We start from the raw sequence: 161,779 nt of genomic DNA, 5'->3' as shown, positions 1-161,779 counted from the left end.
TCTGCTCGCCTGCTAAAGTTTGCTGAATTAACTGCCCCAAGCTGTTGTACTCAAAATTAGTATTGTGGCTGCTTACACCTTCGTTTTTACGGGCAATCAACTGGTTGATGCTGTCGTAATTGTACGTACAGGTATCAAATAGTGCCTGCGCAGGGTGGGTTAACTGCTGCTGTGTTAAGCGGTTAAATACATCAAATTGTTGGGTAAGGTTTATGTCATTACCAAACTGTTGCGTTTGAATATTACCTTGGCTGTCGTAGCTTAATGTTACAAGCGGCTTTGCTGCGCTAGCTGAATCATTCGTTTTGCTGTTTGCTTGCTGTAAATGAATAGCACTTAGCTGACCAAACTTATTGTAGCTGTAGTTAAGCGTACTTGAGTCTGGCAGCGTCAGTGTTTGGCGTCTGCCGTAGTCATCGTAGCTATATTGTAAGGTATGCGCTTGTTGCTGATTATGTACTTGCTCAGCACGCAATAATCGCCCGCCTTTATCAAAGCGTTGTTTAAGTGTTGATTGTGCGTTGTGGGCACGGGTAATTTTACCTTGCAGATTATAGCCGTAATAATTGGCGTTATTTACTATGTGGGTGTCGGTTGCCAAGCTTGCATGTTGTGCGGTTACGCGGCCTAGGCTGTCGCGCTCTATTTTTACGTGGCGTTTATCGCTTTGTGTTACCGAGACTAAGCGGTTACAGGCATCGTATTTATATTGCTGTAGCGTGCCATCAAATCCGGTGACTTGCGTTGGGTTTTCATTGGCATCGTAACTTATGCGGTATACGTGACCGTCGCTTCGCTCAATGGCAGTTAAGTTACGCTCTTTATCGTAAGTTAAATGCAGTGCGCTGCCATCAGGCTGAATGACACAATGTGGCTGGCTTAGCCCTTCAAAGTGTTGCTCGGTGGTGTCGCCCTTGCTGTTTTGTGAGCTTATTAGCCGCCCTGCTTCGTCGTAACTAAAATGTTGATGCTGTTTATGTTCAGGCTCGTTTTCGTCAAAGGCGGTGGTTTGCGCAAGCTGCCCATGCGCGTTGTATTTGTATTGAGTCAGCAGCCCTGCGTTATTTATGGTGGCGTTTACACGGCCTAAATTGTCGTAGCTGTAACGTATTAGCTCGTCGTTATGGTGTTTTGCTAATAGCTCACCTTGCTCGTTCCATACAAATTGGGTAATTTGGCCGTTTTTATTAATGTGCTGTGTTAACTGGCCAAGCTTATCGTAGCTGTATAATGTGGTACGGCCATCACCAAAGGTTTCGCTTTGCAGTAAACCCGCTACGCTGTATTTGCGCGTAATGGTTTGCCCATCTGGCAAGGTGGTTAATACCCGTTGCCCGAGTTGGTTATACGCAAATTGAGTTTGGCCGCCATCAGGCTGAGTGATGGAGGCTAATTGCCCATAAGGCGTATAGCTGTAACGCGTTATGCTGTTATCGGGTTTAACGTCAGTTACTTTTTGGCCCTGTGCGTTATACGCGTATTGCCACACATGGCCATTGGGGTCGGTGTGTTTTACCAACTTACCTTGTGCATTGTGTACAAAGTGTTCTTTATGGCCCCGTGAGTCTATACAGGTTGTTTCGCCGCGCTCAAGGTTGTATTCAAACTGATAGGTATAAGTGTTGTTATCGCCCCATTGCTTTATACATTTAGCACTCGGTGAATAGCTATCCCACTCAAAATGATGGCTAAAACCGCTGGCTCGGGTTCGCTTAGTTAATAAATTAGCGGCGTTGTAGGCGTAGCGGCGAACATCATCACATTGAGATAATGCTTTTTCAACAGCTTGAACTTTAAATTCTTGTGTAAATCGACGTCTCATTTTATCTGCCTCTATTAAAAGTTAGAAGCGACAACTATCCTGACACAGGGGGTTATCTGCTTAATTAAAGTATTGATATTCAAATTTAACTAATGAAGCGAAAATGGAAAATTTCACCAAACTATTAGCAGTTTCACTTTATATATTTTCTTTGTCTGGCTGTACTTCTATTGGCAGTTACGTCATGTCAAACCCCGATATTTATCTTTCTGAAGCACAGTTTATAAAAGCAAAACCTAGCGACATTGGCTTTGAAAAACATACATTTTGCTCTTTTAGTACCACTCAATGCATTACATATCTGACTGCTGAACCTTATCAAGCAGCTGAATTTTCGCAAGGGAGCTCTGTTTATTATAACCTTCATGCAACTGGTAATAATGTAGAAAATACAATTTCACACAGAATGACACCAGATACATTTAATCGTTTTGAAGGCACTGCTTTATTGCTTCATGGCTATGGGGGCAGTAAAGAAGCAATGATGGCTTCAGCTATCTATTTTAGAGCGCTTGGTATGAACGTTATTATTCCAGATCTTTTTGGCCATGGTGAATCAACTGAAGCATTTGTATTTGCAGCAAAAGAGCACGGCATTTTAAATGAACTGCTTGCTGAATCACTTTTAAATCAAACAAATAACCAGACTGTTGTAGTCGGCCATTCTATGGGAGCACTTACTGCAAGTAACTTATTATCATCAGAATATGTTGACGCTGCTATTTTACTTGCCCCAATGATGAGTTTTGACATTGCAGCTAAGGAGTACTTACCTTATAAATCGCCTTTGCTTAGTCATTTTTTTCATAGCGAGATTGATAATATTGTTAACCAGGCAATGTTTGAGGCAGGAGTAACCATTCAAGAAACAAATTTATTGCCTAAATTAACTGAGACTAAAAAGCCTGTATTGTTAATTAACTCAGATGTTGACTCTCTATCCCCCCCGGCTTACTTTTCATCTATACAAAATGAGTTAGTAAAAAAAATAACTTTTAATGCTCGCTCTCATTCAAGTTTAATGGTGTTTGATCGTGATGATGTTATCGAAATTGAAAAATGGCTAATAACATGGTGAGCCTTCGCTATTTTAGATGACATTGAGTGTATATGTCATTTTTTATTATTGTCGGGTTTCGTTGCACTCTATCCAACTTACGCTTTGTAAACCCCGTTACACTTTGATTAAAAAAGCCGCACACTAATAAATTGAGTTCTTATCTTAGCTCCCAAGATCAGTATTTAGATTCCCATTATTAAACTCTTGCTAAATATATTGATTCTAAAACACACTAGACTAAGGGTTTTTGAATAGATATCATCTGTCTAAATAAATGTAAAAGGAAGAACATTATGACTTGGAAACATACCGGAAAAGCATCCGCTTTTAACCATATTGGGCTAGACGAGGCAACTGCTCAATCATATAACTTAACTTATGACCCTGTAGATCTAAAAAGTACTCGAATTTTAATCACACAACAAGCCTTAGCTATGCTGGCCAATTTAAATCAATTTGACCAACAAAAAGTGATTAAAGAAATTACCTTTGTTTGCAAAAATCCAAATAGTTGTAGTTCGGTTAAGCACAGCACGCTGCCATTTAAACGCTTATTTCGCTCTAGAGACCAATTCAAGTCATATCATTATCTAATAGACTTTAAAATTACAGCAGATAACCAAGTGGTAATTCACGATATATATTTCGATGTTAGTGCCACTGGACCAAAGCCAAGAGCAAGCCTAGAACGAAACATGTTATACAATGTAAAACGCCAAGGTGGTCGATTTACTGGCGCTTGGGATAGTGATGAGTTGCAGCAGAATAAAGACTCATGGGGATTATCAGGTTCTGGAGCTACTCAAGTTTCTAATCATCATGCAGCAGTGAATGGGATGCAGAATAATTTAAATAAAGCGGCTTGGTTAATGGGCGCTCACTTAGATGTAGCTTACCCTAAAGATAGTTTTGATACATACACTTTATTCCACAACCCGACTGATCGCATGCTGTATGACGTTGTTGAATGCATATTTGATAAACGCAAAGGAACTAAATCACAAAATGCACAACATTTGGCGGCCATTTTTTTTCAATCTCAGCAACAAGGAAAGAAAATAAAATGGGTAGTACACAGTCAAGGGGCTATTATTTTTACTGCGGCGCTTGAAGAATTTGCTAAAACTCATACTATTCGACTAACTTCTCAACAAGTAGCAGTTCACTCACCTGGAGCATACCTTCCGCGATTAAAATCCGCAGCAGCGCGATTGGGTATGTTAGTACATCAAGCTAATAGTAACCCCTTTGATGTAGTACCTAATATGGCAGGACAAAATAATCTATCTCCCAGCAGTTTAATTCGTAGCTTAAAGTTTATGGGTCTTACCTTTTTAGGAACAGAATTAACCAGCCCACATACATTACCTTATTTGGGGCTAGAGTCTTATCATACTCAATTGCGCTTAGCTGGTAATCATCGGAGAGCACAAGACGTACTAAATTATATAGAAAAAAATACTTAGAGTGGTTGTATTGAGAGGGATAGTTAAATGCTAATGAAAAAAATACTCCGCGGTTATCGCGGAGGCCCTGATTTTAATAATATTCAAAAAGAGCATTATTACCTAGACGAAGAGCTTAAATTGACCGTTGCTCTTCCAGTTTGTAATCCGTTGAAACAACCTAAAACAAAAATTGTAAATTATCCTTTTACAGAAGCAAATTGGTTTGAAACTAACTATAGTCAGATTCGACATTCTAGATATATTCCAATTCATGAGTCCTATTGGTTTTATTGGCCTCTAATGCGAACGCCGATGTCAGATGAGTTGGGAAGCCTGCGGCTCAATATTACTATTGGAAAGCTCGCATCTCCAGTCACTAGCACTAAAGAACTCGGCCATGCCATTCTAAAGGAATATAACGACTATTATAATTCCTCTTCAATAGGTAAATATTTTAAAGGGCATAATACTGAGCTCATCAATGAAATAGAAGCTCATTCTGCTCGCCGAGCTACACCATTTTCAGACGAAGAAAAGCAACATCACATAGAGTCTAACTTATTAAATTCAGGTTTCCCTGAAATATCTCAATTTGATGAATGTACATTTAACAATATTGAGTGGATAAAATATACAGAGATTCGTTCTAACGAAACAAAGAAAAAATACATTTTTGCAACGCAATTGAATGAAAAATATTATCTTATGGCTAATTTTACATTCGATCTAAATATGTCTCAAAATGATAAACCTTGGTACAAAGACGCTAATGCAGCTATTACCCCTTTAATGGAAGGTATTATGCTTAAGCATATAGAAAGTCTAAAAGAGAATAGTAAATTATTAAATAGCTCTGCTGATAGCTAAATTAATACTACTTAAGAAAGCAAAAGACCAAAGTCATCTTCCAGTAAAGTTTACTCAGGTTCTTGTTATTTAGGTTTAGTATAAGGACATGAGACTTCCTTTCTCAAGGTTAACCTTTACACCCTGCTGTAAACCCCCATTACATTTTGATTAAAAAAGCCACACACTATTTGTTAGTGTGTGGCTTTTTAGTATTTAAACTAACTAATCAAACTACTGATTCAATAGATTCTTCTCAAAAAACTCGGCCATCATGGTGTGATAGTGCAGGGCGGTGCCTTTACCTTCACGTAGGCTATGTGAGCGGTTAGGGTATGAGAAAAACTCAAACTGCTTGTTGTGCTTTACAAGCTCGTCAATTAAGCGCTCAGAGCCTTGATAATGCACGTTATCATCGCCTGTGCCGTGAATAAGCAATAGCTTACCGGTTAGGTTTTTAGCAAAGGTAATAGGCGAGGTGTTATCGTAACTCTCAGGATCGGTATTTGGGTTACCCGCATAACGCTCTTGGTAAATGGTGTCGTATAAACGAATGTCTGGCACGGGTGCAGAGGCAATGCCTACTTTAAATTTATCACCGTGGCGGAACAATAAGTTAAGGGTTGAACTACCGCCCCCTGAATGCCCCCACACACCAACACGGTCTGTGTCTATTACATCCCAACGTTTAGCCATAGCATCAAGCGCGTCTACTTGGTCTTGCACGGTAATTGAGCCAATTTTTTTATAAATTGATTTACGCCAATCGCGGCCTTTTGGTGCACGTGTACCACGATTATCAACCGATGCCACAATAAAGCCTTTTTGCGTTAGTAACGATTTATATAAGTAACTGTTACCTTCCCAGCGGTCTTGCACGGTTGAACCCCATGGTTCGCCGTATACGTAAAACACAATTGGGTATTTTTTACTTTTATCCATGTTCTCAGGGAACATAATGTAGCCGTCAAGCTCGGTGCCATCTTGCGCGTTTACTTTAAAAAACTCATGCTTTGGTAAGCTTTTTTCAACAAGCTTTTGTTTAAGCTTTGTATTTTCAACTAAGGTTTTTACATTACTATGATCTGCCACTTTAATGATCTCTTTAGTCGGTGGCGTACCAAATTTAGAGTAAGTGTGCATTGCCCACGAGGCATCTTTTGACATGTAGTAGCTGTTTGATCCCTCAAACTCAGCAGGTGTGACCCGTACCGGTTTGCTGCTGCCATCAAGCGGTGTGCTGTATAAATAACGCTGACCAGGATCGTTTGGCGAGGCAATAAAATACATTACGTTTTTGTCTTCATTGATGCTCAGCATATCAATAATGTCGTAATCACCAGGGGTTAGGTCGATAATAGTTTTGCCATCGCGCGATACACGGTAAAGATGACGCCAGCCGTCGCGTTCGCTATGCCAAATAAAAAACTCACCGTCTTTTGACCAGTTGGCTTTATAAAACCATTCGATAAACGCATCGTCTTTGTCTTCTAAAATTTTAGTCAGTTGCTGCTTTTGCCAATCAAACAACCACACTTTGTTATGGCTTTGTGGGCGGTTTAAGTCTTGAATCATTAATTCATTACCGGTGCCTGCCCAGCTAATACGCGGAATATAACGGTCGCGGTTATCGCCTTCAAGCTCAGCCCAACGGGTTTGTTTGTCGCTAAGGCTTACCACACCAACACGCACGGCAGAGTTGGTTTCACCCGCTTTAGGATAAGGGAACTCTTTAAGGGTAGGGTACAGTTCGTCAGTGTTGTTGATCATAGTGAAAAATTTAACGTCACTGGTATCAAGCTGCCAGTACGCTATTGATTTGTTGTCTGGGCTCCAACGAAAGCCATCAGCAATGGTGAACTCTTCTTCGTAAACCCAGTCAAAATTACCGTTTACAATAGTGGCGCTGCCATCAGTTGTAAGGGCTGTTACTTTGTTACTACCAACCGCTTGCATATAAATGTTGTTATCGCGCACATAGGCTATTTTTGAGCTGTCTGGGGAGAACTTAGCAAACATTAGTTTTTTAGGTTCAGGTTGTTCGCCGCCAAGCTGCTGTAGTTTGTTAGTTTCTAAATTTAATAGCCAAAAATCACCACGACTACGAGAGCGCCAAACTTGCTCGCTATTGGTAAATACCATTAGCCATTTACCGTCTTTTGACCATTGATAGCTTTCGATTGCAAATGGCTCGTCTGCATCTTCTGGGAGTAATTTTTCAAATTCAACCAGCACTTTACGGTCAGTACCATCGGCGTTGTAAAAAACAATGTCGTTGCCTTTTACGCCGTGTTCTTTTTCGTCATCAGCTTTATCAGCATCGTCTTTTTTATCTTTTTCGTTTTCACGCGCTTCAAGCACTGTGTAACCAGTGCCATCGTCTAACCATTTAAAGTATGTGCTACGCTGCGCTTTAAAGTATTTATCTTTATAAATTTGTTCTAGCGAGAGTGGGGCACTCATTTCGGTTGAGGCTGCAACCGATGTGCTATTGTTAGTTACAGAGCAACCTGGTAAAGACAGTCCTGCCATTACGGACAGTACGAGCCCTGAGGCTTTAAGTAATTTCATGTGAGATCCTAAAGTGGGTGTGTGCTTGTTGCTATTATTTTAAGGGTTATGCAACACGCTTATTGGGTTCAACAAACGGATGTTTAACAGTGCTTACTTTAGCAAAGTTTGCGTTTAATATCAGAACGTTCATTGCAAGCATAGCTACATTAAACGATAAATTGCATGCAATATGCAATACTTATTACATTTGAGCAGCATAAAATATAAAGTAACCAGTACGCCACTATTATATTTCGGATGACACAAAAAGCTTTGCGGGCTAAGTAAAAGCCAAGTAACGAAGAGTAAATAGCCCCCAAGAACAGCGCATGTTTGGCATTTATGCTGCGTTACCTAAACAACCAAACAGTCTGCTGAAAATTCAACCTCAAAAGATAAACAGGTCTTAGGGATTATATGTATAATTTTATCAATGAATAGCTTGCATAACGTTACGTGCTTTTATGTTACCGACAATCAATAATTATTATAATGAGCTTCTTCGCGCATATTTAATGTCTATAAGTATGCGCGAAGAAGCTATGTAAAATATTAAGTAAAATTATAATAAGATTTTAGTAGTGCTGGCTCATTTAAGCTGACATTGTTAATCCAATTCTAGCTGAGCTCGTTCAACACTCTCATTAGGTAACTCTTTTTGCACTGATACACCCAGTTCTTTAAACTCAGAGGCTTGTTTAATTAAGTTACCTTTGCCACGATATAACTGAGAAAATGCTTTATCGTAGCTTTCTTTGGCTTTATCTAATTGTTTACCTACGCCTTCCATACTGGTTAAAAAGCCGTTGAGCTTGTTATAAAAACGCTCAGCTCTATTTGCTAGCTCTTTTGAATATTTAGTTTGCTCTTCAAAGCGCCAAAGCTGCTTAACAATGTTTAAACTTGTAAGCAGCGTAGTAGGTGTAGCCACTAATATGTTTTTTTCAATTGCTTGTTGATAAATATCACTTTGATACTTAAGGGCCTCAACAAAGGCTGATTCTATTGGCACAAACATAACCACAACTTCTGGCGAGTTAATACCAGGTAAGCGATCGTATGATTTACTAGCAAGCTCATTAATACGCGCTGTAACGGCGTTTACATGCTCTTTAATTGCTTGATTAGCATCTAACTCGTTTTCGGCATTTACATAACGGGTATAGGCGTTTAGCGATGTTTTAGCATCAATAACTAAGTGCCGCCCTTGCGGTAAGTATACAACTACATCGGGGCGCAATCTGCCATCTTCGGTGTTAAACGACACCTCTCGCTTGTAATCAACACCTGCGCGCAAACCTGCGCTATCTAACACGTTCTCAAGCATTAACTCGCCCCAATTACCTTGGGTCTTTTTTTGCCCTTGTAATGCGTTACTGAGCTTATCTGCTTGATCAGTAATGGCTTGGCTTTTGGCCTGTAAATGCAGTAACTCGGTTTTAAGTGCGGTACGTTGCTTTATATCTTCAACGTGTATTGATTCCATTTTCTCTCTAAACCCTTTTAACTCACCTTGTACAGGTTTTAGTAGTTGCTCAATACTTTCTTGGTTTAGAGTTTTAAAGCTTTGTGATTTTTCTTCTAAAATTTTGTTAGCTAGGTTTTCAAACTCTTTTTTGAGCATATTTTTACTTTGTTCAATTTGCGCTAGCTGTTCGGTAAAGTTTTGCTGTTTTTGCTCAAGCGTGGTGCGCATATTATTATATTCAACATCGCGTTGGTTGTATTGCTCGCGAAGCGCTGTTAATTCACCTTCAGCTTTACGCCAAAAGTGGTTGTATTGAATGCTTTGTTTTTCTTGTTCGCTAAACCGGGTTTTAAAATGCTGCGCCTCATCGCGCTGCTCTTGGTGAGTGTGCTCAAGCAGCTCATGGTCTTCTAACAGGGTAGTGTGTTGTAGCGCTTTATTATCAAATTGATTTTGTAAAATTGAAAGCTGCTGTTGTTGCTCGCTTATTTTTTGCTGTAATTTTTTGCGCAACTGTACTGATACAACGCCGTAAAGTACAACGCCTAGAGCAACCCCGACGCCTGCGCTTAACCAATCAATATTAGTGAGTATTTGAATAAACATAACAATAAACTTATAACATTTAGTGACATGCCATCATAGCGAATAACTATCAATAGAAGTAGGGGAGCAAAGAAATACAGGCATAAAAAAAGCCAGTTCAAAACGAACTGGCTCAATCATTACTAAAATTAGTAACTAAATAGGGGAATCAACATAAAAACCTGTATTAACTGCAATTAATCAACAAGCATAATAGTAGACGCCCCTTTTTTAATTAAGTTCATAAAGAATGAAAAATTTTAAAGTAACATTTCAATGGTGAGTTTTAGGCATAAAAAAAGCCAGTTCAAAACAAACTGGCTTAATTATTACTAAAATTAGTAATTAAATGGGGAATCAACATGAAAACCTGTATTAACTGCAATTAATCAACAAGCATAATAGTAGACGCCCTATTTTTAATTAAGTTCATAAAAAATGAAAAATTTTAAAATAATATTTCATTGGTAGGTTTTAGACATAAAAAAAGCCAGTTCAAAACGAACTGGCTTAATTATTACTAAAATTAGTAACTAAATAGGGGAATCAACATGAAAACCTGTATTAACTGCAATTAATCAACAAGCATAATAGTAGACGCCCTATTTTTAATTAAGTTCATAAAAAATGAAAAATTTTAAAATAATATTTCATTGGTAGGTTTTAGACATAAAAAAAGCCAGTTCAAAACGAACTGGCTTAATTATTACTAAAATTAGTAACTAAATAGGGGAATCAACATGAAAACCTGTATTAACTGCAATTAATCAACAAGCATAATAGTAGACGCCCTATTTTTAATTAAGTTCATAAAAAATGAAAAATTTTAAAATAATATTTCATTGGTAGGTTTTAGACATAAAAAAAGCCAGTTCAAAACGAACTGGCTTAATCATTACTAAAATTAGTAACTAAATAGGGAAATCAACATGAATACTTGTATTAACTGCAATTAATAAACAAGCATAATAGTAGACGCCCTATTTTTAATTAAGTTCAAAAAAATTCAAACATTCTGAAATTAATTTAATTTTTAATCAGGGACAACATCTGTTGTTCGTCAAACTGAGTGAAACTCATTGATTTATCGGTAAATAATGCGTCAACAAGCGCTTGCTTATCTTCTTGCATTTTAAATACTTTCTGTTCAATTGAGTTACTCATTATGAGCTTATATACAAAAACAGGGTTAGTTTGCCCAATTCGATAAGCACGATCAGTTGCCTGTTTCTCTACCGCAGGGTTCCACCATGGATCAAAATGTATAACTGTATCGGCCTGCGTTAAATTAAGACCGGTACCACCGGCTTTTAAACTAATTAAAAACACCGATGTTTTACCACTGGTAAACTCATCAATTACTTTATCGCGATGGCGTGTTTGGCCTGTAAGTAAGCTAAAGTCTATGTTTATTTCTTCTAGGCGCTTAGCTATTAAGTCGAGTGCCGAGGTAAATTGACTAAATATAATAACTTTACGGCCAAGGCTTAGCATTAATGGTAAATGGGTCGCTAGCCATTCTAATTTGGCTGAGCCAGCCTGCGTATCGGGCTCGATTAATTTAGGGTGACAACAAATTTGTCTGAGTTTTAATAATGCTTCTAAAAAAGCGAGTTTACTTTTTTGTACGCCTTGCTCTGCAAATAAGTCGATTAACTTTTCTTCAAGAGCCTGCGTAATTCCCTGATACATTTCTTTTTGCTTAGGTTCAAACTCAAACTCTTTAGTTAACTCTGTTTTTTCAGGAAGTTCTTGCGCCACTTGTGCTTTAGTTCGGCGCATTATAAAGGGCATGATCAGCGCTTTTAATTGCTCAGCTCTTTGTATGTCTGCTTCGCGTTCAATAGGCGTTTGAAAATGCTGTTTAAAATGAGCTTGTGAACCAAGTAATGATGGCATAGCAAAGTCGAGTAACGATTTAAGCTCAAGCAAGTTGTTTTCGATTGGTGTACCACTTAAACATAATTTAAACTCGGCATTCAAACGCTTAACCAAGCGCGAGACTTGCGCTGTGTCATTTTTAATATATTGCGCTTCATCGAGAATTATATTTTCGAAATACAGCGGCGAATAATAAGCTATATCACGCTTCAACAGCGGATATGTTGTTAATATACATTGAGACTGGGCAAGATGCTGTAATGGCTCGTTTCGGTGAGAGCCAAAAATAGTTGTTACCTTTAATCCTTTCGCAAACTTTGTTATTTCGTTTTGCCAGTTACTAACAAGACTTGTAGGGCATACTATTAAAGTTGGTCCGGCTTGCGGACGGTTAAAGGTGCTTGTTAAAAATGCGATAACTTGCAGTGTTTTACCAAGCCCCATGTCGTCGGCTAAAATACCACCTAATTTGTGGCGTTTTAAAAAACTTAACCAATCGACACCTTGTTGTTGGTACTCTCTAAGTTCTACTGAATCATTTAAGCCATGAAGCGACACCTTCGCCATAGTATGATCGGTATTATTTAACTCTTGTAAGTAAAGCTCTAAAGAATCGTCATGTAGCTCAACATTTATGGCTGTATGTTTTACAAGCTCAGGGAGGTACGAAAGCGGTATATTAAATTCGTCTCGTGTTTTTACAAATTCAAAACGCTGCTTAAATTCACACAGTAAATTTATCGCTGATTTATTTATAACCCCAAACTGACGACCTACAGGATAGTAATGAAATAATTCACTTTGACGATTCAGTGATTGATAGACGAGATCTTCGTTAGTGAAAAGTAACGCGGCTTTAGCATCACCAAGTATTACTTTACAATGCATTTGATGGCCTACGGCTCGATTAGCATAAAGTGTTACTTCGCTTTGTGGATTAGCCACTGTCATTTTGCTAATTGTTACTTTCCAACCCCGCTCTTTAAAGCTTGGAAGTACTTCATAAGTAAGCCAATGCAAGTGAATAGGGGATTGTTTAGTGAAAACAAATTCACTTTGTAAACCCCCTTTACAAAACTCAAAACCTAAATTTACAAGTTCATTTGTAACAGTATTCTCAAATGCATTATTTATTATGCTCGCGGGCGCTTCACCAGCTAAATAGTTTTTGTTTTTATACTTAAATAACAATGAAAGCGCTAAACCTCGCTCTCCCATAGTCACTTTTAACACAGCATTACTTGCAGCTTTAGGGAGCGCTGTTTGCGAATTTGTTGGATGTGGTATTACGCCTGCACCAAAGTTATCAGCTAACTGTTTATATATTCGATCAAAGTTTGCGCTATGTAGCGCTGGCATTGTTTGTAAATGCGAAATTTCGTCAGCACTTAAAGGTGTACGTATACGACCAATTTTTAAATGATCTAAATCGATATAAGTAGGTGGGGTTGTTTTGAGCAGTGCCCAGCTTTTACTTTGCTCTAAATTAATACCCAGCTGAGTTAAGTCTTTTTCTTGTTGCCACTTAAAACTAAGTGCTTGACCGCTTTGTGGTTTAATAGCAACACGAGAGCGTTGTAAAAATAGGCGCTCCGTTGCAATTAACTGCTGCAGCGCATTAAAACCCCATTGGCCTTTAAGCTCAATACTTCCGACAGCATTTTGCGAACGTATCCAACTGTAAAGCCTAAAGTCACTTTCGAGTAAATCATTGGGGGTTATAAAACTATTGAGTTGTTGATCAGTAAGGTTACGGCCTAATGTGTAATTTTGGTCTTTATCGTAATTGGCTATTTTAGGCGATAGAAATACTTTATTATTTTCGATATCTAAGACAAATAGTAAAACCTGAGATGGCACTGCTTGCTCTGCACTTTTAAGTGCACTTAACTCGCTAAACCAATCATTAATAAAATAATCCTCACCGTATTCACCAGAGTGCTCTATCTTAAGTTTTAATAAAATTGCTGCAAGGTGTCGGCATTTCGTTTTTATATTACACGTGCAATGTGTGTCAACGGAGTAACCAGTTGGTAATTTACTGATCTCAATACGTTGATTAAACGGCGTACCGTTATCACCAAGAACCGTTGAATCAACAACAGAAAAGTTAGAAGTATGCTCTAACCAAGTGATTTTTCCATTTTTGTAGTACTCTTTCCCTTTAGCAAGCACGTTAGGCCTAAACAGTTTATTTATAAAGCGTTCGGAAAGAGGAAACTGGGTAGCCTGCTCATTTTTAATTTCTTCAAAAATAGCCAGTAAATCATTTTTTGATAAGTTAGCAGACATGTCACTCTAAGGATTAGTTTTTAAAAATAATTCTGCCAGTATATGCCTTATGTGCTTTGAGCTAAAGCAATATTAACGCTATATAAACTAGTAGGTGTTGATTGGTTGGTAAAAAATCGGTTTATAACTAAATTTAGAATGGATTTTGTTGAATAAATTGTAAAATGCAGCCAATTCAAAAAATAAAAACAACTTATATAATAGTTAGAGGGCTTTATAGATCAGAATTTTACTAACATTTTTTAAAACATGTGGCGAAGAGCTAAAAAAGAGAAAGCCAGTTAGTAAAAAAATGATCTACGCTATAAAATAGGCTAAATAAACGCATTAATAACGTATATAGATCAGATTTTTACTAACTTAATGATATAGCAGATCAATATTTTACTAACTACATAAACCCAACAGATCGCTATTTTACTAAGTAACTAATTAAAAGCACTTAATAACTTAGTAAGTTGATCTAATCGTTTGTCAGTCATCACTTTGTTATTTATTTTTATAGAGACGTCGCCACTTTTAAGGTTTCGTTGCAATGAAACAAAGTCATTTTCAAGTACAGCTTCACGTTTAACAACCATATGCGGCTCAGCAGTTAAGCATTTAGTTATTTCCATAGCGCGCTTGTCATCGCTTGTAATCGCATTAATTTCGTTATTGCTTGCTAGATCAACCACTAACTGATTAAAGGTCTCACAATCGCGCTCCTTTGCATTAACAAGCTTTTTAGCAACTTCTCTACCTACGTGATTAGCTGTTGGGTAAAGTGCTATAACATTTGCTGGAATTTGCTCATAAGCTTTAATCGCATCAGCTATAGCTGTATGAGATACACCTTCTATCGCTGCAATTTCACGATAAGATCCTTTTTTACCTTGCTCAATCAATTCATTTTTGGTTTGTTGATAAGCTTGTCCTAGTTCCCATAAGCTTGGCGCAATATATTGATCTGATGACACAGCTAAAATTTTAGCATCTTGCTCTGTAAAATCACTTGAGCTCAGTACTAAGTAATCAGCATTCCCTAAAATACAAGCCATGCGACGTCGAGAGCCTGCTAAAACTAAGCTTGTATCACCTTGATCCCAAAGTAGAGCAGGATGCTGATTACGGCCATCGTCAGAGATTGCAGGAAGAATATCCGACACTGACTTTTCGTTTAGAAGCGCTTGTACACGACGATTTTTACCATATACACCTGTTGTAGACTCAATATCTGCATGCGGGATCACTTTACAAATAAGTGTTATCTGCCGGGTAGGATCGCTAGGTGCAGGCATTCTTATCACATCACCAGCACTGGCTTGTTCAAGGAGTGCATCGAGGCTGCTAGTACCTACAGCTGTTGCAAAAGGATCTAAGCGGGTGTCATTTTTACGTTTTTTAGCCATTTTTATTTAACATCCTTACTTAGGGGTATTTAATTTTGATTGTGTAGATTGCCAATTGGAGCGAATCAGCATTTCAAGCTCATCAACAACATCTTTTATGTTTTCTTGGGCACGCATAAGTGACTCACGACTCGCTAAGCTATCAGATGCTTTTTGATCAAAAATAGTGTTAAAAGATGAAGAGCTTGCTGTAATTGCTGAACTATGGTTGATAGGATAACTCATTACTTGGCGACCAAATGCACTACGCACATCTTTGACAATATCGCGCTGTGAATGATTACCTTTAACGTAGTTGGTTACTAAAAACTGCATAAAGTCCCAGCCTTCATGACCAAGCGCAGCAACGGTATGATAAATTTCACCTAAACGTTTTAAATATTTGTTATTAGCATCAAAATCCACAGCTTCTGGATGGACTGGAATAAGCATTGCGGTAGATGCCATTAATGCATTATAAAACATAAAGTTAAGTGTTGGAGCTGTGTCAATAAGTAAAATGTCAAACTCGTCTTTTACCGGTTCAATTACTTTTTCGAGTAACTTATGATAATGGCGAGTTTGTTCATAATTTGAGGAATCTTTGAGTATAGTGGCAGTTTCGTGTTCAAAATAAAAGTCATCCATACCAGAAGGTAAAACACGAATATTAGGAATATGAGTAGGTAAAAATGAATTTGATACAAATTCTGGCCATGTTTCACCTTCCTCTAAGTCAATGCAATCACGCATTAAATCGCCAACCGTAATTGGGTCGTGTTCACTTGATGGGAAGAAACTTGATGACGATCCTTGTGGATCTAAATCAATAATACCAATGCGATAACGCTTAATATTTGTTGTAGCAAGCGCTGCAGCAATATTAACCATACTGGTTGTTTTACCACAACCGCCTTTGAGTGAATTTATAACAATAACTTGGAGTTTATCATTATTTGTACGGTGATCTGGCTTGATATCCATGATATCAGCCATGGAAAAAATATTTACAAGTGTGTAAGCATAATGGCCATTTGCACCGCGTTTTATGTTTAAATCGTCAAAATCACCGTTATCATGACGTCTTTTTAATGTGCGATTATTACAACCTAGTAAGTCTGCAGCTGCTTTTTGGGTGTATGTTCTTAATTCTTTCTCTTCTGATTTAAGATGAGCGCGGTAATGTTGAATACGTCCTTCTAGTGACTTTTCTGCAACCTCAGCAGTTGCTTTTAAAAGCCGATAGGTATTTAGCGCGTTATTGTTGATAGACATACTTTCCTTCCTCAAAGTTAGGCAGATAGTATAATGTCCATTCAATTAGCTGTAAACAACTATTTATAGCGACATGCGTTTTAAAAAGTAGACATCTAATAATATTTTTACACCATTAATATTGCTTAGTATAAATAAAGAAGTTTAAAGGTGGTTAAATATATAAGGTAGTAAAGGTTAAGCACCTTAAATTACTATGTAACCTCATGATAAATATAAATAATAACTTTAAAAGCAGATCAGCTTTATACTTGGTTAAGATCAGATCTTTATTAACACTCAGATCACCTTTTTACTAAGCTGTAATTTTGAAAGTGAGTTATGCACAGCTTACTCCTTAACTTATGAACAAAAATACACCGTAAGATCAGTTTTTTACTAAGTAAATTATAAAGTTATGCACCTCCTAGTGCAGCAAACGGTAGCTTTAATTAGTATAGATCTGATCTGTAGTAAGTACAGATCAGATCTATGCTAACTCAATATGCCTTTATCCACAGGGCAACAATTTTTAAACGGTATTTGTCGTGCTTAATTTGGTAAAATAACAATTACAATGGACAAAATAACGGCTGAGTTAGTAAAAAGTCGGTTTATAGTTCGCTTGTTAGTATAATATTGATCTTAAAATATCAAAAATCAACACTACTTAGTATAAAAGTGATCTGAATAGATTATTTGAAGTCGGATCACTTTTATACTAACTTAAACATTTAACTTTTCTTTGTTTATGTGTTGTTATTAGCTGTCGCAATAAAAAATGGAAATAAGAACAATGAGCCGAAAGGTCAACATCTCGGTAGATAACTTGCCTGATACATTAAGAGGCCAAATTCACGGGGTGGAAAGTGCAATTGATAACGAAAGTTTAGCACTATTTACTGATAATAAAGATGTTCGCGTTTCTATTGAAAATGCTGCCCATGGACTACGTGCTTATTCAAATACGTTTAATCATTATGATTTATGGGGACGCTTTGTTCGCTCTGGCCATAAAAAATTGCCGCTTGAAGAAGCTCCGAAAAAAACAATCATTACCCGTAAAATATCAGAAAAGGTAGATGGTATTTTATACGATGGTGAAATTAAAATTACACCTGCCGTAGTAAGTACGCGCAAAGATGGTGAAGATGTTGAATATTTAGTTTGGCCATCAGACAGAGAAGAAAAAGTAGAACGCGCACTAATCCGTTTAGCGTCAAAAGGTAAAATAGTAAAAATTAATTTTAAGTCCGGTATTCAATATGCTGTGGTTTTTTCTATGAACGAGTTAGCGCAAGAACTTAAAGCTGTTGGGCAGTCAATGCCGTACCCAGCAATTAAAGAATCTCTCGAGGCGCTTCAAGGTTCTAAACTTTCGTTTAAATATTCTGCAACAGACACCAAAAATTCAGACATTGATGATTCCTTTTACGAATCAAACATGAACTTTTTATCGTCACTACATTTTAGTGGTAAAAAAGGTCAAGGCGGCAATGTTAAGTGTGTAGCCTGTTTAAATGCGTTTGTTCACAACATGATTGATAACCTTGAATACAAAGGATATTACTTTAACAGCGCACAAGAACTTAAACGTGGATTATCGCGCTGGATGATGCTGCGTTTATATCATCTTTGGCGTTATGCCGCACCAGGCAAAACATATCATTTTAGATTACTTTCTATTATGGAAAAGTACGGCTCTATTTATTCTACCGATAATATTACGGAAAATAAGCTAAAGGCATTACGCCGCGATATGACAACGACAATGAAAGATTTGATAGAAAAAGGTGCAATATCAGAATACAGCATAACAAATGTAAAAGATGATAAAACAGGCAATATTATTGATTACACCTATGAAATGCATCCATCTGACCAATTTTGTGACGAAATACTGACATTGAATAAGCATAATAAACGTATTGAAATTCAAGGTGGTAAACGTATCGTAGAAAACGCTGTTTTAATAGACGAAGACAAACTTGATGAGATAGTAGAGAAGTAGTAGAAAGACTATTTTTTCTTATCTAAGTACTTAACTAAAAAGGCCACATAATGTGGCCTTTTTAACATAACTATTTATCTACTTGTTCTAAGTAAAGCCTATCTACTAAAAAGTCATATTCACGTTTTCGTGGATGGCTTAGTGGTTTTTCGTAATTAGCTAATATACCTAGTTTTACATCAGGTTCTGGGTTAATTAAAATAAATGGTAATGCTGCACTAACGTGATATCTATTTTTTGCTGTATACCGCACATTAACCTGTGGGCTTACGCGAGTAGGGCGGCGTATTCTCAGTTTCTCTTTTTCTCCTAAACTAGCTACACGTACTTTTTCCTGCGCAACAAGCGATTGCCACTTTTGTTGATCTATCATTCTAGGGTTGCGGTAACTGGCTGATTTTTCTAGCATGTCCAGTGCCATTTTTTTTGTTAGCGTTTTTGTAGCGTGTTTATGCATCCAAGTAAATCTAACTGAAAAAGGTGATTCACTTTCACTATGAATTTTTCTATATGCAGCTAATGTAATTAAATTTGGTATAGCATTATGGACTGCTTCAAAACGAGCATCGTTATTATCAATAGCTAAAATACACTCTTTGAAAGTAGATTTTGCTCTATTCACCTGCGCTATTCTGTTGTTTAAAGCTTGTTTATCTGCATTTTTTATCACTAATAAACCAGGGTGTCTTTTTAAAACACGACTACTCAACTCCGCTTTTTTATAAATATCAGAAAAAGAATTTAGTATTGCTTTTTGAGCTAGTTCTCCTGAAATTTTTGTTACTAATATCGATTCAGGCACTTTTTTTTCATCTAAGCTACTAATATCAGGTAACTGATAATATTCTGCTTTGGAGAATTCACATTCTTTTAATTCTTCAATCAATCTTAGAGTTAATTCGTTCATTAAGTCAAACTGACTTCTAATTTGTACTTTGGTTACCATAAAACCTCTAAAGAACACATCTTACTATTCTCATGTTATTACATGTACTTTGCTTTGTCTAAATAAATAATAAATTTTACTCAGTGCTAAATTTGTTATAAATAGCAATTAAGTATGATGTGTTCTTTATTGTAACGGTGAACAAATAAAAACGCTTGAACTCCTAACTTTGTCATATCTTAAAAGGCTATTAAATTAACTATGTGTAGGTGATAAAACTAAGTTTAGAAAATGAGTTAATCGGAGTTATGTAATTTAAAGTATTTATCTAACAGTCTTATTATTTATAATTACTGACTCATATTATACCGTATTGGCGATACGGTGATCTGGCTAAAGCTTACCATGACCTCAATTACAATTACTTTTTGACTTTAGTTGCTCTTTAAAGATGATTCTAGCGGAAGGGATTTTAATTATGGCTAATTGTTAAGTAACACTATCAGTTGGAAGAGAATACTAAATGGCGTAATCTTAGCCTTAAGTTGTTGCGCTTGTGAATATAGTCCCGCATACGAGTATTTTACAAGACTATGCGTCTGAAATTTAAAGCGCAGATAAATGATTACTAAAACGCTCATATCATACATTAAGATCTGCACATAGCACTTGATAATTATTAATTAATCAGTCGCGTAAAGTTAAGAGTACAGAACTCATTTTTTAAGTATGATGTGTTCCTACCTAAGTTGCGTATAACATCCCCTTACGTACAATTTATTCTCAATGCGTTTAAACTGTAAATATTTGCCTTTAACTCCTTGTATTTAAATGTTTTATCTTTATATAATTAAAAATAAAGTGTTTGCTATATAACCACCTTGGTTAAGTAAGATTGCTTTTATACTTATCTCATAACTAAATAATTGGTAAATAGTGAATTTAGTCCTTGAACAAAGGGTAGTGCATACGTTAATTTCTTTGTATCAGGTAATGTAGGAATGAGGAAAAGAACATGCAACCGTGGAACCCAAATAGCTGGAGAGAGCTGCCAATACTGCAGCAACCACAGTATCCAGATCAAGAAATACTAGAATCAGTAGAAAGCCAATTAAAAACGGCTCCGCCTTTAGTTTTTGCTGAAGAAACCCGAAGCTTATTCAAGCAACTTGAAGATGTGTGCGAAGGCAAAGCCTTTTTACTTCAAGGTGGTGACTGTGCCGAGTCATTTAGCGATTTTAACGCTGCTAATATACGCGATACATTTAAAACCATTTTACAAATGGCTGTTGTACTCACGTATGGCGGAAAATGCCCTGTTGTTAAAATAGCACGTATGGCTGGTCAATACGCTAAACCTCGTTCAGCAGACTTAGAAACAATTAATGGCGTGTCTTTACCATCTTATCGTGGCGATATAATTAATAATATCGAGTTTACTGAAGAAGCACGTGTACCCGATCCACAACGTTTAATGACAGCATATCACCACAGCGCTGCAACGTTAAATTTATTACGAGCGTTCGCGCAAGGTGGATTAGCCGATCTTCACCAAGTTAATCGTTGGAATATGGGTTTTGTTGCAGCAAACCCGCTTAAAGAAAAATACCAACAACTTGCAGATAAAATTCAAGACGCACTAGAATTTATGGAAGTGTGCGGAATTAATTCTACAATTGCGCCAAGCTTAAAAGAAACCGATTTATACACTTCTCATGAAGCTTTACTACTAGGCTATGAAGAAGCACTTACTCGTCGTGACCACTTATCGGGTGACTGGTACGATTGTTCTGCTCACTTTGTTTGGATTGGTGAACGTACTCGTCAACTAGATCATGCACATATTGAGTTTTTCAAAGGTATTAAAAACCCTATTGGTGTTAAAGTTGGTCCAGGTATGAACCCAGACGACCTAATTCGTTTAATTGATGCATTAAACCCAAATAACATTCCTGGTCGCTTGACACTTATTACACGCATGGGTGCAGATGTACTTCCTGAAAAACTTCCAGCGCTAGTAAGAAGAGTTCAGCAAGAAGGTCGAAAAGTAATTTGGAGCTCAGATCCAATGCACGGTAACACTGAAAAAGCGACATCAGGTTACAAAACACGTAACTTCGACAATATTATGCGCGAGATCAGCCAGTTCTTCGCTGTACATAAAGCTGAAGGGTCGTACGCAGGGGGTGTTCACCTTGAGATGACAGGCCAGCACGTTACAGAGTGTACAGGCGGTGCTTACGGTTTATCTGATGATGACCTAGCACAGCGGTATAAAACGCAGTGTGATCCACGTCTTAACGCCGACCAAGTATTAGAGTTAGGCTTTTTAGTGGCTGATTTACTAAAAGACGCACGTAAATAATAGTTTGATATAAAAAACCGCTTAGTTGCGGTTTTTTTTATGCTTAATTTAAATGGCTAAGTTAGTACTTACGTCGCTCTAAGTCTGTTTCTATCAATATTTTTGCAGAAATCTCTTCAACAGAGTGATGTGTAGAATTAAAATAAGCAATTTTATGACGCTTATAAAGCATCTCAACTTCACGCACCTCAATACGGCACTGCTTAATAGACGCATATTTAGAATTAGCCATACGTCTGTGTCTAATTGCAGCCAATCTTTCAGGGTCAATTGTGAGCCCAAACAACTTATGTTTATAAGGGACTAAACATTTTGGTAAACCTTCGTTATCCAAATCTTCTTCTGTAATAGGGTAATTAGCCGCTTTAATGCCATACTGCAGTGCTAAATATAAGCTTGTTGGTGTTTTACCACTGCGACTAACACCAATTAAAATAATATCAGCCTCAGAAAAGTTTTTAATATTACCCCCATCATCATTCATAAGTGCATAGTTAACCGCATCGATTCTAAAGTCGTAACTTTTTTCATGAATAGAATGTGTTCGATGCATTTTTGGCACTGGAGCTACATTAAGCTCTTTTTCTATTTTTTCACTGTATGTAGTTAAAAAATCATAGGTAACTGCATTAGCCGATTTAATAATTTCACTCAAACTATGATTAACAAAGGTGAAAAAAACAAACGGCTTCTCGCCTGTTTTTGCAGCGGTGGCGTTAATTAACGCTTTAATCTCGTGCGCTTTTTCTTCTGTTTCTACAAAAGGAATGGTTTTATGATTAAAATCGATAGGAAACAACGATAAAGTTGCATGCCCAAAAACCTCAGAAGTAATCGCTGTTCCATCTGATATATAAAAAGCAGTTCTCATAATTAACCTTTTTATTACGTTTAATCCCTAAAATGGGTTTCTCACGGTTTACGTGAGGACTATTGCCAGTGTAGAATGTGCGTGGCCTTTATAAAAGGTTTTCTTTCTTAACTCTCACAGTTAGACCTACAATTTGTTTTTTTGGAGAAAGATCCGTGCAAGAATACGTTCTCTGGTATCAAGAGCTTGGTATGCAAGATGTTCCTCGAGTTGGCGGTAAAAACGCGTCACTTGGTGAAATGATTTCAAACCTAGCAAACGCTGGTGTACAAGTACCGGGTGGTTTTGCAACTACCGCCGATGCTTTTAATGAGTTTTTAGATCAATCAGGACTCACCGCTAAAATTCACGACATTTTAGATACTCTCGATGTTGATGATGTAAATACACTCGCTAAAGTCGGTGCCGATATCCGCCAATGGATAATCGACACACCATTTCAACCAAATCTAGATCAAGCCATTCGCGACGCATATAGCCAACTCCACGGCGATACAGCAGCAGATGTTTCGTTTGCAGTACGTTCATCAGCTACTGCTGAAGATATGCCAGATGCATCATTCGCAGGCCAGCAAGAAACTTTCCTTAACGTTGTCGGTATCGATTCAGTTATGGTCGCTATTAAACACGTATTTGCTTCATTATTTAACGACCGCGCAATCTCATACCGTGTTCACCAAGGTTACGATCACCGTGGTGTAGCATTGTCTGCTGGTGTTCAACGCATGGTACGTTCTGATAAGTCAGCATCTGGCGTCATGTTTAGTATCGATACTGAATCTGGTTTTGAAGATGTTGTATTCATTACATCAAGCTATGGCTTAGGCGAAATGGTTGTACAGGGCGCTGTTAACCCTGATGAGTTTTATGTTCATAAACCAACACTCCTTAAAAATAAACCTTCAGTAGTGCGTCGTAACATTGGCTCTAAAGCCATTCAAATGATTTACTCAGAAGATAAAGCACACGGTAAGCAAGTAGACATCGTTGATGTTGCCCCTGAGCTTTGTAATAAATTTTCGATTACAGATGAAGAAGTGCAAGATCTTGCCAAGCAAGCTGTAATCATCGAAAAACATTACGGTCGTCCTATGGACATCGAATGGGCAAAAGACGGTAACGACGGCAAACTATATATAGTTCAAGCACGTCCAGAGACTGTACGTTCAAACGAAGATTCTAACGTAATGGAACGTTTTCAATTAAATGGCACAAGCAACGTTGTTGTTGAAGGCCGTGCAATTGGTCATAAAATTGGTAGCGGTGTTGTGCGTGTTCTTGATTCAATCAAAGAAATGGATCAGGTACAAGTAGGCGACATTTTAGTAACCGATATGACCGACCCAGATTGGGAACCAATAATGAAACGTGCTGCAGCGATTGTTACAAATCGTGGTGGACGTACGTGTCATGCGGCAATCATTGCACGCGAACTTGGTATTCCAGCAGTTGTTGGTTGTGGTAACGCAACTGATTTAATTAAAGCGGGTCAAGAAGTAACCGTATCGTGCGCTGAAGGCGATACCGGCTTTATTTACGAAGGTATTTTAGATTTTGAAATACTAACGTCGCGCGTTGATAAAATGCCAGAACTGCCAATGAAAGTTATGATGAACGTGGGTAATCCCGATCGTGCTTTTGACTTTGCACGCTTACCGCATGCGGGTGTTGGCCTTGCGCGAGTTGAATTTATTATCAACCGTATGATTGGCGTTCATCCAAAAGCGTTATTAAATTTTGATGCTCAAACAGATGCATTAAAAGCAGAAATCACAGATATGATTGCCGGTTACGAATCACCAGTGGAGTTTTACATAACAAAACTGGTTGAAGGTATTTCTACTCTAGGGTGTGCTTTTGCACCAGAGCGTGTAATTGTGCGTATGTCTGATTTTAAATCAAACGAGTACGCAAACCTAGTTGGTGGCCAGCAATACGAGCCGGAAGAAGAAAACCCAATGATTGGTTTTCGTGGTGCCGCACGTTATATCTCTGAAGACTTCCGCGATTGTTTTGCACTAGAATGTGAAGCTATTAAACGCGTTAGAAATACAATGGATATGCAAAACATAGAAATCATGATCCCATTCGTACGTACCCTTGAAGAAGGCAAACGCGTAATAGAATTACTAGAAGAGCATGGCCTTAAACGCGGCGAAAATGGTCTTAAAGTAATTATGATGTGTGAGCTACCTTCAAATGCATTACTTGCTGATGAATTTTTAGAAATGTTTGATGGTTTTTCTATCGGCTCTAACGATTTAACACAGCTAACGCTTGGTCTTGATCGTGACTCTGGTTTAATTGCACATTTATTTGATGAACGTAATCCAGCAATTAAAAAGCTACTTTCTATGGCTATTAAAACAGCTAAAGAAAAAGGAAAGTACGTTGGTATTTGTGGACAAGGTCCTTCAGATCATGAAGACTTTGCAGCATGGTTAGTAGAGCAGGGCATTGACTCTGTTTCATTAAACCCAGATACAGTAATAGAAACATGGTTGTACCTAGCTAAAAAATTAGCAAAGTAACAAGTATGTAAGCTATAAAAAATGCCAGCAATTTATTGCTGGCATTTTTATTTGTTAAATTAAAAGTAAATTAGCGTGCTAATTTTTTATCCAAATAGGCACACGACTTAGTTAATGCCTTTTGGCACAGTGATAAGTAATGTCGTGCTTTAGGATAGTAAGGCGAAAAACATAATAAACCTGCCATAAAAAATATGAGTGATGGACCAGGTACAATCGCAAAAAATAATCCTAGCAAAATAAATAACACACCAATGATCTGTAATAGTAATCTTTTCATATAACACGCCTCGCTAATGGTTAACTTGAGTATAATTTAAGCTTGATTAAAATCGACTAAAAAGTGTTACAAACTGTAAAATCTTCAATTTCTATTCGCCATCACCATGATATAATTAGCCAAATGCCCTAAAATATCGCCGTCATGATAGCAACAATTACACAGCAAGATGCCGCGACAGAACTTGTCGCTAATTACCTAAGTACCATTAAAAATAAAGGTTTTACCGGAGATACCGATGCAAGTTATGCAACGCGTATTACTGCTTCAACCGATAACAGTGTGTACCAGCAAATACCGCAAGGTGTTATTTTTCCAAAAAACGAAAAAGATATTCAACTCGCATTGCAAACAACATCTCGTGACCCGTATTTATCACTAACGTTTGGTCCTCGTGGCGGTGGAACAGGCACTAATGGTCAATCGTTAACACCTGGTATTGTTGTAGATTTGTCACGCTATATGCGCGAAATTCTTGAAATTAATGTAGAAGAAGGTTGGGTACGCGTTCAAACCGGCGTCATAAAAGACCAACTTAATGATTTTTTAAAGCCTTATGGCTTTTTCTTCTCACCTGATTTATCTACCAGTAACAGGGCAACTATTGGTGGCATGATAAGTACTGACGCTTCGGGGCAAGGTTCGTTAGTTTACGGAAAAACAAGTGACCATGTTTTAGGGCTTACAACTTATTTAGTTGATGGCACACCTATGTGCACCTCCCCAATAGATATCGACAAAGCACAAATTATAGCTAATCAAGACTCACTAATTGGTAATTTATATAAAACAGTTTTAGATATTTCGATTAATGAACGCGCTGCTATTTTAGCTAAGTTTCCTCGGTTAAATCGTTTTTTAACCGGGTACGACCTAGAGCATGTACTAAGTGATGACTTACTTACTTTTGACATGAGCCGACTAATCACCGGTTCAGAAGGGTCATTAGGCATAGTTACAGAAGCTAAATTAAACCTCACACCTATTGCTGAATTTAAAACCCTTATAAATATCAAGTATGATAGTTTCGACTCAGCATTACGCCATTCACCATTTTTAGTCGATGCACGCGCAACATCGGTAGAAACCGTTGATAGCAAAGTTTTAAACTTAGCGCGTGAAGATATCATCTGGAATTTAGTATCGGACTTAATAACCGATGTACCAAATAAAGATATGCAAGGCCTGAACATGGTCGAGTTTAATGCAGTATCGAACGATGATATAAAAGACAAAGTGGACACGCTTTGTAAGCTTCTAGACGAATGCGTAGCAAATCAAACTAATGGCGTTATTGGTTATCAGTTAACTAGTGATAAAAGCGATATACTAAAAATTTACGCAATGCGTAAAAAATCAGTGGGTTTATTAGGTAATGTAAAAGGCAGTCAAAAACCACTCGCTTTTGCAGAAGATACCGCTGTACCACCTGAAAACTTAGCAGATTACATTGTCGAATTTAGAGCATTACTCGACAGTCATAATTTACAGTATGGTATGTTTGGTCATGTTGATGCGGGCGTTTTACACGTACGTCCGGCACTTGATATGTGTGACCTAGAGCAAGAAAAACTACTTAGAACTATTTCAGATCAAGTAGTAAAACTCACCGCTAAATACGGCGGTTTAATGTGGGGTGAACACGGTAAAGGTTACCGAAGCGAATATAGTCCTGAATTTTTTGGTGAGCATTTATATACACAACTTCGTAAAATAAAAACAGCTTTCGACCCTAACAATCGCATTAACCCTGGTAAAATATGCACCCCTATCGATAGTGAAGACTCACTAGTTAGTGTAGATGGACAAAAGAGATCGCACTTCGATAAGCAAATATCAATAGAAGTTAAAACTAGTTTTAACAATGCAATGACCTGTAATGGTAATGGCATATGCTTTAATTACGATGAAAATTCACCTATGTGTCCATCGTATAAAGTGACTGGCGATCGTCGTAATTCACCAAAAGGACGTGCAAGTTTAATGCGCGAATGGTTACGCCTTCAAGAGTCAAAAGATGTAGATTTACTAGAAGTAGAAAAACAGCTTAACAAGGGTGAAGTAATTACTTGGTGGGAACGTTTTGTTCACAGCCGCGAAAAACGAAAAGGTATTTACGACTTTTCACACGAAGTAAAAGCGTCAATGGATGAGTGTTTAGCATGTAAAGCATGTACAACTGCCTGCCCAATAAAAGTAGATGTACCCACTTTTCGTTCGCGCTTTTTAAATTATTATCATAGTTATTATGCGCGCCCGCTAAAAGATTACCTTGTTGGCAATATAGAAAACAGCGCGCCATTAATGGCAAAGTTCGCTAAAGTAGTAAACCCAATTGTTAAAACATCATTAGTAAGCAATGTTATTAAAAAAACGGTTGGTTATGTTGATACACCACAGTTAAGCATTCCTGCACTTTCAAAACGTATTACTAAAGCACAAAAATTCGATTTTGATTTATTAAATAAATTAAATGCAGAGCAACAAAGTGAATATGTATTAATAGTACAAGACCCATTTACGAGTTTTTACGAAGCCGAACTAGTAGAAAGTTTTATTACTTTAATAACCCAGCTTGGCAAAAAGCCAATGCTATTACCATTTAAACCAAATGGTAAACCTCAGCACGTAAAAGGTTTTTTACATGAGTTTAAAGTAACAGCAAAAAATGCTGCTGAGTTTTTAAATAAATTAAATGATATAAATGCGCCCTTAGTCGGTTTAGATGCGTCACTCGTTATGTGTTATCGCGATGAATATAATACAATTTTAGAAAATAACCGTGGTGAATTTAACGTGCAACTTGCACATGAGTGGTTAGAAACACAATCGTTTAAATTACTAAGCGCAAAGCAAAATACAGATACCGAATTTACATTATTGAGTCACTGTACTGAAACAACTGCACTGCCAAAAGCCGCAAATGTATGGCAAACAATTTTTAATGATATTGGTTTAACATTAAAAACAACAAATACAGGTTGTTGTGGAATGGCGGGAACTTATGGCCACGAAGCTCAAAATCAAGATAACTCACGTGCGCTTTACGAAATGAGTTGGAAACCAATTGTAGATAAAAATAAACCAGAGCAACTTTTATCTACCGGCTTTTCGTGTCGCAGCCAAGTCAAACGTTATGAAAAATTTAAGCCTAAGCATCCAATAGAGTTACTGGCAGAGTTAATTAAGTGAAATCTTGGCGCAAAGTATATTATGCGCCAATATTTGAGTTTAATTTACTGTTCTAACAAGCCTAGCAGCTTGTGGGTATTCTATATACGCAGTATTACCGCCGCCGATGTCGTTATACTGGGTGGCTAATGTACCTGTAAGAAAATCAACTTTCCATGCAATTGATGAATAATTAGAATCTATAGAGGAACTCCAATACATAGCTATAAATCTTGTTTCATCGATAGAGTCTTTTCTAGATTGAATTGTACCAGGGAAAATATATTTATTTATAGCTGGACTATGACAACTATGCTCTATAATTGTCTCTAGTTCTTTTACATTTGGTAAGCGCCAATCTGTGTAACTAGCAAATGTTTCACTTTCAGCTATATTTAAAGCATTCCTCCATGTTAGTAGGGCTGATGAAGTATCACCTGAACAATTATTACTATCCCAAGTTTGACCTAAGCTGCATCTCATCCACATTAAATTTGTTTTTTTGTCAGTAACTGTTCCATCACCATTGATACTAAAGTGCTCATTTGGGGTTGTCTTAATAATGCTTTCTGAACATTCTTGTGCTTTTGCTATAGAAAACGTAAATATAGTTATAAATACAATTAGTAGCGTAGAAAAATTTATTTTTTTATTCATGTTATATCCCTTTCATTTGAATTTGACTTATTGATTTGTAACCAGTCGAATATGGCTTGCTTTTGTTTTAGACGTTTCTACTATAAAGTTATCTAAAGAATATTCATCACCAAAATTTGGTGGTGGTAGGAAAAAAATACCTACAGCAAAGTTTTGTTCGGGATAGGGAGTCACCTTAGAGGTCGCAGTCCAAAAAGGAAGATTAAAAGAAGTACTTGGAAAAAATGAGGTATCTATATTAGGAATGTTATCAGCTGCGGAAATTCCAAAGTCTCGAATTGATAATAATTCAGTTTGCGTTGGTAATCGCCAATCATTTTTCCCACAGAAATTTTGTTCATTAACCATATTAATATATGAATAAGAATCACAGCTATCAATAGAACACACACCTTGGTTCTTTAAACCAGGATAACCTGCATTTTTTGAAGAGTCTGGATCGTACCAACTATATGTATGCTTTGGATCATGAAGAGTCATTTCACTCGATTTAACCTCCCATACTAATCCGGTAACGTTATCAAGTACACAAGACCAACTCTGTGAACTATTATCGACTGGGTCTCCATTACTATCAAGTTTAGTAAAACTAAAACCAGCCTTTCCATCTTGATTATAGTTACTACTAATATCACGTCCAGATTGAGCATCTTCACCAACACTAGATTGACAATTCGGTAGTAACTGCCCCTCAGCATCGAATTCCTTAGCGCAGCGCAATAGACCAGTGTCATTTATTTTACTGTTAATCAATGGCTTTATTGCTATATTTACAGTAGATATATCTGTTAGTCCTTCAGCATCTGTAACTGTTACTTGAAAAGATAGAACTGTTGATACAATTACAGAAGGTGCTATGAATTTTGCTTTTTGTTTATTTGAATTATTTAATTCAATTATCAACCCTGAATCATCAATTTGACTCCAAGTGTAAGTTAACAAAGAAATGTCATTATCATCACTGGTCAGTGAAGCATCTAATTCAACTGTTTCACTACTAATTGCAAAGTACGATTCACCTGCACTTGCTGTTGGTGGTTCATTTATATCGTTTATTGTAATTAATACAGTATCTTCGGTCGAATTATTAAAATTATCACTAACTGTAAATTTGAACTCGAACACTTCAGTATCACTAACAGCAGGAGCTACAAAACCTGTTATTTTTTTATCATTCTCATTAAGCGTAACGGGGGAACCTGATATTTGCATCCAAGAGTAGGTGTGTGCATTATCATCAATATTAGTTGAACCGATTAATTGCACTTCTGAACCTTCCTCGACTATCTGATTGGAGCCTGCATCTACTGTTAAAGGAATAACTGATTTTTTTACAATTATTTTTACTGTATCGCTTGTTTGTGCATCAGAGTTATCTGTAACAACTAACTTAAACTCTAATTCAGTTTCTTCCTCAAAACTCGGCAGAGTAAAACTTGTTTTTGAGGTATTATAATTTTGAAGATTAACTTTTTTACCCTTAATTTGCTTCCATAAAAATGAGACAATATTACCGTCTTTATCCGAAGCAACGCCATTTAGATTAACTACTTCATTGCTATTTACAACCTGGTCTGGGCCTGCGTAAACAGTTGGAATTATGTTACTATTCTTAGGCTGTTCTTTATCACCTCCACCGCTACCACAAGATGCAACAGAAATAACAATAGCTACATTTAAAATAAACTTAACAATTTTATTCACTTAAATATCCTTATAAAAATAATTAGAAAATATGGTACCACAATTTTAATAGTAGTGTTTACGTTTTTTTATTTGAAAAACTATCAGCAATAGGTTTAGTGCTAATGCCATGTATAAATACACTAAAAAAAATAGTCGTCATTGCTATTGTCGCAATTTGATATTTATTTTCTATTTGCGTATCTATCACCATCAATGTAAAAACAATTGACGCTAATCCTCTTGGCCCAAACCACGCAAATGTAAAACGCTCTTTAATACTCAATGCCGTAAACTGCAGAGACAGCATAACTGGAATTATTCTAATCAATGTTGTACTTAACAAAGCGTAAATTATAATTTCAGTATTTAATTTAGGAATAACTAAGTAAGCACAAACAACCCCGAACAAGCACCAAATCATTAACGATGTAAAATCTGCGATATGCTCTGAATCTTCAACTAATTCTGTTCTAACTTCTTCGGTCGAAAATTTATCAAATAATAAGCCTGCAATAAACACCGCAATAAATCCACTGCCATGAAAATACTGCGTTACAGAAAATACCGCCATAGCAAAACCGAGTAATAAAAATGGACTGGTATTTTGTGCAAAGTAATGACGTTTCATTGCAAAATTTAAACACGGAATAAAAATAGCGATACTCGTAATAGCAATTAATAAAGCTAACCCAAGCTCTCGGCCAAACACACTTAATGTTTGTGTTGCGGTAATAGCCGAGTCAGGATTTTTAGCGAGTAATATAAATATTAAAAATATGGGTACGCATAATCCATCGTTCAAACCACTTTCAGTATTTATTCCTTCGCGTATTTTTTCAGGCACTTGTGTACTTGCTAGTAACCCTTTACTTAATGCCGCATCGGTAGGTGTTAAAATAATAGCGAGCAACGCTGCTTGAATAAGTGAAAGCTCAGCAAAGAAAAATAAAGCAACAGCAATACCAAGTAACAAAGTTAAGGGTAGGGCAACAAACAACAGTAAACTAGGATACTGAAAACTATGCCTTAATACACTCAACTTTGATTTAGCTGCATCAGAAAATAAAAAAATACTTAGCGTAAGCTCTATAAATGGTAATAAAAGATCAACGCCTTCTTTTATTTTATGCCCTTCGTTGGGTAGCATTAAAGCTAAACATATTCCGCCAACAACAAAAAACATCGGTCCCGTTACTTCGGTTTTTTCTAACTGACGAAGTGTTAAAGAATAAATTAAAAATAGTCCGCCTATAAATGCTATTACTAAATACTCCATTAAATTTTCCTTTTAAGTCCTGACTTTGCTCGCTCTTTAATATTTGTTTGAATATAAATTTGATCGGTAGTCGCAATTTTAGAATGACCTAAATCTTCTGATAAATGTTTAAGTGGTCTAGTTTGCGCATCATGTGTGGCACCAGTATGACGAAGCCAATGTGCAGTTGCAGCGCCAAGTTGTTCAGCATCATCTTTAAAACCATCATCAAGTAATGATTGCTGTGCATAATCAAAACTTTGCTGAACCAAACGCCTAATTTGCCTAACGGTCATACCACCTTGACCGCGAATTTTATGAACCAGAGGATCTGATTCATCAACACGAGGAAGAGCAGGTAAACCTCGGTATAATCTATAACGCTTTAAATATTCAACAAAATCATCACTTAAGGTTACATCTCGTAATTTATTACCTTTGCCCATAATACGTAAAAACCAGAAACCATCATTATCTTGCCAAAAATGAGACATCACCGGCGACCATTGCGGGCGCTCAGATAATTCTGAAATTCGTAAATAAAGGCCTTTTAAACACGCAAGCGTAAATAGATTTCGCTCTAACTCTGGGTTTTGTTCGCATAAATCACGCGTTACGCCAAAAACGTATTCCCACTGTATATCGCTTAACGTATCAGGAATTTGAATTTGAGATTGAACAACTAGATACGGACTATTTTTTTTAACAACAGGGACAAAATTCGCGAATGTTTTTTCTTCCAATAGGGCAAACTTATAAAACACATTTAAAGCCGTAAACATAGACGATAAAGTTTGCTGACTAGCAATGGATTCTTTTAACATGAAAGGGCGCCAATTTTGATTTAATCGACGAATTCCTTGCTCATCTTTATAGCGCCATTGCACTGAAGTTGCAGCCCATGCTTTATCGGGTTCGACCATAAAATCAACGTAGGCTTCAATGTCTTCACGCTTTAAATCGAATACTGATTTTTTTGCTATTAACCACGACCATAAATAAAAGCGTTCGAGTTCATTTCGAAAACGACTATAAGTGGCTTCTGATTTTCGGCCATAAACATATAAAAACTGATATAAGAATATCAGATCGGCCTTTGATTCAGTTACAGTCAAGCCAACTTCCTGTATAAAGGATGCAAGTTCTGGGTACTCTGAATTTAGAGTACCGTCATCTAGATGGGCAATTTGATATCTTAATTGTTTTAATGTATCAACCAAAGCAACAAGCATAATGTATAAATATTCAATTAAATAATAGACTTACAGAATAACGTTAAAGTCCGATACTGTCTAGTATTGGACATAGTAAAGCTCTAATTATTTTAACACTGTAATTATTCTATGGTTGTTGGTTGCTATATCTTATTAAGGAAAAGTTATGAAAAAACTAATTATACTAAGCGTACTTGCTTTAACTGTTGCTTTAACTGGTTGTGCGACTACGGGTAGTGCATCACCAAGCGAAAAACGTTCACTTGTACAAAGTATGAAAGCAAACACGTTAGATAAATTATACGCTGAAAAACCTGATGTTAAAAAACAAATTGCTAATTCTGCTGGTTTCGCCGTTTTTGATAACGCTAACGTAAATGTTGTTTTAGCTAGTTTTGGTGGCGGTTACGGCGTAGTTAAAAATAATCTTACGGGTAAATCGACTTACATGAATATGGGTGAAGCCGGTTTAGGGCTTGGCTTAGGTGTAAAAGATTTTAATGTTGTAATGGTTTTTCATAATCAAGCTGCATTAAATAGATTTATTGAACATGGTTGGGCATTTGGCGGAAACGCTGATGCGGCAGCAAAATATGAAGATAAAGGCGGTGCACTGGTTGCTGAAGCAATTGCAGATCAAGTTACTGTATATTCTGTAACCGAAAATGGCCTTGCACTACAAGCCGTATTAAAAGGAACTAAGTTTTGGGTAGATTCAGAGCTTAATTAACCACCAAATTACTCTCCTAAAAGCGAGCTGGTTTGTATAATCACGCTCGCTTTATTAAAAGTAACGCAATTTAACATAACGTAACTTATGGGCTATATCTTAGTATTTTACCTAGACAGAAAAAATATACTTTTGGTAAGTTACTTTCTGAAACATATTTGTTATTTGCGTATTGAAACTAAAAATGGGAAAATTATGAAGATGTCTAAATTATAGATATAAAAACAGTATGTGTTTTAGAAAAATAAAATTTAGTGATTTTAATCATTACTTACTAACAAGGAAATAGTTGTGTTATTTGAATGGGATGATAATAAGAATAGTAAAAATATAGATAAGCATGGTATCGATTTCAATGATGCTGTGACTATATTTGATGATGATGAAAGAATTGAAGCTATAGATGACCGTAATGATTATGGTGAAGAGCGGATACAAGTTATTGGAGAAGCTAAGCCCGGTGTTTTAATGGTTGTCTATACATGGAGAAAAAGCGGCACTTCAAGACGAATGATTTCTGCTAGAACTGCCAGTCAAAAAGAACGTGTTGTGTATCAAAGTATGAAAGCGAGATAAATTTATGTCAGAAACTCATATTAAAAGAAACAAAGATGACTCTGTAGATGGAAAGACTGACTACGAGCGCCTAAAAAAAATGACTGAAGGTGAGATCGAGGAAAATGCAAAAGATGATCCCGATGCTCCACTCTTAACAAATGAAGAACTGAAAAAATTCAAAAAAATTAAAAAATCAAAGGATTGATAATGGAAAATAAAATTACTAAAAATTATATCAAGGGCAATAAATCTACGGGCAAGACTAACTGGTCAACTGTAGTAGTAAGTTCTAACGAGCCGAAAATAGATGAGGAAAATCCCGAATTAGTTGGTAAAAAACAGTTTAAGAAAGTAATAACAAATAAATAAAGAGCGCTTTATGAAAGTGCTTAATTTGTACAACGGTTATCATTTCGACAATTTTATTTCTAAATTAATACACTAAAATAAAAGGGCTTTCTGCCCTTTTATTATTAATAGCAGACCTTAATTTATGGGGTTATAGTTCATATTTTATATCCACCTCAATTTGCTATAGAACAATAATTCTAAAGTTTTCATTCAGTGTAAATTATCAATACTATTTAATATCAAACTTTAAATTATTTAATTTCTTGTCAAACGCCTCAGCCAACTTTTCAGTTTCACTAAAAACAGTATTCCAATATTTAATACGTGTGTCTGCATCAAGATCGGTAAAGTCGTTTCTGTCAGGGATTTTTCCGTAAGGTAAGCCGGCTATAAATTCTTTTGATGGGGAGATCATCACCACGTTATCGTAATTTTGTGGTGCTACTTTACGTTTTAAATTTTTATCAAACCACCCTGCTTTTGGCTCGCTATTAAAATGCGGATATAAAATAAGTCCTGGGTTATTAATTTTTAAATCAAAGTGGTAATCAATAATTCCGCCATCGCGGTATATTCCAGGTGGTGAGCCTGCAATATTTTTTATGCCCTGCATAACAAGTGGTATAGAACCCGATGCAAGTAATGCATCTTTTAAATTATGTTGAGTAAGCGCTATGTTTTGCGTTTTAAAATTGTAGCTGTCGGTAATTGATAAGTCGCTTGTTGCTGGGCCAAATATAAAACGCTCATACTGTGAGCCTAATAATTTTCGGTTAACGCGGTTTAACATATAACTTTTTGATAAACCCATTAACTGTATTAATTTATTTTCGCTAGCAATAAAGCCATTCGATTTTGCCACTATAAAGTGCGCTTTAAATATTGGGTTAGTTATAATTTCGGTTACGCCGTTATCGCCAAAAACATCTTCAAGTAATGCGCGCGCTTTTATTGTGATTTCACTTGGTGTTGGTTTATTACTTGTGTACCTAGTTTGCGAATACGATTTTGCTAATCGCTCAATGGCAGCAACGGGATCGTTTTGTGCAAAACACGCAGAGCGAAAAGCGCCGGCAGATGAGCCAATTAAATTAAGTGGTTGGGTACGATTTTTAAAAAATTCACCAAAAATATATTTATCTAAGCCAAATAAAGTAAACCATTTAGGGCCGCCACTTGCACCTAAAAAAGAGGTGAAAAGTTCAGGTTTAAAGCCCTGTTCGTTAATAATTTTAGTCGCTGTTTTCCCTGCGTGAATCTCGATCATCTAAAAAATTGTGCCTTAAATTTTAGTTTCTTCAGTTATTTTCACAATACTGAAAGTGAATATTTATGCAAAAAAAGCGGCTTTATGTTGCCATAAAACCGCTTTTTATAGTTAAGTGTGCTTGAGTTAGTCCCAAATGCCGTCTTCGCATTTGCCCTGTACTTTTACATCTTTTACTTTAAATTCGGGCTCTAAACCTTTGTCTCTTTGTGCGTGGTAATCGCTCGTGACAGACAAAATAGTCGGCGTTAACAGTATAATAGCGATAACGTTAACCACTGTCATTAACCCTAAGGCAATATCGGCTAAATCCCAGACTTCTTTTAAAGTGGCCGATGCGCCCCAAAGCATCATTGATAAATAAAGCAAAGTGTAAATGCCGCGCCCTACTTTGTTGTCGAGCTTAAATAAGTGCAAGTTGCTCTCTGCATAGGCGTAGTTTGCCACCACCGATGTAAAAGCAAACAAGGTAATAGCGGCTGCGACAAAATAAACACCACCTTGTGCTAAATGAGCGGTCATCGCGCTTTGTGTTAAACGAATGCCTTCCATTTCACCGCTAATGTCTATATCGGCCAATAGAATGATCACAGCGGTACAGCTACACAGTACGATTGTATCGAAAAATACGCCTAGCATTTGTATGTAACCTTGCGTAACAGGGTGATTAGGAATTGGGCTGGCACTTGCTGAAGCATGCGGAACACTGCCTGCACCGGCCTCATTAGAATATAAACCACGTTGAATACCGTTTTTAATGGCTGCGCCCATTGCACCGGCGCCTGCTTCTTGTAAACCAAACGCTGATAAAAATATATCCTTAAGCATGGCGGGTACTTGCGTGAAATTTATAATAGTAATAATAACGGCGGCAAGTACAAACACAATGCCCATTATTGGCACAACACGCTCTGCAAATCGGGCAATTGCTTTAAAGCCACCGAGTATAATTGAGCCTGCTAGTACGGTAATAACTAGGCCTGAATAAAATGTAGGAACTTCAAACGCGTAATTAAGTGCGTCGGTAATTGTGTTAGTTTGCATTGCGCTAAACGTAAAGCCGTAACCTAAAAACAAACACGCGGCAAACACAATTGCGAATGCTCGGCTACCCAAACCTTGTTGAATATAATATGCAGGGCCGCCTCTAAACTCGCCGCCACTATCGCGCACTTTATATACTTGACCAAGTACGCTTTCAGCAAAGCCTGTAGCCATACCCAATATGGCTATTACCCACATCCAAAATATAGCGCCGCTGCCACCAAGTGAAATTGCCACTGCCACACCGGCTAAATTACCTGTGCCTACTCGTGCGCAAAGCCCTGTACACAATGCTTGAAATGATGAAATGTCGTCTTTTTTACATTTGCTACTGCCTTTTAAAAGGCTAAACATATGTTTAAATTTAAGTATTTGAATTGCTTTTAGTCGTACTGAAAACCATATTCCTGTAAACAAGAGTATATAAATAAGTACCTGACCTTCTCCCCACAAAAGGTTGTTTACGCTTTTGACGACGGTATCGAACATTGCTAATTCCTTCTTATATTTTTTATATTAGTATCCGGTTGCGGATATAACGGCTTTTGCTTACGACATCGACTTAAATTTTATACTAATAAGGCAGCCATACTTTTTGCTGCCTTAAAACTATACATTATTTGTTTTGCAAATGAACTCCTGCAATCATGCATCTAACTGATCCACCAGCCGACTCAATGGTAGGAATCGGTAACGGTACAAGCTTAGCCGTTTTTTGTATGGCTGCTATTTGTGCTGTTGTGAGCGCATTAAATGCTGTTTGCGATAACGCTAAAATACGGCCATTGTTACCTTGTAACTCTATGGCGTTACCACAAAATTGATTAATTTGATCGAGTGATAAATCAATTACTTCGTGATGGCTTTGTAAAAAATGAGTAACTAGCGCTTTACGCTCTTCACTTGGCACCATGTTTAAGCCAACCATTACAAACTCAGTTGCAACGCACATTAATACATTAGTGTGATAAACCGCAGTGCCTTGTTCGTCATATGCATTAAATATAACGGGTTTTAATGCGAGAAAATTACAAACTGTATTAACAACCGATTGAATTGTTCTTTTAGATTTTGCTGCATAAGCCAGTTTATATTGATGATCGAGAACCAGTGAGCCAGTGCCTTCTAAGAATGAATTTTCTTTCGCTAAATGCGCATAATCAGTCACAACCGTCACTTTATAGTGATCCGTTAAAAAATCAATAATATCTTTTCGATATTCTAACCTTCTGTTTTCTACAAACATTGGGTAGATTATTAATTCCCCACTTTGATGAGTAGAAAACCAATTATTTGGAAACACAGAGTCGGGAGTCTGTGTTTGCTCATCTTCAAAAAGGTGAACTTTTACCCCTTCATTTTTTAATAATTTTACTGCATTTGTGACTTCGCTATATGCTTGTTCACTTTGATTTGGTGCTAAGCATTTACTTTGAAATGCATTGTCGAGCATTGTTTGTGGGTTAGACGTAAAGTGATGCGGACGTACCATAACAACCGCACTCGGAGCTTGATTTACGTGGCTCATGCTACGTGCTCTTGTGCTGATGTTTGCTCTGTATTAAGTACCGAAAACAAGTTGCGCGGATCGGCTTGCTGTGTAATTAAATCGAGCAATGTAAATTCACCGCTTTTAATAAGTTGATCGCGTACAAATACAAGCGCTGTAAAGTCTTCGCTCGCAAAGCCTACACCATCAAAAATAGTTAATTCGTCTTGGCTAGTACGGCCAAGCGATTGCTTATTAACGACTTTATGAAACTCAGTTACAACAAAGCTTTCACTCATTTGTTGTATTTCGCCCTCTATTCGAGTTTGTGGCTCGTACTCTACAAATACATTAGCGCGCTCGAGTAATTTAGCATCTAACTCTGTTTTACCTGGGCAATCTCCACCTATTGCATTAATGTGCACACCTTGTGGGATCATGTCGTTTGTTAAAATTGTAGCATTGGTTTTATCGGCGGTGCAGGTTGTAATAACGTGCGCACCTTGCACAGCTTCCTGTGCGCTATTACAAATAGTTACGTTTAACCCATAAGCACTTAAATTAGTAAATGCTTTTTTAGACGCGTTTGCATCTATATCGTATAAACGAATATGTGTTATGCCCAATACAGCTTTAAATGCCAGTGCCTGAAACTCAGACTGTGCCCCATTACCAATTAATGTAAGTGTTGTTGAGTTTTTTGGTGCTAAATACTTAGCCACCAGCGCCGATGTAGCCGCTGTACGTAGCGCTGTTAGTAGGCACATTTCGCTGATCATTACTGGATAACCACTATCTACATCGGCTAAAATACCAAATGCAGCGACTGTTTGAAGTTCTCGAAAGGTGTTTTTTGGGTGACCGTTTACATATTTACAGCTGAACATCTGGCCATCACTCACAGGCATTAGCTCTATTACACCCTCTGGTGAGTGTGCTGCATAACGTGGTGATTTATCAAACTCTTTCCAACGGGCAAAGTCGGTTTCTAATTTATGTGTTAGCTCTAACAAAACGTTTTCGATACCTAAGCTATTTATAAGCTTAGCCATTGCCTGAACGCTAACAAACGGAACGCCTTGTTTTGGCTGTGCTATAAAATGACTCATGTTGAAACCTCTTAAATAAATGTATTAGTTAATTTAAAACAAGTTTAGCGAGGCCGCATGCAATTTAATATGGCAATTAGTTATACAAATTTTATTGATTTTTATCACTTTGCTATGCAGGTATATACAAATTGTGTATTTTAGTAGGCTATGCTCTAAAAGGTTTAATTTATGACTCCTTATATTTACGATTCCCTTGATAACGCTTTAATTGCTGAATTACGAAAAGACGGTCGCGCCTCTATCTCTGCTTTAGCAAGTTCTTTAAATGTGTCACGCGGGACAGTGCAAAATAGATTAGATCGATTAGTGAGTTCAGGCGCTATTTTAGGGTTTACCATAAGAGTGCATGAACACATAGAAACCGAAGCCGTTCGTGCAATTATGATGGTGGAAGTGATTGGTAAATCAACTTCTCAAGTTATTAAAACTATGCGTGGTATACCCGAACTTACAAAATTGCACACTACCAATGGTGCTTGGGATTTGGTAGCAGAGATACAGGCCGCGAATTTAAGTGAGTTTGATGGGGTACTAAGGCAAGTACGTGAAATAGACGGTATTTTAAATAGTGAAACAAGCATATTGCTTTCATCAACTTAAGTTATTTTTAATATTTCAATTTAAAAACTTTTGAATTAATAATACTGCAACTTCAAGTTCCAGTATTATTCATGATCTAGGTATCCGATTTGCTTAATTATAACAATATTCGCTTACCGCATAGTCGTGTGTGCTAGTACTCGCATTTAGGCTTTGTTGTACTAAATAGCTTCTGCCCGCTTCAAGGCCTAATTTATGATCAAAACGTAAATCGTTATTCGAGCTGCCTAATAATTTGCTGTGTAGTTTTTCATTTGCAAAAATTTGTATTATTTCTACATCATCCGGTGGACTTGCAATAAACTCAAGCCCATCTAAGTAAGCTTGTTCGTGCTGTATTAAGTAGTCTAATGTTTTTGGACAATAACCTGCTGCAGAGGTAAGCAATCTTAGTTTTTGAACCCACGCAGATTGCGCTTGAAAATTAGCGTCAACCGTTCTTATTACCACAATCTTACGAGCACCTCTGTTATAAGCTTCTCGTACTGGTAATGGCGCGGCTAAGCCGCCGTCTAGATAGAAATCGCTTTGAGTTTGTTCTTCAACTAAGTGGGTTTCGTTCGCTGCTTTTGCATTTAACCAAGGTGTTAATTTTACGCCTTGTTTGTATAAAAACGGCAGTGCGCTGGAAGCCTTTAACAAATCACGCCATTGCTGACTTTCACCTGTTGGCGATAAAAAGTAAGCTTTTCTATCTCGTGCATTAGTAGCTGTTATAAGTAGTTCACGCTCACCTAAACTAGTTTTCGCTGTTTTGAAATCTATGGCTCTGTTTACCTCGGTGGTTTTGTCAAAGTACCAATCTAAATCAACTATATGCTTACCCACTAATCCGCGACCAAGCTGAAAAAAACGTTTGTTACGCGAAAGCCCTCTAATTAGGCGTTTGGCATAGCCTTTCTGACGCGCTAAGTAACTAGTTAAATTTTGCGAACCTGCAGAGGTCCCAATAAATAAGTCGAATGGGTCATACTCTTGCTCTAACCAAGCATCAAGTACGCCAGCTGTGAAGATCCCTCGCTGCCCGCCACCTTCAGCAATCAGTGCAACTTTTGGTTGCGCTGTTTTGTTAACTGAATTAGCTGTTGCGCTATTTAGAGACTTCACGGTGAACCTACCTTTATTTAATGATGTTTGGTTTAATACACACATTATAAAAAATAAAAGTGATATCTTAAAATTGATTGTTTAAATTAGTTCGATTGATAAAATAGAACGGTATGTAAAGCAAAATAAATGCTAAAAATAGCAATCAATTTTACTTTGAATATTTAAATAACAAATACAGACATCACTTAAAGTTAATAAAATGAGTTAAAAAAGTTTAACTTTTGATGATGTCTGTATGTTAACAAGCCCAGAGTGTACGCTTGCTTAACTAACTATATTTTAGTGCTTTATTTCCATTAAAATTTCGAGTGCACGGTGGCGTTTTTCACTATCGAATACGTCGTTAGTAAATATAAACTCATCAACTTTTAGCTGTTTCGCTATCATCTCTAACTTGTGTTTAATACTTACATGTCCGCCTACTACGCTTAGACTTAAAAAGTTATCTACATGAGCGCGTTCTTGTTCGCTCCACAACCCGTCCATACTTTCAACAGGTGGTTTTAGCCACAGCTCGTTACCCCGTATAAGTTCGAGCACACGTTGCTTAGAAGTAGTCGACAAGTATTGCGCTTCATCGTCGGTGTCTGCTGCCACTAAAGGCAGTGCAAGCATGACGTAAGGCTTATTAAGTACGCTTGATGCTTTAAATTCGCGCTTATACAACGCTATTGCATCATGCACAAAGCGCGGTGCAAAATGCCCAGCAAATACATACGGTAGCCCTTTTTGCGCCGCTAGCTGCGCGCTAAATAAACTCGAGCCTAATAACCAAATAGGAACGTTTGTATTCTCACCCGGTATAGCACGTATAGGATGCGTACCATTGTAAGGACCTAACAATGTTTGCAGCTCAGTTACTTCACCTGGGAAGTTTTCTGCGCGGCTCATATCGTTGTTTAGTGCACGACTCGTTACAGGATCGCTACCTGGGGCACGCCCTAGCCCTAAATCTATTCGCCCAGGATATAAGCTCTCTAATGTACCAAATTGTTCAGCAACAACTAATGGGGAGTGGTTTGGCAGCATTATACCACCTGATCCAACGCGTATCTTTTTGGTATTACCCGCTATGTGACCAACCAAAATAGAAGTGGCCGCACAAATTATACCTGGCATATTATGATGCTCAGCAAGCCAAAAACGGTTAAAGCCAAGCTCATCAGCACGTTGGGCGTATTTAGTACTTTTATGAAGAGTGTTAGTAACGCTGTCCCCTTTGATCATGGGGGCAAGTTCTAATAACGAAAAAGGAATGGAATTTAACAAAATAGCAGCTCCTAAAAATGCATGCTAATAATGGATTACATCATTAACATAAAACACTTAAATGGGTTTGCAATTAGCTCAATTCAAGTTACGCAGAGGTATTAAAGCAAAATAGGTATATGTTATTTTGCTCTAAGGTATTCAGGCAAGCTGTGCATCACGTTGGCGCTGCTTTTTATAGCCTTCTGAATCCACGCCTTTTTTCCAATAACCTGAGGAAACAATATTACTGCGCGGTATATTAAATTGCTCTATTAACAATGCTTTTGCTTTGCGAACAAGCCCAGCCTCTAATGCCATAAATACAATGGGAGGCTCTACTGTAATGTACAAACTTTTAAGTGCGCTTAGCATTGCTGTATCAGCACTATCGGTGATTACCCAGTTTATGTCGCGATTTGTTTCTAAATCAATAATATCTTGCTCAGTAGGCGCATGTACAAAAGCATCAATTTTTGAAGTTAAAGGTAATTGCTGCACATACCCTTTTATTGCATTTACCGATGTTAAATCGCCTAGTAATACATAATGCGAATGCTCATAATTATCTAGCTTTTTAGGGCCTGGCCCTGCAATACCTAGCTCGTCGCCTACTTTTGCAATTTTAGCCCAGTCAGTTGCAGGGCCTTGGTGCATATTTATAACAAAATCAAGTGTTAGCGCACCTGTTTGTGCATCTACATGCCTTATTGTATATGACCGTACACAGGCTGTTTTTAAGTTAAAATCCACTTCACCATTTTTTGGGAACAGTACTTTTACATAGTTACCAATGTACTGTGAGGTTAAGTCTTTAAAATCATCAGAGCCTACAACAATACACTGTAGGTGGGGTGTGATTTGCTGTGTACTTAATACGTTGGCTTTGCGAACTTGTTTACTCATGTATTACCTCGTTTTACAAAACTTAGACTTTAATAGTTGGCTGCTATAAAAAAGCAGGTATTGCACAACGCCCCATTGGTTGATAAAATCAACTATAGCAAACTAATTGACTTTGTCAACTATATTGAGAGTTCTATGAATACGCCTTTATCAAATACGCTGTTTGAATTAATGCAAAATTACCGTGTAACAATTCGCGAAGCAATTAACGCAGGCGAACTTGGTATTAATGCTATGCACGTACGCTGCATACATATTATCGCAAACGTAAATAACTGTACGGCTAACGATATTGTTACTAAAACGCAGCGCGATAAAGCGCAAATAGCACGTTTAGTGAAAGAGCTTATTGGCTTAAATTTAATTAATAAACAGGCGAGCGAGCACGATAAACGCTGTTTTATTTTGTCGCTTACAGAGCAAGGTAAAGTTCTTTTTGATAAGTTATTAGCCTCAGAGCAAAAAATAAATAATCAAATGTGTAAAAACTTAAATCCTCAACAAATCAAAGACTTCTTAGATACCGCACAACAAATGATCAAAAATATGGATTGATCAGCCATACATTTCTTGGCATAACTTACACAAAACGCATATACTGTACACTTATACAGTATATGCGTTTTAGGTTGAGTTATGTTTGTCATTCCCATTTATATAGAAGCAGGCGTGTGCGGTTTTGAATCCCCTGCTGCACAGTATTCTGTGCATGGTGTATCGCTTGATCAACTGTTAATAAAACATCCCGATGCAACCTTTATAGGTATAGCATCGGGATGTTCTATGCAAGAAGTGGGTATTTTTGAAGGCGATTTACTGGTAGTCGACCGCGCAGAGCAAGCTAAAGATGGCGATGTAATTGTTGCTAATTTAAACGGTTTATTTGTGTGTAAGCTGCTTGATAAGACAAATGTACGGCTTTTATCGGCATCACCTTTGTATCAACCAGTACAAATAACACCCACTGACGAGTTTCAATTAGAAGGAGTGGTTAGTTTATCAATAAGAATGCACCGCCAAAACTCTGAACTACTGTCATGTATGCTTTAGTTGATGCCGTGTCGTTTTATGCCAGTGCTGAAAAAGTATTCGATCCTGCAATTCGTTCAAAACCAGTGGTTGTGCTTACTAATAACGATGGTTGCGTGTGTGCAATGTGCCCTATTGCACGGCATTTAAATATTCCTAAATTTGGCCCGTACTTTAAAGTTAAGCATTTACTTGAGCAAAACAACGTTGTTATTCGCTCTAGCAATTACGCGCTTTATGCTGATTTAAGCGACAAGATGATGAATATTATTGGCCGCTTTTGCGATACACAACACATATACAGTATTGATGAATCGTTTTTGCACTTTAATGGCTACACATCGTTAATTAAAGATTGGCATGAATACGGCCATACAATAAGACGCACTGTGTGGCGCGAAACAAAGCTTCCTGTAGGTGTAGGTTTTGGCCCAACCCCTACTTTAGCAAAAGCCGCTAACCACGCCGCTAAAAAGCTCAGTGGCTTTAATGGCGTCGCCGTTATAGACAACGAAGCAAGTAGGCAAGCTATTTTGCAAAGAATGAGCTGCCAAGATGTATGGGGGATAGGTAAACGCTTAGCAAAAAAGCTAAAAATAATGAACATACATACTGCATGGCAACTAGCACAACAAAACCCTAAGACTATACGCCGTGCTTTTAGCGTTGTAGTAGAACGCACAGTAAATGAGCTTAACGGGATAACTTGTTTAAACTGGGATGACGTACGACAAGACAAGCGTGAGATATATTCAACGAGAAGTTTTGGAGAGCGTATAAGCGAGCCTACCGCACTTAAAACGGCGCTAATTAACCATGTAACCACAGTGGCTAATAAACTAAGAGCGCAACGTTCGCTCACTCACCAGCTTTATATTTTTGCAGCCAGTGGCGCGCACGAAAATAGATATTATAAAAGGTCGTTTGTGTATAAGTTTCCCACACCCACTAACGATACCTGCGTGATGGCTAATGCTGTATCTAAGGTATTTGATCAAATATACCAACCTACAGTTAGATTTTATAAATGCGGTGTAGGCGCTTTAGAGCTAACTTCACAGCAATTTCAGCAAAGTGATTTGTTTGATCAACGCAGTGACAACCCACAATTAATGAACTGCCTAGATGCCATTAATACACGATACGGTAAAGGAATGCTTAGTTTAGCTAGTAGTAAACTAAATGAACGCTGGCATATGAACAGAGATTTTTTATCTCCTCAGTACACCACTCGCTGGCGTGATATACCCAAAATATATTGTGAATAATTAAAGCTACTTTATTTACTATTACTTTGCTTTTTAAACGTACATTCAACACTTGGCTCACTTAACGTATATTTAAGCGTGTTGTTAGCTAAAAATTGAATGTTTTGTCTGATTGTTTTTTCATTTACGGTGTCTTCACAACGGCTCATTCTTAAGCCGTTATCTAGGCCGTCACTTTTGTACTTTAACGAACTAGTGATAAAACAAAAATTCGGCTTTTTAACTGTTTGTGTGCCATTGTGTAGCGAACCAAATATAATTTGTTCACCAAGCTTAAAGCCTGCACTTGGATTATTTTTCTCTAATAAACTCAACTCACTATCAACGCACAATGCAGAGTTAGTTGATAGCACCTCATAAGCACCCAATTTTGATTTTAAAAGTGGTATAAAGCGGGTTTTATTGCTTGGCTCAGAAAAAGCATTTGCGCTTGTAAAAGCAACTGTTAATAAAGCGAGTGTTATGTATTTCATTTTGTAGATATATCCTCGTGAGTCAGCGTGTTAAATAATAGCAAAATGCCTAATCACTTAGCTTTTATAACTTTTAACAACTATAACAGAGATTTACTATAAAAGGAGAGAAGTCGCACTACAGGAAGTAGATACTGCATTAACAATCATTTTGTTGTTGGTACTGTTTATATACGGACTCGAACAACAAAATGATTAACGTGCTATTGCTACTGCCAGTACTTTGCAAATAATAAAGGGTAGCTTTGCTTTAAAAACTTAGGTTTGTCTTTAAAACGTTTACCGTTGGGTTCATCGCTGCCTGATGGAATAAACGGTAATTCATCTTCATTGCGATCTTCAAATAATAAACCAGCAATTAAGTCATATTCATCGATGTATGGATAAGGTTGCTCGTTTAAATAGTAAACAGGCGTACACTGTGCAATCGAGTCGGGATCCACTAGCGCATTTTCAAAAACAGTTTTACCTCGAGAAATTAACCAACATCTAAACTCACTAAAACCGTAGTCGTCATTACATCCAGCCATTACAAAAGCGGCACCAAACAAATCCCAGGTAAAACATTTACGCATATGTATGCCAAAGTGCTTATCAAAATCAATAAGGTGTTGATCGCTTAAATCATTAAGTTTAGTTTTTAGGTTATCGCTCACACTTTGTGGGTCGAGTCCTAAATCAGGTGTTGTTACTAATTCCCAAAAAGCCTGCTCTGTTAACGCTGCCATTATAAAATCTCTTTTACTCGGCCAACTTGACCATCTTCTAAACGTACTTTAATGCCGTGTGGGTGATTTGGTGATTTTGTTAAAAGGCGCTCAACAACACCTTCGGTTAATGTACCGCTGCGTTGATCTTCTTTTAATACAATATTTACTGTTATGCCTGGTGAAATTTGCGAACGCGTAGGAACGGCCATAATTGAAACCTTTAAAGTAATTTATGTAATTATAAACATCACTGTGCTGTCAAACCAACTAAACCACTATTAATTGGCAAAAAATAAAATCTGTGCTGGTTTAATATTCAGTTTAATACTCGCCAACTCCGTAAATATGATATCCGCTAATTCATCAAGCTGAGGTTTAGCAGCGACAAGCGCAATATCGTTATTAAAATAGCACTGCACCTTTAACGTGCTCTCCTCATTACTTAAATCGACTGTGTGTGTTAAATAATTAAAGCCAACTACTGTTTCTTTTATTGCTTCACACGCAACAGTTAATGCTAAGCGAATTTGTTTCTCTCGCTGCTTTTGTGTTTTAGTCATAAATAATCACGCAACTTATTTCGTCTCTGCTTTTTGCTTTTTTTTAAACTCTTCGTAATTAGAGTCTTGTTTATTTAAGCATTCATAATATTCTTTATCTGCTTTATAGTTACATTCATTAAGCCGCGCCGATTGAAACTCATGAAAGCGTGCGTCTGAACTGCAACCAGCTAACAGGCATAATCCAATAATCGGTAATGCACTATTTTTTAGTTTATTGATAAACATTAAATTTCCTTACACTTTCGATATCAAAAAAGCGTTAAATTATGGCAATATTATTGTATATTAGCGCGATAAAACCTTACTTTTCACAGGACCCCTTATTATGATGTCGCAGTTACAAACGTCGTTTCAGCGTATAGACAAAAGCAAGATATTTCAATCATTTGTTATAGCTGTCATTATTGTTTCTGCCCTTACTGTAGGTGCACATACTTATTCACTCCATCCAACCGTAGAGCTTGCCTTAAATTGGATGGACATTGGCATTACCGCCTTTTTTTTAATTGAGTTAGTAATTCGCTTTATTGCAAGTAAAGGTATAAAAAACTTTTTTTCTAAAGGATGGAATATATTTGATACCATTATAGTACTTGGCAGTTTATACCCTGCTGCAGGCTCTACTATGTTAATTGCGCGATTATTACGAATATTTAGAGTGTTACGGTTAGTCTCTATGATCCCAGAGTTACGCTTATTAGTAAACTCACTACTCAAAGCAATTCCACAAATGGGCTATATAGCGCTGCTCATGTTTGTTATTTTTTATATTTACGCCGCAATGGGCAGCATGATGTTTGCTGATATTAACCCTGTCCTTTGGCAAGACGTATCCATTTCAATGTTAACTTTGTTTAGAATCGCCACATTTGAAGACTGGACCGACATAATGTACGAAACAATGGCGGTATACGAGCTAAGTTGGGTTTATTACCTAACGTTTATATTTTTAACCGCTTTTGTCTTTTTAAACATGATGGTAGGTGCCATTTTAGAAGTTATGGGTGAAGAGCATCGTAATGCACGAGAAGAACTTGCTGATAATGACTCGCTGCCCGCAACACAAGGGCAAGTAAACGAATTAAAAACGCAAATTGCGGAGTTAAAAGTAATATTAGAGAAAAAGGCCTAGATCTGTATAAGTGGCACCTGTCTCTATAAGGTTTGGTGCCACTTAAGATCCATTAGAATAAACCGCCCTATTCATATTTGCTATTTTTCAGCTTGCTGCTTTTTTGTATTTTCAAATGATATAACGTCATCTATTTTCATATTAAATGCATCAAAAAAGGCATTTTTTAAAACCGATACAACAGCTTGAAAAGTCGAAACATCAGTATTATTTAATTGCCCTTCAATAGGAATACGTGCTGCAACGAGCTTTGATTCATCGCTTTCAAGTATGCTGCTGAGTAAATCAACACTCCCCTCAAATATGGCCGTAAATACCCCATCATCATCTTTTTCAATGTCTTCACGCCAAGAGAAGACTCGTAAGTTTTGAACACCTGCTTTTACGTAACCCGTTAAATTATTATCTTTAGCCACAAGTTCCATAGCGCCATCTATTCCACCAGCTTCAATATCAAATGGTGTGTATACTTTAAAGACAGTGTCGAGGTTTTTAACTGAAAAGCGTTGCACTTCAGCATTTAAATCAAAATTAGCCTGTTTGCTAAAAGGATTAAGCTTGCCACTGAGCTTTAACATCGCCTCTCCCATTAGTTTTCCTTCAATGTTTAACGATGTTACAAGAGGATTTTCTAAATTTTGTGCATTTGTGATATTTTTAATGCGAGCATTAATATTTGATACAAAAGTGGGTTTCTCCGTATTGTTAGTCATATTAACTAACGTTACTTTTCCTTGTTTAACCATCAAACTATCAATAGAAAACAAAACTAAATTATTTGCAAGTCCAACCCATGTTGTTTCATCTTTTACTTGTTGATTTTGCTCTACTGTATTGGGATCTTTATCATAAATAACAATTTCTGGGCGAGTAAACACCATGTTAGTCACTACATTGCCTTTAAGAAGTGCTGACCATGCAAGTGAAAAATTAAGTGTTTCTACACCAAGTAATGGTTTAGGGGCAGAAACGGAATCGACAGCATAAATTTTTATATCATCAATGGCATAGGGCCCTTTGTATAAAAACAAATCAACATCGCCTACATGTCCAGTAATACCTTGAGTGTGTTTAAGTTGATAATTTACATAATACTGAATCGCATGAGGTGCAGCGATCCTGATAATAAGGGACACCAATAAAACAACAACCAAAGCATTAAACCATTTACTGAATAAAAATTTAGAAGATAAACTCATTTTAATTTCCTTTATATGTAGCTCAGTAAGTAATTAAAATATGTAAAAACAACATACAATTGTAAAAACACCACGTATACACCGCTTTAAACACCCCAAAATAAAGTTATTTCTTATCAATAACGGCTTTACTAAAATTTATAGCAAGCGCTATACCAGTGTTATAAATAGCTTTAGACAGTTAGCTATGCTTAGCGGAAATAATTGCGTGAAAGTAACTCGAATAAATAAATATACTCAACTAAAGTTAAGCTAACGCGTCTTAAAATAGAGCATATATGAACCCACTTTCTTACATATTAGTTACTCTTCTTTTGACCAGTATTATCTGGGCTATCATTTTTTTAATGTCTTGGTTCACTTTAGGTAAAAAGCAATATGCATTACTTTGGACTGGTGCTTTTACTCTATCAGTATGTCAATGGGCAACTATTTTAGGCAGTTCACTGTTCTCCTCAGATATAACTGCATGGATGCTGGCAAGTAGTTTCTCAGTTGGCTCAGTGCTACTTGGCACGTGGGGACATTGCATTAGAGTAAATTCAAGCATACGTATTCGATATTTAATTTTTTTTGCCATAATCACACTTACAGCCGTTTATTACTTTAAAGCTGTAAATGTGCATGTGGGCCTGTTTATGTCCTTGTATATTTATTACGATGTTATTTTGTTGATGCTCAACGCTGCGATCATTCTAAAGCATAAGCAAAAATCACTCCCTGCAGAAATAGGTGCCTCTATTACTTATATTTTATGCGGAATATTTTTATTTTTTGCCGCCACGGTAGCGCTTATGCAAGGCAGTCAAGTTAATCGTGAATACATTGAGTTATACAACCTTATTAATTTTCTTACCGTCCCTACAGCACATGTTGGTATGGCTGTATTTATCATATTTATTATGGCTTCTGATCTGGCCGACGAAATGGAAAATTTAGCAATGACAGATGTACTAACAGGTTGTTTAAACCGTCGAGGATTTTATCAAAAAAGCCAAGCCAAATTAGCTGAAAAATGCACTGAGCAATACATGAGTTTAATTTATTGGGACATAGATAACTTTAAAAAGATAAATGATGATTACGGCCACGCTAACGGCGACTCAGTGCTCATTGAAGCGGTAAAAAGAGTCACTAGTCACATAAATACGAATGACTTATTTGGTCGAATTGGTGGTGAGGAATTTGTTATACTCGCAACCAGTAACAGTGAAGAAGAAGCTAAAGCAATACCAGAACAGCTAAGACTTGCGTTAGCAAATGAGCCTTTTGATCTTAACGAGCAATCTATTAATGTCACAGCAAGTTTTGGAGCAATCAACATACAATGTCACAACATGACTGTTGAAAGTGCAATAAATCAAGCCGATAAAGCCTTATATAACGCTAAACATAAAGGCAAAAACACCGTCGTTTATGCATAGTGTAAAATTAAGCCTGTAAGTTATTAACCTTTACATTAAAAAGGGTTAGTGTTTTGCCAACCCTTTTTAATGATGCTTAATTATTAAAATACATTACGACTAACCAACGATAATGCGCAGCATACGACGAAGTGGCTCTGCTGCTCCCCATAAAAGCTGATCGCCGACTGTAAATGCGCTAATATATTTTGCTCCCATTGCTAATTTACGAATACGGCCAACAGGAATGTTCAAAGTGCCTGTTACTTTCACTGGGGTTAAATCTGTGGTGCTAATTTCACGTTCGTTAGGGATAACTTTTACCCATTCATTATGAGACGCTAATATTTCTTCAATTTTTTCAACGCTAATGTCTTCACGTAGTTTAATGGTCATCGCTTGACTGTGGCAACGCATAGCACCAATACGTACACACAAGCCATCAATTGGCACCGGTTGTTTAGATGAGCCCAATATTTTATTTGCTTCAACTTGCGCCTTCCATTCTTCTTTAGATTGGCCGCTTGGCATAGGCACATCAATCCAAGGAATTAAGCTCCCAGCTAAAGGGACACCAAACTGATCGTGAGGTAAATCGTTTGCTGCCATTTTTTCACTCACTATTTTATCAATTTCTAAAATAGCGGAGCTTGGATTGTCAAGCTGCTGTGCAACACTTGCATGAATAGCGCCCATTTGTGCAATAAGCTCTTTCATATTACGCGCACCTGCGCCAGAGGCCGCTTGATAAGTCATTGGGCTTACCCACTCAATTAGCTCTTGCTCAAATAAACCACCTAAAGCAAGTAACATAAGTGATACCGTGCAGTTGCCCCCAACAAATGTTTTAGCACCTTGCGCTAAACCTTGTTCAATTACATCTTTGTTTACAGGGTCGAGTACAATAATACTGTCGTCGCTCATACGCAGTGCAGAAGCGGCATCAATCCAGTAACCATCCCAACCCGACTCGCGAAGTGCTGGGTATACCGCATGGGTGTAGTCACCACCTTGGCAGGTAATAATAATATCCATTTTAGCAAGCTCGCCAATATCGCTTGCATTAAGCAATGGTTTTGCATCACCCGCTAAATTGGGGCCTAATTGGCCGGTTTGTGAGGTGGTAAAAAAAGTAGTATCGATTAGTGCAAAGTCATTTTCTTGTTGCATTCGCTCTAATAAAACAGAGCCAACCATGCCCCGCCAACCAACCAAGCCTACTTTTTTCATTGTTTGTTCCAAAGTTTGAGTCATAAAAATTACCTAATTCATTAAAAATTAAAATTCATTGCGTGAGATTTAATTTTCATTAACGTCAAAATAACACCACCAGCAGCCTAAAACTAGTGAATAAACTGTAACTCAAATATTTTTCATGGTGCGAAAAAATACAATGATATAAAGCGATTATTTTAAACTTTAATAAAAGCTTAACTTTGTTGAAACCTGTATTTACCAAGCTTAGTAGGCACATTGAATAAAGACGTTTTGTGTAATTCTATATTCAACTAAAGGAAAAGATAATGAAGACACTTACTTTCGCTCTACTCGCTTTAAGTTCAGCATCACTTAATGTATTTGCAGATACAACGCTTTCAGCAAGCACAATGACATTAAAAGAAAATGAAAAAGTCTCTTTTAAACGCGCAGAAATAAATATGGAAGAGCAACAAGGCGTACTAGTCAATACTGCAACAACCTATTACAACCCAAAGGTATGGATAAATGGGCGCTTAGAGCAGTTTTTTGTGGGCTCTACAAATGGGAACCAATTTTGTGAAGAGCGCGGCCACAACCAAGAAATATCTGGAAGCACAATTACTTGCGGAGAGGATGAAAGCGCCTATGGAGACTTCGATTGGTATAACCAATCATGGGGCATGAAAAGCACGGGCAGTAAAAACCAATGTTATCAGCTCTATGCAGCTATAAAATGCCAATAAAATATCAAACTAACAAAGCCCTGTATTAAATGCAGGGCACGTAACTATGTTAAATATCTCTGTATAGCTCACAGAAGGTAATAACATCAGTAATAACGTCAGTAATATAATCGCTATTTTTCTCAAGGTAGCGTTCATATAACTCTAGTTTATTGACGTTACTTCGAAGTTGAATCTACCTTTATTTTGTTTAATAAGATTTGCTATTTTACGATGTAAAAATAGAACGCTTGGACAAAGCAACAAACAGGAATTTTCTTCCTTAAATATAATTACCTGACACATATAATGAAAATTCATTAAAGATAACAACTATTAGAAGAAAAATACCCCCATAATTTGATGTTCATCACTTCCTCGTCTATTCATATATGAGTAGTTTTTAAATAGGTATGCAAATGCGTAAAACTAAAGTTGATGGAAGGCTTAATACCTTAAATACTGATTTTAGAATAGACAATGCGTTTTTAGCGCAATTGGTTGATTGCTTGCCCATGGGTGCAATGATAGTGAATGCTAAGGCTCAAATTCTTTTTGCAAATGACCAACTGTCTGAAATACTTGGCTACACTGACTCAGAGCTTATAGGAATGAACATAGACAGTTTACTTCCTTCACAATTTAAATCTAATCATACACATTTAATGAGCCAGTTTTTTGCAAAGCCTAGAAAACGTTTAATGGGTGCAGGTCGTGAATTGTTCGCTAGCCAAAAAAATGGCGCTCAAATTCCAATTGAAATAGGCTTAAACCCCATACGAGGAAAACAAGAATTAGTATTAGCAACGCTGGTAGATATTTCACAAAGGCTTCGCGCTAACAATATGTTTCAACGCTCTATTCAGGCTGTACCACATGGGGTTTTAATAATAGATAAAAATGGCATTATTCAATCAGTGAATAAATCGATTTGCTCCTCTTTTGGTTACAGTGAAGAAGAGTTATTAGATAAAAAAATGGAAATGCTATTACCAAAACGCTATCAAGGACATCATGCAGGGCTGCGTCATTCATTTCATCAAGCGCCCAGCATAAGAAGTATGGGAGTTGGAAGAGACTTAACCGCGCTACATAAAGACGGCAAAGAGTTTCCTGTAGAAATAGGTTTAAGCCCTTTTGAAAACACGAATAATGAAGACATGGTATTCGTCTCGCTATTGGACATTAGCGATCGAAAGAGAATGGAAGTAGAGCTAAAGGAAAACAATACTAGCCTAAAGGAATTTACTTATGTGGCTTCCCATGACTTACGTTCTCCATTGAGAGGCATTTCTAATTTAGTTGAATGGATTAAAGAAGATCTGGGGACAACGACAGATGAGGTACAGCACAATTTAACGCGTATTGATGAACGTATTTTAAAAATGGAAACGTTAATCGATAACTTATTAAACTATGCAAAAGCAGGTAAGGCCACACTGGATACACAAAAAATCGATATCAATAAGTTGGTCAATAATGTAGAGGAGTTATTAGAATTTCCTGTTGGCATAAAGCTTAAAAGAGACATTCAACTCGACAGTATTGTGTCTGCATGGACACCACTTGAAACTGTTATTCGCAATTTGGTGAGTAATGCCATCGGACACCATGACCGTGAAGAAGGAATTATTTTAATTCGATCTGTTGCAGAGAATACTCTCTGCCATTTAACCGTTTCTGATGATGGACCGGGAATACCAGAAGCAGCTTATGAACGTATTTTTAGCTTATTTCAAACGACAACTTCAGGCGAAAGACAAGGGGCAGGTATTGGCTTATCCATAAGCCGACGGCTTACAGAAGCGCACGGAGGAAAGCTTAATGTTACGTCGAATCAACCACAAAGAGGAGTAACATTCCATGTTTGGTGGCCTCGTTTTGCAAGGAAAGAAATCAATGATTAAGAATCTGACAATATTACTCGTAGAAGACGATGATGTGGCTGCAGAATCAGTTATGCGCAGCTTAAGAAAAGTGGAGCCTGCAATTAAAGTCAACTGGAAACAAAATGGCCAATTGGCCCTTGATGCATTACGAGAACAGGATCAATCAGGAAGGATAGCTGAACCATATTTGGTATTACTAGATTTAAATATGCCAGTGATGAACGGGTTCGAATTTTTAGAGCAGATTCGCCTTGATAAAAAGCTGCACGATACTGTGGTATTTATTCTTAGTACGTCAAACGAAGACAGTGACCGAACCCGAGCGTACCACAACAATGTGGCAGGCTACATGGTAAAAAGTTCTATAGGCCCTCAGTTTGCTAAGTTAGCAAAACTTATGGATGCATATATGAATGCGATTGAGCTCACATAGATCGTTTTGAGAAGAGCTATAATTATGATGAACAGGATAAATACAATGGAAAAATTTGATCTGTCCGATAGCGTTAACCTTCTCATTGTTGATGACGATAGTATTGATAGGGAACTAATACGTCGTATGGTCTCTCGTTCTAGTATGCAAGCTAACATTTTTGAAGCCTCTTCGTTAGAAGATTCTATGTCTTGTCTAGAAAAAAAAGAGTTTGATTGTATTATTGTTGATTATCGGTTGGGGATCAGTTCAGGGCTTACCTTACTCAGTAACATTAGAAAGTCTGTGAATCATCATTGTGCCGTTATAATGGTCACGGGCCTAGGCGATGAAAATATTGCAGCTGAAGCTATGCGACTTGGTGCAAGTGACTATTTATTAAAAGATAAATTAAAAAGTACTCAACTTCTGCATTCTATATCTAGCTCAATTCAACGAGCCACGTTAGAGAAAAACCTCCATAATATGGCACATTATGACAGTTTAACAGGGTTAGCCAGTCGGCCAACCTTACTCGAACAGCTTAGCAATGCGATCGCTTCTGGGCAGACTCTCGCTGTTGCCTATCTAGATTTAGATAATTTTAAACCCATTAACGATAAATACGGGCATGAAATAGGAGATTTTGTTTTAACAACCATCGCCAATCGACTAAAGCTTATTGCTCGTAAAGAAGACACCCTTGCACGTATTGGAGGTGATGAATTTGTCCTGCTATTAAAAGGATCCTTACACACAAATCAAGAATATGAAGATCTTCTGCAAAATGTTCTTATTGAGATCAATGACCCTATTCTATTAAAGGAATACGCTTGCTCAGTACAAGCGTCAGCAAGTATTGGAGTGGCTCTTACCAATGATGCTGGTTTAAGCTGTGATGATATTCTACGCAGAGCAGACCAAACCATGTATCAAGCTAAGACCTTAGGCACGAATAAAGTTTTATTTTATGATCCAGAAGAAGAAAGCCAAAGACATGCTAAACATACTCTACTAATGGCCGCCGAAAAAGGGATTGCCCGTAACGAATTTATTTTACATTATCAACCAAAGGTAGACATGACAGACCAGCGTTTAATAGGCGTTGAAGCATTAATACGCTGGAATCATCCAACTTTAGGTTTGCTATATCCAGCTGATTTTTCTGATGCACTAGAGCATCCCTGTATTGGAGTTTTAATGGGTGAGTGGGTGCTATGCGAAGCCTTAAAACAACATGAAATTTGGCAAAATACACAGCTAACCATGAGTGTTAATATCTCTCCAGCACATTTACTCAGTGAGGGTTTTGTCGAAAATTTAAACGACCTATTATTAAGTACACATAATATGGTACCTAAGACACTAGAATTAGAAATTCTAGAAAGCACAACAATTGGAAACATTAACCAAGCTGTAGACGTGCTTGAAGGTTGTCGTAATTTAGGGGTTAGTATTGCCTTAGATGATTTTGGTACAGGCTATGCCTCTTTAAGCTATTTAAAAAAATTACCATTAGACACTTTAAAAATAGATAAAAGTTTTATCAAAAAACTCCTATCAGACGGTGAAGATAAATCCATCGTCACCTGTATTGTGGCGCTTAGTCAAGCGTTTGGCTATAAACTGATTGCAGAAGGAGTAGAATCTTTAAAGCATGAACAGGTCTTAATTGATATGGGGTGCCGTCTCGGGCAAGGGTATTATATTGCCAAACCTATGTCTGCTGATAATATGGCCGTATGGATCCAAAATATGGTAAAAAAGCCTACCCATTAAATATCTACCCTATATTTTGCTTAACAACACAAATTTTTTGAATAACTGAACAAGCATAAACTAAGTGTATAAGATCATCGTAGCCTCAATTACGCTATCCATAAAATAAAAATATTTTATAATGTAATGTAACTTAAAAATTGCGAGTAAAGCATATTGTTTGAAAGAAACTAGCCACTGATTATCAGTTCAATTTGGCATCGTGTTAATTACACGCAAAGCCTAAATCTTGCAATACCCAAACTAGGTTAAAAAATAATTAGCGGATTCTCTAAAGTATGAGCCGTAATCGGTCAAATTAATGCTCATTCACTTAGGCACATAACCAAAACACTATTTAGACCAATCTACTTATATATGGGGTCTATTTAACGTTAAGAAAATTACGCTAGAACTAGGCAAAGATTTATGCAGGTTGGTATTACCCCCCTTACGGCACTATTATTGATTTCATAAATAACAAGCAATAAAAAGCCCTACACTTGGTAGGGCTAAGTAATGCTTACTGTAACTGCTATTTATTAGAGAGTGTTAAAATTCATAACTAAAGCTTAAGCTCAACTCTCTCGGTGTTTCTTGAGAACGTATTAACACATCATTTTGATTAACTTCAAAATTTTGTCCTAACATATTCTTCACCTTAAATGTCAGCGTGGTGTTAAAGGTAGGGTAATAACTATAGACCATGTCTAACGAGTTTAAAGGTTGCTCGTAAGCATCATCAAAGTTATTAACACCCGCAGCTAAAATACGATCACCAAATACATTATAGATAACAGAGGCTTGATGCATGCCATCATGCGAATCGTAATTCAATTGTAAATTAGCAACGTATTTTGAATGACCTGTCATGCGTCGTTTTAGGTTTGTCAGATCGCCGCGCTGCTCCTGTGCAATTTCAACTTCTGAATCACTGAGTGTTAAGTTACCAGAAGTAAAGAAAGCACCGCCAAGAAAATCACTGTGCAACTCAGTTAACCATTCGGCTTCAATACCATAAACATAGGCTGTATCAGCGTTATCAAACTGCAGGGTGAAACGGCCATCGCTTTCAGTTAACAGTGCTTCAATTGGTTTATCGATATCTTTATAAAAAGCGCCAACAGAGTAGTTATCGCCATTGTCCATATAAAATTCGATACGCGCATCAAAGTTATCTAAAGCGCTAGACTCTAAGAATGGATTACCTAGAGTACGGTATCCTGTAAGCGGATCTTGGAATTGAACAGGACTTAGCTCACGTAAATCAGGGCGAACAACCGTACTGCCATATCCAAAACGAATTTGATATGCCTCTTGGCTATACGTCATAGATAGTGAAGTAAAATAATCATCTTCCATGACACTTGCTTGTTCTATCGCATCTGCACTTAGCTTGTCAGCTAGCAAAGCAGGATTAAATGCTGAGCGAGAAAAAGCTAAAGCAACTTGGCGAAAATCTTCATAGCGTACGCCACCACTTAAGCGCCAATCTTGAGCAAACGTTATGTCAAAAGAGCCGTAATAAGCATCAATCATTTGCGCTGCAAGATAATCATCGGCTGTTGGTTCTTGGAATAACAACTCGACATCAGTTGAATCAATAACAGAGTCATTAGCAAAAAAACTGCCGATTGACAGTGCTTCATCTTCACTTTGCGCGAGCTCTAAAGCTTGAGTTTGGCTAAAGCGATAGTTAAAAAAGTCGGTACGGTAGTCACGTGTTTTTTCTACAAAATAACCGCCACCCGCAATTTCAACTTCGGCATTGTCAAAGTAAAAAACTTTATTTACATTAACGCCCCAGTTTTCTACATCGTCTTCTAACTCAACAAATCGATACAAATAGGGATTGCCCCCTAAGCTACCGTTGTAAAATGTGCGTTTATATTTACCATCAAGATATTCATCACGAACCGTTACTTTAAGCTCGCCTGGGATACTTGTTGTTGCTGTAGAATCAGTGTATTGCCAATCAACACCTACACCTTGCAAAAATCCCCACTCTAAATTATGCGTACCACGAAGCTGAAGTATTTCTAATTCGCGCTCTTCAAAAGAGGTTAAGTGGCTGCGCTGTAATTGACCAGCATCGATGCTTAATGACTTTGATGGCTCTTGGTACAATGCAACAGAGGCTTCATCTTCAGTGTCTCGCAACATCATGTAGGTTGCAGTTAAATCATGGCCCTGTATTTTATACCCTAAATTTAAAGAGCTATTTAACTTTATATTATGCTTTGTCGACACTTCTTTTTCTGTTGCAGAGTAGCAGGTAAAGTCATCTTGTGAACAAGCAGACTCCGATGCGTCAACTGAAGAAAGGACTGCGCTAAACTTTTCAGCATTTGACCATTCATTTTCATAAGCAACTGACGCTAAAAAACCAAAAGATCCATCTAAGCCAAATAAGTTATCAAAACGATCGCCGTAGACCGCTTTAATACCGGCATCAGGGTTCAAGCTTTCTTTTTCCAAGCCAAAGTCTCTTGGCAACGCTTTAGCTAAGCTTTTATTTAAATCAATCGCTGCAGCTTGACCTATATCAGCTCCCGTGCGCTTTGATTCTACGTCTCTGATATTTCGGTATGAAATATCAGATAAGCCATTAATATACGTATTTAACGCTGTTTTAACGCTATTAGGTAATGCTCGCGTGCCATCATCTTGGCCAAGCCAATCATCACTGCCGCCATTATATGTATAGCCTTCGTCATTTGTATCTTTATAGCTTGCGCCAATTTCGACTTTAAATAACGTATCACTTGGAATGCTTTTTGTTCTAATGTTAACGTCACCACCACCAAATGCTGCCGGCATATTAGGTGAGTAGGCTTTTTGAACAGCCAAAGATTCAATAATACTTGATGGAAAAATATCAAGTGGAATAACGTTTCTCGTTAAATCAGGGCTTGGCACTACAGCGCCATTTAAACGCACACTTGAATAACGCTCACCTAATCCACGTACATAAATAAACTTATCATTAACTAACGACAAGCCTGTAACACGACGAAGTGCCGAAGCGGCGTCACTGTCACCCGTTCGAGAGATTTGCTCAGCGCCCATTATATCAGCGACGAATGCCTGATTTTTACGCTCATCAATAACTGCGCTCGCACTCCCTTTAAGACGCGTGCCTGTTGCAACAACTTCTTCTATAGCCTCATCATTTATTATTTCTTGTGCCTGTTCAGCGAAAGAATGAAATGAAGAAAAAAGGGAGAGCAGCGATAAAGTTATTAGATTAGTTTTAAACTGCTTTTGATGTTTCATATTTATATCCTCTAAACCTAAAGTTCCCTTAAAAAAGGCGCCGTAGCGCCTTATAATTAGAGCCGGTCTAGATTAATTACTAGCGCGTTGTAAAGATGCAGCTACAAAACTAGCCCACTCGCTTGACTCACCTTCTTTAAGCGCACCAATGTAGCCTGCGTTAGTAAAGAAAGCGTTAACTTCGCTCATGTCTTTAGCCGTTGTTGCAACAGCAGTACCTTGTGAATCAGTAATAGTTGCAGCAGTTGAAACACCATCGGCACCAAGCACATTTGCAAAATCAGCAAAACCAATTAACTGGTTATTATCGCCACCTGTAAACCAAGTGCTTACATCAAAACTAGCTAATGAACCCGTTAAAGCTGTATTTACGTTTTCAAAGTTTTTACCACAGGCAAAAATTGAGCTCATAAATGCAATATCGCCTTTATTTGCATTGGCATGCACACCTGCATCGCCTGATTTGTCTTTTTCATTGTATAAATCAAAACAACCGGCACCATCTACAGATGACGAGTTTACAAACAGCATGTTAGCTAATTGCGCCTTACCCCATTCTTTCATTTCCATACCGGCACCAGTACGGCGTCCATCTGCGCCTTGGTCACCCGTAGTTACAACCGTTGCATTAGCAATCGTTGGGTTAGAAACGGTTGTTACTAAATCTTGAGCGTCTGCTGATAATGGATCTACCTTTGCGCCATCTGTTTCAAAGCCATGGTTACCATATTCATTTGAACGAACAAGAATAAATTGTCCAAAACCTTTCCAGCCTTCATCCCAGTCAATGCCGTCATCGCCTGTATCAGTAACAACAATATGCTTAAGGTTAACGCTGCCACCAAATAGCTCAATACCATCATCGAAACCATTATGTACATGCACGTAATCAATGGTTGTACCTGAACCGACAGCATTTAGAGTTAAACCATTGAGTTCATCACCTTCAACACCAAAGCCCGCATATTTAATAACGATATGCTTAAGGATACCGCTGTTATCTTGCGGATCATTACCACCGTAGTAAGATACAATACCTTCAGCAGAGTGATTACACAGGTCTTGTGCAGCAGCTGCTGTTGTACAACGAATCGAATGGCCACGACCATTTACCTGTACGCCACCCCAGTCACCAATTTGTGCTGTAGTTGAATCATCGCCATCAACTTCTTTGATACTTGTGAAAATAATTGGCTTATCTACTTCACCAATTGCTTCAATATTTGCGCCACGTGCAACACGAATAAAACTCTCAGGCTTAGTAAAAGCAATTGTCGCACCGGCTTCAATAGATAATGTAGGGCCATTGCCGTCAATTGTAGCGCCTGTTGATGTGTCTACATCATCACCAATAAATAACGCACCTTCAAACACATGCGCACCATCGTTATCTAATGCAGAAATGACAAAAGAGCTGGTAATTTCTTTAGCATTGCTTGCAAATGCTTGGCTATAAAGACAATTAACGCCTTTGGCCTCACCTGTAAATGTCGCGCCATCTAATGTGTATGTAGCACACGTAACAGTTTCACCACTGTTACCACCTGGGTTAGTCACCGAATTGTCTACACTATTGTCTACACTGTTATCAGCAGTTGTAGGTGTAACGTTAATATCACCACCACAACCAGTAAGTGAGATTGCAGCAGCTACTAGGCTGACTTTAAATAAACCAGATAATTTCATTGTTCACTCCGTTAAAGTATTTAATTATTTTGTTAGCGTTTTATTAAACTCAAGTCACCTAAGTACATAAGTTGATGTATTTAGGTCACTTGAGTTCTTAGCTGCGACTACCTTACGGGAGCTGTATGACAGCGCCGTTACACTTTAATAAACATAAGATGACAACGTTAATTTATTAAATTCAAATGGTTACTTAAAATAAAACGAAAAAACCGCCTAAAATAAATTTAAGGCGGTTTGCATAGTGCGATTATGAAATTGGTTTTTTGCTATACAAATAACGTGTTAAATAGGGATCAAAGTAATGCCGTTCTAAGTGTTTCGGCATGTACTTTTTCACGCTTTACATACTTGATCCATTGCTGCGCTAAACGCTGAGATTTTTTGTGTTTCTCAGCTTGTTCAAACGCTAAAATTGAGGCATCGAAATTTTGTAAATTATACTGCGCCATACCAAGAGCAACAAAGGCATTTGATTCAAAATCAAGTGAGCCTTTATAGAGTGCTTTACGCGCAGCGTCGGCTGCCTCTTCATATTGCTCAGTATTGACATACACTTCCGCTAAGCGTTGATCGTACTTGCCATTAACCGATAAATCGGCTGCCTTAACAAAGTATGCAATTGACTTATCGTCTTCTTTAGCTTGGATCATGGCTTCGGCTACAAACGCGTAATTTTTTGCCGTTCTCTCAGCAATACCCGCCTCAATTGCTTTACTCATAACTACGCCTGCTTTGTAAGCTAAACCATTGTATAAGTACACTTGGGCAAGTTGACGTAAATCAGATTTTGAGGTTAAAAACCCTTGTTGATAAGCAGCCTCAATAACAGCAAGTTGCTGTTTCTCTTGCCCTGTTTCACCATACATACCCGATAACTGAATCCAATATTCTGGCTTGTTATACAGTTTTACCATACGCTCTAATACTGCGACTACTTTATCAGTTTGATTAAGCGAGTAATGCATTGCACGTTGTAATACCAACCAGTTTTCTTTAGGTGTTTTACCTTCATCATCACTTAATTTTATTACTTTAGAAATGTACTCCAACCCTTTATTGTAATCTTTTAGCTGATAGTAGGTTTGTGCTCGTAATAAGTAATAACTTTCGGTGATGGGTTTAGTATTAATGTCATCCCATTTATCTAAAAATGAAATTACTTTTTTGTAGTCACTGTTAGCCATTGCTAATTGCGCTAAGCTAAATGTAGTGCTTATACGTAATGACTCAGGAATTCCTTCCTCTGCAACTACTTTTTCAAACGAGGCTATTGCTTTTGGTAAATCGTTCTCGTTGTAATAAATAAACCCATAAAAGTTATGCATCATCGCAATTTCGTATGAATTCATACTTGATGAGCGCTCATTGATGGTATCTAATGCCTCAAGCCCTGCTTTAACGTCGCCATCATCAGCTAGTTTTTGCGCTCGCGCCAATTGGCTGTACACCTTTTCACGCAATGCAGGCACTCGTTTAGTTTTTTGCTCTTGTGCTGCATTGGCTGTAGCTACATCTACACTGGGTAAAATGCTCAACGCACTAGGAGCAATAATACTTGTACTTATCGCTGCGGTGCAAAACAGTGTTAATTTCAAAAGTTTTGCTACAGGTCGTAATGTTGTCATTGATTTCATAATCATCTCACTTTTCGAACCATTTATTCGTAGGTTTAATTAATCGCTAAATTAACCACTGATCTGGAAAGAAATTTTATTCTGAACACCCGCAACTTCAACGGCTTCCCCATTCACTACGCGTGGTTTGTATTTAAATTTAAGTGCTGCATCCATAGCCGCTCTGTCAAACAGTGACTCTGGCTCTGCTTTTAAAACATGTGGTTCACGCACAGTGCCTTGCTTAGTTACTGTAAATTCAACAATAACGTAACCTTCTATACCTCGAGATAAAGCACGGCGTGGGTATACAGGGGCTACTTTTACAATGGGTAAATATTCACCGTCACTTGAGTCCAGTGATAAGCCACCTGATAGGTTTACATCCGCATCCACATTTGCTCCAAAGTCAAAGTTATTAGCATTTGCAGTCGCATCGCTACTTTGCATCTGTGGTGATTCCATCGGCGGCGGTGGCTCCTTTGGTGTCGGTGGTTTTTGTGGTTTTCGTTCTTTCTTTTGTATGCTCTCTTCTTTTTTAAGCCTTACAAAATCAAGTACATTGCCCTTAGCAGGCTCACTCATTGCCCCTTCGCCACCGGTGATCAGTGCTTGCATGCCTAAAAACAGCATAAAAGTCACTACACCGGCTACAATTAATGCTACTAAATAACGCATTACTAACCCTTATGCTTCTTGAGCTGCAATCGACACATCAAACACACCAGCGGCGCGTGCTGCATCCATTACTTTAATTAAAGTATCGGTTGTAGACTTTTTGTCTGCCTGAATAACAACACTACCTTGTGGGTTTTCAGCTTTTAAGCGTTCAATATTTGCTTGAACTGCACGTATATCAATTTGACGCTTGTTGATCCAAATTTCACCTTGATCTGAAATAGCCACTAATATGTTTGCACGTTCTTTTTTTACTGCTGTTGCAGCTTCAGGGCGGTTCACATCTATACCGGCCTCTTTTACGAACGACGCTGTTACAATAAAGAAAATAAGCATAATAAAAACAACATCTAGCATAGGTGTCATGTTTATTTCTTCAGCCTCATCTTCTTGCATTAAATTACCTAAAGGTGCTCTCATTTTATTCTCCTAGAATAAGCGACTGTATATAGCCGCTTATCAAAATATACTTAATGGTCTAATACCATGCTGTCTTCAAGAAGTTCTACTTCGCGCTTTGCTTTACGTTGTAAATACGTTGAGGCAAATACACCTGATAACGCACCCACCATGCCCGCCATTGTTGGAATAGTTGCTTTAGATACACCCGATGCCATTGAACGGGCACTGCCCGTACCTGTAATTGCCATAACATCAAATACTTCGATCATTCCGGTCACGGTTCCTAACAACCCAAGTAGCGGGCATAACGCAACCATTACATTAATTAAGGGTAAATTAGTGTTAAGTCGCATGCTCGCTCGCGAGATCATTGCTTGGCGTATTTGCTCAGCATTCCAACTGTTACGTTCTTGGCGAGTAGTCCATGTGTTTTTGACATCTTTTTTATAGCTACGAAAACCATTAAAAAAATAAATAAATCGCTCAAGTATCAATAACCACATCGCGAAGATTAACACCCCAATGACCAAGAGAACTTGGCCACCAGTGTCGAGAAAATCACGGATAGCATTGATTGAGTCAATCAATAGCACCATGGTTTATTCTCCTTTCTCACTTCGTTGGGCTATAATTCCCGCGCTCTGCTCTTGTAAAATAAGCAATAAACCTTTTGAGCGAGTATTAAGTAGTGTGTATATAAATACAGTAGGGATCGCCACAACCAAACCCAGTACCGTAGTGACTAGTGCTTGAGAAATACCACCCGCCATTAACTTAGGATCCCCAGTACCAAATAATGTGATTGCTTGGAATGTGTTGATCATGCCGGTTACTGTGCCGAGTAAGCCCAATAGCGGTGCAACCACTGAAATAATTTTGATAAGTGTTAAATTTCGGGTGATTTTTGGCATTTCACGTAAAATGGCTTCGCTTAATTTAAGTTCAAGCGTGTCGTAGGCTACATTTGGGTAATCGTCTTTTACTTTCATAACTCGACCCAATGGATTGTCATCTCGCGCTACATTATCCTTTAACTGACGACGGATTTTGCCACCTACCAGTAGTAAAGATACAAAGCGCTCAATCGCAATTAAAAGTGCCAAAATACCCACACCTAAAATAACGTAACCAACGGCTCCACCCTGATGTACTTGCTCAACGGTGTCTGGGGCTTGCACTAATAAACCTAAGATTGAACCACCCGTTGGGTCTAGCGCAAACTGCACAACACCACTTTTGGCATTTTGTAAATCACCCGCTGTCGTGGTATAACGAGATACAGGTTGGCGAGTAAGCTCACTTAGCGTATTTGTAACTGGGCTATACTCTACATATTTACCGTTCGATATTAAGTTAAAAGCACCTACTCGCATTACTTCTTGCTCTGCTTTATTACCACCTTCAACTATAACCGTGGTAGTAAAGCGACTTACTTTGCCCTGCTCTGTCATTTCGCGTTGCAATTCGTACCATACTTTTTCTATATCTTCGATTGATGCAAGCTTTGAAGTCGATCCCATCTTTTGAGCAAGGTCGTCCATAAATGCACTACGACCTGGTAATTGTGCAGATACCACAGACGTTGCGAACTTATTGCTCGAATCACCTGCAACTTGCTGCAATACACCAAATAGCTCTTTGAGTGAGCCCATCCGCTTAGATAAAGTGTCAGTTAAATTTGCAAGCTTAACTTCATTTTCTTCAAACTGTGTTTCTAGTCGCTCAGATTCAACAAGCATTTGATTACGCTTTGCTTGTGTGTCTTTTAACATTTGTACTTGTTCGTTTTGACGTGTTGCAAACACTTGTTCACGCTGTTTATTTTCTGCAGTTTGAACAGATTTTCCTTCTTCTAGCGTTTTAAGGAGCGAATCAAGGTTCATTGCCTCAGCAGCTACACTGGCACCCGCAAAGCTAATACTTGCAGCAAATAAAGCCATTTTTGTCATTTGTGTAAACAATTTCATTTTTAACCTCTTATTTTGCTGCATGTACTGGCAGAGTTAACATATCTGGGGCAAGTTGCTTGCGCGCTATGCGTAAACCTTTGTTGATTTGGCTTATTGTTGAATCAGCTAATGCTGTAAACGATTTTGTTTGTGCATCCCAGCTACCAGCTTTTTTACCATCACGTGTTAAATAAATAAGCTCTAAACGGCCGATGCGTAAAAAGTCCACTTCACGCTCTTTTCCACTTACCTCTAACAACGCGGTATACGCTTCAATTGTACGGCCGTAATCAACTTCGACCTGGTAAGCTTCAAGTACGCGACGAAATTTTTCGCTTGACGTAATATCAGCGCGATCCATCATGGTTTTTAAAGAGGCTAACCGTTTTGCGCGCTCATCTTGTAAAAATGGCACATCAAGCGATACAAATTGCTCAAGGCCTGTGATCATGCGCATCATTAATGGTGTAATTTGACGTTCAATAATAGAAACCTGATCCATTGACAGATTTAAAGATTCCATTTCTTCTATTTGATTATTTAACTGCTTAGTTAGCTGGGCGTTGTAAACAGCTAAGCCATCAATCTCTTTATTGAGGGTTTTAAATTGCTGTAAACGACCTTGCATTGAATCTGCAATCTTGTCTATTTTTGTTTGTGATTGCGCAGCTGATTTATTAATTTCACTGCTTTTATCAATAACCTTATCTAAATCGTTTGCGTGTACTGCTGCACTTGCGGCCACAATACCAGCTAAGATTAATGGTTTAACGCCTTTCATCGCATACACCTTTACTCGTTAATTAGCGGATTTGCTAGTTTGTTTTTTAAGGTCATAAACTTTGTAATATAAATAATTTATGACTTTAGAATTTCAATGAGCAGGAGTTTATAGATAAAACATGACAAGGATGTTGCGTAAAAAAGTCGCTTTTGTGACAGTGGTAACAATAAAGACTTACAAAGGGGATTTGACAAAAAAAAGGATATTAATTAATCAAACACCCTTTAATTTATGTATTTTAATTTAAAATAGAATTAATCTCAGCGAGGGAAAGCTGCCAATCGGTGTAACTTATTTCTATTGGGTGTGCTTTATTTTTATGAATAAGTACAAGAGAAGGAAACCCATGAATAGGAAGTGTACGGACCAGAGCCAGCTCTTGTGTTAGTTCAATATTAACAGCAGATGATGTTAGCTGCTCAGCGAACTGCGCTTTGTTTAAGCCTATTTGCTGGGCTAAGTCTATTAATGTGGATTCATCGGACGGATTTTGCGCATTTAAGTAATATGCATGTTGGATTGCTGCAACCATTTCAACCTCTTTACCAGATTTACGCGCAATAAGTGCGGCTCTACATGCTGGATACGTTGAACGCCTTGGTTGGCAATTGCGCCAAAAATCATGATTAAATGTTGTTCCCAGCTGAGCCGAAATTTTGTACCACGTACTTTCAAGCATATCTTTCATATTTTGAGGCATAGGCTGTTGATTATCCGGCGCTAAACCGCCGACCTTATATTCAACAACTATGTTATCTTCAAGCTGTACCTTTAACTTAAGCCAAGTAGGTACGTAGCCCCAACACCAGCTACACATAGGATCATGAACATAAATAAGCTTACTGTTTGACATCGTTTTACCTTATATAACTGGCCGTATAACGCTTTATAATTGGGACTTATCCGATTTAACAAGAGGTTAATTAAAACCTATATTTAGTTAATGCTTTATTAAGAAACTTACTAACATATTGAATCATTGTGATATTTAAATTTATTTACTCTAGCCAGAGATTTTCAGTGAAAACAAGGCGAACTTACGCGTCAATAGCGGGCCTATTGCAAGTAAATTCAACGCAGTTAGCGCTAAAAATAGCTGCTCGAGATAGATTTATTATCCAGAGTTCAGGTTAGTTACTAATAGATATCACTTTATTTCGCCCAAGCGCTTTAGCCCTATACAAAAATTCATCCGCTTCTTTTAAGCCTTTGCTATAGCCTTCCACTTCATTTACTTGTGCAACGCCAATGCTACAGGTGATAGTCACTTTTTTATTGTCGTTAGTAATCATTAAATACTTTGCCACACATTCACGAAAGTCATCGGCTAATAAAGTTGCTTCAGCTGATTTGAGTTTTGGTAAAATGACCACAAACTCTTCCCCACCGTAGCGAGATTTTAGAGCAGACGTTGAAAACTGTGATTCGAGTAATTTAGTAAATTCAATCAAAACGGTATCACCAAAGTCATGACCATGTGTATCGTTCAAGAATTTAAAATTATCTAAATCAATTAATAAAATTGAGAAGGGCAAATATTGCTCAGGTCGAGTTTGCGCAAGCTTTAAAAAATGCGAGGTTATAAAACGCCTATTAGCAACACCTGTTAGGGGATCGGTATAAGCGTCTTGTTTTTGTTCAAGCGTAATGTCAGCAATAGCCAAATGACTTTTATGCCTAAAATACTCACCAATAAACGAAAATAAAAAAACAAGAGAGAAAGAAGCTATAAAACGGGTTTTTTCTACATCACCATAACTAACTTGGCCAAAATTGGGACCATATAAAAGCGCAATACAGCAAAGTAGTAAACTTAGGCCCAACCAACAACCAAGCCGCACACCTAAACTCGCGAAGGTTACCACAGGGTAAAACATCAGCCAATACAAAGCAGTGTTTTCTTTTCCACCAGTATAAGTAAGCGCAATACACATAATGAATACAATGATCATACTGATCAATGCGACAATTTCGAGTTTACCTGTTTTTATAAAGTAAATTGCACAACTTATAATTGTAAAGTTCACTATCACCAAAGCAACGGTTAGTATTGGTGGATAAACGCTATAATTTAAAAACACCAGCAGCGTGATCACCACGATTGCAATGCCTATCATAGTAAATAAAGAAAACGCTTGGCGTTGCTTATCTGAACTATAAACACTGTCGATGTTTATTACATTGAGCCAATTTTGTTTATTTACCATGTTTTATGCATTACCTATACTTTAAATTTTTTAACCATGCTGTCTAAATTACTAAACTGTTGCTTAAGCTTAGTGCATTCATTAAGTGTATTATTTAGATTGGCAATACCTTGCTCAGATAGTTCGCTGATAGTGCGAATATCAGTATCTAATATTTTAACAACCTGATTTTGTTCATCTGTTGCATTAGCAACGGTATGGTTGGCATTATTAATTTGTTTTATCGCTTCAATAATTTGTGACATTACATCGCCAACAGCATCCGCTTGTTGAACACTTTTTTCGCTATCCTCTAAACTGGTTTTCATCAGTTCAACAGCTAAATTTGAGCCCTTTTGCAACTGACCAACGGTGTCTTCAATTTCTTGAGTAGATTGCTGAGTTCTGTACGCGAGTTGCCTTACTTCATCCGCAACGACTGCAAACCCTCTACCAGCCTCACCGGCTCGAGCCGCCTCAATTGCAGCATTGAGTGCCAGTAAATTAGTTTGCTCACTGACCCCTTTAATAACTTCGAGAACTTGACCAATACTTGCTGTGTGAGCATTTAGGCTATTTATCGTTTGCTGTGCTTGCTCAATATTGGCAGATAGTTGATGAATACTTGCTACATTATTATTTAATGTTTCCTGGCTCTGCGTGGAGTGTTGATTTGCATCTTTTGCTAACTGAGAGGCATTGCTCGCATTATGAGATATATCCAACGCAGTAGCTGAAAATTGGTTAATAGCTGCCGCTACATTATTAGTACGTTTACTTTGATCATCAAACATTGATAGCGACGAGTGCGTTTGCGAAACCAGACTTGTTATTGCCTCCTCTAATAGTGCTGTTGTGTGTTTTACTTGCTCAATAGAGTGCTGAATTTTTTCAATAAACATGTTAAAAAAATGACTTAGTTCGCCAAATTCATCATCATTTTCGACGACCAAACGGCGTGTTAAATCGCCCTCGCCTTGCGCTATATCTTTAATGGCATCGTTTAATCGATTCATCGGTTGCATTAAATAACGTAACAGCATTTGCATTAAAAGCACAATAACGGCAATACCGATGACCATATATAAAGCCGCCATTTTTCCAAAGCTTGATACACTTTCGAATGCTTTATCTTTATCTATAACCACACCTAAGTACCAGTCAACGTTCTCAATACCGCGTATCTTAGTAAATGAGATTAATTTAGTTTGGCCTTTAACCTCATACTCTGTAAATGTGCTTTGCAAAGGCGTAGCCATACCGAATAATTCAATCGTATTTTTTAAATTAAGTGCGCTATCTGGGTGGCTAAGGACCTGCGCGTTTTCATCAAGTAAAAAGCCATACCCCAAACCTAAAAAGTCAATATCAGCAATAATTTTAGAAACGGTTTGCATATCAATATCAGCACCCGCAACACCGCTAAATTGACCGTTATCTTGTATAGGTACAACGGCTGAAATGGTTAACTCATTTGTAGTTACGTCGATATAAGGAGTGGTAAAAGCCGTATTTGATTTATTCTCTACTAACTTATACCAAGGCCGTGTTGTTGCATCAAAGTCGGGGGGTAAAACAACCGTTTCATCATTTAAAATAAATACACCACTGGATTTACCAATATACGTGTTTTTAAAACTACCGGCTAATTCTGCTGTATTAAGCTGAGATAAGGTAAGTGACTTAGAATCGCCAATTTTATACGTCTTAGCAACAGAGACGACAATTGCAAGTTTAGCATTGAGCCAGCTCGCTATATTTTGTGAAACAGATTCTGAATTTTGCTGTAAAACGAGCGCTAACTGTTGCTGTGTTTCATTGCGCATCGATACATAATTATTAATAGTAAAAAGACCAAGAACGAGCACTAGCACTAGCGATGCTGCAATCGTAACCTTACTTGTAAATTTCAATGAGTTGAACATAAACGCCCTTATTTATTTTTATCTTTATAAGCATTTACATTTTAGCAAGGTTTAGCAAAACATCTTAGTTATTGGGACTTATAAACGTGTAATTAATTAAAAATAAGAATAAAGACTTAAAGCAAGTAACAGGAAACTTGCTGGTCAGGTGTATAGCTTGTTTTGCTCACCCTATTGGAGCGTTCCAAAAATATGTTGTTTTATAAGTGACTGAATACGTATTCAATCACTTATAAAAAAGTCCGTATTTACCACTTTTTAGCTAGGCGTACGACGTTAAATCCGTACCAAGCAATAAATACATAGCAGATCATGGGTATAAAAAAGCTATCTTGTATACTTATCGTATCTGCAATTAAAGCTTGAGCTAATGGTACGAGTGCCCCCCCTACAATCGCTAAACATAACCAACCCGAACCTTTACTCGTGAGCGGCCCAAGTCTTTCAATAGCAACAGAAAAAATAGTCGGAAACATGATCGAATTAAATAAGCCAATCGCAAGTACGGAATATAAAGCAACATCGCCTTGGGTAAAAATAGTGGTCAACAATAATGCAATAACGCAGCAGGCATTAAATGCTATCGCTTTAGAGGGGGCTATTTTTTGCAGTAAAGCTGAGCCTATAAAACGGCCAACCATAGCGCCTCCCCAGTAATAGCTAATCAAAGTAGCGGCTGCATGTTCTTCTAGTCCTGCAATATGAGCCTCTCCAAAATAATTAACTAAAAAACTTCCTATTGCTACCTCACCACCTACATAACAAAAAAGAGCAATAACCCCCATTTTTAAATGTGGTGCTTGCGCCAAAGAGCGTGCTTGATCTCGCTGATTATTTACTTCTTTGTGCGACTCTATTTCAGGAAGTTTAATAAATGCAAATACAATAGCAATAATAAGGAGTGCAGCCGCTAGCATCAAATAAGGGACTTTTACCGATTCAGCTGTAGCTGCAGAGGCCGCAAATGTGCCGGCTGTACCGAAAAACAATAAGCCACCAACATAAGGCCCTACGGTTGTGCCTAATGAATTTAATGCTTGTGCTAAATTAAGGCGTGATGAGGCTGTTTTTTCAGGTCCTAAGGCAGCTACATAAGGGTTAGCTGAAACTTGCAAGACAGTAATACCAGAAGCGAGAACAAATAAAGCGCTTAAAAAGATCCAATATTCATGCACCACTACAGCAGGGTAAAATAATAAACACCCTATAGACGCAACGACGAGCCCTGTTAAAATACCTTTTTTGTAACCTAGTTGTTTAACTAACATCCCTGCCGGAATAGAGACAATAAAGTAAGCCCCAAAAAAGCAGAATTGAATTAACATTGCTTCAAAGTAGCTTAAGTCAAATACCCCCTTTAGGCGTGGTATTAGTACATCGTTTAAAACAGTTATAAACCCCCATAAAAAAAAGAGGGTTGTCATCGCAGTCAGTGGGAACAGGTAATTTTTATTTGGCTGCTCATTGACCGCGAATGGTTGATTTGTATTTAGTTCACTCACGTTGTTTTCACTCCATTAACAAGTTGAAAACGATTTTACATGTTTATCAGCGAATTACACACAAACTAAAAAAGAACGTTCCAATTGTGTGTGGATTTTAATACTAACCTGCTTATAGATGGGGTCTATTTAACGTTAAGAAAATTACACTAGAACTAGGCAAAAGTTTTGTATCCTGGGCGTGTTGACCTTTGTGGATTGAACCCAAAGGGCAGCGCATGTTTGGCATTTATGCTGCGTTATCGCCTATTTATGGGGAACAACCACACTACATGGACTCTGCCTTGCCTAAATACCAAACAGTCTGCTGCAAAATTAATCACGAAAGGTCAACACGCTCTGGTTGTTCTAAATGAAAATTTTTAACGACGTTATAGTGCAATTTAATTCGTTAAATTGATCAAAGATTTATGCAGTTTGGTATAACATCAAGATTGGCATTCATGACTCAAGAAATTGATTAAACGTTCTGTTTCGCCACTATTATGAAACTGATACAAACTGGTATTAATATTATCCAAAATCAGCAGCCAATCGGGAGTCAATTTACTGATTGCAAAATAAAGTGGGTTATATTGCAGCGGTATGGTTTCTTGCGCTAGCGAGCTTAACAAGAATTTTTTTTCAGAGGGGGTTAACGAGGAATATTCTACAGAGAACTTGAGCACAGTCGGATCACCTATAATTAAGTCAACACGTTTCGCTGCCAGTAATTGTACCAGCTGTAAATCATCAACTGCGCTAATAATTTGAAATTCATTATTGTCCATCATAGCATCAAACTCGGGGGTATTTTGGTAACCGCGTACAACCCCTATTTTTTGACCCTTAAGTGATTTTAAATTACCTGAGAACCGATCAACTTCACCTTTTCGTTTTAAAAAAGCAATTTCACCGCCTTTAAATGAATTTGATAAACCCAGTAATTCACGGCGTGTTTTGCCCTGCACATAATCAGAAGGCGCTGTATCTTCAATAAAGTATTCGGGCATGAGTATGTCCGCTTTACCCAGCTCAACATTTCGTACCGCGCGTGCCCAAGGTAAAAACTCAATATAAACGCTGTAACCTTTACTATTTAACAATGCGACTGCAAATTGATAAACCCAACCCTTATTACATAAATGATCGCCAATGTAAGGAGGCCACTCCACGGTAGCAATATGAATTATTTTCTCGGCGTTTTTAGCCTCAAACAGTAAACCCGATTTATGGTTATAGCCAGCTAAAACACGCTTAGTGTTATCATGATAATAATTGATCGACAGATCCGCATAGCTATTAAAGCTAATTAATAAAAAAATAAAAGCTAAGTAGTGCATATAAATCCTAGGGTCTATTGGCCTGTCAGGATTGAAATTTGTTCTATCCAAGGGCGACTAATCACGGCGCAAGGTTTCTAGCCCTGTGGGCTCCATAACCGTTCCTGCGTCACTCTTATGACTTATATCACTATAAGCCCGAGCAAAACTTCCGCGTTCTACTCACATCTTTCACCTACATTCATATAAGCAACAAAGAGTAAATAACCTTTAGATAGAACCCAAAGGGCAGCACATGCTTGCCATTTATGCTGCGTTATCGCCTATATATGGGAAGTAATACCAATCTGCTTATATATGGGGTCTATTTAATGTTAAGAAAATTACGCTAGAACCAGGCAAAAGTTTTTGTATCTAGTTGTTCTAAATAAAAAACTTTTAACGACGTTATAGTGCAATTTAATTCGTTAAATTGTTCAAAGATTTATGCTTATTTGGTATAACCACACCAAATAATCACTGCTTTACCTAAAAGGTCAACAGGCCCTAATATAAAGCGACGTTTTTAGTGTAGATCGTAATAAAATTTTTGCAGGAATGTGCTTGGTTATATTTTCAAAACTGAAGAAATCAAGGCTTTCATCAGTCAAATAATAATTAAGGCAAGCCCTTTGCTTGATTAGCCAAAATATTTCATATAATTACTAGACCGTGTTGACCTTTGTAGATTGAAATTTGTTCAATCTAGGGGCGATTTAATCGCGGCGCGAGGTTTGTAATCTAGTGGGCTAAGTAAAAACCGAGCAAAGCTTCCGCATCCTGCTCACGCCTCTTACCTACATCCATGTAGGCAACAAAGAGTTAATCGTCCCTAGAAAAAACCAAAAGGGCAGCGCATGTTTAACCTCGAAAGATAAACAGACTTAGCCTTTGTATTTAACCGAAACGGAGGGCAAGAGCTAGTACGCCCTACTTTTTTTGCCATTTCATTTTGTTATTGGTATCACGGGAGCTAATAATAGTTGTGTCGCTACTTTCAACGCCGCCTAATTTAGCTAAGCGATCATATAAAACAACATTGCAAGTAGCAGCTAAGTTCATACAGCCGATAGTCGGAATATAAACCACTTCATCGCACCACTTTAAAACCTCTTTGGGGATAGAGCCATCTTCAGGGCCAAATACATAAAATGCGTTTTTAGGATGCACAAAATCAGGCAGCGGTGTAGCACCTTCAATTAGCTCAATAACAACAACTGTTGCACCCTTTGGCTTCACTTTTTCTAAACTATCCGTTTCAGTTAAAGGGATACGCTCAACCACATTTTTTGTATCGGTATGAAATTTTTTAGCGTTTAAATAACGATTACCTGTAAAAAAAACTTGGCTCGCGTTGTAACACCCTGCAGCACGAAGTACACCGCCAACATTAGTAGGGCTTTTTGGATTAATTAAACCAATTACAGCTTGTTGTTTGCTCATTAATCAGCGTCCTTTGTAGGCCACTCTGCAATGTATAAATCAAAATCATCGAGTTTTACGTCGCAATCTTTTACTGTTTTATCTTTTACAGAAATACCTAATTGATGCATCTTCGTTTTATCACCACTGTTTAATAGCGGATGCCAAGAAGCCAAGCCGCGACCTTCGTGTAAGCGTCGGTAACTACAGCTTTGAGGCATAAAGAAAATGTCTTTTAGGTTTTCTTTGGTAAGCTTTACACAAGAAGGTACAAGGGTTTGGCGGTTTTCGTACTCGCTACAACCACACGTGTTGTTATCCAGGTACTGGCACACAATATTAGTAAATATTAATTGCTCGCCTTCACGTAGTTGATCGGTTGCAGTAAATTCGTCTTCATCTTCACTATCAATAAAGGTATTTAAACAACATTTACCGCACCCATCACAAATGGCTTCCCATTCGTTTTGGCTCATGTCGCTTAAGCTTTTTTTAAGCCAAAATTGTGTATTTGCTAATTGTTGATCAAACATAGTTTACTCGCGCCCCCTAAAGAGCGCGCATTCTAACGTATTGCTGCAAATGGCGCAAAGCCAATACCCTTTAAAAATACTATCTTTGCGCTACAAATTAGCGTTGGGATTTAACCCAACGCTTAATTTTTTCTTCTAAAATTGGCATCGGCAATGCCCCATCGATTAATATTTGTGTATGAAACGCTTTAATATCAAACTGATCACCGAGCTCTTTTTTACAGTATTCACGCAGCTCTTGAATTTTAAATTGCCCTAACTTATAAGAAAGTGCTTGCCCAGGCCATGCGATATAACGTTCCACTTCAGCAACAACGTCGCTTTTTGCCATAGACGAATTAGCAAGCATGTAGTCAATCCCCTGCTGACGCGTCCACCCTTTTGCATGAAAACCGGTATCAAGCACTAAACGCATAGCACGTAATTGCTCATCAGATAAACGGCCATACCACATATAAGGGTCGGTAAATAAACCAAGCTCTTTACCTAGACTTTCAGCGTACAGAGCCCAGCCTTCAGCAAATACGGTGTAACCACCAAATTTTCTGAAATTAGGTAAACCTTCTATTTCTTGCTGTAGCGCAATTTGAAAGTGGTGTCCTGGGGCAGCTTCATGAATCGATAAAGTTTCGAGTAAAAATTTAGGCTGTGCTTTTAAGTTAAAGGTATTGATATAAAAAATGCCTGGACGAGAGCCATCTGGTGCGGGAGATGAGTAAGACGCCCCTGCAGCCGACTGTGCTCGGTATGCTTCAACCGGCTTCACTACATAAGGTGCTTTTGGGGCGACATCGAACAATAAGGGGACACGTGCATCTATCTTTTTCTTAACGTTTTCGTACGCTGCAACAAGTTCATCCGCTGTATCAAAGTAAAACTCATCTGAATCTCGTAAGTGAATAAAAAATGCAGCTAAGTCATCTTTAAAACCGACTGTCTCTTTTACTTTTTTCATTTCACTTAAAATACGCGACACTTCACTCAAACCAATTTCATGAATTTCGTCAGCGGATAAGCTCAGTGTGGTATTTTTTTTAATTTTGTGTTCGTACCATGCCTTTCCATTTGGTAAATCGCTATAGCCTACTGTTTCTCGGCTATTAGGAATATATTGCTCAACTAAGAACTGACTCATGCTGTTATAGGCAGGTACTAAACGCTGCATAATTAGCTCACGATATTGTGCGGTAATATCTTCTTTTTGCTGTGCACTGAACGATTCTGGTAGGTTTTTAATTGGCCCCCAAAATAACGAATCCTCGGCTTTTGTCACAACATGCGCTTTAAACTGTGGGGCAAGTTTTTGTGCAAGAGGTTTAGGCAACACCACCCCTAACTCAATGCCTTGAGCCATTGATTTCTCAACACTTGCTAGCCACTTAATAAAACCATCGCTACGGGTTAGAAAATGAAGATAGTCATCGGGCGTTTTAAATGGCTGTGCACTTTGTCCTGAGCCAAAGCCCGCATAGGTATTATGTGCGCCCGACATTTGATTAATAGGCAATAAATAATCAGGGAATTGCATACCTTCTAGCTTCAATGCTAAATCACGATTTAATATTTCGTAACTTAATAATGCTTGCCCGCTTAGCTGAGCTTGATCAATATATGCTAATCGTTGTTGATATTTTTTATAAAAAGCCGCTTTTTTATCACGATTGTGTTGTGAGATTTCAGCAGTAAATTTATCGTTAAATTCACTACGACCATTATAGGTTGCGCTGATTGGGCTAAATGTAAGAGACTCATCGTAATATTGTGCAACAAGCACATCAAGTTGTTGCTGGGCAGAAAGTTCTGAAATAATACTTGCTGGATCGTTTGTTGTAGTTGGCGCAGTACTGTTACTAGCACTTGCGTTAAGCTCTGTATTAATGCAACCAGTTAATGTAAACATTACACCGCTGGCTACTAAAGCTAATTTAATTAATTTCATGATAATCCTTTTAAAATTTGCCCGCTGATTATGAGCATTAATAGTGACTAAATAAAGAAATTACGACAGATTACGTTCATCGCTATTTATTTGCTCTTTTAATTAAGCTTGGTACAGTCAAGGAAGTTCCTACTTTCTCTATAAGAAGAATAAAATGAAAAAACACCTGCTGTCAGGGTAATCCCCCCATTTTTAATGGAGGCTATCTGTAGAATTTCCGTTGTTTAACTTTTCCAGTTTTTGTATGGGTGTTATCCCACCTATGCCCATGTTAGGGCGTTCATTATTATAAGTCCATAACCATTCTGCTTGTTTTAAAATGGCAAGGATCTGACTGTCTGTAAAATGTGCTTTTTTCATAATTTTCTCCTGTGTTTACAATAAGAGAAAATTCTACATTTGGCATCTATTATTTTTAGGGAGGATTACCTCAGCTTCTATCACATTATTGTGTTTAACGAGCTTGAATGTGCACGCCGTAACTTATATATCGGCAAAAGCCATGCTAGATGTAGAAAACGGTACGTTAATACAATCGCCATTAATTACCATTGATAATGGCATGATCATATCCATAGAACGCAATAAAAAACCAACGCTCACCAAAACAGATAAGTTAATTGATTTACCAGCGCTAACGCTACTTCCAGGTTTAATGGATATGCATGTGCATTTAACAAGCGATCCTACGGTTCCTCGCAGTGAACGGTTAGGGCAGTCAGTGCCACGTATGGCGATTAAGGCCGCTCATTTTGCAAAAAAAACTCTCGAAGCCGGATTTACAACGGTGCTTAATGTTGGCGCTGAAGGTTATAGTGTAATAGCAGTACGTGATGGTATAAATGCAGGTGATATTGTTGGCCCACGTATTTGGGCTGCAGGACCAGCACTGGGCATTACAGGTGGGCATTGTGATAACAACCGCCTTCCGCCAGAACTTAAATATACATCAACCGGTATAGCAGATGGCCCTTGGGCTGCACGTATAAAAGTGCGTGAGAACATAAAGTATGGTGCAAATGCGATTAAGTTTTGTGCCACGGGTGGTGTGTTTTCAAAAGGCACTAAAGTAGGCGTACAGCAATATTCTTTTGAAGAAATGAAAGCCATTGTCGATGAAGCTCACATGCGAGATTTACCCGTAGCCGCGCATGCACACGGAACAAGCGGAATAAAAACGGCTATTAAAGCAGGCGTTGATAGTGTTGAACACGCCAGCTTTTTAGACGACGAAGCAATAGCGCTTGCAAAAAAGCACGGTACTTGGCTCTCTATGGACATTTACAATACCGAATACACGCTGAGCTTTGGTGAGCAAAACGGCGTTGACGAAGAAAACCTCAAAAAAGAACGCCAAGTATCTAAAAAACAACGCGATAGCTTTAGCCGTGCGGTTAAAGCTGGCGTTAAAATGGTGTTTGGTACCGATGCTGCGATTTACCCGCATGGAGATAATGCAAAACAGTTTAGCCGCATGGTTGAATTTGGTATGACAGAGCTGCAGGCAATCCAAGCATCAACGATTAATAGCGCGAAACTATTAAAAATGGATGATCAGTTAGGACAAATTAAAACAGGCTTTGCCGCAGATTTAATTGCTGTAAAAGGCAACCCATTAAAAAACATCGCCTTATTAGAGCAAATTCCTTTTGTAATGAAAGCAGGCATTATTTATAAAGAAAATAAATAATAAAATAAAGGCGGTGTACTCTCAGTGCACGCCTTTATTATTTTTTAAAGCCAGCGTGTTTATTCCCTTATATACATCTCAACTTGAACTAAATGTTAACTAGTTTAAATTAAAGTTGCTTAAAAAGCGTTTAAAGCTCAAATATCAATCAAACAGTTCTATTTTAAAAAAATAATTGAACTTTTTATTCACTTTAAAAATAATAACCATTATCATTCGCGCAAATTTGTTAAATGCGAATAATTATCACCCCATGAAAAAATTTAAATACTCACTACTTACTCTTGCATGCTTAAATGCACAGGCAGCTATTGCAGTTACCACAGCGGAAGAAGACATTGAACGTATAAGCGTGTACGAAAAACAAAACCGCGTTGTTATGAGTTCAGGACTTGCGACTAAATCTGACATGTCGTTAATGGAAACGCCAGCACCGGTTGTGATTATTGACCGAGAACTCATTGAATCTCAAGGCGTTGACAATTTACAAGATTTAGTAAGAAACGTGAGTGGCTTAACACAAGCTGGAAACAACTACGGCATTGGTGATAATTTAATCGTTCGTGGTTTAGGCGCTAACTACACCTACGATGGCATGTATGGTGGTGCAGGACTTGGCAACACATTTAACCCTACGCGTTCGTTGACCAATGTGGACTCTGTCGAAATATTAAAAGGCCCTGCAACGGGTTTATACGGTATGGGCAGTGCCGGTGGCGTCATTAATTTAATAGAAAAAAAACCTGAGTTTAACGAAAATCACAAAGTGGCTGTCGAGCTTGGTCAGTGGGATAGTTATGCACTGTCTGTTGATAGCACAAATGCGATTACCGAAGATTTAGCGTACCGTGTTGTTGCTAAAACAGCATCAAGCAATGGCTTTCGTGATTTAAAAGAAAACCGTGATGAAATTTTTACGTCATTAAAATATGTATTTAGTGATAAGCAAAACATCATGCTTTCAGCTGCATACATTAAAGATGCGATTGCGGTTGACTCTATCGGTCACCCTATTCGTATATTCAACTCTGCGTCGGTAAATGGTCTAACAGCAGGAGAAGTAACTGGTGCCGATTTAGTAAATGATACCACATCAGCAGGTTTACAACTCAATGAATCACAACGCGACCAATTAGCAAGTTCGTTATCTGCATCAGATGGCTTAACGCCTTATAGCTTTGGCACAAACGGTATTATTTCACCGATGGCTAAAGATAACGAAGGTGAAGAACTGCGTTTTAAATTAACGCATAACTATTACATTACCGACGATTTGTTTTTAAATCAGCAGTTACAATATCGTAATTACACATCAAGTTTTGCACGCCAAACAGGTGCTTATAACTATGTATATTGGGATCGTAGAGGGGTAATTAATCAAGATCCAAGAGCGCCATTAGTGGTTGACGATGTACTTTACCCTTTTGCAGCTCGCCGACAAGAATATCGTCAAGTTGAAGCGGATGAAAAGTCGTGGCAATATTTTGCTGATTTACGCTATGACTTTATGTTGGGCGGCGTAGACAATGAGCTACTTTTAAACGCAAATTATGAAGATCGTGATATCCGCTTTGAGCAATATTCAATTTACGATAAAGACTATATTATTAGAGATAAAAACAAAGCAATTAGTTACCAGGGTAAGCTTCCGTACATTTTTGATATTAGAAACCCAAACTGGCCAACAGGTAACTTTGAAGATTACGATCCACTTAAAACAAGTAATTACAATAAAAAAGTACAAGCATGGGGCTTAGGTATTCAACATGTAGCGTATATAAATGATCAATTTACTACGCGTATTGGTGCGGCCTATAACCAAATTAAACAAAGCTATGAACACCTTGGCGTTGATGCGCGTTATAGACAGAGCCTTGCAGCACCTAAGCCTAAAGCGAATACCTCTGACGGAGGTTTGACGTATAACTTAGGCGCAACATATCAACCTAATGAAGACCTATCTATTTTTGTCAACCACTCGAAAGGCCGGACGGCTTATAGTGTTTTAGGCACAGTGACAGGTAACGAAGCCGACCGAAAAGATTCTGAATCATTAAGTAATGATTTAGGGGTTCGTTTCAAGGCATTTGATGATCAATTACTTGCCTCAGTTGTTATATTTGAAAGCGCTCGTACAAACCTACAATACAGTAACCCACTGTATGAAGCTGGCGTATCAGCCCCGAATGTCAGCGAAAACTTTTTTGACGGTAAAGAAGAGACCAAAGGTATTGAGCTTGATTTAAACGCGTACTTAAACGATAAGTGGAAAATCAACTTAAACAGTGTTTACCAAGATGCCCGCGACAAAAAGAATCCAAATAGCAGCAGCTACGATACGCGTCAAAAAGGCGTACCGTATGTAACAGCAAGTACGTGGGTGACTTACTACGCGAATATGTTTGACTTACCTCAAGCGATAAATATTAGCGGCGGTGTGTCATATGTTGCACAGCGTAGCACTAACTCAACATCATTTGGTATTCCTGATGGTTATGTACCAAGTTACATACTTTACGATACCGCTGTTTCGTACACTACAGACAAATGGCATATACAATTAAACCTAAATAACCTATTTAATAAAAAGTATTATTCAAAAGCAATGTTTCTAGGTGGTATGCCAGGGGAAGAGCGCAATGCGAAGCTAAGCTTTAGTTATACACTTTAATAGTTTAAACAATTAAAAAGCACGGTATGCTAATTCAGACACCGTGCTTTTTTGTATGTAAAAAGACTTATACCAATCTGCTTATATATGGGTCTAATATTAAATCGTAACTACTATGCGACCATTAATTTCACCTTTGATCATATCGTCAAAAATTTCATTAATATCCTCTAAGCGTTTTTCTTCAATAATTGCTTTAACTTTGCCCTGTGCAGCAAACTCTAAACATTCTTGTAAATCTTTACGAGTACCAACAATAGAGCCAACTACCGAGACTCCATTAAGCACGGTATCAAAAATAGGCAACGGCATATCCTCTGGAGGTAACCCCACTAATACACATTTACCACCACGGCGTACACTCTTATAAGCTTGTTCAAACCCCGCTTTTGATACCGCAGTACACACAACGCCGTGCGCGCCACCTACTTGCTCAAAGATAGCGTCGCTCGGAACCACCTTTTTAAAATCGAGTGTTATATCGGCACCGAGTTCTTTAGCAAGCGCAAGCTTTTCTTTGCCGGTATCAACGGCTATAACGTTAAAGCCCATCGCTTTGGCATATTGCACAGCTAAATGCCCAAGCCCGCCCACACCAACAATAGCAACCCATTGGCCAGGTTTCGCATCTGATACTTTTAATGCTTTATACGTTGTAACGCCTGCGCAAAATAGCGGCGCAGCTTCAGAAAACCCAAGTTCATCGGGTATTTTTACAGCGTAGTCTCCGTGCGCTAAACAATACTCTGCATAGCTGCCATCAATAGAATAACCAGTATTATGCTGCGATAAACACAGTGTTTCTTTACCATCGAGACAAAATTCACAGTGCCCACAAGCACTGTATAACCAAGGAATACCAACTCTATCCCCTACTTTAAGATGCTTTATATTACTGCCTAGCTTTTCAATAACCCCAACACCTTCATGGCCTGGTACTAATGGCATTTTTGGTTTAACGGGCCAATCACCATGACACGCGTGTAAATCTGTGTGACAAACACCGCAGGCTGCTATTTTTACCAGTACATCATTAACACCCACCTCAGGAATAGGCAGATCTGTGATTTCTAATTTACCTTTAAATTCATTATTTATTGCAGCTTTCATAATCATTCCATCCTGTGTAAGAAATAGTAAAAAACATGTATTCGTCACTTTTTTACAACATAACTTAACCTAGAGCGATACACGTTAATCTAAATCAAACTTTAGTAATAAATAATGTATTTAAGGGACGCTAAGATCTTGCTATCCAAAATCAGCGTGCTAGCATTTAGTTTCTGAAATTATTGAAAGTTAATAAGCTATGAGTTTATCCGAAAAGAATTTTGCCTTTGTAATGCATTGTGGTGAAATGGGCAGCCGCTGGGGGTTCAATCGCACAATCGGGCAAATGTGTGGCTTGCTGATTATCACTAAAAACCCAATGACAGCCAATGAAATTGCCGACGCATTAAGTATTTCCCGTGGGAATGTGAGTATGGGTATTAAAGAATTACAATCGTGGCAGTTAATTAGAGTGCAGCATATTCCAGGCGATCGAAAAGAATACTACGCCCCAGCGGGTGATATTTGGGATATGGCCAATCGTGTATTTGAAGAGCGAAAAAAACGAGAAATTGAACCTACACTTACTTTACTGCGCGACAATTTATTAGACAAAGCTATCAATGACGATGAAATTTATGCTCAAAAGCAAATGGGCGAAATTCATAACCTACTTGAAACCGTGACCAAATGGTCATCCGAGCTACAACGCTTAACGCCTGAGCAGCTTAATAAACTGATGAAGCTTGGATCAGGAATAGGTAAAGTTATTGACTTAAAAGATAAAATATTTAAAAAAGAATAAAGCCGCCACTGCGGCTTTATTTATTCATGCATTTAAATAATTAAATTTTTGGGTAAGCAATTTTATCTGATAAATAACCTACGCTGGTTGCAAAGTAATAAGAGCGATTCCAATGCATAAACACTTTGTAATTATCGTAGGCTAGATACATGCGGCCATTAATGTCATCAGGCATAACAAGTGCAGCACGCACATTAACATTGGGTAGGTCGCGCCCATCCGCTCTGCGAACACCTAAGGCTTGCCAATCGGCTAATGAACGCTCAGAATCATTCCAGTATTCTAGCCATTGTTTACGTGTTTTTGTGCCACGCACCAAAATATATTTACTATCAAAATGGTCAGGCAATTGAACTTGGCGACCCCATGTAAGAGAATCGTTCCAACCTTCTTGCTTTAAATAATTAGCAATTGAAGCAAACGCATCTTCTTTTGTGGTCCAAATATCTTTGCGGCCATCATTATTGTAATCAACCGCATAGGCATTAAATGAGGTAGGCATAAATTGCGTTTGCCCCATAGCACCTGCCCAAGAGCCTTTAAATTTATCTAATGTAATATGACCTGATTTTAAAATATCGAGTGCTGCCCATAGCTGGCGTTTATAAAGCGCTTCTCGGCGACCATCGAATGCAAGCGTAACAAGCGATGAAATTACATTGTGCCCGCCTTGTATTGCACCAAAGTTACTCTCAAGGCCCCAAAGAGCCACGATAAAACGTGCCTGTACACCATACTCTTTAGCAACTTGTTCAAGTATGTCTTTATTTTCAGCATACAGCTTTCGTGCACGATCAATTTTCCACTGCGGTACACGTTTGGGTAAATAGGTTTTTAGTGTTTCTTTGACTTCAGGCTGATTTTTATCAGCTGACACTACTTTTTCTTTGTATGCTGCTGTTGCAAACGCGTCATCTATAAGTTTGGCTTCATAGCCTTTTGCAATAGCTTCTTGTTTTAAATTAGTTATATAGTCTTTAAATTCAGCTTGTGTTTTTGCCATTACAGATGAGCTTAGGCACAGTCCACATAATACGACTACCAGTTTTTTAATCACTATCGACTCCATTTTGTTTTCGTAGTTCACTTAACAGATTTTGTTCCGGTGGGGGAAGTTGTAAATAATAGCCCTGATCAGTTAATGCACTTTTAACTGCTTCTAAATCAGACCCCCCTAAATGGTCACGCTTTGCTAAGTTGATGATCATTACATAATGAGGTTGACCGAAGGTAGCCATTAAAGGTTCAGGTACTTTGCTAAAATCATCTCTTTTTTCGACAAATAAGAAAGTATCCGCTTTTTTCTTACTTTTATATACTGCAGTGAGCATTATGGCCCTATAAATTCTTGCTTAACAATGCTGCACACTATAACATGAGAGTAATAATAAGTTAGAAATATTAGATTATAAATTTCAATAAAGGCCTTATTCAGCCTGCGTTTATCTAAAATTATTTTCTGATCAGACAATTCAATTGAGCGTGTATGTCAGACCAAATTTTTGAGCTAAAAGGAAATCTTTTTACGTTATCAGTTTTACATCTTTATAGTACTGATATAAACCTATTAGCAGAACAACTGTATATCAAAATTGCCCAGGCCCCTAAATTTTTTGAAGGTGCGCCTATCGTTGTCAATTTAATTGAGATAAAAAACAGTACTCTTGATTTTGTACATTTAAAGTCATTAATAGAACGTATGAGTTTTAATGCTGTTGGTGTGTGTAATGGCTCCGACGAGCAACATGCACAAGCTAAAGTAGCGGGCCTATCTGTATTAAATTATTCACAGGATGTTAAGAGTGAACCTGTTAAACAGGAGCCTAATACATCAATTGTCGAAAAAAATGTAATATTACCGGCACAAATTATTAACGGTACAGTGCGTTCTGGTCAGCAAGTATATGCAAAAGACAGGGACCTCATCGTATTGGGTGCGGTAAGTCATGGTGCGGAAGTAATCGCCGATGGCAATGTACACATATATGGAACCCTTCGTGGACGAGCGATTGCCGGCGCGAAAGGATTAAAAAATGCACACATTTTTTGTCAACGATTAGAAGCAGAACTTGTTTCTATAAATGGCAATTACTGGATCAGTGATTCGCTTCAAGGTGAACACTGGGGAAATGCTGTGCAAATACAACAAAAAAATGATTCATTAGAAATTTCAGCTTTGGTTAAAGGATAAATCTCATGGCAAAAGTAATTGTCGTTACCTCGGGTAAAGGCGGTGTTGGTAAAACAACATCAAGTGCTGCAATTGGCACCGGCTTAGCGTTAAAAGGCTATAAAACAGTTATTATCGACTTTGATATTGGTTTACGTAACTTAGATTTAATTATGGGTTGTGAGCGCCGTGTGGTTTATGATTTTGTGAATGTGATTAACGGTGAAGCAAAGCTTAACCAAGCATTGATTAAAGACAAACGAGTGGATAAGTTATTTTTACTTCCCGCTTCGCAAACACGCGATAAAGACGCACTAACCCGTGAAGGTGTAGAACGTGTTTTAAACGAGCTCAAAGAAGACTTTGACTATATTGTATGTGACTCACCAGCGGGTATCGAAGCTGGAGCAATGATGGCAATGTACTTTGCGGATGAAGCAATTGTAACAACTAATCCAGAAGTATCGTCGGTGCGAGATTCAGACCGCATTTTAGGTATTCTACACAGTAAATCAAAACGTGCTGAAGAAGGCCTAGAAAATATCAAAGAGCATTTACTATTAACACGCTACAACCCTGAGCGTGTTGCTAAAGGGGAAATGCTGTCGGTTGAAGACGTGCAAGATATTTTAGCAATAGATTTATTAGGTGTGATCCCTGAATCACAAGCGGTACTAAGTGCATCTAACTCAGGCCAACCCGTTATTCTCGATAGTGAGTCTGACGCAGGGCAAGCTTATGCAGATGCCATTAATCGCTTACTCGGTGAAACCGTCGATTTTCGCTTCTTAGATGTAGAGAAAAAAGGCTTATTTAAACGGATTTTTGGAGGTTAACGTGTCTTTACTTGACTACTTCCGCTCAGAAAAGAAAAACAGTGCGTCATTAGCAAAAGAGCGATTGCAGATCATTGTCGCGCACGAGCGTTCTCAACGAGGTACGCCGGATTACTTACCACAATTAAAACAAGATATTTTAGATGTGATCCGTAAATACGTGAACGTAAGTAGCGATGCAGTACAGGTACAGTTCGATCAGAACGAAGATGATTTAGCCGTACTTGAACTAAACGTTACGTTACCCGATGAAGAAAAAAAATAATTAAAAAACGGACGCTCTAAGCGTCCGTTTTTATTTAAGCTATTTAAAGCTTCAAGCATTAAATATGTTGCTAAAAATAACCCCCCTGCCGATACCCCCTGCCTTAATAATATTAATCTACAGTAATACTTAATCAATTTGATGGCTTAATACAGCAGCACAATAAAAAACTGAAAATAAAAAAGACCAAAAACGTTAGTTTCTGATCTTTTGTCTGTCAAAATTAATTTTTCTCTAGCCAGAAATTTTCAGTCAAAACAAGGCGAATTTACGCATTAATAGCGGGCCTATTGTAAGTAAATTCAACGTAGTTAGCGCTGAAAATAGCTGCTTTAGATAGATTTATTATCCAGAGTTCAGGTTATTTATCTAAGCCAAGTAACTCTATTTCGGCAATTTGTAGTAGACCATCATTATTAGCGTTTTTGCTAATACTTAGGCGATAGCTCAAAAACTCAAAGCCATTATTAAAATCAAATGAACGCCTTTGTAAACGCTCGTCCCAGCTTTCTCCTACCCAAGTAGAAACCAGCGTCCAACTTTCACCGCCATCGTTAGAGCCTAACAAACTAAAGTTTTCAGGGTCTCGCTCTGGCGCATCGTTAGCGCTTGTAATAGCAAGCCCACTGACAACATGTGGATCACTAAAATCTATTTGTATCCATGCTGGGTTTTCGGTTGATGGCGCGCCCTTCCAATCATTATGGTCAAGCCATTTTGTATTGGTATCGCCATCAAATGCTTTATCGGCGCTTTCTGCGTCCCCAATACTAAATCGAGCACTAAATGCGGTACTTGGATTGGTTGTTAAATCCTTAAACGCATAGTTTGGCCCAATCATACCTACCTCTGCTATTTGTACTAAGCCATCATTATTAGCATTTTTACTTATCGCTAACCGATAATGTGTATAAGGTAATGCATTTGCAACACCAAAAATACGCTGTTGTGATCGCTCAGAAAAGCCTTCACCAGCCCAAGCACCTAAGCTGATCCAATTTTCTCCATCATTTGATGCCAGAAGTTCGAACGACTCAGGATCTCGTTCTGGTGCGTCACCCGCACTGGTAATGCTTAACGTATTAACCGCGTGTGCTTGAGGCAGAGCCACTTGCAACCAAGCAGGATTTTGTACTGTTGGGGCACCTTTCCAATCGTTATGATCGAGCCATTTAGTGTTTATGTCACTATCAAAAGCTTGGGCTGCGCCTTCAGTATCACTTATACTAAAGCGAGCACTGTAAGTCGCTCCAGTAACTGTTGCATGGTTTTGCCCAGGAACTTCAAGACCCACGAAGTCAATATCCGCAATTTGTAATAAACCATCATTATTTTTGTTTTTAGTCACTTCTAAGCGATAGCTAGTAAAAGCCAGTTGGTTTGTAAACGAGAACGCTTTTCGCTCACCTCGTGCATCGAAAGATTCGCCGACCCAACTTGCTAGCTTTTGCCAAGTAGCGCCATCATCGCTAGATGCTAAAATAGAAAAATTTTCAGGATCGCGCGCTGGTGCGTCATTCGCACTAATAAGTACTAACTGATCAACCGCTACAGCTTCTGTAAAATCCATCTGGATCCATGACGGTTTTTCTTCTGTTGGTGGACCTTGCCAATCATTATGATCGAGCCATTTTGTTGTCGGGTCATTATCGAACGCCTTATCTTGATTTTCAGCGTCCCCAATACTGTTACTTGCACTGGCAATACCTGCGACGCTATTAGTGTGATCAAGACTCGTAAATACCGGACCCACTAATTGAATATCCGTGAGCTGAACTAGAGTGTCGTTATTCTTATTTTTTGTGATGTTAATTCGATAGCTTAGGTATTTTTGCCCATTAGTGAATACAAATTCCTGACGAGAAAGGCGTTGTTCAAACGACGCCCCAATAATAGTTGCTAACGTAATCCATGTTTGTCCGCCATCATTGGATCCCAGTACTGTAAAGTTTTCTGGATCTCGCTCTGGTGCGTCATTTGCGCTGGTAATAAAAACGCGGTTAACAGCTTGTGCTTGAGCAAAATCAACTTGTATCCAAGACGGTGACTCTTTACTTGGTGCACCTAGCCAGTCATTATGATCGAGCCATTTAGTATCAAGATTCGAATCAAATGCCTTACTTGCACTTTCTGCATCACTAATTGCGTTTCGAGCAGAAAATACTGCGCCTGCGAGGTTACTCGCCGTGGTGACCTCTATAAGTGGACCACTTGATGAGGCTTCATCAAACAGTGCTAAGGATAAATCAACGACAGACTCAGCTGTCAGCCCCAATTCGCTCGTTAAAGGATGTATTTTTATTGCTTCAAAAATACGTTGGCGAAGCGCCATTAACGTATCCGCTTTACCTTCTAATGCACTACCTAAGTTTGAGTATGCTGCATCCATCACTGACTTTAAACTTTCATCGCTAGAAAACTGAGCAAATGATGCGTTTAAAAGTGAAAGTTTAATCGTTGCTTCATCTATAAACTGTGTTGAGCACACTTGTTCGCCGCTGTCATTGTCTTCACATGTTTCGCCCTTTACAAAATTCTCTAATTTATCAGCGGCTACAACCGGCATTGTAAATACATTAGTATTGCCAGTTTGCCACCCAAACACACGTAACAGTAAAGCAGACATATCAGCTTGTGCGATTGCCATCAAAGCAGGTGTCGATACATTACGACCTTGTGAAATTTGCAGCTCCACTAATCGTGTTGCAAGAGTTGTTAATACATTTACTTGTAACGTCATATCCTCAACACCATCGGCTTTATTGCCAAAAGGTACTTTAAGATGCCCTAATGTTGAAAACACAGTGCCTGCTATTGCAGTTGCGTTAGTGGTCTGAGCAAAATCAGTATCACCACAACGAAGGGCATCACACTGCATGGCCGAACTATCTGTTGCGGCCACGTTAAGCTTAACGATTGTATTAATCCCAAAGCCAGCATCACTGGTTAGTTCAACCAAAAAAACACCATTTTGATCCGTACTGTGAGCTGCGCCTATGGTGAGGTGACTACCATTAAGTGCAGTTACTGATACATCTGCATTTCTAACCGCGCCCTTGATCATTGCACCTGCGACTTCTGCAACTGTAAACTCGGGGACCACAGGTATGTTATCTATTTTAGGATCGTTGTCCCCACCACCACATGCACTTAGTAAGCTTGCCGCTATGAGTGATGTGCTTGCCAGTTTAAACATATTTAATGTATTCATAATATTGCCTTATCTGCTCAACGTTGATGACACGCTAACAAATCCTATTTAGCCTATATTGAGATTATTTATTGATTTTTATTTGCTACGGATTTTTAGTTAGCGAGTTAATTTAGCTGCTTAATATTCATCATTATGAATATTAAAATCGGTAAGTAAGTCCAGCATAGTAGCGTCTTCCGCTATAACTGCTGCTGCGTAACCTTGCTTCACTATCAGCGCCATAGAATGTTCTTGATTCTTCTTTTGTTAAATTGATCACAGATGCTGAAAAAACTAAATTGTCGAACACACTGTACGACGCATTTAAATCAACTTGCTGAAATGGTTCTTGTGAGACAGTTAAACCATCGGCTAGTCCTAATGCCATCTTTCCACGACGGTTATAAGATGCTCTTACGCTATAAGTATCGTTTTCGAAATAAGCCGAAAAATTAAATTGGTTATCAGCACTTCCTACTAAAGCTGATTCGCCAACCTTTTCACCATCAACACTAATATCAGCTTGATTGGTATCATTAAGCGTGTAATTAACGTTTAAGCCAAATCCATTATCAAATGCATGTTGAGCAAACAATTCAACGCCACGAGAAGTCGCATTCGTACCATTTGCTGTGGTCGTAAATGGCGTGACCGTGATATTGCCAGCAGGTACAATTTCAACCCCTGTATTAGGGTTGGTAAAACCGTCAAATGGTCGCTCTGAAGTAATAATTAAAGGAACAATAAAGTTATCAACATCTTTATTAAATAATGCAATACCAACAGCTGAGCCGTTGCTATAGTAATACTCGGCAGATAAATCTAATTGAACTGATTCAAATGGTTTTAACGCTTTGTTCCCCCCTGAACCACTCCAACCTTGATCAACTGGGTTACTCCTAAATTCAAGCCTATCGTCTGCCCACTCTTGTGAAATAAAGGTAAGTTGCTCTGGGGCGCCTAAATCATTAAAAGGGGCACGAGACATAGTTTTGGCTGCCGCTGCACGGATAACGAATGAATCGCTAACGTCCCATACAAGATTAAAACTCGGTAAAAAACGTTGATCTTTTACTGTACGCTTTGTGGTTGTTTCAATATCAACTAAACGTGCGCTACCTAAAATATCTTCACCAGTTGCATCTTCTATGTCATCTAAGAAATAGTTGATTTTATCGGATGACATAATCTGTGTTTGCGTTTCAACATAACGTACACCTATATTCCCCCTAAAATCACCAAACGAAAAATCAGCTTGCAGATAGGCAGCGGTAATTTTCTCTTCAATATCAAAAACGAAATCGGGTTCACGACGGGTATATTTAACATACTCATTGGTGACAATATCGCGATATTGATCCCAATTTATGGTCGGCATTGTATTGACTTCAAAACCACCTGCAATATTTTGCTCCGATTCACGGTTTAAAACATCGTCAAGATTGGGCATCCCGCCAATCCATTGATAAGCAACTTCGTCAATAGCACCTTGGCTAAATGGATCTAATTCACCGCTGGCAATTCTGTTTGCGCCATCTTGCGTTATAAAAAAAGTATTATTCGTTTCTCTATGCAGTGATGCTTTTCGATGTTTTACACCCACGCGCAGTGTATCTATGATGGAATAACTAATATGGTAATCTAAGTCTAGCTGAGCGTAATCTTCGTGTAAGTCACTCACTACAAAACTAGAACCTGTTGACCCTGGATCTGGATCGCCGGCAATTCCTGCCTGTAAGTTAGTCAAAAGAGCAGGATCGGCATACAAAGCAACGCGCTCTCCTAAACGCCAGCCTGCAAATGATGCTGCATTTTCGTTGTTACCTGAATCACTTCGACTGGCAGGTTGACCACTTTTGTAGGCTGCATTCCATGACTCTGATGGCCCTCCACTTGCTTTTGTTCTGCCGAACTTTCCCTTTAAATCAAATACGTTCCCAGAATATTTAAATGCTAAATCGTAGGTATCTGACGTGTCTTTTTCTTTTGTATAACCTCCTATGATCCACGGAAACTCTAAGTTACCTTCAGCGCCTCCTGCACCACTTGTAAAGTCCATTCCAGTGACAATCGTTCCGGAGTCATCAAGTGTTACACCAATTAAGTAATCTGGATTGTATTTCCACTCAGGGATCATTAGCTGAGATGTTGTGCGGTCTTGGCCCAATTCAAAATGAAAGTGATTAAAGGTTAGCTCTAAATCCTCGCTGACTCGCCATTGAATCGTGCCTTGCAAACCTACTCGTTCTCGTTTTTCTTTTGTTACTCCAACACCGGCGACTTGTGGTGCCCATACTCCATCGTAGGTATTGCCATATGCATCTTCTAATGCACCAAAACGGCGCGTACTATCAGCAATTTCCTTGCCATTAATATCACTGGCAGGTAAATCAGAACCCGTTGCCCAACGCCAGCCTCCACCACCTGACATATCCCCGGTTAAAGAGCGATTAGTACGCTCTTGCTTGGTGTAGCCGATTAAAAAACCAAAGTCTTCGTCATCATTTTTCCACGAATAAACACCACTGAAATTAGGTTCATAATCTTTAGTCACATCTGCATAGGTGTATTCAATATTAAAGGCACCTGAGTTTGCTTCCATATTGAGTGGTGTACGGCTATGTAAAATAACGCTTCCCCCAACGCCACCTTCATCTAAACGTGCCTCAGAGGATTTAAAAACTTCAACCGATTGCACCATCGTCGATGGTAATAATGAGTAACTAAAAGAGCGCGATGGTGAGCCCGGTGACGAGGCAATAAAATTACCATTGAGTTGTGTCAGCGTTAAATCTGATGAAAGGCCTCGAATACTCACGTTTTCACCTTCACCACCACTTCGGGTTATAACCACCCCAGGTACTCGCTGTAACGAGTCGGCCACATTTTTATCAGGGAACTTGCCTATATCTTCTGCAGTAATCGCATCAACAATAGAATTAGAGAGGCGCTTAATGGCTAGATTTTCAGCCATTGAGGCACGAATACCGCGTACTTCAATTATCTCAAAGTCACTTACTTCTTCTTGTGCATAAACGCCACTACATGCGCTCATTAAAGCAAGAAGCAATGTCGATTTTTCAAAACGTCGTGAAAGCCGTATTGATTCTCGGCTGTTATTATTATTAGCCATGCCTATCTCCAATTTTAATGTGTTATGTGCAATTGTCAGTGTGTGAGTTAACATTTTGTTAAACTGCGTTTTAGAATAGGGTTATGAGTAAAAAAGTGATAATAGAAATTCGGTCGCTACTAAAACAAAATCGGCGTTAAGGCTAAAAACAACACGATATGAGCTTTAGCCGATACAGCGTAAAGGTATTAAATTAGGCTAAACAAGTAATCTCATTTATAACAGCAATTAACTGCCAACCATATTTTAACCACTTGATTTTAATTAATATTTTTAAATAACTGAACATATATGAATAACACCTACCTGAAGAATAAAATAAACTAAATAACAACATGATGAAAAAAAACATAAATGAGCAGTTAATTACTGATAATTTATCGCTTTATAAAAAGTGATAAAACAATAGTTAGGGTGAGTGAAATAAACAGAACTTAAAATAAAAATGCTAAACAACATCTCTCTGCGCAGGCTAAATAACGTACATATCACTCTATTTGGGTGCGCATTTGTGAAGGTATCTCGCCAAATAAGCGTTTAAATTGTTTACTAAAATAACTTGGCTCTGAAAAACCACACTCGTAAGCGATTTGCGACACGGGTAATTGTGTTTCAACCAGTAACCTTCTGGCATTTTCCAAGCGTATTTCATTAATAAACTGATTTGGGGTTTTCGCTAAATGCTTTTTAAAGCGACGCTCTAATGCACTGACTGAAAGGTGGGCGAGCTGTGCTAATTCCTCAATACAAATATGACGATGATAATGCTCTCGTATATAATTAACAGGCTCCTCTATTGCTCTTACATGCAATAGTGCCTTTGATGTTTTTTGCAAATGCCGTGTTATCCCATAAGTACCGAGTATTTGATTACTCTCATCTGTGATCACTTTTTTAGATGTTGAAAACCACGCTAATTCACCATTTGAAGTCTGATTTAGCTCCAATCTATCTGTCACAATGTAACCGCTCATCACCCGCTTATCATCATTCACATATTGGAAAGCTAAATGCTTAGGTGAAAAATCAAAATCTGTTTTTAATAAAATTTGATCTAATGATTTATAGCCTTGATGCTCAATAAAATGTTGATTAGCATATAAAACCCTACTTTCATTATCTTTTACCCAAAAAAGAATGTCATGTAATAAATCAAAAGCCGCAATCAACTGATTAACGCCTGCTCTGGCTATGATCTCATCTATTTTCATACTTGCCACCCTGATATAAATATAATTAACAGCTTTGATTAAAACGCCGATTTTGTTGCATTGTCAACCGAATTTTTGCTATCCCCTTTTCAACTCACTCCCTATTATTAATAACATGATATTAACTAATGGAGTGTTGTATGAATAAAGCCAGAATCCGAATGGGCATGATCGGAGGTGCTGAAGGCGCTTTTATTGGTGCAGTTCACCGTATTGCAGCACGCTTAGATGGTTTGATTGATTTAGTGGCTGGCTCTTTTAGTTCAGATCCAGCCCGTAGTCAGTCTACAGCAACCATGCTTGGGATAGATCCAGCAAGATGTTACGACACCTACCAAGATATGTTTCAAGAAGAGGCAAAGCTTGCAGATGATCAACGCATTGATTTTATTGTTATTGTAACGCCAAATCATCTGCATTTTCCTATCGCCAAGCTCGCGATAGAGTTAGGCTTTCATGTGCTATCTGACAAGCCAGCGACATTAAATTTACGAGAAGCACGCGCATTACAAACCCTAATTAATAATAGCGACTGCCTGTATGGGTTAACCCATACCTATACAGGTTACCCTATGGTAAAAGAAGCCTGTTATCGTATTGCTCAAGGACAACTGGGCGCAATTCGTAAGGTAGTCGTTGAGTACAGCCAAGGCTGGCTTGCTACACAAGAAGATGAAGCTGGCAAACAAGCGCAGTGGCGCTTAGATCCAGCAAAAGCAGGGATCAGTTGTTGTATAGCCGATATTGGCGTACATGCAGCAAACTTAGTCGAGTACGTTAGTGGCCTTACAATCGAGGCTCTGTGCGCAGACTTAAATCATGTCGTGCCAGGTAGGACACTCGATGATGATGGCACCGTTTTGTTGCGTTTTGATAATGGCTGTAAAGGCGTGTTACTGGCCAGCCAAATAGCATTAGGTGAAGAAAACAATCTTAATCTACGTATTTATGGTGATAAAGGCAGCCTAGAGTGGTCACAAATGGAGCCAAACAGCTTATGGCTGAAATCACACAATGCACCGACAACTCTACTTCGTGCTGGCGTTGCTTTACAAAGTGAAGCCGCGCGCAATGCATTACGCACTCCAGCTGGGCATCCTGAAGGATACCTTGAAGCGTTTGCCAATATATACGTTAATTTCACAAAATTGATTGAAGCAAAAAAAGCAGGACGCGCTGTAAATAATCATCAATTTGATGTCCCTGGTATTGAGGATGCGATCCGTGGGATGGCATTTATTGAAAATGCAGTTGAAGCTTCGAGCAAAAATACAAAATGGCATACTTTTAAATTGGATGAACGATGAAAAAAATAAAAGGCCCGGCTATCTTCTTAGCGCAGTTTATAAGCGATGAAGCGCCCTTCAATAGTTTTGACGCTATTTGCCAGTGGGCAGGAAATTTAGGTTACAAAGCAATTCAACTCCCGACATCAAATCCACAAATATTTGATTTAGAAAAAGCAGCCCAAAACCAAGATTATTGCGATAACGTGCTGCGTATTGCCGCAGATGCAGGGCTTTGTATTTCGGAGTTATCCACTCACTTGCAGGGCCAGCTCATTGCTGTGAACCCGACATATGATGAAATGTTTGATAATTTTGCGCCACAGACTGTGCACGGTGATCCAATAGCAAGAACACAATGGGCACAAGCACAACTGATGATGGCCGCAAAAGCCAGCAAGCGATTAGGACTTAAAACGCACGTCACCTTTTCAGGCGCACTGCTTTGGCATACTTTTTACCCGTGGCCACAGCGACCTAAAGGTCTTGTTGAGCAAGGATTTAAAGAGTTAGCATCACGCTGGCTGCCAATTTTAGATTACTTTGATGAAATGGGCGTGGACGTCTGTTATGAACTTCATCCTGGTGAAGACTTACACGATGGTATAACATTTGAGCGTTTTTTAGCTGCCACAAATAATCATCCACGCGTTAATATACTTTACGATCCTAGCCATTTTGTTTTACAACAGCTTGATTACTTATCATTTATTGATATTTATCACACTAGAATTAAAGCCTTTCATGTAAAAGATGCGGAGTTTACGCCAAATGGTCGTTCCGGCGTATACGGAGGATATCAAGAATGGCAAGACAGACCAGGGCGGTTTCGCTCTTTAGGTGATGGGCAAGTTGATTTTAAGTGTATATTTAGCAAACTAACACAATACGGATTTGACGGTTGGGCAGTTTTAGAGTGGGAATGTTGTATTAAACACCCTGAAGATGGTGCTAAAGAAGGCGTTTATTTTATTGAAAACCACATAATACGCCCAACCGATAAAGCATTCGATGATTTCTCAGCGACAGAGACTAATAGCGAACGAAACAACCGTATTTTAGGTTTAAGTTAACAGGATATTTAGAATGAATAATAACAATAACATTATATTTCGGCTCTGTTGTATAGCGCTCATTGTTACCTCAATGACCTTTGCTATTCGTGCCGGTATCTTAGGTGAATTAGGTGAACAGTTTGGCCTCAGTGGCACTCAATTAGGCTGGGTTAATGCAATGGCATTTTTAGGATTCCCAGTAGCGACGATGCTAGGTGGGATTATCTATAATGTTATCGGCGCTAAAAAGCTGGTTACGTTGGCCTTTATCTGTCACTTGGGCGGGTTACTTTTAACTATCACGGCAGATGGTTTTTGGGGATTGCTAATCTCAACATTTTTAATTGGTTTTGCTAATGGCTCTGTCGAGGCTGGTTGTAATCCGTTAATAGCTCAAATGTACCCTAAAAATACCACCACAATGCTAAATCGTTTTCATGTGTGGTTTCCAGGCGGTATTGTTATAGGTGCACTGGCTTCAAATGCTATGACATCCGTTGGTCTAAATTGGCAATGGCAAGTATCGCTTATTCTTATTCCTACTATTGTATATGGCGTGATGGTTGTTAAATCGCAATTTCCACAATTCGATAGTCAAGAAAACTCAACTGCCACGAATGTAAAAAATCTAATCTCGCCACTGTATTTATTTCTCATTGTTTGTATGACGATCACAGCTATTACTGAATTTGGAACACAACAATGGATAGAGCAAATTTTAGGTTCATCCGGCGCATCCCCAATGGTTATCTTAGCGTTGATCACCGGCCTAATGGCACTCGGACGATTCTTTGCAGGCCCTATAGTACATAAATTTAGTCCAACGGGTGTGTTACTCGGATCAGCTATTTTTTCAACACTTGGGATATTTTTAATGAGCCAAGCTCAAGGTGATGCGATTTACTTTGCCGCAGCCATGTTCGCGCTTGGCGTGACTTACTTTTGGCCCACTATGATCGGCTGCGTTGCTGAATATGCACCAAAAACAGGCGCATTAGGCATGTCACTGATGGGAGGTACGGGCATGTTTGCTGTCAGTATGTGGAACCCTGTTATTGGTCATTGGATTGATAATGCTCGCCTTAACGCACAAACAAATAACATCACCGTAGAACAAGTAGAAATAGTGGCAGGTCAGGCCGTTTTACAAAATTTACTCATTTTTCCAATCGTGTTAATTGTTGTTTTTATTGGTTTACACCTATTTATAACAAAAAATAAAAGCGTTGAAAAAACGTATATTAGTAGCAATAAGTAAAAGAATATAAGAGGTTACATATGTTTAAATCAATCCAAATTCTATCACTTGCAGTTGCTCTTAGTAGCAGTGCTTACGCCCACATTGTTGATAATCAACTTACCAACGAAGAGCAAAAAACAGGTTGGCAATTGCTTTTTAATGGCCAAGATATGTCTCATTGGCGAAATTTTAAAAGTGATGAGATAAGTCCGCAATGGGTAATTACTGACGGAGCAATGATGCTCACTAAAGGTGGCGGTGATATTTTAACTAAAAAAATGTACCGTAACTTTGATCTTAAAATAGATTGGAAAATTTCAACTAAAGGAAATAGTGGGATATTTGTGCTCGCGGACGAACTGGGAAGTATGATTTATTCTCACGCACCTGAAGTGCAAATAATCGATAATGAAGAACATCCCGACAATAAAATAGACTCGCATTTATCGGGCTCTATCTACGATCTGTTTGCAGCGCCAAAAGCCGCGCATAGGCCTGCAAACACGTGGAATAAAGTCCGTATTCAAATGCGCGATAAACACCTACAGGTTTGGCAAAATGGGATTAGTACGTTAAGTATTGTTATAGGCAGTACCACGTGGGACACGCTTGTTAAAAATAGTAAATTTTCTACATGGCTAAATTTTGCAACTGCGGATCGAGGCCATATTGGCTTACAAGATCATGGTGACAAAGTATGGTTTAAAAACATTAAAATTAAGGAGCTGTAACATGCCAGCATTAAATCATAAAATTTTAGTGGTCGGCTCGGGTGCTGGTGGTGCAATGGCAGCTTACACCTTAACCAAATTAGGTCATAAAGTACTGTTACTCGAAGCGGGCCGCGATTACGACCCAAAAAAAGAAAGCCCGATGTTTCGTCGTAACAGCGAAGCTCCCTTAATGGGCGCAGGCAATAAAGATAAAAACTTTGGTTTTTACGATGCAACCGTTGATGGTGGCTGGCAAGTTCCTGATGAACCTTATACCACTGCAAAAGGCAGTGATTTTTATTGGTGGCGTGCCCGTATGCTCGGCGGTAGAACTAATCACTGGGGACGCTATTCATTACGTTTTAGTGAACATGATTTTAAAGGAAAAAGCCAGGACGGACACGGTGCAGATTGGCCGTTTGTTTATGAAGACATAGCCCCGTGGTACGACAAAACAGAAGAACTAGTCGGTATTTGTGGTACTAATACCGGCCTGGAAGACATGCCGCCATCAGCGCCTGGCGTATTGCAGCCGCCGCCAACACCTAGGGTTCCCGAGCTATTAATTGCAGCAAGCGCTAAAAAATTAGGGATTGCAGCTGTACCCATGCACCGAGCCGTATTAACACGTAATAAAGACGACCGAATGGCCTGTTTTTATGCAACACCTTGTGGACATGGCTGCTCTATTGGTGCGGCATTTCAAACCACAACGTCGCTTTTACCTATGGCTAAAGCAACGGGGAATTTAGAAATAATTACAGATGCTATGGTTAAGTCTGTTGCAGTTAATGACGATGGCAAAGTCACTGGAGTGACCTACATTGATAAAAAATCCACGAGTGAGCATTTAGTATCCGCTGATATCGTTATTCTTGCTGCAAGTGCCTGTGAATCTGCACGTATTTTATTAAATTCAAAACACACAAAACATCCAAAAGGACTGGCAAACTCAAGTGGCCAAGTTGGAAAAAATTTAATGGATTCTACCGGTGCATGGTTAGGCGCACAAATACCCGCACTTAAAGGCCGACCACGGTATAACGAAGATGGGCATACGGGAAATCATCTATTTATTCCTTGGTGGGGACACCAAGCACACGCTAAAGGTGAACTTAATTTTCCACGTGGTTATCATTTTGAAATAAGCAGTGGTTTTAATCAGCCTGGCTCTGGTGTATCTGGTGATAAGCGGGGTTATGGCGTTGAGTTAAAACAGCAAGTGCGCGATGCGTACGGCTCTTATGTAGGGTTTGCTTTGCGAGGTGAGATGTTACCAAACGATGACTCGTATATGGAAATAGACGAAAACGTTAAGGATAAATGGGGGATCCCCGTCTCAAAATTTCATTTTAAATGGTCTGATCGTGAACTTAAGCAAATTGAGCATGGTTTAAAAACAGCGAAAAAAATATTAGAAAACTTAGGGGCAAAAATAGATAAGCTCCCACCTGCTGAAAAAGCAATTTCAAAAGGCGGTGAAATCATTCATGAAGTGGGTACCACTCGCATGGGTAGCTCGCCCAAAGAATCTGTTACTAATCAATGGGGGCAAACATGGGATTGTGACAACCTTTTTGTAATGGATGCCGGTGTATTTGCCTCTAACCCACATAAAAACTGCACATTAACAATTATGACATTGGCAATGCGCAATTCTACGTGGATCGCTAAACAGATTGAAAAAGGAGTGCTTTAACATGCATTCACAAAAGAGTGTTGACTCATATAAATATAGTTCAGGCATGACACGCAGAGAGTCCCTTAAATGGTTAGGCCTACTCGCTGCAGGCTCTGCCGTTTCACTAACAGCCGGTTGTAGTAAAGTACTCGAAGAAACGATTAGCACCCAAGGCCATTGGCCAAGTTTAGAGCTGCCACCCATTACAGCGAAAGGCTATGGTACTGATCCTAATATGTTGCTACCACCTGAGTCGCCTTGGCCACTTACCTTAACAAATGAACAACTCACTCTCGTGGCAATACTTGCAGATTACATTGTTCCCCGAGAAGGTGATTCACCGAGCGCCTCAGACGTTGATGTACCGAGTGTCATTAATGAATGGGTTAGCTCCCCTTATAATGGTCAACAAAAAGACCGGGTAACAATTTTACATGGGCTTGCGTGGATTGATGACGAATCAATACTTCGTTATAAAAAGATTTTTGCGAAACTTAAAGCTGTGGAACAAAAAGCAATATTAGATGACATTGCTTATTTTGACGATAATACACCGGCACAATTTCAGCGTATAGGTAATGCGTTTTTACGCTTCAAAAATTTAATTTTAGGCGCTTATTTCTGTACACCTCAGGGGTGTAAAGATATAGGTTATTTAGGAAATGTGCCTATTGCCGGTGACTACCCAGGCCCTACAGCGCAAGCAAAAGCTCACCTTGATAACGTTTTAGCTGAACTTGGCTTAACCCAATACGCCTATAAAGATTAATAAAAAGCAGGGAGTATTCTCTGCTTTAACAGGTATTTGATAATGTTTAAAAATACACTTTTACACACTACATTTATAGTTTTAACCACCCTAATTTTTACTCTCTACTCATTGAGCGCTTTCGCTACAATGCCTAAACCAACGCCACGAGTGAGCGTGCAGTTATGGTCGGTAAAAGAAGCACTTAAAAAAGATTTTGATAGTACACTGCAGTCCCTTTCTGAAATGGGATTTGATGGGGTAGAGTTTGCCGGTGATTTAGGGAGTTATAAAAATAGCCCTAGTAAACTTAAAAAGAAACTAGCTAGTCTCAATCTTGTTGCAAGCAGCGCGCATATCGGCTTTGATTCACTCACAGAAAAAACACTTACCAACACCCTACTCTTTTACAAAACATTGGGTGTAAAGGTATTATTTGTACCTTGGGATGAAAGAGCGTGGCATCCAACGGGGGTTACAGCCCTTACAAAACAACTGGCGCATATGAACGACATAGCACAGCGCTATGATATGCATATTGGTTTTCATAATCATGATAAAGAATTTAATCAATTTAACGACGCTACGTATTGGGACTATATAGCAAAAAACACACCGCAATCATTGCCGCTTCAGCTAGATATTGGCTGGGTGCATTTTGCTGATAAAGAGCCTACTCATTACATAAAGAAATATCCAGGGCGTACTTTTTCTACACATTTAAAAGTAAGAACGCATCAAGGCGATGGCCTAAGCCCAATATTTGGTGAAAATGACTATCTATGGAAAGTAATAATAAATTCGCTAATTATGGACGGTGATCTGCAGTGGCTCGTCATTGAACAAGAGGAATACCCTAATAACTTAACGCCGCTTGAAAGTGTTGCTCAATCAAAAAGTAACTTAGATAAAATTTTAAAAGAAATGATAGAGTAAGCTTGCTGAAATTTCAAACAAATGGGGGCCATATATCGCCCCCGTTAAATTAGCAGTAAACATCCCGTTATTAACTCACACTAAAGCAATACTGTTTAGCTGTCCCACTCTTTTAGTACGTCTTTAACGTATGTATAACGCCAAGAACTCAATAAGTCGGGTTTTATATATTTAACTTTTTGCTCTGCTGTTAACTTCCAATTCCAACTTATCAATTGATTGACTTGTTTTTTAGAAGCCATCACATCATCAGGAATATTATGCGCTTTTGCTACTTTAGTAATTTTTTGTTTAACATCTTTTGCTACTTTTTTATAAGTAGGAAAATCAATTAAGCGCTTTAACACAGCAGGATGTTGCTCTTGCGGTATCAACTTAGCAATCTCGATACATTTTAAAATTTCTACACCTGAGCGATTAACTTCAATCGCTTCAACACCTGATATTTGTCTAAGTGCATTTAAACTAGACGGACCGCGTTTAGCTATTTCCGCCATGTTATGCTCTTTTAGTACAAAATTAAGTGCTAAATTCTTTTTAATGGCTTTATTTCTGCGCCAAGTAGCAAGCTCTTTTAATACTGCTAGTTCATGCGGTTTAAGCTGCCACGCATTTTTAATATCTTTATATAAAAATTCATCTGGTGTTTGAAATGCGCGCTTATTTGCAATTAATTCACTTTCGTTGATAACGATGTCAAATAAATCAGCCGCTTTAATACGCTCAATAATTAGTTCAAAGCATGGTAATAAGTGAAATGTATCAGCTGCTGCATAATCAAGCTGTTTAGGGGTTAATGGACGCTGTAGCCAATTAGTGCGAGACTCACTTTTATCTATTTCTATGCCTAGCAGCTCTTTTACCATCAGCGCAAAGCCCATGCAATTCCCTTCACCAAGTAATTGCAAAGCAAATTGTGTATCGAATAATGGTGCGGGTACAAACCCTGCGTACTTTTGAAATACTTCGATGTCTTCTGAAGGAGAATGTAATACTTTTAAAACAGCAGGATCTTTTAAAATTTGCCAAAAATCAAATAATGATAACTCAGCCAGTGGATCAATAAGCGCAAGATGCTCACCATCGTATACTTGAATAAGTGCAACTTCAGGATACAGCGTACGGCGACGCATAAACTCAGTATCTATAGCTAAAACGGGTTTATTTTGGATCTGCTCAACGAACGTATTAAGCTGGTTTTGTGTTTGGATCAATTGGTATTGCACTTAGTCTCCTACAATAAAAAAGCCGGCATATGCCGGCTTTTTTATAGGTTGCTAATCTTTCAAGGCTCTTCTGAGTATTTTACCTACATTTGTTTTAGGTAACTCATCCCTAAACTCAACGAGTTTTGGAACCTTGTAATTAGTTAAATTATCACGGCAGTGCTTTATTATATCTTTTTCAGTTAAAGATGGGTCTTTTTTCACAACAAAAACTTTAACTTGTTCGCCGCTTGCATCGTGAGGTACGCCAATAGCGGCTACTTCAAGTACACCTTCGTGCATCGCAACAACTTCTTCTATTTCATTTGGAAATACATTGAAGCCTGACACAATGATCATGTCTTTTTTACGATCAACTATAAAGAAGAAACCTTCATCATCGTATGTGGCAATATCACCAGTAGCAAACCAACCATCTTTTAAACATTCAGCAGTTGCATCTGGGCGATTATAATAACCAAGCATAACCTGTGGGCCTTTAACCCATAACTCTCCAGGCTCTCCTTTAGCGGCTTCTTCACCATTATCAAGCATTAACTTAATATCAGTATTCGGCGCAGGTAAACCAATTGAACCATTATATGCTTCTAAATCGTATGGGCTAATAGTGACCAAAGGGGCGCACTCTGTAAGGCCGTAACCCTCCATAAGTTTAGAACCCGTCACTTTTTGCCATTTTTCAGCAACAGGACGTTGAACAGCCATTCCTCCACCAAGCGACATTTTTAAATGGCTAAAATCTAGATCTGCAAAGCCTGGTGTATTTAATAAACCATTAAATAATGTATTAACACCCGTAACAGCAGTAAATTTAGCTTGCCCTAACTCTTTGACAAAGCCCTTCATATCGCGAGGTTTGGTAATAAGTAAATTCAAACCACCGTACTTCATAAATGTTAAGCAATTAGCCGTTAAAGCAAAGATATGATAAAGCGGTAATGCAGTAACCACCACTTCCTTACCACGCTCTAATACTTTATCTAAACAACCAGACACTTGTTCAAGGTTACCTACCATATTGCCATGGCTTAGCATTGCACCTTTAGATACACCTGTCGTACCGCCAGTGTATTGCAAGAATGCTAAATCACTTAAGTTCATTTCTGGTCGTTTATATGCAGTTTCATCCGCATCTAATAAATCAGAAAACTTAATTGGATTCGGTAAGCTGTACTTAGGGACCATTTTTTTAACGTGTTTAACGACAAAATTTACAATGTGCTTTTTAATACCACCAACCATATCACCCACTTGCGTTACTACAATGTGTTTAACATCAGTATGCGCAAGTGATTTCTCGAGCGTGTCTGCAAAGTTAGCAAGTATAAAAATTGCTGCAGTGTCCGAGTCTTTAAGTTGGTGTTCTAATTCACGAACCGTGTATAACGGGTTAACGTTAACAACGACACAACCGGCTCTTAAAATACCTAAAATTGATACTGGTGTTTGCAACAAGTTAGGCATCATGACGGCCACTTTGTCGCCTTTTTTAAGACCTAAATCATGTTGAATATAAGACGCTACTTTTTTCGTTGCAGTATCTATTTCGTTGTAAGATAGTGTTTTACCCATATTAGTAAATGCAGGTAGATCTTTGTAATCACTAAAACTTTTTTCGAAAACTTCGAGTAACGAGTTGTAATGCTCAGGATCGATTGTTTCAGGCATACCCTCTGGGTAGCGCTTAAGCCAGATTTTTTCCACTCTTAGCCCCTGTTTATAATTATATTTTTATTAACCTTAATCTAAGTAAGGCACTTTAACAATTGAGCAAATACTCTAATGTGCGAATAATCCCACATTTAGCGTTAATATACAATTAACATGCACCACTTTGCACCATAAATGCATGAATGTGTTCAAAACATAGCTCACTACTTTGCATATGGCAATGATGACCGCCGTCTACGTTTATTACACTCAAGTTACTGTAATAGCTAATATACTTTGCTAAGTTTTGTTTTACAAACGAATAACCTTCGTTCCCTAAAATTAACTGACATGGTGCAGATAAATCTTTTATTGCACCAATGCATTGCGCCTCATCAAACCTAAAACCTGAGTGATTTTTAAGCTTTGGGTCTGTTGTGAGCACAAAGCCATCATTTACTGGTTTTATGTTTCGGTCCATTAATAGCGCAATTAGCTCATCATCTAAATCAGTTGTTTGTGATCGCGCTTCGTAAATAAGCGCTTTCGATTTATAAATTCTAGATTTTTTATTTTTTAAACGCGCTCTATTTAATACTGCACTTTTTAGCTGCTCACATACCGCTTCACTGGGGGTAGTAACACAACCGATCCCTTCAATAAAGCTGACCGACTTAACATAATCGCTAAAACAACTCGCAAAAATCCCTGCGACCATAGCCCCCATCGAATGACCAACTAAGTGTACTTTTTTAACCCCTAATGTATTGATAAATTGATACACATCATCAATATAGTCAACAAAGTAGTAATGCGCATCATCACTTTTCCACGAAGACAACCCGTGCCCAACAAAATCAATGCAGTACCAAGTTTGACTCGGTTGCACCTTATTAAGCATAGGAAAAAAACTGTTGCTATTATCAAGCCAACCATGAAGCGCAATAACAACATCACCACCGGAGCCTTTCTTTAAGCCATGAATATTTGAATTATTGATTTTAATATTAAATGGCTGCACACCCGACCTCTTCCTACTTTTAGCTTATTTATAACATACTAGTTGTCAGACCACTAACATATCGTTAGCCATTTTTATAACTGATAAAAATATATTTTAGCTAATATCCTTAACTGAATAAAAAATTTTTAACGACGTTATAGTGCAATTTAATTCGTTAAATTGATCAAAGATTTATGCAGTTTGGTATTAGTACATAAAAGCGATATATTTTTTAACTATAGAGATTATAAATACCAACCCAATACTCTTTTAAAAACAACATCACTTATTGTAATTCATCTCATATATTAATTTATTTATCATGCTTAAGGTATACAATAACGCAGGCTTTTAAATAAGGTACACTCAAAAGGTACAACTATGAAAAAACAGTTCAGCTTATTAGCACTTTTGTGCTCTGCATCAGGTGCTTACGCAGAGTCAGCGCCTAAAAATGTAATTTATATGATTGGTGACGGCATGGGTCCGGCATACACCACAGCTTATCGCTATTTTAAAGATGACCCTGCAACTAAAGAAATCGAAGGTACCGTTTTTGATACGATATTAAAGGGCATGGCGCATACCTATCCGGATGACCATACGTATGTAACCGATAGTGCAGCAGGTGCGACAGCACTTAGCAGCGGGCATAAAAGTTACAATGGCGCTATAGCCGTAGATACACACAAAAAAGCGGTTAAAACCATGCTTGAAATTGCAAAAGAGCGCGGTATGACAACGGCACTTGTTGCAACATCACAAATAAATCATGCAACGCCTGCAAGCTTCGCTTCGCATAATGAATCGCGTAATAATTACGATGCGATTGCTAACGACTACATAGACAATAAAATTGTTGGTAAATTACCAGTCGATTTAATGTTAGGTGGTGGTACTAAATACTTTATTAGAGACGATCGTAATTTAGTTGATGAGTTTAAAGCCGCTGGCTATCAATATGGCGATGACATTAGCAATCTCGGCCAAATAACTCAAATACCCGCTTTAGGTTTGTATGCGCCAAAAGGTTTACCTTTTGCACTTGATGAGAACCCAACTCGCCTTACGCAACTAACATCCAAAGCGCTTGATTTACTAGATACTCAAAACAAAAGCGGTTTTTTTGTGATGATTGAAGGCAGTCAAATAGATTGGTGTGGTCATGCAAATGATATTGCTTGTGCGATGGCTGAAATGGACGACTTTGCAAAATCAATTGAAAAAGCAAAAGCCTATGTCGACAAAAATAAAGATACTATTTTAGTAGTAACAGCCGATCACTCTACAGGAGGATTAACTCTTGGGGCACACGGTCAATACAAGTGGGAAACTGAAGTAGTTAAAGGCGTTAAAGCAACCGCAGGTAAACTTACTCAGTTATTACTTGATGCAAAAGATTTAAAATCAGTGTGGACGACTAACACGAACATTGAATTCACAACTGAAAATCAAATTAAACTTGAGCAAGCTAAAAAAATGGGCGACAAAGCGCTTAATTTAGCCGTTAAAAGTATTATTAGTGATACTAGCTTTACTGGCTGGACAACAGGCGGACATACAGCTGTAGATGTTCAAGTATTTGCCTATGGTAAAGGTAGCGAGCATTTTATTGGATCACAGAACAATACTGACATTGCTGATAAGCTGATTGGCTTTATTGAAAAGTAAACTTTGACACTGTAATAAAAAAGCCCGAATGTGTGTTCGGGCTTTTTTATTCTGTCTTTAAAGCGTGCTAATAAACTTTATGCGTAAATATCAACACCTATTAAATTTTGCACTTCAGCACGGCGCTCTAAATTAGCAAATTCAGTATAAGTAGAAATTGCTTTGCTTACTTGAGCTGATGGTTGGTCGTAAATTGTTTGACTGTATTCGTTGCTTTTAGCGCTGCTTTTAAACAGTTGATTGGCAAGCTCTTCGCCTTTTTTACTGCTTTTTACATAATCGGTATTCGCTTTTTGTGTAGCCGGTTGCTCTACTAAACTCTGTGGTTTATTAGTAACGACTTGAGTAGAGCTAACCCTCCCCGGAATATCTCCGGTAAAAAAACCTGAACCAATAGGCAGCGTCATTACGCGTCTCCAACCTTAATATTGTTTAAAATTATGATTTAAAAACAAACAATATGCAAATAATACGATTACTCACGCCCAGGTAGCTTTTTCCACGTTACCGTATCTCGCACATATTTAGGTTGAGCGTCACTCGCTTTGACAATATTACCCGCTAAAAGCGCGGCTTCAACATGCGCTAACATATAACGCGCATCAGGTAATGTAATCTCACTATTAATTGTCACGTTTTCAAAGTTATTAAGCGCACCTGGGTAGGTTTTAAACCCAGTGCCCACTGCGATAGATGGCTCAGTAGAAGTAATATAGTCATCGCTTAATAGGTCCGGCTTTATTACACACTCTTGATTGACCAGTTGCACTAAATTATTTTTTGCTTGGTAATGGGCGAAATATATTTCCCCCATACGCGCATCTATACTAGGGAAAACACTAAGGCTGCCGTTTTGTTCAAACGCTTGTTGCGCCATAATAGCAAGTGTTGAAACGCCAACTAGTGGTAAGTTTGTTGAATACGCAAGCCCTTGTGCTATTGCAACACTAATACGCACGCCAGTAAAACTACCGGGTCCTTGACCAAAACCAATCACATCTAAATCTTTCAATTTACAGTTAGCTTTGGTTAACAACTCATCCACGAGTGGAAGTATTTTTTGGCTGTGCTGCTGCGGGCATTCTTCAAAATGATGAAATGTTTGGCCCTGAAAATGTAAAACAATTGACAGTGCTTCAGTAGAAGCGTCGAGGGCGAGGATATTACTTTTAATCATTTTATTACTCTAATTAATTTGTTGTAAAAATTTATTGGCATCTTCTAAACTCCGCGTGCGGCGCATTGGCGGTAAGCTCTTTAAAAACACTTGCCCATACTGACGTGTAACTAGGCGATTATCACATATTACAAGGACGCCTTTATCTTTGCTATCACGAATTAAACGCCCGACACCTTGCTTTAGTGCAATCACCGCTTGCGGTAATTGTATGTGTGCAAAAGGGTCTTTTCCTTGCATTTGGCAATCTTGCATTTTGGCTTGTAATAAAGGGTCATCGGGGGCTGCAAATGGTAATTTATCAATAATAACACAGCTTAGTGTGCTGCCACGTACGTCAACACCTTCCCAAAAAGAAGCTGTGCCGAGTAACACCGCATTACCATGGCGGGTAAACTTCTCTAAGATAATACGCTTAGACATTTGCCCCTGCATATAAACTGGGTAGTCTATTTGTGTGGTGAGTCCTTCAGCGACCAAATGCATCATTCGATAACTAGTAAAAAGCACAAAGCAGCGCCCTTGTGCTGATTTTATAAGTTCGAGTGTGAGTTTTACAATTGCGTGGGGCATGTTATCAGCGTGTGATTCAGGTAAATAACGCGGCAAACATAACAGTGCCTGATTAGGATAATCAAACGGGCTGTCTACCATCATGCTTTGCTTTGGTTTTAAACCCAAACTTGCGTTAAAGTGCGCTAATTTGTTGTCGACCGAAAGCGTAGCTGATGTAAACACAAAGCCTGCGCCAGTGTCTTGCATCATTTGAGCAAATTTAGCGGAGACATTAAGTGGTGTTATATTAATCGTTAAATAACGACGTGTTGTTTCATACCAATAACTAAAACCAGTTTGAGCCGTGTCAAACACACGCTCTAACTGGCCTTTAAAAGCAAGTGTTCGCTCAAACGGATGCTCTATTTTATCGCTTCTGTCTAAACACAGTTTCAGTACCTGATAAACAAAATCTAAATCACTGATCACACGATGAAGTGCTGCACAAATTTGTTTGTCGCTCAGTTTTTCTCGCCAGTCACCTCTGCTACCATCAACACCAAACTGCAATCGTAAATCTGCAACACTTGTCTCTAGCTTATTTAAGCTTTTACCGAGTTGCAGCATATCGGGTATTTCAGCTCTATAAATAGCACGTAAGTCATTAATTAAATCCACCAGCTTTTTAGTGCTAACACTCTCGCCAAAATAATCACTGGCAATTTCGCTTAACTGATGGGCTTCGTCAAATATATAGGCATCTGCTTTTGGCATCAATTCAGCAAAGCCGCTTTCTTTTACGGCCATATCGGCAAAAAACAAATGGTGGTTAATAACAACCACATCGGCATCGGCCGCTGTTAAACGCGCTTTGCGTATATAGCAGCTTTGAAAGTCGGGGCATTCTTTGCCTAAGCAGTTATCTGCCGTTGAGTTTACATAAGGCAGTACTTTGGCATCATCTTCTATACCAATGCAATCGGCTAAATCACCTGACTGTGTTTCACTGGCAAATTTAGCGACCATAGCTAATTGATGCATTACGTCTGAATCATCAGTAGGTACATGGGCAACATGCTGGTTAAGTCGGTAGGTACATAGGTAATTGGCACGCCCTTTTAATAAGGCGGTTTTTTTAGAGGCACTAAGCGCTTTAACAAGCTGCGGTAAATCGCGGTGGTATAACTGCTCTTGCAAGGCTTTAGAACCGGTGGAAATGATGGTTCTACCTTTTGATTTAAGTGCAGGCGCTAAATAGGCAAACGTTTTACCTGTCCCCGTGCCCGCTTCAACTACCAATTGCGAACTGTTTTTTAATGCATCTGCAACGGCAACAGCCATATCTATTTGGGGCTGACGTGGTGTATATCCATCTAAAGATAACGCCAAAGGCCCAGTTGCACTAAACAGTTGTTTGATAATACCAATCACTTTACAAGAAATAATAGCGCGATTTTACGTAAGCTAAACATCAAGGGCAAGTAATTAAGTTATATAATAAAAGGGGCATTGCCCCCTACTAATTATTATTGTGCGTTAATAGATAAGGTAATTCCACTTGCTGAACTATAGCCTTTTAAATCTATGTACCATGTACCCGCTTGCGGGTTATCAATACGACAGGTTTCGGTATTGCCATTTTTAAAAGGTCTACATTGATATACAGACTCTGTTGATGGGCTTGCAAAACTCAAGTACAAATCCGCGTCTCCACTACCGCCGGTCATATTAACCGTTAATGCTGAATATCCTGCATCAAGATCTTGTGTGTATCGAGCCCAATTGTTTGCTGTTACAGAAACATTATTTTCTACACGATTGATTGGCTCAAGTTCACTACCTTCATTATAGCTACCAGTCAAAGAAACATTAGTAATCGCATCCCATGCTTGGACCATGACATAATAAACTCCCGTTTGAGCGTTACTTATTTCACAACGCTCATTACTTGAAGACGTTGTGCTTTTACAGTCAAAACTAGTGAGTGTCGGCACTGAATTAAACTTAACGTATAAATCGGCATCACCCGTACCACCTGATGTAGCGAAGTTCAAATTAGTTGCATTACTGGGTACTTTTAATGTGTACACACGTTCCGCTTTTGCATTTTCAGTGATACCAGACACTGCAACACCATTTTGTAGTTCGTTATCGATTGGTGGTACTACGTCGCCTGCATTTTTTGCCATTTCAGATGCATAACTCACAGCTAATTTTGCAAATTTACTCGCATGATCAGCGTCAAAGTTAGTGTCGTTAACAGTGTGAATTAATCGATTTATATCGGCCATTTTTGATTCAAATGGCATCGATGCTGTAAACCCCTGTTGATACCAAGATGCGTGATCCGAACATCCATATCCACATTGATCAAAACCGTAGCTAATAGAAGGCAAATAAGTATCAATAAGCTGACCCAAAAATTGATTTTGAGCATTGGTCGTGTAATCAGTCATCATCACAATGTCTTCATTGCTGCCGTTGTTGCCCGTCATATCAAACTGCACCATACCTACAACATTTTTGCCTTGTGATTTATATGCAGAGGCAATCGCCTTTGACCCTCTTAAACCCACCTCTTCAGCTGCAAACCCCATTATATGAATTGTTCTTTGTGGCTTGTAGTTATTATCGACAATTGCTCTTAGCACTTCTGATAATACAGCAATACCTGAGGCATTATCATCCGCACCTGGAGAGCGTCCATTTGTTGGATTTGATTGGTTAATCGAATCTAAATGTCCACCTATAACAACAATCTCATCCGCTTTTTCATCCCCTGGTATTGTGACTATAATTGAAGATTGCGCCCAACTATGTGTAAAGTATTCAACGCTAATATCACTGCGACTTGTGGCTAATTGTTGCCAGTAGTTTTTTAGCCATTGTGATGCATCTATTCCTGTTTGAGCTGTATAGTAGCGGTTGTAGAAGTTGCTCATTGAATTAACAGTATTTGTTAAATTATTTGGGCTGACACTATTTATTAGTTGCTGTGTTGTTTGCGCGTTATCAATACTATAGTTAAAAGCCAAAGCACTTTGATTTTGAACAGCAGCTAGTTGCTGCGTGTATTGCTTAGCTTCATCAAGCGATTCATGCGCTACAAAACCACCGCACCGGTGGTAATTACCATGCATAAATTCACTCAGGCCTGCTATATTTTCGGGCTTTACCTGCAAAAAGTTAACCGTATCTAATTCAGTTGTACGCATACTTAATGATTCACGTGATTTGCTTACTGTTTTTTGAGTCTGCTGGTAATGTTTTGCTGCAATAGGATCTATTGTCACCCAAATATTTTCGTTGTCTTGTGCATACAGTGGTTGAACAATTAATGTACTGGCGCTAACTAACGCGACATTTAGTAAATGTTTCATAAATTGATTCCTTTTAAATCGAGCTATATTCATAGAAAGTGACATTACTAAGATAAAAAAGGGAGCGGATGCTCCCCTGGAATGAATTTAGTTCGCTTTAATATCTAGCGTTACACCACTTGCAGTGCGAAAGCCTTGTAAATCGATATGCCAAGTTCCCGCTTGTGGATTATCGATAGTACAACTTTCGTTATTGCCATTTTTATAAGGGCGACAAACGTAAGCATTTGCACCCGACTCTGTTCCAAAGTTTACATATAAATCAGCGTCACCACTGCCTCCAGCAATTGAAACATTAAGTGAGCTGTAGCCTGCACTCAAATTTTGAGTAAATCGAGTCCAGTTTCCAGCATTGACACTCACATTTTCTTCAGTTCGATTGATTGGTGTTGTGCCACCCGTATCGCCATCAAAACTGCCAAGTAACGAGACTCCTGAAATTTGATCCCACGCCTCAACCATTACATAATAAGTACCCGCTTGAGCATTACTAATAGAGCAGCTTTCGTTACTGGTTGAAGTTGTGCTTTTACAATCAAAGCTAGTAAGCGTTGGCTTAGTCGCAAATTGTACATATAAATCAGCATCACCTGTTCCACCTGACGTGGAAAATGCTAAATTACTCGCACCTGCAGGAACATCAAGTGTAAAGAATATTTGCTGTTTCGCTGAGCCACTGATGTCAGGACGAGGTACGCCATTTGAGAGTGCTTCGTCTTCAATTGGAGGCACTGAATCACATGAACTTCCAGCACTCAAACTAGAGGTAACACCAACAGCACTTAATGCCGCTTTTACGTCATTTGGCTCATAATTTAAGTCACAGGCTGCATCCATAACCCCATTACCGGCAAGATCCCAGTTTGTACTTGCTGTCCAATATTGTTGATTTGCACGCGCCATGACTAAAAATGCTTTTTTCGTATCCCAACCTGGTGTTGTTGCTAAGTTATAAAACGCTTTATTAAATACTCCTGAGCTATGATGTACATCCATTCCTGAAGAATAACTACTTTGATTGTCTATTGAGCGCCCATCTTGTGTCGGATTGTTCATATAGCGCAATGCGCCATTGCCCTTAAATATCTCTTTTCCGACTAACCAATCATTACTGCCCTTCATGTAAAATTCAGCAGCTTCACCCGCCATGTCAGAAAAAGCCTCGTTTAAGCCACCTGATTTTCCACTATAAACTAAGCCAGAATTTTGCTCAGTAAAGCCATGGCTCACTTCATGAGCAGACACATCTAAGCTCACGAGTGGATAGAACGTATTTAGACCATCGCCAAATGTCATTGCACGACCATCCCAAAATGCATTCTCATAGTTGCTGCTATAATGCACTCGCATTTGTAGTTGAAATGAAAGTGGTGGCGAACCAATCCAATCGTTGTACATGTTAAAAATTACGTTGCCAAAAAAGTGTGCGTCATTAAGTGGTGAATATGCACCGTTGATTTCTTTAAACGTATTTTCAGGGCAAGTAAATGAATATGCGCTTGTACCACTGGTGCCACCATTCAAATTAATGGTTTTTACATTGCTATTATTCATTGTGCAGTTATCACCAGACTGCGTAACATCTAGGCTGGCAAAATCAGTACCATAAATATATTTGCCCGTTTTTAAATTACCGCCTGGGCCAGTTGCATCTGCATGTTGAAGGTTGTCTAAGCTAAATAGTAACTCACCTGAGTTCGCATCAATGATTTGATATGGACGAGATGGATTACTTCCATAAGTAACATAAGATACTTCATAAACAAGATGCGCCTTACCTTGCTCATCAACCCAAATTGCTAATTGCGATTTCTCGTCATGCTTTTCTAAACCGACAGATTGAAGCGCCTGAGGAGATTTTTGTAATCCCTTAGCTACCGCTAACTGTTTATTTATCTTTGGGATTACCGTGTTTATATCACTTGAAATGTCATATACCGCAGCACCGTGAGCATGTTTAAACTGCCCGTTGCTGTTAAAGGTTAAACTCACCCTGTCACCTATAACAGGTAGGCCATTGTATACTTGTTGAAATAATCGAGTTGTGTCGCCGTTATTACTTTTTATTTCTTTAATTACAACTAATTTGTTCCCAGCCTCTAAGCCAACTAATTGATCTGGGGTCGCTGTTGATGCAGACAACGTATTATTAGTATTTACGTGTTCATTTAGGTATTTCTTATTTGCGGCTACTGCGCTTGATGCTTGCATTACTGTAAAAGCAGCAAGAGTTGCAATTGTTATTTTTGATAATTTCACGTTTACGCTCCATTAGATTATTTAATTTTAATGTACTTTGTTAATCGGCACTACCTGTTCCCGATTAAGGATCAGCCTAGGTTACAAATAACACAAATGAAAATGAAACAATTAATTTACAATTAAAGTATGAGGCAACAAATTAAGTTATTTATATTCAATATATTGGTATAATAGAATTAAGAAAAAACAAACTAGTCGGTAACATTCTGTACACATAAGTTTACTTTTTGCTTTATTACTGCACATTCAATTAACAATAAAGTTACATTTAAAATTACATATACACATTAAAAAAGGCCCTATCTGGGCCTCTTTACTTTAATTACGGGATCTTCATTAGGCCCATGTATCTAAATGTGGGGGATCGTCGTCATCAGCGCTAGTCTTTGTTTTTTTTGTTTGATCGTCGAGGGTATTGAGCTTTTTCTTCTTTTGTAACTCACGCTTTTTTTTATTTTCTAGATCAACTTTTTCAGCTGCGGCTCCACTTTGTACACCCGCAATATGAAATGCCCCTTTAGATTCAACAGCTAAACGAGTGATAGTTCCTAAGTAAGGGATCATGATGTCCATACGTACTTCCTTATTTAACTGTTTGACTAATAAACAATTACATTATTAAAACTACATGTATTATCTTCTATAGTATCGACAGTTATAAGATATACTTTAATTTAGCTAAATAAAACTTGCCATAATCAGGCTATTTATGTTTTTATAAATGCGAAATTTATTTAAACAGATAACAACTGAACGTTAACCAAATGACGGGCAGTTACATAGGATAAAAAATGCGCATAAACCTGACAACAGTACATCATCACCACCATTCATCGGAATAACCTGTCAGGTCTTTCGCTGAGAGGTTATTCCTAAAAGGAACCTCTGGCGATTCAAAACATATTGATTCATTTTCGCCCTGAGGTTCCCTCGGGGTTTTTAGTTTTTAAATTAAAGGAAAATGAATAATGAACAACAGTAATCGTCTACGTATCGCCATTCAAAAAGGCGGCCGCCTATCAAAAGATTGTCAAGATCTGCTTAAACAGTTAGGTGTTAAACTTAACCTTCGTGAACAACGCTTAATTGCACACTCAACTAATATGCCAATTGACGTACTACGTGTGCGCGATGACGATATTCCGGGTTTAGTTATGGACGGTGTATGTGACCTAGGCATAGTTGGCGAAAACGTACTAGTAGAAGTTCAAGCAGAACGTGAACGCCAGGGTGTTCCAAGTGAAGTAGCCAAACTTTCAAAGCTAGACTTTGGTTACTGTCGTCTTGCACTTGCATGGCCACAAGAGCTTGGCGCTCGCGATAAGAGCTGGTTTGAAGGCAAACGTATTGCTACTACCTACCCAGAAATTTTAACTCAGTGGTTAAAGCGCGAAGGCATTAACGCAAGTACAGTAATGCTTACGGGTTCTGTTGAAGTAGCACCGCGTGCAGGTTTATCTGATGCAATTTGTGATTTAGTATCTACCGGCGCAACACTTGAAGCTAACGGCTTAATTCAAGGCGAAACAATTTTAGAATCAAACGCGTGTTTAATTCAAAATAAAGATCTTCAAGATGCTGACAAACTAGCACTAATCAATAAGCTTATGCCGCGCTTACGTGGTGTTAGACAAGCTAAAGAAAGCAAATACATCATGCTACACGCACCAAAAAACAAACTTGATGAAATTTGTGAAATTTTACCAGGTTCTGGTCAACCTACTCTACTTGCCCTTGCTGGTAACGATGAATACGTAGCACTTCACATGGTAAGCAGCGAAACATTATTTTGGGAAACAATGGAGCAGTTAAAAGCCCTAGGCGCTAACTCTATTTTAGTTATGCCAATTGAAAAAATGATGGAGTAAGTGCCATGCTTCGTTGGAATGAGGAATCTTCACAAGTACAAGCAGCGGCGCTAATGCGCCCTGCAGTTTCTGCCAGTGCCAAGGTTGAAGCTATATGTAAAACTATTTTAGCTAACGTAAAAGAGCAAGGCGATGAAGCCTTACTTAGCATGGCTAAAGAGTTTGATAATAGAGCTAACCCTCGCCTATGTGTTCCGCTTGATGAAATTAACGCATCAGAGCAAGCACTAAGTGCAGAGCTTAAATACGCAATTGATACCGCTTATGCAAACGTTAAACGTTTTCACGAAGCGCAATTGCCAAAAGATATTAAATTATCGACCCAACCAGGCGTTGTATGTGAACTGAAATATCAAGCCATCGAAGCAGTCGGTATTTACGTACCCGGTGGCAGTGCTCCACTGCCATCGTCGGTTATTATGCAGGGTGTATTAGCGCAATTAAGCGGCGCAAAAACCGTTGTACTTGCTACACCAGTACAAGGTGATAAAGCGATTAACCCTGCTATTTTATATGCAGCTAAGTTATGTGGCATTACTACTTTAATAGAAAGTGGTGGCGCAGGCGCAATTGCAGCAATGGCGTATGGCACCGAATCGGTTCCTAAAGTGAACAAAATATTTGGTCCAGGTAATAGCTTTGTAACAATGGCTAAACAGCTCGTTGCGCAAACTATTCCAGGTATGGCCATTGATATGCCAGCAGGTCCATCTGAAGTATTAGTTATTGCAGATGAACGTGCGAACCCAGAATTTATAGCCGCCGATTTACTCTCACAAGCAGAGCACGGCGCAGATTCGCAAGTTATTTTATTATGTAACAGCGAAAGTATAATAGAACAAACACAGCAGGCACTTACACGCCAGTTAGCTAATTTGAGCCGCAAAGAAACAGCTGAGCAAGCGCTCGCTAATTCTTCACTTATTTTAGTTGATTCAATTGAGCAAGCATTTGATGTATCAGCGCAATACGGACCAGAGCACTTAATTTTACAATTAGCTGATGCAACACCTTACCTAGATAAAGTTAAAAACGCAGGCTCTGTATTTGTGGGTGACTACACGCCAGAATCTGCAGGCGATTACGCATCGGGTACTAACCACGTGTTACCAACCTATGGTTATAGTGCCACTTACTCGAGTTTAAACTTACTTGATTTTTTCCGCACGTACACAGTGCAAACAATTACTAAAACTGGTTTAACGCAGCTTTCAAAAGCAATTTTACCACTTGCAGATGCAGAAGGCCTTGATGCCCACGCTAATGCGGTTTTAATTCGTTTAGAGGCAATTAAAAATGAGCAATGAGAGCGCACAAGCGACAAGCTTATTACCTAAAAATATTGCAGCCCTTGCTGCATACAGCTCGGCAAAAAGTGAAAAGCTAACCGGTACTACGTGGCTAAATGCTAACGAAAGCCCGTATGCTAAAAATCTTGAACTGAGTATTGAAGATTTAAATCGCTACCCCGATCCACAACCGCAACTGGTTATTGACAGGTACGCAGATTATACAGAGCTTGAAAGCGAAAATGTACTAATGACCCGCGGCGCAGATGAAGGCATTGAGCTTTTAGTGCGCACATACTGCGAGCCAGCTAAAGATAGTATTGCGCTATTTTTACCCACCTACGGTATGTACAAAGTAACCGCCGATACACACAACGTTAGTATTAACGCGCTTACCCAAGAATTATTATTAAGTGGCAGTGCTGACGAAATAGTTGCAGCTGTAGGCAGCTCAAAACTGGTATTTATTTGTAACCCAAATAATCCAACGGGCAGCTTAACGCCACTTGATAAAGTGAAAGCGATTGCAACAGCACTTGCAGGTAAAGCACTGGTTATTGTTGACGAAGCCTATATAGAGTTTTGCCCAGAGCAAAGCGCCACTCAACTTATTACTGAGTTTAGTAATGTAGTGGTTTTGCGTACGCTTTCTAAAGCCTTTGCGCTAGCTGGCCTCAGAACCGGTTTTACCCTTGCACAAGCAAGCGTTCTTGCGCCAATTCGTAAAGTCATTGCCCCGTATCCGGTATCGGGCGTAGTAGCAAGTATTGCAGCGCAAGCAATTGCACCCGATGCAATTACATCGATGCGCCGCCAAGTGACTATTTTAAATAGCTTAAAAGCTAAGTTAGTAGATTGGCTAAACGCCTCCCCTGCTGCATTAAAAATTCTCACTGGTGAAGGTAACTTTGTTACTTTAAAATTAGCCGATAAAAACTACTTTAAAATTGCACTTGAGCAAGGTTTAGTGATGCGCGCTTTTACGCTATACGGTGAAGACGACTGGCTACGAATTTCAATTGGTAGTGAACAAGAACTTAAACAAGTAAAAATTTGGTTAGATGGCCTGCAATTGCCAACTACCGCAGCATCTTTAGCAGGAAACGAAGTATCATGAGTAACCCCTATTTATTTATCGACCGCGACGGCACTATTATTGAAGAGCCAATTACCGACAAACAGGTAGATAGCCTTGAAAAGCTTGCCTTTTTACCTGGCGTTATCCCAGCTTTATTACAATTACAAGCTGCAGGTTACCGTTTAGTGATGGTATCTAACCAAGATGGTTTAGGCACAGATAGCTTTCCTACTGCTGATTTTGACATTGCACAAGACAAAATGATGGACATAATGCAAAGCCAAGGCATTAGCTTTGAGACCGTATTAATTTGCCCACACTTTAACGAGCAAAACTGTGATTGCCGTAAACCTAAAACTGGTTTACTTACCGAGCTTATGCGCTCAGGCAAAGTAGATTTAGCACGCTCTTTTGTTATTGGCGACCGTGAAACTGATATTGGCCTTGCTCAAAACCTATGTTGTGAAGGTATTTTATACGACGGCGATTGGAGTGCCATAGTAACTAAATTGACCACCGCAAACCGCGAAGGTCGTGTTACACGAAACACTAAAGAAACCCAAATTGATGTGGCAATAAACCTAGATCAAACTAAAAATGGCAGCATAGACACCGGACTTGGCTTTTTTGATCACATGCTTGATCAAATTCGTACCCACGCAAACATTGGTTTAAACATTAAAGCCAAAGGCGATTTACACATAGACGAGCACCACCTTGTTGAAGACATTGGTATTGCTCTTGGTGTTGCACTTAAACAAGCCCTCGGTACTAAATCGCAAATTGCGCGCTATGGTTTTGCGCTTCCTATGGATGAATGTAAAGCTGAAGCACAAATTGATTTATCGGGTCGTGCATCATTTGTATTAAACGCTAACTTTAGCCGCGAAAAAGCAGGCGATTTAGACGTACAAATGGTTGAGCACTTTTTCAAAAGCTTAAGTGATAACGCCGCGATTAGCCTTATTTTATCGGTAAGCGATGGTAACTGTCATCACCAAGTAGAAGGCTTATTTAAAGCGTTTTCACGCGCTCTTCGCATGGCAGTGGCACAAGACACGACCCAACAAACAGCCAGCTCTAAGGGATGTTTATGATTGCCATAATTAATACCGGTTGTGCCAATATAAATTCAGTACGCTTTGCGTTTGAACGCTTAGGCCAAACGCCAACAGTAATAACATCACCAGAGCAATTAGCGGGTTTTGAGCGCGCTATATTGCCAGGTGTAGGTCACGCGTCGGTTGCTATGAAACGCCTAGTAGATAACGGCTGGCAACAAGCTATAAATGAATACCAGCGCCCGCTTATGGGTATTTGTTTAGGTATGCAGTTACTGTGCGAAAGCACCGAAGAAGGTAACGTACAATGCTTAGGTAAAATACCAGGGCAAGTAAAAGCGCTTGATGTAGGCAATTTAACGTCGCCGCATATGGGTTGGAATAACTTAAGCGTTAATAAAGAGCATGCATTAACTAAAGGGCTAACATTCGATGAGCAAGTGTATTTTGTTCACAGCTTTGCGCACACCGTAAACGACGCCACACTCGTGAGCGGCGAATACGGTCAAACCTTTTCAGCCATTGTTGCTAAAAACAATTACGCGGGCATGCAATTTCACCCAGAGCGCAGCGCAAAAGTTGGCGCACGTTTATTACAAAATTTTGTTGATTGGCAGTTGTAAGCTGTCCATTAACTAACAAAAAAGAGATTATTTGTGATTATTCCAGCATTAGACGTATTACAAAATCAAATTGTGCGCTTGTACCAAGGTAAATACGACACAGCACAGTTTTACCCTTTCGAACTTGGCGCGCGTTTAAAAGAATACGCCAACAGTGGCGCAGGTAAGTTACACCTTGTTGATTTAGAAGGTGCACGCGATCCAAGTAAAAAACAGTGGCAACATATTCAAGCTGCAACCAAAGCACTTAAGGTACCGTACCAAGTAGGCGGCGGTATTCGCTCAGAGCAAGATGTAAGTGATTGGCTAAAAGCCGGTGCAAACCAAGTTGTTATTGGTTCAATGGCAGTAGAAAAACGCGAGCAAGTAAAAGCCTGGATTGAACAATTTGGCGCAGAGCATTTTGTAATTGCTCTTGATGTAAATAAAACAGCCACGGGCTGGGCACCTGCTACGCACGGTTGGTTAAGTGAATCTGAATTTGGTTTACTTGAGCTGGTAGATTTTTATGTGGGCTTAGGTGTTATTGACTTTTTATGCACGGACATCAGTAAGGATGGCACCATGACTGGCCCTTCTTTTGCACTTTATGAAGATTTAATTAATCATAATGCAGATATAAAAGTGCAAGCCTCAGGTGGGGTAAGCTCGTTAGATGATATTAAAAAGCTCAATGAGCTGGGTGTGGGCGGCGTAATTTTAGGTAAATCATTGCTTGATGGCGCATTTAGCGTTGAGGAGGCACTGGCATGTTATCAAAACGCATAATCCCGTGTTTAGACGTTAAAGACGGCCAAGTAGTTAAAGGCGTTAAGTTTAAAGGTCATGAAGTTGTTGGCGACATTTTAACAATGGCTAAAGCCTACAGCAAAGCTGGCGCCGATGAACTGGTTTTTTACGAGATCAGCGCAAGCGTTGAAAAACGCCTACTTGATGTAAATTGGGTAGAGAGCATTGCACTTAATATCGATATTCCATTTTGTGTAGCGGGCGGTATTAAATCAGTCGCTGATGCAGCGCGAGTACTTGAGCGCGGCGCAGATAAAATAAGTATTAACAGCCCTGCTATTGCACGCCCTGAACTTATTAAAGAATTACACGATGAGTTTGGTAAGCAATGTGTTGTAGTCGGCATTGACAGCTTTTTTGATGAAACGACCGGTGAATATTTAGTGTATCAATTAACCGGCGATCCTAATGCATCAAGCCGTACGCGTTATAAAACACAAGAGTGGGTTAAACGCGTACAAGACTTAGGCGCAGGCGAAATTGTATTAAACTGTATGAACCAAGATGGCGTTCGTAACGGTTACGACAACGAGCAACTAAGTAAAATTCGTGAGCTATGTCACATTCCTTTAATTGCCTCTGGCGGTGCAGGTAGCATGCAAGATTTTGTCGATGTATTTAAACAAAGTAAGGTAGATGGTGCATTAGCTGCCAGCGTTTTTCATAAAAATGTGATTAACATTGGCGAACTAAAACAATTTTTAACCGATAACCAAGTGGCAGCAAGATTATGCAAGTAACACAACAAAACCAAGCTCAAGTCGATTTTGCTAAAAGTGACATGATCCCTGCTATTATTCAAGATGCCCGCTCGGGTGTTATTTTAATGCAAGGCTTTATGAACAGCGAAGCACTCGCTGTTACGCTTAATACCAATAAGGTAACGTTTTACTCGCGTTCAAAGTCGCGTTTATGGACTAAAGGCGAGTCATCAGAAAACTACTTAAACGTAGTATCTGTTCATACCGATTGCGACTACGATTCAATTTTAGTGCTTGCCAACCCGGAAGGCCCAACGTGCCACTTAGGCACACAAAGCTGTTTTGGTGATGAAGCAAAACCAAGTTTAAGCTTTTTAGCACAGTTAGAAGATGTGATTGTTGCGCGTAAAAACGACGACCCTGAAAAAAGCTACACAGCGTCATTATTTGCAAAAGACTTAAGCCGTAGTTGTCAAAAAGTAGGTGAAGAAGGCGTAGAAGTAGCCCTTGCCGCTATGAAACATGATAACGATGAGCTAACAAACGAATCTGCTGATTTAATTTATCACCTTACCGTATTGCTACAACGCCAAGGCTTAGCCCTTGAAGATGTAGTTAAATGCTTGCAAGGTCGTCATAAATAGCATTAGTTGTGACTAACAAAGAGGCTCATATTTATATGGGCCTTTTTATTTTTACAGTAAATCACGTGTGATATAGTGCGTGGCTAAATTAATCGGTTACTGTGAACTATGAAAAACTATATTACTCCTTCTATTGTCGCATTCATTTTAGTCGTCGCGTTTATTTTAGCGGGCTGTACCAGCAAAACTAATCAAACGCCTACAACTGCACAGCCTGCAAAAACCACAATAAAACTCAATGAATGCAGCACCATAAATAACCTTATAAGCAGTTATGAATCTGGTTTTAATTCAATAAAAACAGATAAAGTAAACAACCAGTTTACTGAACAGTGGCGCACTAATACTCATATTATTGGAACAACCTGTACGGTTACTTTAAATAAATCAGAGCAAGCAAGTTACCAGTGCCAAACGCAAGTTAAAACACAAGCGCAAACAGTAAAATCTCATCAAAAACTGGCTAAGCAATTGCGCCAATGTTTAACAAAAACAGGTTGGTTTGAAAGCCAAAAAGAAACAGCAAGTTCAATTTACAGCACCTTTGTACTTGATACTAAAACCCCAGTCATTACACTCTCTACCAATCAAGAAGGTAGTGGGTTCACTACTCGCTTTGAAATTGCACCACCGTTAGGGCTTTAATAATGCGCCAATTAAATCAAAACAAAAAACCGTCTAAATTTAAAACTGATTGCTTAGGAATATGTGAGCGCCGCAGCGGTTACTGCACCGGTTGTGGCCGTACCAACCAAGAAATTTTTGATTGGATTATATTATCTGAAGATGAAAAAAAATCGATTTTAGAAACACCACGAGCCGATATCACAAAAGCGTAATAGAGCTAAAAGCCTCGATACCTCAAGGCTTTAAATTAACGTTATGCTTTATCGAGCGCTTGGCTTACATCGGCAATTATATCTGCAATGTTTTCAATACCAACCGACAAACGAATTAAATCGCGACTTACGCCCGCATTAGCGAGTTCATCATCATTTAATTGGCGGTGTGTGGTTGATGCAGGATGACACGCAAGCGACTTGGCATCGCCAATATTAACTAAGCGTAAAATCATGTTTAGCGCATCAATAAAACGAGTACCCGCTTCTAGGCCACCAACAATACCAAAACTTAAAATACCGGATGCTTTGCCACTGGTAATTTTTTGACTCATTTCGTTATACGGGTTTGATTTAAGCCCTGCGTAATTAACCCAAAGCACTTTTGGATGATTTTCTAAATACTCAGCCAGATGCTGTGCATTTTCGCAGTGGCGATCCATTCTCAAGCCTAAAGTTTCAAGGCCAATTAAAATATCAGAGGCGTTTTTAGGCGCAAGCGCTGCACCGGTATTTCTAAGTGGTACAACGCGGCAACGACCAATAAACGCCGCCTCAGCAAATGCATCGGTATACACTACATTATGGTACGACGGATCAGGCTCATTCATCATCACAAAACGAGTCGCATTGGCTTTCCAGTCAAACTTGCCCGAATCAACAATCATACCGCCAATCGCGGTTCCATGGCCGTTAATGTATTTAGTGAGTGAGTGCACCACAATATCTGCACCTAACTCAAATGGCCGACATAAATACGGCGTAGCCACAGTGTTATCTACAATTAAAGGCACCCCTTTGCTGTGGGCAATTTTCGCAAGGCGAGCAATATCAACTATATTCCCTGCAGGGTTACCAATCGACTCACAAAAAACAGCGCGGGTGTTGTCGTCAATCGCATTATCGAACGCGGTAAAGTCATCAGCTTTAATCATGCGTGCTTCAATACCTTGCCTAGGTAAGGTATGCGCAAATAGGTTATACGTGCCACCATATACTTGGCTGGTGCTCACAATATTAGTACCTACTTCACACAAACATTGAATAGCATAGGTAATCGCCGCCATACCCGAAGCCACAGCCAACGCACCAATGCCGCCTTCCATCGCCGCAATACGCTGCTCAAGTACCGCATTGGTCGGATTCATTATGCGGGTATAAATATTACCCGGCACTTTTAAATCAAATAAATCAGCGCCATGCTGCGTGTTATCAAATGTATAAGAAGAAGTGTGATAGATAGGCACGGCTGCCGATTTGGTCGTAGCCTCAGATTCGTAACCGTGGTGAAGTGCTAGTGATTCTAATTTCATAATTATTTCCTTCAATTAATTTACTACTAAGCTAGCACTTCTTGGTTACAAAATGCACATGAAATATATTAAAGGGTGTTGAGGCGGTTCGATTTAAGCTAAAGGTGGCTAGGCGCAAATACCGGACTACTTTGCTAACTTGGTTTTTGTGTATTTTTCATTATTTCTAAATATCGCCCTTCAATGAATTTTTTTTCTTTTGTAAGGTGCTTCAGTGCATACTGCGTTTTTTCTAGCTCTTGCTTAAGAGTGTCTAATTCCTCACTACTTTCAGGCCCGTCAGTTTGTAGCTGCAATTGCTGTAGTAGCTGATCTTGCTCTGCAATTTGTCTTTTATATTCGTTTAAAGTGTTAAGTAGCTTAGTTTGATCTTGCGTTGAAGATACATCTACGTTTAGTGTTTTATCACTATTTTCGCTCGCTTTTTTAAGCGCTTTATAATCTGCTTGTAACTGCTCTTTTTCTTCTTGAAGCACAGTCACTGCATCATATTGTGCATACAGTTTTTGACGAGTTACTTTTAATTTTTCGACACTTTTGTCGAGATCCCCTTTAAGTTTGCGTATTAAGTTATGCGAGCGTTTTAATTTATTATTAAGCTCATCGATTAGCTGTTGTTCTTTTTCAGTAACATGATCTTTGGTTGATGAAGTAACCTCAGTTAATTGCTGCTGTAACAGTATTTGTAAATTAACTAACTCAGCAATTGTCTTTCGATTATCGTTAACATAGCTCATTGCATTGTCAACAGATTCCCTACACATAGCTAACGTAGCATCATCCATCCCCCCTGTACTTTTAACCATGCTAAGCGCAAACGACCTAAACTCTCTGAGTATCAATAAAAGAATATAAAACCAAGCAGCTAAAATAAGTAGCCCAAAATTTATAGCAATATACTGATAAACCTCAGGAGGAAATACGACGTATGGCATTATTTAATTATCTTAAATTAAGTGTCAATTTACTAGAGTTTAGCGCTGTCAAAATAATATGCCATAATAACAACAACATTTAAAAAAAAGTAACGTGCGTGAAAATACTTATCGTTGATGATAGTCAAGCAACACTCGCAATAGTACGCCGGGGGTTGGAAAAATTTGGCTATCGAAAGTTATTAATAGAGAAAGCCAACAATGCTAAATCTGCGTTGACACTTATTGGCAGCTGGCATCCGGATATTGTTCTCACAGATTGGCATATGCCTGAAATGTCAGGAGTGATGTTATTGCGTGCTATTAAGCAACGACAACTTAATATAATAGTCGCGATGCTCACCACTGTTGATGAAAAGTCTAAAATTGAAGAAGCTATTAGCTTTGGCGCATCTTTTGTTCTATCAAAACCTTTTACCGACGAACAACTTCACGATAAATTATTACCTCTGGTGCAACTTGTAGAAAATAACGAAATAATCCCCGATGAAATTGAATTAAACAGTGATTTAGCTTTACCAAAACTGTCGCAATTAGAACGCCTATTTCATAAACATATAAGTCCATCTTTAATAGTCAACACAATACAACCACAAGTATTTAATGAGTCTAAAGTTCCTTGTGTAATGGCCGTTTATGAGGATCCAAAAAGTCAAAAAGTGCGTGCCATTGCCATACTTGATATTTATGCAGCCTGTGTAATGGCTGGCGGATATAATACCTTGTCTACTGACGATATCAGTAACTTAATAATATCGGGCGCAGTATCGAATGCGGCATTATCTGCATGTAAAAAGGCACTTAGCGAAACTGCTTTTGCCTTTTTAGACAAACGAACGCGAGTTAGTTTACAAATTAAAACCGTCAAAGTTATTACAGCGCCTTTTCACAAACTCACTTTGCTATATAAAACTCCTGCAGAAAAGCGAATTGATTTTAGTTGTCAGCTTGAGGGGATGGCACAAGGTAAAATCATGTTAGTTGGTATTTAACCAGAGTTCAGGTTATTTAGTGTTTTTTATTTAGATGGCCGTTATATTATAAAAAGTATCAAGTATTTAAGAGACCACAAATGTGTAAATCAAAATCAGCGACTTTATCTTTATCTTTATCTTTATCTTTATCTTTATCTTTATCTTTATCTTTATCAAAGAAGCTAAAGCTTTAAACGTTGCGCCATGTTATGTTTCTTTAAAGGCGCAGCGTCTCTTTGCCCTCTTTGTGAATTAATCACTAATAATATTTACATAAAAAAGGCACTTCCATTACGGTAAGCGCCTTTTTTATCTCACTGATTACTTATTTTACTATTTTCATTTCGTCTAATAAGTTTTGTGCATTATCTACTTTATCCATTACCCATAGCATGTAGCGCGAATCAACGTGGATTGAGTATGAATAAAGATGACATTAAAAAGCGTTGTTGTCATGAAGCGATGTTTTAAATTTACTATCACGTAAAAAAGATAAACATCAAGTGATGTTTCAGTTGACAAAATATTATAATATTAATATTTTAGTTAACGATATATTATACATATTAAAAGGAATTATAATGAATACATTAACACTTAGAACTCAAAGATTATCTCTAAAAAAGAAAAATTAAGAAGCAAATCAGCACATACTATTAACTTCCTTACTAATGATTCGGCTACAAAGTGGAAATTGGAATGGGGGACAAATAAGACAAGGTGGCTATGTACCATCTGCAGTTTTAGTAAACTTTGTTACATTAGGAGCTCTTACGGGCCCTGTCGTAGGTATGCTGTCTAACATACTTCAAGGTGAGTTTTTAGCAAACGTCCCATACCCAAGAATGGCAAGGGGCTGGAGCTATGAAATAATTTTCGAATACGACTTTTCTTGGTCACCACATCCTTATTTTGGAAGAGCATTAACACAAAGAATCACAGGAATATCTAGGGACCATCTTAGTAATGAATTTGGTCGACATATTAGTAATAAAAAGTATGCTCTTGATCAACTCCCTGATGGTTTAGGTCGGTTTTTAGCCAGTACGCCTCCTAAAAATACATCTTCGGTCTATAAATAATATGCAAAAAAAATCTAGCCAACTTATTTTTTTATGGTTTCTATTAATTTTTTCAGTTTCGTTGCATGCAAAAGACATTGATATTCAGCATAAATGGAAAATAACTGAAATTATAGATTCTGATGGAAGTATTGTGAAAGTGGAATCGGGTAACTTTATTGTAATCGATAAAAGTACCATATTAGAGATAATGAAAAAGTATGGAAATAGAAGCTACCCTTATTACAGGGAAGCGGATATTTTACATGTAACTTCTGGTGACACTGTTTACGAATGGAAAATACTTTTTCTGGACTCTGACAGGTTTCATTTAGAAACGCGGCTAGGTACATATATACTAACACGTTAATTATATCTTTAATAAATCACGCCTATTATATATGGACTGAATTATGATGCCTAAATGTTTAAATTGCTCACTTAATCTATCTTTTTCGTGGTTTGCATGGGCAATGTTTTCTACAAAGAACAGATGTGTCAATTGTGGTGCTTTGCACCAGTTTACTCCTAGGCATAAAACAGTTTACCAAGTATCGACTATATCAATGCTTTTAGGCATGAATTTATTAGGTTCTGTAATTTCTGGGGATATAGTAAAAGTTGTTATTTTATGTTCGATTATCTTTCCATTCATTATTTTTGTACCTGGACAATACATATTGGCATCTCAAGATAATTTAGAGTTCAAAATAAAAAATGAAAAATGTATTCACTTCAAATTTAGCCTTTAACTAAGCTATGAGAAGATTGACATTACTCGCGAATGAAAGTGAATACGTAAAGCCAACTGCATTAAAAACCTGCAAACTGAATCACACTCAATAAAAAAGGCGCTTCCATTACGGTAAGCGCCTTTTTTAACTCACTAATTACTTATTTTACTATTTTCATTTCGTCTAATAAGTTTTGTGCATTATCTACTTTATCCATTACCCACAGCATGTAACGTGAATCAACGTGAATTGAGCGATTAAGCTCAGGGTTGTAATCCCAATCACCAATAATACTTTCGTACACACCATCAAACAGTAAGCCAACAAGTTCTGCTTTGCCGTTAAGTGTAGGTGAACCTGAGTTACCACCGGTAGTGTCTACATTTGATAAAAAGTTAACGGGCACTGTGTTCATGCCGCCCGTGTAATCACCAAATAGTTTTGCTTTAATTTGCTCTTGTAACTTTTTAGGTGCATTAAATGGATCAACATCGGTGTTTTTAGCAAGTAACCCTTCAAGCGATGTAAACGGCGTTGCTACCAAGCCATCTTGAGGTGAGTAGCCACCTACCGTGCCATAGGTTACACGGAGTGTGCTATTAGCATCGGCGTATACCGGTTTGTTTTTAGCTTTATTAAACGCAATTATTGCGCTCATTAGCTCTGGGCGAGCTGCTTGTAATTTACCTGCAAGTGCTTTTGATTTATCTTCCTGTGCTTTCATTACTTTAAATATGGCTTTAGCGTACTGCACAAATGGGTCTTGGCTTTGATTTAGCTGGCTAAATGTTTGTTCAAATAATGAATTGCGAACAGTGGCATTATCAAGTCTCGACTGCTCATACATGCTATCAAGTAACGCGCTTTGGGTTGCTTTATCAAACCCATTTTGTACGTTAAATACGTTATCAACGTCGCTAAAACGCTCTTCTTTTGGAAGTGCTGCATATAGCTCTAAAAAGTGCAGTAAAATAGCTTTATCTACTTTGCTATCATAACGGCGCGTCATACGCTCAAGGCCTGCTTTAATGCGGGGCAAGTCACGTTCTTGATAACCCGATTCACGTTCGCTATTTGGCTTTTGCTTTTCGTAACCTAAGCGGTATAAACGTCGTGCTGTGCTGATCATCTGTGAGCGGTGCACATAACCTAACATACGATCGCGTTCACTGTGCTCTTGTGATTGCGCAATTAGCTCTGATAGCTCACCTAGTACACTTCCGTATTGCTCTTTACGTGTACTATCGCTATTGATCCAATTAGTTAGTTCTTGTTCAAACTGTTTTTTACGCTCAAACATAGTACCTTTTTTAAAGCTTTCGATCATCGAACCATAATTTTTAATGTAGTTGTTGTAACCTGCTATGGTGCTTTCGTAAGCAATACGCGCTTTACTGCCGTCTTCTGAATTTTCTTCAATAAGCGACACGTATTTTGAATTATGTACACGTGCTTTTGGGTAGCTATTGTTAAATACATTATCAACTTCTGCGGCTATGCGGTAACGATTGGTACGCCCTGGATAGCCTGTAACCATGACAAAATCGCCCTCTTGTACGCCTTTAGCACTTACACTTAAGTAAGAGTCTGGTACGTAAGGTACATTATCTACGTTATATTCTGCTGGTTTGCCGTCTTTGCCTACGTATGCACGGTAAAAACCAAAATCGCCAGTGTGGCGCGGCCACATCCAGTTATCTATATCGCCACCGTACTTACCTACGCCCATAGCGGGTGTATATGCTAAGCGTACATCTTTAATTTCAAGTGACTTAATTAAGTAAAACTCCAAACCACCATGAAAAGAATACACATTACAACGGTAGCTTTCATCAGCTTCACACTGGGCTACTAAGGCTTTTTCGTTTTTTTCTAGTGCGTCGTAGCGTGCTTTTGCGCTTAATGTTTCAGTGCCTTTAATAACTTGGTCGGTGACATTGGTCACAGTTTCAGTCACGTATACGCGAGCACCCGGTGCAGCTGGTAAGTCTTCAGCTGGCGTTTTGGCTAAAAAGCCGTTTTCTAGAATATTATTTTCAGGTGTTGAATTGTACTGAACTGAGCCATAAATACAGTGATGATTTGTCACCACTAATCCTTTTGGCGATACAAACGATGCCGTACAACCACCTAAACTAATAACTGCATTCATTGGAAATTCGGTTAATTTAGAAATTGAATCAACACTTATCTCCAACCCTTTGGCTTTTAAAATTGATTCTAATTCTGGAAGCTGATGTGGCTGCCACATGCCTTCATCGGCAACCACACTGCCCGAGATGGAAAGTGCAAATGTAGCTGCTAACGAAGCTACTAGGGGTTTTAAACGCATTACAGAGTCCTTTTTATTGTTTGTACGGTAGTAACATAGCAACTTATTAAATAATTGAGCCATTACTACGATGGATAAATGACAAAGTAAAGGGAGCACACACTCCCTTACTTTAAATTAATGTATTTGAACTAAATTCAAATCACTTTTCGTCTTTTTTAACATCTGCTGGGTGTTCTACACCGATCCACGCTTTAAATAGCGCTTTTTGTTCAAGCGTTGCGTCTTTATTAGAAACTACTTTTTTTGGCTTATCAAAATCTTCTGATAAGACAATACTGGTCGTTGCTAATTCATCACGACGTATATAGTCAATTGTTACTTTATCGCCGGCATTAAACATTTCTAGACTTGTTTTTAAGTCTTTACCTACTTGATGCTTATTTATTGCAACGATTTTATCAGCGGTTGTTAAGCCCGCTTTCCATGCACTACCGCCTCTGCGAACATGTGATAAAGTAAGTAGCTCGCCGCTTGATTTAGCTAAAGCGTCAATACTTGCTAATGCTTTTGCTTTTTCTGGGCGTTCTAGTTTAAGGCCTACTTTGTCAAGTAGTTCATCAAAATTTAAGTTTGCTGGAGCATCAGCATTTTCTTTCCACCAAGTACTGTAATCGCGCCCAGTAAGATCGTTTAAAATTGTGAGTACATCTTGCTCTGTGAATCCTTCTGGCATTTTATGAGCGTTATAAAGTGCTTTGTGAACGTCGCGGTAGCTAATTTCGCCTTGGCTTTTCTCTAACAAATCAATGTCTAATGCCATTGAAAGCAGCGAACCTTCAGAGTAAATGTTAGTGCCGTAATTACGCGCATGATCGCCACCTTGATTAATCCATTTATCAAAACTTGTTTCGCTTGCACTTTGCACTTCGCGACCCGGTGTTTGTAAATGACGATTAATCGTTTTAGTCATCACTTTAAAAAACTCATCCGTGGTTTCTATGCCAGAACGAACTAATAAATGATCTTCAAAGTAGCTTGTTGAACCCTCTGCTATCCACAATAATTTTGAATAGTTCATATTGGTATAATCGTAAGGAACCAATCCTTTAGGACGGTACGCTTTAACGTTCCACGTATGAATAAATTCGTGGGCGGCGGTGCTAATAAAGCCTAAGTAATCTTCGCGCTTTGCAAAACGGTCACGTGGGCGTTGGATAATGGTCGAATTTAAATGCTCTGTTGCACCGCCTGCTCCCGACGTTGCATGTATCATAAATACATAACGCTCATACGGATAGCTATCCCAAATTACGTTACCTGTCGCGACGAGCTTTTTAAGATCGCTAAGCATAAGGTCTATATCGTAATTACCGTTGCCCCACACCACTAAGTCATACTCTCGTCCGTCTACTTCAAAGGTATGCAACTGATTAATACCCGTTTCAATAGGCGAATCAACTAATACGTCGTAGTCAGCTGCTTTAAAAGTGTTTTTACCTTTGAGGTTATCCATCCCCGATACAGAGCGCCATTTTTTAGGCACATCTAAATTTACAGTAACTGGCTCTTGGCGAAACGACTCGCTAAACATAAAAAAGCCTGAAGCATCAATAAAGGCATGACTGTCATCAATATGACGGGCACGTTTTCCTAGCTCGTTTGCATAGACTTGATAGTCAAGGTTTACTTCGGTTGGCTGATTTAAATGAACACGCCACGTACTGTGATCTATTTTTTCCCATTTTAACGCTTTGCCATTTTCATCTTTCGCGTGGAAATAACGCACACCATTGGCAAGATTAAGAATTTCGTAACGGCCAGTGCGCCAAGCAGGAAGCTTTACGTCAATATGCGCTTGTGCTGTTTTTGGAAACTCAACACTTACATTTCCTAAATGATGTTCAGGTTGAGATATGCTTAATACGTAATTTACATCGGCAAAAGCAGATGTTGAACAGGCAGCTAAAATAGATAACGCTAATAATTTTTTCATAGAAACTCTTAATGGAAACTTGATTGCGGTAAGACTAACAATCCCCAATTTAAAAGTGAATTAAAAGCGATAAATGACCCTGTATATAAGTTTATACGCAATAGCCTACTAAAAATTGCTAAGTTTTTAGTTAGATAACTACACTTAATAAGAATTTGTTGTAAACTGAGGATAATATAACTAACTCGATGGCGGTATGCTTAGGTGTCTGAAAAATCTAACGCTACAGATAAAAAACTCAAACAGGCGATCGATGCGCGTATGGCTGTTGAGGATGCTCGTAAATATCAAGTCGATACCCTGACTAATTTTTCAGCCAAATTATCATTAAGCTGTAAAGGACTTGATACCGAGCTGGACAACCGGTTAGCTAAATTTAGAAATGCGCTAACTAAAGGCGTTAGCTTTGAGCACTTATCGCCACTGATAGATGAAACAATTGTTTTATTAAAAAACCAAGAGTCGGTGCAACTAGCTCAACAGCGAGATTTATACACCAGTGTTTTAAATGCAGGAAAACAACTGCAAAAAACCAAAGGCCTACCTGATGACACGCGCAGAACATTACGTCATCTATTAGATCACGATATTAATAATGTTCATTCAACTCATGATTTTATTCCTTTACTCGATAAGCTGGTTTCTTTTTATCATCAAGCACTAAATACAAAACTGACAGGCACCTCCAGCGAACAATGTGATGCGACACCTGAACTTGCAAAAAAATTATTAGAACTTGCTAACGATTTAATGCTTGAGGATGAAGCAGCTGAAGAAATTAAATACATTAAAAACAATATTACTGAAAACGATAAATTGGACGCTCTGTTAAAAGCAGCCATAAATATAATTTCGGTCGTCGTAAAAAACATCACCAAAGAGCGCCAGTCTGCACAGAGTTTTTTGGCTTCACTAAACCAAACACTTGAAGACTTGCACCACTCGATTGTTTCTACGAGCAAACACTCAAAATCGATGGGCGTTGAGTTTGATTCGTTGAATAAAAGCATAGAAAGCAAAATAAAAAATCTGAATATACAAACGCAAAATGCAACCTCAATTTCATCTTTAAAAGAGCTCGTTGATAACGAGCTTAAATCGCTAAGCCAAGATTTTATCGCAAAAGAAAAGTTAGAACGTGAAGATAGAGAAACGCTGATTTCAAGCTTTGATCAAATCAATAGCAGAATTGGTAGCCTTGAAAGCAAACTGACTAAATACAAAAAACGTTTAAATGAACAGCGCTTTAAAAGCCTTCTTGATAGCTTAACAAAGTTACCTAATCGTGCTGCATTTGACGAACGTTATAATCACGAAGTACATTTATTTAATGTGCAAACATCCGATGTTACCCTTGCCGTTATTGACGTAGACCATTTTAAATCAATCAATGATAGGTTTGGCCACACCGCAGGTGATATCACGTTACAAGTTATTGCTAAAGCATTATTAAAATCAATAAGAAAATCAGACTTTATTGCACGTTATGGTGGTGAGGAGTTTGTACTACTAATGCCAAATACCACGATTGATAGTGCAGCAGCACCGCTAGAAAAACTTAGAAAAGTGATAAAAAGCATTCCTTTTAAATTTAGAGATAAACAAATAGAAATTACGATTTCATTAGGTGCAACACAATTTAAAAAAGGCGATACACCTATTATCGCTTTTGATAGAGCGGACGATGCGCTCTACGAAGCTAAAAATACAGGTCGGGATCGCCTTTGTATCAGTAAATAACGCCATGTTTGATAAATGCTAAGAATTATGGCTAAGCAGTTAATTTACATAAATAAGTAGCAAGGAGAACGCCGATGTTAATACAGTTAAACCCAACTGGGGTTTTAGATTTACTGTCGCAATTAGAAGTTGATTTATTAGAGCAATCCTCTGCGAGTGAACGCTATAAGCTATTTAGAAATTGTGCGCTTGCGGTTCTTAATGTCGGTAGCCATACCGATTCAAGCAACGAAATTTACGACAAATATAAAGATTTTGATATACGCTTAGTCAGTAGAGAGCGTGGCATAAAAATAGAACTTGAAAACCCACCAGCAACAGCATTCGTCGATGGCGAAATAATCACAGGTATTCACGAACATATTTTCTCTGTTATTCGCGATATATTATTTATTTGTCAAAAGTATGAGAAAAACCTTAAAGAGCAAAAAGCCATAACCCATATGGTATTTGATATGCTCAGAAATGCAGACGCATTGCGTGTAAATATTGAGCCCAATATGGTTGTTTGCTGGGGTGGACATTCAATAAATGAACTTGAATATAAGTACACTAAGCAAGTAGGTTATGAATTAGGTTTACGCGGATTAAACATTTGCACAGGTTGTGGTCCAGGCGCGATGAAAGGCCCAATGAAAGGTGCCACTATTGGCCATGCAAAACAGCGCATCAAAGATAACCGTTATTTAGGATTAACTGAGCCAAGTATTATTGCCGCTGAGCCACCTAATCCAATCGTAAACGAATTAGTCATTTTACCAGACATTGAAAAACGCCTTGAAGCCTTTATAAGAACAGCTCACGCGATTATTATTTTCCCAGGTGGTGCGGGTACAGCAGAAGAACTGCTGTATTTATTAGGTATATTACTGCACCCAGATAATACCAAGCAATGCCTGCCGGTTATTTTAACGGGCCCAAAAGAAAGTGAAACGTACTTTAAAGAATTATGTAAATTTATACAAATGACTCTTGGTAAAGAAGCATTAGGTAAATTTGAAGTCATTATTGATAACCCTGAACTTGTCGGTCAAAAATTAAAGTCAGCAATGACTGATGTACGTAATTACCGTAAAAGTGAAGGCGATGCTTATTACTTTAATTGGACTTTGAAAATCGATAATGATTTTCAACAACCTTTTGCACCTACGCACGAGAATATGGCCAGCCTTGATTTACATCTTGATCAACCTAAACAACAATTAGCCGCAAATTTACGCCGAGCATTTTCAGGTATTGTTGCCGGAAATGTAAAAGATGAAGGTATAAAAGCCATAAAACAAAATGGCCCTTACATTTTAAGTGGCGAGCCTGCCTTAATGAAAGATATGGATAAATTGCTACAAGCTTTTGTTGAGCAAGGGAGAATGAAACTCCCAGGTAGTAAGTATGTTCCGTGTTACAAAATAAAAGCATGAGCCTTATAGTTTGAAACCCCATTTACTTCTTATCGATGCGCTTAATTTAATTAGGCGCATTTACGCAGTCGACATGAATCAAAAGCATCACAATGACGAGCAAATGATACAAACCTGCTCTGCTCGTGTTGCCCAAGCATGTAAAAAACTCTTAAGTATCACTAATGCAACCCACGCTATTGCCGTTTTTGACGGTGATAAAAGTTGGCGTTACCACTTTTATAAAGACTATAAGCATTCTCGTGCACCGATGCCCGATACATTAAAAGAGGCATTAGTCCACTTTAAAACCGCAATTGAAGACATTGGAATTGTAGTATTTGAACCCGAAAATGATGAAGCCGATGACATTATTGCCACACTCGCGTGCAAAGCGGCGAGTAATCAGGTATCGAATACAATTGTCTCGACCGATAAAGGCTTTTTACCACACCTAGGAGCTGATATTACTGTTTATGATTATTTTAAAAAACAGTATCTTGATGAGCACAGTATAAAGGAACGCTTTGGCGTTAATAAAAACAAACTTGTTGATTTTTGGGCTTTAGCGGGAGATAAAACCAATGATATTCCTGGTGTAAAAGGTATTGGAGCAAAATCAGCTCAGCAGCTTGTTAATAATTACAACACAATTGAAGATGCGCTTGAAGATGAATCACTTAGTCCAAGTATTCATAAAAAACTAGACGCTAATATGCAAATGTATATTATTTCAAAGCAACTGGTAAGTTTACGCTCAGATATAAATCTAGGTTTTAGTTTAAAGCAGCTAAGGCTTAATTAAGTGATTTATTTTGAGGCAAGAAAATCGTGTCGATAACAAGGCTAAAATTTCGTTATTTAGTTGTTCTGTATCAGAAATGTTTAACGCCGTTAGCGTCATCTCAAATTGATTAGATATTATTGCGGATTGGTATTAATAGCGCGTACTTATTACAATACGTATACTATTGTTAGTTATGGCAGTTAGAGTAGTTCATGTTGAAAAAGTTTTCTCGGTATTTAATTTTAGGTTTGGGACTTTACGCACTTATTGCAGCCTTAGTGATCACTTTTTACAAAGACGATCCACAAGCAATGATCTGGCAAGACCGTGAAGCATTTAATAAACGCTATATTGAAAAGCTAACCCTTAAAAAGCAAACAACTCTCAATAGTGTACTTGATTATTTGGGCAGCCCCGATCTTACTTATGCAAAACGTGAAGGTGAACAAGTACTGCAAATTATTTTTTACCGTACACAGCATATTGCATCTGATGGCATTACCACTATTGACGAATGCACTGGGCTTTTATTTAAAAATGGACAGCTTATTTTATGGGGACCCAATGCCTACAAAAAGTATCAGGAAAATAATTAGGTGAGCCATAATGGATGAACCTATCTCAATAAAATTAAACCAGCTGTTTGAAAATACCCAGTTGTTTTTAACTTCCTATAACAATAAAAAGCAATGGCAAACACTCTACCCTGTCATTTGCAAAATAGCTGAACAATTTCGACTGTTATACAACGAAAATCCATTTTCACTGCAAGCACAACTGGCGCTATTTAATCCAAAATATGACTATTCAACAAACCTCGTTATTAGCCAATGTGTATTAACTACAGCACTTTGTTCAAGTCAGCATTATAATAACGAATTAAGCGAACTTTATATAAGCGTCGCACTTGTTGAGCACCTGTGCGTTTGTAAGCAACTCAATAAACTTGCTGAGCATACTGACTTTAATATTAATGACAAAAAAGTATGGCAGCTACGTCATCAGCTAGCGGCTAAAATTATTTTAAGCGCAGGAGAGTCAGCAAAGCCAATAGCACAAATTTTAGCTAAATTGAGCAAATACAAGCAGGCACTTGTTAGCACGCCTAAGATTATGCTTTACGATGGGGGTATAACGCTTGTCGCACTCGCGAATATCATCGCAATGAATACGACTTATAATGCTGAGAAAAAACATATTGACCTTTTTAAAGCACTCGGCGATTTATATATAAGAACACCAAATTTATTTGCTCAGCAATTAATAAAAGCGCTGATTGCATATATAGGACCGTTATTACCGGGTAGTCAGGTGCTATATTCTGAGCAATCGATGCTCTATTTAATGACCAATACATTGCAACGCCACATTCTAATAAGCACTAACGAAAAAAATAAAATAACATGGTATCGCGTAAAAGCATCGCTTAATGACAATCCGAAGCAATGGTATTGCACAAATCAAAAATTACACTTAATGGTTTGGAATAGCGAACATATTAAAACAACAAATGATGTATCAGCGAATGAATCGTTGCAGTTACTTGATTTAATAAGTCGTATTAAGTTACAACATGAATACAGTTATAAAGGTTTGAGCCAAATTATGGCTGAGCATCCCCAAATAATAGTTAATTTGTGCGAAGCAGTAAGACCTTACAACAAAGAACATCAACTCGCTAAAGATTTAAAACATAGTTTGTCTATGGTTGGTTACTTAAATGTGCCGGCGATTATTCAGCGTGTCGTGTTTGAGCGACTTGTCAATGTAACACCGCATCCACTACAGCAATTTGTTTTAAAGCGCTTAACTTGCTTAGTAAACATTATGGAATTAATCGTTAAGCACAACAAAAACTATCAATTTGAACATATTGCTTTGCCTTTATATGCTTACACGTACTATTTATTAACTCAATGCAGTACACAGCTTTCAAGAAAGGTTTTAATAAGCGAAACGCCAAATAATGATTTAAGCGATCCATTTTGTGTATTATTCGGCGTCGATAGAATTAATCAAGAACAATTAAACGCTCAACTTAAGCAATTATTGAGTGATAACCCATGGACTCACGCGCTTTTAGAAGCAGAGCAAATACCTAAAAAGCAATTTAATAGTCAACACAAGCTTTGGATAACATTAAAAGTAGTCGCGCAGAGTGCATTTAAACCCGAATTAGCACTAACGGTATGGCAAAAGCAAATATTAAATGAGCAATTAAAATTACAAGGTTGGTCAAATCAATCTACTTTTAATCAGCAGCTGCTAGCGCTAAACTTATCGAATAGCATTTAATCTGACTCAGGCTTAGATTATTTAGTAAGCCTATTATGACTATAAACACAGCTTATACCCATTATTTGTGGTATAAACTGGCAAAATGGGCGAGATATTGGTATAAATGCGCCCTTAAAATTTTCAACCCTCAATCGCATAAATGATCTAACAAGCAGTTGCTCTCTCAGAGTAATAGTTTATGCGTAAATCAAACTCTTTAAAGGAAAAGTTAATGGCCAAAAGAACCATCACAGTGATCAAAGGCGACGGCATCGGTCCGAGCATTATCGACTCAGCACTTGAAATACTAAAAGCCGCAGGATGCGATTTTGATTATGAATTTGTTGATGCTGGCCTAGCTGCACTTGAAAAAACAGGTGAGTTACTTCCGCAAGACACAATTGATACCATTGCTAAAAACAAAATCACACTTAAAGGCCCTTTAACAACACCTGTGGGTGAAGGTTTTACGTCTATAAACGTGACTTTACGTAAGCAATTTGGTTTATATGCAAATGTTCGTCCTGTTAAATCATTTGTAGGCACTAAAGCACGTTACGATGATATTGATATCATTACGATTCGTGAAAACACACAAGGTATGTACTCAGGTGCGGGGCAAATTGTTTCTGAGGACGGTAACGAAGCAGAAGCTAAATCTGTCATTACCCGCGAAGGCGCTGAAAAAATCGTCACATTTGCATACGAGCTAGCTGTGCGCGAAGGTCGTAAAAAAGTAACTGCTGTTCATAAAGCAAATATTTTAAAATCAACATCCGGTTTATTTTTAAAAGTTGCACGCGAAGTGGCTGAACGTTACCCACAAATTGAATCAACGGAAATGATTGTTGATGCAACGTGTATGAAACTAGTAATGACCCCAGAAGAGTTTGATGTAATTGTTACTACAAACTTATTTGGTGATATTTTATCAGATCTTTGTGCTGGTTTAGTCGGCGGCCTAGGCATGGCACCAGGTGCTAACATTGGCGAAGATGCAGCAATATTTGAAGCTGTGCACGGCAGTGCACCCGATATCGCTGGTAAAAACTTAGCTAACCCTACATCTGTAATTTTAGCGTCAATTCAAATGCTTGAGCATTTAGATATGGGCGACACTGCAGAGCGTATTCGCAGTGCCGTTGCTGACGTAATTAAGTCAGGCGATAGAACGACTCGCGATTTAGGCGGTAGCCACGGTACTACAGATTTCACTCAAGCTGTGATTGATCGTCTGTAATTGATCGTACATTTATTATGAAAAGCCAGCAATGTTGGCTTTTTTTTGTTTTTATATATTCCTGCACTACCCAATCTAAGCTGCATAATCTCTTCCTTATAGACCAATAAAAATCACCAACTTTGCAATTTAAAATTAAAAAAACAATATTAAATGAAATTTCAATGCAAAAAATGGGTTTATCGGTTGACATGTGATCTAAAAACCCTTAAAAATAACTTCATAGAGAATTTTTAATTTAAAGCAATGTATTGCTTTGTAACACAGTGATAAATTATGAAAATGCAAATTCGCCTTTCTGTCGTACTCGTACTGGTCTTAGTGATAAGCCCAGCGGGGATGTATTGAAAAGTGATACTGCTTTTTAAAAACCCTCGCACTACGCGGGGGTTTTTTTATGCATAAAATACAGCACAGAGGAATGAGGATGAGTAAACAACATTATAATGGCTCTGAACTAGTCGTTCAGGCATTAAAAGAATTAAAGGTTAAATACATATTTGGCTACCCCGGTGGCTCGGTATTAGATTTATATGATGCACTTTTTCAGCAAGATGATATTGAACATATTTTAGTTCGCCACGAGCAAGCAGCCACACACATGGCTGATGGCTATGCGCGTGCGACAGGGGAAGTAGGTGTTGTACTTGCAACTTCAGGCCCTGGAGCGACAAATTGTATTACCGGTATTGCTACAGCCTACATGGATTCTATTCCAATGGTTGTGTTATCAGGCCAAGTACCTACAAACTTAATTGGTGACGATGCATTTCAAGAAACCGATATTGTTGGCTGCTCTCGCCCAATAGTTAAACACAGCTTTAACTGTAGGAGCGCGAAAGAAATTCCAACAATCTTAGCTAAAGCGTTTTATATTGCCAGCACAGGTCGCCCAGGCCCTGTTGTAGTTGAACTACCTAAAGATATGCTTAACCCTGCTATTAAGTTTGAATACCAATTCCCTCAAACAACAGAGCTCAGAACGTACAACCCCAATACCAAGGGGCACTCTAAACAAATTCGTAAAGCCGTTACTGCCATTTTAGAGGCTAAAAAGCTCGTTATTTACTCCGGTGGCGGTATTGTTATTTCTAATACATCAGAGCAGCTAACTCATTTAGTTGAGTCGCTAAACGCACCAATTACCAATACCTTAATGGGTCTTGGAGGTATATCGGGTGTACATCCTAACTTTATTGGCATGCTGGGGATGCATGGCACGCTTGAAGCCAATAAAGCGATGGCAAATGCCGATGTTATTTTAGCGTTAGGCGCTCGTTTTGATGACAGAGTAACCAATAACGTTAAAAAGTTTTGTCCAAATGCCACCATTGTTCATGTTGACGTAGATCCAACCTCTATCTCTAAAACTATCAAAGCACATATTCCCGTTGTAGGCTGCCTAGCAACAGTACTTGAACAACTACAAGCAGGTATTGACAAAAGCCCAATTCAAATTGATCGCAGCGCGCAAGAGGACTGGTGGCGACAAATTATAAGCTGGCGTGAGCAAAAATGTTTAAGCTACAACACGGATGGCGAAAAAATTAAACCGCAAGCAGTCATTGAGGCTGTTTATAAAGCCACCAATGGGGATGCATATGTAAGCTCTGATGTTGGTCAACATCAAATGTTTGCAGCGCAGTACTATCCCTTTAAGCACCCTCGTCAATGGATCAACTCAGGCGGCTTAGGCACTATGGGCTTTGGTTTACCTGCCGCTATGGGTGTAAAGCTTGCATTTCCTGGTAAAGAATCTGTCTGCGTTACAGGTGATGGCTCTATTCAAATGAATATCCAAGAGCTATCTACCTGTTTGCAATATAACTTAGCTGTAAAAGTTGTGTCTTTAAACAACCGCTCTCTTGGCATGGTACGCCAATGGCAAGACATGGTATACGGTGGTCGCCATTCATCATCTTATATGGACTCTCTGCCTGACTTTGTTAAGTTAGTTGAAAGCTACGGCCATGTAGGTATTAAAGTAAACACACTTGATGAGCTGCAGCCGGCTATAGATAGAGCAATGAGCATCAACGATCGTTTAGTCTTTTTAGATATTCTTGTTGACGAAAAAGAACATGTGTACCCAATGCAAATTAAATTAGGCAGCATTGACGAAATGTGGTTACGAAAAGGAGTAAAAGCATAATGCGTCGTATTTTATCTATCTTATTAGAAAACGAACCTGGTGCACTGTCGCGTATCGTTGGATTGTTCTCACAACGTGCGTACAACATAGACAGCCTTACGGTAGGCACAACTGACGATAAATCATTATCACGGATCACCATTACCACTATGGGTGATGACAGAGTTGTGGAGCAAATAACTAAACAAGTTAATAAACTTGTAGACGTGTTAAAAATAATAGATTTAACCGAGATGAGCCATATTGAGCGTGAGCTGCTATTAGTTAAAGTATTTGCACAAGACGAAACGACACGCGCAGCAGTAACTCGTGTAGTTGATGTTTTCCAAGGGCTTATTTTAGATATGGGCCGACAAAGCTATAGTCTACAACTTGTAAGCAGCACAGATAAAATAGAATCGTTTTTGGATACCTTGCGCCACGAAACCGACATTATCGAAGTTGTACGCTCAGGAGCTGTAGGAATAGGTAGAGGCGATAAAGCACTTAAAGCCTGACAAAAAACATAATAAGCTACCTTTTTAAACATAAAAAAAGGGCTAAATAGCCCTTTTTTATTTAATGCATAAAACCTATTAAAGGTTTACTTGGTCTTTAAGACCTTTGCCTGCTTTAAAGCTTGGGATAGTTGCCGCTGCGATTTGGATCTCAGCACCCGTTTGCGGGTTACGGCCTGTGCGCGCTGCGCGTTCTTTTACTGAGAAAGTTCCAAAACCAACTAATGCTACTGAATCGCCTTCTTTTAAAGAAGAAGTTACAGCGCCAGTGAACGCGTCAAGTGCACGAGTAGCAGCGGCTTTAGAGATTTCTGCATCAGTAGCAATTTTTTCAACTAATTGAGCTTTATTCATTTTAGATTCCTATTCGTTATTATTTTGCCTTCGCAAAACCTATCTTTATGCATTTTTGAAGAGTTAGCAACAGCAAATTGCATTTTTTGCTTAAAATCTTAAAAAACACGTAAAATTTAAATAATTGTCGGTAAAATACAGCGTGTTGGGTTAACAAAGACTTAATTTAAGTTCAATTTTGGCGCATGTTAAGTAACATTTAAATCAACTATATTTTTTCGATAACTAAGGTCACTTCCCCAACCTCGACTCCAAACTTAACAATAGATGTGCGGTTTATCAAGCGTGTTTGTGTAACCAAGTACATCCAATCGTCAAAATTCACCTCAAGAGTTGATCCATCGTATGGCAACTCAACATTATAATTCCAGTGAAATACACTCCCCTGACTTTTTCCTTTGGCTATACCCAAAACATCATCAGCTGTGCCTGTTAATGAGTTATCATCATTTAGCGTTATTTTCCAAATGCGTTTCTGTGTTTGTCCGTCATCATAAATAAAGTCTTCCTCAATAACGCCTTCGCTACCATCCCAAGTCGCCTTCATGTCTACGACAAGCTTACGGGTTAATTCACCTTTAAAATCTTGTACAACGCCGTAGGCTTTCAAATCTCCATTAAAAAACGTTTTGAAGTCAAAGTTGGGTGATGTATTTTTATAATGTTCGACATTAGGCGCAGAACAACTCACCAAAAGGAAAGCAAGTAAGCTAACAGCAACCAGTTTTAGCATATTTGATACGTTCATCTTAATTCCCTAATAATTGTTTACGTAGTTTTGGCTCAGATGTATTTTCATCAAGCCAAATGGCTAAAAAATCGCTCGAAAATTCAGGCTCTTCGATCTGACCCGTTTTTTTATCGTTATGATAAAAAGTGCTTACGCCTTGCTCATTTGTAATAAGAGTTAACGAGTCACCTTTTTTAATATCAGGCCAAATAGACAATAGCTTAGTATCGTATTTGGCAGACAGCTTTGATTTACCTAAATGTGTCCATTGCTCGTTGGTTGCTTTTACAATTTCTTTAGCATCAAAATTACGTAAATAAGTGAGCTTAAATTTAACAGGATGTGTCCCAGCACTGTAATCACCTGAATGAGTAAATAATTGAGCGTCATACACATCCCAAAATAAATACTCCATTCTTGCCTCGCCTACTTTATTAAACTCAGCACTTGCATATGCCAAGGGCGTTGTAAGTAGATAAAAAACAATAATTTTAAATAAAACGTTCAAAATAAAATCCTTTCGTTTAGATGAATTATACCAATTGCACTAAATTAGTGGTCTATTATAGCGATAAGAAAACAGCTCAATAACAAGGCTAAAATTATGATACATAGTTGTTCTATATAAATAATTTTTAACGTAGTGTGTGAGCTATTTAATACGCTAGAACGATCATGTTTTTAATAAAATTGATATTACATTACGGCTAATGCCTTAGGTTCGATCAATGGCTACCGATGACTTTATTTTTTGATTTATAAAAACAATGAGTGTGAATACTGATGACCAAAGTAAGCCATATGCAAGCCAAAATTGCCATAGGGGTAATCCAAAACTTATTACTCCAAAGCGTGCTCCAGCCCAATAGCTTGCAGGCGCAAAAATCAGGCAAACCAAAAATGACTGCCAGAGTTTTAATTTACTTAGAAAAAGCATGGATGTATTTAAAGAAAGTAACAGCGCGGTCCATAAAAAAACGAGCCATAGCGGAAAGGGATAAACTTTAAATTCTAACAAACCTACTTTAACAGCAATAAATTCTAAAAGCAGGGCTAAGGGAAGTGCCTTAATTAATAATAAGGTGTCTTGTTTTTTTTGTTTTGACAAAAAAAACATCAAAATAACAATCAATCCACTGAAAATAAGTGAATTAGCTTCAAGCAGCAGGGATAAAAACCAGACTGCTTGAAACAAAGCAAAATTAATAAGCGAGTGCAATGTAGTCATTATTACTAACAAAACGAGGTTTACGAGCCATTAGATGTACCGTACTTGTTGAGCGTGTTCTAAATGCTCCTTCACAATAGGCAAAGTAGAATAACCACAAGCGGTAAAAGCGCTCATCAAATTTAGAACGGTCTAAATCAGGCCAACTTTGTATAAAGCGAGTGCGCCAATCAGCTAGTGTTCTCGCGTAATGCGCGCCAATATCGTTAACTGTATGAATAACCATATCGGTATTATTTTTGATTTGCTCGCTCATCTCGTTAAGGGACGGCAAACAACCACCTGGGAAAATATACTGCTGAATAAAATCAGAGTTTTTTAGGTAATGTTTATAACGCTGATCGCCAATTGTTATCGCTTGAATAAGCATAGCACCGTTATCTTTTAACAGCTCACCGCATTGAGTGAAAAAACTTGGTAGATAATCATGACCAACCGCTTCTATCATTTCAATAGATACCAACTTATCGTATTTCCCCTTAAGCAGCCTGTAATCTAGTTTGAGCAGTGTTATTTTACTATCAAGACCAAGCTCTTTAACTTTTTTGGCCACATAATCATGTTGTTCGTCTGAAATAGTCGTGGTGGTTACATGACAATCAAAGTTAGTGGCAGCATAGATTGCAAATGCTCCCCACCCTGTCCCAATTTCTATTACTGAGTCACCATGTTGTAACTCAACTTGCTCACAAATACGTTTAAGTTTGTATTGTTGTGCCTCTTCAAGTGTCGCTTCTTTTGTAGGATAAACGGCACTTGAGTAAAGCATTTCTTTACTTAAAAATGACTCATATAAGTCATTGCCTAGATCGTAATGAGCGACGATATTTTTTTTCGAACCGGATTCAGAATTTTTATTTTTAATGTGATTAAACCGGTGGGCAATATTACTAAGAAAAGCGAACTTTTTTTCGAACTCATCAAGCTGCTTTTCGTTTATTGCAAATATTTCTATGAAGCGTGTTAAATTATCACAAGACCAATGCCCTAAAATATATGCTTCACCAGCGCCTACGCTGCCAGACAGAGCAAATGCTTTATACATTGCTCTATCATTAACCGTAACAGTTACTTTAAAATCAGATAATATATCACCAAATACGGTTCGTTCATTATTATCATCTAAAACAATCTGCCCTGTTTTAATTGAAGAAAATGCTCTAATAACTAATTTTTTATATAAATTGGCGAACCAGCCAGTACTTTGTTCACAATTTAAGCTCGACACTTTTTCCATTTAAATACCTATTTATTTTTCTAACTATCTGTATGTGATTTATGGTTTGCCCGAATGCCCCAAAAAAGGCACTTTTTTTATGAATAACTTTAATGCTTGATGATAAATACCTTTAAAAATTGACAATGTCATCGCCGGAAAGCGCTTTAGTAACTTACTCACTTCTTTGTTGGTGAGCTCTATACGCTTTAGGCGTAATGTTGCATCAAACAATAACTCTTCATCGCGCTTATTTTCAATATGTATCAATGTTTTATCATTTGAATGTTTGATATGCCAATGATAGTTCATATCCAAATTCATAAAAGGTGATACGGAAAAAACCTTCTTAAAGTTCACTTTTTTTTCTAGGGGGACTAAATAGTAATGGCGTTCATTCCAAGGTGTATTACTTACTTCAGCAATCATGTACGTAAAGCTATTATCGCTATTACCAAAGAAGTAGAAGTTCACGGGGCTAAAATAAATACCTAAACAACGCAATTGTCCGAGCATATAAACATGGCTAAATGTTTCACTTACCCCCAATACGGCAAGTTGGTGATGTGCACGTTCAATAAGGGAGTATGTATTTGGCTGTGGTACGTGTGTTAGATAATCGGTTTGCTGAAATTTTAGCGCTTTAAAACCACATGTTCCTAACTGCTTATGGATACCATTTAATTGTTGAGGATTATTTATATCTACCCACATCATATATAAAGGATAACTAAAGCGATGCTCTTTAACAGCAAAACGGCGATGTTTTACATCGCCTAAATAGACTGCACTAGTCAAACTCGACCCCAAGTTGTTTTGCCACATCTACACCGCTGTGTACGCCATCTTCATGGAAACCGTTGTACCAATAGGCACCACAAAAATAGCTATTATTATGGCCATCGATACTGTGTTTAAGTTTTTGCGCTGCGATAGAATCTTGATTAAATACGGGGTGATGGTAGGTAAATTCGCGCAAAATTTTGCTTTTATCTATCCCTTCAAGGTGATTAAGCGTGACACAAAATTGGGTACCTGATTGGATACCTTGCAATATATTCATCTGATAGGTAACAACGGCCGCTTTATCAGTATTATTATTAAGTAAATAATTCCAACTAGCCCATGCTGCTTTCCTATCTGGTAACAAGTTTGTATCTGTGTGCAGTACCACTGAGTTTTTAGTGTAAGGAATAGCGCCTAATACTGTTTTTTCTTGCTGCGTTGCATCGCCAAGCAATGCAAGCGCTTGATCTGAATGACATGCAAATATTACTTTATCAAATTTACTTTGCTCACCATTTGCAAATTCGATTATAACTTCATCGTTTTCACGAATAACCGATTTAATATCTGTATTAAGTTTAATTTTGTCTGCAAAGCCTTTAATCAATGGATTAATATACTGGCGAGAACCACCGGGTATTACATACCATTGTGGTCTATTTGTTATATCGAGAAGACCATGATTAAAAAAGAACTTAACAAAAAATTCAACCCCTACATTTTCCATTTCTTTTATGCTTGTGGACCAAATAGCTGCCCCCATAGGGAGAATGTAATGAGATTTAAAAAAATCGTTAAACTTATTTTTGTCGAGTAATTGACCTAGTGATTGTTCACCCTGGTAATCATCTTTTTCATGCAATACTTTACATAACTTATTAAATCTTACAATGTCGGATAATAAGCGCCAAAACTTAGGTCTAAAAATATTTCTGCGTTGAGCAAATAAACTCGTAAACGTGTGTCCATTGTATTCAAAACCAGTGGCTTCATTATGAACACTAAAGCTCATTTGTGTTTCTTGTTTATTAATGCCTATCCGAGAAAGTAGTTTTTCAAAATAGGGGTATGTTCTATTGTTAAAAACTATAAAACCAGTATCTACTGCGTATTTAACGCCTTCTACAGTTACATCTACAGTTGCAGTATGGCCACCAATGTAATCATTTTTTTCAAACAATGTGACGTCATAATGTTTTTGGAGTAAATGTCCACATGTTAAACCAGATACACCAGTCCCTATTATTGCTATTTTTTTCAACGGGTTAATCCTTTTGCTATTTTAAGCCAAAGCGGTAGAGGTAATATTCGTAATGCTTTTAATATAAGTGTAAAACGATACGGAAAATGTACGTCTTTGCGGCGTTTGTGTATTCCTTTGATCATATAGTCTGCGGCTTTTTCGGCCGTAACTGCCATAGGCATAGGAAAATCATTTTTATTCGTCAGCGGGGTTTTTACAAAACCAGGGTGGACCAAAGTCACATCAACATCGTTTAAATCCACGGCTAAACTTTTAGCTAAGTAACTTACGCCCGCTTTTGATGCGCCATAGGCTTCTGAGCGCGGCAAAGGAAGGTAAGTCACACTTGAGCTAACTAACACAAGCTGTCCACCCGCATTTATTTTATGAAGTAGAGCTTCAAGGCAGTACCCCATTGATAATAAATTTACATTTATGACACGTTCGAAAAGTGCACTATCAAAATTTCGAGCATCATCAATGTATTCACAGCTACCCGCATTTAAAATAACGCGGTCAAAATGAGGAAAACCGATTGTGGCTTCCTTGATCTCTTGTAGGTTGGTAGCGTCAAATTTGCACGCTTGAATGTTTTCGTGTTTAGCAAGCTCTGCGAGTTTTTCACTATTACGCCCACATGCGATGACAGTGTCTCCCATTTGTGCGTATTTAATTGCTAACTGCTCACCAATGCCTGAGGTAGCACCTGTTATAAGTGTGATCATAATTAGCCTGCCCTTTTATCTATTAACTTTATAACACTGCCGAGTAAGGGAATATGCTTGTACAACAGCTCACCCACATTAAAGTAATCTCTGTGCAAAATAATTTTGCCACCTTCAAAGATGAGTTTACTATGTCCTTCAACCGAGATGGTTTTACCAGAGGAAAGCTTTGGGTGTGCGTAGTACATAGTCCAGTAAATGAAAGCGTGATTATCACTGTGGAACGAATCACTAATATCAAACTGGCAATGCTTAACATTGCAATATAAATTAGCAAAATATTTACGTAATTCTACAATGCCATTTATTCGATGCATAGGGTCAATAAATTGTATGTTGTCGCAGTAAATATCATTTAATAAATCAAGATTGGTACTGTTAAGCTGTTGGTATATTGAAATAAACTTATCTACTGGTAACTGGTTATCCATATCACACCTTAAATGCGCTAAGCGCACGCTCTCGTGCTGCTTTATGATCAACTATTAATGGCCAGTAACACTCCTTATCTTTACCCGTTGCGGCTAGGTAAGTATGTGGGAAATGAATGTGTTTATCTGGCACGTTTTCAAGCTCTGGCAAATACTTACGAATAAACTTGCCCGTTGGATCAAAGCGCTCACTTTGTCTGATTGGATTAAAAACCCTAAAGTAAGGCTGTGCATCGCATCCTGTACTTGCTGCCCACTGCCACCCACCATTATTTGAGGCTAAATCGCCATCAATTAGGTGCTGCATAAAAAAACGCTCGCCTTCACGCCAATCTATTAATAAGTGCTTAGTTAAAAAGCTTGCAACCACCATCCGTAAACGATTATGCATCCAACCAGTTTGTTTTAGTTGCAACATAGCGGCATCAACTAATGGGTAACCTGTACGTCCTTCGCACCACGCTGTAAACTCGCTTTCACTTTTGCGCCACACAACTGCATTGTACTTTTCGTTAAAGTTGTCGCCACGGGAAAGCTTGGGAAATTCAGCAATGAGATGTCTGTAAAATTCACGCCAAATGAGCTCATTTATCCACGTAAAGGTTTTACTTTTTGATGTGGTTAGTATGTCTGGGTAACGCTGCTGAATATTGATCAATAATTGCTTAGTGCTCACTATACCCAACGCTAAATAAGGGCTTAACCCTGAAGTGCCTTTTATACTTGGTATGTCACGCTGATCATCATAACTGGTGAGTTTGTCGCAGATAAAGTTATCAACCACAGTTGCTAGTGTTTCATCGTCAACTGGCCACTTTTCAGAGCTGCCATCACTTTTTAATAAGCCACTTTCATCAAACTCAACGGGCTCAGAACTTAAAGGCCACAGCGGTAAACTAAAATGTGTATCTTGGTATTGTTTTAACCATGCTCGTTTAAACGGAGTAAATACTTTATACATTTCGTTACTTTGGTTTTTAACCGAACCAACGGGCGCTATTAAATCGCCTTCATACAAAGTAAATGTAATACAGAGCTCGTCGCATTTATCTAAAATCGCCTTATCACGATTTACTTCGTTAAGCTCATACTCTGCATTAGCAATTATGTGTTTTACATCATTCGCTTTACAAAAATCAATAAGCTCACGCTCACAATCAGAAAAGCTTGGTGCTTCTATAATGTGTAAAGTAATACCATAATCTGCAAGCTGAGATTGAAGATAAGAAACCCTTCGTTTTAGCAAGTCAATCTGAATAGGCGCGGCTTGATGTTGTTGCCACTGTTTTTCAGACACAAAAAAAATGGCGTGTTTAGCGCCATTATTGAGCGCTTGAATTAACGCTTCGTTAGAAAAAAGGCGCAAGTCGCGCCTAAACCAAAATAGTGTATCCATTAAATACCAAATCGTAGTTTTAAGTCATGAGGGTAAGGGTTAAAAAACACCTGTTTTTCAAGGTATTCATTTGGATGAACCTTCAAGTGATGTTTTAACAAGGTAAGTGGAACGTATAGAGGCACCAAACCTTCGCGATATTCGTCGATTGCATCACGAAGTTCTTGTTTTTCTACTTTCGATAACTCTTTTTTAAAGTAACCTTGTAAATGCATCAACGTGTTGCAATTGTTTCTGCGAGAAGCTGGTTTTTTAAGGCCGGTCATTAAACCTAAAATATACTCATCGGCAAGTGCGTTAATGTCGTCGCCGACGTAAGTTCCCAATAAGTTACCTAAATCACGGTAAGCTTGATAATTATGAGCCATTAACAAATACTTATACTGAGAATGAAATTGGGTAAGCTTATGAACCGTAAGCGGCTCTTGGACTAACTGTTGCCAATTTTTAAATACGTAAATTCTCATTACAAAATTTTCACGTAAATGCATGTCGTTTAAGCGACCGTTTTCTTCACATGGCAATAACGGATTATGCTTCATTATCTGCTCAGCGAAAAAACCGATGCCTTCAGAGGTATTCCCTGTTCCTGCTTCGTTATATATTTTAATGCGTTCCATGCCGCAGCTTGGGCTTTTAGCACAAAATACAAATCCGCTTAATTGTTTGGCTTGTTCAGTTGCAATTTTTTTACCATATTCGGTGAGTTGCTGACCAACCTCACCAGACCCATCAGGACGGCATACTTTAATGGTATCGCCCACTCTCACTTGACGAATGGTTGGACGAGGGATCGGTAAACCTACCGCAACTTCAGGACAAAACCGCGTGTATTCAACGTGTTTTCCTAGCTCGTCCATACAAAAATTTGATTTTTTATGACCCGTATCAAATCTAACTTTTTCGCCTGCTAAGCAGGCGCTTATACCTATTTTTATTGTATCTGTTAGCATAGATTCTCTTAATAAATCAAGTTACCAATTGGATTAAGTAACTTACTGAAGCCCTTATTAAAATGTAGTGCACTACTGACAACTGTAAAGCACAAACACCCATCTTTTGTTAAAGGGGTATGTTGGTGACTACCATCTTGCCATATAAAATCACCTGGAACGTAGCTATCTTCTTCATCGCTAAATTCACCATCTAATAATAATGTGACCTCAAATCCTGTGTGTGTGTGCTCTGGTATTTCGCCACCCGCATCAATATGCAGCAAACTAGAACGTAGAGCTCCATCGTCAAGCGCAACACGAGATCGAGCTAATTTACCTACTTGCGTAAATTTGCTATGAGAAATACGTGTTAAAGCACGTGGCAGTTGGTATTTGTGCTCATTGACTTTAATAGACACAGGTGCAACTTCGTAGACTTCATCAATCGAATTGTCAGATGTGATCATGTCTAGTAGGTTTAATTCAAATTCTTCAAATGACTCAGATTGCTCGGTATGAGATTTCTCAAATTGAGTTGGCTGTTCACTAAATAGCTCATTTGCATTACTTGCTTCAATTTTAGCAACTTTTGCTTGACATACAGGGCACATATCAACGTGTATAGACACAGCTAGGCTCAAAGAAGCGCTTAACGATGCTGAGCAATACTCTGTAAGTAAAGTTTCACTCGGGTGATGTTTAATCATGCTTATCTCCCATTTCATTACGTAATTTCTGCAAGGCTAAACGTAATCGTGATTTTACCGTGCCTACTGGAATATTAAGTTGCTGAGCTAATTGCTCTTGCGACATGTCTTGAAAATAAACCCCTCTGACTACCTCTCTTTGTGCGATTGGTAGTTTATCAAGGTAGCGTTTAATTTGTTGATCTTCTAAGTGATCACTGTATTCATGGTTTGTATCTTCAGAATCATTTAACAGCGGCCAAATATCTTCGCTTATATTTTCTTCTTTATTACTCTTCATTTTACGAAGCATATCAAACGAGGCGTTGCGCATAACGGTGTAAACCCACGTAGTGGCAGCCCCTTTCTCACTGTTGTACAAATGCGCTTTGCGCCAAACAGATGTTAGTGTTTCTTGCACAAGTTCCATGGCTTGCGCTTCAACACCAAATTGCTTTATCCCAAAGCGTTTAATTTTTGGCGAAAAATACTCGAATAAATAAGCGAATGCTTTCTTATCACGATTTTGTGCAACCGCTATTAATGCTTGCATCAGTTCAGAACTAGGCGTTTCTGGCATGGCAGTATACTTACCTGTATTAGGTTCACAACGTAGTGTTTGTTGTTGACTTACCATAATAATTTACCCCGTTATTGCTTTTGTGTAATGTAATACGGGCAATAATTAGTTAAGGATCATAAAAATTTAGGCAAATTCGTTATTAATTACAGTATGGAGGAAACGGAGTAAGTTATCAAAGTTTGTCTCAAACGCAAGTTGCTGTTTTTTCTCAATAGATATAGGTAACAGTTCAAGCCAGCGGGCGGCAATCCAAGGCAACTTATTGAAGTGTGTTTGCTTATACAAAGTGTTTAATTCTGGGCTACTCAAAAATACACTTTTTAGCGCATCATGTAAGCGGTCGTTCTCACCAATTTCGTTGTTAGAATCTTTGTACCAATAAGGCGTGTTACATTGTGAAACCAGACCATGGCGTAGTTCGTCCTCGTCTTGGTAAACATCGTCTATTTGCACGCTTTGTGATGCAAATACATCAATTAAAAGCACGTCGTTATCGTCTTGATCAAAGTCAATAATATCAACTAGGCAGCCTTGTGCGCTGATATTAAATGGTGTGTCATGCTCAAACGTGCAAAGCACAAACCCTGTATTATTTTTTAACGCGGTTTTAACCATATTTAAATAGCGAGGTTCAAATATGCGTAGTCGCGTGTAGCCTTCTGGTAAAATAAAAATCGGTAATGGAAAAATCGCACGTTTCATAAAAATCTACTTATTTCAAACACTCTTCCTCTATTTACGTGCGCTTTTGCTAAGTCGATCAGCTTTAAATGATTCGAATTAATTACCTGCCATATAATTAGTTAAATATTAAACCAACCACCCATAAATTTAAATATTTGAACCGAGTAATAAGCGCTGATCATGCTTACTACTGGTGCTAACATTAGTGCAAATAATCCAAGTTCGCTGCTCATCGTTTTAATCCTTTAGATGGTTTATTTGACGTTTTTAACACTAGCGTCAGTATTTTCAGACACTGTATTATTCGTTAAAGTAGGCGCTTCTAATAACCCATCTAAAATAGTTTTAGCATCAAAATAAAGCGCTTCTTTTACAGATTTTTCAAGCTCAAATGTAGTTTGATTAACGTAGCTAGCTACACTTTGAGACACTATGCTAGCTACATCTAGGTCAACTTCTGTTGCGTGTATTTGCGAAGAACCTAATACTAATAAACTAGCCATAGCGATTTTAATTGAATGTTTCATAATGGTATTCCTTGTTTGTGTATTGTTTGGACATAGTTATACAATCAAGGGATATGCCAACATCAAAATAAAATATAACCAATTGTAATTAAATAACTTTTAGTAAAATCACTTAATTACAACCATTCACCTCTCGTTAATTTAGCCACATATTTTAATTTTTTGACTATTTTTTAGTTAAATTTCACATCTATTATTTGAGTTCCAATTAAGGAGCTTATTTTTTAACGGGCAGCACTTTTTTACCTAAACGATATGCATCGACAATACTCAAGACCCAAACCACAATCATTAACGGTAAATACTTATATTCTGCGAATTTGGCGCATGCATCTGACGGTTCATGTGCAGCATTTAAAATAGCCGTCACCGACATGGGAATTTTACCCGAAACAATTTCATTTGCAGTGCACTGAGCAATCGCAAATATATCCTGAAGAGTTAAAATTAACAGTACAGAAAATACCCCCGCAAAAATGGCGCCTATTAAGTGTTTTTTTAAAGAAAAATGCCCAGCCCCAGGATAAACAACAGCAGTAAGTAAAGCTGCTTTTAAATCTGTTTTCATGTTTATTTCAACTCATCATTTAGATTATAGTAGAGGTAAGCATAGTGAATTAATTTTCTTTAAAATCAAGTGAAAGCTAAATCGTTTATTAAATAAGGCGCTTCAGTATGACTCAAAACTTAGATTGAAAATTTCAGCGTACACTTGTACACTAAAATCCATTCCAACAGTGGTAGGATCTGTTATGTCGCTAGAAGCGCCCTATTCTCGTAAAGAAGAACAACTCAATGTTATTAGTCATGCGCTAGGTATTATTTTTGCCGTATTTGTTATCTGGGACTTATTTAGCCAAGCCACCAGCACTAAAGCATATGTTAGTACTGCAATTTATGGCAGCAGCCTATTTGTGCTGTTTTTGTCATCCACTTTGTACCACGCCAGTATCCAACCAGGCTTAAGAGACTTTTATAAAAAGTGCGATCACTGCGCTATTTATTTACTTATCGCGGGTACTTACACTCCCTTCTTATTACTCTCATTAGACGGCATGTGGTCGTGGGCTACGCTTACATTTATTTGGACAGTAGCACTTGCAGGCGTTGCTTATAAAATACTTGTAAAAAACGGTAATAAAAAAATATCACTCGCCACCTATTTGCTGATGGGCTGGTTTGCACTGGCCATTGTATACCCACTTTATTCGCGTGTTGATGCAAACGCACTTTACTGGTTACTCACCGGTGGTATTTTTTACAGCGTTGGTACTTTATTTTACAGTGCTAAAAGCACCCAATTTAGCCACGCAATTTGGCATTTATTCGTTATAGCTGGTTGTGTTTGTCACTATATCTCGATTAGTAATTATGTATATTAGGCTATGTGTAATTTCTAAAAATGTAACTTACAGCGATATACTTATTTTTCGCTAAATAAAGTGGTACATATGCTGATTATTAGAAAGTTTCAAAATGGTGATGAGCTAACATTAAGAGAAATCTTTTTTAACACAATCAGGAACGTGAACATTAAAGACTACTCAGAGGGACAAGTTCAAGCATGGGCTCCTGATGATTATGACCAGCCTGAATGGTATAAACGGATCAGCGCTATTGATCCTTTTGTAGCTATTTTAAATGGTGAAATCGTAGGTTATGCCGATGTTCAAGATGATGGTTATATCGATCACTTTTTTTGCCATTGCAAACATCAAGGCAAAGGTATTGGTAAAGCACTAATACAAACAATAACCTCTACTGGACGTAAAGAAAGCATGGATCGGCTATATTGCCACGCAAGTATTACCGCTAAACCATTTTTTGAATATTTCGGCTTTAAAGAAGTTAAAAAACAGCAAGTAAAAATTCGTGGTCAAGTACTTACTAATTACGTGCTGGAAAAGTGGCTATGAGTTATGCTAACTCCCCAATAGCTCACTGAATTTTTTTCAAAGCGCCGTCATTGCGAGATATTTCAAGCGCCCTACTTCTACCTATTATGATCCCTGCATTTATACCAACCTACATAGATCTTTGTGCAATTTAACGAATTAAATAAGCCCACATATAAGCAAGATTGCTATTAACTTTTTAATAACCATTTAAGCTTTCACACATTTTATTTTCTTAATCATATTGTTGTCATAACAACGCTATACGTTAATAGCTTATTTTGTTGATCTTTGTATTAATTGACTCCCAATATAACCAAAGTTAAGGATAAAAATGATAAAGCAATATAAATTATTCTCGATACTAATCGTGTTATTAATTCCTTTTTATGGCTTAGCAAATCAAATAGCCTGTGAGATTCAAAAAAAAGAATTTACACTTATAAATTGGAATGCATGGGAAATGGGACAGAAAAATAATTATCCATTTTTACAAGTTAGGGAGCAGTTGCTTTCTTATAAGCCTGATATTATTGCTTTACAAGAAGTTAAGCGCTGTGGTTCTGGATTTTATAACCTATTACGTCCTAATATTGATTTTGATATACAAAAGATGTGGTGTGCAGAAAATAAGGCATACCCCGGGCGTGGAGAAGGCTCTGCTGGTAGCTATGGAATTGGATTAGCCAGCAAATTCAAAACACTCTCTGATAAAATAATTAGAGAGATACACGGCCGTACTGTTTTAGGGGCAAAGTACTTAATTAATGACAAGCCTGTATGGATTTGGTCTGCACACACCGCATTTGTAACAAGCCCCACTGATACAACAAGACTCAGTGATTTTGAAACAATTGCAGAGCTTATTAATCACCATGTTTCTGACTCGGCTCCTGTTATATTGGCCGGTGATTTTAATGCTGATAGAGATAATCCATGGGGGAATAACGATCCAGAGCGCGGCGAAATGCAGGTTTTTTTTGACCAAGGCTTTATTGATTTATGGCGAGAGAAATATCCAAACATCGATAATAAACCGGGTCATACATACTACGATAAAAGCCGGATTGATTATATATTGGTCCGAGATTTGCCGCTGGATTGGCATGTTAAGGAATTAAAAGTACTAGATAATATTTGGTGTGATATTGGAATGGATAATCAAGGGAAAGCGATAGGCTGCGCCACTAACGCACAAGTAGATCATAGCCCCATTTTGATTAGAATAGCGACGGAAAAATAATAGGTATCAAGATGTGTATAGGCCTTGTATCGATGCTCATAGAAGTTAGAATGAAGCTGCTTCTAAATCGTTAATTTAAACAGGGCAATCACTGTATTGCCTTGTTCACAATAGTAAAAAGCTACAAAGCATGGTGTATTCAGAATGGGTAGCCTTTGGCCCTAAAATTTAAAGTGGATGCCTTTGCTGTTCTTGGCAACAATTTAAATAACATACGTATCAAAAGCTTGGCTGAAGTTACGAGCGGCCGAGTTTGGCACTCTGGCGAAGTTCGGCTTGAAGCGAATTGCAGACGGTCTAATCAGTTGTTTTCTACTAGCTTACAAGGTAGCTTGTAAAGCATTCATAAAAAACATGGGCGCACTATGAAAACTTGTTTTTTCATTTTTCTGTTTGTCTTTTCTATTAGTTGTCTCGCTGTTGTGAAAAGGCATGATATTCCCCCTGAGAATTATGTGTTGAAAGAAGCTCCTGACTTCTTAGTAGATATGCCCCATGAGGGACATGGCGCTTTAATCAACCCGAGTTGGGTTGTAACTGTCGCACATACCATTTTTTATAATTATATTGGTAAAAGTTTAAGGATTGGATCAAATACATATCAAATTAAAAAAGTGTACATACATCCTGAATTTGAAAAGCCTAGCGAAATTTTGTTGAAAGGAAATTTAGCGCCTTTAATGAGCTTTTTTAAAGCAAGAAGTGATATTGCATTAATTAAATTATCTTCACCTGTGAACGATGTATTACCGATTGCTCTTTACACAAATATAAAAGAACAAGGCAAAACAGTTACAGTTTTTGGTAAAGGTGCTACAGGTAATGGGCTTATTGGCGAAGAGTCTGATACTAAATCTTTGAAACAGCTGAATCACTTCCAAAATATTATTGAAAATGCAGAAACTAATTGGCTGACATTCAAGTTCGATAAGCCAACTAATGGATTACCTCTAGAGGGGATGCACGGTTCAGGTGATAGTGGTGGAGCCTCTGTCATTTATCAAGGTGGTAAGCCCTTTCTTGTAGGGCTTTCAAGTTGGCAACTGGCGCATGGCGATATTTCTGACTTTAAGGGTGGGTTATATGGTACAACTGCATATCAAGTGAGAATCTCCAATTATAGTGAATGGATTAAGGATGTCATAGCTGACGAACTAAAAACTGTCAATTAGCGTCTGTTTCGGGACTGTAATGAAGTTCAACTTAGAGCGATAACCGGTACATTGAGGTTGGCTAAACAGAATAATAAAGACATCCATCCTAAATTTTGCCTCTCAAAACGCCAATTAAAACACCATTAAACCCTCACTTATATTTCTGATTAAATTAAAGTAACCGATTGAATCCAAATAGAAACTCAGCTATGGTTTATTAATATTAATAAAAAGCGAGCTAATCTACGGCTCGTGATATTTACCCGAGGTTTTGTGCAATTATTTAGCATCACTCGCATCAATACAGATTTTGGTATTTTCCGTATTTCTGGACAATGGAGTATTCAAAAACCTACTGTAAATAGCATTACCCTTAATTCAATTGAAATAATGGGCACTGATGGTTGGGTTTTGTTAAATAAAACAAGTAAAAGTAATACCCAGATAATTAGTTACTTGTTGCCACTTTTGTTGTCTCATTTATTATTAAAAAATAATACAGTATAAATATAAACAAGAGTTTAAGGTTTTCAGCGTTTACTCACAGCACTTATCCGCCGATAAAAATCATATTACTCCCACCGGCACTCACGCATATTCACTTTGTCGTTTTTAAACAATACACCTTCTGATAATAGCTTTTCTCGCTGCTCTTGGTATTTTTCGCTGCCCGCTGGGAACGCTATTTTGCCTTGGCTATTAACTACGCGATGCCAAGGGATAATAGAGTCGCTTGGCATCATTTTTAATAAGCGCCCCACTAACCGTGAATTTTGAGGGTATCCCGCAAGGCTTGCTATTTGTCCATAGCTTGCTACTTTCCCCATTGGTATACCTGCGATAACAGTATAAATAAGTGTTTCTTTATCAATAGCCATTGTTGCTAGAATACTCCTTACTTAATTTCTTAAATTGCTCCCAAATAGTGCGTGCTACAGGGCCGTGATGAATAGCATGCTGCCTAAAGGCTCTAATTTGCGCACTAAATTGATGCTCTCTGTCGGTTATTTTTATTTCTTGCAGTAATCCCGCTTCTATTTCAGGCGCGCAATGCTCTAGGCTCATCATTGCCCAACCAGCTCCTGAGAGTAAAAATGACTTTAAGCTTGATACGTCATCAATTTTCATCATAGCAGCGCCCTTTGAGTAGGATAATCTTTCACTGTCTATACTTAAATCACTTTCAAACATAGCTAAACACGGATAGGTTTGTAACTCGCTATAACTAAGTGCTGAAGGGATGACCCCTTTGGCACTTACAATACCGATGT

General features: G+C 38.2%; 139 protein-coding genes and 2 pseudogenes (1 of these 141 cut by a window edge). 59 read left to right on the top strand and 82 right to left on the bottom strand.

All coding sequences use genetic code 11. From position 1 onward, the window contains the following. Positions 1–1,822 (bottom strand): annotated as a pseudogene (locus ACJJVZ_RS03380) (sugar-binding protein); the annotation flags it as partial. A gap of 103 nt (positions 1,823–1,925) precedes the next feature. On the opposite strand from ACJJVZ_RS03380, the gene ACJJVZ_RS03375 reads away from it, so the two are divergent. From ACJJVZ_RS03375 to ACJJVZ_RS03365, 3 genes are all read left to right on the top strand, one after another. Beyond that, positions 1,926–2,900 carry an alpha/beta hydrolase gene (locus ACJJVZ_RS03375; protein ID WP_405598152.1) on the top strand — a complete coding sequence of 325 codons (975 nt, stop codon included), beginning with the start codon at positions 1,926–1,928 and terminating at the stop codon, positions 2,898–2,900. 275 nt (positions 2,901–3,175) lie between these two features. Continuing rightward, positions 3,176–4,348 (top strand): hypothetical protein, encoded by a 1,173-nt coding sequence (locus tag ACJJVZ_RS03370; RefSeq protein ID WP_405598150.1) that lies wholly within the window; start codon positions 3,176–3,178, stop codon positions 4,346–4,348. Between the two features lie 27 nt (positions 4,349–4,375). Next, on the top strand, positions 4,376–5,197 hold the full coding sequence (locus tag ACJJVZ_RS03365; RefSeq protein ID WP_405598147.1) for a hypothetical protein: 822 nt from the start codon (positions 4,376–4,378) through the stop codon (positions 5,195–5,197). 213 nt (positions 5,198–5,410) lie between these two features. Here the strand turns inward: ACJJVZ_RS03365 and ACJJVZ_RS03360 are convergent, their stop codons facing one another. From ACJJVZ_RS03360 to ACJJVZ_RS03340, 5 genes are all read right to left on the bottom strand, one after another. Next, positions 5,411–7,747 carry a S9 family peptidase gene (locus ACJJVZ_RS03360; protein ID WP_405598144.1) on the bottom strand — a complete coding sequence of 779 codons (2,337 nt, stop codon included), beginning with the start codon at positions 7,745–7,747 and terminating at the stop codon, positions 5,411–5,413. A 589-nt stretch (positions 7,748–8,336) separates the two neighbouring features. Beyond that, positions 8,337–9,803, bottom strand: a complete 1,467-nt coding sequence (gene rmuC, locus ACJJVZ_RS03355) for a DNA recombination protein RmuC (RefSeq protein ID WP_193156750.1) — start codon at positions 9,801–9,803, stop codon at positions 8,337–8,339. Between the two features lie 1,005 nt (positions 9,804–10,808). Then, positions 10,809–13,955, bottom strand: a complete 3,147-nt coding sequence (locus ACJJVZ_RS03350) for a DEAD/DEAH box helicase (RefSeq protein WP_405598141.1) — start codon at positions 13,953–13,955, stop codon at positions 10,809–10,811. A gap of 428 nt (positions 13,956–14,383) precedes the next feature. Then, entirely contained in the window at positions 14,384–15,346 is a 963-nt protein-coding gene (locus ACJJVZ_RS03345) for a transcriptional regulator (RefSeq protein WP_182703234.1), read from the bottom strand. 15 nt (positions 15,347–15,361) lie between these two features. Beyond that, positions 15,362–16,600 carry an AAA family ATPase gene (locus tag ACJJVZ_RS03340; RefSeq protein WP_182703235.1) on the bottom strand — a complete coding sequence of 413 codons (1,239 nt, stop codon included), beginning with the start codon at positions 16,598–16,600 and terminating at the stop codon, positions 15,362–15,364. A gap of 775 nt (positions 16,601–17,375) precedes the next feature. Here ACJJVZ_RS03340 and ACJJVZ_RS03335 point away from each other — a divergent pair. Beyond that, positions 17,376–18,590, top strand: coding sequence for a replication protein A (locus tag ACJJVZ_RS03335; RefSeq protein ID WP_193156747.1), 1,215 nt, complete (start codon positions 17,376–17,378; stop codon positions 18,588–18,590). Positions 18,591–18,660: 70 nt separating this feature from the next. Here ACJJVZ_RS03335 and ACJJVZ_RS03330 read toward each other — a convergent pair whose 3' ends face one another. Beyond that, positions 18,661–19,536: a DNA replication terminus site-binding protein gene (locus ACJJVZ_RS03330; protein ID WP_405598136.1), complete on the bottom strand. Its 876-nt coding sequence runs from the start codon at positions 19,534–19,536 to the stop codon at positions 18,661–18,663. Positions 19,537–20,491: 955 nt separating this feature from the next. Between ACJJVZ_RS03330 and ACJJVZ_RS03325 the strand changes: the two genes are divergently transcribed. Continuing rightward, on the top strand, positions 20,492–21,841 hold the full coding sequence (locus ACJJVZ_RS03325; protein ID WP_273047892.1) for a class II 3-deoxy-7-phosphoheptulonate synthase: 1,350 nt from the start codon (positions 20,492–20,494) through the stop codon (positions 21,839–21,841). Between the two features lie 61 nt (positions 21,842–21,902). Here the strand turns inward: ACJJVZ_RS03325 and ACJJVZ_RS03320 are convergent, their stop codons facing one another. Beyond that, positions 21,903–22,712, bottom strand: coding sequence for a pyruvate, water dikinase regulatory protein (locus tag ACJJVZ_RS03320; protein ID WP_077535338.1), 810 nt, complete (start codon positions 22,710–22,712; stop codon positions 21,903–21,905). Between the two features lie 155 nt (positions 22,713–22,867). On the opposite strand from ACJJVZ_RS03320, the gene ppsA reads away from it, so the two are divergent. Continuing rightward, positions 22,868–25,243, top strand: coding sequence for a phosphoenolpyruvate synthase (gene ppsA, locus ACJJVZ_RS03315; RefSeq protein WP_405598132.1), 2,376 nt, complete (start codon positions 22,868–22,870; stop codon positions 25,241–25,243). 70 nt (positions 25,244–25,313) lie between these two features. Here ppsA and ACJJVZ_RS03310 read toward each other — a convergent pair whose 3' ends face one another. Next, positions 25,314–25,523, bottom strand: coding sequence for a PGPGW domain-containing protein (locus tag ACJJVZ_RS03310; protein ID WP_405598129.1), 210 nt, complete (start codon positions 25,521–25,523; stop codon positions 25,314–25,316). 144 nt (positions 25,524–25,667) lie between these two features. Between ACJJVZ_RS03310 and ACJJVZ_RS03305 the strand changes: the two genes are divergently transcribed. Then, positions 25,668–28,715, top strand: a complete 3,048-nt coding sequence (locus ACJJVZ_RS03305) for an FAD-binding and (Fe-S)-binding domain-containing protein (protein ID WP_405598126.1) — start codon at positions 25,668–25,670, stop codon at positions 28,713–28,715. Between the two features lie 39 nt (positions 28,716–28,754). Here the strand turns inward: ACJJVZ_RS03305 and ACJJVZ_RS03300 are convergent, their stop codons facing one another. From ACJJVZ_RS03300 to ACJJVZ_RS03285, 4 genes are read right to left on the bottom strand one after another with little or no spacing between them, the layout of a single operon-like run. Then, positions 28,755–29,351 (bottom strand): DUF1566 domain-containing protein, encoded by a 597-nt coding sequence (locus tag ACJJVZ_RS03300; RefSeq protein WP_405598123.1) that lies wholly within the window; start codon positions 29,349–29,351, stop codon positions 28,755–28,757. A 27-nt stretch (positions 29,352–29,378) separates the two neighbouring features. Then, positions 29,379–31,055, bottom strand: coding sequence for a PKD domain-containing protein (locus ACJJVZ_RS03295; protein WP_405598120.1), 1,677 nt, complete (start codon positions 31,053–31,055; stop codon positions 29,379–29,381). Positions 31,056–31,113: 58 nt separating this feature from the next. Beyond that, positions 31,114–32,313 (bottom strand): cation:proton antiporter, encoded by a 1,200-nt coding sequence (locus ACJJVZ_RS03290; protein WP_405598117.1) that lies wholly within the window; start codon positions 32,311–32,313, stop codon positions 31,114–31,116. Further along, on the bottom strand, positions 32,313–33,524 hold the full coding sequence (locus ACJJVZ_RS03285) for a tyrosine-type recombinase/integrase (RefSeq protein ID WP_405598114.1): 1,212 nt from the start codon (positions 33,522–33,524) through the stop codon (positions 32,313–32,315). The genes ACJJVZ_RS03290 and ACJJVZ_RS03285 overlap by 1 nt, the downstream gene beginning before the upstream one ends. Positions 33,525–33,672: 148 nt before the next feature. On the opposite strand from ACJJVZ_RS03285, the gene ACJJVZ_RS03280 reads away from it, so the two are divergent. The 4 genes from ACJJVZ_RS03280 (at position 33,673) to ACJJVZ_RS03265 (ending at position 35,163) form a co-directional block, all read left to right on the top strand. Continuing rightward, positions 33,673–34,236 (top strand): YSC84-related protein, encoded by a 564-nt coding sequence (locus ACJJVZ_RS03280; protein ID WP_024597891.1) that lies wholly within the window; start codon positions 33,673–33,675, stop codon positions 34,234–34,236. A 291-nt stretch (positions 34,237–34,527) separates the two neighbouring features. Continuing rightward, complete coding sequence (locus ACJJVZ_RS03275) at positions 34,528–34,812, top strand: BrnT family toxin (RefSeq protein ID WP_008138995.1); 285 nt, start codon at positions 34,528–34,530, stop codon at positions 34,810–34,812. A 4-nt stretch (positions 34,813–34,816) separates the two neighbouring features. Then, positions 34,817–34,999, top strand: a complete 183-nt coding sequence (locus ACJJVZ_RS03270) for a hypothetical protein (RefSeq protein ID WP_282130976.1) — start codon at positions 34,817–34,819, stop codon at positions 34,997–34,999. Between the two features lie 2 nt (positions 35,000–35,001). Continuing rightward, a complete protein-coding gene (locus ACJJVZ_RS03265) occupies positions 35,002–35,163 on the top strand; it encodes a hypothetical protein (RefSeq protein ID WP_282130975.1) in 162 nt (53 codons plus the stop codon). 211 nt (positions 35,164–35,374) lie between these two features. On the opposite strand, the gene ACJJVZ_RS03260 is transcribed toward ACJJVZ_RS03265, so the two are convergent. The 4 genes from ACJJVZ_RS03260 to ACJJVZ_RS03245 all read right to left on the bottom strand — a co-directional run bounded on the left by ACJJVZ_RS03260 (position 35,375) and on the right by ACJJVZ_RS03245 (position 40,054). Further along, a complete protein-coding gene (locus ACJJVZ_RS03260; protein ID WP_405598108.1) occupies positions 35,375–36,412 on the bottom strand; it encodes a patatin-like phospholipase family protein in 1,038 nt (345 codons plus the stop codon). A gap of 126 nt (positions 36,413–36,538) precedes the next feature. Further along, on the bottom strand, positions 36,539–37,945 hold the full coding sequence (locus ACJJVZ_RS03255; RefSeq protein ID WP_076924661.1) for a sodium:alanine symporter family protein: 1,407 nt from the start codon (positions 37,943–37,945) through the stop codon (positions 36,539–36,541). A gap of 127 nt (positions 37,946–38,072) precedes the next feature. Beyond that, the gene (ctlX, locus tag ACJJVZ_RS03250) at positions 38,073–38,984 is read right to left on the bottom strand and encodes a citrulline utilization hydrolase CtlX (RefSeq protein WP_405598104.1); all 912 of its coding nucleotides are present in this window, start codon (positions 38,982–38,984) and stop codon (positions 38,073–38,075) included. Beyond that, entirely contained in the window at positions 38,981–40,054 is a 1,074-nt protein-coding gene (locus ACJJVZ_RS03245) for an ornithine cyclodeaminase (RefSeq protein WP_405598101.1), read from the bottom strand. The genes ctlX and ACJJVZ_RS03245 overlap by 4 nt, the downstream gene beginning before the upstream one ends. A 171-nt stretch (positions 40,055–40,225) precedes the next feature. Between ACJJVZ_RS03245 and ACJJVZ_RS03240 the strand changes: the two genes are divergently transcribed. Further along, the gene (locus ACJJVZ_RS03240; RefSeq protein ID WP_004334897.1) at positions 40,226–40,657 is read left to right on the top strand and encodes an Lrp/AsnC family transcriptional regulator; all 432 of its coding nucleotides are present in this window, start codon (positions 40,226–40,228) and stop codon (positions 40,655–40,657) included. Positions 40,658–40,750: 93 nt separating this feature from the next. On the opposite strand, the gene ACJJVZ_RS03235 is transcribed toward ACJJVZ_RS03240, so the two are convergent. The 3 genes from ACJJVZ_RS03235 to ACJJVZ_RS03225 form a co-directional block, all read right to left on the bottom strand. Next, positions 40,751–41,764, bottom strand: a complete 1,014-nt coding sequence (locus ACJJVZ_RS03235) for a patatin family protein (RefSeq protein WP_405598098.1) — start codon at positions 41,762–41,764, stop codon at positions 40,751–40,753. Between the two features lie 282 nt (positions 41,765–42,046). Continuing rightward, positions 42,047–43,036 carry an LLM class flavin-dependent oxidoreductase gene (locus tag ACJJVZ_RS03230; protein WP_405598095.1) on the bottom strand — a complete coding sequence of 330 codons (990 nt, stop codon included), beginning with the start codon at positions 43,034–43,036 and terminating at the stop codon, positions 42,047–42,049. A gap of 141 nt (positions 43,037–43,177) precedes the next feature. Further along, positions 43,178–43,921: a siderophore-interacting protein gene (locus ACJJVZ_RS03225; protein WP_405598092.1), complete on the bottom strand. Its 744-nt coding sequence runs from the start codon at positions 43,919–43,921 to the stop codon at positions 43,178–43,180. Between the two features lie 135 nt (positions 43,922–44,056). Here ACJJVZ_RS03225 and ACJJVZ_RS03220 point away from each other — a divergent pair, with 135 nt between their 5' ends. From ACJJVZ_RS03220 to ACJJVZ_RS03210, 3 genes are all read left to right on the top strand, one after another. Then, entirely contained in the window at positions 44,057–44,476 is a 420-nt protein-coding gene (locus ACJJVZ_RS03220) for a MarR family winged helix-turn-helix transcriptional regulator (protein WP_182703167.1), read from the top strand. A gap of 81 nt (positions 44,477–44,557) precedes the next feature. After that, positions 44,558–44,971, top strand: a complete 414-nt coding sequence (locus ACJJVZ_RS03215) for a S24 family peptidase (protein ID WP_405598089.1) — start codon at positions 44,558–44,560, stop codon at positions 44,969–44,971. Next, complete coding sequence (locus ACJJVZ_RS03210) at positions 44,959–46,218, top strand: Y-family DNA polymerase (protein WP_405598086.1); 1,260 nt, start codon at positions 44,959–44,961, stop codon at positions 46,216–46,218. Before ACJJVZ_RS03215 ends, ACJJVZ_RS03210 begins: the two co-directional genes overlap by 13 nt. A gap of 11 nt (positions 46,219–46,229) precedes the next feature. Here ACJJVZ_RS03210 and ACJJVZ_RS03205 read toward each other — a convergent pair whose 3' ends face one another. From ACJJVZ_RS03205 to ACJJVZ_RS03185, 5 genes are all read right to left on the bottom strand, one after another. Further along, positions 46,230–46,691 carry a hypothetical protein gene (locus ACJJVZ_RS03205; protein WP_405598083.1) on the bottom strand — a complete coding sequence of 154 codons (462 nt, stop codon included), beginning with the start codon at positions 46,689–46,691 and terminating at the stop codon, positions 46,230–46,232. A gap of 209 nt (positions 46,692–46,900) precedes the next feature. After that, positions 46,901–47,419 carry a DUF4240 domain-containing protein gene (locus tag ACJJVZ_RS03200; RefSeq protein ID WP_182703163.1) on the bottom strand — a complete coding sequence of 173 codons (519 nt, stop codon included), beginning with the start codon at positions 47,417–47,419 and terminating at the stop codon, positions 46,901–46,903. Further along, complete coding sequence (locus ACJJVZ_RS03195; RefSeq protein ID WP_007377588.1) at positions 47,419–47,610, bottom strand: YwbE family protein; 192 nt, start codon at positions 47,608–47,610, stop codon at positions 47,419–47,421. Before ACJJVZ_RS03195 ends, ACJJVZ_RS03200 begins: the two co-directional genes overlap by 1 nt. Before the next feature lie 69 nt (positions 47,611–47,679). Next, entirely contained in the window at positions 47,680–47,961 is a 282-nt protein-coding gene (locus tag ACJJVZ_RS03190; RefSeq protein WP_405598080.1) for a hypothetical protein, read from the bottom strand. Between the two features lie 15 nt (positions 47,962–47,976). Continuing rightward, positions 47,977–48,189, bottom strand: coding sequence for a hypothetical protein (locus ACJJVZ_RS03185; RefSeq protein WP_405598077.1), 213 nt, complete (start codon positions 48,187–48,189; stop codon positions 47,977–47,979). A 100-nt stretch (positions 48,190–48,289) separates the two neighbouring features. On the opposite strand from ACJJVZ_RS03185, the gene ACJJVZ_RS03180 reads away from it, so the two are divergent. Next, on the top strand, positions 48,290–49,096 hold the full coding sequence (locus ACJJVZ_RS03180) for an ion transporter (RefSeq protein WP_282130963.1): 807 nt from the start codon (positions 48,290–48,292) through the stop codon (positions 49,094–49,096). Positions 49,097–49,176: 80 nt separating this feature from the next. Here ACJJVZ_RS03180 and ACJJVZ_RS03175 read toward each other — a convergent pair whose 3' ends face one another. Then, positions 49,177–50,295 carry a DUF748 domain-containing protein gene (locus ACJJVZ_RS03175; RefSeq protein WP_405598074.1) on the bottom strand — a complete coding sequence of 373 codons (1,119 nt, stop codon included), beginning with the start codon at positions 50,293–50,295 and terminating at the stop codon, positions 49,177–49,179. 347 nt (positions 50,296–50,642) lie between these two features. On the opposite strand from ACJJVZ_RS03175, the gene ACJJVZ_RS03170 reads away from it, so the two are divergent. After that, entirely contained in the window at positions 50,643–51,719 is a 1,077-nt protein-coding gene (locus tag ACJJVZ_RS03170) for a GGDEF domain-containing protein (protein ID WP_405598071.1), read from the top strand. A gap of 99 nt (positions 51,720–51,818) precedes the next feature. Here the strand turns inward: ACJJVZ_RS03170 and asd are convergent, their stop codons facing one another. Next, positions 51,819–52,952 (bottom strand): aspartate-semialdehyde dehydrogenase, encoded by a 1,134-nt coding sequence (asd, locus tag ACJJVZ_RS03165; RefSeq protein WP_405598068.1) that lies wholly within the window; start codon positions 52,950–52,952, stop codon positions 51,819–51,821. A gap of 269 nt (positions 52,953–53,221) precedes the next feature. Here asd and ACJJVZ_RS03160 point away from each other — a divergent pair, with 269 nt between their 5' ends. The 4 genes from ACJJVZ_RS03160 (at position 53,222) to ACJJVZ_RS03145 (ending at position 57,700) form a co-directional block, all read left to right on the top strand. After that, positions 53,222–53,641 carry a hypothetical protein gene (locus ACJJVZ_RS03160; RefSeq protein WP_405598065.1) on the top strand — a complete coding sequence of 140 codons (420 nt, stop codon included), beginning with the start codon at positions 53,222–53,224 and terminating at the stop codon, positions 53,639–53,641. Between the two features lie 398 nt (positions 53,642–54,039). Then, the gene (locus ACJJVZ_RS03155; RefSeq protein WP_405598062.1) at positions 54,040–55,527 is read left to right on the top strand and encodes a PAS domain S-box protein; all 1,488 of its coding nucleotides are present in this window, start codon (positions 54,040–54,042) and stop codon (positions 55,525–55,527) included. Beyond that, entirely contained in the window at positions 55,520–55,942 is a 423-nt protein-coding gene (locus ACJJVZ_RS03150) for a response regulator (protein ID WP_182702267.1), read from the top strand. The genes ACJJVZ_RS03155 and ACJJVZ_RS03150 overlap by 8 nt, the downstream gene beginning before the upstream one ends. A gap of 45 nt (positions 55,943–55,987) precedes the next feature. Then, positions 55,988–57,700, top strand: coding sequence for an EAL domain-containing protein (locus tag ACJJVZ_RS03145; protein WP_405598059.1), 1,713 nt, complete (start codon positions 55,988–55,990; stop codon positions 57,698–57,700). A 531-nt stretch (positions 57,701–58,231) separates the two neighbouring features. Here ACJJVZ_RS03145 and ACJJVZ_RS03140 read toward each other — a convergent pair. From ACJJVZ_RS03140 to ACJJVZ_RS03060, 17 genes are all read right to left on the bottom strand, one after another. Further along, entirely contained in the window at positions 58,232–60,955 is a 2,724-nt protein-coding gene (locus tag ACJJVZ_RS03140) for a TonB-dependent receptor plug domain-containing protein (RefSeq protein ID WP_077535313.1), read from the bottom strand. Positions 60,956–61,027: 72 nt separating this feature from the next. After that, positions 61,028–62,641, bottom strand: coding sequence for a hypothetical protein (locus ACJJVZ_RS03135; RefSeq protein ID WP_405598056.1), 1,614 nt, complete (start codon positions 62,639–62,641; stop codon positions 61,028–61,030). 296 nt (positions 62,642–62,937) lie between these two features. Next, positions 62,938–64,278: a tetratricopeptide repeat protein gene (locus ACJJVZ_RS03130; protein WP_405598053.1), complete on the bottom strand. Its 1,341-nt coding sequence runs from the start codon at positions 64,276–64,278 to the stop codon at positions 62,938–62,940. A gap of 51 nt (positions 64,279–64,329) precedes the next feature. Continuing rightward, entirely contained in the window at positions 64,330–64,935 is a 606-nt protein-coding gene (locus ACJJVZ_RS03125; RefSeq protein ID WP_193156721.1) for an energy transducer TonB, read from the bottom strand. 9 nt (positions 64,936–64,944) lie between these two features. Continuing rightward, positions 64,945–65,355, bottom strand: a complete 411-nt coding sequence (locus ACJJVZ_RS03120) for a biopolymer transporter ExbD (RefSeq protein WP_077535309.1) — start codon at positions 65,353–65,355, stop codon at positions 64,945–64,947. 50 nt (positions 65,356–65,405) lie between these two features. Further along, the gene (locus tag ACJJVZ_RS03115; RefSeq protein WP_193156720.1) at positions 65,406–65,933 is read right to left on the bottom strand and encodes a MotA/TolQ/ExbB proton channel family protein; all 528 of its coding nucleotides are present in this window, start codon (positions 65,931–65,933) and stop codon (positions 65,406–65,408) included. Positions 65,934–65,936: 3 nt separating this feature from the next. After that, the gene (locus ACJJVZ_RS03110) at positions 65,937–67,304 is read right to left on the bottom strand and encodes a MotA/TolQ/ExbB proton channel family protein (protein WP_405598048.1); all 1,368 of its coding nucleotides are present in this window, start codon (positions 67,302–67,304) and stop codon (positions 65,937–65,939) included. A 10-nt stretch (positions 67,305–67,314) separates the two neighbouring features. Next, the gene (locus tag ACJJVZ_RS03105) at positions 67,315–68,067 is read right to left on the bottom strand and encodes a DUF3450 domain-containing protein (RefSeq protein ID WP_077535306.1); all 753 of its coding nucleotides are present in this window, start codon (positions 68,065–68,067) and stop codon (positions 67,315–67,317) included. A 241-nt stretch (positions 68,068–68,308) separates the two neighbouring features. Beyond that, on the bottom strand, positions 68,309–68,923 hold the full coding sequence (locus ACJJVZ_RS03100) for a DsbA family protein (RefSeq protein ID WP_405598045.1): 615 nt from the start codon (positions 68,921–68,923) through the stop codon (positions 68,309–68,311). A 277-nt stretch (positions 68,924–69,200) separates the two neighbouring features. After that, positions 69,201–70,277 carry a GGDEF domain-containing protein gene (locus tag ACJJVZ_RS03095; RefSeq protein WP_405598039.1) on the bottom strand — a complete coding sequence of 359 codons (1,077 nt, stop codon included), beginning with the start codon at positions 70,275–70,277 and terminating at the stop codon, positions 69,201–69,203. 14 nt (positions 70,278–70,291) lie between these two features. Then, positions 70,292–72,181 (bottom strand): methyl-accepting chemotaxis protein, encoded by a 1,890-nt coding sequence (locus ACJJVZ_RS03090; RefSeq protein WP_405598037.1) that lies wholly within the window; start codon positions 72,179–72,181, stop codon positions 70,292–70,294. Between the two features lie 248 nt (positions 72,182–72,429). Further along, positions 72,430–73,683, bottom strand: coding sequence for a sugar MFS transporter (locus ACJJVZ_RS03085; RefSeq protein ID WP_405598034.1), 1,254 nt, complete (start codon positions 73,681–73,683; stop codon positions 72,430–72,432). A gap of 428 nt (positions 73,684–74,111) precedes the next feature. Beyond that, a complete protein-coding gene (locus ACJJVZ_RS03080; protein ID WP_405598031.1) occupies positions 74,112–75,005 on the bottom strand; it encodes a substrate-binding periplasmic protein in 894 nt (297 codons plus the stop codon). A 909-nt stretch (positions 75,006–75,914) separates the two neighbouring features. Beyond that, a complete protein-coding gene (locus ACJJVZ_RS03075) occupies positions 75,915–76,427 on the bottom strand; it encodes an RNA methyltransferase (protein WP_405598029.1) in 513 nt (170 codons plus the stop codon). Beyond that, the gene (locus ACJJVZ_RS03070) at positions 76,427–76,939 is read right to left on the bottom strand and encodes a YcgN family cysteine cluster protein (RefSeq protein ID WP_138586654.1); all 513 of its coding nucleotides are present in this window, start codon (positions 76,937–76,939) and stop codon (positions 76,427–76,429) included. Before ACJJVZ_RS03070 ends, ACJJVZ_RS03075 begins: the two co-directional genes overlap by 1 nt. Positions 76,940–77,036: 97 nt before the next feature. Continuing rightward, a complete protein-coding gene (locus ACJJVZ_RS03065; RefSeq protein ID WP_405598027.1) occupies positions 77,037–78,878 on the bottom strand; it encodes a DUF885 domain-containing protein in 1,842 nt (613 codons plus the stop codon). Between the two features lie 192 nt (positions 78,879–79,070). Next, on the bottom strand, positions 79,071–79,238 hold the full coding sequence (locus ACJJVZ_RS03060; RefSeq protein ID WP_405621581.1) for a hypothetical protein: 168 nt from the start codon (positions 79,236–79,238) through the stop codon (positions 79,071–79,073). A gap of 109 nt (positions 79,239–79,347) precedes the next feature. Here ACJJVZ_RS03060 and ACJJVZ_RS03055 point away from each other — a divergent pair, with 109 nt between their 5' ends. Then, a complete protein-coding gene (locus tag ACJJVZ_RS03055) occupies positions 79,348–80,568 on the top strand; it encodes an amidohydrolase family protein (RefSeq protein WP_405598024.1) in 1,221 nt (406 codons plus the stop codon). Positions 80,569–80,821: 253 nt separating this feature from the next. Beyond that, the gene (locus tag ACJJVZ_RS03050) at positions 80,822–83,239 is read left to right on the top strand and encodes a TonB-dependent receptor (protein ID WP_405598021.1); all 2,418 of its coding nucleotides are present in this window, start codon (positions 80,822–80,824) and stop codon (positions 83,237–83,239) included. A gap of 99 nt (positions 83,240–83,338) precedes the next feature. On the opposite strand, the gene adhP is transcribed toward ACJJVZ_RS03050, so the two are convergent. Continuing rightward, complete coding sequence (adhP, locus tag ACJJVZ_RS03045) at positions 83,339–84,349, bottom strand: alcohol dehydrogenase AdhP (RefSeq protein ID WP_405598019.1); 1,011 nt, start codon at positions 84,347–84,349, stop codon at positions 83,339–83,341. Positions 84,350–84,548: 199 nt separating this feature from the next. On the opposite strand from adhP, the gene ACJJVZ_RS03040 reads away from it, so the two are divergent. Continuing rightward, positions 84,549–85,094 (top strand): GbsR/MarR family transcriptional regulator, encoded by a 546-nt coding sequence (locus ACJJVZ_RS03040; RefSeq protein ID WP_138586659.1) that lies wholly within the window; start codon positions 84,549–84,551, stop codon positions 85,092–85,094. Positions 85,095–85,134: 40 nt separating this feature from the next. On the opposite strand, the gene ACJJVZ_RS03035 is transcribed toward ACJJVZ_RS03040, so the two are convergent. Both ACJJVZ_RS03035 and ACJJVZ_RS03030 read right to left on the bottom strand, forming a co-directional pair. Then, positions 85,135–86,151, bottom strand: coding sequence for a lytic transglycosylase domain-containing protein (locus tag ACJJVZ_RS03035; protein WP_405598017.1), 1,017 nt, complete (start codon positions 86,149–86,151; stop codon positions 85,135–85,137). Beyond that, positions 86,144–86,425 (bottom strand): YcgL domain-containing protein, encoded by a 282-nt coding sequence (locus ACJJVZ_RS03030; RefSeq protein WP_405598015.1) that lies wholly within the window; start codon positions 86,423–86,425, stop codon positions 86,144–86,146. Before ACJJVZ_RS03030 ends, ACJJVZ_RS03035 begins: the two co-directional genes overlap by 8 nt. 155 nt (positions 86,426–86,580) lie before the next feature. On the opposite strand from ACJJVZ_RS03030, the gene minC reads away from it, so the two are divergent. The 3 genes from minC to minE are packed head-to-tail and all read left to right on the top strand — an operon-like array spanning position 86,581 to position 88,365. After that, complete coding sequence (gene minC / locus ACJJVZ_RS03025; RefSeq protein ID WP_405598013.1) at positions 86,581–87,285, top strand: septum site-determining protein MinC; 705 nt, start codon at positions 86,581–86,583, stop codon at positions 87,283–87,285. A gap of 5 nt (positions 87,286–87,290) precedes the next feature. Next, positions 87,291–88,100: a septum site-determining protein MinD gene (gene minD, locus ACJJVZ_RS03020; RefSeq protein WP_077535291.1), complete on the top strand. Its 810-nt coding sequence runs from the start codon at positions 87,291–87,293 to the stop codon at positions 88,098–88,100. A 1-nt stretch (position 88,101) separates the two neighbouring features. Continuing rightward, a complete protein-coding gene (minE, locus tag ACJJVZ_RS03015) occupies positions 88,102–88,365 on the top strand; it encodes a cell division topological specificity factor MinE (protein WP_007377619.1) in 264 nt (87 codons plus the stop codon). A gap of 361 nt (positions 88,366–88,726) precedes the next feature. Here the strand turns inward: minE and ACJJVZ_RS03010 are convergent, their stop codons facing one another. From ACJJVZ_RS03010 to ACJJVZ_RS03000, 3 genes are all read right to left on the bottom strand, one after another. Beyond that, positions 88,727–91,576, bottom strand: coding sequence for a discoidin domain-containing protein (locus tag ACJJVZ_RS03010; protein WP_405598010.1), 2,850 nt, complete (start codon positions 91,574–91,576; stop codon positions 88,727–88,729). 142 nt (positions 91,577–91,718) lie between these two features. Beyond that, a complete protein-coding gene (locus ACJJVZ_RS03005) occupies positions 91,719–94,691 on the bottom strand; it encodes a TonB-dependent receptor (protein ID WP_405598008.1) in 2,973 nt (990 codons plus the stop codon). Between the two features lie 488 nt (positions 94,692–95,179). After that, complete coding sequence (locus ACJJVZ_RS03000) at positions 95,180–95,902, bottom strand: AraC family transcriptional regulator (RefSeq protein ID WP_077535288.1); 723 nt, start codon at positions 95,900–95,902, stop codon at positions 95,180–95,182. 140 nt (positions 95,903–96,042) lie between these two features. On the opposite strand from ACJJVZ_RS03000, the gene ACJJVZ_RS02995 reads away from it, so the two are divergent. The 7 genes from ACJJVZ_RS02995 (at position 96,043) to ACJJVZ_RS02965 (ending at position 103,561) form a co-directional block, all read left to right on the top strand. Further along, complete coding sequence (locus tag ACJJVZ_RS02995) at positions 96,043–97,209, top strand: Gfo/Idh/MocA family protein (RefSeq protein ID WP_405598004.1); 1,167 nt, start codon at positions 96,043–96,045, stop codon at positions 97,207–97,209. Then, positions 97,206–98,261, top strand: a complete 1,056-nt coding sequence (locus tag ACJJVZ_RS02990; protein WP_405598002.1) for a sugar phosphate isomerase/epimerase family protein — start codon at positions 97,206–97,208, stop codon at positions 98,259–98,261. Before ACJJVZ_RS02995 ends, ACJJVZ_RS02990 begins: the two co-directional genes overlap by 4 nt. A 13-nt stretch (positions 98,262–98,274) precedes the next feature. Further along, a complete protein-coding gene (locus ACJJVZ_RS02985; protein WP_405598000.1) occupies positions 98,275–99,501 on the top strand; it encodes an MFS transporter in 1,227 nt (408 codons plus the stop codon). 20 nt (positions 99,502–99,521) lie between these two features. Continuing rightward, on the top strand, positions 99,522–100,214 hold the full coding sequence (locus tag ACJJVZ_RS02980) for a DUF1080 domain-containing protein (RefSeq protein ID WP_405597998.1): 693 nt from the start codon (positions 99,522–99,524) through the stop codon (positions 100,212–100,214). Between the two features lies 1 nt (position 100,215). Next, positions 100,216–101,895, top strand: coding sequence for a GMC family oxidoreductase (locus tag ACJJVZ_RS02975; protein WP_405597995.1), 1,680 nt, complete (start codon positions 100,216–100,218; stop codon positions 101,893–101,895). A 1-nt stretch (position 101,896) separates the two neighbouring features. Beyond that, positions 101,897–102,646, top strand: coding sequence for a gluconate 2-dehydrogenase subunit 3 family protein (locus ACJJVZ_RS02970; protein WP_193156705.1), 750 nt, complete (start codon positions 101,897–101,899; stop codon positions 102,644–102,646). A gap of 129 nt (positions 102,647–102,775) precedes the next feature. After that, positions 102,776–103,561, top strand: coding sequence for a sugar phosphate isomerase/epimerase family protein (locus ACJJVZ_RS02965; protein WP_405597993.1), 786 nt, complete (start codon positions 102,776–102,778; stop codon positions 103,559–103,561). A gap of 95 nt (positions 103,562–103,656) precedes the next feature. On the opposite strand, the gene rnd is transcribed toward ACJJVZ_RS02965, so the two are convergent. From rnd to ACJJVZ_RS02950, 3 genes are all read right to left on the bottom strand, one after another. Continuing rightward, positions 103,657–104,787, bottom strand: coding sequence for a ribonuclease D (rnd, locus tag ACJJVZ_RS02960; protein ID WP_282131046.1), 1,131 nt, complete (start codon positions 104,785–104,787; stop codon positions 103,657–103,659). 51 nt (positions 104,788–104,838) lie between these two features. Next, the gene (gene fadD / locus ACJJVZ_RS02955) at positions 104,839–106,491 is read right to left on the bottom strand and encodes a long-chain-fatty-acid--CoA ligase FadD (RefSeq protein ID WP_405597991.1); all 1,653 of its coding nucleotides are present in this window, start codon (positions 106,489–106,491) and stop codon (positions 104,839–104,841) included. A 115-nt stretch (positions 106,492–106,606) separates the two neighbouring features. Beyond that, entirely contained in the window at positions 106,607–107,458 is an 852-nt protein-coding gene (locus ACJJVZ_RS02950) for an alpha/beta hydrolase (RefSeq protein WP_138584025.1), read from the bottom strand. A 363-nt stretch (positions 107,459–107,821) separates the two neighbouring features. Between ACJJVZ_RS02950 and ACJJVZ_RS02945 the strand changes: the two genes are divergently transcribed. Next, the gene (locus ACJJVZ_RS02945) at positions 107,822–109,111 is read left to right on the top strand and encodes an alkaline phosphatase (protein ID WP_193156703.1); all 1,290 of its coding nucleotides are present in this window, start codon (positions 107,822–107,824) and stop codon (positions 109,109–109,111) included. 77 nt (positions 109,112–109,188) lie between these two features. Here the strand turns inward: ACJJVZ_RS02945 and ACJJVZ_RS02940 are convergent, their stop codons facing one another. The 6 genes from ACJJVZ_RS02940 to ACJJVZ_RS02915 form a co-directional block, all read right to left on the bottom strand. After that, the gene (locus tag ACJJVZ_RS02940) at positions 109,189–109,518 is read right to left on the bottom strand and encodes a hypothetical protein (RefSeq protein WP_077535275.1); all 330 of its coding nucleotides are present in this window, start codon (positions 109,516–109,518) and stop codon (positions 109,189–109,191) included. Positions 109,519–109,586: 68 nt separating this feature from the next. Further along, positions 109,587–110,288 carry a tRNA (adenosine(37)-N6)-threonylcarbamoyltransferase complex dimerization subunit type 1 TsaB gene (gene tsaB / locus ACJJVZ_RS02935; RefSeq protein WP_405597986.1) on the bottom strand — a complete coding sequence of 234 codons (702 nt, stop codon included), beginning with the start codon at positions 110,286–110,288 and terminating at the stop codon, positions 109,587–109,589. A 9-nt stretch (positions 110,289–110,297) separates the two neighbouring features. Then, entirely contained in the window at positions 110,298–112,214 is a 1,917-nt protein-coding gene (locus ACJJVZ_RS02930) for an ATP-dependent DNA helicase (protein WP_077535273.1), read from the bottom strand. Between the two features lie 95 nt (positions 112,215–112,309). Then, on the bottom strand, positions 112,310–114,163 hold the full coding sequence (locus ACJJVZ_RS02925) for a M28 family metallopeptidase (protein ID WP_405597982.1): 1,854 nt from the start codon (positions 114,161–114,163) through the stop codon (positions 112,310–112,312). A gap of 87 nt (positions 114,164–114,250) precedes the next feature. Next, positions 114,251–116,422 carry a M4 family metallopeptidase gene (locus ACJJVZ_RS02920; protein ID WP_405597979.1) on the bottom strand — a complete coding sequence of 724 codons (2,172 nt, stop codon included), beginning with the start codon at positions 116,420–116,422 and terminating at the stop codon, positions 114,251–114,253. 339 nt (positions 116,423–116,761) lie between these two features. Continuing rightward, on the bottom strand, positions 116,762–116,998 hold the full coding sequence (locus tag ACJJVZ_RS02915) for a hypothetical protein (RefSeq protein WP_138585253.1): 237 nt from the start codon (positions 116,996–116,998) through the stop codon (positions 116,762–116,764). Positions 116,999–117,393: 395 nt separating this feature from the next. Between ACJJVZ_RS02915 and hisG the strand changes: the two genes are divergently transcribed. From hisG to ACJJVZ_RS02865, 10 genes are all read left to right on the top strand, one after another. Continuing rightward, the gene (gene hisG / locus ACJJVZ_RS02910; protein ID WP_405597976.1) at positions 117,394–118,293 is read left to right on the top strand and encodes an ATP phosphoribosyltransferase; all 900 of its coding nucleotides are present in this window, start codon (positions 117,394–117,396) and stop codon (positions 118,291–118,293) included. Between the two features lie 5 nt (positions 118,294–118,298). After that, the gene (gene hisD / locus ACJJVZ_RS02905) at positions 118,299–119,600 is read left to right on the top strand and encodes a histidinol dehydrogenase (RefSeq protein WP_405597974.1); all 1,302 of its coding nucleotides are present in this window, start codon (positions 118,299–118,301) and stop codon (positions 119,598–119,600) included. Further along, positions 119,590–120,699 (top strand): histidinol-phosphate transaminase, encoded by a 1,110-nt coding sequence (hisC, locus tag ACJJVZ_RS02900; RefSeq protein ID WP_405597971.1) that lies wholly within the window; start codon positions 119,590–119,592, stop codon positions 120,697–120,699. Before hisD ends, hisC begins: the two co-directional genes overlap by 11 nt. Next, positions 120,696–121,757, top strand: a complete 1,062-nt coding sequence (gene hisB, locus ACJJVZ_RS02895; RefSeq protein WP_024598085.1) for a bifunctional histidinol-phosphatase/imidazoleglycerol-phosphate dehydratase HisB — start codon at positions 120,696–120,698, stop codon at positions 121,755–121,757. Before hisC ends, hisB begins: the two co-directional genes overlap by 4 nt. Next, positions 121,754–122,344, top strand: a complete 591-nt coding sequence (gene hisH, locus ACJJVZ_RS02890) for an imidazole glycerol phosphate synthase subunit HisH (protein ID WP_405597968.1) — start codon at positions 121,754–121,756, stop codon at positions 122,342–122,344. Before hisB ends, hisH begins: the two co-directional genes overlap by 4 nt. 33 nt (positions 122,345–122,377) lie before the next feature. Next, positions 122,378–123,112 (top strand): 1-(5-phosphoribosyl)-5-[(5-phosphoribosylamino)methylideneamino] imidazole-4-carboxamide isomerase, encoded by a 735-nt coding sequence (locus ACJJVZ_RS02885; RefSeq protein ID WP_405597965.1) that lies wholly within the window; start codon positions 122,378–122,380, stop codon positions 123,110–123,112. Next, positions 123,094–123,873 (top strand): imidazole glycerol phosphate synthase subunit HisF, encoded by a 780-nt coding sequence (gene hisF, locus ACJJVZ_RS02880; protein WP_405597962.1) that lies wholly within the window; start codon positions 123,094–123,096, stop codon positions 123,871–123,873. The genes ACJJVZ_RS02885 and hisF overlap by 19 nt, the downstream gene beginning before the upstream one ends. Continuing rightward, positions 123,864–124,478 (top strand): bifunctional phosphoribosyl-AMP cyclohydrolase/phosphoribosyl-ATP diphosphatase HisIE, encoded by a 615-nt coding sequence (gene hisIE, locus ACJJVZ_RS02875; RefSeq protein WP_405597959.1) that lies wholly within the window; start codon positions 123,864–123,866, stop codon positions 124,476–124,478. Before hisF ends, hisIE begins: the two co-directional genes overlap by 10 nt. A 108-nt stretch (positions 124,479–124,586) precedes the next feature. Then, positions 124,587–125,123 carry a hypothetical protein gene (locus ACJJVZ_RS02870; protein ID WP_405597957.1) on the top strand — a complete coding sequence of 179 codons (537 nt, stop codon included), beginning with the start codon at positions 124,587–124,589 and terminating at the stop codon, positions 125,121–125,123. A 2-nt stretch (positions 125,124–125,125) separates the two neighbouring features. Next, positions 125,126–125,317: a DUF1289 domain-containing protein gene (locus ACJJVZ_RS02865; protein WP_405597954.1), complete on the top strand. Its 192-nt coding sequence runs from the start codon at positions 125,126–125,128 to the stop codon at positions 125,315–125,317. Between the two features lie 41 nt (positions 125,318–125,358). On the opposite strand, the gene ACJJVZ_RS02860 is transcribed toward ACJJVZ_RS02865, so the two are convergent. Beyond that, positions 125,359–126,630, bottom strand: a complete 1,272-nt coding sequence (locus ACJJVZ_RS02860; protein WP_405597951.1) for an O-acetylhomoserine aminocarboxypropyltransferase/cysteine synthase family protein — start codon at positions 126,628–126,630, stop codon at positions 125,359–125,361. A gap of 134 nt (positions 126,631–126,764) precedes the next feature. Next, positions 126,765–127,565, bottom strand: coding sequence for a chromosome partitioning protein ParA (locus ACJJVZ_RS02855; RefSeq protein WP_405597948.1), 801 nt, complete (start codon positions 127,563–127,565; stop codon positions 126,765–126,767). A gap of 98 nt (positions 127,566–127,663) precedes the next feature. On the opposite strand from ACJJVZ_RS02855, the gene ACJJVZ_RS02850 reads away from it, so the two are divergent. Then, positions 127,664–128,557, top strand: a complete 894-nt coding sequence (locus ACJJVZ_RS02850) for a response regulator (protein WP_405597946.1) — start codon at positions 127,664–127,666, stop codon at positions 128,555–128,557. A gap of 307 nt (positions 128,558–128,864) precedes the next feature. Here ACJJVZ_RS02850 and ACJJVZ_RS02845 read toward each other — a convergent pair. Further along, positions 128,865–128,957 (bottom strand): annotated as a pseudogene (locus ACJJVZ_RS02845) (S46 family peptidase); the annotation flags it as partial. Positions 128,958–129,622: 665 nt separating this feature from the next. On the opposite strand from ACJJVZ_RS02845, the gene ACJJVZ_RS02840 reads away from it, so the two are divergent. After that, on the top strand, positions 129,623–129,970 hold the full coding sequence (locus tag ACJJVZ_RS02840; protein WP_405597943.1) for a hypothetical protein: 348 nt from the start codon (positions 129,623–129,625) through the stop codon (positions 129,968–129,970). A gap of 524 nt (positions 129,971–130,494) precedes the next feature. Here ACJJVZ_RS02840 and ACJJVZ_RS02835 read toward each other — a convergent pair. Both ACJJVZ_RS02835 and ACJJVZ_RS02830 read right to left on the bottom strand, forming a co-directional pair. Continuing rightward, positions 130,495–132,666: a S46 family peptidase gene (locus ACJJVZ_RS02835; RefSeq protein ID WP_405597940.1), complete on the bottom strand. Its 2,172-nt coding sequence runs from the start codon at positions 132,664–132,666 to the stop codon at positions 130,495–130,497. Between the two features lie 142 nt (positions 132,667–132,808). Further along, positions 132,809–134,602 (bottom strand): M61 family metallopeptidase, encoded by a 1,794-nt coding sequence (locus tag ACJJVZ_RS02830; RefSeq protein WP_405597937.1) that lies wholly within the window; start codon positions 134,600–134,602, stop codon positions 132,809–132,811. A 204-nt stretch (positions 134,603–134,806) separates the two neighbouring features. On the opposite strand from ACJJVZ_RS02830, the gene ACJJVZ_RS02825 reads away from it, so the two are divergent. From ACJJVZ_RS02825 to ilvN, 8 genes are all read left to right on the top strand, one after another. Then, positions 134,807–136,342 carry a GGDEF domain-containing protein gene (locus ACJJVZ_RS02825; RefSeq protein WP_405597935.1) on the top strand — a complete coding sequence of 512 codons (1,536 nt, stop codon included), beginning with the start codon at positions 134,807–134,809 and terminating at the stop codon, positions 136,340–136,342. 74 nt (positions 136,343–136,416) lie between these two features. Further along, positions 136,417–137,760, top strand: coding sequence for a nucleotide 5'-monophosphate nucleosidase PpnN (gene ppnN, locus ACJJVZ_RS02820; RefSeq protein WP_405597933.1), 1,344 nt, complete (start codon positions 136,417–136,419; stop codon positions 137,758–137,760). Between the two features lie 10 nt (positions 137,761–137,770). Continuing rightward, positions 137,771–138,544: a flap endonuclease Xni gene (gene xni / locus ACJJVZ_RS02815; RefSeq protein WP_405597931.1), complete on the top strand. Its 774-nt coding sequence runs from the start codon at positions 137,771–137,773 to the stop codon at positions 138,542–138,544. 194 nt (positions 138,545–138,738) lie between these two features. Further along, complete coding sequence (locus ACJJVZ_RS02810; protein WP_077535254.1) at positions 138,739–139,122, top strand: DUF3192 domain-containing protein; 384 nt, start codon at positions 138,739–138,741, stop codon at positions 139,120–139,122. Positions 139,123–139,132: 10 nt separating this feature from the next. Then, entirely contained in the window at positions 139,133–140,821 is a 1,689-nt protein-coding gene (locus ACJJVZ_RS02805; RefSeq protein ID WP_405597929.1) for a hypothetical protein, read from the top strand. A 214-nt stretch (positions 140,822–141,035) separates the two neighbouring features. Beyond that, on the top strand, positions 141,036–142,043 hold the full coding sequence (locus ACJJVZ_RS02800) for an isocitrate dehydrogenase (protein WP_077535252.1): 1,008 nt from the start codon (positions 141,036–141,038) through the stop codon (positions 142,041–142,043). A 427-nt stretch (positions 142,044–142,470) separates the two neighbouring features. Further along, positions 142,471–144,195, top strand: coding sequence for an acetolactate synthase 3 large subunit (locus ACJJVZ_RS02795; protein ID WP_405597926.1), 1,725 nt, complete (start codon positions 142,471–142,473; stop codon positions 144,193–144,195). Further along, positions 144,195–144,692: an acetolactate synthase small subunit gene (gene ilvN, locus ACJJVZ_RS02790; protein ID WP_193156678.1), complete on the top strand. Its 498-nt coding sequence runs from the start codon at positions 144,195–144,197 to the stop codon at positions 144,690–144,692. Before ACJJVZ_RS02795 ends, ilvN begins: the two co-directional genes overlap by 1 nt. Positions 144,693–144,770: 78 nt before the next feature. Here the strand turns inward: ilvN and ACJJVZ_RS02785 are convergent, their stop codons facing one another. The 16 genes from ACJJVZ_RS02785 to ACJJVZ_RS02710 all read right to left on the bottom strand — a co-directional run bounded on the left by ACJJVZ_RS02785 (position 144,771) and on the right by ACJJVZ_RS02710 (position 156,784). Further along, entirely contained in the window at positions 144,771–145,046 is a 276-nt protein-coding gene (locus tag ACJJVZ_RS02785) for an HU family DNA-binding protein (protein ID WP_008166804.1), read from the bottom strand. Positions 145,047–145,254: 208 nt separating this feature from the next. After that, positions 145,255–145,794 (bottom strand): DUF3833 domain-containing protein, encoded by a 540-nt coding sequence (locus ACJJVZ_RS02780; RefSeq protein ID WP_405597923.1) that lies wholly within the window; start codon positions 145,792–145,794, stop codon positions 145,255–145,257. 1 nt (position 145,795) lies between these two features. Next, positions 145,796–146,191, bottom strand: coding sequence for a chalcone isomerase family protein (locus tag ACJJVZ_RS02775; protein WP_405598176.1), 396 nt, complete (start codon positions 146,189–146,191; stop codon positions 145,796–145,798). Positions 146,192–146,491: 300 nt separating this feature from the next. Next, the gene (locus ACJJVZ_RS02770) at positions 146,492–147,004 is read right to left on the bottom strand and encodes a DUF2878 domain-containing protein (RefSeq protein WP_405597921.1); all 513 of its coding nucleotides are present in this window, start codon (positions 147,002–147,004) and stop codon (positions 146,492–146,494) included. After that, positions 146,979–148,241 (bottom strand): class I SAM-dependent methyltransferase, encoded by a 1,263-nt coding sequence (locus ACJJVZ_RS02765; protein WP_405597919.1) that lies wholly within the window; start codon positions 148,239–148,241, stop codon positions 146,979–146,981. Before ACJJVZ_RS02765 ends, ACJJVZ_RS02770 begins: the two co-directional genes overlap by 26 nt. Before the next feature lie 39 nt (positions 148,242–148,280). Continuing rightward, positions 148,281–149,018, bottom strand: a complete 738-nt coding sequence (locus tag ACJJVZ_RS02760) for a DUF1365 domain-containing protein (RefSeq protein ID WP_405597916.1) — start codon at positions 149,016–149,018, stop codon at positions 148,281–148,283. Next, on the bottom strand, positions 149,011–150,267 hold the full coding sequence (locus ACJJVZ_RS02755; RefSeq protein WP_405597913.1) for an NAD(P)/FAD-dependent oxidoreductase: 1,257 nt from the start codon (positions 150,265–150,267) through the stop codon (positions 149,011–149,013). The genes ACJJVZ_RS02760 and ACJJVZ_RS02755 overlap by 8 nt, the downstream gene beginning before the upstream one ends. Next, the gene (locus ACJJVZ_RS02750) at positions 150,264–150,974 is read right to left on the bottom strand and encodes an SDR family NAD(P)-dependent oxidoreductase (RefSeq protein ID WP_405597910.1); all 711 of its coding nucleotides are present in this window, start codon (positions 150,972–150,974) and stop codon (positions 150,264–150,266) included. The genes ACJJVZ_RS02755 and ACJJVZ_RS02750 overlap by 4 nt, the downstream gene beginning before the upstream one ends. A 2-nt stretch (positions 150,975–150,976) precedes the next feature. Beyond that, on the bottom strand, positions 150,977–151,405 hold the full coding sequence (locus tag ACJJVZ_RS02745; RefSeq protein ID WP_405597907.1) for a nuclear transport factor 2 family protein: 429 nt from the start codon (positions 151,403–151,405) through the stop codon (positions 150,977–150,979). A 1-nt stretch (position 151,406) separates the two neighbouring features. After that, positions 151,407–152,801 carry a deoxyribodipyrimidine photo-lyase gene (gene phrB, locus ACJJVZ_RS02740; RefSeq protein ID WP_405597904.1) on the bottom strand — a complete coding sequence of 465 codons (1,395 nt, stop codon included), beginning with the start codon at positions 152,799–152,801 and terminating at the stop codon, positions 151,407–151,409. Beyond that, positions 152,801–153,754: a YbgA family protein gene (locus ACJJVZ_RS02735; RefSeq protein ID WP_405597902.1), complete on the bottom strand. Its 954-nt coding sequence runs from the start codon at positions 153,752–153,754 to the stop codon at positions 152,801–152,803. Before ACJJVZ_RS02735 ends, phrB begins: the two co-directional genes overlap by 1 nt. An 8-nt stretch (positions 153,755–153,762) precedes the next feature. After that, on the bottom strand, positions 153,763–154,443 hold the full coding sequence (locus ACJJVZ_RS02730; RefSeq protein WP_405597900.1) for a ChrR family anti-sigma-E factor: 681 nt from the start codon (positions 154,441–154,443) through the stop codon (positions 153,763–153,765). Continuing rightward, positions 154,436–155,059, bottom strand: a complete 624-nt coding sequence (locus ACJJVZ_RS02725) for a sigma-70 family RNA polymerase sigma factor (RefSeq protein ID WP_077535239.1) — start codon at positions 155,057–155,059, stop codon at positions 154,436–154,438. Before ACJJVZ_RS02725 ends, ACJJVZ_RS02730 begins: the two co-directional genes overlap by 8 nt. Before the next feature lie 69 nt (positions 155,060–155,128). Next, positions 155,129–155,707: an LON peptidase substrate-binding domain-containing protein gene (locus ACJJVZ_RS02720; RefSeq protein ID WP_405597898.1), complete on the bottom strand. Its 579-nt coding sequence runs from the start codon at positions 155,705–155,707 to the stop codon at positions 155,129–155,131. A 236-nt stretch (positions 155,708–155,943) separates the two neighbouring features. Further along, positions 155,944–156,216, bottom strand: a complete 273-nt coding sequence (locus ACJJVZ_RS02715) for a hypothetical protein (RefSeq protein ID WP_405597896.1) — start codon at positions 156,214–156,216, stop codon at positions 155,944–155,946. Between the two features lie 217 nt (positions 156,217–156,433). Further along, positions 156,434–156,784, bottom strand: a complete 351-nt coding sequence (locus ACJJVZ_RS02710; protein WP_405597894.1) for a hypothetical protein — start codon at positions 156,782–156,784, stop codon at positions 156,434–156,436. 184 nt (positions 156,785–156,968) lie between these two features. On the opposite strand from ACJJVZ_RS02710, the gene ACJJVZ_RS02705 reads away from it, so the two are divergent. From ACJJVZ_RS02705 to ACJJVZ_RS02690, 4 genes are all read left to right on the top strand, one after another. Continuing rightward, the gene (locus ACJJVZ_RS02705; protein WP_405597892.1) at positions 156,969–157,598 is read left to right on the top strand and encodes a hemolysin III family protein; all 630 of its coding nucleotides are present in this window, start codon (positions 156,969–156,971) and stop codon (positions 157,596–157,598) included. A 69-nt stretch (positions 157,599–157,667) separates the two neighbouring features. Beyond that, positions 157,668–158,132: a GNAT family N-acetyltransferase gene (locus ACJJVZ_RS02700; RefSeq protein WP_405597890.1), complete on the top strand. Its 465-nt coding sequence runs from the start codon at positions 157,668–157,670 to the stop codon at positions 158,130–158,132. A 313-nt stretch (positions 158,133–158,445) separates the two neighbouring features. Further along, complete coding sequence (locus ACJJVZ_RS02695; RefSeq protein WP_193156665.1) at positions 158,446–159,354, top strand: endonuclease/exonuclease/phosphatase family protein; 909 nt, start codon at positions 158,446–158,448, stop codon at positions 159,352–159,354. 365 nt (positions 159,355–159,719) lie between these two features. Continuing rightward, positions 159,720–160,526 (top strand): trypsin-like serine protease, encoded by an 807-nt coding sequence (locus ACJJVZ_RS02690; RefSeq protein WP_193155119.1) that lies wholly within the window; start codon positions 159,720–159,722, stop codon positions 160,524–160,526. A gap of 554 nt (positions 160,527–161,080) precedes the next feature. Here ACJJVZ_RS02690 and ACJJVZ_RS02685 read toward each other — a convergent pair. Together ACJJVZ_RS02685 and ACJJVZ_RS02680 are read right to left on the bottom strand one after the other, a co-directional pair. Beyond that, on the bottom strand, positions 161,081–161,386 hold the full coding sequence (locus ACJJVZ_RS02685) for an MGMT family protein (protein WP_077535230.1): 306 nt from the start codon (positions 161,384–161,386) through the stop codon (positions 161,081–161,083). Beyond that, positions 161,376–161,779 carry the 3' portion of a LysR family transcriptional regulator gene (locus ACJJVZ_RS02680; protein WP_193156662.1) on the bottom strand. It continues 499 nt past the right edge of the window, so the window shows 404 of its 903 coding nt (coding positions 500–903); the start codon falls outside the window, past its right edge; it ends in the stop codon at positions 161,376–161,378. Before ACJJVZ_RS02680 ends, ACJJVZ_RS02685 begins: the two co-directional genes overlap by 11 nt.

Source organism: Pseudoalteromonas sp. Ld19 (assembly GCF_045064135.1).
GTDB lineage: Bacteria > Pseudomonadota > Gammaproteobacteria > Enterobacterales > Alteromonadaceae > Pseudoalteromonas > Pseudoalteromonas aliena.
This window is presented reverse-complemented; position numbering and strand designations above follow the sequence as displayed.

Coding starts and splice junctions, on each gene's coding strand:
- ACJJVZ_RS03375 (WP_405598152.1), top strand. CDS start 1,926: ATGGAAAATTTCACCAAACTATTAGCAGTTTCACTTTATATATTTTCT.
- ACJJVZ_RS03370 (WP_405598150.1), top strand. CDS start 3,176: ATGACTTGGAAACATACCGGAAAAGCATCCGCTTTTAACCATATTGGG.
- ACJJVZ_RS03365 (WP_405598147.1), top strand. CDS start 4,376: ATGCTAATGAAAAAAATACTCCGCGGTTATCGCGGAGGCCCTGATTTT.
- ACJJVZ_RS03360 (WP_405598144.1), bottom strand. CDS start 7,747: ATGAAATTACTTAAAGCCTCAGGGCTCGTACTGTCCGTAATGGCAGGA.
- rmuC (WP_193156750.1), bottom strand. CDS start 9,803: ATGTTTATTCAAATACTCACTAATATTGATTGGTTAAGCGCAGGCGTC.
- ACJJVZ_RS03350 (WP_405598141.1), bottom strand. CDS start 13,955: ATGTCTGCTAACTTATCAAAAAATGATTTACTGGCTATTTTTGAAGAA.
- ACJJVZ_RS03345 (WP_182703234.1), bottom strand. CDS start 15,346: ATGGCTAAAAAACGTAAAAATGACACCCGCTTAGATCCTTTTGCAACA.
- ACJJVZ_RS03340 (WP_182703235.1), bottom strand. CDS start 16,600: ATGTCTATCAACAATAACGCGCTAAATACCTATCGGCTTTTAAAAGCA.
- ACJJVZ_RS03335 (WP_193156747.1), top strand. CDS start 17,376: ATGAGCCGAAAGGTCAACATCTCGGTAGATAACTTGCCTGATACATTA.
- ACJJVZ_RS03330 (WP_405598136.1), bottom strand. CDS start 19,536: ATGGTAACCAAAGTACAAATTAGAAGTCAGTTTGACTTAATGAACGAA.
- ACJJVZ_RS03325 (WP_273047892.1), top strand. CDS start 20,492: ATGCAACCGTGGAACCCAAATAGCTGGAGAGAGCTGCCAATACTGCAG.
- ACJJVZ_RS03320 (WP_077535338.1), bottom strand. CDS start 22,712: ATGAGAACTGCTTTTTATATATCAGATGGAACAGCGATTACTTCTGAG.
- ACJJVZ_RS03310 (WP_405598129.1), bottom strand. CDS start 25,523: ATGAAAAGATTACTATTACAGATCATTGGTGTGTTATTTATTTTGCTA.
- ACJJVZ_RS03305 (WP_405598126.1), top strand. CDS start 25,668: ATGATAGCAACAATTACACAGCAAGATGCCGCGACAGAACTTGTCGCT.
- ACJJVZ_RS03300 (WP_405598123.1), bottom strand. CDS start 29,351: ATGAATAAAAAAATAAATTTTTCTACGCTACTAATTGTATTTATAACT.
- ACJJVZ_RS03290 (WP_405598117.1), bottom strand. CDS start 32,313: ATGGAGTATTTAGTAATAGCATTTATAGGCGGACTATTTTTAATTTAT.
- ACJJVZ_RS03285 (WP_405598114.1), bottom strand. CDS start 33,524: ATGCTTGTTGCTTTGGTTGATACATTAAAACAATTAAGATATCAAATT.
- ACJJVZ_RS03280 (WP_024597891.1), top strand. CDS start 33,673: ATGAAAAAACTAATTATACTAAGCGTACTTGCTTTAACTGTTGCTTTA.
- ACJJVZ_RS03270 (WP_282130976.1), top strand. CDS start 34,817: ATGTCAGAAACTCATATTAAAAGAAACAAAGATGACTCTGTAGATGGA.
- ACJJVZ_RS03265 (WP_282130975.1), top strand. CDS start 35,002: ATGGAAAATAAAATTACTAAAAATTATATCAAGGGCAATAAATCTACG.
- ACJJVZ_RS03260 (WP_405598108.1), bottom strand. CDS start 36,412: ATGATCGAGATTCACGCAGGGAAAACAGCGACTAAAATTATTAACGAA.
- ACJJVZ_RS03255 (WP_076924661.1), bottom strand. CDS start 37,945: ATGTTCGATACCGTCGTCAAAAGCGTAAACAACCTTTTGTGGGGAGAA.
- ctlX (WP_405598104.1), bottom strand. CDS start 38,984: ATGAGCCACGTAAATCAAGCTCCGAGTGCGGTTGTTATGGTACGTCCG.
- ACJJVZ_RS03245 (WP_405598101.1), bottom strand. CDS start 40,054: ATGAGTCATTTTATAGCACAGCCAAAACAAGGCGTTCCGTTTGTTAGC.
- ACJJVZ_RS03240 (WP_004334897.1), top strand. CDS start 40,226: ATGACTCCTTATATTTACGATTCCCTTGATAACGCTTTAATTGCTGAA.
- ACJJVZ_RS03225 (WP_405598092.1), bottom strand. CDS start 43,921: ATGAGTAAACAAGTTCGCAAAGCCAACGTATTAAGTACACAGCAAATC.
- ACJJVZ_RS03220 (WP_182703167.1), top strand. CDS start 44,057: ATGAATACGCCTTTATCAAATACGCTGTTTGAATTAATGCAAAATTAC.
- ACJJVZ_RS03215 (WP_405598089.1), top strand. CDS start 44,558: ATGTTTGTCATTCCCATTTATATAGAAGCAGGCGTGTGCGGTTTTGAA.
- ACJJVZ_RS03210 (WP_405598086.1), top strand. CDS start 44,959: ATGTATGCTTTAGTTGATGCCGTGTCGTTTTATGCCAGTGCTGAAAAA.
- ACJJVZ_RS03205 (WP_405598083.1), bottom strand. CDS start 46,691: ATGAAATACATAACACTCGCTTTATTAACAGTTGCTTTTACAAGCGCA.
- ACJJVZ_RS03200 (WP_182703163.1), bottom strand. CDS start 47,419: ATGGCAGCGTTAACAGAGCAGGCTTTTTGGGAATTAGTAACAACACCT.
- ACJJVZ_RS03195 (WP_007377588.1), bottom strand. CDS start 47,610: ATGGCCGTTCCTACGCGTTCGCAAATTTCACCAGGCATAACAGTAAAT.
- ACJJVZ_RS03190 (WP_405598080.1), bottom strand. CDS start 47,961: ATGACTAAAACACAAAAGCAGCGAGAGAAACAAATTCGCTTAGCATTA.
- ACJJVZ_RS03185 (WP_405598077.1), bottom strand. CDS start 48,189: ATGTTTATCAATAAACTAAAAAATAGTGCATTACCGATTATTGGATTA.
- ACJJVZ_RS03180 (WP_282130963.1), top strand. CDS start 48,290: ATGATGTCGCAGTTACAAACGTCGTTTCAGCGTATAGACAAAAGCAAG.
- ACJJVZ_RS03175 (WP_405598074.1), bottom strand. CDS start 50,295: ATGAGTTTATCTTCTAAATTTTTATTCAGTAAATGGTTTAATGCTTTG.
- ACJJVZ_RS03170 (WP_405598071.1), top strand. CDS start 50,643: ATGTCTTGGTTCACTTTAGGTAAAAAGCAATATGCATTACTTTGGACT.
- asd (WP_405598068.1), bottom strand. CDS start 52,952: ATGACTCAAACTTTGGAACAAACAATGAAAAAAGTAGGCTTGGTTGGT.
- ACJJVZ_RS03160 (WP_405598065.1), top strand. CDS start 53,222: ATGAAGACACTTACTTTCGCTCTACTCGCTTTAAGTTCAGCATCACTT.
- ACJJVZ_RS03155 (WP_405598062.1), top strand. CDS start 54,040: ATGCGTAAAACTAAAGTTGATGGAAGGCTTAATACCTTAAATACTGAT.
- ACJJVZ_RS03150 (WP_182702267.1), top strand. CDS start 55,520: ATGATTAAGAATCTGACAATATTACTCGTAGAAGACGATGATGTGGCT.
- ACJJVZ_RS03145 (WP_405598059.1), top strand. CDS start 55,988: ATGGAAAAATTTGATCTGTCCGATAGCGTTAACCTTCTCATTGTTGAT.
- ACJJVZ_RS03140 (WP_077535313.1), bottom strand. CDS start 60,955: ATGAAACATCAAAAGCAGTTTAAAACTAATCTAATAACTTTATCGCTG.
- ACJJVZ_RS03135 (WP_405598056.1), bottom strand. CDS start 62,641: ATGAAATTATCTGGTTTATTTAAAGTCAGCCTAGTAGCTGCTGCAATC.
- ACJJVZ_RS03130 (WP_405598053.1), bottom strand. CDS start 64,278: ATGAAATCAATGACAACATTACGACCTGTAGCAAAACTTTTGAAATTA.
- ACJJVZ_RS03125 (WP_193156721.1), bottom strand. CDS start 64,935: ATGCGTTATTTAGTAGCATTAATTGTAGCCGGTGTAGTGACTTTTATG.
- ACJJVZ_RS03120 (WP_077535309.1), bottom strand. CDS start 65,355: ATGAGAGCACCTTTAGGTAATTTAATGCAAGAAGATGAGGCTGAAGAA.
- ACJJVZ_RS03115 (WP_193156720.1), bottom strand. CDS start 65,933: ATGGTGCTATTGATTGACTCAATCAATGCTATCCGTGATTTTCTCGAC.
- ACJJVZ_RS03110 (WP_405598048.1), bottom strand. CDS start 67,304: ATGAAATTGTTTACACAAATGACAAAAATGGCTTTATTTGCTGCAAGT.
- ACJJVZ_RS03105 (WP_077535306.1), bottom strand. CDS start 68,067: ATGAAAGGCGTTAAACCATTAATCTTAGCTGGTATTGTGGCCGCAAGT.
- ACJJVZ_RS03100 (WP_405598045.1), bottom strand. CDS start 68,923: ATGTCAAACAGTAAGCTTATTTATGTTCATGATCCTATGTGTAGCTGG.
- ACJJVZ_RS03095 (WP_405598039.1), bottom strand. CDS start 70,277: ATGGTAAATAAACAAAATTGGCTCAATGTAATAAACATCGACAGTGTT.
- ACJJVZ_RS03090 (WP_405598037.1), bottom strand. CDS start 72,181: ATGTTCAACTCATTGAAATTTACAAGTAAGGTTACGATTGCAGCATCG.
- ACJJVZ_RS03080 (WP_405598031.1), bottom strand. CDS start 75,005: ATGCACTACTTAGCTTTTATTTTTTTATTAATTAGCTTTAATAGCTAT.
- ACJJVZ_RS03075 (WP_405598029.1), bottom strand. CDS start 76,427: ATGAGCAAACAACAAGCTGTAATTGGTTTAATTAATCCAAAAAGCCCT.
- ACJJVZ_RS03070 (WP_138586654.1), bottom strand. CDS start 76,939: ATGTTTGATCAACAATTAGCAAATACACAATTTTGGCTTAAAAAAAGC.
- ACJJVZ_RS03065 (WP_405598027.1), bottom strand. CDS start 78,878: ATGAAATTAATTAAATTAGCTTTAGTAGCCAGCGGTGTAATGTTTACA.
- ACJJVZ_RS03060 (WP_405621581.1), bottom strand. CDS start 79,238: ATGAAAAAAGCACATTTTACAGACAGTCAGATCCTTGCCATTTTAAAA.
- ACJJVZ_RS03050 (WP_405598021.1), top strand. CDS start 80,822: ATGAAAAAATTTAAATACTCACTACTTACTCTTGCATGCTTAAATGCA.
- adhP (WP_405598019.1), bottom strand. CDS start 84,349: ATGAAAGCTGCAATAAATAATGAATTTAAAGGTAAATTAGAAATCACA.
- ACJJVZ_RS03040 (WP_138586659.1), top strand. CDS start 84,549: ATGAGTTTATCCGAAAAGAATTTTGCCTTTGTAATGCATTGTGGTGAA.
- ACJJVZ_RS03030 (WP_405598015.1), bottom strand. CDS start 86,425: ATGCTCACTGCAGTATATAAAAGTAAGAAAAAAGCGGATACTTTCTTA.
- minC (WP_405598013.1), top strand. CDS start 86,581: ATGTCAGACCAAATTTTTGAGCTAAAAGGAAATCTTTTTACGTTATCA.
- minD (WP_077535291.1), top strand. CDS start 87,291: ATGGCAAAAGTAATTGTCGTTACCTCGGGTAAAGGCGGTGTTGGTAAA.
- ACJJVZ_RS03010 (WP_405598010.1), bottom strand. CDS start 91,576: ATGAATACATTAAATATGTTTAAACTGGCAAGCACATCACTCATAGCG.
- ACJJVZ_RS03005 (WP_405598008.1), bottom strand. CDS start 94,691: ATGGCTAATAATAATAACAGCCGAGAATCAATACGGCTTTCACGACGT.
- ACJJVZ_RS03000 (WP_077535288.1), bottom strand. CDS start 95,902: ATGAAAATAGATGAGATCATAGCCAGAGCAGGCGTTAATCAGTTGATT.
- ACJJVZ_RS02995 (WP_405598004.1), top strand. CDS start 96,043: ATGAATAAAGCCAGAATCCGAATGGGCATGATCGGAGGTGCTGAAGGC.
- ACJJVZ_RS02990 (WP_405598002.1), top strand. CDS start 97,206: ATGAAAAAAATAAAAGGCCCGGCTATCTTCTTAGCGCAGTTTATAAGC.
- ACJJVZ_RS02985 (WP_405598000.1), top strand. CDS start 98,275: ATGAATAATAACAATAACATTATATTTCGGCTCTGTTGTATAGCGCTC.
- ACJJVZ_RS02980 (WP_405597998.1), top strand. CDS start 99,522: ATGTTTAAATCAATCCAAATTCTATCACTTGCAGTTGCTCTTAGTAGC.
- ACJJVZ_RS02975 (WP_405597995.1), top strand. CDS start 100,216: ATGCCAGCATTAAATCATAAAATTTTAGTGGTCGGCTCGGGTGCTGGT.
- ACJJVZ_RS02970 (WP_193156705.1), top strand. CDS start 101,897: ATGCATTCACAAAAGAGTGTTGACTCATATAAATATAGTTCAGGCATG.
- ACJJVZ_RS02965 (WP_405597993.1), top strand. CDS start 102,776: ATGCCTAAACCAACGCCACGAGTGAGCGTGCAGTTATGGTCGGTAAAA.
- ACJJVZ_RS02945 (WP_193156703.1), top strand. CDS start 107,822: ATGAAAAAACAGTTCAGCTTATTAGCACTTTTGTGCTCTGCATCAGGT.
- ACJJVZ_RS02940 (WP_077535275.1), bottom strand. CDS start 109,518: ATGACGCTGCCTATTGGTTCAGGTTTTTTTACCGGAGATATTCCGGGG.
- tsaB (WP_405597986.1), bottom strand. CDS start 110,288: ATGATTAAAAGTAATATCCTCGCCCTCGACGCTTCTACTGAAGCACTG.
- ACJJVZ_RS02925 (WP_405597982.1), bottom strand. CDS start 114,163: ATGAAACATTTACTAAATGTCGCGTTAGTTAGCGCCAGTACATTAATT.
- ACJJVZ_RS02915 (WP_138585253.1), bottom strand. CDS start 116,998: ATGGACATCATGATCCCTTACTTAGGAACTATCACTCGTTTAGCTGTT.
- hisG (WP_405597976.1), top strand. CDS start 117,394: ATGAACAACAGTAATCGTCTACGTATCGCCATTCAAAAAGGCGGCCGC.
- hisD (WP_405597974.1), top strand. CDS start 118,299: ATGCTTCGTTGGAATGAGGAATCTTCACAAGTACAAGCAGCGGCGCTA.
- hisC (WP_405597971.1), top strand. CDS start 119,590: ATGAGCAATGAGAGCGCACAAGCGACAAGCTTATTACCTAAAAATATT.
- hisB (WP_024598085.1), top strand. CDS start 120,696: ATGAGTAACCCCTATTTATTTATCGACCGCGACGGCACTATTATTGAA.
- hisH (WP_405597968.1), top strand. CDS start 121,754: ATGATTGCCATAATTAATACCGGTTGTGCCAATATAAATTCAGTACGC.
- hisF (WP_405597962.1), top strand. CDS start 123,094: ATGTTATCAAAACGCATAATCCCGTGTTTAGACGTTAAAGACGGCCAA.
- hisIE (WP_405597959.1), top strand. CDS start 123,864: ATGCAAGTAACACAACAAAACCAAGCTCAAGTCGATTTTGCTAAAAGT.
- ACJJVZ_RS02870 (WP_405597957.1), top strand. CDS start 124,587: ATGAAAAACTATATTACTCCTTCTATTGTCGCATTCATTTTAGTCGTC.
- ACJJVZ_RS02865 (WP_405597954.1), top strand. CDS start 125,126: ATGCGCCAATTAAATCAAAACAAAAAACCGTCTAAATTTAAAACTGAT.
- ACJJVZ_RS02860 (WP_405597951.1), bottom strand. CDS start 126,630: ATGAAATTAGAATCACTAGCACTTCACCACGGTTACGAATCTGAGGCT.
- ACJJVZ_RS02855 (WP_405597948.1), bottom strand. CDS start 127,565: ATGCCATACGTCGTATTTCCTCCTGAGGTTTATCAGTATATTGCTATA.
- ACJJVZ_RS02840 (WP_405597943.1), top strand. CDS start 129,623: ATGCAAAAAAAATCTAGCCAACTTATTTTTTTATGGTTTCTATTAATT.
- ACJJVZ_RS02835 (WP_405597940.1), bottom strand. CDS start 132,666: ATGCGTTTAAAACCCCTAGTAGCTTCGTTAGCAGCTACATTTGCACTT.
- ACJJVZ_RS02830 (WP_405597937.1), bottom strand. CDS start 134,602: ATGAAAAAATTATTAGCGTTATCTATTTTAGCTGCCTGTTCAACATCT.
- ppnN (WP_405597933.1), top strand. CDS start 136,417: ATGTTAATACAGTTAAACCCAACTGGGGTTTTAGATTTACTGTCGCAA.
- ACJJVZ_RS02810 (WP_077535254.1), top strand. CDS start 138,739: ATGTTGAAAAAGTTTTCTCGGTATTTAATTTTAGGTTTGGGACTTTAC.
- ACJJVZ_RS02805 (WP_405597929.1), top strand. CDS start 139,133: ATGGATGAACCTATCTCAATAAAATTAAACCAGCTGTTTGAAAATACC.
- ACJJVZ_RS02800 (WP_077535252.1), top strand. CDS start 141,036: ATGGCCAAAAGAACCATCACAGTGATCAAAGGCGACGGCATCGGTCCG.
- ACJJVZ_RS02795 (WP_405597926.1), top strand. CDS start 142,471: ATGAGTAAACAACATTATAATGGCTCTGAACTAGTCGTTCAGGCATTA.
- ilvN (WP_193156678.1), top strand. CDS start 144,195: ATGCGTCGTATTTTATCTATCTTATTAGAAAACGAACCTGGTGCACTG.
- ACJJVZ_RS02785 (WP_008166804.1), bottom strand. CDS start 145,046: ATGAATAAAGCTCAATTAGTTGAAAAAATTGCTACTGATGCAGAAATC.
- ACJJVZ_RS02780 (WP_405597923.1), bottom strand. CDS start 145,794: ATGAACGTATCAAATATGCTAAAACTGGTTGCTGTTAGCTTACTTGCT.
- ACJJVZ_RS02775 (WP_405598176.1), bottom strand. CDS start 146,191: ATGGAGTATTTATTTTGGGATGTGTATGACGCTCAATTATTTACTCAT.
- ACJJVZ_RS02770 (WP_405597921.1), bottom strand. CDS start 147,004: ATGACTACATTGCACTCGCTTATTAATTTTGCTTTGTTTCAAGCAGTC.
- ACJJVZ_RS02765 (WP_405597919.1), bottom strand. CDS start 148,241: ATGGAAAAAGTGTCGAGCTTAAATTGTGAACAAAGTACTGGCTGGTTC.
- ACJJVZ_RS02750 (WP_405597910.1), bottom strand. CDS start 150,974: ATGATCACACTTATAACAGGTGCTACCTCAGGCATTGGTGAGCAGTTA.
- ACJJVZ_RS02745 (WP_405597907.1), bottom strand. CDS start 151,405: ATGGATAACCAGTTACCAGTAGATAAGTTTATTTCAATATACCAACAG.
- phrB (WP_405597904.1), bottom strand. CDS start 152,801: ATGGATACACTATTTTGGTTTAGGCGCGACTTGCGCCTTTTTTCTAAC.
- ACJJVZ_RS02735 (WP_405597902.1), bottom strand. CDS start 153,754: ATGCTAACAGATACAATAAAAATAGGTATAAGCGCCTGCTTAGCAGGC.
- ACJJVZ_RS02730 (WP_405597900.1), bottom strand. CDS start 154,443: ATGATTAAACATCACCCGAGTGAAACTTTACTTACAGAGTATTGCTCA.
- ACJJVZ_RS02725 (WP_077535239.1), bottom strand. CDS start 155,059: ATGGTAAGTCAACAACAAACACTACGTTGTGAACCTAATACAGGTAAG.
- ACJJVZ_RS02720 (WP_405597898.1), bottom strand. CDS start 155,707: ATGAAACGTGCGATTTTTCCATTACCGATTTTTATTTTACCAGAAGGC.
- ACJJVZ_RS02715 (WP_405597896.1), bottom strand. CDS start 156,216: ATGAAACATTCAATTAAAATCGCTATGGCTAGTTTATTAGTATTAGGT.
- ACJJVZ_RS02710 (WP_405597894.1), bottom strand. CDS start 156,784: ATGAAAACAGATTTAAAAGCAGCTTTACTTACTGCTGTTGTTTATCCT.
- ACJJVZ_RS02705 (WP_405597892.1), top strand. CDS start 156,969: ATGTCGCTAGAAGCGCCCTATTCTCGTAAAGAAGAACAACTCAATGTT.
- ACJJVZ_RS02700 (WP_405597890.1), top strand. CDS start 157,668: ATGCTGATTATTAGAAAGTTTCAAAATGGTGATGAGCTAACATTAAGA.
- ACJJVZ_RS02695 (WP_193156665.1), top strand. CDS start 158,446: ATGATAAAGCAATATAAATTATTCTCGATACTAATCGTGTTATTAATT.
- ACJJVZ_RS02690 (WP_193155119.1), top strand. CDS start 159,720: ATGAAAACTTGTTTTTTCATTTTTCTGTTTGTCTTTTCTATTAGTTGT.
- ACJJVZ_RS02685 (WP_077535230.1), bottom strand. CDS start 161,386: ATGGCTATTGATAAAGAAACACTTATTTATACTGTTATCGCAGGTATA.